The organism is Xanthomonas sp. NCPPB 3218, assembly GCF_056725185.1.
This window is the reverse complement of record NZ_CM161516.1, coordinates 457991-686560: the sequence shown is the minus strand read 5'-3', so window position 1 is coordinate 686560 and position 228570 is coordinate 457991. Positions and strand designations below refer to the sequence as shown.

Below are 228570 nucleotides of genomic sequence, written 5' to 3'. Positions count from 1 at the left end.
CGCGGCGGTGGGGCGCAGCGGCTGGACCTTTGTGCTGTCCGCCTCGGAAGGCTATGTGCTGGCGGGCCTGAACTGGCTGGCCGCGTGGGTGGCGCTGGCGGCGTTGCTGGGCGCGGTGGTGTGGTGGTGGCTGATGGGGCGGATCACCCGCAAGCTGACGCGCCCGATCGAGGAATTGACCGATACCGCCGAGCACTTTCGCCGTGGCGAATTCGCATACCCGCTGCAGCACATCGAACGCCGCGACGAGGTGGGCGTGATGGCGCGTGCGTTCGACAGCGCGCGCGATGCGATCCGCGACCACATCGCGCAGATCGGCGAGATGACCGCCGCGCGCGAGCGCATGCACAGCGAGCTGCAGATTGCGCGCGAGATCCAGCAGGCGATGCTGCCCTCCGGGCGCACCTTCGACCGCGCCAGTTCGCATCTGGAAACCTGCGCCTGGCTGGAGCCGGCCAAGGCGGTGGGCGGCGACTTCTACCACTTCGTCGAGACCGAGCCGGGGCTGCTGTGGTTTGTGGTGGGCGATGTGTCCGACAAGGGCGTGCCGGCCGCCCTGTTCATGGCGCGCGCGGTGAGCGTGCTGGAAATCGCCGCGCGCCGGCATACGCGCCCGGACAGCATCCTGATCGCCGCCTCCACGCGGCTGGCGGAAAACAACGACACCTGCATGTTCGCCACGGTGCTATGCGGGGTGATCAACGTGGTGAGCGGCGACTACTGGCTGGCCAGTGCCGGCCACGAGCCGCCGGTGCTGATCGACATCGACGGCAGCGCGCGGCCGTTGCCGCTGGACACCGGCGCGCCGCTGGGGATCGAGCCGCAGGTGGCCTACCCGGTGCTGCAAGGCCGCATGAGCGCGGGGCAGACGCTGCTGGGCTATACCGACGGGGTGACCGAGGCGATGGACGAGCAAGGGGCCAGCTATGGGCTGGAGCGCCTGCTCGGCGCCTTGCGGCCACGCCGCAGCGCGGCGGCGCAGTGCAAGGCGGTGATCGCCAACATCGCCCACTTCACCGGCCAGGCCGACCCGTACGACGACATCACCCTGCTGGCGATCCGGCTGCGCCAGGAGCATGCTGGGCGGGTCGCAGACGCTGGCCGGGACGCCCCCGGAAAGGCAACGACCTGATGAAGCTCGACCTGGCCATCGCGCCCTCGCTGGCCCAGCTGGCCGGCGCCAACGACGCGCTGGAACACTCGCTCACGCTGGAAGGCCTGCACGCCGAGCGCATCGGCCAGGTGCGGCTGATCGTGGAAGAGCTCGGCTGCAATGCGCTCACCCACGGCCAGTGCGCCGAGCAGCCACTGCGCCTGCAACTGCAGCTGGACCCGCAGGCGCTGGTGCTGGAGATGCACGACCCCGGCAGTGCGTTCGACCCCACCACCGCCGCGATGCCGGACCTGAGTGCCGAGCTCGACGAGCGCGCGATCGGCGGGCTGGGGCTGTTCCTGGTGCATCAGTTCGCCGATCACATCGACTACCGCCGCGATGGTGCATACAACGTGGTGCGCGTCACCCTGCTCCACCCGTACGCCCCCGTCCCCGAGGCACTGTCATGACCACGCTCGCCATTCAGATCGACCCGCCGCAGGACACCCGTCAACGCGTCATCCTGACCGGGCGCCTGGACACCCACACCTACCAGGATCTGGACGCGGCGCTGTCGCCGCTGCTGGGCACCCTGATCACCACGCTGGTGCTGGACCTGACCGCGCTGGAATACATCTCCAGCGCCGGCATCCGCTGCATCTTCAAGGCGCGCAAGGCACTGGCCACGCGCCAGGGCAAGGTGCTGGTGACCAACCCGCAACCGCAGATCCGCAAGGTCTTCGACATGGTCAAGGCAGTGCCGCTGAGCGATGTCTTCGCCTCCACCGAAGAGCTGGATGCCTACCTGGCGGCGATGCAGCGCAAGGTCATCGAACAGCATGCGCAAGGCGATACGCCGATCGTGCCGCATTTCGCCGAGGCCTGAGCGCGGCCGGCGCCGCATCGCGAACCGGCGCCGGCTGGATGTAGACGGCGCGCTCGGCAGAAGCACACGCTTGGTACATGCCGAGCCCGGCATCGGACGCGCGCCGTCCGGCGATGATTGCAGTGGTTGTGCCGATCGCTTTGCGGCGCCACCTCGCCTGCGCGCACATCGGTGGCGTGTCTGCGTACGGCGCGTGTGCAGCAGTGGTTAGGCTATGACGCCCCGATCCCCGCGTTGCGATGCCCAAGCTGATCATCTTCGATTTCGACGGCACCCTGGCCGACTCGTTCGGTTTCTTTCTGAGCACGCAGCGCGTACTGGCCCAGCGGCACGGCTTCCGCGCCGCGCAAGCGCATGAAGTGGACGCCGCACGCCGCCTGAGCACCCGCCAGCTGCTCAAGCAATCGGGCCTGAGCAGCTGGCGCATCCCGCTGGTGGCCGCCGACTTCATCCGCCTGATGCGTGCTGCCCCGCCGATGGCCTTGTTCGACGGCATCGCCGAGGTGCTGCAGGCCCTGCACGCCCGCGGCACCTGCCTGGCCCTGGTGTCGTCCAACTCGGTGGAGAATGTGCAGCGCGCGCTGGGCGAGGAGCTGAGCGCGAAGTTCGCAGTGATCGACGGCGGTGCGCATCTGCTGGGCAAACAGCGCGCCTTGCGGCGCGTGTTGCGCAGCACCGGGCATACCGCAGCGCAGGCGGTGTACGTGGGCGATCAGGTCGCCGACTGGGAGGCGGCGCAAGCGGTGGGTCTGCCCTTTGCCGCCGTGGCCTGGGGCTATGCGCATCCGGACGTGTTTGCCGGGTTGGCTGGGACACGGTTGATCGAACGCGTGGATGACTTGCTTGCGTTGGGCGGGGAGTAGGCGGCGGGGATTGGGATTCGCAAGAGCGAGAAGCTTTCCGGTGCTGCGTGCGCACGTACCCTCATCCGCCCTTCGGGCACCTTCTCCCGATGGAAGACGGGATGTGCGATCTCGGTGCGCGGGGTGATGCGCCCGGACAGCGCCGACTGCTAAACCCCACCCACCCTCGGCAAGGGCGCCGGCACGTTCAACATGCCGCCCGCTGCCACATACGCCGCCAAGGCCTGGCCCTGGCTCAGCAGATGCCCGTGCATCGTGCGCTCTGCGCCTTCGGCGTCGCCGCGACGCACGCACGCCATCAGCTCGCGGTGCTCGGCCAGCGACTGCGCCATGCGTCCGGGCGTCAACAGCTGCCGGCCGCGGTGCATCTTGAGGATGCGGTGCAGATCGTGGGTGACGCGGATCAACCACGGATTGCCGGCGTACTGCTGCACGGTCTCGTGGATCAGGTAATTGTTGCGGTAGTACTCGGCCAGGTCGCCAGCGGTGGCGGCAGCTTCCATTGCCGCGTGCAGCTCTTCCAGGCGTTGCACGCCGGCCACGTCGATGCGCTTGACCGCATCGTGCGCGCAGCGGCCTTCCAGCATCGCCATCACCGGGAACAACTGATTGAGGTCTTCCAGGGTCAGCCGCGTGACCCGGCTGCCGCGGCCGGCGTCCAGCTGCACCAGGCCTTCGGCGGCGAGCAGCTTGAGGCTCTCGCGCAGCGGGGTGCGGCTGATGCCGAGTTCCTCGGCCAGCGCCGGCTCGTCGATCCATTCGCCCGGCGGCAGCGCGTAGTCGTAGATTTTCTGGCGCAGGCGCTCGGCCACTTCCTCGTACAGCGGTACGCGCTTCTTGGCGTTGCGCGAATCAGGGGCGAGGGTCATGGCAGGCGGGTCGTCGATGCTGGCGTGGGGGCGCCCATTCTACCGGGGCGCCCCGACACCCTGCCGGACACGGGCCGGATCACAGCCAGCCCGGCACCACGAACAGCAGCCAGGCCACCAGCGGCCCCAGCAACACCACCAGCCCGCTGTAGACCAGGAAACGGCGGAACAGCGCGTCGCGTTCTTCCTTGGCGGCCGAGGCCACCACCAACGCACCGTTGGTGGAGAACGGGCTGACATCGACGATGGTGGACGATACCGCCAGCGCGCAGATCACCCCGGCCGCACCAAGCTGGCCCTGCATCAGGAACGGCACCGCCAGCGGAATGGTGGCGCCCAGCACCGCCGCCGACGAGGCGAATGCGGAAACGATGCCGCCGACGTAGCAGACCAGCAGCGCCCCCAGCAACGGCATGCCGATATGCGACACGCCGGTGCCGATGTAGTCCACCGCACCGGCCTTTTCCAGCACCGCCACATAGGTGACCACGCCGCTGATCAACAGCACCGTGGACCAGCTGATGCCGTCCACCGCGCCCTTCTGCGCGCTGGGCGAGATCAGCGCCAATGCCACCGCCACGGTGATCGAGACCAGGCCGACGTTGAGGTTGTAGACCAGCGCGGCGATGCCCAGGCCGAGCAGGCCGACCAGCGTGATCACCCGATCGCGCGTGATGGCGACCGCCTCCAGCGCCAGCGGATTGGTCGACAAGGTGCCGCCACCGGCGGCCACCAGCGAACCATGCCCTTCGATCGCGAACGGGCGCTTGGAAGCCTGGTCGTCGGCCACCGCCACATACTGCGCATCGGCCAGCGAGACCTCCTGCCGGCGCATCAGCTTGAGCCCGCCGAAGGCGCAGAAGCAGATGATCGCCATCATCAGATTAAAGCCAAGACTGGTGAGGAACACCGCCATCTCGGTGACGTCCAGCCCGGCCTTTTCCACCACCTTGTTGGTGATGCCGCCATACACGCTGATCGGCGAAAAGCCGCCGCCCTGCGCGCCATGGATCACCAGCAGGCCCATCATCAAGGGATTGATGCGGTACTGCTTGGCAAAGCGCAGCGCCACCGGGCCGATGATGGCTACCGCCGCCGGCCCGAGCGCACCGAAGGCGGTGAGCAGGCCGGTGATGACGAACATCACCCAGGGAATGGCGACGATGCGCCCGCGCACCGCGCGCACCGCCCAGTGCACCAGCAGATCGATGGTGCCGTTCTTCTGCGCGATGGCGAACAGATAGGTGATGCCGACCAGGGTCAGGAACAGGTCGCCCGGAAAGCCGGCCAGCACCTCCTTGCCGTCCAGCCCCACCCACACGCCACCGATGATGAAGGCCAGCGCGAAGGCCACCGCGCCCATGTTGATGGGCAATGCGGTGGCGACGATGAACATGATCACCAAGCCAAGAATCGTTGCAATTTGCGGGGTCATGCGCCCTCCCAGACACCTGATACGCGTACAGCACGGATGGCCACCCGCCACCCAAGGGTTACGCCGTGTGCACCACCTCGACCGTCATGCCGCGCGCTCGCATGCGGCGTTGACCCACTCGACCACCCCGTGGGTACTCTGAAATTCGTCGACCGATCGCGCTTCGCAGCCCGGCACGCGCTCGCGCGCCATGCGCGTCAATGCGCTACCGGGCCCCAGTTCGAGAAACACCCGCGCGCCGCGTTCGGCGGCCTGCACCAGCACCTCGGACCAGCGCACGGTCTGCGCGATCTGTGCGGCCAGCGTGTCCACCACCAGGGCCTGCGTGGTGACGGCACGCGCATCGATGCCGGCCAGCACACGCAGCCTGGGCGCCTGCACGGCCGCATTGTTCAATTCGACGGCGAAGGCGTCGGCGGCCGCCCGCAACCACGGCGTATGCGCCGGCACGCTCACCGGCAACGGCGTGACACGTGCGCCCTGCGCCTGCGCTGCATCGCCCAGTGCCTGCAGCGCCGCCTGCGGGCCACCGAGCACGGCGTGGTCGTCGCCATTGACGATGGCGATGGCCGCGCCATGCGTCCGGCACAGCGCCTCCAGCGTGCGCAGCGGCAGGCCGAGCACCGCCATCAAGCCGGCATGGTCCGGGCTGGCCGCATCCATCAGGCGCGCGCGGGTGGCAGCCAGCTGCAAACAGGTGGCGATCTCCATGCTGCCGGCAACCGCATGCGCGGCCAGCTCGCCGACGCTGTAGCCCAGCACCAACACCGGCGCGGGCAGCTGCGCACGCAGCACCTGCCAGTGCGCCAGCGTGCCGGCGCAGACCAGCGGCTGTGCAATGGCATTGGTGTAGCGGGAGTTGTCTGCGGCCAGCGTTTGCGCCGAGGCGCCAAGCAGCTCGCTCGCGGCAGCGATTACCTCGGCCGCGGCAGGCGCATCGGCAACCCGCGCGAACATCGCGGCGTGCTGCCCACCCTGGCCGGGACAGAGCACAGCCAGGCTCATTGGATGGCCTGCTTGCAAAAAATGCTGTGCCTTGTGCGAGCGTGACCCTCATTCGCGCTGCGGGCATTTTGTTCCGTGACCAAGACAAGCACGCCGTTCACTGAGGCAGTGCGAAGGGCCGCGCCGCCACACGCCTGCATGGACGTTGCCTTCGCAGGTGCCAGTGGTCGACACAGGCTCATGCCGTCTCCTGACAGTGCAGGAACCAGGCGCAGGCCAGCAGATCGGCGCTGCCGCCCGGGCTCAGGCGACGCGCGACGAATTGCCTGCCGATGGCGTGCAGGCACGCGCGCCACTGCGGATGCGCGATGCCGCCATCGGCCAGAAACGCATGCGCCTGCGCCTTTGCGTAAGCCAGCCCGTCTTGCCCGCCGCGATGCAGCAGGTTGAGATCGTCGACCTCGGCAACCAGGCGCATCAAGGTCTGCGCCAGTGCGGCCTCGCGCGTGGCGCCGCTGCGCAATGCACTCCGCAGTGACGGCAATGCGATCTCGCGCAGCAATGGATACCCGGCCGCGGCCTGTTCGCGCACGCCACTGATCCGGAACGCCGCACGCGCACGCTGGCCATTGCTGCGTGGATCCAGCGGCGCGGCCCGCAATGCATCGCGCCAGACCTGCACCGCGCTGCAGACTGCTTCGCCAGCAGGGGCATGCCCATGCACGGCACGCAAGCGCGCCGCCTGCGCAGTGAGCAAGCCCAGGCTGAAGATCGCACCGCGGTGGGTGTTGATGCCGCCGGTGGCGCGCAGCATCGCCGCTTCGGCCGCGATGCCGAGCTGGCGCAATTGCTCGAACGGCGCGTTGTCGATACCGGCCTGTGCAACCGCGACGAAGTAGCCGCGCAGGGCGAACAGGCTGCGCAGGAATGTCGACGCGTCCATATCGGCATGGCTGCCGCTGTCGAACGGCGTGACCAGGCCGGGCTTGGGCGCGCAGCCGAGTTCCGCATGCAGGGCGGCGACCGCCAGCCGCCCCAGCCGATGCGCCAGCGCGCTGGCGGTGCCGGCTTCAGGATGCGATGCGTGTTGTCGGGCTGCACTGCCTTGCAGCTCGCCATGCGTGCGTGCAGCGCGCGATGGCGCATGCACGCGGTTCGAACCAGCGCCTGCCGGGGCAAGGCGCAGTAGCGGCTGCGGCGGTACGTCGTGCGCCGCTGCCGGTGTCGGTGCGAGCGTCGATTCGCGATCGGCACGAATCAGGTGCGTCGATTGGCTGACCGCATCAACCAGGGATGGTGCGATGCCCGTTTGCTTGGCTCCTGTCACTGGCCGCTGCCGCTCCACCGCGTTGCAAGGCGTCACGGAACGCCTGGCATCGGCAGTGCGTTCGACCAGCGTGCTCATGCCGCGCTCCACACCGGAAACAGCGCGCTGCGCGGCAGCAAGCGGCAGCCGTTGGTGGACTTCACCAAGACCTGTTGCGCGCTGCCGGCGTACTCGCGCCAGTTCACCGCGGTGTCGTCGGGCAGCAGCAGTTCGCCGTCTGCGCGCAGCCCGTGGCGCTGTTCCCAGCGCTGCAGCACTGTCACCACTGCCTGCGCCCGCTCGGGTGTGGCAATGGACCACAACAGGTCCAGATCCGATTGCGCGTGCACATACGCAAGCCCGGTCAGGGCCTGCCACGCGAAGCTGCCGAAGACGCGCGGCTGCAGGGCGTTGGCATTGCACTCGATCAGCAAGGCCTGCAGTGCACGCTGCGTTGCGGCGGGTGCGGCTGCGATCACCGCGTCCAGCGCCAATGGCGCGGTGCTGCGCGCGACCTCGTCCAGGCCGGCGCTCAGTGCCAGGCGCTGCTTGCCTTCGTCTGGCGGCAAGGGCACGCCCAGCCGAAGGCTGCCGGGTGCCTCGCTGCCATCGCCACGCGCCACCACTGCCGGCAGACTTGCAGCAAACCACTGCTGCAGCCGTGGCTGCGCACCCGGCGTCAGCGCTTGCCAGCGCGCGCCGGGATGCAGCCACACCAGTGCGTGGCGGCCGGGCATGCTCAGGCCTCGCCCGCGGCCACGGCCGCAGCGACATCGCGCGCCAGGGTGCGCCCGCCACGCTGCGCGCCACGTGCCCGGCGTTGATCGCCATCGCTGGGCGCGGCCAGGGCATCGAGCAGCGCCTGCGCCAGATCGCCATCCCAGAGCGACTCCACCGCGCCCATGCGCACGTAGTTTTCCACGCCGGGCGCGAACACCGGCGAGCTCTTGCTCAGCGCCTGCAAGGTGTCCACGCTCTGCTTGGTGACGCGCGCCATCGCGCGCAGATCCATCACGCGGATCTGCGCATCCGGCAATGCGTGGATATGGTCGGCCATCAGACCGAACGACAGAAAGCCGCCGCTGACCGATTCGCCATACACCAGCGTGACCAGCCGCGCGCCGCGCTTGCGTGCCAGATCCAGCGTGCGTGCCAGATGCGCGAAATAGCCGTTGATGCCGAGTAGTTCGTCGCGGCGCGCTAGCCGTTGCCCGGCGGTATCGGCCAGCATCACGATCGGCCGCTGCGGATGCGCGCGCGTGCTCGCCAACACGGTCGCCGCCAGTGCCAGCGCGTGGTCCACGCCGACTTCCAGCTTGTTGGCGGTGCCGATCACGGTGACCTCGCCTGCGGCCGTGGTGGCACTGCCGGTGAGCACATCGTCGTTGCGGGCGATGGCGTGGCCGAGCGGAAACAGCTGGTCCAGCAGTTGGCTCAGTTCCATGGCGTGCTCCGGTCGGCGGTGGCGGCGAGGAAGGCGTCGGTGTCCAGCAGCGGCAGGCGCTGCGCCTCGACGATGCCCTGCCGCTGCCAGATTTCCAGGCCGTCGCGGCAATCGCCATAGGCGGCGATGCGCGCGGACAACTGCTGCTGTGCAAGTTCCAGCGCCTGCAATGCGGCCTCGCCTTCCGGCTCAGTCAGCGTGTCCAGCGCCTGCACGGCGGCCTCGGCGAATGCGGCGATGCGGTCGGCCAACAGCGTCTGCGCCTCGCCCAGCAGATAGCGGTGCTTGCCGCCGGTGATGCGCCACACCAGGGCGCGATCACGCGCGTCGAACTCCTCCACACCGCGCACGGTTTCGATCACGTCCGGGCCGGACAGCGACAGGCGGCCTTCTTCGGACATGATCACCGCGCTGCAGCAGCGCGCCACGATGCCCATGCCGCCGAAGGCGCCGTTACCGCTGCCGATCAAGGCCAGCACCGGCACGCCGGCGGCGCGCGTGTTCAAGGTGGCGCGCATGATTTCGGAGATGGCGATCAGGCCAGCGTTGGCTTCGTGTAGACGCACGCCGCCGGTGTCGAGCAGCAACAGCACCGCCGCCGGCTGCGTGGCAGCGGCGCGCTCGAGCAGGCCGGTGAGCTTGGCACCGTGCACCTCGCCGACGCCGCCGCCCATGAAGGCGCCTTGCTGCGCGGCGATCAGCACGTTACGCCCGCGTAACATACCTTCGCCGACGACGATGCCGTCATCGAAGGCGCCGGGCGTGTCCAGCTGGGCCAGGTGCGGGCTGATCAGGCGACGGCGCGGACCGACGAATTCGTGGAAGCTGCCGGCATCCAGCACGCCATCGATACGCTCGCGCGCATCGGCCTCGTAATAGCTGCGCTCGGCCATGGGAATGGTGGTGCTCATACGTATCTCCCAACGACATGCGTAGGAGCGCACCCGGGCGCGACTGCAGCGTTACCGGGAAAGCCCGTCGCGCCCTGGTGCGCTCCTACAAGATTGCTGCGCTCGGCACTATCGACAGTGGTGCTCCCCACGACGCGCGTAGGAGCGCACCCGGGCGCGACTGCGGCGTTACCAGGAAAGCCCGTCGCGCCCTGGTGCGCTCCTACGGGATTGCTGCGCTCGGCACTATCGACAGTGGTGCTCTCGACGACGCGCGTAGGAGCGCACCCGGGCGCGACTGCGGCGTTACCGGGAACGCCCGTCGCGCCCTGGTGCGCTCCTACGGGATTGCTGCGCTCGGCACTATCGACAGTGGTGCTCTCGACGACGCGCGTAGGAGCGCACCCGGGCGCGACTGCGGCGTTACCGGGAAAGCCCGGCGCGCCCTGGTGCGCTCCTACGGGGTGAGAGGGGTGGCTCATGCGGCGGCTCCCTGCAGGACGTCCAGCGCCTGCTCCAGGCGCAGGCTCACCACCGCCGGCGTGGCGCCGACATCGTTGATGCTGATGCGCACATCGCGCAGCGGATGGCGCGCGGCGAAATCGTCCAGCACCGCCTGCCAGATGGTGCCGAACCCGCGCGCGGCGGTGAGGATCTCGATCTCCATCGCGCCGTCCAGCGGCACGCGCTCGACCAGCACTTCCAGGTTGCCGGAGGCGACCACGCCGACCAGCGCATGGTCCAGCCCGGCGCGTGCGCCATGCTGACCATCGAAGCGATACCGCAGGGTTTCCATGCTGTGCCCCTACCAGTTGCGAAAACGTTTCGGCGGGTCGTACAACCCACCGGACCAGCGCACCAGGTCCTTGACCGTGCGCGCGGCGAGCAGGTCGCGCGTGGCATCGCGTGGACGAATCCCTAAGTCTTCCGGCCGCTTGATGACGCCGCGATCGCGCAGGTTTTCCACCGCGCGCTTGTCGCGGCCCAGGCCGACGGCGGTGTAACCGGACACGCCACGGATGGCCTGCTCGCGCTCTTCGGCGCTGCGGCACAGCAACAGGTTGGCGATGCCTTCTTCGGTCAGCACGTGGCTGACGTCGTCGCCGTAGATCATCACCGGCGGCAGCGGCATGTTGGCGCGCTCGGCCAGCTCCCAGGCATCGAGCCTGTCGACGAAGGCCGGCGCCATGTGCTCGCGGAAGGTTTCCACCATCTGCACCACCAGCTTGCGTCCGCGCGGCATCTCGCCGGGGCGCGCCGCCTCGCGCCCGGCCTTGAGCCAGGCGTCGCTGGCGTGCCGGCGGCCACGCGCGTCCGAGCCCATGTTGGGCGCGCCGCCGAAACCGGCGATGCGGTCGCGCGTGGCGGTGGAGCTGTTGCCCTGCAGATCGATCTGCAGGGTGGAGCCGATGAACATGTCGCAGGCATACAAGCCGGCGGTCTGCGACAACGCACGATTGGAGCGCATGCTGCCGTCGGCACCGGTAAAGAAGATGTCCGGGCGTGCGGCGATGTAGGCCTCCATGCCCAGTTCCGAACCGAACGAATGCACCGAGTGCACGAAGCCCGATTCGATCGCCGGGATCAGCGCCGGATGCGGATTGAGCGCCCAGTGCCGGCAGATCTTGCCCTTCAGCCCCAGCGATTCGGCATAGGTGGGCAGCAACAATTCGATCGCGGCGGTGTCGAAGCCGATGCCGTGGTTGAGCCGGTCCACGCCGTATTCGGCGTAGATGCCCTTGATCGCCATCATCGCCATCAGCACCTGGATCTCGGAGATCTGCGCCGGGTCGCGGGTGAACAGCGGTTCGATGTAGTTGGGCCTGGGCGCCTGGGTGACGAAGTCCACCCAGTCGGCCGGGATGTCCACGCGCGGCAGCGTGTCGACGATCTCGTTGACCTGCGCAATCACGATACCGCCCTTGAACGCGGTGGCCTCCACGATCACCGGGGTGTCTTCGGTATTCGGGCCGGTGTAGAGATTGCCGTGGCGGTCGGCGGCCTGCGCGGTGACCAGCGCGATGCGCGGGGTCAGGTCGATGAAATAGCGGCCGAACAATTCCAGGTAGGTGTGGATGGCGCCGATCTCGATGCGGCCCTCGCCGACCAGCCCGGCCAGGCGCGCGGCCTGCGGGCCGGAGAACGAGAAGTCCAGCCGCTTGGCGATGCCGCGCTCGAACACGTCCAGATGCGCGGGCAGCGACAACACCGATTGCACCATGTGCAGGTCGTGCACGCGCGCCGGGTCCACCTCGGTGAGGCAGCGCGCCAGGAAGTCGGCCTGCTTCTGGTTGTTGCCTTCCAGGCAGACGCGGTCGCCGGGTTCGATCACCGCCTCCAGCAGCGCCACCACGTCGTTGGGGGCCACCACGCGCCCCTGCGGCGCCAGGGCTGCGGCGCGCTGCAGGCGCTGGCGCCGGCTTTCGGCCTGGGTGTCCCACTGTCGACTCATGCGTCTGCCTCACCGGGCCAAGCCCGTAATGTCGAAGTAATTACATCGTAATTATGGAGGCCGGCTGTGTCCAGCCGCGTTGCAGCCTGGGCGGCAGGGATAGCCAGGCCGGTCAGCCGGGCGACAGGCAGGCGCTTGCGGACCAGTACACTTCGATATATCTTTTCGCCATACTTCGATATATCGAATGACGATGCGCTCCCACCACGACGACCTGCCGAGCGAGCTCGATCCATCCGCAGCGCCCAGTGCGACGCGTCGCGGTGGCGCCGGGCGCGCACGGCCTCTGGAACATGGCGACCTGCGCTTGCTGCTGCTGGCGCTGATCGAGCAACAGCCGCGCCATGGCTACGAATTGATGCGGCAGATCACTGCGCTGTTCAAAGGCCTGTACACGCCCAGTGCGGGCGCCATCTATCCGGCGCTGGCGCAGCTTGAAGCCGATGGCTGGGTGCAGGCCGCGCTGGACGAAGGACGCAAGCGCTATCAGGTCACCGCCTCCGGCCGTACGTATGCGGCGCAGCACCGCGATGCACTGGATGCGGCACTGGCCCGCACCCACCGCCGCGCGCGCGAGCTGATCAAGGCACAGACCCCGGCACCGATTCGCGAGGCCATCCACCGCATCAAGCACAGTCTGTTTGCGCGGCACGGGCAATGGACGGATGCAGAAACCACACGCATTGCCGCGCTACTCAACGCCGCCGCTGACGGCATGGAGCGCGACGACGGCTGAGTACGTCTATCGCCGTGATCCGAAGCCAACCGATACCGGTTTGAATGCGACTTGCGGCAGTGACGCGTCATCGCGGTGGTTGCGTTGCGCGGCGTCAGTGGCATGCATGCATTGCTGTCCCTGCGCTGTTCTGCGATTTGATCAGCGTGTCGCTGCACGACATCGACCTTGCTTGGTTGGCAGATGCACGCGGCTTCGCCCGCACCCATCCCCCCTGCGGGGCACCTTCTCCCGATGGGAGAAGACTGAGCAACACCCGCTGTTCTTTGCCAGCTCGCTGGCCAGATCGTCGCATCACCGTTTGCAGTCACTCCCCCGCCGCGCATCTGCGCGCCACATCCAGGAATCGCACTACATGGCCATCCACACCCACACCCAACTCCGCCGCGATCCGCGCCTGCGCTCCGTGCAGGTGGTGCGTTGCGAATCGCTGACGCCGCAGATGCGCCGCATCGTGTTTGGCGGCAGCGAGCTTGCCGGTTTTCAGAGCGAGGCACCGGACGATCACGTCAAGCTGTTCTTCCCCAATGCCGATGGCGCCTTCGTGCTGCCGACGATGACGCCGGAGGGCCCGCGCTATGCCGAAGGCGCGCTGCCCTCGCCCGGCCGCGATTACACCCCGCGCGCATTCGATCCGCAAAGCGGCGAGCTGAGCATCGACTTCGTGCTGCACGGCGACGGCGTGGCCTCCAGCTGGGCGGCGCAGGCACAGCCCGGCGACACGCTGAAGATCGGCGGCCCGCGCGGCTCGTTCCTGGTTGCCGACGACTACGACCACTACGTACTGATCGGCGATGAAACCGCGCTGCCCGCGATCGGCCGCTGGCTGGAAGCGATGCCCGCCGACATGCATGCAGAGGTCTTTATCGAAATTGCCGATGCGGCCGAGCGCCAGGAGCTGCTCAGCGCCGCCGAGGTGGAGGTGTATTGGCTGGAACGCAACGGCTTCGATGCCGCCAGCAGCACGTTGCTGGAAGACAGCCTGCGCGATTACGAGCCGCACGACGGCGACACGTTCTACTGGATCGGTACTGAATCCATGCGCGCGCGTGCGATGCGCAAGTTTCTGGAAGAGCACATGGGCGTGGACAAGGACTCGGTGCGCGCGAAGGGCTACTGGAAGGCGAATCCTGCTGCGGAGTGAGGCGTTGGCGTGCGCATCGTGGCGGGGCGGAGGGTGGAGCTGTCGCGGCCTGGGCCGCTCTTACAAAAGTCGGGCGGTTACGCTCAAGCAAAAGCCCGCCGATTGGCGGGCTTTCGCGTTCCGCACATCGGTGCGATCGCTCGCACCGATGCATCGACTGCGCTGCGCCTTACTTGGCAGCAGCAGCGTCACCGGCCTTGGCCTGCAGGGCTTCGGTGGTGATGCGGATTTTCACTTCGTCGCTGACGTTCGGGGCGTACTGGCCCACGCCGAAGTCGGTGCGCTTGATGGTGGTGGTGGCGTCGAAACCGGCGGCCGGCACCTTCTTCATCGGGTGCTCGCCGGCACCGTTGAGGGTGACGTCCAGCACGACCGGCTTGGTCTGATCCTTGATGGTCAGATCGCCGGTGACGGTCAGCTTGTTGGGGCCGGCCGCTTCGACCTTGGTGCTCTTGAAGGTGGCGGTCGGGAACTTGGCCGCGTCGAAGAAGTCACCGCTCTTCAGGTGCTCGTCGAACTTGGCGGTGAAGCTGTTCAGGCCCGACAGCGGCAGGGTGACCTGCACGGTGGACTTGGTCACGTCGGCCGCGTCGTACACCAGGGTGCCGTCGACATTGCCGAAATGCGCGCTCGGGTTGGAGAAGCCGAAGTGGCTCCACTGCGCGATCACGTCGGTGTGGCTCGGATCCAGCGTGTAGGTGCCGGAGGCCACTTCCACGGCCGGCGCGGTCGAGGCAGCCGGCGCAGCAGCCGGGGCCGGGGTGGTGGCAGCGGCATCGGCCGGTGCGGTGGCGGCCGGGGTTTCAGCGGCCGGCGCGGCGGCGTTGTCGGCCGGCTTGGAGCAGGCGGCGATGGCCAGGGTCAGGGCGAGCGGCAGCAACAGTTTGTGGGTGGTCTTCATTGAAACTCCTTGAGATGAGGGACCGCATTGGATCAACGCGGATGGAACAGACGCAGACGGACGAGGACTGCAGGAAAATCGAAACAGGCGCCCGGGGCGGATTGCACAAGGCGCGGTCGTCAGGTGGTGCGGGTGGCGCGCCCCGAAGCCGGAGTGTACGTGGCTCCTGCCTGCCGGAGCGCCGGCTGCGCCCGCCCGACGGTGCGCGCAGCCGCGGTGCCAGCCGCTGTTACTCGATGCGTGCGGCTTCGTCGAAGCTCAGCCGCGGTAGCCGCGGGAACAGCCCGGCCGGATCGCCATAGCCCAGATTGACCAGGAAGTTGGACTTGATCGGCGTGCCGGCAAAGAACGCCGCATCCACCTTGTCATTGTCGAAGCCGGACATCGGGCCGGCATCCAGACCCAGCGCACGCGCGGCCAGGATCAGGTAGGCGCCCTGCAGCGAGCTGTTACGGAACGCGCCGGATACGCGCATCTCGCGCGAGCCTTCGAACCAGCTCTTGGCATCGGCATGCGGGAACAGGTACGGCAGTTTTTCGTGAAATTGCTCATCGGAGCCGATGATTACCGTGACCGGCGCGGCCAGCGTCTTGATGGCATTGGCCTCGGACAGTGCCGGCTTGAGCTTCTGCTTGCCCTCCGGCGTGGTCACGAACACGAAACGCGCCGGCGACCCGTTGGCGGCGGTCGGGCCCCACTTCAGCAGATCGTAGAGCTCGCGCAGCTGCGCCTCGCTGACCGGCTTGTCGAGAAAGGCGTTTTGCGTGCGGGCGGTGCGAAACAGCTGATCCAGCGCGGCAGCGTCGAGCAAGTCGGACATGGAGACTCCGGGAAGCAAGGGAATGGGCGACAGTAGGGTGCAGCACCGGCGCCAGCGTGAAGACCCGCAGTGTAGAGTGACGCGATTGCGGCAACACACGCTCAATCTGAAACAAATCTATGTCGGATCTGAAACGATGGCGCTGACCTGGGCGGTCAGCGACGGCCGCGCCGGCAATGCACGCCAGGCCGAGGCCTTGGCGCAGGCGCTGCACTCCGCACCGGTCACGGCGCTGCATCTGCAGGCCCGCGCGCCATGGCGTTGGGCCGCACCGCGCCTGTTGCCGGGCGCGCAGGCGGCATTTGGATCCGGCTTCGCCCGGCAATTGCAGCAGCCGCCGGCGCTGGCGATCGGCTGCGGGCGCCAGGCCGCGCTGGCCACCCGGCTGCTGCGCACGCGCGGCAGCCAGGTGGTGCAACTGCTGGATCCGCGCCTGGACCCGCGCCACTGGGATCTGCTGGTCGTGCCCGAGCACGATGCGCTGCGTGGCGCCAACGTGCTCACCCTGCTCGGCAGCCTGCACCCGGTGGACGATGCCTGGCTGGCCGCCGGGCGCACCGCCTTCGCCGCGCTCGGCGTGCAGCCCGGCCCGCGCCTGGCGCTGTTGATCGGCGGCCCCACCACGCAGCTGCCCTGGACCACCGAAGCGCTTGCGGCACTGTGCACGCACCTGCGCGCGCAGGTGCTCGCCGCCGGCGGCAGCCTGCTGGTCACCACCTCACGACGCACGCCGCCCGAGGCGATCGCAACGCTGCGCAAGCTGCATGCAGGCCTGCCAGGCCTGCTGTGGTGCGACGAGCACGACGGGCCCAACCCATACGCCGGCCTGCTGGGCTGGGCCGATGCAATCGTGGCCAGTGCCGACTCGGTCAACCTGCTCTCCGAAGCCTGCGCCACGCGGGTCCCGGTGGCAGCGGCGTTTGCCGGACAGGCGCAGGGACGGGTGGCGACGTATGTGCGGGCACTGCAGGCGCGTGGCCGTCTGTGCGATGCCGGCGATGTTTTCGCAGCGCCGCCGCAGCTGCATCCATTGCGCGAAACCCAGCGCATCGCCGCACTGGTGCGTGCGCGCCTGCACGTATGATGGTGCCGCCGCCGATGCCACCGGGCAGACACAAGGACGCTGCACTCCCCATGCAACTTGCACATAAACGGCGCGGTTGGCCTGCAACGGCGCTGCTGCTCGTCTCCCTGACGTGCGCACTCCCCGCCTTCGCCGCGCCGGTGTGCACTCCGCACTATCCAACGCCCGCCACGCTGGCGGCGATGTTCGACATGGCCAGGTCCACCCAACAGGCGCTGGATGCAGTGGACGGTGCGCAGGTCGTGCTGCTGGCACGCGGCGGCCAGGATCTGAGCCGCTATGGTCTGAAACACAGCCATCTGGCTTTCGCGCTACGCGAGGACGACGGCACCTGGCGGGTGAAACACCTGCTCAATCACTGCAAGTCGGACAACTCCGCGCTGTATCACGAGGGCCTGAGCAACTTCATCGGCGAAACTGCCCTCACTGCCGATCTGCGCGTTGGCGTGCCGGCACCGGCGCTGCAGCAGCAACTGCGCACGTTGCTGCAGGATCCGGCCACGCTGGCACATGCGCTGCACGAGGCGCGCTACAGCATGATCGCCTACCCGTTCTCCACCGATTATCAGAATTCCAACCAGTGGGTGCTCGAAGTACTGGCGGCGGCATTGGCGGCGACCAACGCAGCAGAGGCGACAGCTGCACCGGTGAGCGATCGACGCAGCGCGCAAGCCTGGCTCAAACGCAATGGCTACCAACCTACGCGCCTGCATCTGGATCTGAGCAAGCGCATCGGCGCCCGTTTCTTCGTCGCCAATGCCGCAGTGACCGACCATCCCGCCGGCGAGCGCATCTCCGGCAATTATTCGGTGATCACGGTCGAGTCGGTGTTCGATTTCCTGCAGCAGCAACACATGCTGCAGCAGGACCAAGCCATTCCACACAGCGTTGCCACGCACGGAGCATCTCCATGAACATCCCTCTTCGATCTGCCGGCCTCGGGCTGCTGCTGGCCATCTCGTTTGGCCAGCCGATGCAGGCCCGTGCGGGCCTGACCACGATCACCCGTGGCGATGCCTCGGCGATGTCGGCGATCCTGGTGATCTCCGCGCCGTACTTTGTGTCGTTGGCGCTGGGCCATAGTGCAATCGCAGGCTCGGAAGCCTTGAGCGACGCATCGCACAAGGCCTCGGCCGGGCCATTGCCGCCAATGCGGGTGAAGTCGGTGGAAAAAAAGACTGACGGCGGCTGCCAGGTGCAGTTGCAGGATCCGGCAAACGCCGAGAACACCGCGCTGCTGCGCTGGCCGGCCCGCCAGGACGATCCGACTGCGGGCTTTCGCGTTGGCGAGACGGTGACCTTCCAGCCGAGCCCGGCTGGTGCAGGCTGGACGGTGCAATCGCCCCAAGGCCAGGCGCTGGCATTCGTGCCGACCGCAGAATCCGCCGCGCAGAACAGCAGCACCACCTGGTGATGCAGGGAAGCCGCTTGCCGACGCTGTCGGCCAGGATGGCGCGTCACTGACGCACCGTTGCGGATACGGCGCTATGTGCCGTGCGCGCAGAGGCATTTTCCACTGTCTGCCGAACTGCCTGCGCGATGGCTTGTTGATCACCGACGCGTACGGCCACGTGCCGTTGCAGAACCTTGGCGCGCCGATGCGTGGCACGCATATACGCACGCAGGTAATTGCCAGCGTGCTGATCGCGCCGTAATCGGTAACGCTATAGGCGCAAATTGACCTGGTGAGCGCCGGCATGCGCTCAAACGGCAGCACAGCGCAACGCCGGAGTGCTCACGCATCACGCGGTTGCGCGAGCACGAGCGATCCGCACCGCGTCACTCACCAATGCTGGCGGCCATGCATTGACCGGCACGGTGGTTGAACCAGCAGCACGCGGCCGTGTCGTGCATACGCATTGGCGCACTGGCCCACATACGCCAACGCGCGGATAATCCGCATTGCCCTGTCACTGCAGCACCGTCATGTCCAGCACCGCGCCGACGCCGTTCGCCCCACTCACCGCGCGCGCATTGGCGTGGGCGGTCCTGGCCATGGGCGCGGTGGTGCTGTTGTCCAACATCCTGGTGCAGTACCCGATCAACGATTGGCTGACCTGGGGTGCGTTCTCGTATCCGCTGGCGTTTCTGGTGAGCAACCTGATCAATCGCCGCTTCGGCCCGCGCGCGGCGCGCAAGGTCGCCTGGTGCGGCTTTGCGCTGGCGGTGGTGTTGTCGCTCTGGCTGGCCACCCCGCGCATCGCGGCGGCCTCGTGCACCGCCTTCATCGCTGCGCAGTTGCTGGATATCAGCGTGTTCGACCGGCTGCGCAGTGGCAATTGGTGGCGTGCACCGATCGTGGCCACCACCTGCAGCGCCACGCTGGATACGACGATCTTCTGGAGCATCGCCTTTGCCGGCGCTGGCCTGCCATGGATCAGCTGGGCGGCCGGCGACCTGGCGGTGAAGCTGGGCATGGGTGTGTTCCTGCTCGGCCCGTTCCGCGCACTGCTGTGGCGCAGTGCGCCGCGCCCGCAGGGCTGACCGGCTCGCCTGCGCACCGGCAATCAGGCCAACACCAGGCGCGGTGCAGGGACGCCATTCCAACGCACCCGCGTTTCTGCCAACCCGGTCTGCGTGCCGCACGCGTCTCACCTTGCAACGCCAGCTACCGGCCACTCAAGGCGGTAGCGTCGCCGCGTCCTTGCCGAGCGGAAACTCCAGCCCTTGCGCGTGCGCGGTAGTGAAGATGCTGTGCCGTGCCTGCTCGATGGCAGGCGTTGGCGGGATCAGCCGCGGCCGGCGATCCAGGGTGCAACTCAGGCCCGCTTCCACCAAGGTGGCATGCGCCTGGTGCAGCGGTGCGGCACGCTCGGCCGGCAGCCATTGCACCTGCACCAACGCATCGATCAAGGCGGGCGTGGCGCAGGCCAGCAGCAGCGCCGGATGCTGTGCGGCCTGGCCGAGCACGCCGGCCTGCAGCACGAATTCCAGATCGACCAGGCCGCCGGCGCCCTGCTTGAGATCCAGCCGCCCCGCATCGCTGCGATCCAGTTCGCTGCGCATGCGCGCGCGCATCTTGCGCACGTCCTCGTGCAGCACGGCGGTGTCGCGCACGCGTGTCAGCGTGTCGGCACGCACCTGCGCGAAGGCCGCGCACAGTGCCGCATCGCCGGCCACCGCACGTGCACGCACCAGCGCCTGATGCTCCCAGGTCCAGGCGCGCTCGCGCTGGTAGTCGCGGTAACTGGCCAGCGATGACACCAACGCGCCCTTGCCACCATCCGGGCGCAGCCGCACATCGATCTCGTAGAGACGACCGGCGCCCGTTTCGGCGGCCAGCAGTGTCATCACCTTCTGCGCCAGCCGCGCAAACCAGCGCCCGGCTTCCAGCGCTCGCTTGCCATCGGAGGCTTCCACTTCGCGTGGATGGTCGTAGAGAAACACCAGATCCAGGTCCGAGCCGAAGCCCAGCTCCAGGCCGCCCAGACTGCCGTAGCCGATGATGGCGAACGCACCGCCCGGCACCTGCCCGTGCGCGGCGATCAGTTCGCGGCGCGCCAGCTGCAGCACCGTCTGCACCACCGCTTCGGCCAGCCAGGCCAGTTGCTGGGTGCTGTCCACCGCCTGCTGGCGGCCATCGAGCGTGGCCAGTGCGATGCGGAAGCTCAAGGCGAGCCGACGCTCGTTGAGTTCGCGCAGCGCCGCTTCGGTGTCCTCGATCTGCAAGGTGTCCAGGCACGCGGCGTGCAACGCATCGCGGTCGGGCAACGGACCGCTGATGCGGGTGTCGAGCAGTTCGTCCAGCAACAGCGGATGCGCAGCCAGGCGCTCGGCCAGCAAGGCGCTGCGCGAGAGCACATCGACCAGGCGTGCGAGCGCGCTGGGTTGTTCGTCCAGCAAGGCCAGGTAACTGGTGCGGCGCAAGGTGGATTGCAGCAGGCCGAGCACGCGGCGCACGGCGGCATCCGGCTGGCTGGCGCGGGTGGCCGCATGCAGCAGCGCCGGCATGACGCGGTCCAGCCGCGCGCTTGCGGTATCGGAGAGCGCACGCACGCCTGAGGACTGCGCAAAATCGGCCAGCACCTGATGCGCGCCGGCTGGATCGTGCAGTCCGATGCCGGCCAGCGGCGCGGCATCGCCTTCCGGCAAGGCGCGCCAGTAGTCGGCAAGCGCATCGGGGGCGGTGGCGCGCACGCGCGGTGCCAGCAGCTCGGCGAATTCGGCGGCAACGCGCGCGCGTTGCGGAGTGAGTGCCTGCAGCAGTGCCGGCCAATCCGCATAACCCAGGCCCAGCGCGATGCGCTCGCGATCCAGCGGCGCCTGCGGCAAGGCATGGGTCTGTGCGTCGCGCAACATCTGCAGACGATTTTCAAGCCGGCGCAAGAAGCGATACGCCTCGGTCAATGCATGCCCGTTGTCCGCATCGATCTGGCCTGCCTCCACCAGCGCCTGCAGGGCAGGCAGCAGGCGACGCTCGCGCAGGCTCGGCTCGCGCCCACCGCGAATCAGCTGCAGCGATTGCGCCAGGAACTCGATCTCGCGGATGCCGCCCGGCCCGCGCTTGATGTCGTCCAGACGATCGTGGCGGGCGACTTCGGCAGTGATCGCCGCCTTCATCTCGCGCAGGCCGTCCAGTGCGGTGAAGTCCAGATAGCGCCGGTAGACGAAGGGGCGCAGCGTCTCGAGCCAGGCTTCGCCGGCATCGATATCGCCGGCCACCGCGCGCGCCTTGAGCCAGGCATAGCGCTCCCAATCGCGTCCTTCGCGCTGGAAGTACTGGTCCATGCCGGTGAACGACAAGGCCACGCGCCCGGCCGTGCCGAACGGGCGCAGACGCAGATCCACGCGATGGCTGAATCCATCGGCCGTGGTCTCGTCGAGCAGCTTGGCCAGCTGCTGGCCAAGCCGCGCAAAATATTCCTCCGCCGCCAACGGGCGGGCACCGTCGGACTGGCCGCCCTGCGGATACGCATAGACCAGATCCACATCCGAGGAAAAATTCAGCTCGCCACCACCGAGCTTGCCCAGCCCGAACACCACCAGCCGCTGCACGCTGCCGTCTTCGGCAATCACCTGGCCATGGCGGTCGCGGAACTGCTGCTCCAATGCCTGCAGCCCACATTGCAGGCAGGTTTCGGCCAGGCGGGTGGCACCGGCCAGGGTGGCATCGACACTGTCCAGTTCGAGCACATCGCGCCAGACCAGGCGCGTGGATTCGGCACTGCGGTAGCGCCGCAATTGCGCCGGCCAGGCCTGGGGCTGTGCGGGGTCGAGCACCGGTAGTGGCAACGGCGGTGGATCCGGCTGCGCCAGGTGCTGCAGCAATGCCGGCTGACGCGCCAAGGTATCGAGCGCAAACTCGCTGGCGAGCGCGACCTGTTCGAGCTGCCGAGCGAAGTCATCGCCCGGCCAGGGCTGGTCGGCCGGCACGGCATGACGGACACGCGTCACAGCCCGCTCGATCAGGGCGGTGAGCGCAGGAGACACGGATGAGGTAGGCAGCGACATGCGCCGATTCTGGCATCCCTGCGCGATGGCGGCACGTGTCTACGGTTGATCCAGCGGTGTCTAGAGGCAGCAATGCAACTACCGGGTTTACCACCGCGCTGCGTGTAGTCCCATCAACATGCGGTCATGTCGGCGGGCGTGATGTCCTCACTGGTTGCGGGCTCCTTGGCCGTATGGATGCAGCCATGGAACTCCACGGATGATTTATGACGTGTCCCGGAAGTGGTGAAGGTATCGCGTGTTGAAACAGCGTCAGAGTTCGAAAGCCGGCTGTTTGCGCTCAGGCCGGATGAGGCGGTCAAGCAGAGGCGAAGCATGTGATCTGAGGCTTCCTTGCAGGGCCCTTGCCCGCCCACCATCGCAGGACACGCCGCAAGTACGCCCATGTAGGCGCTTACGCGACGGTGGACGGGCAAGGACCAGTCAAGCTGGTCGGTGTGTGTGGCCTTCAAACAACAGCAAGCTACAGCACACGCCAACCAATCACCCCGCATGCGACGCAGCCCAGCAGCACTGCCAGCCACGCACTCCAGCGCGGCGCGTACGCCAGGCCCAACGCCACCCACAGGGCGGCCACGCTGGCAAACCCCAGCCACAACAAGGTGCCCACCGCTCCGCCCCAAGCGAGCACGCACAGCACCAGCGCGGCGATCAACAGACAGACAGCCATCGCACGCAGCAACCATCGCTGCATGACCGGCGCAGTGCGGCGGCCGGTGAGCTGCTCGTAATGGCGATGCATCGCCACGGCCAGGGCCATCAGTGCGGCATGGCAGAGCGCGGTGCCCAGCAGCGCGGTGATCAGCCCATCCATGGCGGATGTCCCAGCAACCAGCTCGCACCGCCCAGCACGACGATACCCACGCCCAGCCAGCCCCACATGCGCAATGCACTGCGCGCACGAAACATCCACAGCACGACGACGGCGTAGATGGCGAAACTCAGCAAGGTCGTGCTCAGCACCGAGACCGCAGGCGACACGCCGGCAAATCGCGACAGCAGCTGCGCCAGCACGCTGCAGCCGGTGGAGGTCAGCGCATAGCCGCCGATACTGGCAGCAAGCACGCGACCGGCAACCGACCAGCGGTAGCGCGTCACCGATGCGGTGCTTGAAGAACGCTTCACAACACATCCATCGCGACAGGGGCACCACGCCTGGCGCGTGTCGGCACCGGTCGCACTGCGCTGCGATGGGCCCGATATGCCGCGTAAGCAAATGCAATGCCGAAGACGAGCGAAACCAACTCGACCCCGGCGCGCTGCAGGTCGCCGGCAGCCAGGTACACGCCCAGATGCTGCCCGGTGGTGACCGCATTGAGCAGCGGCAAGCCGACACATAGCAGCGCCGTCATCGCCATTTGCTCCACCCATGCGCGCGCGGGCGGGCGCAGCAGCGCATGCAGCAGCGTGGCCGCCCAGACCCACAGGAATGCGTGGATCTCGATCTGGCTGCGCCCGGCCTGCGCGATCGGCACCAGGCGGTTGGCATAAAAATACGCAATGCTCGCCAAGGCGGTTCCCGCAAGCGCGGCGACATTGAGCGCTTCCACCACCCGATAGATGCCGGCGGTGGCCGCGCCGAACTCCTGCTCGCTACGCCGACGCCGCTTGATCGAAAACAGCAAGGTGCCGGTGGCCATCATCAAGGTGCCGGCCAGGCCGCAGATGAAATACAGCCATTTGCTGGTCCAGCCGCCGAACCCCGCCACGTGCAAGGTCTTGACGACCTCTTCCACATCCTGCGCGTGCAGGTCCGTGCGTGCGGCATCCGCGTGCCGCTCCAGCAGCGCGCCACTGTTCGCGTCGAATACCACGCTATTGGCTGGGTTGAGCAGGCGCCGCGAGCTGCCGGTCGCGGCCACGCGCGCGATCACGCGCAGCTTGCTGCCGGGTTGATCGGGCCGCTCGATCACCAGCGTTTGCGCGGGCGCAGAGTTAAGCGAGTCTGCACGCTGCACCAGCTCCGGCAGATAGGCAGGCACGTTGTTGACTGCTGCTTCGTCTGTGCTGGCCGCAGGCACTGCGGGCGACAGAGCATCGGCGTAACGCGTGTAGGCGTCCTCGTCGCTGCCATACAGTGCGTGCAATGGCGCGGGCATGTAGCTGGTGTAGAAATACGCCAGGCCGGTGTAGACGATCATCAGCAGGAAGGGCAGCGTCAGCACCGCCGTGGCGTTGTGCGCGTCCAGCCACGAGCGCTGTCCCTTGCCCGGGCGGAAGGTGAAGAAATCCAGAAAGATCCGCTTGTGCACGATCACCCCGGATACCAGCGCGATCAGCCCGCACAGCGACACCCAGCCCACCAGCCAATAGCCGGGAATGCCGCCATGCAAGGTGTAGTGGAAGCTCATGAAATGCCGGCCGCCTTCGGTCTGCCGGCCCCACGGAGACGGCAGCAGCTCGCCGCTCCCGGGGTCCAGCGCTGCCTGATCCTGGCCGTCTGGTGTCCGCCAGGACAGCGTGAGCGCCTCACCCAGCTGCGCGGGCAAGGTGATCCGCCACAGGCGTGCCTGTGGCGCAAGCTGATGCAACTGCGCCAGTGCACGCGGCACCAGCGCTGCTTCCGACAGGACCGTCTGCGTGCTCGCACTCGGCAAGGCCGGTGTGCCCTGCATCCAGCTGGTGATCGGATCGCGAAACACGCTGAGCGTGCCGGTCAGGAAGATCGCGCACAGCAACCAGCCACAGCTCAGGCCGCACCAGGTGTGCAGCCAGGCCATGCTTTGGCGAAAGCCTTCTTTCATCCGGCACGCGCCAGGCGCCACCGCAGCGCTGGTGCCCGCATCACAGCGCGCCGCGCAGGGTCACCATCACGTTGCGCGGCTCGCCGTAATAGCGCCCGTTAACGAAGCTCGACAAGGTGTTGTAGTAGTGCTTGTCGAACACGTTGTTGAGATTGACCGCCACCGACCATTGCCGGTTGACCTGGTACCGCGCCAATGCATTCCAGACCGCACGCCCCTGGATCGGCGCGGTGGCAGTGCCGATCTGCCGATACGCCGCGCTCTGCGCGCTGACACCGCCACCGACGATGACGTCCTGCAACACGCCCGGTAGACGGTAGGTGGTCCATACCCGCAGCAGGTGCTTGGGCGTGTAGCTGTTGAAGGTCTGGCCCTGGCTGCTGACATCCTGCAGGTAGGTGGTGCGGTTGAAGGTGTAACCGGCAAACACGTTCCAGTCGCGCAGCACCTCGCCGCTGACTTCGGCATCGAACCCGCGGCTGCGCACCTTGCCGCTGTCGATGTAGCAGAAATCGTTGTTGCGGCAGGTGGGGCTGGTGGTCAGGTCGGCCTGGGCACGGTTTTTCTGCTCGATCTGGAACAGCGCAAACGCGCTGTTGATGCGCCCGTCCAGCCACTCCCCCTTGATGCCAAGCTCGTAGTTGGCACCGGTCATCGGCTTGAGCATCTCGCCGGCTTCGGTCTGCGCGTTCTGCGGCTGGAAGATGTCCGCATAACTGGCGTAGGCCGACCAGGTCGGGCTCAAGGCGTACAACAGGCCGGCATACGGTGTGACCTGCCCGGTCTCGCGGGTGTGCTCGATCGATTGCGATGGCGACAGTCCGGTGGTGGTGGTGTTCCACAGGGTGTCGTGCCAGCTCACGCGGGTGCCGACGATGGCCCTCAACGGATCCGTCAGCTGCCAGCGCAGTGCGCCGTACAGGCCGAATTCGCGCGAGGTGCCATGCCGGGCCTCGCGTGCATTGGCGAAGATTTCCGCATCGCTGATCGCCCGCACATTGCGCTGCAGATTGAACACGTTGAAGGTCTGGAAGTTGTTCTTGCTGCCGTAGACCGTATCCACGGTGGTCTCGGCGAAGTTGCTGCCGATCACCAACTCGTGCCTACGCCCCAGTGCATTGAACTGCCCGATCACATTGGCGTCGAAGCCGAAGGCGTCCGCATCGGAAATGGTGCGCGCGGCCAGCAGCGCGCCGGTGCCGTTGGCCGGATTGATCGCGCGGCTGGAGCTGGCATATTTCAGATCGTGCAGCTCGCGTACCTGCACCGCACTGAGCTTGAACACCCAGTCGGCATTGAAGCGATGGTCCAGGTCCAGATACAGCCCGCGATTGGACGAGGACTGCCGGTTCCATGCGGCACCCAGATTGGTCTGGCGTGGCAGGCCGATATCGCGGCCATCGCTGAAACTGGGCAGACCGCCGAAGAACGGCCGGCCTTCCACCTGTTCGTAGCTCACGCCCAGGCTGAGCTGGGTCTGCGGCGAGAACGTGTAGTCGAGCGTGCCGTAATAGGTGGGCGTGCGGCGCGTGACCCCATCGACGAACGAGCGCTGGTCCTGGTAATCGATCACTCCGCGCGCGCGCAATGCGCCATCGGCGCTGAGGTTGGCGCTGCCATCGATCAGGGCGCCGTAGCGATCCCAGCTGCCGCCCTGCACCATCACGCTGACGCCCGGCACATCCAGCGGGCGCTTGCGCACCAGGTTCACCGCGCCACCGGGATTGCCCGCCCCCTGCAGCAGGCCGGCCGCACCGCGCAGCACTTCGGCGCGATCGTAGATGCCCATGTTGGCGCTGTAGTTGCTTGCGCGGCCGTACATGCCGCGATTGAGCGGCACGCCGTCGTACTGCACGGTGGTGATGTCGAAGCCGCGCGAATAGATGTACTTGCCGCCCTGCGGGCTCTGCACGATGGTGATGCCGGTGGTGCTGGCCAGCGCGTCGTAGACCGAGGTGATGTTCTGCTCGTCCATCAACTGACGGGTGACCACGCTGATCGACTGCGGGATGTCCTTGAGCGACTGCTCGCCGCGGCCGATGCTGACCGCGCGCGCGGTATAGCTGCCGGTGCCGCTGGTGGTCGCACTGCGGTTGGCCTGCGCGGTCACCTTGACGGTGGGCAGCAGCCACGCGTCCACCTCGCTATTGCTCGTACTCAGCTGCGGCGCGGCGCGCAACACGTAGCCGCCGGTCTGCAACGGCACGGCCTGCAAGCCGCTGCCCGCCAGCAGCGCAGCCAGGGCGGCCGGTGCGGTGTAGCTGCCATCCAGCCCGGCGGTGGTCTTGCCGTCGGTCTGCGCGGCGGTGAAGCTCAGCAACAGGTTGGCCGAACCGGCCAGTTCACGCAGCGCCGGCGCCAACGGGCCGGCGGGGATGCGGTAGGCCTGGCGTGCATCCTGCGTGGCAGGCGCGGTCTGGGCGATGGCATCGGGCATGCCCGCACACACGCCCAGGCTGCAGAGCGCAACCGCCACGGCCGTGCCCAGCGGCCGCTGCACGGCCTGCACCAGGGCGTTGCGCTGCAACGACGAAGAGGAAAGTTGACCGCGGCGGCGGGCAGTGATCGACATGCTGTTCCCACAAAGGTTTGGTGTCGCACTGACACCGTCATTGGGGAGGTGCCACAACTGCGGCGATCGGGCAGCCCGGATGCAAAGTTTTTTCGGCGACGGCCGGCTGGCGGCGCCTCAGGCCTGCCCGGCCGCCTGCACCGTCACCCAGTAACGGCTGCGCCGGCTCACCCGCACCGGCAGCACGCTGGGCAGCATTGCCAGGATGCGGTCGGTGTCGTCCAGCGGGAACACGCCGGAGACGCGCAGGCTGCCCACCTGCGGGTCGCAGCGCAGCAGCCCGGCGCGATAACGGTCGAGTTCGGCGATGAAGGCATCCAGGCGCCACTCGTCGGCGATCAGCTGCCCGCGTACCCAGGCCGCGGCCTGTGCATCGACCGGCGCGATGGCGCCGAGCGCCTCGGCGGTAAACCGACACTGCTCCCCTGCCTGCACGCGCCCGACGGCCTGCGCGGCCGCATGTGGCCGCACCTCCACCGCGCTTTCCAGCACGCTCAGCCGGGTGGCGTGTTCGTCCTGGCGCACGCAAAAGCGCGTGCCCAATGCATGGATATCGCCCTGCGCGGTGCGCACCAGCAACGGCCGCGCGTCGTGACCCGCTCCCAGCGCATGCGCGGTGGTCACCATGATCTCGCCGGCCAGCAACTGCAGCAGCCGCTGCTGCGCATCGAACCGCACATCGATGGCGCTGCGCGTGTTGAGGGTGATGCGGCTGCCGTCCTGCAACTGCACCTCGCGGCGCTGGCCGGTCGCGGTGGCGTAATCGGCGGTGGCGCGCTGCCAGCGTTCGGTGCGCGAGGCCAGCACGCCGGTGGCCCCGGCCACCCCGCCCCACAGCAGCAGGTTCAGCGCCTTACGCCGGCCAGGCGATGCCTGGCCGTTGCTGCCCGCATACGGCGACAGGCTGCGATAGGCCGCCTGCGGGGTCAGCGTCTTCAGCCGCCCGGTCACCGCCTCGATATGCGCCCACGCCCGCGCGTGGTCCGGATGCGCATCGCGCCACTGTTGCCAGCACTGCAGCTGCACCTCGCTCGCAGTGCCGGACATCAGCACCGTCAGCCACTGCGCGGCCTGGTCGGCGACCTCGGCGCTGATCGGTTGCCCGCCGGCCAGCGGCGCGCGCTGGCCGGCAGCGGTGCGCGCACGAGGTGAAGCGGCATCAGCCATCCGTGCAGCTCACGCCGACAGGGCGAACAGGCAATGCCGGTTGGCACGCGTGAGGTATTGCTTGACCGAGCTGCTGGACACGCCCAGCCGCTGCGCGATCTGCGCGTAGCTCAGCTCCTGCAGATGCGCCAGCAAAAAGGCTTCCTTCACCTTGGGCGGCAGGCCATCCAGCGCCTGGTCCACCTGCTGCACCGCTTCCAGCGCCAGCACTTGCAGCTCCGGCGACGGCGCCAATTCCTCTGGAAGCGCAGCCAGCAGTTCCAGGTAGCTGGTTTCCAGCAACTTGCGCCGCTGCCGGTGCGCCATCAGCCGGCGCGCGATGGTGGCCAGGAACGGGCGCGGCTCGCGGATCTCGTCGGCGGCGCCCGCGCTGATCACGCTGATGAAGGTGTCCTGCGCCAGGTCGGCAGCCACGAACGCATCGCCCAGCTTGCGCCGCAGCCAGCCCTGCAGCCAGCCATGGTGGTCGGTGTACAGGCGCTCCACCTGCTGATGAAGCGCGCCTTGCGTGACCGACACGATGACCTCCTGGACGGCTGGACCCAGGCGGCAAGGCGCCCGGCGATAAATGAGAATTGATCTCATTCTATCGGAAGCCGGCGACGTATGCAGGCGCGGCCGCTGGCCACCCCCATCACGCGGATCGAGAACATGTAGGCGGTTGATGCTCAAAGCGACCCGGCAGTCGCCTGGGCAAGCCTTCAACAACTAGGCGTTTCGCGCGCTGAGCGGAGGCCAAGTGGCTTGACTGGCCAAGCTTCAGGCAATAAAAAAGCCCGCTTGCAGCGAACTGCCAGCGGGCTTTGCTCCCTCCCCCACGTCGGGATGCAGGATCATAGTGCGCGCCCCGAACGCCACTTGCACGCTGCACTGCAAAACAACACCAGGCAGTACAGAACTGGCGCTTTTTCCTTCACACCGCACTGGCGCGCGGCGACCTCAGCGCAGCAGATCGGGCTGGGCCTGGTACCACTCCGGTGCACGCAGCAGATGCCATTCCGGGGTCTGGCCGCGCAACCCCACCGCTGCGCTCAACATGCCCCAGCGCGCGAGCAAACTGCCGCTGCGTTGGCTGCCCTGCAAACGCAGGCGCGCATCCACCTGGAAGCGTTGGTTGCGCGCCTGCAAGCGATCGACGATGACGGTGTCGCCCTGCCAATGCACGCGCCCGGTCACCTGCGCCTGGCCTGCATCCACCAGCCGCAGCATCCAGTTCGGAATCGAACGGTCGCGCGCGTACAGCGCCATCAGGAACTCCAGATCGCGCACCTGGATGCGCACGCGACCATCCATGCCGACCGGCTGGTGCCATTGCATGCGGGTGTCCTCCAGCACGATGCGCGCCCACCAGCCATCGCGGCGCTGACCATCCGGCCCGGTGAATCCGATATTGCGCAGCTGGATGGTGCTGGCGTCGAGGCGAAAATTTTCCGCACGCAGATCGCCGCGTTGCAAGCGCAGATCCGCATCCACATCGCCACGCAGTGCCAGGCCGGCAAACTGCAGCCGCGCCGCACGCGCACCGATGCGCAAGCCACCCTTGCCGATACGCCCACCGGGTTCGATCTGCAGATCGCCACTGAGCACACCGTTGCCGCCATCGAAGCGCAGTTGCTGCTGCGGCAGATAGCGGTTGTAGGCACGCAGATCCGGCACGCGCGCATTGGCGAACACCAGATGCGCGCGCGTGGCGTCGCGCAGCGTGGCCAGGTTGCGTGCATCGGCGCGCGTCTGCAGGTCCAGACGCAGATCGCGGCCCTGCACGAACGGGCGCGTGGGCGCATCGCTGTGCGCAATGGAGAACTGCTGCATCTGCAAGGCAAGTGCCGGCAGCAGCTGCCCGTTCGCATCGGCGCTCACCCGCAGGTCGGCACTGGCCTGCCCATCGATCGCATGCCCCATCACGCCGACATGCGCACGCACGTGCGGCACCTGCAGGCGACTGCCGGTACCGAGCTGGCCGCGATCGATGCGCAGATCCGCATCCACCAGCCCGTCGCCTTCCAGCGTCAGCCAGTCCACGTCCGGGAACAGCGCCGGAATCCAGCTCAGCGAGGACAGTTGCCAGTGCAGGCGCGCATGCCCGGAGGTGCGCGGCAGCAGGCTGCGCATCGATTGCAGCGGCAGCTGCCGGCCCTGCACGCGCAGATCCGCATCCAGGGTCAGCCCGGCATCGGCCGGCTCGGGCATGCTCACCTGCAGGCGCATGTCCTGATCCACCTGCAGTTGCGCTGCAAGCTCGCCCAGCAGGGCGGCCGGCGTGCGCATGCTGTCGTGCAGGGGTGCGCGCCATTGCAGCTGGCTGCCGGGCTGCAAGGCGCCACGTATCCAGCGCAACTGCCCATCCGCACGCCCCGTGCCGGCGCGTGTGGAGAGCGTGTGGCGCCCCTGGGCATTACGTACGACATCCAGTGCGGCGGTGTCGCCATGCACGCTCACCTGTGCATCGGCAAGCTGCAGCATGGCCAGCCCACGTGCCTGCTCCGGCGCATGCCGCGCGATGCTGGCTTCGATGCGCAGCTGGCCGTTGCGCAGCACTTCGCTGTCACCCCAGCGCATGCGTGCGTTGTCGAAGCGCGCCTGCGAGGGAAACACTTCCATCGGCCCGCCACGCAACTGCTTGAACAGACCGAGCTGCAGCTGACCATCGCCTTCGATCCGCAGCTGACGCAGCGTCACTGCCTGCACCTGATCGGCGACGATGCGGTCGAACTGCAGGGTCCAGGCCGGAGCGGTCGATGCGGGACCTGCGGGTGCGCCAGCGGTATTGGCGACCCCAGAGGATTTCGGCACCCGAATGGCTAAGTCAGTCGTCCGTGTGGGCGGCTGCGTGCTCGCCGCGAGGTCTGGGGTGCGTGTGGGTGGCTTGTCCTGCGCGGTCGTTGGCTGCGGCGTACCGGCTGCGTCAGCCGCTGGCGCGGCAGCTACCTGCGTGTTCGGCGCTGTCCCCGGCGCTGGCGTCGCCACGGTAACAGCTGTGGGTACAGCCGCCTGCATGCCGCCGCGCACACCGTGCGCATGCAGCTCCGGCACCAGCAACTGCCGATGCAGCAACGGCAACAGCCGCACCTGCCCGCTCATGCGCTGCGCGCTGACGTTCCAGCGGGTGCGTGTGGAGCGGCCTTGCAACTCCACCTTCCACAGCGTCAGCCGGCCCGGCCACCAGGTCACTGCCGGGCCCCAGTGCATGGTGAACCGGTCCGGCTTGCGATTGAGCGCGGCCGGCCCGAGTGGCGTGTTGAGCAACAGGTTGCCGAGCAGCAGATAGCTTGCGTACACCACCAGGAACGCCAGCAACGGCCAACGCACCAGGCGGGGCAAGGTCTGCCAGCGGGCGCGAACAGGCATCGTCATGACGGCAGGCTCCTGAAGACCGCGCACGCGGCGTGGCGCAGTGTGCCAAGGAAACCGTGAGCGCGGTGCGCAGCGGCGATTGCGGCTGGGCACCGGCAGGCTGCCCGGTGTGCAGTGGATGTCCTACACGCCCGGCAGTGTGCGCACGCCTCGTCGAAGACGGCAAAGCTGGCCGCATTACGCAAGCCTCAAACCACGAGCCGCTTACTTCGCCTTCGATACCCCCGGCAACAACCCCGGCTGCGCGTCGTACCACTCGCGCGCGCCGGCCAGATGCCACTGGCGCTGCTTGCCATCGAGTTCGATCCCGGCGCCCAGCACACCCCAGCGCAGATACAGATCGCCGCGCCGCTGCTCATCGTTCAAGGCCAGCCTTGCACGCAGCGACAGCCGCGCATTCTCCGCATGCAGGTCGTCGATCAGCAGCTGCTGCTTGCGCCAACGTACCCTGCCGGTGGCGTCGAGCTCGCCCGAATCCAGCAAGCCCAGTACCCAGCGCGGATAGTCGGCACGTTGCGCAAACACCGCCAGCAGCGGCGCGACATCGCGCATGCGGATCGCCGCGTCGGCATCCACCTGGAACGGTGCGCTGGCCTGGATGGTGCCGGCACCGACCTGCATCTGCCCCCACCAGTTGGCATCGCTGCTGTCGTCGCCCACACGCATATTGCGCAGGCGCACGCGCGTGCCGCTGAGGTCGAAGAACTTGTTCTTGAAATCGGCACGCTGCAGCTGCGCCTGCAATTCGGCATCGCCACGCATCTGCACGCCGGCCAGCGCCAGGTGCGCGCCCTGCCCGCGCAGGTTGGCGTGGCCGCTGCCCACATCGCCGGCGGTATTGAGCGCCACATCGCCGGTCAGGCTGCCGCTGCCGCCGAGCAGGCGCACGTTCTTGCCGGGCAGGTAACGGTTGTAGACGGTGAGATCGGGAACGCGCGCATCGCTGAAACGCAGCTGTGCCTTGAGCGTGTCGCGCAGGCGCGCCAGTTCGGCATCGCCATGCATGGCCAGTTGCAGATCGCGGCCGTCCAGCAGGACCTGCCTGGGCGCATCGCGCGGTGCGGCCTTGAAGGTGGGAATGCTCACCTCCAGGTGCGCCTGCGGCGTGGCGGCATCGTCGATGCGTCCATGCGCCTTGGCGATACCGGCCAGCCGCGTATCGAACACCTGCGCCACCGCTTCCACACGCGGAATCTCCAGGCTGCTGCCGCTGGCGAGCCGGCCCTGCGCCAGCCGCAGGTCGGCCTCGACCAGGCCGCCGCCTGCGAGCTGGAACCAGGGCTTGCGCACGAACAGCTCGGCGATCCAGTTCAGCGATTCGAACTGCCAGCGCCCACGCACCTGCCCGGACAGGCGCGGCAGTACCTGCGCAGGATCCTGGAAGGGAATGCTGCGTCCGGCGATGCGCAGATCGGCCTGCAGTTCGCTGCCCGTCTTCTCGTCGCGCGGCAGGCGTGCCTGCACACGGATGTCGCGCGCCACGTCCAGCTGCAGCGCCAGCATGCCGCGGTCGGTCGCGCCGACGCCAGCCATCAATGGCAGACGCCAGACAGCATGGCTGCCTTCCTGCAGGGTGCCGCGATCCAGCGTGATGTCGGCCTCCACCCGCGCCGCGGACGGCCCGCTGCGGATGTCCACGTGCGGCGCGCCGGTGTCGATCTTCAACGCCACGGTCGCCGCCTTCAGCTGCAGGCGCGCATGGGTAATGCCGAGCTTTCGCAGGCCAGGCGCCTGGTCGCGGTAATGGCGCGGAAACTGGAATTGCGCATCCAGCTGCGCGCCATTGAACACCTGCACCCCGTCATAGCTGACCACCGCATCGCGAAAGCCCGCTTCGGAAGGAAACAGCTCCGACGGGCCGCCCTTGAGCTGCTTGAGGAAGCCGACGCTGCCGTGGCCCTGCCCGGCGATTAGCAACTTGCCCAGGCGCGCACTGCGGATGCTGTTGCTGGTGATCGCATCGAAGCGCAGCGTCCAGCCCTGATCGCCGCGCGGCGGTGGCGGAATGGGCGTGTCGGAGGTTTCCACTTCCGCTTCCAGGCCGGTGGCATGCAGCCAGGGCAGGCGCACCTCGCGCCGCAACAGCGCAAGCAAGGCCACGCGCGCATTGGCGCGGTCGGCGTGAAACACGTACACGGTGCGGTTGGCCTGCCCACGCATGCGCACGTTCCAGGCCATCACCTGCCCCGGAAACACGGTCAGTGCCGGGCCGGTCTGCATGGTGAATTTATGCGGCTGCCGGTTGGTGACGGCATCGAACAGCGGCGTGTTGAGAAACAGGTTGCCGGCCAGCAGATACAGCGCATACAGCGCCACCAGCACGACCACTGCGATGCGCCCTGGCCGGGGCCAGCGCTGGAAGCGGTCGCGAAGAGAGGACATGGGCGCAGGCAGAAGTCGAGTCTGTCGCCACTATCGCGGTTGCGCTGGCGGCGAGGCGTGAACATGGCCGGTAGCGCGTCACCACCCGCGCTGTACGGCAGCCGGGATGCGTTGACGGTTGGCGCTGCAGTGCAGGAGTGTGACAGGGCGTACCGGCACGCGCTCGCCAGATAACCGCCGGCCCGCCGGCGGCAACGCCGACGCCAGGCTGCAGATGCGGCAACGAAAGCGGACGCAGCGTCGATGTATTGCCCCAACCGACCTGCCACGCAACAGCCCGCTTCGCACGCAGTTGCGGCCATCCGCACAGTTGCATTGCACCATGGTCGCAGCGCGGCCGACGCATGCAGCAGCGATAATGGCAGTCCCCTGTCCCGCTGTGCCGCCATGTCCGACGAACGCATCCTGTACGCGCCGCTGCGCGAGCGCCTGGTTTCTGCCGAGGCCGCTGCCGCATTGATCCAGCCGGGCGAGACCGTGGCGATGAGCGGCTTCACCGGCTCCGGTTACCCCAAGGCGGTGCCGATGGCGTTGGCACAGCGTATCGAAGCGGCGCATCTGCAGGGCCAGCCATTCCAGATCAAGCTGATGACCGGCGCATCCACCGCGCCGGAACTGGACGGCGCGCTGGCCAAGGCCGACGGCATCGCCATGCGCATGCCGTTCCAGTCCGACCCGGACGCGCGCCAACGCATCAACGCCGGCACGCTGGACTATATCGACATCCATCTCAGCCACGTCGCCCAGCACGTGTGGTTCGGCTTCTACGGCCAGATCGACACCGCCGTGGTGGAAGTCTCGGCGATCCGCGCCGACGGCAGCCTGGTGCCGTCCACCTCGATCGGCAACAACAAGACCTGGCTTGACCTGGCCAGCAAGGTGATCATCGAGGTCAACGATTGGCAGCCGGCCGGCCTGGATGGCATGCACGACGTGTACTACGGCACTGCGCTGCCGCCGCAGCGCAAGCCGATCCCGTTGGTGCATGGCGACGACCGCATCGGCGAGCCCAGCCTGCGCTGCGACCCGGACAAGATCGTGGCAGTGGTGCGCACGCATGGCCCGGACCGCAACAGCCCGTTTGCTGCCGCCGACGACAGCAGCGAACGCATCGCCGAGCACCTGATCGCGTTCCTGCGCCACGAAGTGGACAAGGGCCGGCTGCCGGCCAGCCTGCTGCCGCTGCAATCGGGCGTGGGCAATATTCCCAATGCGGTGCTGGCGGGGCTTGCACGCAGCGGCTTCCGCGACCTGGAAGCATTCACCGAAGTGATCCAGGACGGCATGCTCGCGCTGCTGCGCGATGGCGTGCTGCGCTACGCCTCGTGCACCGGTTTTGCGCTCAGCCCGGAAGGCAACGAGGAGTTCAAGCGCAATATCGATTTCTACCGGCAACGCATCATCATGCGCACGCAGGAGATTTCCAATCATCCGGAGCTGGTGCGCCGGCTCGGTTGCATCGGCATGAACGGCATGATCGAGGCCGACCTGTACGGCAACGTCAATTCCACCCACGTGATGGGCAGCCGCATCATGAACGGCATCGGCGGTTCCGGCGACTTTGCCCGCAACGGCTTCCTGTCGATCTTCCTGAGCCCCAGCATCGCCAAGGCCGGCAGCATCTCGTCGATCGTGCCGATGGTCAGCCATGTCGACCACACCGAACACGATGTCTCGGTGATCGTCACCGAACAGGGCCTGGCCGATCTGCGCGGCCTCACACCCAAGCAACGCGCACGCCAGTTGCTCGATCACTGCGTACACCCGCGCTACCGCGATGCGCTGGAAGATTATGTGGCGCGCGCCAATCGCGACAGCTATGGCAAGCACACCCCGCATCTGCTGACCGAGGCGCTGTCGTGGCATCAGCGCTGGTTGGAGACGGGGGATATGTTGGGGTGAGCGGGAATCGGGAATCGGGAATCTAGAGTTGTAGCGCAGCGTGACGGTGTTGCTAGAGAGATCGGAGCACGGTCGTCGTGCTGGTGTTTAACGCTTCGCGAACTTCATTGCTGGCATCGACATGCTGCGACATCGCGATGTCACGGATGTGGCGGATAACGTTCCTGCCCGCTCGCATTCGGCGGCAGGACGGCTCTCTCCCCCTCCTGCCACTGGGCGCGACGGGTCACCACTGGGTGGTGTCCAATCCGTCGGGCCGGCTCCCTGCGCCGGCCCGGCGTTCTCGTTCTGGAGCGGCCATCAGCACGCATGCGCTTGTGTTCATTGCCAGGCTGCTCGAGAGGGGCTTCTCCCTTCTCCCGGCGGGAGAAGGTGGCGCGTAGCGCAGGATGAGGGTCCGCGCGAAGCCTCGTGCTCTCACCCCACCGCCTCGCCGATCACGCAGCTTCGGCAACCCGCCTTGCGCGACGTGCGCGTACGGCCGTCGCCAGGCGCTCGAGCACCTGCACAGAGGCGTCCCACCCCAGGCAGCCGTCGGTGATGCTCTGGCCGTAGGTCAGTGCGCAGCCGGGCACCAGTTCCTGGCGTCCGCCGACCAGGTGGCTTTCCACCATGACGCCGACGATGCGGGTCTCGCCGCCTTCCAGTTGCGTGGCGATATCGTCGATGACCTTGGGCTGGTTCTCGGGATTCTTGCCGCTGTTGGCGTGGCTGGCGTCGATCATCAGGCGCGCCGGCAAGCCGGACGTGTTGAGCACCTGGCTGGCCGCTTCCACATTGGCCGCGTCGAAGTTGGGCTGCTTGCCGCCGCGCAGGATCACGTGGCAGTCCGGGTTGCCTGCGGTCGCGGCCACCGCGGTGTGGCCGTCCTTGGTCACGGCCAGGAAATGATGCGGGTGCGAGGCCGCACCCACCGCGTCCACCGCAATCTTGACGTCGCCGCCGGTGCCGTTCTTGAAGCCCACCGGGCACGACAGGCCCGAGGCCATTTCGCGATGCACCTGGCTTTCGGTGGTGCGTGCGCCGATCGCGCCCCAGGCCACCAGGTCGGCGATGTACTGCGGCGAGATGATGTCGAGGAATTCCACACCGGCCGGCAGGCCGAGGTTGTTGATGTCGCGCAGCAGACCGCGCGCCACCCGCAGGCCCTTGTTGATCTGGAAGCTGCCATCCAGATCCGGATCGTTGATCAGGCCCTTCCAGCCGATGGTGGTGCGCGGCTTTTCGAAGTACACCCGCATCACGATCTCCAGCGCGTCGCCGAATTGCTCGCGCAGCGGGCGCAGGCGGTGCGCGTAGTCCATCGCCGCGACCGGATCGTGGATCGAGCAGGGCCCGATCACCACCGCCAGGCGGTCGTCACGGCCATGCAGGATCTCGTGCAGCGCGGCACGCGAATTGGTCACGGTCTCGGAGGCTCGCTCGTCGCAGGGCAGCAGCGACAGCAGCTGCGAGGGCGGGGCAAGGGCTTCGATCTTGCGGATACGCAGGTCATCGGTCACAGGCGGCATAACAGTGTCTCGGTGGGCGGTGTTGCATCAGGGAGCCAGGCGCGGCGGCAACAAAAAAGCCGCCAGTGTGCGCTGGCGGCTTTTCGGGAATGCTGCTGAAGATTTCTTCAGGGTGAGCGCAATCCGTCCTCCGCCAGCGGCATCGGAAAACCGTAGTACCAAAAGTAAAACTGGCTGCGGGGTGCGTTCATTGAGTGCATTGATACCACGCACGTTTGGCCGTTGCCACTGTTTCATCGGCAACGGAACGTTGCAGCGGTGCTCCCGCGGGGTGCCTGCAAGCCGCATGTGTCGCGCCGACCACCGCGGCGCACGACAAGCTGGGCGAACCGATGCGCGGCATTACCACGCGCGCGTTGGCAGGCCGGGTTCGCGTACGGCTTGCCTGCGCAGATGGCATCGACGATGCATCGCACGCCACGACGCTGTGCCGTGACGTGCGATGCGGCCAGCACCTTCAATCAGAACGTAAACACATATTCCGCCGCCACTTCGCGGCCGATCGGGTTGAACAAGGTGGTGTTGTAGAAGCCGTAACCGTAGAAGCGCTCCTTGTTCTCGTAGCCCACTTCGTTGAACACGTTGTTGACGTAGAAGTTGACCTTGGCGTGGTCGGTGATCCTGTAGCCGGTGCTGAGGTTCCAGTAGATCGCCGGGCCGACGCGGCCGAAGTAGCGCTTGCTGCTCTCGCCCAGATGCACGTTGGCGGTGTCGGTGACCACGCATGCGTCCGAGGCACTGGGTTGGTAGCCGTCGTCGAAGCGCTCGCAGGTGCCCCAGTTGACCGCGCGCATGGAGCCGAGCCGGCGGAAGTACACCGTCCAGTCCCAGGCGCCGCCGTTGTCCCAATGCACGCTGCCCCGCACACGGCTGCGCACGCGTTCGTCGCGGCGGTTTTCATCGCTGTCGGTACGGTAGATCTGCTCGCGATAGGCCAGCAGGTTGTTGTAGTCCAGCGACAACTGGAAGTTGCCCCAACCCGCGGTGGCAAGCCGGTATTTCAGCGAGGCATCGATGCCGGAGGTTTCCATCTGCGCCAGGTTGATCGGGCCGCGCTCGATGCTGGCGATGGTGCCGTCGGCGTTGCGCAGCACGCGCGAGGTGATGGTGTCGCAATAGCCGGCGCCGCCGGGATTGTTCCAGGCGCCGCCGCTGATGGTGGTGCCGGTGCGGCAGCCGGCTTCGGCCGAGAGGATCTCGTCGCGGTCCAGATCCTTGATCATTTCCTCCAGCTCGATGCGGTAGTAATCCACGCTCAGCGACAGGCCCTGCACGATGTCCCACACCACCCCGCCGGTGAACGAGCGGCCGGTTTCCGAGCGCAGATCCGGCGTGCCGCGACGGTTCACGTCCACGGTGTAGTAGATGTTGCTGTTCTCGTCGTTGCAGCCGCCGGTGAGATACGCGCCGGTGGCGATGCAGCGGTATTGGTCGATCACGGTCTGGTTGGTGGAGCTGGGTTCGCCGAGCACGTAATGCATGTCCGGTGCGCGGAAGCTGGTGGCCAGCGTGCTGCGCACCAACAGGCTCTCGACCGGGCGCCATTCCAGACCCGCGCTCCAGGTGGTGTCGCTTTGGGTGCCGACATCGGTCGGAATCGCCGCCGAAGAGCGATAACTGCCGTAGCGATCGTAGCGGCCGGCGACATTGGCGCTCAGCGTCGACAGCAGCGGAATCTGCAATTCCAGCCCGGCCGAACTGCGCATGCGCTCGCCACCGCCACTGTCCACCACATCGACCGGATAGCACTCGTTGGCGCAGGGGTCGGGCGACAGCTGGTAGCCCTGCTTGGCGACTTCGGCCACGGTGGCGAAGCGGATCGGCCCGGCCCAGCCCTGCACCAGATCGCCGCTCAGGCTGAAGCTGGCCTGGTTCACCCACGAATACGCCGAGTTATGCGATTTGGCGACCAGCTCGTCGTACTCGCTCGAGGACAGCGGTGCATACAGGCGCGCCTGGTTGATCGCATAGATCGGCGCGCCGTCGGCGGCGGTGCCGGTGGGGCTGCCGAGGAAATAATCGGTGGCGCGGGCGGTGTCCACGGTGCGTACGTATTCGTCCACCGTGTAGCGTGAGCGGCCCACGCTCAGCTCCCAGTCGAAGCGGTCGGCCCACACGCCACGCAAGCCGGCGCTCAGGTCCCAGGACTGCTCCTTGTTGTAGTTGGCCAGCCGGTCCCAACCACCGGCCTCGCGCCGGGTGAGCTGCCGGATCGCATACAGCGAGCGGCCGGTGTCGGCGTCCTGGAACGGACCCAGATACACATACGGCGGGTCGTAGGTCCAGCGGCCGATGCTGCGGTTGGCCGACAGCGTGGCCCAGGCTTCGGTGTGCTCGCCGAACTTCCAGGTGCCGTAGAGATAGGCCGAGTAGTCCTCGCTGCCAGTGACCAGCCCCCAGTCGCCGTAATCGCGTGCCACGCCGCAGTAGTCGCCGGCGTTGGTGACCACCCCGGTGTTCTGGTTGTAGCTCAGCCGCTGCCCGTCGATGAACTCGCCGCCGAAGCGCGCGCAGGTGCCGGCGGGCGGTGCGAGGCGTTCGTTGGTGTTGGCATCGACCAGGCTCAGGCCGGTGAACGGGTTGAAGCCGTAGCGGCGGTTCTGCCCGGTCCAGTTGGAATAGGCCATGTCGTCGGAATCGTCCATCTCGGGGCGATCGCGCCCGCTCAGCGGATCGCGCCGGGTGGCCTGCAGCGCGTAGGTCAGGCTCCAGTTCTCGCCGGTGCGCCCGCCGGCCCAGGACACGTCGAAGCTGTCGCGGCCGCCTTCGGTGGCAGTGCCGCCGCGCAGCCGCACCTGGTCGCCCTGGTAATCGCGCTTGAGGATCACGTTGACCACGCCGGCCACCGCGTCCGAGCCGTAGATCGCCGAGGCGCCGCCGGTCAGGATGTCGATGCGCTCCACCGCCGCGGACGGGATGTTGCTGTAGTTGGAAAAGTTGCTCTCGCCGCCGTACGGCAGTGGGTAGTCGGCCACGCGGTGGCCGTTGACCAGCAGCAGGGTGCGGCCCGGGCCCAGGTCGCGCAGGTTGATCGGCGAGGCGTTGGGCGTATGCGAGCCCCATTGCGTATCGGCCTCCACCGAGCCCTGCTGGTTCATGCTGTTGAGCACGTCGTAGACGGTGGCGAAACCTTCCTGCTGGATCTGCTGCGCAGAGATGGTGACCACCGGCTGCGCGCCTTCGACCTGCGCGCGCTTGATGCGCGAGCCGGTGACGCTGACCGCGTCCAAGGTGGAGGTGGCGCGCGGTTGCTCCGGCTCGGCCTGCTGGGCAGCCGCCGACGGTGCGATGGCGCCGGTCAGGGCGAGGGACAAGGAAATCGACAAGGCAAGGCGATGACTGCGGCAGTTCATAAGATCCCCGGGAGAGGCCGGCATGGCCGGCGTGGCGTTCCACTGCAACGACGCCTGCGAGCGATGCACCGCATCGCCGCCCCCTGTCCGATGGCCCCCCGACCGTTCGGCGCAAGCGCCTGCCCAGCGACGCTAGGTTGGCGCTGACATCGATGTCAACACACTGTCATGCAAGTGTGATGGGGTTCGCGATCCACGCGATGGCACGCACGTCGACACGGTTGGGGCCGCGAACCGATTGCGCGAACCGTGGCATCTGCGCCGCGTAGGAGCGCACCCGGGCGCGACTGGGGCATTCCCGGTGAAGCCCATTCGCGCCCTGGGGCGCTCCTACGGGGTCATGGGGTTTGCGTAGCCATGCAAGCGCCGGGTTCGACATGGTCGAGGCCGCGAACCGATTGCGCAAGCCAATGGCATCGGCCCCGCGTAGGAGCGCACCCGGGCGCGACTGGGGGCATTCCCGGTGAAGCCCCTTCGCGCCCCGGGGCGCTCCTACGGGGTCATGGGGTCTGCGTGACCATGCGCACGCGCGGGTTCGACACGGTTGGGGCCGCGGCATCGGCGCTGCGTAGGAGCGCACCCGGGCGCGACTGGGCATTCCCGGTGAAGCCCTTTCGCGCCCTGGGGCGCTCCTACGGGTCATGATGGGGTCTGCGTGGCCACGCACGACCTCTTGCGGCATCCACGACCGCCCACAAAAAACCCCGCCTTTCGGCGGGGTCCTTTTTTGCTGCAACAGCCGAGTGGCGTGGATCAGAAATCCATGCCGCCCATGCCGCCCATGCCACCGCCGGCCGGCATCGCCGGCTCGTCCTTCTTCGGTGCATCGGCCACCATGGCTTCGGTGGTGATCATCAGGCCGGCGATCGAGGCTGCGTTCTGCAGCGCCGAGCGGGTGACCTTGGTCGGATCCAGGATGCCGAACTCGACCATGTCGCCGAACTCGCCGTTGGCCGCGTTGTAGCCGTAGTTGCCGGTGCCTTCCTTGACCTTGTTCAGGATCACGGACGGCTCTTCGCCGGCATTGGCCACGATTTCGCGCAGCGGGGCTTCCATCGCGCGCAGGGCGATCTGGATGCCGTGGGTCTGGTCTTCGTTGGCACCGGTCAGGTTACCGACGGCCACCAGCGCACGCACCAGGGCCACACCGCCGCCCGGGACCACGCCTTCTTCGACGGCTGCACGGGTAGCGTGCAGGGCGTCTTCGACGCGGGCCTTCTTTTCCTTCATTTCGATTTCGGTCGACGCGCCGACCTTGATCACTGCAACGCCACCGGCCAGCTTGGCCACGCGCTCCTGCAGCTTCTCGCGGTCGTAATCGGACGAGGTGTCTTCGATCTGGGTCTTGATCTGGCCAACGCGGGCTTCGATCGTGGCCGAGTCGCCGGCGCCGTCGATGATGGTGGTGTTCTCCTTGGAGACCTGCACCTTCTTGGCGCGGCCCAGGTCCTTGATCGTGGCCTTCTCCAGCGCCAGACCCACTTCCTCGGAGATCACGGTGCCGCCGGTCAGCACGGCCATGTCTTCCAGCATCGCCTTGCGACGGTCGCCGAAGCCCGGTGCCTTGACGGCCACGACCTTGACGATGCCACGGATGGTGTTGACCACCAGGGTGGCCAGCGCTTCGCCTTCGACTTCTTCAGCGACGATCAGCAACGGCTTGCCGGCCTTGGCCACGCCTTCCAGCACGGGCAGCAGGTCGCGCACGTTGGAGATCTTCTTGTCGTGCAGCAGGATGAACGGGTCGTCCAGGTCGGCCGACTGGCTCTGCTGGTTGTTGATGAAGTACGGGGAGAGGTAGCCGCGATCGAACTGCATGCCCTCGACCACGTCCAGCTCGTTTTCCAGGCCCGAGCCTTCTTCAACGGTGATCACGCCTTCCTTGCCGACCTTCTGCATCGCTTCGGCAATGATGTTGCCGATCGATTCGTCCGAGTTGGCCGAGATGGTGCCGACCTGGGCAATCGCCTTGTCGTCGGTGGTGGGCTTGGAGATGTTCTTCAGCTCGACGACGGCAGCCTTGACGGCCTGGTCGATACCGCGCTTGAGGTCCATCGGGTTCATGCCGGCGGCCACAGCCTTGGCGCCTTCGCGGATCAGGGCCTGGGCCAGCACGGTGGCGGTGGTGGTGCCGTCGCCTGCGTTGTCGTTGGTCTTGGAAGCGACTTCCTTGACCATCTGCGCGCCCATGTTCTCGAACTTGTCAGCCAGTTCGATTTCCTTGGCGACGGAGACGCCGTCCTTGGTGATGGTCGGCGCGCCGAAGCTCTTCTCGAGCACGACGTTGCGGCCCTTCGGGCCCAGGGTGGCCTTGACGGCATTGGCAAGCACGTTGACGCCACGAACCATACGGGTACGTGCGTCTTCACCGAAACGAATGTCTTTAGCAGCCATTTGTTGTAACTCCGGAATTTGAGATTGGGGATTGGGGATTGGCTAAAGCGGGGTTCGGGGGAGATGCGGGATCAGCTGCGCCAAGCGCAGTGGCCAATCCCGAATCCCCACTCCCGAATCCGCCGTCAACGGCTATCAGCCGATGACCGCCAGGATGTCGTCTTCGCGCAGCACCTTGTACTCGACGCCTTCGGACTTGTAGCTGCTGCCGGCGTACTGGCCGTAGATGACCTTGTCGCCGACCTTGACCACCGGCGCGCGCAGGCTGCCGTTGTCCAGGGGCTTGCCGGCGCCGATGGCGACGACTTCACCCTTGGTGGACTTTTCCTTGGCGGAGTCCGGGATCACGATGCCGCCGGCGGAAACTTCGTCGGCTTCGATCGGCTTGACTACAACGCGGTCGTGAAGCGGCTTGATGCTCATAGAGAAAGACCCTCTTAAGTGATTGATTGGTCTGGAAATTATCGGCGATGTTAGCACTCGTATGTGACGACTGCCAGCACAGCGCGCGGAAAAAACCCGACAGAGCGGGTGCGGGCCAGAGATTGTGCTGTGTGGCCAGCTTTCAAGGGCTGGGGGGCAAAAAATTTTCGCCGGGCAGTTCCGTCCCAGGGCCACGACGCGGCCGACACGACCTGGCAAGCAGTACGACCGCTGGCGACGGTCAGCCGGGTCGGGAACCGGGCTGCGCAACAGCCGGCTGCGCCTGAGGCCGGCTACCGAGCCACTGTCACGCCGGACAGTGCGCACCGAGCAGTCGCCGGAGCAGCCGCTCTAAAAATGGAACCAGGTTCCACCGATTGTCATGCGCACGTTTTACAGTCGGCCACGCATTCCCCGATCACAAGGAGCTGTCGATGAGGTTGCCGTCCCCTGCACGTGTTTTCCCCTTGCGCTGGTCCCCCAGCTGCACGCTTCCCCTGGCCTGTGCGCTCGCGCTGGCCATCCCCACCGCCCACGCGGCGGTGTTCATCAACGAACTGCATTACGACGACGCAGGCGCCTCCGGCGACAGCGGCGAAGGGGTGGAAGTGGTGGCCACCGCCGGCGAATCGCTGAGCGGCTACCGCATCTATCTGTACAACGGCAGCACACCGGGCGCGGCCACGGTCTACGCCAATACGGCGGTGCCGGCCGGCAGCCTGGTCAGCTGCGGCAGCCAGGTGCGCGTGGCCACGGTCGGCTACGCCAGCAACGGCGTGCAGAACGGGCCCAACGACGGCGTGGCGCTGGTCGACCCCAACGGCCAGCTGGTGCAGTTCCTCAGTTACGAAGGCGCCATCACCGCCAGCGGCGGCCCTGCCGCCGGCATCACCAGCCAGAACCTGCCGGTCAGCGAGAGCAACAGCAGCGCGGTCGGCAGTTCGCTGCAACTGACCGGCACCGGCAGCAGCGCGTCCAACTTCAGCTGGGCCGGCTCGTCGGCGCAGACCTTTGGCGCGTGCAACCGCGGCCAGAGCTTCAACGGCAGCGGCGGTGGCGGCGAGACCGGCGCGGCACCGACGATCACCAGCACCACCCCGACCCAGGGCGCGACCGGCTTTCCCGCCGCCGGCGACCTGAGCGTGGGCTTCAGCGAGGCGGTGACGCTGAGCAGCGGCGCCTTCGCACTGAGCTGCGCCAGCTCCGGCACGGTGGCGCTGAGCTACCCGACCAGCGGCACCCGCTTCAGCCTGTCCACCAACACCGCCCTGGTCGGTGGCGAGCGCTGCACCCTGGCGATCACCGCCAGCGCCATCCGCGATGCCAGCGGGCTGAGCCCGGCCGCCAACCAGTCGATCGCCTTCACCGTGGCCACCGCCAGCGGCGGCGGCACCGGTTACTACTCGCGGGTCAACACCGCCAATGCCAGCCAGTTGCGCTGTTCGCTGCACACCGTGATCAAGGGCCACACGGTCTATCCGTACAGCGGCTCGGGCACCAGCACCTGGACCATCCTGGAGATGGCCGACGAGGATCCCAACAACAGCGGCCGGATCCTGGACGCCTACCGCAACCGCAGCTACGCCAAGGGCAGCGACCGTGCCGGCACCGGGAGCGGGCTGACCTACAACCGCGAGCACACCTGGCCCAACTCGCTGGGCTTTGGTAGCGCCAGCGGCGACAAGGGGCTGCCGTATGCGCCCTATACCGATACCCACATGCTGTATCTCACCGATACCGCCTTCAACGCCGACCGCGGCAATAAGCCCTACGCGGCCTGCACCAGCAGCTGCGGCGAGCGGGTCACCGAGGTCAATGACGGCAGTGGCGGCGGCAGCGGGCGCTATCCGGGCAATTCCAACTGGGTGCGCACCCCGGATGGCAACGGCGGTACCTTCGAGGTGTGGGGCAAGCGCAAGGGCGACATGGCGCGTGCGGTGATGTACATGGCAATCCGCTACGAGGGCGGTACCGACGCGGCCACCGGGCAGTCCGAGCCGGACCTGGAGCTCACCGACGACCGTAGCAAGATCGTGCAGACCTCGGCCTCGCCGGCCTACATGGGCCTGTTGTCCACGCTGCTGGCCTGGCACCAGGCCGACCCGCCGGACGATGCCGAGCGGGCGCGCAACCAGGTGATCTTCAGCTTCCAGGGCAACCGCAACCCGTTCGTGGATCACCCCGAATGGGCGACCTCGAGCCTGTTCACCTCGGCCAAGCCGGCCAGCTGCCAGTTGGCCAATTGATCCGGCCCGGCCCGGCGCCCCAGGCGCCGGGCCGGGAGACGGCCTTGCAGCGGCAATCCACGTGCCCGACCGCGCAGCAGGCGCGCGAGCCGTCGGCCTGCGTCATTCAACATCAGCGGGCAGGCGCAGGACCGATATCGCCGGACAGCCGCCAGGCTCAGCGAACTTGACGCCCTGTTCCGGAAACTGCGGTCGATCCCCCGCAGACAGGGGATTACACTGCGCGGTCACATGAGCGCCTCTTCCCTCCATCTGTTGTTCAGCACCTGTCCGGATGCCGACAGCGCCGAGCGCATTGCGCGCGTGCTGCTGGACGAGCGCCTGGCCGCCTGCGTCACCCAGTTGCCCGGCGTGCAGTCGCTGTACCGCTGGAACGGGGCGATCGAGCGCAGCCAGGAAGTGCAGCTGTTGATCAAGACCTGGGAAGACCGCCTGCCGGACGCCATCGCGCGGCTGCAGGCGCTGCATCCATATGAACTGCCGGAGGCGATCGCGGTCCAAGCCAGCGCCGGGCTGCCGGCGTATCTCGATTGGGTCCGGGCCGAAACCCGCAAGGAATCCTGACGTCCATGAAGTCTCTGTCCCGCTGGATCGCCCGCTGCGCATTGCTGGCCGTACCCTTGCTCGCCGCGCCGCTGGCGCTGGTGGCGCCCCTGCCCGCGCAGGCCGCGGTCACCGAGGCCGACCTGCTGCCGGTGGATCAGGCCTTCACCCTGAGCGCCACCGCCGACAGCCGCGACAGCATCGCGCTGCACTGGAAGATCGCGCCGGGCTATTACCTGTATCGCCACCGCATCAGCGTCAAATCCGGGCAAGGCTTTGCCGCCGGCGAGCTGGCGCTGCCGGAAGGCGAGAGCAAGCACGACGAGTTCTTCGGCCAGGTGCAGACCTACCGCAAGCAGCTGCAGGCAAGACTGGCCGGCAAGGCCGATGCCGGGTTGCAGACCGCCGTGCTGCAGGTGCAATACCAGGGCTGCGCCGACGCCGGCGTGTGCTACCCGCCGCAACGCCGCGAGCTGCGCGTGCGCCTGCCCGATGCCTCGGCTCCCGCCGCGACGTCCGCCACCCCGCGCGAAAACCTGGGCGCGCTGGTGCCGCGCGCACCGGCAGGCCCGCGGATGTTCGGCAGCACCGGCCAGGCCGCCGGCGTGGACGCACTGCCGCTGCCGGCCGAGCAGGCCTTCACCTTCGAAGCCATCGTCGGCGACGGCAACAGCCTGCTGCTGCGCTTCACCCCCGCGCCCGGCTATTACATCTACCGCGACCGCACCTCGCTGGCGCTGGAAGGCGCCGGCGGCGTGCGTCCCGGGCTGCCGCGCTGGCCGCAGGGCAAGGCGCACCGCGATGAGCACTTCGGCGATGTGGTGGTGTATTTCGACCAGGCCGAAGTCACCTTGCCGCTGCTGCGCGAGCATGCCGAACCGGTCAAGGCGACCCTGGTGGCGACCTTCCAGGGCTGCCAGACCGATGGCATCTGCTACCCGCCGATGACCCGTCGGGTGGCGCTGGAGTTGCCCGCCGGCACGGTGTCGCCGCAGAACCAGGCGCAGGCGGCGCCGCTGATGATCTCGCCGCTGCCGGCCGGGCAGCTGCCTGCGGAACCGGCGCCAGCACCGACGCCCGCGGCGACTGCAGCGCCGGCCGCAGATGCCTCGGCCGACAATCCGCAGCGCACCCAGCCGCCGCACACCGACAAGGGCTTGCTGGCGATGCTGGTGCTGGCCCTGCTCGGCGGGCTGGTGCTGAACCTGATGCCCTGCGTGCTGCCGATCCTGTCGCTGAAGGTGCTGGGCCTGGCCCACAGCGGCGAGAGCCGCAGCCACGCGCGCAGCCATGCGATCTGGTATTCGCTGGGCGTGCTGGTGTCGTTTGCGGCGATCGGCGCGCTGGTGATCGGCCTGCGCGCGGCCGGGCAGGCGGCCGGCTGGGGCTTCCAGCTGCAGCAGCCGTGGTTCGTCGCGGCGCTGGCCTATCTGATGTTTGCGGTGGGCCTGAGCCTGTCGGGCGTGTTCACGCTGGGCAGCAATCTGGGCGGCATCGGCCAGTCGCTGGCAGCGCGCAATGGCCCACTGGGCGATTTCTTCACCGGCGTGCTGGCCTGCGTGGTGGCCAGCCCCTGCATCGCCCCGTTCATGGGCACCGCACTGGCGTATGCCTTCACCGCCCCGGCGCTGCTGGCGATGCTGGTGTTCCTGGCACTGGGCCTGGGCCTGGCGCTGCCGTTCCTGCTGATCGGCTTCATCCCCTCGCTGGCGCGGCGCCTGCCCACGCCCGGCGCGTGGATGGAAACGCTCAAGCAGGTGCTGGCGTTCCCGATGTATCTCACTGCGATCTGGCTGCTGTGGGTGCTGGGCAAGCAGCGCGGCGTGGACGCGCTGGCGCTGATGCTGGTTGGCGCCACCCTTCTGGCACTGGGCCTGTTCTGCTTCGAGCGCAGCCGCTGGAAGAGCCATCGCATCGGCATGGGCCTGGCCGCGGTGATGCTGGTGCTGGCGATCGTGCCGGTGGTCGGGGTCACCCGCCTGCGCCTGCCGGCCGCCACTGCCGCCGAAGGCGTGGTGGCGTTCTCGCCGCAGTTGCTGGACCGCCTGCGCGCCGACAACCGCGTGGTGTTCGTCAACATGACCGCCGACTGGTGCGTGACCTGCAAGGCCAACGAGAAGAACGTGCTGAGCAGCGCCGACTTCCGCGACGCACTGCGCCGCGTCGACGCGGTCTACATGAAAGGCGACTGGACCAATGTCGACCCCAGGATCAGCGCCTTCCTCGACCAGCACCAGGCCGTCGGCGTGCCGCTGTACGTGGTCTACGGCCCCGGCGCGCCGCCGGCGGTGCTGCCGACCGTGCTGACCAACGCGATCACCGAGGATGCGTTGCTGCGCGCGGCTAGGTGAGCCGGTCGGTCAGACCCGCGGGCCGGCACGCCGGCTCGAACGGCGGCCCGATGCATGGACGGCATGGGTCGATGATGAAGGGAGCGAGCGCCGATCGGCGCTGAAGTGGCTGGATGCCGGCGAACACCAGCCGGCGTTGCCGAGCACGCCACGCGACAGCACGACAGCACGACAGCACGACAGCACGACAGATAGCAGGGTCCGGGACGCGCGGCAGCGAACGCACCACTTCCGCGGATGGACGCGCTGCACTACGCCCCATGGTGATTCAGCAGATGGTCGGCATGCGATCGACCGACCGGCAAGGCTGGGCGCCTGCCGCGAAACCGCAGCCCCACAGGGCCTGGCGCACCAACGCAGCAGCGTGCCACCATGAAATTAAAACAATCGTTTAAAACAGACCTAACTTCGTCTATCTGGACAGCATCGGCGACATCGCGCAGACTTCCGGCCTTTCCGCTCTCCCGGATGTCATGGCCCACCTGCTGCTGTTGCATGGCCCCAACCTCAACCTGCTCGGTACCCGCGAGCCGGATGTCTACGGGCGCACCACGCTGGCGCAGATCGATGCGGCCCTGGTGGACCGTGCGCAGGCCGCCGGGCATGCGCTGGCCTGTTTGCAGTCCAATGCCGAGCACGTGCTGGTGGAGCGCATCCACGCCGCGCGCGAGGACGGCACCGCCTACATCCTGATCAACCCGGCCGCCTTCACCCATACCTCGGTGGCGTTGCGCGATGCGCTGCTGGGCGTGGGATTGCCGTTCGTGGAAATCCATCTGTCCAACCCGCATGCGCGCGAGCCGTTCCGTCACCACAGCTATCTCAGCGACAAGGCCGACGGCGTGATCTGCGGCTTTGGTGCCGACAGCTACCGGCTGGCGCTGGAAGCGGTGATCGCGCGGCTGGAACGCGACGCATGACATCCCGCTCACCCACGCCGGCGCCCGCGCCGACGGCCTGACCCCCTTCCGCCGGCAGCCGCCGGCAACCTCCACCGATTCACCTCATGAGGCCCGTATGGATCTCCGCAAAATCAAGAAACTGATCGACCTGCTCGAAGAATCCAATCTCGCCGAAATCGAGATCAAGGAAGGCGAAGAAAGCGTGCGCCTGGCACGCGTGCCCAAGGGCACCACCGTGATGAGCGCGCCGGTGCAGCAGTACGCACCTGCCCCGCCCGCGCAGGCCCCGGCCGCCCCCAGCATGCCGATGCAGTCGCCCACCGAGGCCTCCACCGGCGGCGCCAAGCAGGCTGCCGCCCTGCCGGAAGGCCACGTGCTGCGCGCGCCGATGGTCGGCACGTTCTACACCTCGCCCTCGCCGGACAAGCCGGCCTTCGTCACCGTCGGCCAGCAGGTCAAGGCCGGCGAAACGCTGGCGATCATCGAGGCGATGAAGATGTTCAACCCGATCGAAGCCGACGTCTCCGGCACCATCGTGGCCATCCTCGGCGAAACCGGCCAGCCAGTGGAATTCGATCAGCCGTTGTTTGTGATTGGCTGAGAGCCGGGAATCGGGAGTGGAGAATCGGGAATCGGCAAAGCGGCCTCATGAACGCCTGGAGGCCTGGCGCGATTCCATGGAGCTTGTGGAAATGATCTATCGGTTCACCGAGGTCTTTCCCGAGCAGGAACGCTACGGCCTGACGGCGCAACTGCGCCGTGCGGCCATCAGCATCCCGTCGAATATCGCCGAAGGTGCGGCGCGACGTTCAACTCCCGATTACGCGCGGTTTCTCTCGATTGCGCGCGGCTCGCTCTCCGAACTGGATACACAGGTCCAGATCGCCGTACGACTGGGCTATAGCAACACCGAAGACGAAGACATCGTCAGCCAGCAGGTCGACCAGGTCTTCGCCAAGCTCACCGCATTGATGAATGCCTTACGCAGACGTGGAGCCGCACCATGATGCCCGCTTCTCCCCATTCCCCATTCTCGACTCCCTATTCCCATGCTCGATAAAGTCGTCATCGCCAACCGAGGTGAAATCGCGCTGCGCATCCTGCGCGCGTGCCACACGCTCGGCATCCGCACGGTCGCGGTGCATTCCACGGTCGACCGCAACCTCAAGCACGTGGCCATGGCCGACGAGTCGGTGTGTATCGGCCCGGCTGCCTCCAGCGACAGCTACCTCAACATCCCGGCGTTGATCGCCGCGGCCGAGGTGACCGATGCGCAGGCCATCCATCCCGGCTACGGCTTCCTGTCGGAAAACGCCGATTTTGCCGAGCGCGTGGAAGAATCCGGCTTCATCTTCATCGGCCCCAAGGCCGACACCATCCGCCTGATGGGCGACAAGGTGGAGGCGATCCGCGCGATGAAGGCCGCCGGCGTGCCGTGCGTGCCCGGTTCGGGCGGCCCGCTGGGCGACGACATCGTCGCCAACACCAAGGTGGCGCGCGAGATCGGCTACCCGGTGATCATCAAGGCCGCCGGCGGCGGCGGCGGGCGCGGCATGCGCGTGGTGCATTCGGAGGCCGCGTTGAAGGCTGCCATCGAAACCACCAAATCCGAAGCCAAGGCCGCCTTCAGCAACGATCAGGTCTACATGGAGAAGTTCCTGGAAAATCCGCGCCACGTGGAAATCCAGGTGCTGGCCGACGGCCAGGGCGGTGCGATCCATCTGGGCGAACGCGATTGCTCGATGCAGCGCCGCCACCAGAAGGTGGTGGAAGAAGCGCCGGCCCCGGGTATCACCGAAGAACTGCGCAACGAGATCGGCAAGGTCTGCGTGGATGCCTGCATCCGCATCGGCTATCGCGGCGCGGGCACCTTCGAGTTCCTGTTCGAAGACGGGCGTTTCTACTTCATCGAAATGAACACGCGCATCCAGGTGGAGCACCCGGTCACCGAACGCATCACCGGCATCGACCTGGTCTGCGAGCAGTTGCGCATCGCCGCCGGCCGCAAGCTGACCATCAAGCAGAGCGACATCGTGCTGCGCGGGCATGCGATCGAGTGCCGCATCAATGCCGAGGACCCGGAAACCTTCATGCCCAATCCGGGCCTGATCACCGCGTTCCATCCGCCCGGCGGCCCGGGCGTGCGTGTGGATACGCACATCTACGCCGGCTACAAGGTGCCGCCGAACTACGATTCGATGATCGGCAAGCTGATCGTGCATGGCCCCGATCGCGAGACCGCGATTGCGCGCATGCGCGTGGCGCTGAGCGAGATGGTGGTGGACGGCATCAAGACCAACATCCCGCTGCAGCAGCGCATCATGCGCGACAAGGGCTTCCAGGCCGGTGGGCAGAACATCCACTATCTGGAAAAGCGCCTGGCCGAGCGCAAGAACAAGTCGATCGCGCTGGTCTGATCGCACCGGCCAGTGCACCGCGCAACAAGCCCGGGAAACCGGGCTTGTTGCGTTGTTGCCCGGTGCATTGCGCAGGCCAGCCGACCTGTGCGTAGGAGCGCACCCGGGCGCGACCGCGCTTTATCGGTGGAGCCTCGTCGCGCCCAGGTGCGCTCCTACGGGATCCTGGGTGCTAGCGGATCCGCGGCGCCGGCTGCTGGCTGCCCGGCACCGGCACGATGCCGCTGGAGGAGGCCGGGTCGACCACGGTCATGGTTTCGGTGGAGCCATCCGGCCACACCACCTGGAAGGTGGAGCCGGCCGGCAGTGTCGAAAACGGCATCGCGCTGCTGGCGCGGTACACCGCGGCCACCTGGCTGGCGCCATGCCGTCGCTGCTGTTCGTCGGCGGCGACCGTGGTCGACTTGACCGACAGCGGCTGGTAGCGGTGATCGGCGGTGTCGATCATCACGATGCCCACGGCCGCGGCCGAATACGCCACGAACAACGCGACCCAGAACCAGAACTTGGCGCCATGCGCCAGGCGACGGTAATTCATGACTGCGCTCCCGGCTCGGAGACCAAGCTATCGACCATCTCATCCACTCTGTCTGCTCCCTGCCGCGGCACCGCGGCATCGAATACGAACGACACGAAATCCTGTGCGCTGTTGCGCGAGCAGATGCCCGCATTGGCGCAATAACTGGTGACCAGGGTGCTGTCAGCGCTGCAATCCAGCCCCAGCCGGCATGCAGCCACCTGCCAGGCCAGCTCGGCGAACTGATCGCCGGCCACGTAGCCGTCGAGGCTGTCATCGCCACTGGCGCGCGCGCCCATCGCCGGCGCCAGCGCCAGGTAGGCCTCCGGGTCGCGCGAGGTCAGCACGCGTTGCACCAGCGCGCGCTTGTAGCTGGGCGAGCGCTGCAGCGGCTCGCCCAGCGCCAGCAACGCCGCCTCGGCAGCCAGGTTGCCTGCATGCGCGGCTGCCTGCCGCTGCTGCGCCACCAGCCGCGGGCCCAGGCCATCGCTGGGCGCAAAGCCGGCGCAGCGTTGCGCCACGCGCGTGCGCGCCGCGTGCATCGCCGCCACGCCGGGTGTGTGTTGCGCGGCGATCCAGGCGCTGTCGGCGGCGTAACCGGCCGGGCTGGACGCATACGGCGCGCAGTAATCGTAGACGCGGCTCAGGCGCCAGCCCGCCTGCGCATTGCCGGCCCGCACCTGCTGCTGCAATTGCTGCGCATAGCGGTACAGGTCTGGCTGCGCGTCCACCGCATCGCGGTAGGGCAGTTGCAGGGCAGTGCCGCGTTCGGCGGGCGCGTGCGCCCGCGCTGCCGGCGCGCCGGCACGGGCATTGCTGGCAACCGCCGGCAGCGCGGCGGTGGGCGAATCGCCCGGTTGCGCGCGCACATGCCACCAGGCCGCCGCCGCGAGCGCGACGGGAGCCAGCAACAGCCAGAGATGGCGGGCACGAGCAAGCGGCATGGACAGCGGCGACCCTGCTGCGGAAAGCCCCGCAGCGACGGCGCGGAGTCTAGCACCCGCGCCCGCGCACGCTGGCGCGCAAGCGGACGCTGCCGAAGCGAACGGCGGACGGTGCATTGCATGAGGACGGTGATCTGCGCGGGTGTGGCGTGCGTGGCGCGCAGCGGGCGTCTGGTTGCCGGCGCGCCCGCGTGCTGCGCCGGCAGCGGCCGGCGCCACCGCGCCGCATGTGCGGATTGCACCGATCAGGCGACGGCATCCGCCGTATCACGCACGCGGTGCGCCTGCCTATCCGGCGCCCGTCGCGCAGGAGTCCGCCTGCATGAATGGTCTACGATGCACGCTTTCGAATTGCCCGACCGCCACGATGCCGTTTCTTGAACTGACCCTGCCCTGCTCCGACGCCACCCAGCCCCGTTACCAGAATGCGCTGGACGACATCGGCGCGCTGGCGGTGACGCTGCTCGACGCCAATGCCGACACCAGCAACGAGCGCGCCATTCTCGAGCCCGGCGTCGGCGAAACGCCGCTGTGGAACACCATGGTGCTGAACGCCCTGTTCGACGGCGACAGCGATGCGCTGGTGCTGCTCGCCGCGCTGGAAGCGTTCGACCCCGGGCTGGACTGGAGCCAGGTGGCGTTCCGCACGGTTGACGACAGCGACTGGGAACGCGCCTGGATGGATCAGTTCAAGCCGATGCAGTTCGGCGCGCGCACCTTCATCGTGCCGTGGAATCACGCGCTGCCCGAGGCCGCGCAAGCGCCCGACGCCGCAGTGATCCGTCTGGATCCGGGCCTGGCGTTCGGCTCGGGCACGCACCAGACCACCGCGCTGTGCCTGCGCTGGCTGGACAGCCTGGCCGGCAGTGGCGAGCTGCAGGGCCGCAGCGTGCTGGATTTCGGCTGCGGCTCGGGCATTCTCGCCGTCGCCGCGCTGAAGCTGGGCGCGGCCAGCGCGGTGGGCGTGGACAACGACCCGCAGGCGCTGCTGGCCACTGCCGACAATGCCGAGCGCAACGCCTTGCAGGCGCAGCTGGCGGTGTACCTGCCGCAGGACGAACCGGTGCAGACCTATCCGGTGGTGGTCGCCAACATCCTGGCCTCGGCGCTGGATGCGCTGGCCGACACCTTGTCCGCACGCGTGGCACCGGGCGGGCGGATTGCGCTGTCGGGCATCCTGCATGGTCAGGAAGAGGAACTGCTGCAGCGCTACGCGCCCTGGTTCGAGCAACTGCGTTGCGAACGCGACGAAGACTGGATGCGCATCGACGGCGTGCGCCGCCACTGACGCCGCCTCGGGTCAGCGGTGTGGCCGGCCGGCGCGGATCTGCGCGGTGGTCACCGCATCGGCCACACTGATGGCGCGCAGGCGGGTCACCGCCTGCCAGCCGGCACGCCGCAGCGCCGCGTTGCGCCACGGCCCGGCCTGCCGGGCCAGCTGCACGCGCAGGCCCAGCTCGGCCAGCAGCAAGGCCGCCCAGGCCGGCAGCGACCACGTGCGCGGGCCCAGGCTGGCCAGGCCGCCGGCCAGCGCCAGCAAACCCACACTGAGCGCCAGCAGCCGCCAGTGCCGCTGGCGCAGCGCCCACCACCGCGGCGCCAGCCCGGCCGACCACTGCGTGCCGTCGGCCACCGCGGTCCACGCGTCCTGGCGCTGCCAGACCTGGTAACACGGCGCGCCCCGAAAGCGGGTGATCGCCGGATCCAGCGGCGAATGTGCCGGCCATGCCGCGGGTGGTGGCGCGGCGGGCGGCGTTGCCGGCGTGGTGGAACGGGCGGATTTGGGAGCGGCTGGCTCGACCATGGATGTCCTCCTTGAGTTCGCTGTGATCCCGTCATCATTGACGCCCGGACAGTATCGCAAACATATCGGCATATGAAAGGTATACGAACTATCCCTGATTGCTGCTAGGGCTATATCTCCCGGCCCGTTCCCCACTCACGGTGCCGTGTGAGCAAGTTGTACGAACGCGTCCGCGAAGCCCGCGCCCTGACCAAGCTGACCCAGGAAGGCCTGGCCGGCGAGCTGGGCGTAACCCGTAGCGCGGTGGCGCAGTGGGAGATGGCCGAAGGCACCGCGCCTTCGGTGGACAACCTGATCGGCCTGGCCAGGCGCAGCGGCATGGCGTTCGAATACCTGGCCACCGGCCGCGGTGAGCGCACCTTCGGCCCACCGGTGCCGACGATCGCCGAAGAACCCGCGCAGTACCGCCATCTGGACGAGCAGCAACGCGTGCTGCTGAACCGCTTCGACACGTTGGCGCCGCGTCAGCGCAGCGGCCTGCTCGATCTGTTGCTGGCCGAGGGCAAGACGCGGCGTCGGCGTTGAGTTGGGGATTCGGGATTCGGGATTCGGGATTCGGGATTCGGGATTCGGGATTCGGGATTCGGGGGCAGGCTGCTTGGGGCTTCGTTTGTAAGGCAAGCTCGGAGTGGTAGCTGGCTCAGTCGGATTTGGATGACGTGGTGCCGGTCGTTGCGTTTGCTTGTTGGCTGGAATGCGTCTTTGCTGGAATGCGGCCTTGGTCTGCGGCGGGGTGGTCACAGCGGCGCGACGGTTGGCCAGCCAACGGGATGCGTACCCCGCAGTCGATGGAAGCGGCATCTGCGCTTGCGGCTGCGTGCCGCACGCATGACGCGCCCGGGTTCGCCCATCGGCGTGCGCGTGGTTGAATAGGGTTCTTCCCGCTGCACGTCTGCCGATGTCCGAGACCCCGCCACCGCGCCGCCCACTGGCCACGTTCCTGCGTGCGACGCCGGCTGCCCCGTCGCTGATCCCGACCCCGGTGGTGCCTGCGGCCGACGCGCCGCTGCACGCGCCGCCGGTGCCGGCCAGCGCACTGGTGCCGGCACCATTGGCGGAGCCGGTGGCCGCCCCGACGGTGCCGATCGTTCCGCCGCCGTCTGCGCCACCGGCGACTGCGCCGCATAGCGATTCGGTGCCGCTGGACATCCTGCTGCCGACCGCCGATGCCGGCCAGACCGCGGCAGATGCCGCTGAGCCGGACCGGCTGGCGTGGACCACGGCGACCACGCGCCAGCTGCCCGGCGATCCTGCCGAAGACACAGCGGCCGGTCCCGGCGACATCCCCAGCGCGCTCGCCGGCACTGCCGCTGCACAGCCGACCACCACGCATCCGCGCAGCGTGGCGGCCGCCGGCGTGGCAGGCACAGACCGGCAGCGTGAGCACGGCACCGCGTCTGCTCCCGCCTCCGACCTGGCCGCCCCGCCAGCACCCGGCAGCGCTCCGGACACGGACGCCGAGCCCAGCGACAACGACGCGGACGCTGCCGACGCGGCGGCGCCCGCCCAGTTCCAGCCACTGCCAGCCCAGGCCGCGCCTGCATTCGCACGCCGCGGGCTAAGCCGGCCACGGCTGCGCGCCAGCGGCCGCCAGTGGGCGTTGCTGCTCGGGCTGGTCGGCCTGCTGGCCTTGCAGATCGTCATCGCCGACCGTGCGCAGCTGGCCGCCGATGCGCGCTGGCGTCCGCTGGTCAGCGCCGCCTGCACGGTGGCGCGCTGCACCCTGCCGGCCTGGCGCGAGCCGGCCGCGCTGACCTTGCTCAATCGCGAGGTGCGCCCGCTGCCCGGGGTGCCGGGCGTGCTGCAGATCCAGGCCAGCTTCCGCAACGAGGCACGCTGGGCGCAGGCCTGGCCGTGGCTGCAGCTGTCGCTGTCCGACGCCGACGGGCGGGTGATCGGCACGCGCGTGCTGGCGCCGCAGGAGTATCTGGGCCAGCCGCCGGCCGCGCAGGACACGCTCGCGCCGGGCCAGGCGGTGCAGGTGGCGTTTCGCGTGCGCGAACCGGCCGCGAGCACGGCCGCCTTCAGTTTCGACTTCCGCTGAGCGGACCCGACCTGCGCCAATGGCCACACGGGCGTGGCGAGCGGGGAGGTCACGCGCTAGACTCACTCCCCCTCGCCGGCCACGCGTCCCGGCTTCGTGACACTGGGAAACCTCCTTTGAACGCAGCCCCCTCTCGTCCTGACACCAGTCGTGGCGCCCCGAAGTCGCCGCTGCGCGAACACGTGGCCCAGTCCGTCCGCCGTTACCTGCGCGACCTGGACGGAAGCGACGCCGACGACGTGTACGAAATCGTGCTGCGCGAGATGGAGATCCCGTTGTTCGTGGAAGTGCTCAACCACTGCGAAGGCAACCAGAGCCGCGCGGCGGCGATGCTGGGCATTCACCGCGCCACGCTGCGCAAGAAGCTGAAAGAGTACGGGTTGACGTAGGACGGGAATCGGGAATCGGGATTGGGGATTCGTTAGAGCGTTGGGGTGTACTGCGGGCTGGTAATGCGCTGCGCCGGCACGCTTGGTGATGACGCGGCCGATGGCCGATCTCGTTGCGTGTTGTGGAATGCGCAGCGTGTTGATGTCGGGTCGGGCTGCCCAAAGTGTTCGCTCTTGATCCCACGCGTCGGCGCAATACTTCTGTCGCGCCCAGCGTGCCCTGCTTGCGCGCGCTCTTCATCTGATCGGGCCAACCGCCGAGGATCCGGCGGTTGGCTGCAGTGCTGGATCGGCGATGCCGATCGCCTGGGCGAGTTACCTGCTCAGTTCGGCAATTGCGTCACCGCTGCATGATCCGCTGCCGGGGCCGGGCCGCCGCCATGGTCCGGTACGATGGTGGCGAGCGTGTCGAACGGATCGTCGAACTTCTCCACCACGTTCTTGTCGTCATCGATCTGATAGGCGGTGTCGGCCTCGACGCCCTCTTCCCCGGTCTTGGCGATGATGTTGGTGTAGCGCTTGCCGTCCCAGCAGCGGAAGATCAGCACCGAGTCTTCGCCACCGGTCAGGGTGGAGCCCAGGCTGCCAATCAATCTGCTGTTGGCGCCCGCCGTCAGGATGCTGTTCTTGCCGGCGGTCAACTTGCTGCGGTCACCCGCCATCAGCGTGCAGTCATCGCCGGCGGTAAGCCTGCTGCGGTCCCCGGCGGTGAGGAAGCTGTTGCTGCCGGCCAGCAACTTGCTGCGATCGCCGGCGATCTGGGTGCTGTCGGCGCCGGCGATCAGCTTGCTGCGGTCACCCGCGGTCTGCACGCTGCCCATGCCGGCGATCAGCGTGCTGCGCGAACCGGCCGTCTGCGAACTCAGCTTGCCGGCAATCAGCATGCTGCGGTGACCGGCAATCTGGGTACTTTCGTGTCCTGCGATCAGCGAGCTGCCATAGCTGGCGATCTGGTTGCTGCCGTAGCCGGCGGTCAGATAGCTGCGCACGCCGCTGGTCAAGCTGCTGCCATAACCGGCAATCAGCGAACTGTCCTGCCCGGCGATTTCGGTGCTGCCGTAGCCTGCGGTCAACGAGCTGTTGTCCTGCGCGGTCAGGGTGCTGCCATAGCCGGCAGTCAGCGTGCTGTCGCCACCGGCGGTCTGGCTGCTGCCGTAACCGGCGATCAGGGTGCTGGAAAACCCGGCGATTTCGGTACTGCCATAGCCGGCGGTGAGCGAGCTGTTTTCCAGCGCGGTCAGCGTGCTGCCGTAACCGGCCGTCAGGGTGCTTTCGTAACCAGCCGTCTGCGTGCTGCCATAGCCGGAAATCAGGGTACTTTCGTAGCCGGCGGTGGAATTGCTGCCGTAACCGGCAGTCAGGATGCTGCCATGGCCGGCGGTTTGCGTACTGCCGTAACCGGTGGTGAGCCAGCTGATTTCCTGCGCGGTCTGGGTGCTGCCGTATCCGGCGGTCAGCGTGCTTTCGTAACCGGCCGTCTGCGTGCTGCCATAGCCGGCAATCAACGAGCTTTGGAAGCTGGCGGTGGAGGTACTGCCATAACCGGTGATCAGCCAGCTGCTGCTCTGCGCGGTCTGGGTGCTGCCGTAACCGGCAGTCAGGGTGCTGTCGTAACCGGCGGTCTGGGTACTGCCATACCCTGCGATCAGCGAGCTGTCCGGGCCGGCCATGGAGGAACTGCCGTAGCCGGCGATCAGCGAACTGCCTTCCTGCGCGGTCTGGGTACTGCCATAGCCGGTGGTGAGAATGCTCTTGTAGCCGGCCGTCTGCGTACTGCCGTAGCCGGCAATCAGCGTACTGTCATGCCCTGCCGTCGAGGTGCTGCCGTAACCGGTGGTGAGCGTGCTGCGTTCCTGCGCGGTTTGCGTGCTGCCGTAGCCGGCGGTGAGGATGCTCTTGAAGCCGGCCGTCTGGGTGCTGCCGTAGCCGGCGATCAGCGAGCTGTCCGAGCCTGCGGTGGAAGAACTGCCATAGCCGGCAGTGAGCATGCTGCCCTCTTGCGCGGTCTGGGTGCTGCCATAGCCGGTGGTCAGGATGCTCTTGAAGCCGGCCGTCTGCGTGCTGCCATAGCCGGCGATCAATGAACTGTCCGAACCGGCGGTGGAGGTGCTGCCGTAGCCGGCAGTGAGGTCACTGCCTTTCCGGGCAGTCTGCGTGCTGCCGTATCCCGCCGTCAGGGAACTGTCGCCACCGGAGGTTTGCGTACTGCCATAACCGGCAATCAGCGTGCTGTCGGCACCAGCTGTCGACGTGCTGCCGTAACCGGTGGTGAGGTCGCTGCCCTTGCGCGCGGTCTGCGTGCTGCCATAGCCGGCGGTGAGCGAGCTTTCCCCGCCCGAGGTCTGGGTGCTGCCGTAACCGGCAATCAAGGTGCTGTCGGCACCGGCCGTGGACGTACTGCCGTAGCCGGTGGTCAGGTCGCTGCCCTTGCGCGCCGTTTGCGTGCTGCCGTAGCCCGCAGTGAGCGAACTGTCACCGCCCGAGGTCTGCGTACTGCCATAGCCGGCGATCAGCGTGCTGTCGGCGCCGGCGGTGGAGGTACTGCCGTAGCCGGTGGTCAGGTCGCTGCCCTTGCGCGCCGTTTGCGTGCTGCCGTAGCCGGCGGTCAGCGAGCTGTCGCCGCCGGAGGTCTGCGTACTGCCGTAACCGGCAATCAAGGTGCTGTCGGCACCGGCCGTGGACGTACTGCCATAGCCTGTGGTGAGGTCGCTGCCCTTGCGGGCGGTTTGCGTGCTGCCGTAGCCCGCAGTGAGCGAACTGTCGCCGCCGGAGGTCTGCGTACTGCCATAGCCGGCGATCAGCGTGCTGTCGGCGCCGGCGGTGGAGGTGCTGCCATAGCCGGTGGTCAGGTCGCTGCCGCTGCGCGCGGTCTGCGTACTGCCGTAGCCTGCCGTCAGCGAGCTGTCGTTGCCCGAGGTCTGCGTGCTGCCATAACCGGCAATCAGGGAGCTGTCGGCACCTGCGGTGCCGGTGCTGCCGTAGCCGGCGGTGAGGTCACTGCCGTCTTGCGCGGTCTGCGTGCTGCCATAGCCGGCGGTCAGCGAGCTTTCTCCGCCCGAAGTCTGGGTGCTGCCATAGCCGGCAATCAACGAGCTGTCGGTGCCCGCGGTGCTGGTGCTGCCGTAGCCTGCGGTGAGGTCGCTGCCGTTCTGCGCGGTCTGGGTGCTGCCGTAACCGGCAGTCAACGAGCTGTCGCCGCCGGAGGTTTGCGTGCTGCCATAGCCGGCGATCAGCGAGCTGTCTGCACCCGCGGTTTCCGTGCTGCCGTAACCTGCAGTCAGATCGCTGCCATGGCGCGCGGTCTGGGTGCTGCCATAGCCGGCCGTCAGTGTGCTGCCGCCGCCTGCGGTCTGGGAACTGCCGTAGCCGGCGACGATGGTGCTGTCGGATCCGGCCACGCCGGTGCTGCCATAGCCGGCGATCAACTCGCTGCCGTTACCCGCGGTTTCGGTACTTCCATAGCCTGCGATCAGCTGGCTCTGATCGGCGCCGGTGAGCGTGCTGCCGTAGGTGGCGATTTCGCGTGTGCGCAGGATCGCAGCTGTAGCCTGTGCGATTTGTGGATCGATGCCGTGCGTCGCGACCGGCACTGGCGCGGTGGAATGCGCAGCGCTTTCGACGAGCGGTGCGGTGAATTGCGCCTGCGCTGCCTTGGGAATGAAATCCGCGGCAATGACCGGCGTTACCGGCGGCTCCGGCTGGGGCGGCGCGTGCTGCGCAATGCCCGCGGCAATGCACTGCATGGCACCGGCACGGCTGCCGGCGTAGACCACCTCGGCCCGGGGAAACTTGATCATGCCCTCCTCGCCCAGCCAGATGATGTCGGCGGTATCGACCATGCAGACCACCCAGTGCGCATCGGCATGCATGTTCAGATGCGCATTGGTTCCCTGTCCCCACAACAGGCCGGTCAGGCCGTTTTCCTGCTTGATGGTGGGTTGCCAATGCCGGCATTCGACACTGCCCGACTGCGGCCAGATCAGCCCGCAGTGATCGGACATGTTGTTGGTGCAGGTGCGTAATGCCAGGACTTTTTCGCGATTCATAAGGGTGATCTCATAGGAATGTTCCGAGCAGCTGCGCAAACCGGCATGCATGCCCTGGCCGACGAACGGGTGCGGAGCGTCCCGCCGTGAGGGCGAGACGGATCGGCCCATTGGCAAGGGCAGTACCGGCACTGCGACGGTTGGTCATCGACGAACGCCACAAGGCGCACGCGCGCTGCGGTGTCTTGCTTGAATCGCAGGGTCATGGACGGCCGTGACGGCAAGACGCAGCGGGGAGTGATGGCAAGGCTGGCTCCTGCGCGACAGCCGTTGCAGCAAGTAGCGACGGGACGCCTCGCCGAAAGCGTCGTTGCTGGTGAACCGGTTGAGTGAATCGATCAGCGAGCACAGATCGTCGGTCAGCCCGGCGCTGGCAACTGTCGCCGCAACAGAAGACAAGTGCGCATGACCGAAGAACAGGCATGCGTTGCACGCCCGAAGACCGGTCTTTTTGATCAATCTGCGACCGGCTCCGGATTGTGTTCGTCAGTGCACGACCGGAACCAAAAAGAGTTTTGCGCAATCATCGAATCCCGTCGCGGTGGCACACGTTCATGCCCGGCCACAGCGGATGCCGCGGCGGCCACCAGCAACGCCACCGCTGCCGCGAACGCCCGGTCGGCGCTGATGCCGCCGCGCGCCCGCCATCGGCCGCAGCAGCGCCTGGCAGCGCCTTTTCGGCGCATGGATCGACGCCATTGCGGGCGCTCGGGTCCATTCAAGCGCCGGCGCGGCCTACAATATGGGCTGCTCCGCTTTGATATCCCCCACCGATGGCCTCTGATCTCCTGCCCGTGCGCCGGGCCCTGCTCTCCGTTTCCGACAAGACCGGCCTGATCGATCTGGCCCGCGCGCTGGCAGCGCGCAACGTCGCGCTGCTGTCCACCGGCGGCACCGCCAAGGCGATCCGCGAGGCGGGCCTGCCGGTCACCGACGTCGCCGAGCTGACCGGTTTCCCGGAGATGATGGACGGCCGCGTCAAGACCCTGCACCCGCTGGTGCACGGCGGCCTGCTCGGCCGCGCCGGCATCGATGAAGCGGTGATGGCCGAACACGGCATCGTGCCGATCGACCTGCTGGTGCTGAACCTGTATCCGTTCGAATCGGTGACCGCCAAGGCCGACTGCACGCTGGCCGATGCGGTGGAAAACATCGATATCGGCGGCCCGGCGATGCTGCGCAGCGCGGCGAAGAACTTCGCCCGCGTGGCGGTGGCCACCGACCCGGCGCAGTACGCCGAGCTGCTGGCCGAACTCGACGCCAACGACGGCCAGCTGTCGGCGGCCAGGCGCTTTGCGCTGTCGGTGGCCGCGTTCAACCGCGTGGCGCAGTACGACGCGGCGATCAGCAACTATCTGTCGGCGGTGGCCGATAGCACCGAAAACGTGCCCACGCGCAGCCCGTTCCCGGCACAGATCAATTCCAACTTCGTCAAGGTGATGGACCTGCGCTACGGCGAGAACCCGCACCAGGCCGGCGCGTTCTACCGCGACCTGTACCCGGTGCCGGGCACGCTGGCCACCTTCCAGCAATTGCAGGGCAAGGAACTGAGCTACAACAACCTGGCCGATGCCGACGCGGCGTGGGAATGCGTGCGCCAGTTCGATGCACCGGCCTGCGTGATCGTCAAGCACGCCAACCCCTGCGGTGTGGCGGTGGGCGCAGGCTGCGGCGATGCCTACGAGCTGGCCTACGCCACCGACCCGACCAGCGCCTTCGGCGGCATCCTGGCCTTCAACAAGACCCTCGATGCGGCGACTGCGAAAGCGATTCTGGATCGCCAGTTCGTCGAGGTGCTGATCGCGCCGGACTATGAGCCGGGCGCACTCGACTACGCGACCAAGAAAGCCAACGTGCGCGTGCTCAAGATCCCGCACGGCAACGGCCTCAACAACTACGACACCAAGCGGATCGGCTCGGGCCTGCTGATGCAGTCGTCCGACAACCGCGGCATGTCGCTGGGCGAGTTGAGCGTGGTCACCCAGCGCGCGCCCAGCGAGGCCGAACTGGGCGACCTGCTGTTCGCCTGGCGCGTGGCCAAGTACGTCAAGTCCAACGCGATTGTCTACGCCAAGGACCACCGCACCATCGGCGTGGGCGCCGGGCAGATGAGCCGCGTGGTCAGCGCCAAGATCGCCGCGCTCAAGGCCGAGGAAGCCAAGCTCACGGTGGCCGGCTCGGTGATGGCGTCGGATGCGTTCTTCCCGTTCCGCGACGGCATCGATGCCGCCGCTGCCGCCGGCATCAAGGCGGTGATCCAGCCCGGCGGCTCGATGCGCGATGGCGAAGTGATCGCCGCTGCCGACGAACACGGCATCGCGATGGTATTCACCGGCGTACGGCATTTCAGGCACTGACGTGCCGGGATTCGGGAGTGGGGATTCGGGAGTGGCAACGTCGCTCTGGTCTCTCCTGTTTCCGGTCTCTGCCTTGCTTCAACCAATCCCCAATCACGACTCCCCAATCTCGGCACTCAAATGAAAATCCTCGTCATCGGCTCCGGCGGCCGTGAACATGCCCTGGCCTGGAAGATCGCGCAGTCTGCGCAGGTGAGCGAGGTGCTGGTGGCACCCGGCAATGCCGGCACCGCGACCGAAGCCAAATGCCGCAATGTCGCGATCAAGGTCGACGACCTGGATGGCCTGCTGGCGCTGGCGCAGCGCGAAGCCGTGGCGCTCACGGTGGTCGGCCCGGAAGTGCCGCTGGTGCTGGGCGTGGTCGACCGTTTCCACGCGCTGGGCCTGCGCATCTTCGGGCCCACCGCCAAGGCCGCGCAGCTGGAGGGCAGCAAGGCCTTCGCCAAGGATTTTCTGGCGCGCCATGGCATCCCCACCGCGTATTACGCGGTGCACACCGAGGTGGACGCCGCGCTGACCTATGTGCGTGAGAAAGGTGCACCGATCGTGGTCAAGGCCGACGGCCTGGCCGCCGGCAAGGGCGTGATCGTGGCGATGACGCTGAGCGAGGCCGAAGACGCGGTGCGCGACATGCTCTCGGGCAATGCGTTCGGCGATGCCGGCGCGCGCGTGGTGATCGAGGAATTCCTCGATGGCGAAGAAGCCAGCTTCATCTCGATGGTCGACGGCACCCACGCCTTGCCGATGGCCACCAGCCAGGACCACAAGCGTGTCGGCGATGGCGACACCGGCCCCAATACCGGCGGCATGGGCGCGTACTCGCCGGCTCCGGTGGTCACGCCCGAGGTGCACGCGCGGGTGATGCGCGAGGTGGTCGAGCCGACCGTGCAAGGCATGATCGCCGACGGCGTGCCGTTCACCGGCTTCCTGTACGCCGGGCTGATGATCGATGCGCATGGCGCGCCCAAGGTGATCGAGTTCAACGTGCGCTTCGGCGACCCGGAGACCCAGCCGGTGATGCTGCGCCTGCAGTCGGACCTGGTGGATCTGCTGGACGCCGCCATCGACGGCAAGCTCGACACCGCGCAGGCGCAGTGGGACCCGCGTCCGTCGCTGGGCGTGGTCATCGCCGCCAGGCCGTATCCCGAAGCCCCGATCACCGGCGAGGTCATCAGCGGCCTGGACGCGGTGCCGGCCACCGCCAAGGTCTTCCATGCCGGCACCGCATTGAATGCAAACGGTGAGGTGGTCAGTGCCGGTGGCCGCGTGCTGTGCGTGGCCGCGCTGGGCGATAGCGTGCTGGAAGCGCAGCGCAATGCCTATGCCGGTCTGCAGCCAATCCACTGGGCCAGCGCCTTCCGGCGCAGCGACATCGGCTGGCGTGCGATCGCCCGCGAGCAGGGTGCACAGGCCTGAGCGGCTTGCCCCAGGCACTTGCGACAACGCGGCTACTGACAAAGAACTAGCCGCCCTCCACCCCGATGGCGCGTGCCTGCGGCAATAATGGCCGGGCACCTTGCCTTGCAGAGACTGTGGCCACTTCTTCCTTCGAAACCCGCCTGAGCCGTCTGTGGGCCCATGAAAAGGCCAGCTATGGCCTGCGCGTGTTCATCGCGCTGGCGGTGGCGATGGGCGTGTGCTGGCACTGGCAGCAGCTCACCGCGGTGCCGGCGCTGTTCCTGGGCGCGATCGCCAGCGCCATCGCCGAGACCGACGACAACTGGCTGGGCCGCATCAAGTCGGTGCTGCTGTCGCTGCTGTGTTTCGCCGCCGCTGCCGCGTCGGTGGTGCTGCTGTTCCCGTATCCGCTGGCATTCGTGACCGGCATGGCGGTGGCGACCTTCTCGTTGACCCTGCTCGGCGCGCTGGGCGAGCGCTACGCCTCGATCGCGCAGGCCACCGTGGCCTTGTCGATCTACGCCATGATCGGCATGGACCAGCACGGCAGCCACGATCCGTCGATCGCCTGGCATGGCGCGATGTTGCTGCTGATCGGCGCCACCTGGTACGGCGTGCTGTCGATCCTGTGGACCCTGCTGTTCGCCAATCGCCCGGTGCGCGAGCGGCTGTCGCGGCTGTTCTTCGAGCTGGGCCGTTATCTCAAGCTCAAGGCCGACCTGTTCGAACCGGTGCGGCAGAGCGACCTGCACGCACGCCGGCTGGCGCTGGCCGAACAGAACGCCAAGGTGGTCGGCGCGCTCAATGCCGCCAAGACCGCGATCATGAGCCGCTTCGGCCGCTCGGGGCGGCCGGGCGTGCAATCGGGCCTGTATTTTCGGTTGTACTACATGGCGCAGGAATTCCACGAGCGCGCCAGCTCCTCGCACTATCCCTACGAAGCGCTGACCGACGCGTTCTTCCACAGCGACGTGCTGTACCGCTGCCAGCGCCTGCTCGCGCTGCAGGGCAAGGCCTGCGCCGCGTTGGGCGAGGCGATCCGCCTGCGCCATCCGTTCGATTACGGCGACAACAGCCGCCTGGCCACCGAAGACCTGCGGCAATCGCTGGACTACCTGCACGCGCGTGCCGACCCCGCACTGGCGCGTCTGCTCGGCGCGCTGGAATTGCTGGTGACCAACCTGCAAAGCATCGAGCGCAAGCTGTCGGAAGCGGCGCAATCCGACTCCACCAGCGACAACCTCGACACCCGCCTGCGCGACTCCTCGCCGCACACCCTGCGCGAAATGGCCGCGCGTCTGATGCAGCAACTCACGCCCGGCTCGGTGCTGTTCCGCCACGGCCTGCGCATGGCCATCGCGCTGGTGGTCGGCTACGCCATCATGCAGTCCATCCATGCCGACAACGGCTACTGGATCCTGCTCACCACCGCTTTCGTGTGCCGGCCCAATTACGGCGCCACCCGCCTGCGGCTGGTACAGCGCATCGCCGGCACCCTGATCGGCCTGGTCGCTACCTGGGCGCTGATGCAGCTGTTCCCCGGCACCGAAGTGCAGCTGCTGCTGGCGCTGGCCGCCGCGCTGATCTTCTTCATCACCCGCACCGATCGCTACATGCTGGCCACCGCCGGCATCACCGTGATGGCGCTGTTCTGCTTCAACCTACTTGGCGATGGTTTCGTGCTGATCTGGCCACGCCTGATCGACACGCTGATCGGTTGCGCAATCGCCGCGGCCGCCTCGTTCCTGATCCTGCCGGACTGGCAGGGCCGCCGCCTCAACCAGGTGATGGCCACGGTGCTGGCCAGCTGCGCGCGCTATCTGGCCCAGGTGCTGGAGCAATACGCCAGCGGCATGCGCGACGACCTGCCCTACCGCATCGCGCGCCGCGACATGCACAACGCCGATGCCGCGTTGTCGGTGGCGCTGTCCAACATGCTGCGCGAACCCGGCCGCTATCGGCGCAACCTGGATGCCGGTTTCCGCTTCCTGGCGCTGTCCAACACCTTGCTCGGCTATCTGTCTGCGCTCGGCGCGCACCGCGCCGCGCTCGATGGCGAACACGATCCCGCCATCGCGCAGGCCGGCGACTACCTGCAGCGCGCGCTGGGCGAAATCGCCACCGCCTTGCGCGAACGCCAGCCGCTGCCGGCGCACGACGAAAGCCAGGAAATCGCCACCGCCGAAGCGCTGGAGCAGCATGCCGTGCAACTGCCGCCCAAGCAGCGCCTGGTGCGCGACCAGCTGGCACTGACCCTGCGGCTGCTGCCCAAACTGCGTGCCGCTGCCGTGGCGGTCACCACCGCGCCGGCAGAAGGCACACCGCGCCTGGCGACCAGCAAGACCTAGCGCGTCGTCGGCGGTGCGCATGCACGCCGCGCAGCCACTGCCGCATCGATGTGGGCGGCGATGCCGACGCTTCGTGGTGCGCGCGCAGGCCACTTGATCCGGTTGCCGCGGCGCCGTTCCGGCAGCCGCCTCTACTTCCAGTGCTTGCGCGCCACGCTCAGTCCCACCCAGCCCAGTGCCGCCACCGCCAGCACCGCCCCACCGATCACCACACCGTTCCAGCCGGCCTGCGCATACGCCGCCGTGCCCAGCGTGGAACCCACCGCACCGCCGATGAAGTAGCAGGTGATGTAGGCCGAGGTGATGCGATTGCGCGCGTTCGGATTGCGCTGGTAGATCACGCTCTGGTTGGCGATGTGCACCCCTTGCACCGCGATATCCAGCAGCAGCACGCCGACGATCAGCAGCGCGATCGACTGCGGCGCAAACGCCAGCAATCCCCACGACAGCAGCAGCATCACCAGCCCGCCCCAGCTGACGCGGTCGCCATGGCCGTGATCGGACCAGTGACCGGAACGGTTGGCCGCCAGCGCGCCGGCCGCACCGATCAGGCCGAACAGCCCGATCACCGCCGTGCCATAGCCATACGCAGGCCCGGACAACAGGAACGCCAGCGTGGTCCAGAACATGCTGAAGCCGGCAAAGATCAGCCCGCCCAGCACCGCACGCGAGCGCAGCACCGCATCGTCGCGCAGCAGCGTCAGCACCGAACCCACCAGCTGCGGATACGACAGCTGCGCATTGCCCGGGTGCCGCGGCAGTCCGCGCCACAGCAGCCAGGCGGTGACCAGCAACAGGCCCGAGGCGATCCAGTACACCGTATGCCAGCCGCCAACGCCGGCCAGCACCCCGGCCGCGGTGCGCGCCAGCAGGATGCCCAGCAACAGGCCGCTCATCACCGTGCCGATCACCCGCCCGCGCTCGTGCGGGGCGGCCAGGGTCGCGGCAAACGGCACCAGGATCTGCGCCGCCACCGAGCTGGCACCGGTGACGATCGTGCCGGCCAGCAACATGCCGAAGCTATGCGAGGCGGCGCTCACCAGCAGCCCCAGCGCACTGAGCACGAACAGGCCGACGATCAGCCCGCGCCGCTCCAGCCGGTCGCCCAGCGGCACCAGCAACAGCAGCCCCGCCGCGTAGGCCAGCTGCGCGGCGGTCACCACCGCCCCGGCACTGCGCACCTGGATCCCGAACGCCTGCGCCAGCGTCTCCAGCAAGGGCTGGGCGTAGTAGTTGCTCGCCACCGCCAGCCCGGTGGCGGCGGCCATCAGCAGCACCAGTCGGCGCGGCAATGGCGGGTGGGCAATCGGTTCGGCGGTCATGGCAGGTGCCTGCTGTAGGAATGGGCGCAGTGTGGGCAGCGACACGGCATCTTTCCAATGTATTGTTTTCACCGTGTCCATCGCGTTTGGAGATCGCATGCTGACCCTGCGCCAACTGGAGTTCGCCGTGGCCGTGGCCGAGGAAGGCGGCTTTACCGCCGCCGCACGCCGGTGCAACACCGTGCAATCGGCGCTCAGCCACCAGGTCGCCAAGATCGAGGAATCCCTCGGTGCGCGCCTGTTCGAGCGCGGCACCCGCCAGGTGCGGCCCACCGCGGCCGGCGAGGTGTTTCTGCACAACGCCCGCGCCACCTTGCGCGCGGCCGAGCGCCTGCACGAGGAAATGGCCCAGGCCCTGGGCACGGTGCGCGGCCGGCTCACGCTGGGGCAGATCTCCTCGCTCACCACCGTGCAGCTGCCGACGCTGCTGCGCGCCTTTCGCAGCGCGCATGCGCGGGTGGACGTGCACCTGCGCACCGCCATGAGCGAGGCCCTGCTGCACGACCTGGGCGAAGGCCGGCTGGATGTGGCCCTGGTCGGCGTCGGCCCGCAGGTCGCGGTGCCGGAACAGCGGCTGCTGCTGCACGAGGAAGCCCTGGCCTTGATCGTGGCGCCCAGCCATCGCTTCGCCACGCGCAAGCGGGTGGCGCTGGCCGAGCTGGACGACGAACCGATGGCCGGGCTGATCGCCGGCGCCGGCGTGCGCGGCATCGTCGATGCGGCCTTCGCGCAGGCCGGCCTGCGGCAGCGCCAGCAATACGAGGTCACCCATGCCGATCTGATGCGCGAACTGGTCGCCGCCGACCTGGGCGTGGGCATCGTGCCGCAGACCATGGCCACGGCCATGCGCGGGGTGGTGACGGTTGCGCTGAAGGAGCGCTTCGGCTTTCTGACCTATGCGGTGTGGCGGCCCGATCCCACCCCGGCCGCACGGGCCTTCATGGCGTTGCTGCGCGCCCAGGCCGCGCGACGTGCGTCATCGGCACGCGCGCCGCGCTGAGCCCATCGGCATGCACCAGCGCGCCGTAGAAGCCTGCTAGGCTGCGCGCGTTCGCAAAGGAAACTGCATGTCCGGTCACAGTCAGTTCGCCCTGCTCAGGCAGCGCCGCTTCTTGCCGTTCTTCGCCGTGCAGGCGTTGGGCGCGTTCAACGACAACGTCTATCGGCAGGCCATCATCGGCCTGTTGTTCTACCTGGGCATCGATGCGGCGCAGCGCACGCTGTACACCAATCTGGCGCCGGCACTGTTCATCCTGCCGTACTTCCTGTTCTCCGCGCTGGCCGGGCAGATCGCCGAGAAGCTGGAGAAGCAGAAACTCATCGTGATCACCACCACGATGGAGATCGCGATCATGTCGCTGGCGGCGGTGGGGTTTATCACCGAGAACATGGTGATCCTGCTGGTCGCGCTGTTCTGCACTGGCCTGCAGTCCACGCTGTTCGGGCCGGTGAAATATTCCATCCTGCCCTCGGTGCTGAAACCGGAGGAACTCACCGGCGGCAACGGCCTGGTCGAGATGGGCACCTCGATCTCGATCCTGTGCGGCATGATCTTCGGCGGGCTGATCTTCCAGATCGCCGGCAGCCATGGGCCGGTCGCCGCGGCCACCGCGGTGATCGCGATTGCCGTCACCGGCAACCTGGTCGCGCGGCTGGTGCCCAAGGTCGACGCCGGCGCGCCCGAGCTGAAGATAAACTGGAACCCCATCCCCGAATCGCGCGCCATCATGCGCCTGACCCGGCGTACGCCGGCGGTGCGCAACGCCGTGCTCGGGGTGTCGTGGTTCTGGTTCGTCGGCACCGTGCTGACCGCGCAGTTGCCCACCTACGCGCAGGTCAATCTTGGCGGGCAGCAGGATCTGTACGTGTTCGCGCTGGCGCTGTTTTCGATCGGCACCGGTGTCGGCTCGCTGCTGTGCGAGCGGCTGTCCGGGCGCACCGTGGAAATCGGCCTGGTGCCGCTGGGCGCGTTCGGCATCAGCGCATTTTTGCTGGACCTGTACTTCGCGCGTCCCGGCGGCGCGCCCGTCAGCGATCTGTCGATCGGCCAGTTCGTGCAGCAGGCCGGCAGCGTGCGCCTGATCGTGGATCTGGTCGGCATCGGCCTGTTCACCGGCTTGTTCGTGGTGCCGTTGTTTGCGCTGATCCAGAGCCGCACGCCCAAGGCCGAACTCTCGCGCGTGATCGCCGGGCTCAATATCCAGAATTCGTTGTTCATCGTCACCGCTGCCATCATCGGCATTGCGCTGCAGCTACCGCAGCTGGTGCTGTTCGGCGTGCGCATCCCGTTGCCTGGCCTGAGCATTCCGCAGGTGTTCCTGGCCCTGGCGCTGGCCAATACGCTGGTGGCGCTGTGGATCTTCACCCTGGTGCCCGAGTTCCTGATGCGCTTTCTCAGCTGGGTGCTGGTGAGCGTGCTGTACCGGCTGCGCACGCGCGACATCGACCGCCACGTGCCCGACGAAGGCGCCGCGTTGCTGGTCTGCAACCACGTCAGCTACATGGACGCGCTGATCCTGTCGGCAGTGATTCCGCGCCCGGTGCGCTTTGTCATGTACTACAAGATCTTCCGCATCCCGGTGATGCGCTGGATCTTCCGCACCGCCAAGGCGATCCCGATCGCCGGCGCACGCGAAGACCCCGCGCTGATGCAGCAGGCTTTCGACCGTATCGATGCGGCGCTGGCCGACGGCGAGCTGGTGTGCATCTTCCCCGAAGGCGCATTGACCCGGGATGGCGAGATCGCACCGTTCAAGTCGGGCGTGGAAAAGATCCTGCAACGCCGCCAGGTGCCGGTGATTCCGATGGCGCTGCGTGGCATGTGGTCGAGCATGTGGAGCCGCCGCGACACCCGCCTGGGCCGCATGCGCGTGCCGCGCCGGATGCGCGCGCATATCGAAGTGGCCGCCGGCCCAGCGGTTCCCGGCGACGCGGCGACCGCCGCGCTGCTCGAACAGCAGGTCCGTGCACTGCGCCAGGATCAACCGTGACTGCGGCCAGCGCGGGCTTTGCGTCCGCCGCGTGCCGCGAGTAGCCTGTGCGCCATTGCACGCATTGCCGCCGCGCTCGCCTAGCGGGCGCGACAAGAAGGACCGGGGGAAGTCGTCGTACGCCACATCACCGTGTCAGACGCGTTCGCCGTGATCGGTGGACGCTGCCTGCGCGGCCCATCGCTGCCTTCCCCACGCGCTGCAACATCTCGCTGTTGTTTACCACCCAAGGAGCTTCACCATGAGTGCCATCCCACCGCCGATCCATCCCTCGCCCAGCGCCGCACCGGGCCCGATTCCCAATCACCTGATCTGGGCGATCGTCTCCACCGTACTCGGCTTCTGCCTGTGCTGCCCGGCCCTGATCACCGGCATCGTGGCGATCGTGTTCTCCAGCAAGGTCAACGGCCTGCTCAACCAGGGCGACATCGACGGCGCACGGCGTGCCTCCAACACCGCCAAGACCTGGTGCATCGTGACCAGCGTGCTGGCCGTCATCGGCCTGCTGATCAACATCGGCATGGTCGCCACCGGCGGCATGCAGGGCTACATGGACTACATGCAGCAGTTGCAGCACATGCAGTAATGGAACTACGTCCACGCCACTGGCTTGGACTCGGGGCGGCCACCAGCGTGGCCGCTTTCGGTGCGTCGTTGCTGTATCGCTTCGATCCGAACGCGAGCAACAGCCCGTTCCCGCCCTGCGTGTTCCGTGCCGTGACCGGCTGCTACTGCCCCGGTTGCGGCATGACCCGCGCGCTGTATGCGCTGGTGCACTTCGATCTCCCCGGCGCCTTCGCCATGAACCCGGCCGCCGTGCTCGGCCTGTTCACCCTGCCCGGCCTGATTGCCTGGAAAGCCGGCTGGCGCTCGCGCTGGTTCGCACCGGTGGTGGCAGTGATGTCCGAGCCGAAGTTCTGGTTATGGGCGTTGCCGACGTATTGGGTTGCCAGGAATTTGCCTTGGTACCCGTTTACCTTGCTGGCACCGGGTTAGCAGGTCGCGAACAGCCGCGCGATCGAAATCAGGCTGCGCGCCTACCGCACCCAGCCGGCAATCACAAGCAACGCCAGCACCACCATCCACAGCAGCAGCACGCGCCAGACCAGGCTCATCGCATCGCGCACCTCCGGCAGCCGGCGCCAGACCGGCACCAGCCCCGAATCGGTGTAGTCGTGCGCCTCCTCGCGCAGCTCGGCGCTGACGCTGGCACGCGCCACCGCACCGAGAAAATGCGGCTCCAGCGACCAGCGGTTGCCATGCGCCTGCCGCCAGGCACGGAACACCGTGTCGAAATTGCCCACCAGCGCCATCGACACGGTGATCAACTGCGCCACCGGCCATTCCAGCGCGGCCAGCAGCCAGCGCGCGCCGGCCAGGTTGCGCGGCGGCAGCAGCACCGAGAGCGGGCTTTCCACCGCCAGCGCCGTCAGCCGATACAGCACCGCGCCGAACGGCCCCAGCAGCAAAAACCACCACAGCACCGCGAACCAGCGCCGCAATCCATTGACCACCACCGCTTCCACCAGCGACGGCGCATCCTCGTGCACGCTGCCGCCGGCGGCCTGCAGCTGCGCGATCGCATCGCGGCGCGCGCCCGGCGCGTCGGCATCGATCACCGCTTCCACATCGCGGTCCAGATCGCGCGGCCCCCAGGTCCAGGCCAGCACCGCCACGCCGAACAGCAAGGCCCAGAACCCGCGCCAGACATCGTCCAGTAGCCATTGCAGCAGCACGACCACCAGCAAGGCCGGCAACAGCGCCAGCACCACGCCATAGCGCCCCTGCCACGCACCGCGCCCGGCGGCATGGCTGTCCAGCCGGCGCAGCCACTGGCCGAACCATTCGAAACGCCGCAGCCGCGCCACCTGGGCAGGCGCCAGGTGGCCCAGCGCAAGTGCGACGACGACAGCAACCAGGGTGGTGAACATGGGTGGGCCTCCTCAGCCGAGTCTAGCCGAGCCGATGCAGGCGCACCCGATCCGCCTGCGCTGCAGCGCCCGCCCCGGCTCAGCCATGCGCGCGATGCCAATGCTCGATCAGCGCCCGCGCGATGGAAATGCGCGGCGGCAGCCCGATCTGGCCTTCGCCGGCCAATGCCGCGGTGACCTCGGCATGGCTGACCCAGCGCGCGTCTTCCAGTTCACCGGTGACCTGCGGCACCTCGCTTGCCGCAGCGCGCGCGGTGAAGCCCAGCATCAACGCACCCGGGAACGGCCACGGTTGCGCGCCCAGGTAGCGGCAGTCCTGCACCTGCACGCGGGTTTCCTCGAACACCTCGCGCGCCACGGTCTGCTCCAGCGACTCGCCGGGTTCGACAAAGCCGGCAATCACCGAATAACGCCCCGGCGCCCAGCTTGCCTGCCGCCCCAGCAGCAAGCGCGCGCCATCGCTGACCGCCACGATGATCGCCGGGTCCACGCGTGGGTAATGCTCGGTCTGACATTGCGTGCAATGGGCGATGAAGCCGGCCCGGCGGAACGCGATCGCCCCGCCGCAGACGCCGCAGAAGCGCGTGCGCGACTGCCAGTGCAGCATCGCGCGCGCGTAAGCGAACGCGGTAGAAATGTCTGCCGGCCAGTCGGCGGCGGCCTGGCGCAGGTCGATGCGCTGCGGCGCTTCCACGCCGAGCACATCGGATGGCAGGCAGAACCAGCCGACGTCATCGCGCAGCCCAAGAAAGATCGCCCCGTCCGGCCCGTCGCCAAGCGCGGCACCGTCCATCAGCAGCGGCTGGCCATCCGCATCGGCCAGCGCAGTGCCCTTGGCATCGAGCAGCAGCACGCGGCCTTGCGGCCACAGACGCGCCAGCGCCGCGGGATCGTCACGCAGCAGATCGCCACGATCCAGCGGCGCATGGGTGAAGGCAAAACCGGAGGTTGAAAAAGAAGACTCTGACATCGGCGCAAGCCTGCCGATAATCGGCATCGCCCGCAAGCCGCGCACCATCGATGCAGGCCCGGCCGGCGGCGCGCGTTCAGACGTCGACACCACCTGGCGCCCGCCGGGCGGTCATGAGCGCGTCACATTGCGCGCCACATCGCAGAGCAGGCCACGCGCGATTGACATGTGTTGCAGCCAGCCGGGTCCGAATCCCGGCATCTTCAGCCGTGTCGCCGGTGACAGCGACAAGGCTCCATCGCAGGGTGAGGCATCCAGCGCAGATGCCGGACGCGACGACCATCCAGCGCTGTCAGCGACACGCCCTCCCGGCCTCAGCGCTGCTTGTCCAGCAACTGATGCCGCACGGCGACGATGCACGGTTCGTTGGTGGTCAGATGCACGAACGCCGAGTTGTCGTTGGGGTCGCCACTGCCGATGTCGACCAGCGCTGCCTGGGTGCTGCCGCGACGCCTGAAAGCGGCAATCGCGGTCACCGCATTCTTCAGCGGAATGGTGGCGTCGTTGGACGAACCGCATAGCAGCGTCGGCGTCTGCGGCGCCCAGTCCAGCAGGTCGTTGCGTGCCAGATCCTTGCGGAACGGATTGCCGGGGTTGCTGGCAAAGTCGCGATAGAACCCAGGCTGGAAATACGCCTTGAGCTGGTCGATCCCGGGCAGCGTATCGCCCAGGACCAGATCGGTCAGGCCCAGTCTGCCGGGGAACAGCGCCTCGACCCGGGCCGCCCACGGATCCTGAAACACCTGCCCGGCCGCCAGATAGATATTGCGATACGTGTGCTGCATCGCGACGATCGCGTAGCTGCCCAGGATGATGCCGAAGCTGCTTTCGCCGACCGCGTTGCTCCCGCTCCAGCTGTCCACGAAGGTCTGCTCCAGCGCGTAGGGCCCGGAGATCGCTGCGCTGGCAACCAGATGAAACTCGCTGGACAGATGCGCTTCGATCTCCCGCTGGGTTGCCAGTGCGGCATGGCCGCCTTGCGAATACCCCGACAGCATGACCTTGCCGGACAACGGTGTCTTCAAGCGCTGCAGCACGCTGCGTGCCGCGCGCAGCGCATCGATCGTCGCACTGGCCTCGGTCGCGCTATGCAGGTAGGGATGGAAGCCGTAGCTGGATTGACCGAGCCCCAGATAATCGCTGCTGACCACCACATAGCCCTGGCTGGCCAGCCGTGTGACCAGCGGGTCGTCGCCCTTGGCGTCACGGATGTCCTTTGCCTGTTCCTCGTTGCGGATCGTCGCTGTCGACCGCCCCCAGCCCAGCAACGGATACGGCCCGCTGCAACGCTCGCCGCCTGGAATCAGCACCACGCCCGACGCAGTGGCCGGCTCGCCATCGACACCGACGGTGGCATAGGTGAACTCGGCCACGCGCACGTTGCATCTGGGCTGTTCGGCCTTCGGCTCGGAGGTGAGCAACGCGGCAATCGCATCACGGGTGTAGCTGGTCAGGAAGTTGCTGCTGAGCAAGCTGCCGCGTGCGGGCGATGCCTGCGCGCTGGGTGCAAGCACTGCGCTGGCGATACCAAGCATGGCCAGCAGGCCCAGCGTCGATCGGGATCTGATCTGCAACATGGTGAGGCTTCTCTCGTGGATGACTGCAATGGGCAGGGGACTGGCGTGTCGAAGGATCGAGATCCGTTGCGCGATCAACGTCCGCGGGCTGGGCGGCGCGGTGACTGCGCCATGGGGTGGGATCGGCGCGGTGCGCGGTACGCTCGGTCAGCGCAGTGGCGACCGCCCGCGCGCGTCACGCAAGGCAAGACGCGATGCATGAATCCAAATCGGCATGTGCTGGCACCAGCGCTGGGCATGCGTGCAGTATCGCCATCGCCGCACGCGGCCCAGCTCGCGCGCACGAAGCTTGCGCGCGCATGGCGAACCCCGCGGCAGGCGAATGTTCACAGCGCGTTGGACATGTACATCGATAGCGCGTGGCGCTTCGCCAGTGCATCGGCGAGCATCTGCGCAGTGCATGGATCACATAGATCGGCGTTTGAAAATCCGCCCGGCTGCGGTGTCGTTGACCCGCAACACGCGTCGCATCAAGAGTCATACAGCGCGTGCAAGCGGCGCACAGCGTGAGGCCGTATCGACACACTCACGCGACTGCCGTTATCACTGCACCATGTCAGACCTGAAAACGTCGCAGGCAGCAGATTGCCCGCGACCCGACCGCAACATCACACACGAACAACCAAGCACCAGCAACCGCGTCGATTCAGACGCTGAAGCTGCTACCGCACCCACAGGTGGTCTTGGCGTTCGGATTGCGAATCACGAACTGCGCCCCGGTCAGGCTTTCGGTGTAGTCCACTTCGGCGCCCATCAGGTACTGCAGGCTCAGAGGGTCCACCAGCAGCGTCACCCCGTCGGTGGCCACGGCCAGGTCGTCCTCGGCGCGGTTCTCGTCGAACTCGAAGCCGTACTGGAAGCCGGAACAGCCGCCCCCCTGGATATACACACGCAACGCCAGCTCGGCGTTGCCTTCTTCCTGGATCAGCTCGCGCACCTTGCTGGCGGCGGCCACGGAAAAGTTCAGCGGCCGGTCGATGGACTGGTAGTCCGGGGCCGGGGCGGCGGTGGGAAGCGAAACGAGCGTGCTCATGGCGTCAGCATGGGGGCCAGGCGGCCCCACTTCAAGCGCTGCTTGCCAAATCCGGCGCCCGCTTCAGCTGCGGGCCACACCCTCAGGCGTCGGCAGTCTCGGCCTGCAAGGCCTTGACCGGCTCGACGCGGCCGGCCTCCGGCGCCGGCAACGCGGCGGTCGCGCCGGCGGTGGCGGCATGGATCAGGCGGCCGGTGAGCTGCGCACCGGCGCTCATCTCCACCACCTGGTAATGCACATTGCCCTGCACCCGCGCGTTGGCGGCCAGTTCGACCCGCTCGGCGGCATGCACGTCGCCGGTCAGCTGGCCATTGATGATCACTACCGGCGCGCGCACCTCGCCCTCGATGCTGCCCTGCTCGGCCACCGTCAAGGTGGCGCTGGCGCCGTCTTCGGCAATCACCTTGCCCAGGATGCGGCCTTCCACATACAGCCCGCCGCTGAACATCAGGTCGCCACGGATGACCACCTGCGGCCCGATCAAGGTGTCGACCACGGTCTGCGCACCACGGTTGGATTTGTTTCCGAACATCAGCTACTCCCCCGCGCCATTCCCGGCGACTTTCCAGTCGAATGTCTGATTGACCGGCGCCCCATCGCCGCTCAGGGAGATTTTGACACGTTGCGGAGTGAAATCCTTCGGCAGGATCACGCTGCCGTCCAATTGCTGGAAATAGCGGAACGAGTACGGCTGCCCGGCCGCATCCGGCTTCTGGTGCAGCTCGTTCCAGCTCACCGTGACCAGCTTGCCGGCGCGCACGCCTTCCACCGCAAAGCGCAGCTGGCCCTGGCTGATCGCGCCGCGGTTGAGGTTCTGGGTCAGCACCACGCTGTAGTTCCAGGTGCCGCCGGCCTCGGCGGTGAATTGCACCGAGTGCGCGTTCAGCCCCTTGCGCTGCGCGGTGGAGCCCACCAGGCGCTCGTAGAACGCCACATCCGCGCGCAGTGCGGCGATCTGCTCGTCGCGCTCGGCCAGCGAGGCCTGCACCTCGGTATTGGCGGCACGGCTGATCTTGTCGGACATCGCCAGGTTGACCTGGCGCTGCTGCAGCTGCGCGATCTGCCGACGCTGCTGGGCCTGGTTGCGCTGCGCCTGCTGCAGCGCCGCCTCGGCCTGGACCAGACGCGGGGCGGCAGTGCGGCTGGCCATCCACCACGTCACGCCCAGCGACGCCAGCCACACCAGTGCGATCACCAGCCATAACCAGCGGCCGCGGGAACGGCCACCGCCGGAGTCACGTTGGACGATCTGAACGCGTGCGGCTGGTCGCATGGGCATCGGGTCCGGACGGGCCGGCGCAGTCATGGGCGGCGTAGTGTGCCAGAGCGCCACTGACCGTCGTGCTGGCGCTGGACCGGCGGTTATCCGAAAGTTCTGCGATAGTTCTGCAATTGTTTGCAGGGATCGACGACGCCATGAGCGAAGCCCATCTGTTCGTGATCGGCATCCTGCTGGCCTGGCTGGCCGGCATCCGTGTCTATCTCACCGTGTTCGGTGTCGGCCTGGCCGGCCTGCTCGGCTGGATCGAGCTGCCGCCCGCCCTGCACCCGGCGCAATCGTGGTGGGTGCTGGGCACCTCCGGTGCACTGGCGGTGGCCGAATTCTTCGCCGACAAGATTCCCGGCGTGGATTCGGGCTGGGATCTGCTGCAGACCCTGGCACGCGTGCCGGCCGGCGCCTTCCTGGCCGCGGCTACGCTGTCGCCGGACGGTGATCTGAGCACCGGCGTGCTGGCCGCCGGCGCGGGCGTGGCGCTGACCAGCCATACCCTCAAGGCCGGAACCCGCGCCTTGCTCAACACCTCGCCGGAACCGGCCAGCAACTGGGTCGCCTCGCTGGCCGAAGACACCATCGCCACCACCGCCTTGGCGCTGGCACTGGCGCACCCGTGGCTGGCACTCAGTGTTGCCGTGGGCTCCAGCGTGCTGGCCACGCTGGTGGTGTGGTGGGTGTGGCGCCTGCTGTGGCGGGGCATGCGCCGGCTGGTCGCGCCGATGCGTTCCACCACCACGCCGGCTGCACGTCGCTCCCCGCTATCGTGAAGTTCATCGCATAATCATCGCGACTGCAGGGAGTATCGATGGCCGCCCGAGATCCGGTTCCTTTCACCCGTGACGACACCGCCACGCGCAATCGTCCATTGCGCGCCGAAACGCCGCCGGCCGACTATTGGCGCCGCTGGGCCGACGAGGCCGCGGCGGCGGCCACCGTTGCCGAGCCGGTGAGCGCGGCCATCATTCCGGCACCTGCGCTCGCTGCCGCACCTGCACCGATCGTGCCGATGGCGCCAGCGCAGTCCGCTGCACAAGGCAGCAGCGCGCACGCGACGGCCGCAGCGCCGACACCGACGACCGCCCTCCCCCCGCGCGAGGGCGATGACAACGCCGCCGCCGACGCGCCGTACCGCGTGCTGATCGTCGAGGACGACCGCTCGCAGGCGCTGTTTGCGCAGAGCGTGCTGCACGGCGCCGGCATGCATGCACAGGTGGAAATGACCGCCGCCAGCGTGCCGCAGGCGATCCAGGACTACCACCCGGATCTGATCCTGATGGACCTGCACATGCCCGAGCTGGACGGCATCCGCCTGACCACCCTGATCCGCCAGCAGCCGGGCCAGCAGTTGCTGCCGATCGTGTTCTTGACCGGCGACCCCGATCCGGAGCGTCAGTTCGAAGTGCTCGACAGCGGCGCCGACGATTTTCTGACCAAGCCGATCCGCCCACGCCACCTGATCGCCGCGGTGTCCAACCGCATCCGCCGCGCCCGCCAACAGGCGCTGCAGCAGGCCGGCGAATCTGTCAGCGTGCGCAGCAATCCGGAAACCGGCCTGCCGACGCGCGGCCATGTGATGGAACTGCTGGCCGATGCGCTGGCGCGCAAGCAGGCCGGCGGCCTGTTCTTCATCGAAATCGCCAGCGCGCTCGGCCTGCGCGAGCGCTACGGCTATGCCGCCTACGAGCGCCTGATGACCCAGGCCGGGCATCGCCTGGCCAGCGCCGCGCACCCGTATCCGCTGGCGCGCTTGAACGACAACAGCTTCCTGCTGCTGGGCGTGGACATGCCCGAATCCAGCCTGGAACAGCATGCGCTGGAGATCCGCCAGCGGCTGTCGGCGCATGCCTTCCCGGTACGCGAGGAAGAATCGGTGCACGTGCGCTGCGCCATCGGCGTGGCACCGCTGGGCCTGGGCTTCGACGACACCGGCAGCGCGCTGGAAGCGGTCGAGCGCACCGCGCTGCAGGCACGCCTGCGCAGCGACGGCGTACAGGCCTATCTGGCCCCCAGCCAGGCCGAACAGCAGGAGCAACTGCGCCTGGTCGAAGGCCAGCTCGAACTGGCCTATCAACCGATCGTGGCGGTGGCCGGCGGCGACACCGCGCAATACCAGGTGCTGCTGCGGCTGCGCCAGGCCGACGGCACGCTGCTGTCGGCCGGCCAGGTGATTCCCGCCGCCGAAGCGGCCGGACGCATCGCCGATCTCGACCAGCAGGTCATGGATCACGCGCTCGGCCTGCTGCATCTGTACCAGCACGCCCACCCGCCGCTGCGGTTGTTTGTGTCGCAGTCGCCGCGCACGCTGGCGCGCGATGCCTTTGCCGACTGGTTGCTCAAGGCGCTGCTTGAGCGCGGCGTGGCCGGGCAATCGTTGATCGTCGACCTGCGCCTGGACGATGCCCTGATCCACGCGGTCACCGTGCAGCAGTTCTGCGCCAAATTGATGCCGGCCGGCGTGCAGTTCTGTCTGAGCCAGTTCGAGCCCGGCGACGAGGCCAACGCGCTGCTGGACCAGTTGCCGCTGAGCTTCGTGCGCATGGCCAACCGCTTCGCCGATGCCCACGGCAACACGGCAGTCCGCGACGAACTGCGCAGCGTGATCAATATCGCCCATCAGCGCGGCCTGCTGATCATCGGCCAACGCATCGAAGATCCGCAGGCGGCTGCGGCGATGTGGATGAGCGGCGTGGACTTCATCCAGGGCAACCTGGTGCAGACGGTCGGCAAGGAACTGGACTTCGACTTCACGAACGCGGTGCTCTGAGTGACAGCGCGGGCAGGAGGCCTCCGCGCCTGGAGCAGCCTGGCCACGCTGACCGCGCTGGTCGCTGCGCTGGGTGCCGGCCTGCAGTGGTCGGCCATCGACGGGCCGTGGCGCGCAGTGACGGCACTCTCTTCAGCACTGGCGGTGGTATTCGGTCTGGGCGCTGCCGTTGCCGGCTACCGCAGCGCGCGCGCGCAGCACGCCTTGTCACAACGCCTGGAGGAAGCCGACCTCGCGCGTGAGCGCCTGCAGCAGGAACTGCAGCGTCACGGCGCGCTTGAACAGGAACTGTTGCGCGCCAAGCAGGCCGCCGAGGCCGCCACGCTGGCCAAGGGCGAATTCCTGGCCACCATGAGCCACGAGATCCGCACCCCGCTCAACGGCATCATTCCGATGCTGGAACTGATCTCCAGCGGCCAGCTCAGCCTGGACCAGCGCGACATGCTGCAGACCGCCACCGGCAGCTCGCTGCAACTGCTGCGCATCGTCGACGACATCCTCGACTACTCCAAACTCGAAGCCAACAAGCTCGAACTGGAGATCACCACCTTCAACCTGCGCGAGCTGCTCGACGGCGTCGTGCAGCTGCTGCAGCGCACCGCCGAAGGCAAGCAGCTGCGCGTGGGACTGGATATCGAACCGTCGGTGCGCCTGCTGGTGCGCGGCGACCCGATCCGCCTGCGCCAGGTGCTGGGAAACCTGATCGGCAATGCGATCAAGTTCACCGAGCGCGGCAGCGTCGACATCCAGCTGCGTCGCCTGGGCGAGACCCGCGCCCAGCATCTGCTGCGCTTCCAGGTGCGCGACACCGGCATCGGCATCGCCCCGGATCAGCAGGCACGCCTGTTCCGCTCCTTCGCCCAGGCCGACGCCTCCACCACGCGCCTGTACGGCGGCACCGGCCTGGGACTGGCGATCTGCAAGCGCATCATCGACCTGATGGGCGGCCGCATCGGCGTGGAGTCCGAGCCCGGGCGCGGCGCCACGTTCTGGTTCGAAATCCCGCTGCTCAAGGTCATCGGCGACCTGCAGCAGAACGCCGGCGCCGATGCCGCGCGAGTGATGGTGATCAGTTCCGACACCCGCCTGTTGCAGCGCCTCAAGCGCCTGCTGGACAGCTGGGGCGTATCGCACGTGCTGATGGAAACCACCCAGGAAGCGCTGGAGCGGGTGCGTCGCCACAGTGACAGCGAAGGCTTCCGCTGCGTCATCGCCGACCACGACACGCTGCGCTACAGCGCGCGCGCCGTGCATCGCGCACTCGCGCGCCCGGACGACCTCAGCGGCGCACGCCTGATCTGGCTGTACGGCGACGAGCCGGTGCCGTCCGAGCTGCAGGACAATGCCACCCTGGTGCCGCGCCAGAGCCCGGACGAGACCCTGCGCTCGCTGGTGCTGCCGCCCGAGCCGAGGCCGGCCCACGCGGCCACGCTGGCCGCGGCGATGATTCCCGAGCCGATGGCGCCGGCGCTGGCCAACGCGCGCGATGTACGCATCCTGCTGGTGGAAGACAACCCGGTGAACCTGCTGGTCGCGCAGAAGCTGCTGGCCGTGCTCGGCTTCGACGCGGATACCGCCACCGATGGCGAAGCCGCGCTGAGCAGCATGGAGTCCACCCGCTACGACATGGTCTTCATGGATTGCCAGATGCCGGTGCTGGATGGCTATGCCGCCACCCGCCGCTGGCGCGCGATGGAAACCGAAAGCGGCGGCCGCCCGATCCCGATCGTGGCGATGACCGCCAACGCCATGGCCGGCGATCGCGAACGCTGCCTGGCCGCCGGCATGGACGACTATCTGTCCAAACCGGTTGCCCGCGAGCAGCTCGACGCCTGCCTGCAGCGCTGGCTGCCGCGCCAACCGCTGCTGCCTGGCCCGGCCATCGGCAGCCAGGCAGCAGGCGATCACGAAAGCGTCAGCGCCACGCAGGCGCGCGCCCTGCCGATCCTGGACAACAGCGTGATCGATGAGCTGTACGAGGTGGCGGGCGCGGACACCATCACCATCCTGCAGCTGTTCCTGGAAGACGCACCGGGCATCATCGAGCGCCTGGAAACCGCAGCCACCAACCGCGACAGCATGCAGCTGCGCGATCTGGCGCATACGCTCAAATCCTCCAGCGCCAATGTCGGCGCCCAGGCGCTGGCCAATGCCGCGCGCCGGATCGAACTGGCCGCGCGCACCGGCACCATCGAACGCCCCTCGGTGATGGTGGCGCTGGTCATCGCCGAATACGCACGCGCCCGTCTGGCGCTGCTCGGCCAGGTCGCTCGCCTGCAGGCCAAGGCCCGCACAGCCGGCTGAACCGCGCAAGCCTGCAGCGGACGACAACAACCGCCAGGCAACACAGTCGAAGACATCCCGCGAAGAAAAATTCCGCCCTGCTCCGCCGCGGCGAAAAGGCAGGGCTTGCGCGCCACTGGCGTGCGTGCCCTGGAGCGCCTGCGTCGCAGACGCGGACCCGGGGGCGCGGAAAGAGGCGGGGGTTGAGGTGCGCGCAGCCAAATGCGGCCAGCCACAGCGACAGCACGACACCCATGCAGCGCCTGCATGCTCCCCAGCAGTGCAAGCGCCTACTGACTCACCCTATTGCGCTGGTCCCGACCCAACGCCGACCAGCACCGCGCTGAGCGCCCTCAGTCGTCCAGCTTGGTCAGCAGGTAATTCGGCTCGCCGATGCGCGCCACCAGATCCAGCTGCGTTTCCAGCCAGTCGATGTGCTCTTCTTCCGATTCCAGGATGTCCACCAGCAGCTGGCGGCTGACGTAGTCGTTGACGGTCTCCGCATAGGCGACGGCCTCGCGCAGCACAGCGACCGCCTCACGCTCCAGCGCCAGATCGCAGCGGAACATCTCGGTGGGGTTCTCGCCGATGCGCAGCTTGCCCAGCGCCTGGAAATTCGGAAGTCCTTCGAGAAACAGGATGCGGTCGGACAGCTTGTCCGCATGCTTCATCTCGTCGATGGATTCCTTGTACTCATGCTCGGCCAGTTCTTTCAGGCCCCAGTTCTTCAGCATCTTGGCGTGCAGAAAGTACTGGTTGATCGCAGTGAGTTCGTTGTAGAGCACCTTGTTGAGGTACTCGATGACCTTGGTATCGCCCTTCATGCGATGTCTCCGAGACAGTGAGCCGGCCGCACTGTAGCGCGTTGCCGCGGCGCATGAAGGAACGCGAATCGTGATCAGTTGCGCGACGCCTACCCGATCCCGGGTGGGCCGTCATCCGGCCTGTCGCAACAGCGGAGCTCCCATCGATCATTCGCCGAATGATCGTTGCAGATTGCCGATCGACCATGACTGCAGTCGATCCCGAACCGACCGCGTGACCGGCAGCGGGGAAGGCGACCTATCGATTGCGCGTTGGTGGCGCGAGGGGAAAACTGCAGTGGGAGCCAGCGACCCCGGCGACCTGCTTTCAGCAGCTGCTGTCGGCAACGTGCCGGAACACTCAGGCAGCGCTGGCAAGTCCCAGCATGGGCAGCGGCAGGGCGCGGCTCGCATGGGCCTGGCTCAGCACGTCGCCCGCCATTTCCAGGCACGACCCACAGTTCGAACCACAGCCGGTGCGCATGGTCAGCTCGGCCAGGCTGGCGCAGCCATTCTCGGCCGCTTCGCGGATCTGGTGGTCGGTGACCCCATTACAGATGCAGACGTACACGGTATCGGTCGGGTGCTGGCGATCCGGAGAGGACCGGCGCTGATTGCACCGCAAACGAGAATAGGTGTCAATTCCAAACGTTAATCATTATTAATCCGTACCGCACGAGGCCCGCCCCGCTTGCGTGGACGCTTGCGCGGACTGTCGTGCCCGGCCGCGCTGCTGCCCGGCAACCAGGCCTCCAGCGCGCGCTCGGGCATCACCCCGACCGCCGCAGAGCCCGCGATGGTCTGCGCCAGCGGAGCAAGATGACGCAGCGCGCGCGCATAGACCCCACGCTTGAACATCACCACATGCTCGACCGGATACCAGAAATCCACCCAGCGCCAGTGGTCGAACTCCGGCGTGTCGGTGTGGTCGAGCTTGAGATGGGATTCGTGGCCGGTGAACTGCAGCAGGAACCAGACCTGCTTCTGGCCGATGCAGACCTGACGCTCATTGCGCCGCACTGCCCGGCTCGGCAGGCGATAGCGCAGCCATCCGGGGGTGGCACCGAGCAATTCGACATGCTCGGGCAACAACCCGGTTTCTTCGCGCAACTCGCGGTACATGGCTTCTACGGGTGTCTCATCGGTATTCATGCCACCTTGCGGGAACTGCCAGCCGTCCCTGCGCACACGTCGTGCCCAGAACACCTGACCATCCTCTCGCATCAGCACGATGCCGACGTTTGGCCGGAAACCGTCCGGATCGATCACGATGCGGACTCCTGAAAATCTACTGTCACCGACTCTGCCACGGCGACGGCCGGCTCACAAGCTGAAAACGAAATGCTTGACAACACGCGGGCGCTTGGTAAGAATTACCGGCTCCCTAGGCTATGTAGCTCAGCCGGTTAGAGCACAGCACTCATAATGCTGGGGTCGGTGGTTCGAGTCCACCCATAGCCACCAAGGTTTTCAGGCCCACCTGGGCATGCAATACTCTTGGTTCAACACGTTTTATTGCCCCGTCGCCAAGCGGTAAGGCACCTGACTCTGACTCAGGCATTCGGTGGTTCGAATCCATCCGGGGCAGCCAAACACGAAAGGTCCGATCTGACGATCGGGCCTTTTTTGTTGCCCGATTACTGCTTGCCGGCATTCGTGCAGCAAGCATTCCCGCCCCAAGGCCGAACAGCGATCACCGAAGGCGACATGCACCCTGGTCGAAAATGGATCCCGGGTCAGACAGGCACCAATAGTCAGGCACAGAGCCCGGCCACCGCGGCATCACCCCATGCCGCCGTGCGCAGGCGCAGCGGCCGGTACACACGAGATGACCAGCCAGCGTTTGCGAAAGTCACCAGACCTGGGCAAGGAAAAATCTGCCTCGACATAGCAGGCCACCGACTGCAGGCGCCCACTGCGCAGGCCCCAAAAACGACAAAAGCCCGGCATGGCCGGGCTTTTGAAGCAGGCGCCCCGGCGAACCGGGACGCAACAAACGCAATGGATCAGCGCTTGGAGAACTGGGTCGCGCGACGAGCCTTGTGCAGACCAACCTTCTTACGCTCGACTTCGCGGGCGTCACGGGTCATGAAGCCGGCCTTGCGCAGCTCGGACTTCAGGGTTTCGTCGTACTCGACCAGTGCACGGGCGATGCCCAGGCGGATCGCACCGGCCTGGCCGGTGGTGCCGCCGCCGGAGGCGGTGACCAGGATGTCGAAGCTTTCGGTGTTCTTGGTGAGTTCCAGCGGCTGACGCACGATCATGCGTGCAGTCTCACGGCCAAAGAACTCGTCCAGCGGACGGTCGTTGACGGTGATGTTGCCGGTACCCTTGCGCAGGAACACGCGAGCGGTGGAGGACTTGCGGCGGCCAGTGCCGTAGTTTTGCGTGATAGCCATGATTAGATATCCAGAACTTGCGGCTGCTGGGCGGCGTGCGGATGCTCGGCACCCGAATAGACCTTGAGCTTGCGGTACATGGTGCGGCCCAGGGGGCCCTTCGGCAGCATGCCCTTGACGGCGATTTCGATCACGCGCTCCGGGTGGCGCTGCAGCGCCTGCTCCAGGCTCTCGGTCTTGAGGTTACCGATGTAGCCGGTGAAGCGGTGATACTTCTTGTCTTTCAGCTTGTTGCCCGTGACCACGATCTTTTCGGCATTGATCACCACGAGGTAATCGCCGGTATCGACGTGCGGGGTATAAACCGGCTTGTGCTTGCCGCGCAGGCGGCGGGCCAGTTCGGTGGACAGACGGCCGAGCGTCTTGCCGGCGGCGTCAACGAGATACCAGTCGCGCTGGACGGTCTCGGACTTGGCGGTGAACGTAGTCATGAGAAAACTCTTGAGTGGTCGGGCGGATTGCAGCGGCAATGACCGCTGGAACTTTGCCACGCGTTGTGAAGGCGAAACAGAAGAGGCGGGATTGTACGGGACGATACAAGGCCACGCAAGTCGCCGGCCGGCCGGAGCGTTGGCGGTTGGCAGCGGCTCGGTCCGGGGCCAGAATCGGCGCATGACCCAGATCTCCTCTTTCCGACTGCATGGCCCGCTCGACCGGCTGCTGGTCGAAGCCCAGCGCGCGCTGGACACGGTATTCGGCAATCCGCCTGCCGAGCGACCCAACCCGGCCGCCGACACGCCCGACGTCGCACTGGAACCGGACCAGCGTCGCCACGCCGCCGGCTTGATGCGGATCAACCACGTCGGCGAAGTCTGCGCGCAAGGCCTGTATTTCGGCCAGGCCGCGGTCGCCCGCGATGCCCACACCCAGCATCATCTGCTGGAGGCGGCGCAGGAAGAAACCGACCATCTGGCCTGGTGCGCCGACCGCCTGCACGAGCTGGACAGCCGCCCCAGCCTGTTCAACCCGCTCTGGTACGCCGGCAGCTACGCGCTCGGCGCCCTGGCCGGATTGCGCGGCGACGACTGGAGCCTGGGCTTCGTGGTCGAAACCGAGCGCCAGGTCGAGGCCCATCTGGATGAACACCTGGAAACCCTCCCCGAGGGCGACCAGCGCAGCCGCGCGATCCTGCGCGTGATGAAGATCGACGAGGCCCGCCACGCCGACCAGGCCGAACAGGCCGGCGCGCGCACTCTCCCACCCCCGATCCCCAGCGCCATGGCCCTGGCCTCCAAGCTGATGAAAGCGGTGGCGTACCGGCTGTAGCCGGGGGATTGGGGATTGGGGATTGGGGATTGGGGATTGGGGATTGGGGATTGGGGATTGGCGGCTGGCGGCTGGCGGCTGGCGGCTGGCGGCTGGCGGCGCCCAGCAAACCATGCCCCACATCTCGCAAAACCCCACTGAAGCAGAGCCCCCTTCTGTTAAGGGGGCGCGCCGAAGGCGGGGGGATAGGCTGCTACGAAGTGGGGCCCAAGGTTTGCTACGCAAACCTTGGGGGGTCAGGCCCACGCAGTGGGGCTGACCACGCAGGGCTGACCACGACTACCCCACCAGCTTCAGCCCGATCACCCCGGCCACGATCAGGCCGATGCAGGCCAGACGCGACCACGACGCGCTGTCGCCGAACAGCGCGATGCCGGCGATGGTCACGCCCAGCGCGCCGATCCCAGTCCAGATCGCGTAACCGGTGCCGACGGGAATGGTCTTCAGTGCCTGGGTCAGGAACCACAGGCTGATGCCCGCCAGACCGATCGTCAGCACGGTCGGCCACAGGCGGGTGAAGCCGTCGCTGTACTTCAGGCCCATGGCAAAACCGATTTCGAACAGGCCGGCCAGCAGCAGATAGATCCAGGGCATCGCATTACTCCTCACTTGAAAACGCACAAAAAAAAAGCGGCCCAGTGTTTGCACACTGGGCCGCCGTCGGCTGTGGAACGCGAGGTCATCGCGTGGCGGGCCGTCCCGCCTTGGTTCTTTCGCGCGCCTGCAGGCAGGTCGCGCAACAGCTCGCTCGCTGCGCTTACTCGCTCAGGTTGCGCCCGTGGAACAGTTCTTCGATCTCGCGCTTGAGCAGCGTTTCGATCTTCATGCGCTCCTTGAACGAGAGATTCTTGGCGCGCTCCTCGAACAGGTACTGGTCCAGGTCGAAGTCCTTCAGGTGCATCTTGGTATGGAAGATGTTTTCCTGATAGACGTTGACATCGAACATCTCGTAGCGCGACTTCACGTTCTTGGCGAGGAAGTGCTGGATCGAGTTGATCTTGTGATCGATGTAGTGCTTCTTGCCCTTCACATCGCGGGTGAAGCCACGGACGCGGTAATCCATGATCACGATGTCCGACTCCAGACTCTCGATCAGGTAGTTCAGCGCCTTCAACGGCGAGATCACGCCGCAGGTGGCGACGTCGATATCGGCGCGGAACGTGGCAATGCCTTCCTGCGGATGCGTCTCGGGGTATGTATGGACAGTGATATGACTTTTGTCCATATGAGCGACCACGGCATCGGAGATCAGCTCCTTGCCGGCCTGCTTCTTGTCGATGACGGGCTCTTCCGAGATCAGGATCGTGACCGATGCGCCCTGCGGATCGTAGTCCTGTCGTGCGATATTGAGGATGTTGGCGCCAATGATCTCGGCAACATCGGTCAGGATCTGCGTCAGACGATCGGCGTCGTACTGCTCATCGATATATTCGATGTAGCGCTGACGCTCCTCTTCGGTACGCGCGTAACAGACGTCGTAGATGTTGAAGCTCAACGCCTTGGTGAGGTTGTTGAACCCCTGTAGCCTCAGGCGAGGCAACGGCTTGACCACGTCGGTCTGTCCTTATGGAAGGCGGGAAAGGAAACAATTATGAGCCAAAGATCCCAGCAACGAAATGCCGACGTTAAGAATGGTTTACCTTGCATGACTCATGCCGTTAAGCTTCAGGAATTACACGCGGAACTACCATGAGCCCAGGAAACACGACGGTTGTGACTACGACGGTACGTAACGCTACCCCTTCTCTGGCGCTGGACGCGGGCACGATCGAGCGTTTCCTGGCGCACAGCCATCGCAGGCGCTATCCGACCCGGACCGATGTGTTCCGGCCGGGAGACCCGGCTGGCACCCTCTATTACGTGATCAGTGGCTCGGTGAGCATCATTGCCGAGGAAGATGACGATCGTGAGTTGGTGCTGGGCTACTTCGGTAGCGGCGAGTTCGTCGGCGAGATGGGGTTGTTCATCGAATCCGATACCCGCGAGGTGATCTTGCGCACCCGCACCCAGTGCGAGCTGGCCGAGATCAGCTACGAGCGGCTGCAGCAGCTGTTCCAGACCAGTCTGTCGCCGGATGCGCCCCGCATCCTGTACGCGATTGGCGTTCAGCTGTCCAAGCGGTTGCTCGACACCACAAGGAAAGCCAGCCGCCTGGCGTTCCTGGACGTGACCGACCGCATCGTGCGCACCCTGCACGACCTGTCCAAGGAGCCGGAAGCGATGAGTCACCCGCAGGGCACCCAGCTGCGCGTATCGCGGCAGGAACTGGCACGTCTGGTGGGTTGTTCGCGCGAGATGGCCGGGCGCGTGCTCAAGAAGCTGCAGGCCGACGGCCTGCTGCATGCACGCGGCAAGACCGTCGTGCTCTACGGCACCCGCTGACCGGTTGTGGTCGCGGCTGGTGCAGCACTGCACCGGCCGCAACTTGAACCGCATGCCGCACGGCATGCGGACTGATGCAGTCGGCGGGCGGCGCCGCCGCGTGCTATGCATTACTAGCTGCTTACCCTTCCCTGCTGCTCCGGCGGGCTTGGCGTGACCAGTAAATCTTGGTGAACAGCCACTGGATGCGCGCGAATCAATCCGTGCGTCTGTGCGGTAGCTGCCAAGTTCGAATACCTGCCGTGCCCGCCAGGCTGCGCGCCGCTACCGGCGCCAGGCGCTACAGCGCCTTGCCACCACGATCGCGACACCCCCAGTTGAGGATCGGCGTGCCGGCCGGCAGCACCTGCCGGAACAGCGCTTCGCGATTAGCCTTCGGATTGACCACCACCGGCGCGCGCGCGGCCTTCAACAGCGGCAGATCCGCGGTGCTGTCCGAATAGGCAATGGCGATGTCGGCATAGCCGCGCTCGCGCAGCATGCGCATCTTCTCTTCGTTGTGGCAGTGACGTCGCGCGGTGACCGCGCCCAGACGCGGGCCGACCAGGCTGCCGATCACCGGCACATCCTGATGGGCGACAAAGCCGAGAATGGCGCGCGCCAGTTCCGGCGGCGCGCCGGTGGCCACCACCACGCGGTCGCCGGCAGCGCGGTGGTCGGTGAACACCTTCAAGGCGTGCGGCAACAGGCGCTGCCGGATCTGCGCTTCATGCTTGAGCACGTACGCATCGATGAAGCGGTTGAACTCGCGCGTGCGGTGCAGGCCAAAGGTGGCGATCCACACATACCCGGACACGCCGCGGCGGCGGGTCGGCAGCATCGCCACCATCGGGCCGAGGATTGGCGAGGCCAACAGCGCCACCAGCAGACGCAAGGGGTTGCGCTTGATCAGCCAGGCGAACAGATGGCTGCCGGAGTCGCCGTCATACAGCGTGTGGTCGAAATCGAAGACCACCAGCGGTGCGTCGTCGCGCGGTACGGGATACGCCTCAGTCATGCGCAAAGAATAGCTGACGCAGCGACTCGCCGGGTTCGGCCGCGCGCATGAAGGTCTCGCCGACCAGAAACGCGTTCACGCCGTGGCTGCGCATCAACTGCACGTCGGCCGGAGTGACGATGCCGCTTTCGGTGACCAGGATGCGGTCGCGCGGCACGGCGGCGCGCATGTCCAGCGTGGTCTGCAGCGTCACCTCGAAGGTGCGCAGATTGCGGTTGTTGATGCCCACCAGCGGCACCGGCACCTGCACCGCGCGCTCCAGCTCGTCGATGTCGTGCACTTCCACCAGCACGTCCAGGCCCAGTTGCATGGCCAGGCCGGAGAGCTCGGCCAGTTGCCCATCGTCCAGTGCCGAGACGATCAGCAGGATGCAATCGGCGCCGAGCACGCGCGCCTCGTAGACCTGGTAGGGGTCGACGGTGAAGTCCTTGCGCAGTACCGGCAGCGTGCAGGCCTCGCGCGCCTGGCGCAGATAGGCATCGGCGCCCTGGAAGAAGTCCACATCGGTCAACACCGACAGGCAGCTGGCGCCGCCGAATTCATAGCTGACCGCAATGTCGGCCGGGTGGAAGTTGGGCCGGATCACGCCCTTGGACGGGCTGGCCTTCTTCACCTCGGCGATCACCGCCGGCTCGCCGGCGGCAATGCTGGCCTGCATGGCGGCGGCAAACCCGCGCGTGAGCGGCAGGTCGGCGCTGCGCGCGATCAGCTCGGCCAGCGGCACGCGCGCACTGCGCTCGGCGATTTCTTCGGCCTTGCGGGCAAGGATGGTGTTGAGGATATCGCTCATCGTATCGGGTCCTGGCGGTCGGGCATTATCGGTCAAGACGGCCGCAACCGGCCGCCACGCGCCAGCCCCCAGCATGCCAGCGGTCATGATCAGGATGCCGCCGCATGCCTGCCGGTGCAGTGGGAGGGGTCAGGCCTGCGAGGCAATCTGCCGGGTGAAGGCGACATAGGCGTCCAGTCTTGCACGTGCCGAGCCATCGGCCAGGACCGCACGCGCACGCACGACGCCCTCGGCGATGCTGTCGGACACGCCTGCCACGTACAGCGCCGCACCGGCGTTGAGCGCGACGATGTCCAGCGCCGGGCCGGGCACATTGTCCAGCACCTGCAGCAGCATCGTGCGCGACTGCGCGGCATCGGCCACCTTGAGGTTGCGGCTGGCCGACATCGCAATGCCGAAATCCTCCGGATGCACTTCGTATTCGCGCACCTGGCCATCGCGCAGCTCGCCGACCAGGGTGCCAGCCCCCAGCGAAAGCTCGTCCATGCCATCGCGGCCCCACACCACCAGCGCGCGCTCGGCACCGAGTTCCTGCAGCACGCGCGCCTGGATGCCGACCAAGTCCGGATGGAACACGCCCATCAGGATATTTGGCGAGCCGGCCGGATTGGTCAGCGGGCCGAGGATGTTGAAGATGGTGCGCACGCCCATTTCGCGGCGCACCGGCGCCACCACCTTCATGGCCGGATGATGCACCGGCGCATACATGAAGCCGATACCGGTCTGCGCCAGCGAGGCGGCGACCTGCTCGGGCTGCAGCTCGATCGCCGCGCCCAGCGCCTCCAGCGCGTCGGCACTGCCGGACTTGGACGAGACGCTGCGGTTGCCGTGCTTGGCGACCTTGGCACCACCGGCGGCGGCCACGAACATCGCGCAGGTGGAGATGTTGAAGGTATGCGAGCCATCGCCGCCGGTGCCGACGATGTCGACCATATGCCGGCGATCACTCACTTCCACGCGACGCGAGAACTCGCGCATCACCGTGGCTGCGCCGGCGATCTCGCCGATGGTTTCCTTCTTGACCCGCAACCCGGTGAGGATGGCCGCGACCATCATGTCCGAGACCTCGCCACGCATGATCTGGCGCATCAGCTCGACCATTTCGTCGTGGAAGATTTCGCGGTGTTCGATGGTGCGTTGCAGGGCTTCTTGCGGGGTGATGGGCATGGACGAGGACCGTGGCAAAACGTGGGAAAGATAGGCGGTAGCGAGCTTGATCGATCAATGCTGGCGCTGCAGTCGCGCATGGCGGCAATGCCATGCAGCGACGCGGCGCGCAGCGCTCACTGGCCCGGGCGCCGCATGCGGAAGCGTGCCTGCGCCTGCACTTCGAAATAGTCGGCGGCGCCGCCGGCGCGCAGAATCGTCTGCACAGCTGCGGGATCGTAGATGCCGTCCTGCAACGCCGCGTGCGCCAGATGCACGCCGACCACTTCGCCCAGGACCAGCCAGGTTTCGATGGCCTGCCCATCTGCGCTCTGCAGCGGCAATAGCTGGCTGAGCCGGCATTCGAAACTGACCGGACTGGCTGCCACGCGCGGGGCACCGATCAGCCGCGATGGCGCCATCTGCAGCTCGGCCAGCACGAACTCGTCGACCTCCGCCGGCACCATCGCCGCACTGGCGTTCATTGCCTCGGCCAACGGGCGCGTGGCCAGGTTCCAGCTGAACTCGCCGGTGGCTTCGATATTGCGCAGGCTGTCCTTGCGGCCGATGCTGGCGAAGCCGACGATCGGCGGCACGTAGTTGAACGCATTGAAGAAGCTGTAAGGGGCCAGATTGGCGATGCCCTCGGCGCTGCGCGAGCCGATCCAGCCGATCGGGCGCGGACCGACGATGGCATTGAACGGATCGTGCGGCAGCCCGTGGCCCTGGCCTGGTTCGTAGAAGTGGAAGCTGTCGCTGGTGGTGCTCATCGTGATCCGGATGCAGGTGTGAACGAAGCGAAGTGGGAAGCCGGCCGCATGCTGGCGCACAGGCAATTGCAGGCATTGCGCGCATCGATCGCTGGTGCATCGATGGCGCCGAAGACTGCATCGAGACCGACAAGGGTTGCGGCAGCCATTGCGACGTGTGTGCTGTGCATTTCGATCAACGCTGCAGGAAGTTTTTCAGCAAGGCATGACCGTGCTGGGTCAGGATCGACTCGGGGTGGAACTGCACGCCTTCGACCGGAAACTGGCGATGACGCAGGCCCATGATCTCCTCGATCGAGCCATCCGGATTCTCGGTCCAGGCGGTGACTTCCAGCGCGTCGGGCAAGGTGGTCTTGTCCACCACCAGCGAGTGGTAGCGGGTTGCCTCGTAACTGTCCGGCAGGCCGGCGAACACGCCCTTGCCCTGGTGGCGGATCGGCGAGGTCTTGCCATGCATGATGGTGTCGGCGCGGATCACATCGCCGCCGTAGACCTGCCCAATGCTTTGATGGCCCAGGCACACGCCCAGGATCGGCGTGGTCTGGCCCAGTTGCTCGATCAGCTGCAGCGAGATACCGGCCTCGTTCGGGGTGCACGGGCCGGGCGAGATCACGATGCGCTCGGGCCTGAGCGCGGCGATCTGATCCACGCTCATCGCGTCGTTGCGCACCACCGTGACCTCGGCGCCCAGCGCCTGCAGGTACTGCACGAGGTTGTAGGTGAAGCTGTCGTAGTTGTCGAGCATCAGCAGCATGGCAAAGGACTCATTGCGCGATCAGGAAGACCGCATAGATATTTTGGGTGAAGGTCAGGCTGCCGGCGTCAGGTGACTTTGCGATCGGCGAGGGCGCGGCATGACTGCCACGCACCTGACCAGCATCGAGCGAACCGGGACAGGCAACATTTCGGCGTTCGAGTTGCTTCATCTGTTTCGCTCCATCTGGTGCGCATGCTCATGGCACACCGGGATGAAGCGCGGCAACATCCGCGCAGAGCCGGTCGACCGACGCGGCTGTGGTCGCCCACGAGGTCACGAAGCGGATCACCTGACTGCCATCGGCGCGCACTTCCCAGCGCTCGAAGTCGTAGCCTTGCGCCAGCTGCGCGGCCTGCTGCGCGCTGACGGCGATGAACTGCTGGTTGGTCGGCGAATCGCTGGTGAACTGCGCGCCAGCGGCCAGCAGTCCCGCGCGCAGGCGCTGGGCCATCGCGTTGGCATGCGCGGCCAGCTCGAAGAACAGGCCATCTTCGAACAGAGTGGCGAACTGCGATCCCAGCAGCATGCCCTTGGCCAGCAGCGCGCCGCGTTGCTTGATCAGGTAGCGGAAGTCGGCCTGCAAGGCAGGAGTGACGATGACCAGCGCTTCGCCGAGCAAGGCACCGTTCTTGGTGCCGCCGATGTAGAACGCATCGGTCAACGCGGCGATCGTGGGCAGATCCAGATCGTTGCCATTGGCGGTCAGCGCGGCGCCCAGGCGTGCGCCATCCAGATACAGCAGCAGATCGTGCGCGCGGCAGAAACGCGACAGCGCCTCGAGCTCGGCACGGCTGTAGATGGTGCCGCTCTCGGTGCTGTTGGAAATGTAGACCAGGCGCGGTTGCACCATGTGCTCGTTGCCGTGCACATCCAGCAATGGCTGGATCAGCGCCGGGGTCAGCTTGTCGTGCAACGCGGGTACGGTCAGCACCTTGTGGCCGGTCGCTTCGATGGCGCCGGTTTCGTGCGTGGCGATGTGCCCCGCTTCCACCGCGATCACCGCCTGATGCGGGCGCAGGAACGCGGCGATCGCGGTCAGGTTGGTCTGGGTACCGCCGACCAGCAAATGCACGTCGGCCTGCGCCTGCGCGACTGCGCTGCGGATCAGCGCAACCGCACGCGCGGTATGCCGATCGGTGCCGTAGCCGGCGTTCTGCTCGGCGCTGGCCTGCGCCAAGGCCTGCAGCAGGCGCGGGTGCGCGCCCTCGCTGTAATCGTTGCGAAAGCTGATGCGCGCAGCGTTACCCTGCCCGTCCATCACAGCCCCTTGGCCGCCTGCGCGACCGCACGGAACAGCGCGCGCCCCTTGTTCATGGTCTCCTGCCATTCCAGGTCCGGGTCGGAGTCGTAGACCACGCCGCCACCGGCCTGCACGTACAGATACCCATCCTGGATCACCGCCGTGCGGATCGCGATGGCGGTGTCGGCATCGCCGTGCCAGCCGATGTAACCGACCGCGCCGGAATAGACGTTGCGCTTGACCGGCTCCAGCTCGCGAATGATCTCCAGCGCGCGGATCTTCGGCGCGCCGCTGACGGTGCCAGCCGGGAAGGTCGCACGCAGCACGTCGCTGTAATTCAGGCCGGCCTTGAGCGTGCCGGTGACCTCGCTGACGATGTGCATGACGTGGCTATAGCGTTCGATCACGAACTGCTCGCCCACCTTGACCGTGCCCGGTTCGGCCACGCGGCCGACATCGTTACGACCGAGATCGATCAGCATCACGTGCTCGGCGCGCTCTTTCGGGTCCGCCAGCAGTTCGACTTCCAGCGCCTTGTCCTGCTCGGGCGTGGCACCACGCGGGCGGGTGCCGGCGATCGGCCGCACGGTGACCACCCCATCGCGCAGGCGCGCCAGGATTTCCGGCGAGGAGCCCACCACCTGCGTGCCGCCGACATCGAGAAAATACATGTACGGCGAGGGATTGAGCGCGCGCAGCGCGCGATACACATCCACCGGACGCGCACGGAACGGCACGCGCAAGCGTTGCGACGGCACCACCTGGAAGATGTCGCCGGCGCGCACGTATTCCTGCGCCTTGCGGACCACCGCGTGATATTCCTCGCGGGTAAACGAGGAGTGGAAGTCCGACTCGTCGATCGCATCGGAAACCTGCGCCTGCGGATACCCGGCACCGCCCTGACGCAGCCGGTGCGCCAGTTCGTCCAGGCGCCGGTTGGCGCGCACATAGGACTGCGGCTGGCGCGGGTCGGCGTGCACGATCAGGTACAGCCGATCCTTGAGGTTGTCGAACACCGCCAGCTCTTCGGACAGCATGAGCAGGATGTCCGGCGTGCCGAGCTCATCGGGTTTGTCGCCGCTGCCCAGGCGCGGTTCGATGTACTGGATGCACTCGAAGCCGAACCAGCCGACCAGGCCGCCGGTGAAGCCGGGCAGGCCGTCGAGCTGCGGCACCGAATGCTCGGCGCGCAAGGCGTCCACTTCGGCCAGCGGGTCGGCGACCTCGCGGGTTTCCAGCACTTCGCCGTGCTCGCTGATTTCCAGCGTATGCCCGCGGAAGCTGTACACGCGCCGCGCCGGCAGGCCGATGATGGAATAGCGACCGAAGCGTTCGCCACCTTCGACCGATTCGAACAGATAGGTGTAGGGGCCGTCGGCGAGCTTCAGATAGACCGACAGCGGCGTGTCCAGGTCGGACAGCACTTCGCGGACGACGGGAATACGGGTGTGACCTTCAGCGGCCTGGCGCTGGAACTGCTCTGCAGTGATCAAGACGACTTTCCTTCCGGGACTCTGTGGCGGGGCGGACGACGGCAACGGGCCACCATCGCCACCAGCGGCGAGCGGAAGAGAAGGAGCGTGGAGTCGTCAAGCGGGACACGTCCCTACTGTAGCGCAACTGCCGCGCCAGGGCAGCAGGCGCGAGGCGAAAGCCAAGCAAATTGCGAAGCCGGGCAGACCGGCCTGGCGCCGCACAACCAGCCCCGCTCTACCGATTCCCCAATCCCGATTCCCGATTCCCCACCCTCAAGCGCTCCGCAACGGGCACTCCACAGGCAAATGCATCCGCAACCGCGCCGGCACGCATTCGATGCGGAAATGCAGCGAGGTCTCCGGCTCGCCATCCAGGTTCAAGGTCAGCGGCTGATGCGCGACGATCTCCAGCCACGGCAGCCGCGCGCGCACGGCCACACGTTCCAGCGCGGCCTGTTTGCCGCCGGTGACCAGGGTGCCGAGGGTGGCGGCCACTTCGCCGTTGAGCGCGGGCACGATGGTGACGTCGAGCAGGCCATCGTCGATCAGGGCCTCCGGGCACAGCGCCTGGCCGCCGCCGGCCTGTCGGCCGTTGCCCAAGCCAAGGGCGATGAACTCGCCCTCCCAGCTGAAATCCGGGCCGCTGAAGCGTGCGCTGATCGGGTCGATCCGCCCCAGCCGCGACATGCCGGTGATCAGATACGCCAGGCCACCGAGCATCTTCTTCAGGCCTTCGTCGGTTTCGACGGTGACCTGGGTGCCGAACCCGCCACTGGCGACGTTGGCGCACCAGTGCGGGCCGTGCTCGGCGTCGATGCGCAGCAGGTCGATCGGCTCGGCGGGGCGCTCGGCGATCAGCGTCAACGCAGCGAGCGGTTCGATCGGCAGGTTGGCGGCGGTGGCGAAGTCGTTGGCGGTGCCCAGCGGCACCAGGCCCAGCGATGGCAGCGTGGCGGCATCGGCGGTGTGATGCGCCAGCGCCGCGGCCACTTCGCTCAAGGTGCCGTCACCGCCGGCCGCGATCACGGTGTGGGCGCCGTCGGCAACCGCTTCGCCGACATAGCGCTCGGCATCGCCGTCTTCCCAGGTGACCCGCACCTCAAGCTGGATGCCACGCTTGCGCAGCGCTCCCACCGCCTCACGCAGGTCCAGATTGTCGGTGGACTTGCCGTTGAGGATCAGACGCCAGTGGGACGCGGCCATGCACGCTGCCAATGCTGTGGGGGTGGTGGACGCAGGCTAGCAGCGGCCCGCTGCGCGCATCGTGAATACGCAATGTCGCCCGGCTGTCATCGGCATGTCACCGAGAACCCGGAGAGTGGAAGGCCATAGCAGGGACGACGGGCGGAGGCAGGATCAGCCTCCAATTTTCTCGAAGGCCGCTCCCATGGGGGCGGCCTTCTTCTTGCCTGCCACGGCGGCGCGGCAGGCTGCGCTCAGGCGCCGGCGGCGAACGCGGCCAGGCGCTCGCCGTCGAGCCGGTAGACGGTCCAGCCGTCCATCGGGCGCGCACCGGCCGCCTGATAGAAGTCGATGGCCGGCTGGTTCCAGTCCAGCACCGACCATTCGAAACGTCCGCAGCCACGCTGCACGGCCAGCCGGGCCAGGTGCCGCAGCAGGGCCAGGCCGGCGCCCTGCCCGCGCGCCTGCGGACGCACGAACAGGTCTTCCAGATACAGGCCGTTGCGGCCGAGCCAGGTCGAGTAATTGAAGAAATACACCGCAAATCCCAGCGCCTGGCCGTCCTGCTCGCAGATCAGCGCATGCGCGGTGGCGCCCTCGCCGAACAGGCTGGCGCGCAGGTCCTGCGGGCTGGCCTTGACCGCATCGGGCTCGCGTTCGTACACCGCCAATGCAGTGATCAGCTCATGCAGCAGCGCCACATCGTCGGGCGTGGCGGCGCGGATCTGCAGCGCAGGCGCGCTCATCGCACCGCATCCACCGCCGCGCGCATCTGCGCGATCACCTGCGCATAGTCGGGCGCGTTGAAGATCGCCGAGCCGGCGACGAAGGTGTCGGCACCGGCGGCAGCGATCGCGCCGATGTTGTCGGCCTTGACCCCGCCATCGATCTCCAGCCGGATCGGCTTGCCCAGGGCGTCGATCCTGCTGCGGATGGCGCGCAGCTTGTCCAGCGCCGAGGGAATGAAGGCCTGCCCGCCGAAGCCGGGATTGACCGACATCACCAGCACCAGGTCCAGCTCGGGCAACACCCAGTCCAGAATGTCCACCGGGGTGGCCGGGTTGAGCACCAGGCCGGCCTGGCAGCCGTGCGACTTGATCAGTTGGATCGTGCGATGCACATGGCGGCTGGCTTCGGGATGGAAGCTGATGGTGGTGGCGCCGGCCTCGGCGAAGTCCGGCACGATGCGGTCCACCGGCTCGACCATCAGGTGCACGTCGATCGGCGCGGTGATGCCGTGCTTGCGCAGCGCCTGGCACACCATCGGGCCGATGGTGAGGTTGGGCACGTAATGGTTGTCCATCACGTCGAAGTGCACCCAGTCGGCGCCGGCCTTCAGGACGTTGTTCACTTCCTCGCCCAGACGGGCGAAATCGGCGGACAGGATGGACGGGGCAATCGCCGTCGGTTGCATGGGCAGCTCGTCAAGGAACGGAAAACACATTGTCGCAGGCGCGCAAAGCCAGTGCATCCGTAGCGGTCCAGCCTGCGTATGCAGCTGAACCGGCGCACCGCGCCCTTTCGCCAAGGACACCGCATGAAGACCACCCCGCTCGCCTCCGCTGCGCTCGTTTTGATGGCCCTCGCCCCGTCCGCCTGGGCCCAGACCGGCCCGGCCGACTGGTCAGGTTTCTCGATCGGCGCCAATGTCGGCGGTGCCGACGTCAGTGGCGTTTCCGGCGGCCGCTTCGGCTTTGACACCAACCTGGATGGCCGCGACGGCGACCAGGTCAGCACCCCGACCGGCGCCGATGCCTTCTCGCCCGGGTTCTGCGGCGGCGCGGCGGCCGGGCGCACCCCGGCCAGCGGCTGCAGCAAGGACAAGGGCGGCGCCGAATACGGTGCGCGGCTGGGTTACGACTGGCAGGCCGGCAACTGGGTCTACGGCGTCGTTGCCGAGTACACCCGCAACGACCTGCGCGACAGCGTCAGCGCCTTCAGCACCACCCCGGCGTTCTACACCTTCACCCGCCAGCTCAACCGCACCGCCGCACTGCGCGGCCGTATCGGTTATGCCTTTGGCGCGCAGGGCGACTTTCTGGCCTATTTCACCGCTGGCGCGGCACGCGGCGAGTTCGATCACAGCTTCTCCAGCAGCAACACCGCCAACAGCTTCACCAGCAGCGGCGGCGACAGCGCCGACGGCTACCAGGCCGGCCTGGGCCTGCAGCGCCGCCTGAGCGACAACGTCTCGGTCGGTGTGGAATACCTGTTCACCCGCCTGCAGGACGAAGACACCCGCGTGCGGGTCGGGCCGGGCACTGCGCCGGCGACCAACCCGTTCCTGCGCGTCAATCCGGCCGGCACCGACCTGCGCCGCAGCGATACCGACTTTTCGTCGAATGCGGTGCGCCTGACGGCGACCTATCGCTTCTGAGTGTTCGGCGCCTGAGTGACCGCGCCTGACCTGTCATGGGTCGGGCGTTTTCATTTTTGGCGCCCATGCCGACCCTGTGTGGGTGCCTGGCAGCGATATTGCAGCGTAGGCTGGATCAGCGTTTGCGCAGGCGCTGGATCCGATCGTAGGCCGCATTGATCTGGCTGGCCTTCTTCTCCGCCTGGCGGCGTGCTTCCGGCTCGGCGTTGGCCACCTTGTCCGGGTGGTAGCGCGACATCAGCCGACGGTAGGCCAGGTCGATCTCGGCGGTGGTGGCGTCCGGCTCCAGTCCCAGCGCTTCGTACGGGTTGTCGGCGCGGCGCTTGAACCAGCCGGCGTCCACCGCATGCCCGATCGCCAGGCCGATCATCAGCCCGAGTACCGGCGCGCCGCGGAACAGCAGGGCGCCGGCCAGTGCGCCGAGCAGTTTTCCGTACCAGGACATGGGCGATCGGGGGGCGGGATGGCGGGCTGGCGATCTTACCCGAACGCCCGCCCGGCCTGGCTGACGCGGCATGCACGCCGCCCACCGGGGCGGCTCCAATAAATCCAGCGGCGCGCGCCGAAGCGCCGTACACTACGCGGCCCGCTGCCCACCCGCGGGCCCGCCGGGTCCCGGGGACAGCGTCATTGCGACGTCCTTAGGAGTGCCTGTGTCGACCACGCTGTTGCAATCCGATCTGCCCGGCCTGCCGTTGCGTCACCGTGGCAAGGTCCGCGATGTCTTCGACATTCCCCGCGAGCGCCTGCCCGCCGATGCGCCCCCGGGCGATTATCTGTTGATGGTGGCGACCGACCGCCTGTCCGCGTTCGACGTGGTGCTGCCCGACCCGATCCCCGGCAAGGGCGAGATGCTGTGCCAGGTCTCCAACTTCTGGTTCCACAAGACCGAACACCTGATGCCAAACCATCTGGTCGACATCACCGTGGAGCAGGTCTTGCCCGAAGGCGTGGACCCGGCGCTGTATGCCAAGCGCGCCGTGGTCACGCGCAAGCTCAAGCCGGTGCCGGTGGAAGCGATCGCACGCGGCTACCTGATCGGCAGCGGCTGGAAGGATTACCAGCGTACCGGCAAGATCAGCGGCATCGAACTTCCCGACGGCCTGCGCCAGGCCGAGAAACTGCCCGAGCCGATCTTCACCCCGTCGACCAAGGCCGCGGTCGGCGACCATGACGAAAACATCGACTTCGATGCGATGGTCATGACCGTCGGCGCCGAGCTTGCCGAACGCGTCCGCGATGCCACCTTGCGCATCTACCGTTTCGCCGCCGACTTTGCCGCCGAGCGCGGCATTCTGCTGGCCGACACCAAGTTCGAATTCGGCACCGATGCCGATGGCCGCCTGTACATCATGGACGAGATGCTGAGCCCGGACTCGTCGCGTTACTGGCCGGCCGACCAGTACGAACTCGGCACCAGCCCGCCCAGCTACGACAAGCAGTTCGTGCGCGATTATCTGGAAACCCTGGACTGGGGCAAGACCGCACCCGGCCCCAGCCTGCCGGCAGAAGTGATCGAACGCACGCGCGCAAAATATGCCGAAGCATTGCAGCGGTTGGCGGGTATTTCGGTCGATTGATCTCCAAGGCCCCGCGTCCGGGGCTTTGAGGCTGTAGTAAAGCAACAATGGCGGGCAGCGCTCTTTATTGAGCGCTGAAGGACGCACCTGACGCGGTCTGTTGCCCAGAAAAGTCGCAATGGCGCTCTCATACTTTTCATTCCGCAGCCGCGTCGGACAGAAACCTCCGTATTACCGCGTCATTGCGATTCCTGCAGACAGCGTCGCCGGATGCAAGAACAACCCGGCATGCGCGACATATGGCGACAGGCCGATCCAACGCTCGAAGACCGCCACTGGCGAGAGCTGAAATGTTGCCGCGCCGGGCCAGTATGTCGGCGACTGCGCGCAGGGATGGGTGGGTGCGGATGCACCCGATGTATTTTCAAACGGGATATAGTCAGCCGCGCCATACCGGATAAATCCCCGGCCAAACCATGATCAAATCATCATGACTTTTGCGCAGGATCGATCGAGATAGCCCGGCGTTGCTGACCGCGATCAATGGCCGTGGACTCACCCGAGCACCGGGGCCACCGTCAGGCTGCTTGTTCTGCGAGGGTATTGGCCTGCCGCATGCCGGCCAGTTTGCGCAAGCCACGACTCCGCCAGCCTTCACACATTGGCAAGCAGCGCGCGTATACCATCCCGCCCGCGTTCCAGTTGCCCCGCTATGATCAGGAGGATCCCTTGGCCCGTTTCCGAACGTCTCTGCACGCTCTCGCACTGAGCCTGGCGCTGGTCGCCTGCAAGCCGCAAGCTGAGCCCGCCGGCGCTGCGACGCCTGCTGCGAATGCAGCACCCGCAGCCTCGGCACCTGCCACCGCTCCGGCAACGCCTGCGCAGGCGACAACCTGCCCCAGCGCCGACTTCTCTGCATTTCTGAAAAGCTTCAGTGCAGACATTGCGGCACAGGAAAAGGCGACCGCCGATCCGCTGACGATGATCCAACTCGACCCGGACGCGCAGCCCGAGCCCACCCCGGTCACCCGCACGGTTCCGCTGGCCAAGGTCGAATGGCCTGTCATTCCCAACCTGGAGGCAGCCCGCAACGGCGGCCGCGAGGTCACGATTTCCGAAGAGGCCGATGGCCGCCAGGTACTGGTCCGCACGCCGGACACCGGCGATCAGCAGGTCTACCACTTCGCCCAGCGCCCCTGCTGGATGCTGGTTAAGGTGGACGACCAGTCCCTTTAATCAGCGCGCTAGTGGCGACACTGGTAATGGCATATCCGCCAACGTTTCAGGAGATAACCTTGCGTCCTTTCCGACTGATCGGCCCTGCATTGGCAGTTGCACTCGCGGCCTGTAACGGACCTCAAGCTGGCGGTGCGACCGGGCAGTCGACCCCCGCTGCCGGTACCGCGGCGACGCAGCCGTCCGCACCTGCCGCACCAACCCCCGCAACACCGACACAAGGGACTGTACCTATGGGCACGATAGACTCCTTCATTCCGGCGGGATCGAAGGCTCTGGAGACCATCCGTGGCGATCTGACTGGCGCGGGCCGCTCCGATGCGTTGATGGTGATTTCACCACCCTCCAGCGGCGCCGAAAAACTTGGCGATGGACAACCGCGTACGGTGGTGTTGCTGACGCAGACCGCAGACGGTGCGCTGCAGAAGGCCTCAGAAAACAGCAAGATCGTGCCATGCGCCCGTTGCGGCGGTCTGGCAGGCGACCCCTACGCGTTTTCGCGCATCCAGACCGGGCAATTCACCATTTCCATTTCCGGCGGATCGCGCGAGCGCTGGGCAGACGACTTCACGTTCAAGTATTCGGCAGACAAGCAGACCTGGTTGCTGGACAAGGTGGTGCGTGACCTGTCCGATACCGAGACCGAGCAGCACAACACCCTGGAATTGACCGCCAAAGACTTCGGCACGGTGGCGTTTCAGGAGTTTGATCCATCCACATTGAAGAAAGCTGCGGCATTGGACGACGCCGCAGCCGAGAAGGCGAATTAAAGGGACGTAATGGTTTGCACGGACAAGGAAGGAGTCCGTTATTTCATGTTGCTGAGAAATGAGGAGTTACACCATGGCAACCGATCGTGAAACAGGGCTGCTCCAGTCAGCCTATGCTGCAGGCATCACCCAGCCGAAGGAACTGGCAAACTTCATGGCCCAGGTGGGTCATGAATCGATGGGCCTCAACCGCCTGGAAGAAGGGTTCCGCTATACGCACGGATCCTCACAGGTGAGTTCGAAGGTGCGCTCCGCACTGCGTGAGGGCCCCGAAGCCCTGGAGCAGGCACGTCTGGATGCCCTGCGCGGGCAACCGGAAAAACTGGCCGAATTGATGTATGGCGGACGCATGGGCAATAACGAGCCCGGCGACGGCTACCTGTACCGTGGCCGCGGTTATATGCAGCTCACCGGCAAGGACCAATATCGAGCGGCGGGCGAAGCGTTGAACCTGGATCTGGTGGCACACCCCGATCTGGCGGCACAACCTGAAAACGCATCCCGCATCGCCACTTGGTACTGGCAAAACAACGTGCCGCAGGCCGCTAGGCAGGACGCGCATGCAGCAGGTGTTGCGATCAACGGCGGCGATCCGCCAAATGGATTGGCCGACCGCGAGAACCGGTTTGCCCGCTGGCAGCGCGATATCACTCCAGAGCTGATGAACAACCTGGCCCATGGCCAGCTCGGACAGCCGGTGCAGCACACTGCACCAGCATCTGTGCAGCCACAGCATGGTGGATCCAGCTCGTTTCAGCAGACGATGGAACGGATGCTCCCACCGCAGAACGGGACGGCACCGCACATCACCGGCCATTACGGCGAGCATCGCAGTGCCCGTGATCACGGCGGTACCGACTTCAACTACCAGGGTGGCCAGACAGGCCGCAACATGCAGCACCCGACGGTGCATTCGCCGGTCGCCGGAACCGTCACCTTCGCGGGCGGCAACTACGGCACCGTCAAGATTCGCGATGCACAGGGCAACTCGCACGAGATCCTGCACCTGGACGCGCTCAAGGTGAAGGAAGGTCAGACGCTGTCCGCCGGCGATGCCATCGGCACGATGGGTGGACGCGGCCCGAACGGTAACAGCCAGTACGCGCAGCACGTGCATTACCAGCTGCGCGATGCCAACGGCAAGCTGACCAGTCCGGAGACATTCTGGAATCAGGGCCATCAGCAGGAGTCCGGCGCGCGCCACCCCCAGCCGGCGACAGCGGGTGGCAATGGCACGCTGCGGCATGGCGAGCAAGGCAGTGATGTCGGCAAGCTGCAGCAGGACCTCAACCGTCTCGGCGTGCGCGATGCGCAGGGCAACCGGCTTGCCGAGGATGGCCGCTTTGGCGACAACACGCGTGAGGCGGTGATTGCGTTCCAGAAGCAGCACGGGCTGCAGCCCGATGGCGTGGTGGGGCGCAACACGCAGGCCGCGTTGTCCGCACAACCGGCCCAGGCACAGGCAGCGCAGACGCCGGTTGCTGCGCCCAAGGGGCCGTCGCTCGACGATGCCTCGCATCCGGACCATGCCTTGCACAACGCGATCCGCAGCAAGCTGCCCAGCATGATCTCCAACGAGACCGCGGCCCACGTCACCCTGCAGGCCAAGCAGAACGGTATCGATTCGGCAGACAAACTGCAGAACGTCACCGTGCAGGATGGCAAGGCATTTGTCATGGGCACCACGCCGGGCTTCCGTGCGGCGGTGGATCTGAACCAGCCAGCTCCCCCGCTGGAACAGACCAATGCGCAATTGCTGGCTGGCCAGGCTTCGCAGCAGCGTGCGCAGGATGAGCAGCAGCGGGTTGCGATCGGCGGCCGCTGACGGCTCAACGCCGCAGCACGAAAAACCGGCCAGATGTCTGGCCGGTTTTTTTGTGTCTGTCTGCTTTCGACAGTAGCCCCGAGAGCGGCGCTGCGGCCGCGCCTGACTGCACACGCCGCGCGGATTGCCTGTCGTTGCCAGCGGATCGAGCGTCGCTGGAGGTTGGTGCACCCTCCAGATTGCGACAAGACGGCATGCCTGCCGCGCTGGCGATGTCGCACACGCAGTGACACTCCTGCTGCTCTGCGATGCCCTCCACACCGCAAAGTGGCGCGGCGCACAGAACGCAACACAGCTGTAATTTTTACTACTGTGCTGTCATGGACTGTGCAAGTTTATCTGCCGGCACCTGTTGCCAGTCGCGATCGGCCGTGATGCGTATCGCCGCCGATCTTTGCATTGCACGTTTTCGGGGAGAGAGTCGTCATGCAAGTTCATGTCCTGGGCGCGGCGATCTGCTGCGCGCTATCGTTGTCTGCTGTCGCCACTGCTGCGGATCTTTCCGCGGATGCCGCGGTATCGCGCGCGCAATCCTTGTTGGGCAATCACGCTGCGGCGCTGGCCAATCGTGCAACGGCCGATGCGTTTGTCGCGCGCGACAGCATTGTCGATGCCGACGGCAGCGAGCATGTGCGCTTCGATCGTACGTATCAGGGCCTGCCGGTGATCGGCGGCGATGTGGTGGTGCATTCGCGGCGCGGAGTGATGCGTCAGTTGAGCCAGAGCATGGACACCAGCGCGCGCCCGAGCATCGTGCCAGGCATCGATGCGGACACGGCAGTGCGTGCGGCCGGGACGCAGTTCGATCTGCCACCCGATGCCACGCCGCGCGCAAGTCTGGCCTTGTATGCGCGCCAGGGCGCACCGCGGCTGGTTTATGAAGTGATCTATAGCGGCATCAAGCCGGATCAGACGCCGACCGAAATGCATTACATCGTCGACGCAATCAATCAACGCATTCTCGAATCCTGGGACACCGTGCACACCGCCTGCGCAGGTGGCACCAGTGCGGCCGGCACCGGGCGTTCGCTGTATGCAGGCAACGTGGCACTGGCGACGACACGTTGCAGCAGCGGTTACGAGTTGACCGATCTGAGCCGCGGCAGCGGCGCCACCTACAACATGCGCAACAGCACCTCCGGCAACGGCACGCTGGTCACCGATGCCGACAACGCCTGGGGCAGTGGCGCCAACAGCGATACGGTGACCGCAGCGGTGGATGCGCATTACGGCGTGGCGTTGACCTGGGACTATTTCCGCACCACCCATGCGCGCAGCGGCATTGCCAACGACGGTGTCGGTGCGCGCAGCCGCGTGCATTACGGTAGCCGCTACAACAACGCGTTCTGGCAGGACAGCTGCTTCTGCATGACCTTCGGCGATGGCGACGGCAGCACGTTCACGCCACTGGTGTCGGTGGATGTGGCTGGCCACGAGATGACCCATGGCGTGACCAGCCGCACCGCGCGCCTGGTGTATTCGGGCGAGTCGGGCGGCCTGAACGAAGCCACGTCCGACATCATGGGCGCGATGGTGGAGTACTCCGCCAACAACAGCGCGCAGCCGGGCAATTACCTGATCGGCGAGAAGATCATCCCGGGCAACAGCAGCGGGACGCTGGCCTTGCGCTACATGTTCAAGCCCAGCCTGGATGGCGATTCGCCCGATTGCTACAGCAGCAGCCTGGGCTCGCTCAATGTGCACTATAGCTCGGGCGTGGCCAACCATTTCTACTATCTGCTGGCCGAAGGCGCGGTGGTGCCGAGCGGCTTTGGGTCGGGCACCAGCTGGAACGTGACGCCGGCCGGGCTGGTCTGCAACGGCAATACGGCATTGACGGCGATCGGCCGGGCGGCGGCCAGCCGCATCTGGTACCGCGCGTTGACGGTCTACATGACCTCCTCGACCAACTACGCGGCCGCACGCAGGGCCACGTTGAGCGCGGCCACCGATCTGTATGGCAGCAGCTCCACGCAGTACCGCGCGGTTGCCGCAGCGTGGAGCGCCGTGTCGGTCAACTGATGCACACCGGCCCCTGCCACGCGCACTGTGCGTGGCAGGGAGTACGGCTGCCACAGCGCCATCCGCGCGCGTATGCTTGGGTCATTCCTGGGAGGGAACATGACCGAACGCACCAAGACCGCGCGACCGATCGACCGCTATTTTGCCAGCTACGCCGACGACCACCGCAACACCACCAATCAGCAGATCCACGTGCTGGCGGTGCCGGCGATCCTGTGGTCGGTGGTGGCCCTGCTGTGGTGCATCCCGGTTGGCGGCACCTGGTTCAGCAGCGGCGTGTGGGCGGCGTTGTCGATGTTCGCGGCTTGGTCGTACTACAACCGCCTATCGCGTCCGCTCGGGCTGGGCATGCTGGGGATCTTCTTTTTCTTCGGCTGCCTGTGCCGGTTGCTCGAAGGCAGACTCGGGCTCACCGGGCTGTTCGCCACGGCGCTGACGGTGTTCGTGCTGGCCTGGGTCGCGCAGTTCGTCGGCCACCGGATCGAGGGCCGCAAGCCGAGCTTCCTGACCGACCTGACCTATCTGCTGATCGGGCCGATCTGGGTGTTGGCCAAGCTCTATCGTCAATTGGGTTGGCGGTATTGAGCGCGAGTGACAGCCAGAACATAGCCGGTCGCCGGCGGGGTCATGACCTGAAAGCAGCGGATTACGCCGAAGCGCTGCAGCGGCTAACGGTCGTGCCGCATCGCCTTGCGCAGCAGAGCTAGCGGACCGCGCGCCATGCAGGTCTTCGAAGCACATACGCCCAGACGAGCCTCACTCGCCGATGCCGAGTTCTTCGGGCAGGGGACGAAAGGCACGCGGCGCATAACCGAAGTCGCGACGCGCCGGTTCCAGGTCAAACACCAGGTCATCGCGCATGCGCTGCAATGCGGCCGCATTGATGCCACGCAGGCGCCCCAGCCGCTGCGCAGCGGTGAGGGCAAGGCCGAACAGTCCGGGCGGCACCTGATACAGCCGCGCCGGTCGTGGCAGTGCTGCCAGCACGCGCTCCACCATCTGCGTATAGGCCAGCACTTCGCCGCCGCCGACGGCATAGCTGCGCTGCTGCGTCGCCGGCTGGGTGACCACCGCCAGCGCGGCGCTGGCCAGATCGTCCACATGCACCGGCTGGCGCAGGCCGGTCGCGTTGGCCGGCAGCACGAAGGCGCCGGTGCGCTGCGCCATCCCGGCGATCTGGGTAAGCGTGCGGTCGCGCCCGGCACCGTAGACCAGGGTCGGGCGCAGTACCGTCGCCGCGGCGCCACGCGCCTGGGCTGCGGAAAATAGCGCCTGTTCGGCATTTGCCAGGCGCTGTGCGACATCGCGCTCGGCCGCGTCGATCGAGTGTTCCTTGACCTCCAGGCTGGTGGAACCGAACGCCACGATGCGCGGAGCACGCACCGGATTTTCGACATACCAACGCGCGAAATGGTCCAGCGGACCGCAGCTGAAGATCACCTCGAATGCCTCGCCCGCGGCAGCCGGCATGGCCAGATCGCCCTGCCGCCAGATCAGCCCGGCGCGCGCGGCACGTGGCTGGCGCGACCAGGCCGTCACCTGCCAACCGCGGCCGAGCAGCCGCGTCAGCAGGCGTTCGCCGATCTGACCGCTGCCGCCGAACACCAGGGCGCGCGGCGCAGAAACGGCAGTGGACGGAGCGGGATCGGCAGCAGTCACAGGGCTCGGATGCAGTCTGGGTGATCCCAGCATAGCGAGTGACAGGCAGCGGCGCGACGCCGATCCGGCCGCGATTTGCGCAGGCGCGCAGCCACGGCGTTGACGCTGGCGTCAGTCAACGATTTGTTAAGCTCTCTGGCCTGCTCGCGAATCTTGTGTTCCCTGCATGCCTTTCTCGCTGGAAATCCTGCTTGCGCTGCCATTTGTGATGGCGGCCGCCACTGCGCTGCTCTGGCGCACCTCCCGTTCGATCACTGCGTGGTTGGCTGCGGCCGCGCCGTTGGGCGGGCTGGTCATCCTGGCGACGCTCACACCGGCCGTGTTGCGCGGTGAGGTGATCGGCAGCCAGTACGCATGGTTGCCGCAGATCGGCCTGATGTTCTCGTTGCGGCTCGATGGCCTGGCGTGGATGTTCGCGTTACTGGTGCTGGGCATCGGTGCGCTGGTGGTGATGTATGCGCATTACTACCTGAGTGCACGCGACAGCGCATCGCGTTTCTTCGCCTATCTCATGCTGTTCATGGGCGCGATGCTCGGCATGGTGCTGTCGGGCAATCTGCTGTTGCTGATGGTGTTCTGGGAACTCACCAGCATCAGTTCGTTCCTGTTGATCGGCTTCTGGTCGCACCGCAAGGATGCGCGCGAAGGCGCGCGCATGGCCTTCGTGCTGACGGCCGGTGGCGGCCTGGCCCTGCTCGGCGGCATCCTGATGATCGGCCGCATCGTCGGCAGTTTCCAGCTGGATGCGGTGCTGGCGGCCGGCGATCTGATTCGCGCCAGTCCGTTGTATCCGTATGCACTGGGGTTGGTGCTGCTGGGCATCTTCACCAAGAGCGCGCAGTTCCCGTTCCACTTCTGGTTGCCGCACGCGATGGCGGCGCCGACGCCGGTGTCGGCGTACCTGCATTCGGCCACGATGGTGAAGGCCGGCGTGTTCCTGCTGGCGCGCCTGCATCCTGCCCTGGCCGGCACCGACCTGTTCTTCTACACGGTCACCAGCATCGGTGCGATCACGCTGTTGCTCGGCGCATGGCACGCGATCTTCCAGCACGATCTCAAGGGCGTGCTGGCGTACTCGACCATCTCGCATCTGGGCCTGATCACCATGCTGTTCGGCCTGTCCACGCCGATGGCGGTGGTGGCCGGCGTGTTCCACATCCTCAACCATGCGGTGTTCAAGGCCTCGTTGTTCATGGCCGCCGGCATCATCGACCACGAGACCGGCACGCGCGACATGCGCAAGCTGGGCAACCTGCGCCGCCTGATGCCGGTCACCAGCGTACTGGCGATCACCGCCTCGCTGGCGATGGCCGGCGTTCCGCTGCTCAACGGCTTTTTGTCCAAGGAAATGTTCTTTGCCGTGGCGCTGGAAACCGATGCGCCGCAGACGATGCGGGTATTGGCCAGCATCGCCGCGCTGCTGGCCGGCCTGCTCGGCGTGGCCTACAGCCTGCGCTTCGTGCATGACACCTTCTTCGGCCAGGGCCCGCGCGACCTGGACACCACCCCGCACGAGCCGCCGCGCTGGATGCGGATTCCGGTGGATGTGCTGGTGCTGATCTGCGTGGCCGTGGGCATCGTGCCGGCCTGGACCATCGCGCCGGTGCTGCGCGCCGGTGCCAGCGCCATCCTGGGCGCGCGCCTGCCCGACTACAGCCTGGCGCTGTGGCATGGCTGGAACTGGCCGCTGGCGATGAGCATCGCCGGCATGGTGGGCGGCACCCTGTTGTACATGGCGCTGCGCCGCACGCTGGACATGTACGCGATCCAGAACCGCTCGCCCGGCAAGGCGCTGTTCAACTGGAACCTGCGCGCGCTGTTCGCCGGCACCGTGCGTATGACCGATGCAGTCACCAACGGCAACCTGCAACGCATGCTGATGCTGCTGGTGCTGAGCGCTGTCGTGGTGGCGCTGGTGCCGTTTCTGCAGGGCGGCGCATTGCCGGCCTGGCCCGCGCCCACCCCGCTGCCGCTGCTGGGCTGGACGATCTGGCTGCTGATGATCGCCTGCGCCCTGGGCAGCCTGTTCCTGTACAAGCAGCGCCTGCTCGCAGTGCTGGTGCTGGGTGGCACCGGCCTGGCGGTCAGCATGACCTTCGTGTTCCTGTCGGCACCGGATCTTGCGTTGACCCAGTTGCTGGTGGAGATGGTCACGCTGGTGCTGATGCTGCTGGCGATGAATTACCTGCCCGAGCGCTCGCTGCCCGAGCCCGCGCGCCTGCGCAAGCTCCGCGATGCCGGCATCGCCGTCGTCGGTGGTGCCGGGCTTGCCGCATTGGCCTATACCTTGATGACCCAGCCCAGCCACACGGTTGCCGGCGAGCTGCTGCAGCGTGCGCTGCCGGAAGCCTACGGGCGCAACGTGGTCAACGTGATCCTGGTGGATTTCCGCGGCTTCGATACCTTCGGCGAGATCACCGTGTTCGCGATCGCCGGGCTGGTGGTACACGCGCTGCTGCGGCGCTCGCGGATGGCGCCGGAGCGCAGCATGCCCGGGCCGCCGATCAAGTTGCCGGTGCCGGCCGATCTGGCGCAGATCATGTTCCCGCTGACGCTGACGGTGTCCTTGTTCCTGTTCCTGCGCGGCCATAACGCGCCCGGTGGCGGCTTCATCGCCGGGCTGGTGCTGGCGGTGCCGTTGCTGATGCAGTACGTGATCCAGGGTGCCGCGTCGGTGGAATCGCGCTTCGGCTTCGACTACATCCGCCTGATCGGCATCGGCCTGCTGTGCGCGCTGGTCAGCGGTGCCGGTGCGCTGGTGTTCGGCATGCCGTTCCTGAGCAGCGGGCATCTGGAGATTCCGTTGCCGCTGCTGGGCGATCTGGAACTGGCCAGCGCGCTGGGCTTCGATGTCGGCGTGTATCTGGTGGTGTTCGGTGCGGCGATGCTGATGCTGTCGATGATGGGCACGATCAAACCCTCGCGCACGCGCAGCTCGCAGCGCGGCGAGATCGACCCCACCCAACGTTCGACACGCACCGCGGAGCAGCATTGATGGAACTGGCAGTGGCAAGCGCGATCGGCGTCCTCACCGCATTGGCGATCTACCTGTTGCTGCGCGCACGCAGCTTCGACGTGATCCTGGGGATGACCTTCCTGTCGTACGCGACCAACCTGCTGATCTTCGCCGGTGGGCGGCTGCGCAGCGGCCAGGCGCCGGTGCTGCGCGAGGGCGTGCCCGCCGACCTGATGCACTACACCGACCCGTTGCCGCAGGCGCTGGTGCTGACCGCGATCGTGATCGCCTTCGCGATGACCGCGGTGAGCCTGGTGCTGGCGATCCGCAGCCGCAGCGACAACGGCAGCGATCATGTGGATGCGCATGAAGACGCCACCACCGGCGTGGACACGCGCGAGGCGCGGCGATGAGCCATCTGCTGATCCTGCCGATCTTGATCCCGATGCTGGGCGCGTCGGCGTCGCTGTTCGTCGAACATCGGCGCTATGGGCCGCGCGTGCAGCGCACGGTGGCATGGGCGAGCATGGCCTTGCTGGCCGCGTCGGTCATCGCCTTGTTCGCGCGCGCCGCCGAAGGCCAGGTGCTGGTCTACCTGCTCGGCGACTGGCCGGCGCGCATCGGCATCGTGCTGATGGGCGACCGCCTGTCGGCGTGGATGCTGTTGACCACCCTGATCCTGGGCGCGGCCTGCCTGCTGCATGCCTGCGCCGGCTGGGACCGGCGCGCGCCGCATTTCCATGCGCTGTTCCAGTTCCAGTTGATGGGCTTGAACGGTGCGTTCCTGACCGGCGACATCTTCAACCTGTTCGTGTTCTTCGAAGTGATGCTGATCGCCTCCTACGGCCTGCTGCTCAGCGGCGGGCGCGGGCTGCAGATGCGTGTGGGCCTGCATTACGTGGTGTTCAACGTGTGCGCGTCGACCCTGTTCCTGATCGCGCTGGGCCTGCTGTTCGGCGTGTTCGGCACCTTGAACATGGCCGAGCTGTCGCAACGCATCGCCGCGTTGCCGGCGCAGGACCTGCCGCTGGCCAAGGCCAGCCTGGGCCTGTTGCTGCTGGTGTTCTGCAGCAAGGCCGCGTTGCTGCCGCTGTACCTGTGGTTGCCGGAGACCTATTCGCGCGCGCCGGCGGCGGTGGCGGCGTTGTTTGCGATCATGACCAAGGTCGGGCTGTACGCGACGCTGCGGGTGTCGGCGCTGTGGTTCGGCGCCGGTGCCGGCGCACTGCAGGGCTTCGGCCGCCACGCATTGCTGTGGCTGGGCATCGCCACGCTGCTGATGGCCGCGTTCGGGGTGATGGCCGCATCGCGGCTGCGGGTGATGGTGTCGTATCTGGTGGTGTTCTCGGCGGCGACGTTGTTCATCGCCTTCTCGCTGGACGATGCCGGCGCTTTGGGTGCGGGCCTGTACTACCTGCCGCATAGCAGCTTCGTCGCCGCGGCGTTGTTCATGGTGTCGGACCTGATCCGGCGTCGCCGCGGCAGCGCCAGCGACCGCAAGGAAGTGGTCGCGCCGCTGCCGCGACGCGGGATCCCCGGCGCGATGTTCATGGTCGCTGCGGTCGCGGTCGCCGGGCTGCCGCCGTTGTCCGGCTTCCTGGCCAAGGCCGCGTTGCTGCAGCACGTGCCCGAGGGCCTGGTCGGGCCGGTGTGGTTCGCCATCCTGGCCAGCAGCCTGCTGGTGGTGATCGGCCTGACGCGTGCCGGGGTGCGCCTGTTCTGGCGCGTGCCCGAAGCGGTGCAGGACGTTCCCGAGCTGCAGCCGCAACGGCGTGCACGCATGCGCCCGGTGGAGACCGCCGCCACGCTGCTGTTGCTGGGCGGGCTGGTGGCGATGACGGCCGGTGCTGGCCCGTTGATGCGCTACACCGACGCGGCCGGCGTACAACTGCGCGACCCCGGCGCCTACGTCGAGCAGGTCCGCGCCACCACGCCGCAACGGAGGCAGCCATGAGCACGCGCCTGCCGCTGCGCAGCCGGCTGCTGCCCTCGCCGTCGCTGAGCGTGACGGTCTTCATTTTCTGGCTGTTGCTCAGCGACAGCTTCGGGCCGCAGCAATGGGTGCTGGGCTTATTGCTCGGCTGGGTGGTGCCGATCTTTGCGGCGCGCCTGGACCGCGAGTTCGCCCGCATCGGCTCGCTGCGTTCGGTGCCGCGCATGTTGCTGGTGGCCGCCGGCGACATCGTGCGCTCCAACATCAAGGTGGCTGGCCAGGTGCTCGGCCCAGAGTCGCGCATCCACCCCGGTTTCATCTGGGTGCCGCTGGATATCGCCAACATCCACGGCATCGCCGCGCTGACCAGCATGATCACGCTCACTCCCGGCACGGTGTCGGCGGCGCTCTCGGACGACCGCAAGTATCTGCTGGTACACGTGCTGCACCTGGACGACCCGGACGCCTTGATCGCCGAGATCAAGACCCGCTACGAGAAGCCCCTGATGGAGATCTTTCCGTGACCGGCCACATGTTCATCGAATCGACCATCGTCATCTGCATGCACACGGTGGGCCTGGCCATGCTGATGGCGCTGTGGCGCCTGCTGCGCGGCCCGAGCGTGCCCGATCGCATCCTGGCGCTGGACACCCTGTCCATCACCGCCATCGCCGAGCTGATGCTGCTGGGCATGTACCTGGATTCGCCGATCTACTTCGAGGCCGCGCTGGTGATCGCGATGCTGGGCTTCGGCAGCACCGTGGTGCTGAGCAAGTTCGTGTTGCGTCGGGACATCGTCGAATGATTGCGCTGACCGAATATCTGCTCAGCGCGCTGCTGCTGGTCGGCACCTTCTTCATCCTGATCGGCGCGCTCGGCCTGGTGAAGCTGTCGGATTTTTTCAAGCGCCTGCATGCGCCGACCAAGGCCAGCACCCTGGGGGTGGGCTGCGTGCTGCTGGCATCGGTAGGCTATCACCTGTTCCTGGGTGTGGACCCGCAACCGCGCGAGTTGCTGATCACCGTGTTCCTGTTCATCACCGCACCGATCAGCGCCCATCTGATGGCCAAGGCCGCGCTGTCGCTGATGATGGAAAACCGCCCGGAAGTACCCAACCATGGCGAGATGAAGAAGGAAGGCCTGCCCACACCGCAGACGCAAGGCGATGTGGGCGAAAACGCGGAAACCGCCAAACAGCACGCCGAGCCGGACAAGGATCCGCGCTGAGCTGCGCAGCTGCTTCGAGATCCCTGCCCGGATGGTCTCGACACATTGTTCTACGCGCATGCTACCAGTCGACTATGCGCGCGCACGCTGCGCTGCCGGAAGCCGCTTGCGCCGCCGATGCGGCGCAGTGGCGGCGGTGACGGATCAGCCGCAGCCTTCCACATAATCCACTTGCGGCGGCTGCCCGACCCGCCAGCTGCTGACCTTGCCGTCGGCATCGGTCTCGAACACCAACGCGGACCGGGTGGCCGCATCGGCGATGCGCAGGGTGAACGCGCCGGGGACGTATTTGTGCGGCTGTTCGGTCAGACCTGCCGGATACAGCGCGCGCAGCTGCGCCAGCGTCATGCCGACCTTGCCGCCGCCCGGGGCGAGCTCCTTGGGTTCGTTGGTCTGATAACGCACAAGGCGATCGCCTTCGAACATGAAACCGAAGCGGCGTGCATCCTCGGCCCACTGCGGCCGTAGCAGATAGCAGCCGCCGTCTGTCGCCGGTTCGCCGCGCAGGTCGCCGCCCCAGGCAGCGCGCGCCTGCGCTGCATCCACGCCCAGGCGCAGATCGCCGTACCCATCCAGGCGCGCGAGCGCAGCCGGCTGCTGGCGCAGTTGCGGCGGAAACGTGCCGGCCGGCGCAGTGGCCGGCGGAACCTCCCCGGCTGGCTGGTCGTTGGCGGCTGCCACCGGCGCGGGTGCCGCGTCGGGCGCGGCCGTGGTGGCGTCCTCGGCACGGTTGCAGCCGGTCAGCAACAGCAATGCGCCCATCAAACCGAGCAATCTGGTGGTCATGCATGCATTCCTTACGGGTCCGCTACAGCGTACACAGCCCACATCGCGACGATGTGCAGAACGCGCTGGCGTTGCCTCGTGCCGATGTCATCGGCGCTTCATTGGCGGCGGGCAAGCTGGGTGCCTCGCAGGACCGCCGCCATGACCCCACGCAAGACCGAGCTCGCCCTCACCGCGCTGCAATCGCACCGCAGTCCACTCACCTTGCTGCAGCGACGCGCGCTGATCCTGGCCGACGGCCAGCGCGATCTGGCAACGCTCGCCGTGCTGCTGGGCGGCGACGGCGCCGCGCTGGTGCATGCGCTCTGCGCGATGGGCTATCTGGAGTTCGGCACGCAGGCAGGGAGTGCGACACGCACTGCCCAGGCGTCTGATTCCTCGCCGGCAGGCGTGCCCGGTACCCACGTGACGCAGCCAGCGGCACCACCGAGCGAAGAAGACCTGCAGCGCCAGCGCCGTCGCGCGGCCACCAACGCGCGGCTGTACCTGCTCGACATCCTGCAGCTGCAACGCGACCCGGCCGCCGCCGCGCTGCATCGGCAGCTGCAGGCCGCACGCGCCGAGGACGCCATCGGCGCCGCCATTGCCGACGCGCTGCGCGCGTTGCCGCAGATCACCTCGGCAAGCTACGCCGAGCGCGTACGTGCCCGGATTGGCGAGCTGTTGCCGGATGCGCTGCAGGCGGCTTGAGCGGACAACTGGAACCCTCGATCCGATACCTGCGACCCCTGGCTGCCGTAGTGCCTGATCAGCACATTCGCCCAATTGCCTGAGTTACTGCGCATCCTCTGAGCCGGGCGCCTGAAACGCCGCGCGCAATCCGGACCAGCACTGCTGGTAGTCGCCCTGCCGGTGCGCGGCCTGCAAGGCCTGCTGGGTGGGACGCAGCACCGCACGCGTTTCGAACATAAAGGCCATGGTGTCGGCGATCACATCCGGGCGCGTCAGGTCCGCATGCGAGGCCTTGTCGAAGGTCGCCGCATCCGGGCCATGCCCGCTCATGCAGTTGTGCAGCGAGGCACCACCCGGCGCGAAGCCGTCGGCCTTGGCGTCGTAGACGCCGTGCACCAGCCCCATGAACTCGCTGGCCACGTTGCGATGGAACCACGGCGGGCGGAAGGTGTGCTGCGCCACCAGCCAGCGCGGCGGGAAGATCGCAAAATCCATGTTCGCCGTGCCATGCGTGTCGCTGGGCGAGGTCAGCACGGTGAAGATGCTCGGATCCGGATGATCGAAGCTGATCGAGCCGATGGTGTTGAAGCGGCGCAGATCGTAGCGATACGGCGCGTAGTTGCCATGCCAGGCCACCACGTCCAGCGGCGAGTGGCCGATGTCCGCACGCCACAGATGGCCCTGGAATTTGGCCACCAGCTCGAACGCACCTTCGCGCTGTTCGTAGGCCGCATGCGGCGTTTCGAAGTCGCGCGCATTGGCCAGCCCGTTGGAGCCGATCGGCCCCAGGTCGGGCAGCCGCAGCAATGCGCCGAAGTTTTCGCAGACATAGCCGCGCGCCTCGCCATCGGGCAGCTCGACGCGGAAACGCACACCGCGCGGTATCACCCCGATCTGCTGCGGCTCCAGCTCCAGTACACCGAGCTCGCTATGGATACGCAGGCGGCCCAGTTGCGGCACCAGCAACAGCTCGCCATCGGCATCGTAGAAGAAGCGATCGTGCATCGATGCGTTGGCCGCATACAGATGCACGGCGACACCGGACATCGCCTCCGGCCCGCCGTTGCCGGCCATGGTGTACAGACCGTCGACGAAATCGGTTGGCGTGGACGGCAGCGGCAATGGGCTCCAGCGCAGTTGATCCGGCGGCACCGGGCCGCGCCCGAAATCGTTGTGGAGCTGCGACTGTTCGACCAGGGAGAAACTGCCATGCACGGCCGCCGGGCGGATGCGGTACAGCCAGCTACGCCGGTTCTCGCTGCGTGGCGCGGTGAACGCGGTGCCGGACAACTGTTCGGCATACAACCCGTGCGCCACACGCTGCGGCGAGTTCTGCCCCACCGGCAAGGTACCGGCCACCGCCTCGGTCGCAAACGCGTTGCCGAAACCGGTCATGTAGTGCTGGTTGTTATGCATGGCATGCGTCCGGATCTTGGCCCTCCCTTCCCGGATGCAGAAGGTTGGGATTGAGTTGAATCAGGCCGCTTTCCTACCGTAGAAGGGCTAAGGCCTGGCCGATCAAGCCCCTCTCCTCGCGGGGAGAGGGGCTTTAACAACGTGCGTCTTCGTTGCTTTGTGTTGTCGGAAAAACACCTTGCCTGAGCGCGCTTGGTTGCGACCACTTGCCGCCCGCTTCGTTGGATCCGTACCGGAACCACATCCGACGTGACGGGCAGCCAGGCTGACATCGCAACACTTTGCACCACTCAAGCCCGCACCGACCCAGTTAACCGCACCAACCACAAATCCCGAACAGCGAATCCCCAATCCCCGCCGTCAAAGCACCCCACGCTTCATCTGATCGCGCTCGATGCTCTCGAACAGCGCCTGGAAATTGCCTTCGCCGAAGCCCTCGTTGCCCTTGCGCTGGATGATCTCGAAGAAGATCGGGCCGATGCAGTTCTGGGTGAATATCTGCAGCAGCTTGCGCTGCTTGGTGTCCACGTCGGCGTCGATCAGGATCTTGTTGCGGCGCAGGCGTTCGACATCCTCGCCGTGATCGGGGATGCGCAGGTCCACCACGTCGAAATAGGTGTCGGGCGTGTCCAGGAATGTCACGCCGGCCTCGCGCATCTTTTCCACCGAGCTGTAGATGTCGTCGGTGAAGCAGGCGATGTGCTGGATGCCTTCGCCGTGGTAGGCGTCCAGATACTCGTTGATCTGGCTCTTGGGGTCGGAGGATTCGTTGAGCGGAATGCGCACGATGCCGTCCGGGGCGGTCATCGCCTTGGACACCAGGCCGGTCTTGGCGCCCTTGATGTCGAAGTAGCGGATCTCGCGGAAGTTGAACAGGCGCTCGTAATAGTCCGACCAGCGCTGCATGTTGCCGAAGTACAGGTTGTGGGTCAGGTGGTCGATGAAGGTCAGCCCGAAGCCGGCCGGGTGCTGGTCGGCGCCTTCGATCGGCTCGTAGTCGGCGTCGTAGATGCTGCCCGCATCGCCGTAGCGGTCGACCAGATACAGCATGCAGTCGCCAATGCCCTTGACCACCGGGGCCGGCACGGCGCGGGTGTCGGCCTTGTCCTGCACCGCTTCGCCGCCGTTGCCCAGCACGGTCTGCAGCACCGTCTCGGCCGGGGTACGGAAGCGGATCGCAAAGCCGCAGGCGCTCGGGCCGTGCGCGGCGGCGAAATCGGCGGCAAACGAATCGGGCTCTTCGTTGAGCAGGAAGTTGACCCCGCCCTGGCGATAGACGGTAATGGCACGGCTGCGGTGGCGCAGCACCGCGCTGAAGCCCATCTTGCGGAAATAGTCATGCAGCTGCGCCGCCTGCTCGGCGGGCGCGGCGAATTCGACGAATTCGAACCCGTCGATCCCCATCGGATTGTCGAAGGTGGTGACCTGCATGCCCAGGTTCGGGCGGGTTGCGGTACTGCTCGGTTGTGCGCTCATCGTCGTTTCTCCACGCTAGGCCGTCCGCAGGGCTATGCGGGGTGGCAGAAGACCCGCGAGAATGCGCAGGCCACCCAAGGTTTGTAGTTGCAAATGAAACCAAAATCAAGACACAGTGCAACATGAGCGATCTCGACGCCCCCACCCCGCCGCCACATCCTGTGCTGCTCAACCTCGAGCAGTTCCTGCCGTATCGCCTGAGCGTGCTGTCCAACCGCATCAGCAGCAACATCGCCAAGGTCTACGGCGATCGTTACGGCATGGCCATTCCCGAGTGGCGGGTGATCACCATCCTGGCGCTGTATCCGGGTTCCTCGGCCAGCGAGGTCTCCGACCGCACCGCGATGGATAAAGTTGCAGTCAGCCGCGCCGTGGCGCGCCTGCTGGAGCGCGGCTTCATCCGCCGCGAAACCCATGGCGACGACCGCCGCCGCTCGATGCTGGCACTGTCGCCGGCCGGCCGCCAGGTCTACGAGACCGTTGCCCCGCTGGTCAACGAGATGGAACAGCGGCTGATGTCGGTATTCAGTGCCGAGGAGCAGCAGGTCCTGGAAAAACTGATCGACCGGCTGGCCAAGGACGGGCTGCCGCGCATGGCCGGCAAGGACTGATAAAAAAACCCCCGCAATGCGGGGGTTTTTGCATGCCACGGCAACGACGGATCAGGCCTGCGGCGGCGCCCACTGCTTGAGGAAGTCAAACAGTTTCCGGCGGTCGAAGCGCTCGCCCTTGCGCAGGTCCGGGCCGGTCTGGGTGGTCAGCAGCTTGCCGTCGTTGTCCAGCACCAGCAGCGATGGATAGTCGTTGAGCTGGGCGAACTGCGACAGGAACGCGGCATTCTCGTTGGCCGCATCGCGATTGACCTTGACCACCACGAAGTGCGCGTCGCGGAAGCTGCGCAGCTCCGCATCGCCGCCCATCAGTTCGTCCAGCGCCTTGCACGGCTCGCAGGCCGCATTGCCGACATTGAGCACAATGCGCTTGCCGCCGCGCTTGGCCTCGACCTTGGCGGTCTCCAGATCGGCGGCCGGATCGCGCGAGGGGTCGTACTGCGCATTGAGCGCCGCCGCCGCGGCGATGTCCGCCGCGGTGGGCGTATTGCCCGAGGACACCGGCTGGCTGGGATCGGCGCTGGGCGGCTTCTGCATTGAGGTATCCAGCGGCCGTGGCGCCTCCTGTTGCTCGGTGGGCTGCCCGCAGGCGCTCAACAGACCTGCCAGCAGCAGGCCACAGACAGTGGGTTTGATCGGCATTGCTGTTCTCCTCACTTCACACCATGCATCAGTTTGTTGATCAACGGCGCGATCAGGAACAACACCGCGCCAGCGCCCAAGAGCGCCCAAAATCCGAAGGTATACCCGCTCAGGGCCGAAGACACGCTCATCCCTTCGCTTCCGCTGACATGCCCGGCAAAAATGCCCGACAGGTTGTTGCCGATGCCGGTGGACAGGAACCAGCCGCCCATCCCGAAACCGACCAGGCGCACTGGCGCCAGCTTGGTCACCATCGACAGGCCGATCGGCGACAGGCACAGCTCGCCCACCGACTGGATCACGTACACCATGAACAAGGTCCAGAACGGCACCTTGCCAGCATCGTTGACCAGGCTCGACAGTGCAAACATCAGCAGCAGGAACGCCAGGCCGTTGAACAGCAGGCCCAGGCCGAACTTGCGCGGAATCGATGGGTTGAAGCGGCCGGCCTTGACCCAGATCCAGGCGATGACCGGCGCCAGCGTGATAATGGCAATCGAGTTCACCGACTGGAACCAGGCGGTCGGGAAGGTCCAGTCGCCGAAACCGCGGTCGACGATGTTGTCGGCCAGGAAGGTGAACGAGCTGCCGGCCTGTTCGAAGAACATCCAGAACAGCACGTTGAAGGCGAAGATGATCAGCATCGCGATCACCTTGTCGCGCTGCACCTTGCCTTCGCGGATGCCTTCGACCAGCAGCATCACCGACAGGCCGACGAACAATACGGTCAGCACGATCTGCAGCACGTCCGCACCGACGGCGAGCAGGAAGTACACCACCGGGATGGCCAGCACGCAGCCGACCAGCACCATCAGCACGCGGCCGATTCCCTGCGCGTTCGGCGCCGGTGCACCGATGCCCTTGAGCTGCGCGCGGCCGATCCAGAACCACACCAGGCTGATCAGCATGCCCACGCCGGAGGCCATGAACACCATCTTGTAGGACGGCATGGCGTCGGTGCCGAACACCTTTTCGGCCAGCAGCTGGGTCAGCACCGGCGAGATCATCGCGCCGAGGTTGATGCCCATGTAGAAGATGGTGAAGCCGCTGTCGCGGCGCGGATCGGCCACCGAGTACAGCTTGCCGACCATGGTGGAGATGTTCGGTTTGAACAGCCCGTTGCCCACCACCACGGTGGCCAGGCCGATCTCGAACATGGTGTGGTCGGGAATGGCGATCAGGAACAGGCCGGTGGCCATCACGGCCGCACCGACCAGGATCGAGCGTTGGTAGCCGAGCACGCGGTCGGCCACGTAGCCGCCGAAGATCGCTGCCGCATACACCAGCGCCAGGTAGGCGCCATAGGTACGTCCGGCCGGCGCCTGGCCGGTGGCATCGCCATTGAAGAACTGCGCCACGATGTACAGCACCAGCGCCCAACGAATGCCGTAGAACGCGAAGCGTTCCCAGAATTCGGTCATGAACAGCATCCACAGCGGCCGGGGATGACCGAGCAGCGTGGGGAACTCGGGCGGTGCCGGCGGCGGCGGAGTGGCGGCGGAAGTCGGCGCGGTAGCGTCAACGCTCATGGAATGTCCCTTGCGTATTCAGTAATGGCTGGGTGCCCGGAGCGTACCCCGGGAGACGCGCGAGGATCACTTAGACGTCATGTACGCGTCAAATTCGCAGGACTCGCCGGCCTGATCGCGGCCGCTCTGCGGGGATGACGCCCGTAGCGACCCGCTCAGCCCTTTTCAGGCTCACCGCGGCCACCACCCGCCGGCTCACGACCTTCCACGCCCACCGAGGTACGCACGTCGAACAGCTCCGGGAAGAACGTCAGCGCCAGCGCCTGCTGCAGAAAGCCCACGCCGCTGGACCCGCCGGTGCCGCGCTTGAAGCCGATCACCCGCATCACCGTGCGCATATGGCGGAAGCGCCAGAGCTGGAACTGGGTTTCCACATCGACCAGGTCCTCGCACAGCGAGTACTCGCGCCAGTAGCGGTCGGTGTTTTCGTAGATGCGCTCGAACACCGGGCGCAGGCTGTCGTCGGCCACATGCGCGCAGGTCCAGTCGCGGGTCTGGTATTGCGGCGGAATCGCATGCCCGAAGCGCGCCAGGTAGCGCAGGAACTCTTCGTACAGGCTGGGCGCTTCCAGCACCTCGCGCAGCCGCGCCTGCCCCTGCGGGTCGTACGCGAACACCTGCAGCATCTGCGGGTTCTTGTTGCCGAGCAGGAACTCGATATAGCGGTATTGCAGCGACTGGAAGCCGGACGAGGGGCCCAGCACGTCGCGGAATCCCATGTACTCGCTCGGCGTCAGCGTTTCCAGCACCGACCACTGTTCGGTGAGCTGGCGCAGCACCTGCTTGCTGCGCGCCAGCACCTTGCGGCACTGCCAGACCTGGTCGTTCTGCAGGTGCACCATCGCCGCGCGCAGCTCGTGCGCCAGCAGCTTCAGCCACAGCTCGGAGGTCTGGTGCTGGATGATGAACAGCATCTCGTCGTGGTGCGCCGGTTCGGACAGGGGCTGCTGCGCCGACAGCAACTGGTCCAGCCGCAGATAGCCGCCGTAGGTCAGCCGCCCCTCCAGATCGGTGTGGATGCCGGGTTCCAGGTCACGCAGATTCTTGTCGACGGGCATGGCGGTGCAGGGGGATCGGGCCGGTCAGGGTAGCTCAGTGGCGGGGATTGGGGATTGGGGGGAATCGGGATTCGGGATTCGGGAATCGGGATTCGGGAGGCAGGAGTTGCAGCGCGCGGCCTTGATGCATGTCGCGGCAGCGTCCGGTTTGCCTGGGTGGCCTGCCTGCTTGGCAGCCTGACGATGCCGTGGCGTACGCGACCGTTACTTCACACCTGAAAAATGCTGCAGCGTTCGCCCGCGCGCGCAGCCGCTGCGCCGGTGTCACCGTATCGTCAACCAAGGTCTGCAAATTCATGCAGAATCGAACGGCGCTGCCGGCCAGGGACGTGGCCGGACCAGGGGAGCGCTTCACGTCTCATGGATCAGGGGACTCTCATCTCATGCATGTGTTGCAGCGTCGTGCAGCCTTACTTCTCTGTGCGCTGGCGGTTGCCGGCCACGCCAATGCCCAGGTCGTCATCAGCCAGGTCTACGGCGGTGGCGGCAACAGCGGTGCCACCTTCCGCAGCGACTTCGTCGAGCTGCACAACATCGGCAGCACCACGGTCAGCCTGGACGGCTGGTCGGTGCAATACGCCTCGGCTGCCGGCAGCAGCTGGCAGGTCACGCCGTTGGCAGGCAGCGTTCCGGCCGGCGGCTATTACCTGGTCAAGCAGGCCGATGGCAGCGGCGGCAGCGTCGCGCTGCCCACGCCCGATGCCACCGGCACCATCGCCATGGGCGGCGGCGCCGGCAAGGTGGCGCTGAGCAACAGCGCCGCCGCGTTGAGCGGCGCCTGCCCCACCGGCAATGCCGATCTGGTCGGCTATGGCAGCACCGCCAGCTGCGCCGAAGGCAATGCGCCCACGCTGGCGCCCAGCAATACGCTGGCAGTGCTGCGCGGCGGCGATGGCTGCACCGACACCGACAACAACGCGGCCGATTTCGCCACCGGCGCGCCGGCGCCGCGCAACGCCGCCAGCCCCGCACGGCTGTGCAGCGGCGGCGGCCAGCCGATCGCCACGCTGGCCGACGTCAGCCAGGCCGAAGGCAACAGCGGCAGCCGCAGTTTCGTGTTCACGCTGAGTCTGAGCCAGCCGGCCGGCGCAGGCGGGGTGAGCTTCACCGCCGCCACCGCCGATGGCACGGCCACGGCCGGCAGCGACTATGTCGCCCTGCCCGCCTCCAGCGTCCGCATCGCCGCCGGCGAGCGCAGCGCCAGCATCACCGTGGAGGTGCTGGGCGACACCACGCCCGAACCCGACGAGACCTTCGCGCTGCAGATCAGCGGCCTCACCGGCGCGTTGCCGGCCACGCTGAGCGCCACCGGCACCATCCTCAACGACGACTTCAGCCTGCTGCCGATCCACGCCATCCAGGGCAAGGGCGCACGCTCGCCGCTGGAAGGCCAGGTGGTCGCCACCTCGGGCATCGTCACTGCCCGTCGCAGCGCCGGCTTCTTCCTGCAGGCACCGGATGCCGAAACCGATGGCGATCCGGCCACTTCCGAAGGCGTCTACGTCTACACCGGCAGCGCACCGCCGGATGCCGCTGCCATCGGCAACCGGGTGCGCGTGCAGGGCACGGTGCTCGAGTACGTGCCCACCGCCGACCCGACCCAGCCGCCGCTGACCGAGATCGGCGGCAGCCTGACCGTGCTGCTGGATTCCACCGGCAACCCGTTGCCGATGCCGGTGGCGTTGAGCGCGAACTTCCCCAACCCGAACGGCGCCTTTGATCAGCTCGAAGCGCTGGAAGGCATGCGCGTCACCGCCGCCAGCCTCACCGTCAATGCGCCCACCGGCGGCAGCGTCAACGAGACCAACGCCAGCGCCACCAGCAATGGCGTGTTCCATGCGGTGGTCACCGGCCTGCCGCGCGCCTTTCGCGAGCCTGGCGTGCAGTTGCCCGACCCGCTGCCGGCCGGCTCGCCTGCCGGCGTGCCGCGCTGGAACACCAACCCGGAAGTGATCGCCGTTGGCAGTGCCGGCGTGGGCGCCGAACGGCTGGATCTGGCCTCCGGCTGCGTCGTGCTGGATGTCACCGGCCCGCTGGATTACAGCTTCCGCCGCTACACGCTGTATCCGGAACGCACCCCGCAGGTGAACTGCAACGGTGCCGACCAACCACGCCCGGCACCGGTACCGAAGGCCGATGACGTGGCCGTGGCCACCTACAACATGGAGCGCTTCTTCGACGACCAGAACGACCCGGCGATCGGCGAACCGGTGCTCACTCCGGCCGCGTTCCAGGCCCGCCTCAACAAGGCCTCGCTGGCGATCCGCAACTACCTGCACACGCCCGACATCCTGGGCACGGTGGAGGTGGAAAACATCAGCGTGCTGCAGACCCTGGCTGCGCGCATCAACGCCGATGCCATCGCCTCCGGCCAGCCCAACCCGCAGTACGTGGCCTACCTGCAGGAAGGCAATGACGTCGGCGGCATCGACGTCGGTTTCCTGGTCAAGACCGGTACGGTGTCGGCCGGCATGCCGCGCGTGGAAGTGGTGTCCATCGCTCAGGAAGGCAAGACCACCACCTGGACCGAACCGGGCGGTGGCGTAAGCCTGCTCAACGATCGCCCGCCGCTGGTGCTCAGCGCCAGGGTGCATCAGGCCGATGGCCGCGTGCTGCCGCTGACCGCCATCGTGGTGCATCAGCGCTCGCTCAACGGCGCCGAAACCGACGATGCCGCAGGCACCCGCATCCGCGCCAAACGCCAGGCCCAGGCCGAGTACCTGGCGCGCCTGCTGCAGACGCGCCAGCAGCTCGACCCGGCCGAACAGGTGCTGGTGATGGGCGACTTCAACGCCTTCGAGTTCAACGACGGCTATGTGGATGCGATGGGCACTGTCACCGGCAGGCCGGCGCCGGATGCGCAGACCGTGGTGAATGGCGATGGCGCGGACCTGGTCAACCCGGACTACACCGATTTGACCTGGTTCAACACGCCCGACCAGAGCTACTCGTACGCCTTCGACGGCAACGTGCAGTCGCTCGATCACATCCTGGCCAACGAGGCGCTGATGCGCGCACCCGGCATCGCCTCGCTGTCGGTGGGCCACGCACGCATCAATGCCGACTTCCCCGGCACTGCGCGCAACGATGCCAATACGCCCACGCGCCTGTCCGACCACGACCCCACCGTGGTGCTGCTGCGCATGGCGCCCGCGTTGCGTGCCGACCTGGGCGCAACGGTCACTGCGACACGCGCACAGGTCACCGAAGGCGAGCGCATCGACTTCAGTGTGGATGTGGACAACCGTGGGCCCGACAGCGCGGCGTTTGCCGCAGTGGCACTGGCCTTCGATGCCGCGGTCAGCCCACGGGTCACCGCGGCACAGGGCTGGAGCTGTCAGGCGCCGGAAACCGCGACCCAGACGGTGGTCACCTGCACCATCGCCTCGCTGGCAGCCGGCAATGCACAGCGCTTTGCCGTGCAGGTCGACGCTGGCGCGGAACTGGCAGGGCGCACGCTGACCCTGGCCACCTCGGTCGCCTCGCAAACGCCCGACCCGCAGCCGGACAACAACACCGACACCGCCGCAGTCAGTGTGCAGCCAGCGCTGCGCAGCGATCTGGCAGTGCGCCTGGAAGGCCCCGCCACGCTGCCCACCACCGCCTTCAACGCCACCTACCGGGTGTTGCTGGACAACCGCGGCAACGCAGCGGCCACCGGTGCCAGCGTGCGGATCGAAGGCAACACGGTGTCGGCCTTGTCGCTGCTGGTGCCGCCCAGCGGCTGGCGTTGCACCAAGCAACTGCAGTCATTGCGCAACGCAGTGTTTGTCTGCAGCACCGCCGCCGCAGTGCAGCCGGGCGCGCAGGCCGTGTTCCAGCTGACCGTCGCGGCAAAGCCGATCCCGGCCGAACGCGCGGTGCGGGTGCAGGCCAGCGCCAGCTCGACCTCGCCCGATGCCAACCCGGCCGACAACACGGCGCTGATCGTCACCCCGATCGGTGGAGGCACCGGCCGCCGCTGATCGCAGTGCAACACGTCGCAGTTCTGTACTGCGACAAAGGGCGCGGCCTGGTCCGCGCCCTTTTTTTTGTGCAAGCCAGCATCATTGTGTGCTGCGGTGCAGGACAGCTTTTTGCTGCGTGGTCCTTAACATTGCAACTCATATCATTTGAAACTTCTTGGTGAAGGTGTCGCCGCAATGAGCGTAGCCGCGCAGTTCGAGATCGAATATCTGCAATACATGGACGCGGACGGCCAGATCGTCCGCGACGACCTGTCGGCCGACGCCGCCAACCCGCAACAGTTGCTCGCGCTGTTCAAGCGCATGCTGTTCGTGCGCACCTTCGACAGCAAGTCGGTCGCGCTGCAGCGCACCGGCAAGCTGGGCACCTATGCGGCCTGCCTCGGCCACGAAGCCACCCACGTGGGCATCGGCGCATCGATGCGCAGCGGCGATGTGTTCGCGCCCAGCTATCGCGAGTACGGCACCATGTTCGAACGCGGCGTGCGTCCGCGCGACGTGCTGCTGTACTGGGGCGGCGATGAACGCGGCAGCGACTATCCGCGCGATGCCGACGCGGCGATCGACTTCCCGATCTGCGTGCCGATCTCCACCCAGTGCCTGCACGCGGCCGGTTCGGCGCTGTCGTTCAAGCTGCAGGGCAAGCCGCAGGTCGCTGTGGCCTGCTGCGGCGATGGCGGCAGCTCCAAGACCGACTTCTACGCCGCGCTCAATTCGGCCGGTGCCTACAAGCTGCCGCTGATCCTGTGCGTGATCAACAACGGCTGGGCGATCTCGGTGCCGCGCTCGGCGCAGACCGGCGCACAGACGCTGGCGCAGAAGGGCCTGGCCGGCGGCCTGCATTGCCTGCAGGTGGACGGCAACGACCTGATCGCGGTGCTCGAGGCGATGCGCCAGGCGCGTGCGCGTGCACTGGCCGGCGACGGCGGCACGGTGATCGAATTCCTGACCTACCGCCTGTCCGATCACACCACCGCCGACGATGCGCGGCGCTACCGCGGCGAAGAAGAGGTCAAGCAGGGCTGGGCGCGCGAGCCGCTGCTGCGCCTGCGCCGTTATCTCACCGCGCAGGGCCTGTGGGACGAGGCGCAGGAAACCGCCTGGAAGGCCGAATGCGGCGCGCGCGTGGACGAAGAGGTCAACGCCTACCTCAACACGCCGGTACAGCCGGTGGAAGCGATGTTCGATTACCTCTACGGCGACCCGCCGGCCGAGTTGCTGGCCCAGCGCGCGGAAGTGATGGCGCAGGAGGCCCGCCATGGATGAGCTCAACCAGTCACACCTGGCTGCGACACAGCAGCAGGCCAGCGCCCCTTACAACGCCGCAGCCACGCGCGGAGAGATCGCCATGAGTTCGCCCATCACCCTGATCGAAGCCATCACCCAGGCGCTGGCCTGGGAGCTGGAACACGACCCCGCGGTGCTGGTGCTGGGCGAGGATGTCGGCGTCAACGGCGGCGTGTTCCGCGCCACCGCCGGCCTGCAGCAGCGCTTCGGCAGCGAGCGGGTGCTGGACACACCGCTGGATGAAACCACCATCGCCGGCCTGAGCGTCGGCCTGGCCGCGCAGGGCATGAAGCCGGTGGCCGAAGCGCAGTTCGACGGCTTCGTGTATCCCATGGTCGATCACCTGATCTGCCACGCCGCACGCCTGCGCAACCGCACCCGCGGCCGCCTGCATTGCCCGATGGTGCTGCGCGTGCCGTGGGGCGGCGGCATCCGCGCGCCGGAACATCACAGCGAAGCCAACGAGGCCATCTTCACCAACGTGCCCGGCCTGCGTGTGGTGTTGCCGTCCTCGCCGCAGCGCGCCTATGGCCTGTTGCTGGCCGCGATCCGCGACCCGGATCCGGTGATCTACATGGAGCCCAAGCGCATCTACCGCCAGTACAAGGAAGTGGTCGCCAACGACGGCGAAGCGCTGCCGCTGGACGTGTGCTTCGTGCTGCGCGACGGCACCGACGTCACCCTGGTCACCTGGGGCGCGCAGGTCAAGGAAGCGCTGGAAGCGGCCGACAAACTCGCCGGCGAAGGCATCAGCGCCGAGGTCATCGACGTGGCTACGCTGCGCCCGCTGGACTTCGACACCATCGCCGAATCGGTGGCCAAGACCGGCCGCTGCGTGATCGTGCAGGAAGCCCCGCGCACCGCCGGCTTCGGTGCGGAGATCGCCGCGCAGCTGGCGGAAAAATCGATGTACGACCTGCTCGCACCGGTCGAACGCGTCACCGGCTACGACACGCATATCCCGCTGTTCCGGCTGGAAATGAAGTACCTGCCGAGCGTGGAGCGCATCGTCACCGCCGCCCGTCGCGCGGTGGCCGCCGGCTGACATGCGCGCCCGTCTGCTCTGCGATTACCGCGCCGCGTACGCCAATCCGATCCACTTCCGTGCAGGCCAGCAGGTGACCATCGGCGTGCGCGATGAGGAATGGCCGGCCTTCGCCTGGGTCAACACCGGCGACGGCCATGCCGGCTGGGCCCCGGTGGCCTGGCTGCGCCCGCTGGGCGACGGCCAGGCCGAAGCCCTGCGCGACTACGACGCACGCGAACTCGATGCCCACCAGGGCGAGGACGTGCTGCTGCATTACGAACATGGCGGTTGGTGGTGGTCCGAGCGTGCCGATGGCATGCAGGGCTGGCTGCCGGCCGCCGACCTCGAACTCCTCGACGACACCACGCCGCCGCTGCCTGCGGCGCAAGAGAACCTGCCATGAGCGAAGCCAAGAATTTCCACCTGCCCGACCTGGGCGAAGGCCTGCCCGACGCCACCATCGTCGAATGGTTCGTCAAGGAGGGCGACAGCGTGCGCCTGGACGATCCGCTGGTCTCGATGGAGACCGCCAAGGCGGTGGTCGAGGTGCCCTCGCCGTTTTCCGGCACCGTGACCAAGCTCGCCGGTGCCGCCGGCGACATCATCGTCACCGGTGCGATGCTGGCGCAGTTCGCGCTGGACGCCTCGCAGCCGCAGCGCGCCGATGGCCAGGACACCGGCCACTCGCACGGTCCCGCACCCACGCACACGCCCAGCACCGGCGACAGCGCGGCCGGCCCGACCGCACGCGTGGTCGCCTCCGACAACGGCGGCGAGATAGCCGACGCCGATTCCAGTGGCGGGAGCGAGCGTGACGACGCCGGTACCGTGGTCGGTGCGATGCAGAGCTCCAACGCGGTGCAGAGCGAACAGGCGATCGCCGTGGGCGGCGTGCGCGCGATGCCGGCCGTGCGCGCGCTGGCGCGCAAGCTGCGCGTGGACCTGGCCCAGATCCGTGCGAGCGGCCCGGATGGCACGGTGACGATGGCGGATGTGAAGCAGGCCGCCGCGGCCGGCAGCGCGCCGCTGTCTGTAGCGCGCGCCGGCGCCTCGGTCACCCCGAGCAACGGCAGCAATGCGCCGGCAGCCGCGCCGCACGCCGCCGCCGGCACGCAATCGGCAACCAGCGCAGCCGGCAACGCGCAACCGCGTGCAGCGCTGTCTGCCAGCGGCAAACCGATGCGCACCCAGTCGCCAGGCGTGGTCGCCAAAGACCAGCCGGAGCAGCTCAAGGGCGTGCGTCGCAACATGGCGCGCGTCATGGCCGATGCGCACAGCAAGGTGGTGCCGACCACGCTCAACGACGATGCCGACATCCACGCCTGGCAGCCCGGCAACGATGTCACCGTGCGGCTGGTACGCGGCATCGTGCGGGCGTGCCAGGCGGTGCCGGCGCTCAATGCCTGGTTCGACGGCGAGGCACTCAGCCGCACCCTGCACACGCAGGTGGATATCGGCATTGCAGTGGATACCGAAGAAGGCCTGTTCGTGCCCGCATTGCGCAATGCCGACATGCTGGACGCGCACGGCATTCGCGAAAGCGTCAACCGGCTGCGCCAGCAGGTGGAAAACCGCAGCATCGCCGCCTCCGAACTCAGCGGCTACACCATCTCGCTGTCCAACTTCGGCATGTTCGCCGGCCGCTACGCCACCCCGGTTGTGGTGCCACCATGCGTGGCCATCGTCGCCGCCGGCCGTGCGCGTTACCAGCTCACCCCGGTGATGGGCGGGGTGGAAACCCACAAGGTGATGCCGCTGTCGCTGACCTTCGACCACCGCGCCGCCACCGGCGGCGAAGCCGCGCGTTTCCTGCGCGCACTGCTGGACGATCTGGCGCTGGCCAACTGACGCACGGATAGCAGGTAGAGCGGCTGATCCTGGCTGCAGGGCCCTTGCCCGCCCACCATCGCAGGACACGCCGCAAGTACGTCCATGTAGGCTCTTACGCGGCATCCATGCCGCGTAAGGTCCCGCGACGGTGGGCAGGCAAGGACCAGTCAAGATGGTCGGTGTGCATGGTTACAAGCAGGGCGTGACGCGGCGTCTGGATTGCGGCGCATCCGATCAGTTACCAACGCCAGGACTTGGCTGCAGAGCCCTTACCCGCACACCATCGCGGGACACGCCGCGAGTACGTCCTTGTAGGCTCTTACGCGGCGTCCATGCCGCGCAAGGTCCGGCGAAGGTGGGCGGACAAGGACCAGTCGAGATGGTCGGTGTGCACGGTCAAGAGCGGTGCGGGATGTGCACCGCTGGAGCACGATGGGTGGGTTCAATGGCTCAGTGGTCGATGCATGTCGAGCAAGCAGCTTTCATTCGACCACCGACCAACTTTCTGGTGCGGTGCCCTCGCCGGTTGCGGGACCCTCGGCGGCATGGATGCCGCCGAGGAGCCTCCACGGATGGATTCACGGCGTGTCCCGCGAGCGGTGAGGGCACCGCGCACTCGATGCACCAGGCTTTGACTTAAGCATCTGATCGCCCCTAAGAATCCATGGGTCGAAGTCTTGGTTGCGGTGCCGCGATGGACTTGGACGATATGGAGAGATGCGCTGCCGAGCGGCGGCGCTGCGCTCTGGTTGCGGCGCCCTGCCCGCCCATCGATGCATTGCCCAGCGGCAACCCCGCATGACGTCCCACCGACCATTGCAGCGCAAATGCCTGGATAATCGGCCCATGTCATTTGCCCATCTCTCGCTGTCGCCACAGCTGCAGCCATTCTTCGACACTGCACTGGCACGCGCCGGTCACCACACACCCACGCCAATCCAGCAGCAGGCCATTGCGCCGATGCTGCAGGGGCGCGATCTGATCGCGATGGCGCAGACCGGCTCGGGCAAGACGCTGGCCTATGCGCTGCCGCTGCTGCAGCAACGTTGCCTGGCGCCCGACACCGCGCCGCGCGTGCTCGGTGCGCTGGTGCTGGTGCCCACGCGCGAACTCGCTGCGCAGGTGGAAGACACCTTGCGCCAACTGGCCGCGCATCTGCCGCGGCGGCTCAAGATCGTGGCGGCCACCGGCGGCAGTTCGATCAATCCGCAGCTGCTCGCCCTGCGCGGTGGTGCCGATATCGTGGTCGCCACGCCCGGGCGGCTGCTGGATCTGGTCGACCACAACGCGCTGCGCCTGAGCGAAGTCGCCACACTCGTGCTGGATGAAGCCGACCGTCTGCTGGAGCTGGGCTTCGGTGCCGAGCTTGATCGCATTCTGGCCTTGCTGCCGACGCAGCGCCAGAGCGTGCTGTTTTCGGCCACGTTTCCGCCCGGCATCGCCTCGCTGGCCAAGCGTCGCCTGCGCGACCCGCTACGCATCACCGTTGCCGCCACCCCGGAGGCTGCGCCTGCGATCGAACAACGCGCGATCGCCGTCGATGCCGGCCAGCGCACGCAACTGCTGCGCCACCTGCTGCAGGAGCATGGTTGGTCGCATGTGCTGGTGTTCGTCGCCAGCCGGCACACCGCCGAAAAAGTCGCTGAAAAACTCGGCAAGACCGGCATCAACGCGCAGCCGCTGCACGGCGAGTTGAGTCAGGGCCGGCGCGAACGCACCCTGTCTGCCTTCAAACAGCGCGAGCTGCAGGTGCTGGTGGCCACCGATCTGGCCGGGCGCGGTATCGATATCGATGCGCTGCCGGCCGTGATCAATTACGACCTGCCGCGTTCGACGGTGGATTACACCCACCGCATCGGCCGCACCGCACGCGCCGGCGCCAGCGGCCTTGCGATCAGCTTCGTCACGGCAGAGAGCCAGCCGCAATGGCGTTTAATCGAAAAACGCCAGGGCCTGCGCGTACCGACCAGCCTGGTCGCCGGGTTCGAGCCGAGCCCGGCGACCGCGGCGCCTGCAACACAGATGCCGAATCCCGGCACGCGCGCTGCGGACGACAACGGCGGCATCAAGGGCAGGCGACCGAACAAGAAGGACAAGCAACGCGCGGCAGCGGCGACGCAGGCAGGCAAGCCCGACTGAAGGCGCTGCGTGACACCTGGCGCGCTGTCGTCACGCCAAGGCGGACGCCATGCGAAGACTCAGTCCTGCTCGAAATCCAGCTCGCCGCCCGGGGCGCTGTCGCCATCGGCACGCGGAGTCCGCTTGCCGGGCTTGCGCAGGATTTCCACGAAGAACTGCCCGCCACCTTCGCTGGTGAGCGCATTGATCGAGCGGATCAGCTCGGCCGGCGGCAGCGGCGCAGCACTGGCCTCGTCCACCCCGAAGCGCATGTCGAAGTCCCAATAATCCGCTCCTTCCGGCAAGTCCTTGCGACGCTCGCGGCGGATGTACTTGCGGATATCGTGCTTGCTGGATTCCAGCAGACGATCGCGGTTCTTGCCTTCGAGGTTGAGCTGGTAGGTCTTGCGCATGGCGACATCGGTTGGGAGCTGGCCGCCTATTGTGAGGCCACACGGCCGTTCTGGGTGAATGGCCGGGGATTCGGTGGCCGGCGGCATGGGCGCAAGCGTTTGCCTGCCTCGGCGTGGAGAAGGCCACGCGCGCCCTGCGCCAGCATGGATACACGCCGCCGCTACGACGCGACGGGCGGCCCGTCGATGCAGGCTGGCACAGGCCGGCAGGCCGCCGCCTCATGCACGACGATGGCGTGTCGCACACCTCGGCCTGCCACCTGGCTGACGATGTCGATGTGAAAGGCGTGCCCAACGTGGCTGCAGCGGTGCTGCCGCAGATGATCAAGCAACAGTCCGGCCACGTCTTCAATACTTCCTCGATCGTCGGGCGCAAGGTGTTTGGCCAGGGATTTGCGGTGTCCTCGGCAAGCAAGTTTGCAGTGACCGCGTTCACCGAAGGCCTGCGGATGGAAGTCGGCAAGAAGCACAACATCCGCGTCACCAGCATTCAACCGGGCATCGTCGCAACCGAGCTTCCGGCACAGACCACCGGCGCGGAATATCAGGCCATGATGCCCGGTTATGCCGGCACGGTTCGCATGCTGGACCCGATGGATAGTGCCGACACCATCCTGTTCGCGGCGCAGGCACCGTCCAACGTCAACATCGCCGAAGTCTTCGTGCTTCCGACCGACCAAGTCTGAGTCTGCGCCTCACCAGGCAAACCGCAGGGCACGGACGCGCTGTCGTCTGTGCCCTGCGCAGCGCCACGGTTCCCGCACGCCGGCCTGCCGGCCGGCTGCCAGTTCCTCGCAGGCCGCGGCGGCGGCCCACGCGGGTGAACGACCGCGCGCCGCCGCCTTCGATAATGGCGGCCTGGCCGCCACGGCCGAGCGGCATCACACGTGCTGCGTCGCTGCCCGGGTGCTACCGGAATCGGGCCGGATCTTGAACCAGATCGAATACATCGCCGGCAGGAACACCAGCGTCAGGATCGTGCCGGCCAGGGTGCCGCCGATCAGCGTATAGGCCAGCGTGCCCCAGAACACCGAATGCGTGAGCGGGATGAACGCCAGGATCGCCGCAAGCGCGGTCAGGATCACAGGCCGCGCACGCTGCACGGTGGCTTCCACCAGCGCATGGAACGGGTCCAGCCCTTCGGCCTCGTTGTGATGGATCTGCCCGATCAGGATCAGCGTGTTGCGCATCAAAATGCCCGACAACGCGATCAGGCCCACCAGCGCATTGATGCCGAACGGTTGCTGGAACAGGATCAGGGTCGGCACCACGCCGATCAGGCCGAGCGGGCTGGTCAGAAACACCATCACCATCGCCGAGATCGAACGCACCTGCAGGATGATGATCAGCAAGGTGGCCGCCAGCATGATCGGGAACAGCGGCAGCATCGCGGTGGTTGCCTTGCCGGATTCCTCGATCGAACCGGCCTCCTTGATCTGGTAACCGCTGGGCAATGTGTCGATGATCGGCTGCAGCTGCCTGGTGATCGCCGCCGAGACATCCGGCGGCTGCAGTTGGTCGTCGACATCGCCGCCCACGGTGATCGTCGGCACCCGATCGCGGCGGCGCATGATCGGCTCTTCCATCCTTACATCCACCTTGCCCACCTGCGACAGCGGCACGCGCTGGCCGTTGGCACCGGCCAGGGTGAAGTCTGCGATGCGTGCCGGATCGAAGCGCGTATCGCCTGCCGAACGCGCCATCACCTGCACGCTGCGGATATCCTCGCGCACCAACGTGACCGGCACGCCGCTGAGCAGGAACTGCAGTTGCTGCGCCACCGCGGTCGAGGTCAGCCCCACCGCCTGCAGGCGGTCCTGGTCCAGGGTGAAATGCAACGTGGGCGTGCGCGTGCCCCAGTCGGTGTTGACGGTGCGCAGCATCGGGCTGTCCTGCATGACCTGCCTGACCTGCGCGGCAATGCCACGCACCACCTGCGGGTCCGCCCCGCTGACCCGGTAGGCCACCGGGAACTGCGAGTACGGGCCGAAGGTGAGTTGGGTCACGCGTACGCGCGCTTCGGAGGCCAAGCCTTCGGCAACCGCCTTGCGCATGCGCAGCTTCAATGCATCGCGCTCGTGCTGGTTGTCGGTACGCACCACGATCTTGGCGAACGACGGATCCGGTAACTCCGGACCCATCGCCAGGAAGAAACGCGGCGCGCCCTGGCCGATGTAAGCAGTGACGATTTTGGCTTCGCTCTGCCCGGCCAGCCAGGCTTCCAGCTTGGCCGTGGCCGCGCTGGTCTGGGTGATCGAGCTGCCGTACGGCAGTTGCACTTCGACCAGCACTTCAGGGCGATCGGAGATCGGGAAGAACTGCTTCTTGACGATGCCCATGCCCAGGATCGCAAGCACGAACAGGCCCACCACCGAGCCGGCCACCAACCACTTGCGCGCGATGACACGTGCCAGCGCATTGCGGAAGCGGTTGTAGCGCGGCGTGTCGTACAGCGCGTCGTGGCCGCCTTCGATCTTCTTCAGATCCGGCAGCATCTTGACGCCCAGGTAGGGCGTAAACACCACCGCCACCACCCACGAGACGATCAGCGCGATCCCCACGATCCAGAACATGTTGCTGGTGTATTCGCCGGCAGTGGAAGCGGCAAACCCATTCGGCATGAAGCCAACCGCGGTCACCAGCGTGCCGGACAGCATCGGCGCGGCGGTATGGCTCCACGCATAGGCCGATGCGGCGACGCGGCTGTAGCCTTCCTCCATCTTCACCACCATCATCTCGATCGCGATGATGGCGTCGTCCACCAGCAATCCCAGCGCCAGGATCAACGAGCCCAACGTGATGCGGTCGAAGTTCTTGCCGGTGGCCAGCATCACCACGAACACCGCCGCCAGCGTCAGCGGCACCGCGGCCGCCACCACGATACCCACGCGCCAGCCCATGCTGACGAAGCACACCAGCATCACCACCAGCAGTGCGACGAAGAACTTGGTCATGAACTCGCCCACCGACGCGTCGATGTTGACCGCCTGGTCGGTGACCTTGCTCAGGGTCATGCCCAGCGGCAGCTCGGCATTGATTGCGCCCACTTCGCTGTCCAGCGACTTGCCCAGATCCAGCCCGTTCCAGCCATCGCGCATGATGATGCCCAGCAGCAACGCCGGCTCGCCGCCACTGCGGATCATGAAGGTGGACGGATCTTCGTAGCCGCGTTTGACCGTGGCGATATCCGACAGTTTCAGGGTGCGGCCCTGCACCACCAGCGGGGTGTCGCGGATCTTCTGCAGGCTGTCGAGCGCGCCGTCCAGGCGAATGAACACCTGCGGCCCGCGCGTCTCCACCGAACCTGCCGCATTCAAGGCGTTCTGCGCATTGAGCGCCGCAAACACCTCCTGCGGACCGACGCCCAGCGTGGCCAGGCGCTCGTGCGAGAACTCGACAAAGATGCGCTCGGGCTGTTCTCCGATGATGTTGACCTTCTTGACGCCCGGCACGTGCAACAGGCGCTGGCGCAGGCTTTCCGCATCGCGCGCAAGCAAACGTTGCGGCTCGCCCTTGGCCTTGAGCGCGAACAGCGCGAAGGTGACGTCGGCATATTCGTCGTTGACCATCGGCCCGATCACACCGGCCGGCAGGTTGCCGACTTCGTCGCCCACCTTCTTGCGCGCCTGATAGAACTGCTCCTGCACCTGGCTGGGTGGTGTGCTGTCCAGCAAGGTCAAGGTCGTGAACGCCAGGCCGGGGCGCGTATAGGTTTCGCTGCGGTCGTACCAGCGCAGTTCCTGCAGGCGCTTTTCGAGTTTCTCGGCGACCTGGTCCTGCATTTCCTGCGGCGTGGCGCCCGGCCAGGCGGTCACGATGGTCATGACCTTGACGGTGAAGGCCGGGTCTTCGGCACGGCCAAGCTTGAGGAAGGCGACCAGGCCGGCCAGCGAAATCAGGACGATCAGGAACAGCGTGATTGAGCGCTCGCGCACCGCCAGCGCGGAAAGATTGAACCCACCTTCGCTCACGGCTGCGCTCCTGCCGCGGCTGCGGCCTTGGCGCCGGTCGTGGCGCCGGCGGCAGGCGCAATCGTGTTGACCACCCGCACCTGCTCGCCGTCGCGCAACAGGTGCGCACCCAGTGCCACGATGCGCTCACCGCGCGCCAGCTTGCCGGCAACCGTGGCATGGTCGTCGTCCAAACCCAGCACCGTCACCGGCCGCCAGCGCACCTTGGCCGGATTGCCGGCAATCACCCACACGCCCGGCCCCTTGCCGGCATCGAACAGCGCGGCCAGCGGCACCTGCAGCCCGGCCTGCGGGCCGGCGGCCGTGCCATCGGCGATGCGCAGGCTGACGGTGGTGCCCAGCGGCGCATCGCCCAGTGCGCCATCGAGCACGTAACGTGCCTCGAAGGTGCGGGTCAGCCGGTCGGCGCTTTCGGACAGCTGGCGCAAGGTCGCCGGCACGGTGACAGCGGCATTGCCGAACAAGGTGGCCTGCGCTACCGAGCCGACCTGCGGGCGCAGGGTTTCCGGCAACTGGATCACCGCCTCGCGGCGGCCGGCATGCGCCAGCCGCACCACCGGCTGCCCGGCCGCGACGACCTGGCCCGGTTCGACCAGCGTCTCCATCACCACACCATCGGCGTCGGCCAGCAGGTCGGTGTAGCGGTTGGCGTTGCGCGCCACTTCGGCCTGCGCCTGGGCGGCGCTCAGCTGCGCCCTGGCGGCGTCGGCGGCGGCCTTGATCTGGTCGTAGGCCGAGGCGGAGATGGCGCCGGTGCCGCGCAGATCGCGGTAGCGCGCTTCATCCTCACCCGCCTGCTGGGCGCGCGCCTGCGCGGCCGCCACCGCGTCCTGCTGCGCCCGCGCAGCGAGCTTGAGGTCGACCGGGTCGATCCGCAGCAGCGGCTGGCCACGTTTCACGCGCTGGCCGGCATCGACCAGACGCTCCTGCACCTTGCCGGCGACCCGGAACCCCAGGTCGCTCTGCACCCGGGCCGCGACCGTGCCGGAGAAGCTGCGCGCCGCGGCACCGGCGTCTTCGACGATGGCCACACGCACCAGCGGGGCCTCGGTACGCGGGTCGGAAGGGGGCGCCTTGCCGCAGGCGATCAATGCCAGCGGCAGCACACAGAAAGCGGCAGAGGTAACGAGGCGCCGAAGCATGGCAAATCCAGGAGCGAGCTGATGAAGGCTCGCATCCTGAGACTTGTGACTAAATCAGTCAATAGTCACAAACGAATTTAGGGCGACAGGCTACGCAACACCAGGCTAGACAACAGCACCGGCACCTCGTCGGCCTGCTCCAGGCTATGCTGCAGCAGCAGCGGGTTCATGTAGGGGCGCAGCACCATGTAAATCGCCTGCGTGGCCTCGTCCAATGGCGTCTTGCGCTCGAAATCGCCACTTTGCCGGCCTTGCTGCAGCACATCCTGCAGCAGTGTCTGGATGCGCACTTCATAGGCGCGGACCGATTGCCAGCGCTCGGTGGCCGCCGAGGTGGCGATCTCGTACAGCTTGCGGTCCTGGAAGAACAGCCGGAGGCTCGCCTCGATCATCACCTTGAAAAGCCTGCGTAATTTCTCCGGCGGCTGCTCCGCCTCGTCGACCGCGGCACGCACCTCGGTCTCGATCTCGCGCAGGCAGTTGCTGCAGATCATCTCGCCGATGGCCTGCTTGGATTCGAAGAACTTGTAGATATAGGCCTTGGAGAACCCGATCGCCTTGGCCAGGTCCGAGACGGCGGTCTTCTCGTAGCCGTAGCGGCTGAAATGCTCGGTGGCCGCAATCACGATCTGATCGCGCACGTCATGGTCGGCCGGGCCGCGGCCCGAAACCGGATAGCTGGATGTCTTGCTCATGCCGCCAGCTTAGCGCCCCGGCGCCCCACATACAAAAGTGACCATTTCGTATTATAGTCACAGCTCATTCCTGCCTGCCCGGTCTGCCATGTCCCCGTTCCGTCCTGTTGCCGTGCTTGTCGTTGCCAGCCTTGCCACGGGCTGCGCAGTCGGTCCGACCTACACCCGCCCCGCAGCGCCCCTGCCAGACCGTTACGCGGGCCAGGCGGCGGTCGAAGTGCGCCCGGCAGCGCGACCGGCCGAGCTTTCGACCTGGTGGACCGGCTTCGACGACGCGGACCTGAGCCGCTACGTCACCCAGGCGCTGGCGCAGAACCTGGACCTGGCCCAGGCCACCGCGCGCGTCACCCAGGCCCGCGCCGGCCTGACCGCCGCCACTGCCGCGCTGCTGCCTTCGGGCAACATCAGCGGCAACGCGACCCGCGCCTACCAGTCATTGGAAACGCCGCTCGGCCAGGTGCTCAACAGCACGCCCAACTTCGACCGCTACGCCAGCACCTACGAAGCCAACCTGGGCGCGAGCTGGGAGCTGGATCTGTTCGGCGGCCTGCGTCGCGGACGTCAGGCCGCACTGGCCGACTACCAGGCAAGCGAAGCCGGCGCCGCCGCCACCCGCCTGGTGGTGGCGGCGCAGACCGCCGATATCTACATCAGCATCCGCGGCCTGCAGGCACGGCTGGAGGTGGCGCAGCGCCAGGTCGCCACCCAGCAGGGCCTGCTGTCGATGGTGACGCTGCTGCACGGCAAGGGGCTCGCGCCGGAGTTGCAACTGCACCAGGCGCAAGGCGCGCTGGCACAGGCGCAGGCCTCGGTGCCCGGCATCGAAAGCGGCCTGGTCGCGGCGATGAACGCCCTGGACGTGATGCTGGGTGTGCCGCCTGGCACGCACCGCGCGGAACTGGCCGCCACCAAACCGATTCCGCTTGCGCCGCGGATCGCCGAGACGGGCACGCCCGGCGACCTGCTGCGGCGCCGCCCCGATCTGATCGCGGCCGAGCGCAGGCTGGCAGCGTCGAACGCGCGCATCGGCGTGGCGATGGCCGAGTACTACCCCAAATTCTCGCTTAGTGGACTGCTCGGCAGCGCCACCGCGATCTCCGGCGCCAACCTGTTCACCGGCGATGCCAGCCAGTCCGCCGGCGTGCTGGGCCTGCGCTGGCGGCTGTTCGACTTCGGCCGCATCAATGCGCAGATCGCCCAGGCCAAGGGCCAGGAAGCCGAGCAGCTGGCGGCGTATCGCCTGGCGGTCCTGCGCGCCACCGAGGACGTCGAAAATGCATTCACCGCACTGGTCAAACGCGAACAACAAGCCAGCGTGCTCGCGCAAGGCGTGGACGCACTGGGCAAGGCGCGCACCGCGTCCGCACTGGCCTACGAAAAGGGCGTGGTCAGCCTGATCGAAGTATTGAATGCCGACGAGCAACTGCTGCGCGCATCCGATGCGCAGGTGCAGGCACGCACGGATGCCGCGCGCAGTGCGGTGGCCACCTTCAGGGCGCTGGGTGGCGGCTGGCAATCCAGCACCGCCGACGCAGTTGCGCTGCAGCAGTCGTCACCGCGCTGACGCAAGCACTGACAGGATCGCGACCGGGCAATCACCCGCTGCGGCGATTGCATCGCGTCGGTGGGCGCTCATTGCCCACCGAGGTCTAGACCGACCCTATGCATCTGGCCAATGACAACTCCATGTGCCTTGCACGATGTTGATGCGGATGACAACTGCACATCGCCTTGCATGCCGCGAACGTACGCACCTGGCCAGACCGCATCGATGTTGATGCTGTCGCGTCATTGACGCGATGCCAGCCGCGGGTGAGCGACGCAACGAAACAGTCTGCACGCGCTGCGCTGTGGCATCTCGCAACGCAGCGGCGCTTCAATGCGCGTGGAAGCGGATGCCTTGGTCGATCGCGCACTGATACGCCAGCAACGGCCCGCGTTGCTGCAGGCTTGGCAGGTCGTACATGTAGGTGGTGAGCCGCACGCGATTGTCCGCGCCCACCTGATAGCGCTGGAACTGCTGGAATGGCTTGCCGTCGCTGCTGGCAGCAATGAACTGGGTATCGGAAAACGCCAACGTGCCATCGGCGGTCAACCGGTACGCACCGATGCGCACACCGCCGCGGCTCTGGCTGGATGCGGTGCCCGCCTCCGCCGTGCAGCGCGACAGATCCACCGACACCGCCACCGCGCGTCCCGCCTCCAGCGCAGCGATCAAGCTGGCCTGGCTACGTAACGATTCAGTGGCAAACGCGGGCACCGCCGCGATGCACAGCGCGGCGGCAACGAGTGAAAAACCTGGATATGACGGCATGCGGGTCTCCTCGAGAGTGAGTGGCGGTCAAGTGCATTGCAGGATGCGCGGGTGCTGGCGCGGTCACGACTGCTGCAGGCTGCAGTGCGCGCGGTGGCGCTGCTGCAGACCGCAGTCGTCACGGGGCTACGCGCTCAATCGGCGTGGAAACGGATGCCTTGATTGATCGTGCATTGATACGCCAGCACCGGCCCGCGTTGCTGCAGACCCGGCAGGTCGTACATGTAGGTGGTGAAACGCACGCTGCCATCCGGGCGCAGCTGATAGCGCATGAACTGCTGGATCGGCTTGCCGTCGTTGGCCACGGTGAAGTGCGAACCAGAGAACGCGGCAGTGCCGTCCTCGGTGATGCGGTACGCATCGATATGGCGGCCGCCACGGGTCTGGGTGACCGGCGTGCCTTGTTCGGGTGTGCAGCGGCCAAGATCGGTGGTCAGGCTGACGTCGTAACCGGATTCCAGGGCTGCGAGCACTTCCGCACGGGTATTGAGCGATTCGCTCGCCCAGGCGGGCAGCGTGCAGGCGCACAGCGTGGCGAGCAGGGCAGCGGGAGCAAGACGGGGCATGGCGAACTCCAGGACTAGGGAAAGAAGCGACCTGGACTGTAATCAGCCCAGGGCCGTCAACATGACCCAGTTCTGTCTGCAACGGCGCACTGCGCTACGCATCACGCGGCATGATTGCGCTGTTTGGCGAAGTCCGCGCGAGATTGCGCCGTGAGGGCTATGCCTGCGCGCGCAGAGGCTGTTTGTTGCGTGATCGGGCGCTTCTATCGCCAGAAAAAAAGCCGAAGGAATGTCGGCAGACGGCAGACGACAGACGGGCATTACGCAGGCATCTGATGCACGCATAAAAAAATGCTGCAACCGGCACGCGTCGACCGGAAGCAACTTTTTCAAAAAGGCATCACCCAACCCCGCGGGGCTGCGCACCTACCCTCATCCGGCGCTGGCGCGCCACCTTCTCCCGATGGGAGAAGGGTTCAAGATGCGGGGTGATGAGGCACTCTCTCGATGAGAGAAGGCTCAAACTCGCACTCGTCACAGCTTCAACTTGATACAACCATCAGGAAGCTGCAACGCAAATCCACCCAGCTACAAACGCGCATTGACCTCGCGCGGCACCTGTTCCGGCTCCGGCTGTAACGCCGGCATCGCGCCCAGCAACAGACGGTCTGCCAGGGCACGTGTGGCCACACGCAACTCCGGCACGGCGGTGATTTCCCAATAGCGCCCGCGTAGCAGCGGGCCCACGCAATACAGCCCTGGCACGATCTGCCCGGCACCATCGCGCACGCGCAGTTGCGCATCGGTGTCTACGCCCAGACCCAGCGGGTCGGCACGCAACAGGCCCGCCTCGCGCATGCCGGCGATCAACGGGTCGCTGGTGCGGTCGATGTCGGTGTCCAACCCGGTGGCGCGGATCACCGCATCGTAATGATCGGTCTGCGCGTCGGCCGATCCACGCGGGCGAATCACCGCTTCCACGCCATCGGGCACCCAACGCGCGCGCAGCAGGCGCGCTGCGACGATCTGCAGTTGCCCCGATTGCTGCAATTGCGCCAGCTGTTCCGCTGCGCCCGGCGCAACGCGGTGCCGCGCCACCTCCCAATACGGGCGCAGATGGCGCAGGAAACGCGCACGCTGCGGCAACTCCAGCCGCTGCCACAGCGGTTGCAGATGCGGGCGCAAGGCATCCACCACGCGTCGCCAGTCGTCGACCACCGCACTGAGCTGACGCACACCGCGCAGCAGGCCACGCAGGTCGGCATCCTTGAGTGCGCGCTGCAGATGCGGCGGCAATTCCAGCGCCGCACCCGGCTGGCGCAGATGCGCCTGCGGCGCAAGGCCGCGTCGCGAGATCGCCAGCAGGCGGCCACGATGCCCGCGCGTGTGCAGGGTCAATGCCACATCCACCATGGTCAGCCCGGTGCCGACGATCAGCACATCGTCGTCCGGCGACAGGCGCGCCAGGGCATCGCCCTGCCACGGCCAGCCGATATAGCGCGGATGCACGCTCAGGCGCGGGCCGATCCCGGCCAACGCCTGCGGCTGCAGTGCGCCCACCGCCAGCACCACCCGATCGCTGTGGAAGGCATCGCCATTGGCCAGGAACACGCGAAAGCCCGTGCGTGCACGCTCCACCGCCACCGCTTCCTGCGACAGCCGCACGATCGACGCCTGCGCGCCACTGACCGCGGTATCCAGCTCGCTGCGCAGATAATCGCCATAGGCAAGGCGCGGCAGGAATTCCAGTCGCCCGCTGTCGCCCAGATGCAGGGTATCGGCGAAGGCGCCTGGCGCCTGCGCATCGATGCCCAGGTCCTTGGCGCGCACGTTGAGCAGGTGCTCCGGCCGGGCGGCACCATAGGCGATGCCGCTGCCGAAGGTCTCGGTCACGCCGACCAGGGTGATACGCACCTGCGCATCGGCCGTCTGCGCCAGTGCACGGACCAGCGCGGTGCCGCAGAAGCCGGCACCGATGACGGTGATATGGGTTTCCATGTGCAACTCCCACTGAATGACCCGCACGTTGTGCCCGCAGCGCGGCGCAAACGTGTAAACAAATGGTTAGCGGCGAGAAACCGAAAACGCATGAGCTGATCATGCTTGGTGATGAGGCTTGCGTTGCAAGCGGCGTGCGCACGGCATTGCACAAAGATGACAGCGCGCGCGACCGCAGCCAGGTGCCGGTGCATGGCCCCCAACCTGGCTCGCAGCGCAGCGCTGCGCAACGCGATTTAGGGTGGCTGACAACACGTAGCGAACAATCGCTCGGGGCGTGTGGACGGCGCTCAAAACCTGAGTGTACGAGTGGCACATGGCAATTCCGAGCACCGGCCGCGCGCGCCTGGGGATGAGCGCAGTAGATCGCCAGCCCGCTACGCGCGGTGGCCGGCGCGTCGTTGGCAGAAGCGGTGGAAGTAGTGAAACGGACAGCAGACATTGCGATGCTGCGTTCAACACCGCAACGGTACCGAGCACCGCGTCATGACCGGGCTGCTCGATAATGTCGGTTTCCGATTGAGTGTCCGCCATGTCCATTTCCGCAGCACCCACGCAAATCTCGCCGCGCAATCAACGCGTGCTGATCGCAGGCGGCAGCCGTGGCATCGGCCTGGCGATTGCCGACGCGTTCGTGCGCAACGGCGCGCAGGTCTCGCTATGCGCACGTAATGCCGATGGCCTGGCACAGGCCGCCCTCGCGTTGGCGCCTCATGGAGCCCCGGTACACACCTTCGCCTGCGACCTGTCGGACGCTGCGCAAATCGAGGCTTATGTGCAGGCCGCAGCGCAGGCACTGAATGGTTTGGACGTGGTGATCAACAACGCCTCCGGTTATGGACACGGCAATGACGATGCGAGCTGGCAGGCCGGCCTGGACGTGGATCTGATGGCTGCAGTGCGCTGCAATCGCGCCGCGCTGCCGCACCTGCGCAACAGCGACGCGGCAGTGATCCTCAATATCAGCTCGATCAATGCGCAACGCCCCACGCCGCGTGCGATCGCCTATTCCACCGCCAAGGCGGCGCTCAATTACTACACCAGCACGCTGGCCGCCGAACTCGCCCGCGAGCGCATCCGCGTCAACGCGATCGCACCGGGCTCGATCGAATTTCCGGATGGGCTATGGGCGCGTCGTCGCAACGAAGAACCGGAACTGTATGCCCGCATCCGCGACAGCATTCCATTCGGCGGGTTCGGGCAGGTGCAACACATCGCCGATGCGGCGTTGTTTCTCGCATCGCCGCAAGCACGCTGGATCACCGGGCAAGTGCTGGCGGTGGATGGCGGGCAGTCGTTGGGGGTGTGAGCGGGGATTTGTGCTGGCGAAGATGCCGATCCGCTGCGCGTGACTCTGTAGGAGCGTGCCTGCGCGCGATGAAGCTTTATCGGTAATGCCTCGTCGCGCGCAGGCACGCTCCTACGACAGCGGGTACCCGTTCCTCTATCTGTAACGCCCTCGCGACGACGGGCGGGTGCTGATGGAGGGTGGGCAGTTCTTGGGGGGTGAGCGGTATTTTTATGCTGGCGGAGATGGCTATCGGCTGCACGCGAACCCGTAGGAGAGTGCCTGCGCGCGACGAAGCTCTATCGGTAACGCCCCGTCGCGCGCAGGCACGCTCCTACGAACAGCAGACAAGCAGTTCCTCCATCTGCGACACCCTCGCGACGACGGGCGGGTGCTGATGGATGGTGGGCAGTCGTTGGGGGTGTGAGCGGGGATTTGTGCTGGCGAAGATGCCGATCCGCTGCGCGTGAACCTGTAGGAGCGTGCCTGCGCGCGATGAAGCTCTATCGGTAACGCCCCGTCGCGCGCAGGCACGCTCCTACGAACAACAGACAAGCAGTTTCTCCCTCTGCAATGCCCTCGCGACGACGGGCAGGTGCTGATGAAGGGTGGGCAGTCGTTGGGAGTGTGAGCACGTTATTTGTGCTGGCGGAGATGGCGATCCGCTGCGCGTGAACCTGTAGGAGCGTGCCTGCGCGCGATGAAGCTACTGGTAATGCCCCGTCGCGCGCAGGCACGCTCCTACGATACGGCGGCGTCTCACCTCTATCCGGCTGCCTCGCGACGAGGCGATGAGGCGGCGTTAGCCAGCCAACTCCGCCGCCTCGACGCTGTGCTCGCCACGCGCCGGTGCCAGCGCGGCGCTCACCATGGCGGCGGCGATGCGTTCGGCCGGGTTGATGCGGAAGCGGCGTGGTAGCAGTGGGCCGAGCGCGCCCAGCACGAGGCTGCCGATGTGTTCGCCGGTGCGCCGCTGCTCGCGTTCGCCGCCGATCAGGCCCGGGCGCACGAAGGTGAGCGAGGGGAAGCCGACCGCGCGCAGGTCGCGTTCCAGTTCGCCCTTGACGCGGTTGTAGAAGATGCGCGAGTGCGCGTCGGCACCGGCCGCCGAATTCAGCACGAACACCGAGGTGCCCTGCGCGCAGGCGGCGCGTGCCAGCGCCATCGGGTAGTCGTGATCGATGCGGTAGAACGCCTCGCGCGAGCCGGCCTGTTTCATCGTGCTGCCCAGGGCGCAGATGGCCGCTTCCATGCGCGGCGCGGTCCAGTGGTCCAGGCGCTCGAAATCGATCACCTGGTTGCGCAGCTTGGGATGGATCTGCGACAGCGGCCGGCGCGTGATCGCCACCACGCCGGTACAGCGCGCGTCGGCCAGCAGCTGTTGCAAAACATGTCCGCCGACCAGACCGGTGGCCCCTGCCAGCAGCACGTCCATCAGACCGCCCCTGCCATCAGCGTGCGCCCTCGGAGACGATGCGTGCGCTGCTGGCGATGCGATCGCGCTCCACTGCCAGCAAGGTCAACGAGTGCGCCGGCGCCTTCCATTCGCTGCCGCCGGCCACCACGCGGCCGCCATGGCGTGCGGTGTCGACCAGCACGCGCCAATGTTCGTCGTGCATCGCCGGCAGCGTGAACGACACGCTGGTGGAGGCCGCATTGATCAGCATTAGCAAGGTCACGTTGGAGGCGATCTCGCGCAAGCCGGTGGTCGGCGAGCGGCCATCCAGGCGCAGCATCAGCGCGCGCGCTTCCGGGTCGTGCCAGCCGGCTTCGTCCATCTCGTGGCCGTCCGGTGCCAGCCAGGTGAGATCCTTCAGGCCCAGCGCTTCGTCGAACTTGCCATCGAAGAAGCGGGCGCGATGCAGCAGCGGGTAACGCTGGCGGATGCGGATCAACCGCCGCACGAACGCAGCCTGATCGGCGGCGGCGGCCTTGGTTGCGGCAGTCCAGTCGATCCAGGTCAGTTCGTTGTCCTGGCAATACGCGTTGTTGTTGCCGTTCTGGCTGTGGCCGAACTCGTCACCGGCCAGCAGCATCGGCGTGCCCTGCGACAGCAACAACGTGGCCAGCAGGTTGCGCATCTGTTGGCGGCGCAGCTGCTTGATGCCCGGGTCGTTGGTGTCGCCTTCGACGCCGTAATTGGCCGAGATATTGTGGTCGCTGCCGTCCCTGCCCTCTTCCCCGTTGGCGAAGTTGTGCTTGCCTTCGTAGCTGACCAGATCGCGCAGGGTGAAGCCGTCATGCGCGGTGACGAAGTTGACCGACGCAGTGGGGCGGCGGCCGCTATGGTTGAACAGGTCGGCCGAGCCGGTCAGGCGCGTGGCAAGTTCGGCCAGCTGACCACCGTCGCCACGCCAGAACGCGCGCACGTTGTCGCGGAACTTGTCGTTCCATTCCACCCAGCCCGGCGGAAAGTTGCCGACCTGGTAACCGCCCGGGCCGATATCCCACGGCTCGGCGATCAGCTTGGTCTGGCTCAGTACCGGATCCTGGCGCACCGCATCGAGAAAGCTGCCCGACGGATCGAAGCCATAGCGCTCGCGGCCGAGGATGCTGGCCAAGTCGAAGCGGAAGCCGTCGACATGCATTTCCTGCACCCAGTAGCGCAGCGAGTCCATCACCATGCGCAACGCGCCGACGTTGGTCAGGTCGAAGGTGTTACCGGTGCCGGTGTCGTTGATGTAGAAGCGGCGATCGTCGGCCAGGCGGTAGTAGCTGGCGTTGTCGATGCCCTTGAACGACAGCGTCGGCCCCAGCTCGTTGCCTTCGGCAGTGTGGTTGTAGACCACGTCCAGCAGCACTTCCAGCCCCGCATGATGCAGGCGCGCCACCATCTGCTTGAACTCGGCCACGGTGCGCGTGGACATGTAGCGCGCCTGCGGCGCGAAGAAGCCCAGCGTGTTGTAGCCCCAGTAATTGCGCAGGCCTTTTTCCAGCAGGTATTGGTCGTCGACGAAGGCGTGAACCGGGAGCAGCTCCACCGCGGTGACGCCGAGCGAGCTGATATGGTCGATCAGCTCGTCGGTCTTCAGGGCCGAGAAGGTGCCGCGATTTTCCGGCGGCACTGCCGGATGCAGCATGCTCAGCCCGCGCACGTGCGCTTCGTAGATCACCGTGCGGTTCCACGGCGTTTGCGGCGGGCGATCCTGGCCCCAGGTGAAGGCCGGGTCGATCACCGCGGATTTGGGCATGAACGCGGCACTGTCGCGACGGTCGAAACTCAGATCCTTGTCGCGGTGGCCGATGGTGTAGCCGAACAGATGCGGCGCCCATTTGAGCTCGCCGACGATCTGCTTGGCATACGGGTCCAGCAGCAGCTTGTTGTGGTTGAAGCGGTGCCCGGCCTCGGGCGCATAAGGTCCATGCACGCGGTAGCCGTACAGCTGGCCGGGGCGTGCGTCGGGCAGATAGCCGTGCCAGACCTCGTCGGTGTATTCGGGCAGCGCCAGGCGCTCCTGCTCGCGGCCACGCTCGTCGAACAGGCACAGTTCCACCCGGGTGGCGTTGCGCGAGTACAGCGCGAAGTTGACCCCAAGGCCATCCCAGGTGGCGCCGAGCGGATTGGGACGGCCTTCGCGAATGCGCGAGCGCTGAGTGAACTTGCGGGTGGCCATCGGTAACTCCTGAGAACGGTGAACTCAAAACGCTGAGCGAATGCGGGTGCCTGTGTGCCTGGGCACGCTCACCCTGGCACGGCACAGCCTGCAGGGTGAACCATGCAAGGTGACGGATGCACCGTTACTGGCGTGCAGTCACCGGCGGGCCAGCCTGTTCGGCGGCGCGCTCTTCGGCATCCACCAGCCGCTCGGCCATGGCCCAATGCCGATCTGCGTGGCCGTCCGGGCGGCCTTCGGCCTCCCAGATCTCCTGTGCCAACTGGCGAAGCCGCGCTTGCCGTTCCGTGTCGTTCATTGCTTACGTTCTCTTAGAGGGTCAACAACACTGCCACTGGCGCACGTGCAAACAGCGTGGATATCGCCACGCGGCCGCCTTGCGGCTGCAGCGTGCTGCCATCGAGCACATTACGATACGTGGCGTGCGGCAATGCCAACGACGCCTGACCCCAGTTGGCCGGCGGCACCAGCAGCGGCAGGTCGCCATCGCCCTGGTTGCCGGCACCCAGCCGCGTCACTGCCACCACCAGCGACTGGCCGCGGTACTGGCGGCGGAACGCCAGCACCTGCGCATCGCCGCTGACCGCCACGGTCAAGGGCTGATAATCGCCCTTCGCAAACAGCGACGGATGATCGGCACGCAGCTGCAACAGCAGTGCGGTGAGACGTGCCTTGACCGCGCCATCGCGCCAGCTGCGCAGCAGCGTGTTCCAGTCGCGCGCCTGCGCCAGCCACTGCTGGCGCTGCGCGTAGTCGACCGGGCGGCGGTTGTCCGGGTCCACCAGCGACAGATCCCAGCCTTCGGTGCCCTGGTACAGGTCGGGCACGCCCGGCACGGTCAGGCGCAGCGTGGTCTGCACCAGCGCATTGCGCGCGCCAGCCGCGGCGATGTGGTTGCTGGCGCGCAGCAGCGCCCGCCGCAGCGGCAACCCGGCGCGGCTGCACAGCACCTGCTCCACGGTGGCCTGCACGGCCTGTTCGTAGGCCGGAGAGCCATCGGTCCAGCTGGTGTGCAGCTTGGCTTCGCGCACCGCCTTGAGCAGCCACTGCGCAATGCGCTCGGCGTATTCGGCCAGCGGCTCGGTCTGGTCGGCGCCCAGGCCGATCGGCCAGGCGGCCACCAGGGTCTGCCAGAGCATCTGCTGGTCGCCACCGGCCAAGGCCGGGGAGTCCAGCGTCTCGGTCAAGGCATCGAACTGGCTGCTCTGCTCGATCCACCAGCGCGGTTGCTCGGAGAGCACCGCCAGCCGCATGCGCAGGTCTTCGCCGCGCTTGTGGTCGTGCGTGGCGGTGGCCAGCAACGCACGCGGGAAGTGCTTGGCGCGTTCGAGATTCTGCGCGTGGAACTCGGCCGCGTCGTTGGCGAAGTGGGTCGGATGGCTGCCGACCTCGTTGCGCGACAGCAGCACGCCATGTCGATAGAACGCGGTGTCTTCCACCGACTTGGCATTGAGCGGTGCGGACAACTGCTCCACGCGACGACGCAGGATGCGCCGCAAGGCAACCTGCGCGCGATCGGCGCCGGCATCGTCGAGCAGCCAGCGCTCGATCGCGTCGACGGCCGCAACGATCGACTCCGGCATGCCCTCGCGCGCACGCGCGGCGGTGGCGCGCAGGCGCTCGGCTTCGCTGCCGGTCACGCCCTTGGCACCGGCGTAGGTGCGGTAAACCGGAAACCAGCGCAGCAACACGCACAGGCCGCGCGCCAGCATCTGCGGGCTGAACTCGCGCGTGGGCGGGTCCAGTCGCGCCAGTGCCGACAACGCACCCACGGCGCGATTGAATTCGGTCTGCAGCGGGCCGCGCAGGATCTCGTCGCGTGCGCTGCGCTCTTCCTGTGCGAAATCGCCACTGCGCCCGCTCACCTTTTGCCAGGCACGCGCCAATGGCTTGAAGCCGGCCGGGTCATGCAGCACGCCGCCGACCTGGTCCATGAAGTCGTAGCCGGTGGTGCCATCGCAGGGCCAGTCGGCCGGCAAGGCTTCGCCGGGCGCCAGGATCTTTTCCAGATACAACCCCAGCGTGCCGGGCTTGAGGCCACGCGTGCGGCCGGCCGCATCCAGCCGGCTGCGCAGCTTGCGCACATAGCCGGTGGGGTCGGTGAGCCCGTCCACATGGTCGATGCGCAAGCCATCCAGGTGACCTTCGGCCACCAGCCGCAGCGGCAGCGCATGCACCGCGTCGAACACCGCCGGCAGCTCCACGCGCAATGCCACCAACGAGGTGATATCGAAGAAACGACGGTAGTTGAGCATGTCGTTGCCCACGCGCCACCAGTTCAGGCGGTACGGCTGGCGCTCGATCAGCTTGTGCAGACGGCCATCGCCACGCTTGGCGCCGTCGTTGTAGTCGCGCAGCCATTGCGCGCGGGCGGTCTTTTCCGGCACCTCCAGCGTCTGCGGACGGATCGGGTAACGCTGGTCGTAATGCGCCAGTGCCGCGCTGCCGTCGTCCTCCACCACCAGCGTGATCAGGCCTTCGGCCAGTGCGGTGGCATACGGGCGGTCCAGCACCGCCAGCCACAACTTGCCGTCGCGCCCGGGGGCGCGCCAGTCGATGTCGAACCAGTCGGCATGCTTGGCGCTGCGGCCATTGCGCAGCACATCCCACCACCATGCGTTGTCCGCATGCGTGGCCATGTGGTTGGGCACGATGTCGGCGATCAGGCCCATGCCATGCTCGCGCGCGGCCTGCGACAGGGCGATGAGCGCCTCTTCGCCGCCGAGTTCGGGATTGACCACGGTCGGGTCGATATTGTCGTAGCCGTGCGTCGAGCCCGGCACCGCAGTGCCGATCGGCGACAGGTACAGATGGCTGATGCCGAGGCCGGCGTAATACGGCACCTGCGCGAGCGCATCGTGCAGGGTGAAGCCGACATGCAGCTGCAGGCGGGCGGTGGCGCGAAGTTCGATCATGGATGCGGTTCCGAAACGGCCGCGACGCGACGCGCCTCGGCAAAGCCCTGCAGCGCCGTACTCAGGCGCGCATGCGGCAAGGGATCGGGCAGGCGTCGACGCCAGTTGGGATGGACCTCGACGGTGCCCGGCAGATTGGGTTGTTCTTCCAGCGCCAGCGCGTCTTCCACCGGCAGCAAGGCCAGGGGCGAGACGCTGGTGGCGGTGAAGCGCAGCGCGCCCAGCAGCGGGTCGTCCGCCGCGGTCAGGCCGGCGTGTTCGACCGCCGCATCCAGGCGTGCCAGATCCTTGCTGCGCGCGGTGGCGTCATCGCTGGCCTGCGCGGGCTGGATCAGCTCCAGCTTGCGTCGCCAGTCGATATCGCGGCCTTCGCGCCAGCCGGTCAGGGTGGGCAGATCGTGCGTGGTGGTGGTGGCCACCGCATCCGGCCGCCACAGCGCCGGCGAGACGAAGGCGCCATCGTCGTCGCGGGTGAACATCAGCACATCGATGCCCATGACCCCGCGCCGCGACAGTTCCTCGCGGATGCCCGGTGGCACCACGCCGAGGTCCTCGCCAATCACGATCGCCCGGTGCCGCCACGATTCCAGCGCGAGCAGGTTGAGCAGATCGTGCAGCGGATAGGCCAGATACGCGCCTTCGTTGGAGCTGGCACCTTCCGGCACCACCCACAGCCGCAACAACCCCAGAATATGGTCGATGCGGATGCCGCCGCGGTCGCGCAGCACTGCGCGCAGCAACGCGATATACGGTGCATAGCCGCTACGCCGCAATGCGGTGGGCGAATACGCACCGATGCCCCAGTGCTGGCCGTCGGCATTGAAGGCATCCGGCGGCGCGCCCAGCACCAGGCCGCGCAGCACGGTGTCGGCGGCCGCCGCGGCTTCGGCGCCATTGGGATCGAAGCCCACGGCCAGATCGGCGATCAAACCGATCTTCATGCCGCGCTCGTGCGCCTCGCGTTGCGCATCGGACCAGCTGCGTGCCGCCAGCCATTGCGTGAACACGTGCAACTGCGGATCGCCGTCGCCGAAATCCTGCGCGGCAAACCGTGCAAAGCCCTCCAGCGCCTCACCGCCCTCGCTGCGGAAGGCAGCCAGATCGGGATGATCGGCGGGCACGCGGGTGTAGAGATGGCGCAGCAGCTGCCACTTGGCCTGCGCCGAGGCCGGCCAGTCGATCAGGGCGCTGTGGTGCAGCGTATCGAAGCGCTCGCGCAGGCCGGGCACCTCGTTGATCGCCTCCAGTGCGAGCTCGCCCAAAATGCGCACCGGTGCGGCATGCAGGGGATCGAGAAAACGCCGGTCGCTGGGCGAATACGGGCTGTAGCCGCCGGTGACCGGGCGCGCGGCATGCACCGGGCTCAGGGCCAGGGCATCGGCGCCGGCCAGTGCGGCATGCCGCACCCATTCCACCGTGCCCGATGCGTCGCCGATGCCGGCGTCGTCGATGCTGCGTGCCGAATACACCTGCAGCGCCATGCCCCAGGCACGCGGTGCCGGCAGGCCACAGGCATCGGCCACGCTGAAGCAGCGTTGCGGGGCGACCGCAACCTGCTGGGTCAGGCTGCCGATCTGCAGCGTCCAGTAGCCGAAACGCTGCGGCGCACGCACCTGCCCCTGCGCATCGGCATGCGCCGGCTCGCTGGCGCCGCTGTCGTCCAGCCAGCGGCCGCTGGCATTGGCGGCGACCGACACCGGCAGCAGCCCGGCCACCTGCACGGTCAGCAGCGGCGCCGGCTCGGTGGCGTGCGCCTTGCAGCGACGCAGGCTGTCTGCGCGCTGCGCAGCGGTGCCGGCAGGCAGTTCCAGCGCGGTGAGCACCGCATGCAGCGATTGGTCGGACACCTGCCGCGGCTGGTCGCTGGCATCCACCCAGTCCACCATCACCCCGGCCGCGCCGGCCAGCGCATGTAGATCGCTCCTGCTCAGATCACGGGTACTCATGCGCGCGCCTCGTGCCAGGCGATGAAGCCATCGACCGGCAACTGCTGCGCGTCGGCGGCGACGTTTTCGACATGCGCCACGCGGCCGCGCAGCGGCGGCATCGGCACCGCCGAGGCACCGACGTTGAAGGCGATATGCCACAGCCCGTCGGGCAGTTCCCAGCTGGCGGTCACTGCGCCATCGGCCAGCACGCTGGCGCCCACCGCGCGCGCCTGTGCAAGCCCCGGTACCAGCCACTGGCGACGCACGCCCAGCAGCGCCTTGAACCAGGCTGTCCACTGCACGCCTTCGCCCTGCGCGGCGTCTTCGATCGGCGAACGCGAGGCGGCGAAGGTGTCGTGGCTGTTTGGATCGGGAATGGTGGCGCGCTGCGCTTCGTCGGCGAATGCGGCGAAGTGCGCAAACTCGCGACGGCGCCCTTCGCGCACTGCATCGTCCAGCGGCGGGCCGAAGTCGGTGAAGAACAGGAACGGCTGCGTGGCGCCCCACGGCTCGCCCATGAAGAACAACGGAATCATCGGCGTCAGCGTGGTCAGCGCCAGCGCAGCACGCAGGCGTTGCGGCGACACCAGCACGCTCAGCCGCTCGCCGCGCGCACGGTTGCCGATCTGGTCGTGGTTCTGCGCAAAGACCACGAACTTGTGCGGCGGCAGCGCCCCACTGGGCTCGCCACGCACATGCCCGCGCGGGTCCGGCTCGCCCTGGTAGGCGAAACCTTCGCCCAGCACGCGCGCCAGGTGTTCGGTGGGCTTGTCGGCGAATGCGGCGTAATAGCCTTCCTCTTCGCCGGTCAGCAGCACATGCAGGGCGTTGTGGAAATCGTCGTCCCACTGCGCGGTGTAGCCGCGTTGCAGCTGCGACGCCTGGTTGGCCTCGTTTTCCAGCACCAGATGCACATGGCGGCCGGACGGCAGGCTGGCCTGCACGGTCTGCCGCAAGGTATCCAGGAAGGCGTTCGGGGTGATCGCATGCACCGCATCCAGGCGCAGGCCGTCGAAGCCGTATTCGTGCAGCCACATCAGCGCATTGTCGAGAAAGTAACGCTGCACCTGCGGCTTGCGGAAATCGATCGCCGCGCCCCACGGGGTGGGCTTGTCCTCGTTGAAGAACGGGGCGGCATAGCTGTGCAGGTAATTGCCGTCCGGGCCGAAGTGGTTATAGACCACGTCCAGCAACACCATCAGGCCGTGTCCGTGCGCGGCGTCGATCAGCGCCTTCAATTGGTCCGGCGTGCCATAGGCTTCCACCGGCGCGTACGGCAGCACGCCGTCGTAGCCCCAGTTGTGCGCGCCCGGAAATGCGCTCAGCGGCATCAGCTCGATCGCGGTGATGCCCATCGCCGCCAGCTGCGGCAGTTGCGCCTGCACCCCGGCATAGCCGCCACAGGTGCCGACATGCAGTTCGTAGATCACCGCCTCGTCCCACGGCCGTCCCTGCCACTGGGTGTTCTGCCAGGCGTAGCCATCGCTGCGCTGCACGGCGCTGGGGCCGTGCACGCCCTCGGGCTGCCAGCGCGAGGCCGGATCCGGCACCGGTTCGCCGCCATCGACGCTGTAGCGATAGCGCGCATCCGCCGCGCATTCGATCACCGCGCTGAAGAAGCCATCCTGCGCGGCCTGCAACGCGACGCGCGCGCCGTCGTCGAAGACCACTTCCACGCTTTTGGCGTCCGGTGCCCAGAGCGCGAAGCGCACCTGTCCCTCACCCGCTGGCCATGCACCCCATGCCGGCGTGGTGTCGTTGCGCTCGTTCATTCTTATTTCTCCGCTTGCAGATAGATCGTGGCCAGCGGCGGTAGGGTCAGGCGCAGGCGTTGTGCGTGCCCGTGCATGCCCATCGGCTCGGTCGCCAGGCGACCGCTGTTGCCGAGGTTGCTGCCACCGTAATGGGCACTGTCGGTGTTGAGGATTTCGCGCCAGCCGCCGGCACGCGGCACGCCAACGCGATAGTCGTGGTGCGGTTGCGGGGTGAGGTTGCTCACCGCCAGCAACGGTGCGCCGCCATCGGGATCGTGGCGGATGAACGCCAGTACGCTGTTGCGCGCATCGTCGGCCACGCTCCAGTCGAAACCGTCGGCACGATGCGTGCCGCGGTACAAAGCCGGCACCCGTCGCAATGCGGCATTGAGATCGCCGACCAGTTGCTGCACGCCGCGATGCGGCGCGCCATCGAGCAGATGCCAGTCCAGCGATTGATCGTGATTCCAGTCGTTCCACTGGCCGAACTCGGCGCCCATGAACAGCAGCTTGTCGCCAGGATGCGCCCACATCAACGCCAGGTAGGCGCGCAGGTTGGCAAAGCGCCGCCAGTCGTCGCCGGGCATCTGCCCGAGCAGGCCGCCACTGCCGTGCACCACTTCGTCGTGCGAGAGCGGCAGCACGAAACGTTCGGAGAATGCGTACACCAGGCCGAAGGTGAGCTGGCTATGATGCTGCGCGCGCTCGGCCGGATCGCGCTGCATGTAGCTCAGCGTGTCGTGCATCCAGCCCATGTTCCATTTGTGGGTGAAGCCCAGTCCGCCCTCGCTGGTCGGCGCGGTCACGCCCGGCCAGGCAGTGGACTCTTCAGCGATGCTCAGCACACCGGGAAAGCGCGTGGCAATCTCGCTGTTGAGCTGGCGCAGGAAGGCGACCGCTTCCAGATTCTCGCGGCCGCCATGCGCGTTGGGCACCCACTCGCCTTCGGCACGGCCATAGTCGCGATACAGCATCGAGGCCACTGCATCCACGCGCAGGCCGTCGAGGTGGTAGTGATCGATCCACTCCAGCGCGCTGCCCAGCAGATAGGCGGTCACTTCGGGCCGGCCGTAGTTGTAGATCAGCGTGTTCCAGTCGCGATGCATGCCTTCGCGCGGGTCGGCATGCTCGTACACCGCGGCGCCGTCGAACTGCGCCAGGCCGTGTGCATCATCGGGAAAGTGCGCGCTGACCCAGTCCAGGATCACGCCGATGCCGGCGCGATGACAGGCATCGACGAACTGGGCAAAGCCATCCGGGCTGCCGTGGCGCGCGGTCGGTGCGTACAGCCCCAAAGGTTGATAGCCCCAGGAGCCGCCGAACGGATGTTCGGTGATCGGCAGCAACTCGATATGGGTGAAGCCGAGCTGCTGCACATAGGGGATCAGTTGTGCGGCCAGCCCTGGCCAGTCCAGCGGCTGGTTGTGCCCATCGCGCCGCCAGGACGCGGCATGCACCTCATAGATCGACAGTGGCGCCGGCGCGGCACTGGCATCGCGCGCGGCCATCCAGGCGGCGTCGGTCCAGGCAAACGCTGCCGCGCCCGGCACCACCGAGGCGGTGGCCGGCGGCAATTCGCTCTGGCGCGCCACCGGGTCGGCCTTGAGCAATACGCGGCCATCGGCAGCGGTGATGGCGTACTTGTAACGTGTGCCGGCTTCCACGCGCGGCAGGAACAGCTCCCAGAACCCGCCGATGCGCGGGCGCATCGGGTGCCGGCGCACATCCCAGCCATTGAAATCGCCTACCACCGCCACGCGTTGCGCATGCGGCGCCCACACCGCAAAGCGCACCCCGGGCACGTCGTCGCAGTGCAGGTGTTGGGCACCCAGGGCACGGCGCAACGCCTGGCCATCGCCGGCAGCGATCTGCAGCAGGGTTGATTCGTCCAGCGTGGCGGCAAAGGCGTAGGGGTCTTCGATCTCCTGTACCACATCCGGCCACACGATGCGCAGCCGATACGGGCCTTCGACCGCCAGCGTGCCCTCGAACACGCCATCGACCGGGCCGGCCTGCATGCGCGCCAGCAACTTGCCGCGTGGATCGATCAGGCCCATCGCCTCGGCACCGGGCGCCAGCACGCGCACCAGCCGGCGGCCGTCCGCCTGGGAATGCGGGCCCAATACCGCGAATGCATCGGCAGGCAGGCCATCGGCCAGCGCCTGCACGCTCTGCACCAGATCCGACATCCCATCCATGGTCACCGCCGTCGCTTCCGTCTCCTGCCCCTGCACGCCCAGCCGTTCGCTCATGACACCGTCGCAAGCGCGGGAGCGGTTGCGGCGGTGCGTTCGTACAGCGAGAGGTATTTCTTGCCCGCCACATCCCAACCACTGGGACGCAGCATCGCCGCGCGGCGCATCGCCGACAGCAGGCTGGGCAGGCGGAAGGTGCGGAATGCGCGCTCCAGGCAGCGGCGCAACGCTTCCACGCTGGCGTGCTGGAACAAAAAGCCGGTGACGCCGTCATCCACCGTGTCGATCAGGCCACCGGTGGCGTGCGCGATCGGCAGGCAGCCAAAACGCTGCGCATACATCTGGCTCAAGCCGCACGGCTCGAAGCGCGATGGCATCAGCAGGAAGTCGGCACCGGCGAACATGCGCCGCGCCAAGCCTTCCTCGAAACCGATGAAGGCACCGACCTGGCCCGGATAGCGCCGGGTCAGCTCGGCGACCTGTTGCTCGATCTCCGGCTCGCCACCGCCGATCACCGCGATCTGGCCGCCGGCCGCCACGATCTGCGGGGCGACCTCGCAGATCAGGTCCAGGCCCTTTTGATGCACCAGCCGCGACACCACCGCAAACAGCGGGCCGGTGCTCTCGCGCAGCCCGAAGGCCTTGCGCACCTGCGCGGCGTTGGCCTGACGGCCCTGCCACTGATTGACGCTGAAGTGCGTGTCCAGATATTCGTCGGTACGCGGGTCCCAGCTGGCGTCGATGCCGTTGACGATGCCGGTCAGCGCGCCCTTGGCGGCGCGGCCGGCCAGCAGGCGGTCCAGGCCACAGCCCTGCGCCGGGCCGGTGATCTGCTGGGCATAGCTGACACTGACCGTGTTGACGTGGTCGGCATGCACGATGCCGCCGCGCAGGAACGACATCTGCCCGTAGAACTCCAGCTCGGCCACACGCTCGGCCGGGATGCCCAGCGCGGCGGCCATCGAATACGGCACCAGGCCCTGGTAGGCCAGGTTATGGATGGTCAACAGGCACGGCGTGGTGCCGCCGGACCAGCGCACATAGGCGGCCGCCAGCGCGCACGGCCAGTCGTTGAGGTGCAGCAGGCGCGGCTTCCAGCCCAGTCCGGCATGGCCGGCGGCGATCTGCGCAGCGGCATGCGACAAGGTGGCAAAGCGGATCGCGTTGTCTTCGAATTCCGAGCCGCTGGTGCTCACATAGGGCGAGCCGTCACGTTCGAACAATTCCTTGGACAGCAGGATGTAGATCGGCAGCCCGTCCGATTGCACGATGCGGCCGATGTCGCAGGCCGGCAGTGCGGCATGCGCCAGCACCCGGCCGACGATCTCCACCTTGCCCGCCCGCGCCAGCACCGCCCGGTAGCCGGGGATCAGCACACGGACGTCGTAGCGATGGCGCAGCGCGCGTGGCAGCGCCGCGGCCACATCGCCCAGACCGCCCGCCTTGATGAAGTCCGCCATCTCCGACACCACGAACAAGGCGCCGCGGGTATCGGCCGGCGACACCGGCAGGCGCTCGTGATGGCGAATGAAGCGGCCACGCGCATCACGCGGTCGCCCGCTCTTCTTCAGAGTCGGGAGCATCGTGCTGCGCTCTAAGCGTGCGGTAGTAGCGTGAAGCGGCATCATGGCAACCATCTAAACGTCCGTCGTAAAGTGGGTGGAGACGGAAAAACAGCGAAGCGACAACCATCATCTGCCGATTCAGCCAGACGACCTGCTACGAATGAGGAGCGGGGCCAACGCGCGTACTCCACGTTGTCCTTGGGACGAATCTACACCCCGGGCAAATAAAATATGCGTGAATACGTGCTGACTTTTCTGCGACATCTACATTCCCTTGCGCATGGTTGCGTAGCTCTAAAGGCATAAGCGGCGCATTGCAGTGCGATGACATCCCTGCCGTGGTGCGCGGTTGTTGAAACGCACCGAAAGCGGGCAACGACGGCGGCGCCCGCCATCACCCGCATGACTTGTTCAGCCGCGCATGCAGGACCGCTGTCGTCTACTGCCTGGCATCGGGGCTGCCTGCCGGAACTGCGCAGACCTGCCCAGACCGCTTAAGCGCGACGCCCGCGCGCCGATAACCCGCAATGGCACCACGACTTTCCGAGACCCCGGCGCATGGCAGACCAGCCTGAACTCCCAAGCCGCCCACGTGGCGGGCTGCGCCGCCTGTTGCCCTGGGGCGGCGCGGACAGCGCGCGCCCGGCCGCCGCCCTGCCCAGCGTGATCGGCGGCGGGCACGGCCTGGCCGCGCATCAGCTGGTGCCGGCCAAGAACAAGTCCGGCGCGCACGACCCGGCGGCCGCCACCGCCCTGTTGATGCGCCTGTTCTCGCATGCCGCGCATCCGGAGGCCTTGCTGCTGGCCTTCGCCGAAGGCATCACCAGCCTGCATGGCGAACTCGGCGACATGGGCGTGCGCCTGAGCGCAGCCTATGCGGCCGGCGACTGGCCCGGCTACGGCCGCACCCTGCGGCAACTGATCGACAAGTACATCCGCACCATCGATACCGGCGACTCGCTGGCCGAAGGGCGCACCGAAGCCGAACAACTGCGCGACCTGCTGCGGCACGCGCTGGGCAATGCCCTGGCCACGCTGCTGCAACGCAGCCCGGAACTGGCCGAGGAAGCGCAGACCCTGGCATCGGCACTGCGCCACTGGCGCCCCGGCCATGAGCTGATTACGCTGGAACAGCGCCTGCGCGAACTCAGTCATCAGATCGGCCTGCGTGCCGAAGATGCCAGCGAGCAGCAGAACCTGCTGCTCGGCCTGTTCGACCTGCTGTTGGAGAACGTCGGCGAACTGCTCGACGATCGCAGCTGGCTGCAGGGCCAGATCTCGGTGGTGCGGCAGTTGATCTCCGGGCCGCTGGATGTCAGCTCGATCGAACAGGCACGCGGCACCTTGCGCGAGGTCATCTACAAGCAGGGCCTGCTCAAGCAAGGCATTGCCGACTCCAAGACCGCGATGCGCGAGATGATGGTGTCCTTCGTCGATCGGCTCGACGGCATGGCCACCAGCACCGGCGAGTACCACGATCGCGTTGCCGGCTATTCGCAGGCGATCGGCGACGCTCGCAGCATTCCCGACCTCAACCGGCTGTTGCAGGACGTGCTACAGGACACTGCCGGGGTGCAGGCGCAGGCACTGGCCGCACGCGACGAGCTGCTGGCCGCACGCCGCCAGGTCGAGGACGCCGAGCAGCGCATCGCCTCGCTCGAACAGGAACTCAAGGACGTGGCCGGGCTGGTGCGCGAAGACCAGCTGACCGGCGCGCTGAACCGCCGTGGCTTCGAGGAACTGTTCCAGCGTGAGGCCGCACGCACCCAGCGCGGCGGGCAACCCTTGTGCGTGGCGATGCTGGATCTGGACGACTTCCGCCGCCTCAACGAGACCCACGGCCACGCCGGTGGCGACGCCGCGCTGCGCCACACCGTGGACGTGGCCAAGTCGGTGCTGCGCACCACCGACGCCATCGCCCGCTTCGGCGGCGAGGAGTTCGTGCTGCTGTTGCCGGACTCCACCATCTTCGAAGCCAGCGCGGCAGTGATCCGCCTGCAGCGCGCACTGGCCCAGCGCTCGTTGCTGCACGAGGACGTGCGCGTGTTCGTCAGCTTCAGCGGCGGCGTGGCACTGCGCCATCTCGACGAGGCCCAGGACGATGTGATCCGCCGTGCCGACCGCGCCATGTACGACGCCAAGGCAGCCGGCAAGAATCGGGTGATCAGCGCCGACTAGCCGCGAACGCGGCCTGCCGCATCGACCGGTCGGACCGGATCACCGACGCACGACGCAGAGGCGCCGCCGGTCTTTCGGTTGCCGCCGGGCCCCACTACGACCAACCGCTTCCGTGCGGCGACCAGGGGCTCCCCTGGCCCGCCGCGGGACGGCGTCAGTGCGCCGCCGGCTTCCCGCGCAGCTTCTGGAACAGCATCACCGCGCCCAGCACGATCGCACCGGCAATCACGCCGACCAGCATGTTGCCCAGTGCATCGACCAACCAGCCCATGCCGCCGGCCGACTTGGCCAGGTCCTGAACCAGGTGATGCAGTGCCGGGATGTTGTGCACCAGGATGCCGCCGCCGACCAGGAACATCGCCAGCGTGCCGGCCACCGACAGGAACTTCATCAGCCACGGCGCAGCCACCAGGATGCCGCGGCCCAGCGCCGCCAACGCCGCGCCCTTCTTGCTCAGGTACAGGCCCAGGTCGTCCAGCTTGACGATGGCCGCGACCAGACCGTACACGCCGATGGTCATCGCCAGCGCGATCGCCACCAGCACCGCGACCTGCTGGCCGAACGACACCCCGGCCACCACGCCCAGCGACAGCACGATGATCTCCGCCGACAGGATGAAGTCGGTGCGGATCGCGCCCTTGACCTTGTCCTTTTCCAGCGCCACCACGTCCACGTTCTGGTCGGCCAGCGCGCGGGTGCGCTCGGCATGCCGCTGCGCTTCCTCGTCCTGGTTGTGCAGGAACTTGTGCGCCAGCTTCTCCACGCCCTCGAAGCACAGGTAGGCACCGCCGATCATCATCAGCGGCATTACCAGCGGCACGTTGTAGCCGCGCCCGCGCAGCCAGGCCTCCAGGGCGCTGATCGCCAGTGCCGCCGGCACCAGGATCACCTTGTTCATCAGCGAGCCCTTGGCCACCGCCCACACCACCGGCAACTCGCGGTCGGCGGTGACGCCGGTGACCTGCTGCGCATTGAGCGCCAGGTCGTCGCCCAGGACGCCGGCGGTCTTCTTGGCCGCGACCTTGGTCAGGATGGAAACGTCGTCCAGCAGCGTGGCGATGTCGTCGAGCAGGGTGAACAGGCTGGCACCGGCCATGCGGGGGTCCTTCGTGAGTGGCGGTGGATTCTCGCCGATCCTGCGCCCGTATGGGGTGATGGCAGGCGGTTGCACGCCGTTGCCGACCGTTGGTGCGCGATCCCGACGCCCGCCGACCGCATGATTCGGCCATGCCCGTCGGCCTCGCCGCACACGATCGCGCCGTAGCCGCTTGTCTGGATTCACCGCCCGACGACCCGCCGCTGGCCACACTCGCGCTCTTGCACGACCGCCGGAGATGGCCTTGAGTCCGAACGACCCGTACCGCACACCGGCCCAGGCCGCGATCCCCGCCGACACCGGCGTGGTGGGCGGCATGAGCCGTCGCACGCAGATCCTGCGCCTGTTGCTGCGGTATCGCGGGTCGGGCGTGTTTGCCGGCATGAACCTGGATCCGGCTGCGATCAACGAGTACGAAGTGCCCGCCGAAGGCACGCCCGACCAGTTCGTCTCCGACCTGGAAGCGCTCGGTCCCACCTTCGTCAAGCTCGGCCAGATGCTGTCCACGCGGCCGGACATCGTGCCGCCGGAGTTCGCCACGGCGCTGGAGCGCATGCAGGAGAACACCAGTTCGGTGCCGGTGGAGCGCATCCGCCAGATCATCGAAGAAGAACTCGGCGTGTCGGTCAACAAGGCGTTCTCGTTTTTCGATCCGGTGCCGCTGGGCTGCGCCTCGCTGGCGCAGGTGCACCGCGCCGCCCTGCGCGACGGCACCCCGGTGGCAGTCAAGGTGCAAAAGCCCGAAGTCGCCGCCCAGGTACGTTCGGATCTGGACGTGCTCAAGAGTTTTGCCACCGCCGCCGACCGCCTGACCGGCATCGGCCGGCGCGTACGCTTTGCAGACTGGCTGGGCGAATTCGGCAAGACCCTGCGCGCCGAGCTCAATTACGAGGACGAGGCCGAGACGCTGGTGCGCTTCGGCAAACATCTCAAGCCGTTTCCGCTGTTGTGGATTCCGCAACCGGTGTGGGACCTGAGCAGCCGCAAGGTGCTGACCATGCAGCTGGCCGAAGGCGTGCGCGTGGACAAGATCTCCGGCCTGCGCCGCACCGAGCAGCCGATGGACAAGCTGGCCGCAGAACTGGTCAAGGGCTACCTGGACCAGATGTTCGTGCATGGCGAGATCCACGCCGACCCGCATCCGGGCAACCTGCGCGTGCTGCAGGACGGGCGCCTGGCGATCTTCGACCTGGGCATGGTCGCGCACGTGCCGCCGCGCCTGCGCGAGCGCTTGCTCAAGCTGCTGTTCGCCGCCGTCGACGGCCGTGGCGAAGAGGTCGCCGAAGAGACCATCGCGCTGAGCACGCGCCTGGAGGATTACGACGAAGACCGCTACCAGCGCGAAACCGGGCAGATGATCGCCCGCTACGCCGCGCACGACACCACCTCCGAGGGCCGTGTGGTACTGGACCTGGTGCGCATCGCCACCGCCAACGGCCTGCGCACGCCGCCGGAGCTGAGCCTGCTCGGCAAGACCTTGTTGAACCTGGAAGGCGTGTGCCGCACGCTGTCGCCGCACCTGGACACGCGCCGCATCGTCGAGCGCCACCTGCAGCATGTGATGCGCGCGCGCCTGAAAAAATCCCTGTCGGCGGCCAATCTGGCCAGCGAGGCGATGGAACTGCAGCATCTGGTGCGCGAAGGACCGCGCCGCATGTCCGAGATCCTGTCGCTGGCGGCGGAAAACCGCCTGCAGATGCGCGTCACCGGGCTGGAAGAATCGCATCTGATGGAAAGCCTGCAGAAGATCGCCAACCGCGTGGCGGCCGGCATCGTGACTGCGGCGCTGATCATGGCCTCGGCGCAGATGATGCGTATCGAAACCGGCTTGAAGCTGTGGGGCTATCCGGCGATCGCAATGGTGCTGTTCCTGCTCGGCGTCGTGCTGGGCCTGGGCATCGTGCTCAGCGCGCTGCTGTTCGACCGCCGCGTGCGTGCACGCGAAGAACGCGGGCATCGATAGCGCCACACCCCCGCGTAGGAGCATACCCGGGCGCGACATGGCGTTACCCGGTGTCGCCTGCCAAGACCGCCGCGTCCACGCGAAGAACGCGGGCATCGATAGCGCCACACACATGCGTAGGAGCGCACCCGAGCGCGACGCGGCTTAACCGGCGTCGCATGCAAAGACCGCCGCGTCCAGCGATCAAAGTGGATCGGGCGATGTGGCGTTATCGAGACGTCGCCGATGTGCGAGAGCCGCGCCAGATGCGGAGTGTAGAAACCGTGGCTCCCTTGGCGAGCGCCACCGCGACCAGCTGATCGTCACCGCGCACGCTGTGCCGCGCTACGGCAAGCACGCAACTCCAACAAACATTTCAGTCAGCTTCAGCGCGGCATAGTCCGTCATCCGGGTGTCACATTGGGTGTGGCGCACAGGACATGGCGAGCAAGGCGTCCGGTACGCGCTCGCATCATTCCCCCACGGACGCTGCCGCATGCATTGGATGTTGTTGTTTTCGCTGTTGCTCCTGCTTTGGCTCTTGGTCGCCTCGCCACGTCTGGCGTGGCTGAAGGCCGGATTGTTGTCATTGCTGCTGCTGTTGCTCAGTGCCTGGGGCCTGGTGGATCGGCTCAGCGGCGACGGCATCAATGCTGCCACGCTGTATCACCTGCGCGCGGACATGGACGGTGCCGGCGTCAGCGATTTCTCCGGCTATATCGCCGTGTTTATCGGCATGGTGCTGCTGTCGCTCAGCCCGCTGGTGTTGCTCAGGGTGCGGCGTTTCCGTCGCCCGCGTGGAGGCAATGCGGTATTCGGCGGCTTCGTGGTGATGTTGCTGGTGAGCATCGCGGTCAGCCCCTTGTACCGCGACGGCAAGCGCCTGTACTACCAGCTGCGCCCGGTGGATTACGCCACCGTGGTACCGGAATACCTGGTGCCGCAGCAGCCCTTGCAGAAGCGCAAGAACATCGTGTGGATCTACGGCGAGAGCCTGGAACGCACCTACTTCGACGAAGACGTGTTTCCCGGCCTGATGCCAAACCTGCGCGCGCTAGCCAGCGAGGCGGTGGACGTGCGCAACCTCACCTCCACCGAAGGCAGCGGCTGGACCATCGCCGGCATGGTCGCCTCGATGTGCGGCGTGCCGCTGACCACCGCGCCCGGCGATGAAAACAGCATGGGCCGCATGGGCCTGTTCCTGCCCGAAGCGCGCTGCCTGGGCGACTATCTCAAGGATCAGGGCTACCGCAATCACTATGTCGGTGGCGCCGATGCCAGCTTTGCCGGCAAGGGCAGTTTCCTGTCCAGCCATGGCTTCGATGTGGTGCACGACGTCAGCTACTTCCGCGACAAAGGCGTGGCGCCGAACCACTTTTCCGCCTGGGGCGTGCACGACGATGTGCTGCTGGACGATGCCTGGGACAGCTTCCAGACGCTGTCGCGCGCCGGCCAGCCGTTCATGCTCACCACACTGACCATGGACACCCACCACCCTGCCGGCCATCTGCCGCTGGCGTGCAAGGGCCAGCACTACGACAGCGCGTTGGGCGACATCGGGCTGCTGCATGCGCTCAAGTGCAGCGACCGGCTGATCGGCGAGCTGGTCGCGCGCATTCGCAATAGCCGCTACGGCAAGAACACCATCATCGTGATCGCCTCCGATCACCTGGCGATGCCCAACGATCTCAGCGACGTCCTGGCCAAGCAGAAGCGCGAAAATCTGCTGCTGTTCCTGGGCAAGGACATCGCCCCGCAGCAAGTGGTCACACGCGCCGGCAGCACGCTGGATTCGGGCGCGACGCTGTTGCAGTTGCTGGAGCCGGGCATGCGCACGCTGGGCTTCGGCCGCTCGCTGCTGGCCAGCGATGCGCCCCCCAGCGCCAGCGTTGCGGCCAGCCGCGACAGCGGCAAGGACTACCCGCGCTATCTCGCTTACGCACGCACGCTGTGGACCGGGCGCAGCACCCGCATGCTGCGTATCAACGGCAATGGCGATGTGGTGGTGGGCGTGCAGCAGGTGCGCCCGCCGGTGCTGCTGGAATACGACGACGACACCAACCTCAAAACCGTCTATCTGGAAAACACCTCGCGCCAGTTCGACCGCACCCACACCGAGGGCACGCTGGCCTATGTGGATCGCTGCACGGCGTTCGAGGACGGCTCGGCCGATGGCGATTGGTGCGCTTTGGTGGTCGACCGCCACCAGAGCATGAAGCTATACCGCGACCCGGACCTGACCCGCGGCATCGCCGTGGATGCGCCGCTGGAGGCCAGCCAGCAAGGCCCGCGCCCACGCGTACGCCAGCCGATCATGCTCACCCAGGCCGCGCGCAAGACCGAAGCCGGTCGTTACATGCTGGAGCTGTACGCCAAGCGCCGGCCGACGCGTGCATTCTGGGTGGAGGCAGTCTCGTCGGAGCGCAAGGTGGTGCTGGCCCAGCAATGGGTGGTGCCCGATGCGGCCGGTCGCATCCGCATGCCGGTAGGCCTGGAACATGCGGTGGACGATCTGGAAATCCGCGCCTGGCTGGACTACACCGAAGACGTCAGCGTGGACGACCTGGCCCTGGTGAAGCAGACCCAGGTCGCGGATCGCTCCTGAGTCTGGCTGTCGCCCTGTATGAAGCAACGGCGAAGGCAAAGCTCAAGAGCAACGTCGAAGCGTGCAATTTGCGGCCTGACTGCGGGGTCCTTGCCCGCCCACCATCGCAGGACACGCCGCAAGTACGTCCTTGTAGGCTCTTACGCGGCATCCATGCCGCGTAAGGTCCCGCGACGGTGAGCAGGCAAGGACCTGTCGGGATGGTCGGTGTGCATGGCGCAGGCAGAGTAGGACCCGCGTTGTTCGATCAGTGTGCGTGCGACCAGGGCCCCTTCCCACGCGCTGCATCCACGCGTCGACTCAATCTTCCGATGCAGGCGTGCCATCGGCCGAATCGCGCGCCACCGCCGCACCTGCCCGGCTGAAGCGAATTTCCTGCGGCGATTGCAGCGCAATCCCCGCCGTTTCCATCCGCTGCAACAACGCGAAGAACAGCTCGCTGCGTACCCCGTACGAATCGCGCGGGCTGCGCACATAGGCGAACGAATTGAAGTTGACATGCCCGCCGGCCAGTGAATCGATGAACACCGAGGGAGCCGGATCGGCCAGCACCTTGGTGTGCTCGGCAAACAGCTCCAGCAGCATGTTGCGCACCTTTGCCACGTCGGTTTCCAACGGCACCGAGAACTGCAGTTGCACCCGCCCCATCGGGTTGGACAGGGTCATGTTGCGCACGCTCTTGGTGATCAATTCCGAGTTGGGCACGATCAGGGTGGAGCGGTCGCCGACCTGGATCTCGGTCGCACGCACGCTGATCTTGCGTACGTCGCCCTCCTGGTCGCCGATACGCACCCAATCGCCGATCTTCACCGGCCGCTCGGCCAGCAGGATCAGGCCCGACACGAAGTTCTGCGTGATCGCCTGCAGACCGAAACCGATACCCACTGACAGCGCGCTCAACACCAGCGCAAGCCGCTTCAGATCCAGGCCCAATGCAGTCAGGCCCCACACCACCACGATCAGCCAGCCCAGATAGCGCGCCACCGTACTGATGGAATTGCGCGCACCGTCATCGAGCTCGGTCTTGGGCAGATAGGTGTTGAGCAACCACTGCTGCACCACGTGCACCAGCCCCATGCCGAGCAGGAACACGCACAGCGCCCTGAACACATCGCCCGGGGTGATCACCAGCTCCTTGCCGATGGTGATGCCGTGGGCGATGTTCTCCGCCCAGTCGGTCACCACGCTGATGTTGGCGCCATACGGCGTCAGCAGCACCGCGATGCCCAGCAGCACCAGCAGCACGCGAGTCGCCGCCGATATCAGCAGCCCGAGCTGCACCAGGCGTCCGCTGCCGATGCTGAGCGCATGCGACAAGGCCCGGCTGAAGCGGCCGTCGGGCTTGAACAGCCAGGTCATCAGATCGTCGGCAAAGACCACCAGCAGGCCGAGCAGGCTGCATACCAGGGTGATCCAGATGATCTGCCGCTCCACGAACAACGCCAGATTGAGATAGCCGAACAAGGCCGCGATCAGCGCAAAGATCACCGCCAGATGGCCCAGCAGGCGGATCAGCACGATGAAGCCGCCACCACGCGAGACCACCGGCGGCGGCGCATCGCTGTCCGGATCGGCCACACCGGCATTTGCCGCATGCGCACGCAAGGACAGGCTCAGCCCGGCCAACGCCGACAGGATCAACCCTGCATACAGCAACGCGGCCAGCGCATCGGTGGCGGTGGTCAGTGCGGGGCTGCTGCCGGCCACCTCGTTGATCTTCATCGCCATGCCGCTGAACCAGATCACCGCCGCGGTGGCCAGGCAATGCACGCGCAGGCGGTCGACAGTGGCATCGTCCAGCGGGAACAGGCGCCAGCTGGGCTGGTGCTTCATCAACAGGCTGGCACTGAGCGAACCGACGAAGGCAGCCACTACGCTGATGGCGACGAATCCGGTCAGCAACTGGTCCAGATCGTCGGGCAGCTCGCCGAGCGCACGGATGCCCTCGACCAGCACGAATGCCGCAATCCCCAGAGTCAGCGTGCCGACCAGCAGAAACCACAGTGCCAGGCCCGAGCGTCGCAGGCGTCCGCCGGGCGCACGCGAGGCCGCATAACGACGCCCCAGGTGACGCAGGAAGATGCGCAGCGGAAGCGCCAGCAGCAACGCGATGACGACAGCGGTCATCAGCCCGCCCACGCCGTTGCCTGCGATGCCGGCCTGCACCATCTGCACCGTCTTGTCGGACAAGGCCTGAAGGCGGGCACGATCGTCGGGCCACTGCTGCGCGATCTGTTTCCACAAGGTCGGCGACAACGGCGAGGCCACCCGCGTGGAGAGCTTCACGCTGAAGCGTTGCACCCGCTCGCGTTCGAGCCGGTCGGCCAGTTCCTTGGCATTGGAGACCAGCAGCGTGGCCCTGATGAACTCGGCATTGAGCTGATCGCGCTCCTTGGTCAGCGCCTTGCGCTGTTTTGCCAGGTCGGCCGGTTCGTTCGGCGCGGCGACACCGAGCCCCTCCAGTCGCCCGTTGAGCTCCTTGAGCGGTTGCTCCAGCGTGCGCACCAGATCCTGTGCCTGCCGCTGCGCGCCGGCGACATCGTCGGTGAGCTTGCCGAGCTGCTCGGTATCGGCCTTCTCCATGCCCGCGTCGGCCTGGGTCAGCACCTTCTGCATGTTGTCGAGCTGAGTCTGTGCGGTCTCTAGCAGCGTGTCGTCGTCCTGCGCCACGGCGGCGCCCACGCACACCATCCACAACGCGACCAGCAGCAGCACACGCTGCAACACGCCGCGACGGGCACCCAGGGCAACTCGGAATTCGGACACAGGCAGAGATCGGACAGGCGCAACCAGCGCGGTGCCGGCATCTTAATCCACTGCTTCCAGCCAGGCGGATCGACGCTGCCGTGCGGGTTCAGCCTGGCAGAGCTCGCCAGCAGCGGCTGTTACTGCGCGATCGCAGGTTCTTTCGCGATGCGGTGACAGCGCTGCCCGCCGCAGTAGATGCACCGTCCGGTCATCCCAACCTGAGCATGAACGCGGTGCAGCTTGTCACCTCGCGGCAACGGTGCGCTGTCGCAGAATCGAGTCACCGCTACGGCAGACGCAGCGGATGACCGCGAAGGAGATACTCTATGCAGATTCAGATCCAGACCGACAAGCACGTGCCGCATGACCCTTCAGTCGTGCAGCATGTCGAGAAGACCTGCTCCGCCCAGCTGGCGCATTTCGCCAACGACATCACCCGCGTCGAAGTGCATTTGCGCGATGAAAACGGCCAGCGCGGCGGCGCAGCGGATCGAACCTGCAGCATCGAGGCGCACGTCGCCGGCCTGCCGCCGATCGCGGCCACCAATAGCGCCGAAACCACCGCCTCGGCCGTCACCGGCGCCGCACGCAAGCTGCGCACCGCTATCGAACACGCACGTGGCAAGCAGCACGCCAAGGCCACCACACCGCCGCCGGAAGCACTCTGATCCGCGCCTGGACAGGGTGGCGCCAGGCGCCCCCTGCCAGCCGGTGCATCGTTGGCACCGCAGCGCAATGACGCATTGATACATCAGCCGGCACCAACCCCTGATCCAGAAACGCCATCGACCCGCTGCAGTGTCACTGCGGCGGGCCGATGGGTTTTGATCTGGTGCGCCCGGAGGGATTCGAACCCCCGACCAATGGCTTCGGAAGCCACTACTCTATCCGGCTGAGCTACGAGCGCCTGGCCGGGCATTATGCCAGAACCGCCGCCGCGCGCGTGACACCGGCGACAGGGAGTGCCGAACGGCCGGACACCGCTGCATTGCCGATGGAGCCCAGTCCGGAGCCAGCGCCGGCGCGGAGGTACCTGGCGCGAGTTCGCGCAGCCGCCCGGAAGATTGGACGATGCCTAGCTAGCTCATCACCCAGCGCATGACCGCAGCCGAGCCGCGCTGCTACCCTTTGCAGCATGAGCAAGCATGGTGTTGAACAGCTGCCGACAGCGCCCGCGCTGACCTGGCCGCAGCGACTGGGGCAGTATTGGACGTTGGTCCGCGGCGATCGTCCGATCGGCAGCCTGCTGTTGCTGTGGCCGACCTGGTGGGCGTTGTGGCTGGCCGCCGGTGGCCTGCCGCCGCTGTGGACACTGTTCGTGTTCACCGCCGGGGTCTGGCTGACCCGCTCGGCCGGCTGCGTGATCAACGACTATGCCGACCGCTGGCTGGACCCGCACGTGGAGCGCACCAAGTCGCGCCCGCTGGCCACCGGGGCGGTGTCCGGGCGCGAGGCGCTGTGGGTGTTCGTGGTGCTGATGCTGGTGGCATTCGCGCTGGTGCTCACGCTCAACTGGCTGACCGTGGCCCTGAGCGTGCCGGGCGTGTTCCTGGCCGCCAGCTATCCCTATCTCAAGCGCCACACCCACCTGCCCCAGGTCTATCTGGGCATGGCCTTCGGCTGGGGCATCCCGATGGCCTTCGCCGCAGTGCAGGGCAGCGTGCCATTGCTGGGCTGGCTGCTGTACGCGGCCAACATCCTCTGGGCCACGGCCTACGACACCTGGTATGCGATGGTCGACCGCGAGGACGACATCCGCATGGGCAGCAAGTCCACCGCCATCCTGTTCGGCAGGTTCGACCTGATCGCGCAGTGCCTGCTGTATGCATCGATGTTTGCGGCACTGGCGCTGGTCGGCCTGCGCGCCAGTCTCGGCATCGCGTACTGGGCCGGACTGGGCGTGGCCGCACTGCTGGTGGCCTACGAGTTCCGCCTCGCCCGCCACCGCGAACGCGGCCCGTGCTTCCGCGCCTTCCTGCACAACAACTGGGTAGGCCTGGCGATCTTCGTCGGCATCGCCGCGGCGCTGGCAATGCGCTGACACGCACACAGGTCAATCGCCTCACCCCCAACCCCTCTCCCCGGGGGAGAGGGGTTGGGGGTGGGGGTGAGGGTACGGACGAAGCCCCCATGCTGCAGCTCGCAACCCGCAGCCCACCAAGCCTCACGGCACCCGCGCGCATACCCACGCATCCACCCGCTGCACACCGGCCCGCTGCAAGGCCTGCGCCGCCGCATGCAGCGTCGCACCGGTGGTCATCACGTCATCCACCAGGGCCACATGCGCGGGCAAGGCGCCACGCGCGACAAAGGCCTGGCGCAGATTGCGCTGACGCTCGGCTGCATCCAGCTCCGATTGCGGCGCGGTCGCGCGGACCCGGTGCAGCAATGGCAGGCAGGGCAGCCGCAGCGCGCGGCCGAGCGGTCTGGCCAGCTCCAGCGCCTGATCGTAACCACGCTGGCGCAAGCGCTGCCGGTGCAGACTCACCGGCACCAGCGCCTGCGGACGCGGCAGGCCTACGCAACGCCAGACCATCAACTCGCTGAGCAAGCGCCCGGCAGCCAGATCCTGGTGGAACTTGAAACGCCGCAGCAAGCCATCCACCGGCCAGCGATAGGTGAAACACGCATGCACGCGCTGCAGCGGTGGCGGGTGCTGCAGGCATTGCCCGCACAGCAGCGCGCCATCGCAGGCGTATAGCTGCGTTGCGCAACACAGGCAGGCGTGCCCGTGATCCGGCAACGCGGCGCGACACGACGGGCACAGATCACAATCGGCGCTGCCGGGTTCCGCGCACACCAGGCACCGGCTCGGCAGCAGCAACCGCAACACTCGGCGCGGCCACCTGTAAACCGAGTTGACCTCTTCGAAGTTGACAGCCTCTTCCATGCTCACCAGACTGCCTGGCTTCCAAGCCGCTGACTGTCAGGAAACCCCGATGTCTGTTGTCGTACGCCATGACTGGGATCGCAAAGAGCTGCAGGCGCTGTTCGATCTGCCGTTTCCGGAGCTGCTGCACCGCGCCGCCAGCGTGCATCGCGCCCATTTCGATCCGGCGCAGGTGCAGGTGTCCACGCTGCTGTCGGTCAAGACCGGCGGCTGCCCGGAAGACTGCGCGTACTGCCCGCAGGCGCAGCGCTACGACACCGGCGTGACCGCGCAGAAGCTGATGGAGACCGAAGAGGTCGTCGCCAAGGCACGCCAGGCCAAGGCCGCCGGCGCCTCGCGCTTCTGCATGGGCGCGGCCTGGCGCTCGCCCAAGGAGCGCGACATCCCCAAGGTCGCGGCGATGATCCGCGAGGTCAAGGCGATGGGCCTGGAAACCTGCGCCACGCTCGGCATGCTCGACGCCGGCCAGGCACGCGCGCTCAAGGACGCCGGGCTGGACTACTACAACCACAATCTGGACACCGCGCCGGATTACTACGACTCGATCATCCATACCCGCCAGTATCAGGACCGCCTGAACACGCTGGAGCACGTGCGCGATGTCGGCCTGAAGACCTGCTGCGGCGGTATCGTCGGCATGGGCGAAACCCGCGAGCACCGCATCGGCCTGCTGCTGGCGCTGGCCACGCTGCCGGCGCATCCGGATTCGGTCCCGATCAACCAGCTGGTCCAGGTCGCCGGCACCCCGCTGCACGGCACCCAGCAACTGGACCCGTTCGAGTTCGTGCGCATGATCGCGGTCGCCCGCATCACGATGCCGCGTTCGATGGTGCGCCTGTCCGCCGGCCGCGAGGCGATGAGCGACGAACTGCAGGCGCTGTGCTTCCTGGCCGGTGCCAACTCGATCTTCTACGGCGAAAAACTGCTGACCACCGGCAACCCGGACACCGAACGCGACCAGGCTCTGTTCCAGCGCCTGGGCCTGCGCCCGATGCAGATCACCGTCGACGCCGCCGACCACGACCACCCCGGCACCGTGCATGCGGAGATCACCCGCAGCACGGCCTGCGAGCACGCCGCCTAACCGCGAATCGAACGTCCGGCACCGGTCGTCGGTGCCGGCTGGGCGCGCCGGGCGCGGCAGGCTACGCTAACGCCCCCTTCTGCCGTTGAACGCCCCCATGGCCCGCCCCGATCTGCACGAACGGATTTCGTCGCTGCGCACCTTGCGTGTGGCCCAGGAACGGGTGCGGGTGCGGCGGCTGGTGGGCCGTCGCGATGGCGTGCGGCTGGAAGTCGATGGCCGCTGGCTGACCGGTTTCTGCTCCAACGACTATCTGGGCCTGTCGCAGCAGTTCGAAGTGGTCGCCGCGTTGCAGGACGCCGCCGCGCGCGATGGTGCCGGCGCCACCGCCTCGCACCTGATCTGCGGCCACCACACCGCGCACGAAACGCTGGAGCGCGAGATCGCCGAGTGGCTCGGCTATCCGTCGGCGCTGCTGTTCGGCAGCGGCTTCATCGCCAACCTGGCGGTGCAGCAGGCCTTGCTCAGCGAGGACGACGATGTCTGCGTGCAGGACCGGCTCAACCACGCCAGCCTGCTCGATGCCACACGCCTGGCCGGCTGCCGGTTGCGCCGTTATCCGCACCTGGATGTGGAAGGCGCGATGCGTCAGCTCAAGGGCTCGCCCGAGGGCGCGGCGATGCTGGCCAGCGATGGCGTCTTCAGCATGGATGGCGATGTCGCGCCGCTGCGTGCGTTGAGCCTGGTGGCGCGCATGCAGCAGGCGCTGTTCTACGTCGACGACGCACATGGCGTGGGCGTGCTCGGCCCGCAGGGGCGCGGTTGCGTTGCCGATGCCGGACTGGGCGTGGCCGAAGTGCCGCTGCAGCTGGTGACCCTGGGCAAGGCGCTCGGCGGCTATGGCGCGGTGGTGGTCGGCGATGCAGCGCTGGTGCGCCATCTGGCCGAAACCGCGCGCCCCTACATCTACACCACCGCGTTGCCACCGGCGCAGGTCGCTGCGACGTTGGCAGCCGTGCGGCTGGCGCGTCGCGACGATTGGCGGCGCGCCAAGCTGGTCGAGTCGATTGGCAGTTTCCGCGATGGGGCACGCCGGCATGGCTTCGAGCTGATGGCCTCGGATACGCCGATCCAGCCCCTGCTGTGCGGCGAAGAAGCCACGGTGATGGCGATGTCCGCCGCGCTGGAACAGGCCGGCTTCCTGGTCGGCGCGATCCGCCCGCCCACCGTGCCCGAAGGCAAGGCGCGTCTGCGTGTGACCCTGTCCGCGCTGCATACGCCGCAGCAGGTGCAGGCCTTGATCGAGGCCATCGTGCAGGCGCGCGATGTGGTCAGCCGGCAACCGCTGCGTGCGTCTGCCTGAGGGCGACGATTAAGACGGTTGTGCAATAGCCGCGCGACGGCGGCCGGTGCTCGACGTGGCAGTGTCCGCGTCGCTGATGTTGCCGGATCGCTGCTGTCGGTGCGGTCCTGCGTGTCCGCAACCGGCTTGGCGTGCCGCGCAGATCGGCTCCACGCGCAGCGCAGGCTGATGCAAGACACCTTGCGCCCCATGCGCCGGTCAGCGCCATCAGCGACAATCCCCGCATGCATATCGATGTCATCGGCCACGGGCCTGCGCTGGTTCTTCTGCACGGTTGGGCGTTGCACGGCGGCGTGTTCGCGCCATTGGTGGAACGCCTGGCCGCGCAGCATCAACTGCATCTGGTGGATCTGCCCGGGCACGGTTTCAGCCGTGGCGACAGCACGCCGCTGGCGCTGCCGGACGTGGTCGCCGGCATCGCCGCCGCCACGCCGCCGGCGGTGTGGGTCGGCTGGTCGTTGGGCGGGCTGTTCGCGCTGCATGCCGCGGCCACCCAGCCCAAGGTACGCGGGCTGGCGATGATCGCGGCCACGCCGCGTTTCGTGCGTGGCAACGATTGGTCCGACGCCGTCGAGCGCGAGGTGTTCGTGCAATTCGGCCAGGACCTGGCGCGCGACTACCGCGGCACGCTGGAGCGATTTCTGGCGCTGGATACGCTGGGCTCGGCGCATGCCCGCAGCGAGTTGCGCAGCCTGCGCGAGACGCTGGTGGCGCGTGGCGAACCGGCCGCCGAAGCACTGCAGCAAGGCCTGCAGCTGCTGGAACGCAGCGACCTGCGCCGCGCGCTGCCGCAACTCGCGCGCCCCAGCCTGTGGATCGCGGGCCAGCGCGACCGGCTGGTGCCGGCGGCCGGCATGCAGGCCGCCGCCGCGCTGACGCCGCACGCGCAGGCCCTGACCATTGCCGGTGGCGGGCACGCACCGTTTCTTGGCCATGCCGATCAGGTCGCCGAGGCGCTGCAACGCTTCGTTGCGTCCGTGCCGTGAGCGGATCGCCGATCATGCGGCATCGCTGATCGAGGACACACGCATGGATCTGGGAATCGCCGGGCGCTGGGCACTGGTCTGCGCCGCCAGCAAGGGCCTGGGCTTGGGTTGCGCACGCGCACTGGCCAGCGAAGGCGTCAACGTGGTGATCGTCGCGCGCGGCCGCGCTGCCCTGGAGCAGTCCGCCGAGGCATTGCGCGCACTGCCGGGCGCCGGCGAAGTGCGTAGCGTGGTGGCCGATATCGCCACCCCGCAAGGACGCAGCGATGCGCTCGCCGCCTGCCCGCAGCTGGATATCCTCATCAACAATGCCGGTGGCCCGCCGCCCGGCGATTTTCGCCAGTGGGAACGCGACGACTGGCTGCGCGCACTGGACGCCAACATGCTGGCGCCGATCGAACTGATCCGCGCCAGCGTCGATGCGATGCGCGCGCGGCGCTTCGGCCGCATCGTCAACATCACCTCCAGTGCGGTGAAGGCGCCGATCGACATCCTGGGCCTGTCCAATGGCGCGCGCGCCGGCCTCACCGGCTTCGTCGCCGGGCTGGCGCGCAGCACGGTGGTCGACAACGTCACCATCAACAATCTGCTGCCCGGCCAGTTCGCCACCGACCGCCTGCGCGGCAACTTCGCGGCGATCGCGCAACAGCAAGGCAGCAGCGCCGAAGACGTCGCCGAGCGCAAACGTGCGGGCATTCCGGCCGCACGCTTCGGCGAGCCGGACGAATTCGGCGCGGCCTGCGCGTTCCTGTGCAGCGCGCAGGCCGGCTACATCACCGGGCAAAACCTGCTGATCGACGGCGGTAGCTATCCCGGCACGTTCTAGAGCGCCTCGGCCACGCGGCGAGTCGTGGCGACCGCCGCGGGCATCCGGTGGGTGTTTGGTCAGGCCCCGTTGAACCCCGTGCCGCTCGCAGCGCAGCCACCGGCAGACCGAACGTCTGCAGCCTCGCCAGGCCGATACCAGGCCACCCATCGATTCCCTCCGCCCCGGCCACAGGCGACAATAGCGCCGCTCATGAACAGTACTTTCGACCCCCGCCACGTCCGGCGCGCCTTTGAGCGTGCCGCCAGCAGCTATGCCGCCGCCGCCGCGCTACAGCGCGAAGCCGAAGCGCGCCTGCTCGAATCGCTCGACTACCTGGGCGACCAGGTGCCCAAGGTGGTGCTGGATGTCGGCGCCGGCCCCGGCCATGCCAGCGGCGCGATCAAGAAGCGCTGGCCCAAGGCGCAGGTGATCGCGCTGGACCAGGCCATGCCGATGCTGCGCCAGGCGCGCAAGGCGGCGGGCTGGTGGAAGCCGTTCGCGCAGGTCTGCGCCGATGCACGCGCCTTGCCGGTGGCCGACGGCAGCGTGGACGTGATCTTCAGCAACCTGTGCCTGCAGTGGGTGGAAGACCTGCCCGCGGTATTCGCCGGTTTCCGCCGCGCGCTGCGGCCGGGCGGCTTGTTGCTGTGCTCCACCTTCGGCCCGGAGACGCTGATCGAGTTGCGCGAGGCTTTCGCCCAGGCCGACCCGGCCCCGCATGTCAGCCGCTTTCCGCCGATCGCCCAGTTCGGCGATGCCTTGCTGATGTCCGGCTTCCGCGACCCGGTGCTGGACCGCGACCTGTTCACGCTGACCTACAGCGACCTGCCCGCGCTGATGCGCGAGCTACGCGCGATGGGCGCCACCAACGCACTCAGCAATCGCCGCGCCACTCTGACCGGACGCGGCCGCTTTGCCGCCGCCAGCGCCGCCTATGAGCCCTTGCGGCGGCCGGACGGCACCCTGCCCAGCTCCTGGGAAGTGATCTATGCCCACGCCTGGGCACCGGCGCCGGGCGCGCCCATCCGCGAGCAGGGACACGATGTCGCCAGCGTCCCGGTGGCCTCGATCCCGATCCGCCGCCGCATCGACTAGCGGTGGTGCAGATCGCCGGCAGCAACGCAGCCGTTGCCGGCGAGACACACAGTTTTGCGACGGCACCAATGCGGACCTGTCAGGCTCGGTCGCGACACCCGGTAGAATTCAGCAGTCAACGGCCGCATGTTCCTGTTGCGGCTTGCCTTTTCGACGCCTGAACCGGCGTGGCTAGCAAAACGCAGCACGCAGCCGTCAGGTGGCTGCAGACGGTGCGCAGAAATCTGCATGTACGCGTGGTACATGCCGGTTCCGGGTACCGGCAGCGCCCCCGCCCGGCTGCTGCACTGACGTTTTGATAGCCGCTCTTAGGTTTGCGGCCCCCGTCCCCCAATCGGCCTTCCCAATGTTGAAGTGGCTCATCATCGCGCTGTTCATCGCATCGGCGCTGTACATCCATTACCGCGGTCGCGTGCGGCACCGGCTCAGCCGGCAGCTGCTGGACCATTCCACCTTCATGGCGCCGATCAACACGCTGATGTATCTGTGTTCGCGCGTGCCGACCACGCCGTTCATCGATCCCGGCAAGGAATTTCCGGAGCTGGCGCCGCTGCGCGCCAACTGGCCGCTGATCCGCGATGAAGCGGTGGCGCTGCAGCAGATGCAGAAGATCCGCGCCGCCGACGGCTACACCGACATCGGCTTCAACTCGTTCTTCCGCCGTGGCTGGAAGCGCTTCTATCTGAAGTGGTACGGCACCGCCCACCCGTCGGCGTCCGAACTGTGCCCGCAGACCACCGCGTTGCTGAAGTCCATCCCCACAGTCAAGGCCGCGATGTTCGCCGAGTTGCCGCCGGGCAGCGAACTGCGCCCGCACCGCGACCCGTTCGCCGGGTCCATGCGCCTGCACCTGGGGCTGGCCACGCCCAACGACGACCGCTGCTTCATCGATGTCGACGGGCAGCGCCATAGCTGGCGCGACGGCGAGTGGACGATGTTCGACGAGACCTACATCCACTACGCGCGCAACGACACCGACCAGGACCGCATCATCCTGTTCTGCGACATCGAGCGCCCGATGCGCTGGCGCTGGGCCGCGGCGGTGAACCGCTTCGTCGGCCGCAGCCTGCTCTCGGCCGGTGCCTCGCCCAATCAGGAAGGTGACAAGACCGGCGGCATCAACCGCGTGTTCCGCTATTTCTATGCCGCGCGCCTGAAGGCCAAGGCGTTGAAGGAACGCAACAACCCGCTGTACCAGACGCTCAAGTGGGGCATCTTCATCCTGGTGGTGGTCGGGATCGTGTTGCTGTAACCCCCACCCACGTAGGAGCGCACCTGGGCGCGACCAGGCATCGCCGGTAACGCCCCATCGTGCGCAAGCGCGCTCCTACATAGGCACAGCTCCGGCCGCAACACCGCACCAATCACGTAGGAGCGCACCCGGGCGCGACCGGCATCGCCGGTAACGCCCTATCGCGCGCAAGCGCGCTCCTACATAGGCACAGCTCCGGCCGCAACACCGCACCAATCACGTAGGAGCGCACCCGGGCGCGACCGGCATTGCCGGTAACGCCTTATCGCGCCCGGGTGCGCTCCTACCGTGCCGGTCGATGCGCTCAGCGCGACACCTGCGCGATCCATTCCTGCAGGTTGTAGTAGTTGGTGACGCGGGTGATCTTGCCGTCGCGCACATCGAAAAACGCACCGCCCGGCAGCACATAGGTCTGCCCGTTGGCTTCCGGCAGGCCTTCGTCGGTGGTGTGGTAGACCCCGTGCACCACGTACTCGGCACCGACCCGGGTGCCATCCTCGTTGGCGGTGATCACGATGTCGCGCAGCTGCTCGCGGTAGCTGTCGTTCATGCGCTGCAGGAAGGCGGCAAATTCCGCCCGGCCGATCTCGCGCGGCCCCTGGTTGAGGTCGTGCGCGACGTCCTCGGCCAGGAACGCCAGCATGGCGTCCCAATCGCCGCGGTTGAATGCCGCGTAATAGGCCTGGACCAGGCCGGTGGCGTGTTGCCGATTGCGCTCGCTCATGCTCGAACCTGCCGCTGGGAAAGCCGCATCATAGAGCGCGTTTTGCGCTTCAACACGCCTGCCCTGCGGCATACCCGGCGTCAGGCGCCCTGCACCACCAGATCGCGATGGAAGTAATAGACCTCCTGCAGCAGGAAGCGCCAGCTGGTGTGGAAGCTGCGAAAGCGCGTGCTGGGCGTGGAAGAGGCCAGCGCGTCCACCCCCAGCTCATCGCTCAGCCGCAGCGCGCGCGCCATGTGCAACGGGTCGCTGACGATGATCGCCCGGTGCATGCCGTGCCGGTCCATCAGCGCGCGTGCCTGCTGCAGATTCTGCCGGGTGGTGCGCGAGACCGTCTCGATCACGATCGCCTCCGGTGGTACGCCGTGGCGTAGCGCGTAGCGCCGCGCCACCTGCGACTCGGCAAAGCGCGCGCCATTGCCAAAGCCGCCGGTGAACAGCAGCCGCGGCGCGTAGCCCTGCGCGTACAGGTCCAGCGCATGCCGGATGCGCTCTTCGAACACTGGCGAAGGGCGCGCGTCGTAGGCAGCCGCGCCCAGCACGATGATCACGTCGGCCGGCGCGGCCTGGTCGCGATCGCCGACCCAGACGATCCAGCCGGCCACGCCCACCAGCCAGATCAGCGTCAGCATGCACAGGCGCCAGCACCAGCCCCACAGACCGATCCCACGCGACCGCCTGCTCACGCCGCGGCCCACGGCAGCGCATCCAGATCGACATTGCCGCCGGACAGGATCAGCCCGACCCGCCGCCCGGCAAAGCGCGCCGGGTCGGCCAGCACCGCTGCCAGCGCAATCGCCGAGGACGGCTCCACCACCTGTTTGAGCACCTGCCAGATCAGCCGCATCGCCTGCACCACCGCCGCATCGTCCACGGTGATCACCTGCGCGCCGGCGGCCTGCAACACTGCGAAATTTGGCGCCCCCAGGGTGCCGCGCAGGCCGTCGCAGAGCGTGTCGGGCACGAAGTCGACCAGGCGCTCGCCGGCCGCCAGCGAGCGCGCGGTATCGGCCGCCCCGCTCGGCTCGGCCAGCACCAGCGCACAGCCCGGCGCCGATTGCAGCGCCAGCGCAGTGCCGGCGGCCAGCCCACCGCCGCCGACCGGTGCCACCAGCACATCCAGCCCGCCGCTCTGCAGCAGCAGCTCCAGCGCGGCGGTGCCCTGCCCGGCGATCACCGCCGGGTCGGTATACGGATGCACCAGCGTCGCGCCGCTGCCGGCCTGGACGTCGGCACACATCTGCTCGCGCGCCGCGATGGTGGGCGCGCAACGCCACAGCGTGGCGCCATGACGGGAGATATTGGCCAACTTGGCGGCCACCGCGCCTTCGGGCACCACCACGTGGCAGCCGATCCCGCGCGTGCGCGCGGCGAGCGCGAGTGCGGCGCCGTGATTGCCGGACGAATGGGTGACCACCCCGCGCGCGGCCAGCTCCTCCGGCAACGACCACACCGCGTTGCAGGCGCCACGGAACTTGAAGGCGCCGCTGCGCTGCAGGTGTTCGGCCTTGAAGAACAGCTGCGCACCGCAGAGGGCGTCCAGGCTGTGCGAGGTCAGCAGCGGTGTCGGCGCGCACTGCGGCGCGATGCGCGCAGCAGCTTGCAGGACGTCGGAATGGGCAAGCGGGACCGTCTCGATCATGCCTGCAAGATTAACGTATCGTCCCCGCCTTCACGGCTGCACGCGCGGCACCCGCGCATGCTGGATCAATGCAGAAGCACCACATTGCGGCACAGTTAAGGACCGATTCAATGCATCGGTTCGAAAGTGACACCATGGTTGCAGGAGGGCACCATCCATGAAATTCCGTCTGATCTTCGCCGCCGGGCTATTGGCCCTGGGCGGCTGCGCAACCTACGACTACACCGGTGCGGGGTCGGGCGGCTATTACCGCGGCGCGCCCGCGGTGCAGTACCGCTACCCGCCGGGCTACTCGCCATATTTCTACGGCAACCCCTACGGTTACCCTTACGGCGCCGGTTCGATCGGGCTGTACGACTACCCGGCGTATCCGGTCTACCGCGGTGGCTATTACTACCGCCAAAACGATCGCCGCCCGCAGTACCGGCCGCCACGTCCGCACGGCTCGTTCAACAATGGGCCCCGTCCCAACGGCCCGCGCCCGCAACAGCCCAATCGCCCACCGGCGACTGGCGCTCCGCCGTCGCGGCCGCCTCGCATCGGTGCGCCGCCGCGGGTGATCCGCGAGATTCAACGGCAGACCGCGCCGCGCAACACACGTGAGCAGATTCCCTGAGTTGCTGACTGCGACGTGGCCCACAAATGGCGATGTTGGGGGCTTGCGTTCAGCCGGCACTTGGTCGCAAGCTAGGCGCTCTGTGTGACCCGCCACGTCATGTTTTGACCCGGCCGGGCGCACTGACCGACTTATGTCGATGTCCGACAGGGAAATCTGGATCCCCCCTGTTCCGGCCCTGTCGGATATCGGCGCCTCCAACGCATAAAGCCCCGGCATGCCGGGGCTTTATGTTTTTGTCGTGCGGTCCGCTCTGGCGCGCCTGGGCACCCCGTTCGAGCAGCCAGGGCTGCGGCGGGCGGTGGAGCGCGAAAAAAATAAGGGTCGGCAGTCCCCCGACTACCGACCCTTACGCTACCCCATCGCACGCGTGGCTGGCCCCTGTTCCAATTCCAGCCTTGCGCCCATGTCGCAATGCCACGACGGGTGCACTAGGGATATCCGCACGGAACATGCCAACTTGAGAGCCAGTGTTCGATAATGTGACCTACATCACATTTTTATCCGTCGAGTGACCTTACTCGCCCTTCAGCCGATACTTTCGCGGCCGCCAACCTCCTTCTGCTCCTGGTCCACGCCCATGTCCGACTCCTTCTATCGCTACGACGTCATCGTGATCGGCGGCGGCCATGCCGGCACCGAGGCGGCGCTGGCCTCCGCGCGCGCCGGTGCGCGCACCTTGCTGCTGACCCACAACATCGAGACGGTGGGCGCGATGAGCTGCAACCCGGCCATCGGCGGGATCGGCAAGGGCCATCTGGTCAAGGAAATCGACGCGCTGGGCGGGGCGATGGCACGCGCGGCGGATCAGGCCGGCATCCAGTGGCGCACGCTCAATGCCTCCAAGGGGCCGGCGGTGCGCGCCACCCGCTGCCAGGCCGACCGCAACCTCTACCGCAACGCCATCCGCCGTATCGTCGAGGCGCAGCCAAACCTGACCGTGTTCCAGGCGGCGGTGGACGATCTGATCATCCACAACGGCGCCGCCGAAGCCGACAGCGTGCGCGGCGTGATCACCCAGACCGGGCTGCGCTTCGAAGCGCCCTCGGTGGTGCTGACCGCCGGCACCTTCCTGGCCGGCAAGATCCACGTCGGCGAGACCCAGTACGCGGCCGGACGCATGGGCGACCCGCCGGCCACCACGCTGGCCGCGCGTCTGCGCGAGCGGCCGTTCGCGATCGACCGGCTCAAGACCGGCACCCCGCCGCGCATCGACGGGCGTACGCTCGACTACAGCGTCATGCAGGAACAGCCGGGCGACGACCCGCTGCCGGTGATGTCGTTCATGGGCCAACTCGGCGATCACCCGCGCCAGGTCAGCTGCTGGATCACCCAGACCACCGAGCAGACCCACGACATCATCCGCAGTGCGCTGCATCGCTCGCCGCTGTATTCCGGGCAGATCGAGGGCATCGGCCCGCGTTACTGCCCGTCGATCGAAGACAAGGTGGTGCGCTTTGCCGAGAAGACCAGCCACCAGATCTTCGTCGAGCCCGAAGGCCTGGAAGTGGCCGAGATCTACCCCAACGGCATCTCCACCTCGCTGCCGTTCGACGTGCAGCTGGCATTGGTGCGCTCGATCCACGGGTTTGCGCAGGCGCATATCACCCGCCCCGGCTATGCGATCGAATACGACTTCTTCGACCCGCGCGGGCTCAAGGCCTCGCTGGAAACCAAGGCGGTGGGCGGGCTGTTCTTCGCCGGGCAGATCAATGGCACCACCGGGTACGAGGAGGCCGCCGCACAGGGTCTGCTGGCCGGGCTCAATGCCGCGCGCCATGTGCAGGGATTGCCGGCGTGGTCGCCGCGCCGCGACGAGGCCTACCTGGGCGTGCTGGTGGACGATCTGATCACCCACGGCACCACCGAGCCGTATCGCATGTTCACCAGCCGCGCCGAATACCGCCTGCAACTGCGCGAGGACAACGCCGATGCGCGCCTGACCGGCGTCGGCCGCGCGATGGGCCTGGTCGACGATGCGCGCTGGGCGCGCTTCTCCGCCAAGCAGGAGGCGGTGCAGCGCGAAAGCGCGCGCCTGTCGGTGCTGTGGGCGACCCCGGGCAATGCGCTGGGCCGCGAAGTGGCCCAGACCCTGGGCGTGGCGGTGAGCCGCGAAACCAACGTGCTGGACCTGATCAAGCGTCCCGAACTCAATTACGCCGCGCTGATGCGCGTGCCGACGCTGGGGCCGGGCGTGGATGATGCGCAGGTGGCCGAGCAGGTGGAGATCAGCGTCAAATACGCCGGTTACCTGGACCGCCAGCGCGACGACATCGCACGCCAGCAGCGCCACGAAACCACGCCGATTCCGGATGGATTCGATTATGCCGGCGTGCGCGGGCTGTCGATCGAGGTGCAGCAGAAACTCGAGCGCGTGCGCCCGCAAAGCATCGGCCAGGCGCAACGCATTGCCGGCATGACGCCGGCGGCGATCTCGTTGCTGCTGGTGCATCTGGAACGGGCGCGCCGCAGCCAGGTGGCGTAAGCACTCGCCGGTGCGTGGGCAGCTGCATGGCGGCTGCCTGTTCGGACGCATGCGTTTACACGCGGCACACGCGTGAATGTTTGTCAGCGGATGTCATGGCGCGACGGCATGTCGCCGCAAGCGAAGCAACACGCCGGTATCGCAGCGGCGGTGCCGAAAAGCGCGATGGAGGTCGCGAACGAGTTGGTATGCTCCGGCACCACCGACGACTTCCTGACGATGAACAGACTGCGCGCGCTGCTGACGGCCAGCTACCGGATCGCCTGCCCCGCCCTGCTGCTGATGCTGGGCGGCACCTCGCAAGCGGCCGCGCAGACCGAGGAAGACGGGCGTTACTGGCTGAGCGTGTATGCCCAGGGCAAGCTGCCGGTCGAAAACCTGTACTGGAGCATGGACGTGCATCCACGCTGGCGCGAAGAGGGCGAACAGTTCGACCAGTTGATCCTGCGCCCTGCGGTGTTTTACCGGTTCACTCCCAAGGCCAGTGTCTGGATGGGCTACGACACCATCATCAGCCACCCGGCCGGGCAGTCCTCCAACCGCGAAAATCGCTGGTGGGGGCAGTTTCAATATCAGTTCGATCCGATTGCCAATATCACCATCACCAGTCGCACCCGCCTGGAGCAGCGTCACCGCGAAGGTTTCAGCGACGAAGGGTATCGGGTGCGCCAGATGATCAGGGCGGTCCGGCCCAGTGCATTGTCTGCGCAACTGTCGTGGGTGGCCTTCAACGAACTGTTCGTCAATCTCGACCACACCGAGTGGGGCGCCCGACGCGGTCTGGACCAGAACCGCGTCTTCGTTGGCATCAACTGGAAGTTCAACGACGTTGCCAATGTCGACGTCGGCTATCTGAATCAGTTCGTCAACACCAGCACCGTGGACCGCGAAAACCACGTGCTGATGACCACGTTCCGCTTCAACTTCTGAGCCTGCTGGCGGCCCGCAAGACTTGCGTACCTGCAAGCCTGCATCGTCGTCTTTCCCTCGCGCGTTGATCCACATGCGGGCATGGCTGCCGCGCTGCGGCAGCGCGCGCATGGCACGCCTGCCGCAGGCCCTTATGCGGCCCTGCGCTCGACGGCGGGCAGCAAGCGCTGGCGCAGCAACAGCGCTGCCATCTCCAGCGTTTCGCCGGCGGCGCGCAGGACGCCGCCCATATTGATGAAGCCGTGGATCATGCCGGGAAAGCTGTGCAGGGTGACTTCCACACCGGCGGCGCGCAGGCGTTCGGCATAGCTGCGGCCTTCGTCGTAGAGCATGTCGCGCTCGCCCACGATGACCAGTGCGGGCGCAACGCCGGCCACCTCCGGCACCAGCATCGGCGAGACGCGCCAGTCCTGCGCAATGGCGGGGTCGGGCAACAGATGGCGATTGAAGAAGCGCACCGCCTCTGTGGTCAGCGGCGGCAGGCCGGCGTTATGCGATCGCGACGGGTATTGGCCGTTGTCCTCGCGCGCATCGGTGAGCGGATACACCAGCACCTGGCAGCGCAACGCGATCCCGGCATCGCGCGCAGCCAGCGCCGCGACTGCGGCCATGGCCCCGCCGATGCTGTCGCCGGCCACGGCCAGGCGCTGCACATCGGCGCCGACCGCATCGGGCTGGGCAACCAGCCAGTGCAGGGTCGCAATCACGTCCTCCACGCCGGCCGGCGCGGGATGTTCCGGCGCCAGGCGATAGTCGACCGCCAGCAGCTGGCAGCCGGCGCGCGCCGCCAGTTGCCGGCAGACGTCGTCGTGGGAGTCGAGGTCGCCCACCACGCCGCCGCCGCCGTGCACGAACAGGCAGGTCGGGGCCGGACCGGCAGACAGCCCGGACGGGCGATACAGACGCAGGCGCACCGGGCCGGCGGCGGTGCCGGCCTGCAGGTCGCGCACCTCGGCCATCTCCACACGCGAAAAGCCAAGCTCCGTGCCGAGTGCACGCATCATTGCGCGCGCGCCCTCGATCGGCAGGGTTTCCATCGGTGGTTGAGCGGCGTGTTGAAGCTGGGCGAACAGGCGCACGACATCGGGATCAAACGACATGGCGGACTCTCCAGGAGACGATGGCTGAGCCTGCCAGATACTTATGATCAATCACCATTCAACGCCATCAATTATTTCAATGGCGGTGCCGTAGATGCGCGGCAGTACCGCAAAAACCCCGTGCTGTCGATGCATGCGCCTGTCATGGCGACACCTGGCGAATAGTCGCGGCATCAGCATCCGTTGGTTTTTTGCTGCACTGCATCGTGGCTGCGCGCCTGCATCGGCGCGCACCTGCATGACAGTCATGAGCGATGCATGCCGGCATGCGCGCCAACTGTGTCGCTGCTGTGACGCCGCATCGCGCGCGAACGCAACAGCGGCCTAGTCGTCGTCCTCGGCAGCGGCCTCGCGGCCCTGCTGACGGATGAGGTTTTCCTGGCGTGCGTCCTCGATCGAGGCACGGATGGCACGCACGTCGGCGCGGCGGGTGTCGAACTTGAAGCGGCCGGTCAGCACGCTGTCCGGGCGCAGCTCGCCCTTTTCGAACAGCGCCCACATCTCTTCGCCGTAATGGGTGTCCAGCAACTCCGGGGCGAAGCGGCCGAGGCAATCGCGCAGGTTGTGCACATCGCGCAGCAGCATGTCGCGTGCGGCGTTGTTGCCGGCAGCACTGACCACCTGCGGGAAATCGATCAACACCGGGCCCTCGGGCGAGACCAGCACGTTGTATTCGGACAGGTCGCCGTGCACCAGGCCCAGCGACAGCATCTTGACCACATCGCCGATCAGGCTGGCGTGGAAGCTGCGCGCCTGCTCCGGCTCCAGGTCCACTTCGCCCAGCCGCGGTGCGCTGTGGCCGGCCTCGTCGGTGACCAGGTCCATCAGCAGCACGCCGTGGAAGTAGCCGCGCGGCTTAGGCACGTGCACGCTGGCGTCCATCAGTTGATAGAGCACCTCGGCTTCGGTGTTCTTCCATGCGGTCTCGGCTTCGCGCCGGCCGAACTTGGTGGCCTTGCCCATCGCGCGCGCCTGGCGGCTGCCACGCACCTTGCGGCCTTCCTGATACTGCACGCGCGCCTGGAAACTGCGTTGCGCCATGTCCTTGTAGACCTTGGCGCACAGGATGTCGGCGCCCGTACTGACCACATAGACGGATGCTTCCTTGCCGCTCTTCAGTGGTCGCAACACTTCGTCGATGATGCCGTCGTCGATCAGCGGTTGCAGGCCCTTGGGGGTTTTCATGGACTAAGGAGACCGATCCGAAACAAACCAGCAACGATTATGCGGCAACCAGGGTGAAGCGCTTACATGTCCAGGCGCAAGCTGCGACCGGGGGCATGTATCGGCGTGAGCGCTTACCATGCACGGACCCGTCCAAGCTGCGATCCGATGCCCGAGCCCGCCTCCAGCCGCCGCAAACCCACCACCACCGTGGCCACCGCCGGGAGCGAACGCGGCCTGCCGCATGAGTTGATGCAGCAGATCGCCGCCGCCCAGGGCGACCCGGACTTCATGACCTCGCTGGGCCGCGGGCTGGTGGTGCTGAGCGTGTTCGCCCAGCACGCGCGCGAGGTGACGATGTCGCAGATCAGCCTGGAAACCGGCATCTCGCGTGCGGCGGTGCGGCGGGTGCTGCATACCCTGGCCAGGCTGGGCTATGTCGGCGAGCAAGGCCGCGGCTACGTGCTGCTGCCGCGCGTGCTGGGGATCGGCGGTGCGTATGCAGCGTCTTCGTCGATGACCGCAGCGGCGCAGCCGGTGCTGGACGGGCTGCGCGACCAGTTGCACGAATCCTGCTCGCTGGGCGTGCTGGACGGCGACGACCTGCTGTACGTGGCGCGTGCCGAGACGGTGCGCATCATGTCGATCGGGCTGCGCCCGGGCACACGCCTGCCGGCCTACTGCACCTCGATGGGCCGCGTCCTGCTGGCCGCCCTGCCCGGCGACACTCTGCAGGCGTACCTGGAGCGCACCACGCTGCGCCCGCGCACCGACCGCACCGTGACCCAGGCTTCTGCGCTGCTGGAAGTGCTGGCACGCACGCGCCGCGAAGGCATGTGCCTGACCGACCAGGAACTGGAAATCGGCCTGCGCTCGATCGCGGTGCCGGTGCGCAACCTGCGCGGCGAGGTGATCGCCGCGCTCAACATCGGCGCCCAGGCCGGACGCGTGAGCCTGCAGACGATGCAGACGCTGCTGGAGCCGTTGAAACAGGCGGCGCAGCGGCTGGGTGCGTTGTTGAGTTAGTCGCCGGCGGGCGCGCTCAGCGCGGCCGGCGCAGGAAGCTCACCACCGCATCCACCCAGGCGGCATGGGTGTCCTCGACATGCGCCACGTGATCGGCGTGCGGCAGCGTGACCCAGCTGCGGTCTTCGCTGCGCAGGCGTGCGTACAGGTGCGCGTTGTCCGCCTGGGTCGCGATGGGATCGTCGACGCCACGCAGCAGCAAGACCGGCAGCGTGGTCACCTGCTCCGGCTGGAAGGCGAACTGCTCCATCGCGCGCCAGTCGGTACGCACCGGGTCGGCCGATACCGCCTGCGCCACATAGGCCGCACGCACGCTAGGCGGTGCGGCGTTGGTGGTGATGAAATCCTCGCCGGCCGCCGCGGCCGTGGTGCGCGCACGCAATGGCTGTGCCGGCGCCGGGGTGGTGTCGGGCGCTGCGTCGACATCGTCCGGGAAGCCATACAGCACCAGCGCCGACACTGCCTGCGGATGTTGCTGGGCGATCAGCAGCGCCACCCGCGCACCATTGGAATAACCGAGCAGCGCCGGCGGCGGCAGCTGCGGGTGCTGGTGGGCAACCCAGCTCAGCACCGCATCGACATCGGCCACGGCGCGCGCGGGCGTGTTCCAGCCGCTGCGATCGCGCGCACTGCCGCCATAGCCGCGCAGATCGACCGCGTAGGCGGCGTAACCGGCCTGCGCCAATGCCGCCAGCACCGAGCGCGCATCGCGCGGCTCGTCGGCAACCTGCAGATCGAAATTGGGCAACGCACTCCAGGTGCGCCCATGCACCAGCAGGATCGTGCCGCGCGGCTGCGCCGGGACGCGCGACCACACCGCCAGCGTCTGGCCATCGTCGGCGCGCACCTGCGCCAGCTCGGTTCCGGGCCCGGGATGCGGTCGTGCGTGCAGCCCGGATACGGTGAGCAGCAGCAAAAGCAAACAAACGGTACGCGGCAGCATCGGCAACCTCATGGGAAATGTCCTGTGCGAACGGAAGCGGTGGTCCGTTGCGGCACGTCCATCATCCCGTCGTCGATGGGCGATGTCATCAGGCGATGTGTATACGGGATGGCCAGGGTGCAACGCAGTGCGCGCGCTTGCACGCCACCCTGCCCGGCGTGCCATCAGTGCAGGCCAGGGACACAGCTAACCGAACCGGTCGCATTTGCGCCGCATGCCGCGCAAATGCAGCGTGCCTGCTGCACTCACGCGTCGCAGTGGCCGTCAGCCTTCGCGCGCCGGCTGTTCTTCGCCGGACTGCTCCTCGAGGATGGGCTTGGCCAGCGCGAAGGCATGGTTGGCGGCAGGCACGCCGCAATAGACCGCGGCCTGCAGCAGGACTTCCTTGATCTGCTCGGGCGTGACGCCGTTGTTGCGCGCGGCGCGCACGTGCAGCTTGAACTCCTCGTCGTGGCCCAACGCCACCATCATCGCCAGGGTCAGCAGCGAGCGGGTGTGCGCGGGCAGGCCATCGCGGGTCCAGATGGTGCCCCAGGCGTAGCGGGTGATCAGCGTCTGGAACTCGTCGGTGAACTCGGTGCGTGCGGCCAGCGAGCGCTCGACATGCGCATCGCCCAGGACGCGTCGGCGCTCGCGCAAGCCTGCCTGGTAACGCTCGTCTTCGTGCATCGGAAATCTCTCCTGCGTGGGAATGGGGAATTGGGAATTGGGAATCGGAGTGCTGGCGGCGATCGCAGGGCAAGCGCTGGGATATCAGGGGCATTGGTTGCGATTGATGTCGCCGGCGACAGGCAGCTGGCCGTGGTCAGCTGGGCGCAGATGCAACGCATGAGCGGGGATGCCGGGCGTCGTGCGTGCCGGATCGGGGTACCGGCTCCACGCATCCGGCAGCTGCCTGGCCGGGTGGAGGGTCACACGTGGTCGGCCTGCAGAAAGCCCAGGACGCTGTGGTTGAACGCGGCCGGCGACTCCAGGTTGCAGATGTGCCGGCCGGGCACCTGTGCGTAGTGGCCGTGCGGGGCGGCGTAGGCGATCTCGCGCAGATCGGCCGGCGGACAAACCGGGTCGTCGTCGCCGGCCAGTGCGAGCAGTGGCAGCCCCAGCGTGTCCAGCGCGCCGCGGAAGTCGGCGTCGGCCACCGCCTGGCAGCAGGCGATATAGCCCTGCGGCGATGTCGACACGAAGGCGGCCACGATCATGTCCAGGCGCTGCGCATGGCTGATGGCAAACGGCGGGGTGAACCAGCGCTGCAAGGTGGCATCGACCAGCCCCGGCAGGCCTTCGCTGCGCACCTGCTCGATGCGCGCGTTCCAGCTCTCGCTGCTGCCGATCTTCTGCGCGGTGGCGCACACCACCAGCCGGCGCAGGCGCTGCGGCGCATGCAGGCCCAGCCATTGCCCGGTGAGTCCACCGATCGACAGGCCGCAGAAGTCGCTCTGCGCGATCTGCAACGCATCCCACAGCGCCAGCACGTCCTGGCCAAGGTCGGCAACGCGATACGGGCCGGGCGGCGTGTCCGAATCGCCATGGCCGCGGCGGTCGTAGCGCAGGATGCGGTAATGCGGCGCAAACGCGGCGATCTGCACGTCCCACATATGCAGGTCGGTGCCCAGCGAATTGCAGAAGGTCAGCCAGGGGCGGCCTTCGGTGCCGTCGAGGCGGTAATGCAGGCGATGCGTGGGCAACTGGAGATAAGCCATCGGAGCACCGTCAGCGGGATGAAGAAGCAGCCAGCACGCGATCGATCCAGACCGAGGACATGCCGCGCCAGCTGTCCACATCGAACACCGCCTGCAGTTGCGCCTGCGTGAGTACCGCGCTCACCTGCGCGTCGTCGCCGAGCACCTCGCGCAGATGGCGCTGCTGCGCCTGGGCGCGTGCCACCGCCTGTTCGACCAGCGCATGCGCCTGCGGCTTGCCGAGCCGTGGTGCCAACGCAAACACCGCTGCCTCGGCGTACAACGCGCCGCCATGGCTATGCAGGTGCGCGCGCATGGCCTCGCGGTCCAGTTGCAGGTCGGCCAGGCAGCCTTGCATCTGCGCCAGGCTGCCGGCGGTCAGGCACACGATCTGCGGCAAGGTCTCCCATTCGGCATGCCATTGCCCGGCGGCGCGCTCATGCGGCTGCGCCATCGCGCTGAACAAGGTCGCCACCAGGCCGGGCACGCGGGTGGCAGCAGCAACCGCGGCGACGCTGGAGACCGGATTGCGCTTGTGCGGCATCGCCGAGGAGCCGCCCTTGCCGGCCGCGGCCGGCTCGAACACTTCGCCGACTTCCGACTGCATCAGCAACACGACGTCGCCGCCGATTTTGCCCAACGTGCCGGCCAGCAGGCCGAACGCACAGCCGACCTCGACGAGGCGATCGCGTGCGGTATGCCACGGCATCGCGGGCAACGGCAGCGCCAGCGTGGTTGCCAGCGCCTGGACGACATCCAGACCGCGCTCCTGCAACGACGCCAACGTGCCGGCCGCGCCCCCGAACTGCAGCACCAGGCCATCGTGCTGCAAGGACTGCAGGCGGCTATGCGCGCGCTGCAACGCATCCAGCCAGGCGGCGACCTTGAGCCCGAACGTGACCGGCACCGCCTGCTGCAACAAGGTGCGACCAGGCAGGCCGGTATTGCGTTCGCGCGCGGCCAGCGCAGCCAGCTCGGCGCACAGGCCCTGCAGGCGCGGCAGCAGCAGGTCGAGCGCGGCGCGCAGCTGCAGTACCGTGCCGGTGTCGATGACGTCCTGGCTGGTGGCGCCCCAGTGCACCCAGCGCGCGGCCTGCGCATCGTGGGCGGCCACGCGCGCGGTCAGCGCCTTGACCAATGGAATGGCGGGGTTGCCGGCAAGTGCGGTGGCCTGCGCCAGCGCGGCCAGATCGTAATGCTGCACGTCGCATGCGGCCGCAATGGCTTGCGCGGCCTCGGCGGGAATCACGCCGCATTGCGCCTGCGCGCGAGCGAGCGCGGATTCGAAGTGCAGCATTGCCTGCACCCGCGCCGCGTCGTCGAACAGCGCGTCGCAGGCAGGCTCGCCAAACAGGGATCCCAACAGGGAAGACGTCGCAGTCATGCATGGCCTCGGGTGGCGTGCCGGCAGCATGGCACCGATGCGCAAGAGTGCCAACTGGCGTGCGCGGTGCCGGGTGGTGTGCACGCGTGGTGGTCAGTGCGGGTCACGCGTGCCGCACGTTTGGACAAGGCGCGTGTCGCGGCGGGATCACGGCATTGCACGCAGCTGCCGCGCGATCGCGATGGATCACCGAGGGCATCACGCGCTGGCACCTGCCTGCCCGGCGCGCGGCGACAGCTGCACCGCACCTGCACGCAGGTGCAGGCGTGCTGCTCGCACGGAGACAACCCTGCATGGCACCCCGCGCACCGACCGCGCGATCAATAGTTGAAGAATACCGTTTCCGCATCGCCCTGCATGTGGATGTCCCACAGGTAATCGCTGCCACCGCGCGAGTGCGCCAGCAGCGTGCTGCGGCGCTCGGCCGGCACTAGGGCCAGGATGGGGTCGCTGCCCAGCTGCGGATCGTCGGCGAAGTACAGCCGCGTCGACACGCCGCGCAACAGCCCGCGCATGAAGACCAGCACGCTCAGATGCGCTGCCTGCAGCTTGCCGTCCGGCCCGGCGACCTGGCCCGGCTTGACGGTGCTGAAGGAAAAACGCCCCTGCGCGTCGGTCGGCACGCGGCCCCAGCCATCGAAGCCGGGATCGTGCGCCTGGCAGCGCGTATCGGCGGCATGCGCATAGATGCCGGCCGCATCGGCCTGCCACAGCTCCAGCACTGCGTCGGCAACCGGGGCGCCGGCGCCATCGAACACGCAACCACTGACCTGCACGTGTGTACCCACGGCCTGCGCAGGCGCGAGTTGCGCGCGATACAGCGGCTCCAGCCCGAGCCGGTAGTACGGGCCAACGGTTTGCGACGGGGTGGTGTGCAGGCTCATCGATTCACTCCCAGACCGTTTGCTTGCGACCGCGCAACACGATATCGAAGCGGTAGGCCAGCGCGTATTCGCTCACCGCGTTTTCCCAGTCGAAGCTGGACACCATGCGTTCGCGCGCCTGCGCATCGTCCACGCAGTTGTAGATCGGGTCGTGCGCCAGCAAGGGGTCGCCGGGGAAGTACATCTGGGTGATCAGCCGCTGCCCGATGCCATCGCCATGCAGCGAAAAATGGATATGCGCTGGCCGCCAGGCGTTGTAGTGATTGCGCCACGGATACGCGCCCGGCTTGATGGTCTTGAAGGCGTAGCGGCCGTGGTCGTCGGTGAGCACCTGGCCGGTGCCGCGGAAGTTGGGATCCAGCGGTGCGTCGTGCCGGTCGCCGGCATGTTGATAGCGGCCGGCGGCATTGCATTGCCACACCTCGACCACGCTATTGCGCACCGGCTTGCCGTTCTCGTCGAGCACGCGACCGGACACGATGATGCGCTCGCCCAATGGCTCGCCCGCAAAGCCGGCGGTGAGGTCGGCGGCATGCTCGCCCAGGGTGAGCCGATTCAATTGCGGGCCGGTGACTTCCGACAGCGTGGCCGGGATATCGATCGGCGCACGCGTGGGGCCGCGCAATGCGGTGGATGCGTAGGGCAGATGCAGGTAGGCCGGCTGCGTGCCGATTCGCGGCCGGCGATAGCCGAGCAGCGGATCGATCGACGTGTCAGAGCTGGGGTCGCGCATGCGGGATCTCCATCGGTTGCGCTACGGCAGGATCAAAACATGGGTGTGCGGTCTTGGCGGCGGCGGTTGCAATCGGCGCACTACACGCGCTCGATCGCCAGCGCCACGCCCTGCCCGACCCCGATGCACATGCTGGCCAGCCCAAACCGCCCATTGCCCGCCTCCAGTTGCCGCAACAAGGTCAATGCCAGTCGCGCACCGCTCATGCCCAGGGGATGGCCCAGCGCGATGGCGCCGCCATTGGCGTTGACGTGCGCGGCATCGTCGGCCAGGCCGAACGCGCGCGTGCAGGCCAGCACTTGCGCGGCGAAGGCTTCATTGAACTCGATCGCATCGAACTGCTCGATGCGCAGGCCCAGGCGCGCCAGCAGGCGCTGCGTGGCCGGTACCGGGCCGATGCCCATATAGGCCGGCTCCACGCCCGCCGAGGCGAAGCCGAGCACGCGTGCCCGCGGGGTCAGCCCATGCGCGTGCACGGCCTGCGCAGACGCCAACAACAGGGCGGCAGCGCCATCGTTGAGACCGGCCGCATTGCCGGCCGTCACCGTGCCGGGCTGGCGGAACACCGGCTTGAGCTTGGCCAGCATCTCGGCGGTGGTGTTCGGGCGTGGATGCTCGTCGCGATCGACCGCGGTCGCCTCGCCCCCTTTGCGTGCGGCCACCGGCACCGGGGTGATCTCTGCATCGAAGAAACCGGCCGCCTGTGCGGCGGCGGCGCGCTGCTGGCTGCGCAGCGCAAACGCGTCCTGGTCTTCGCGCGGGATGGCATGGCGCTGTGCCACGTTCTCCGCGGTCTCACCCATCAGCTCCACGCCATAGGCGCCCTGCAGGCGCGGATTGATGAACCGCCAGCCCATGGTGGTGTCTTCCAGCTGTTGCGTGCGCGCGAACGCGCTCTCGGCCTTGCCCACGACCCAGGGCGCGCGGGTCATCGATTCGACCCCGCCGGCGATCGCCAGCCCCAGCTCGCCAGCACGGATGCCGCGCGCCACCGTGCCGACCGCATCCAGCCCGGAACCGCACAGGCGATTGAGCGTGCTGCCCGGCACCGAACTGGGCAGCCCCGCCAGCAACAGACTCATGCGCGCGACATTGCGATTGTCCTCGCCGGCCTGATTTGCGCAGCCCAGGTACACGTCGTCGATCAGCGCCGGCTCCAGTTGCGGATTGCGTGCCATCAACGCGGCGATCGGTATCGCGCCCAGGTCGTCGGCGCGCACGCCGGCCAGGGCGCCGCCGTAGCGGCCGATCGGCGTGCGGATGCCATCGATCAGATAGACCTCGCTCATGCCTCGGCTCCGGCTGCCTGCTTGCCATGCGCTGCGTCGGTGCGTGCCTGCAGCGCGCGCAGCGCCTGCAGTTCCGCAGCACTGGGTGGGGTGGTCTGCGCCAGATCGGCGGCGAAGCGGATCGGCCAGCCGGTGGCCGCGCTCACCTGCTCGCGGGTGCTGCCGGGATGCAGCGCGGTGACGGTGAGTTCGCGGGTCACGGGATCGGGCTCCATCACGCACAGGTCGGTGACCACCACGGTGGGGCCGGCGCCGGGCAGGCCGGCGCGCTGCCGCGCATCGCCACCGTCCAGATGCCCGACCGTGGTGATGAAGTCCAGCGCGGGCACGAAGCTGCGTCTGGATTGGCGAATGATGATGAACACCTGTTTGGCGCTGGCCGCGATCTCCGGCGCGCCGCCCGCGCCGGGCAGCCGTGTCTTGGGCGCGTCGTATGGGCCGATCACCGTGGTGTTGAGGTTGGCATGGCGATCGATCTGCGCCGCGCCAAGGAAGCCCACATCCACGCGCCCGCCCTGCAGCCAGTAGCGGAAGATTTCTGGGGTGGAGACCACGGTGTCGGCGGTTTCGGCCAGCTCGCCGTCGCCGATCGACAACGGCAGCACGTCCGGGCGCGCGCCGATCGGGCCGGATTCGTAGATCAGGGTGACATCCGGCGCATGCGTCAGCCGCGCCAGGTTGGCGGCGGTGGATGGCAGACCGATGCCGACAAAGCACACCGCGCCATCGGGCAGGCGCCGCGCCGCCGCCACGGTCATCATCTCGTTGGTGCTGTAGTCGCTCATGCGGCCACCTGCAGCAGCGATTGCGCGTACACGCGCTGGAACGCGGCAAAGTCCTCGGTGTCGAGAATGTGCGTCTGGATCCAGGCCTGGGAGCGGGCGCGGTCGCGCGCAATCGCATCCCAGGCCAGGTAGAAGCGGTTGTCGCGGGCGTAATAACCGTGCGCGTACGACGGTGCCGCACCGCCGGGCACGTGGCAGACCGCATCGACCACCCAGCGCGGCAGGATGCAGGCGTTGGGCGGTGCATCCAGCGTGTCGACAATCTCTTCCACCGTCACGATCACCTTGCGCGCCGCCAGCGCGGCTTCCTTCTGCACGCCCAGGATGCCCCACAGCAGCACGTTGCCGCGGCGGTCGGCCTGCTGCGCATGGATGACGGTGACATCGGGCTTGACCGCCGGCGTGGTGGCCAGCGTCTCGCCGGTGTACGGGCATTGCAGGAACTTGATGCTGTCGTTGACGCGCGGCAGGTCCGAGCCGACATAACCGCGCAGCACCGCGAACGGCAGGCCCGAGGCACCGGCCACATACGCGTTGGCCATGTCGGCATGGCTGTGTTCGCGGATCTGCAGCGGCTGCGGCCACGCATGTTCGACCGCATCACGCAGCCGGTGCAGCGAGCCGACGCCGGGATTGCCGCCCCAGGAAAACCGCAATGCCGATGCACAACCGGCGCCGATCAGCTGGTCGTAGATCAGGTCCGGGGTCATGCGCACCAGGTGCAGGTCGCGCTTGCGCTGGCGGATCACCTCGTGGCCGGCCGCATGCGGAATCAGATGGGTGAAGCCTTCCATCGCCACGCAGTCGCCATCGGCGATCAGCTGGGACACCGCTTCTGAAAGGGGGACGATCTGGGCCATTGCTTCGGTCCTGCGCAGCGAGCGTGTGGTCACGTTAGGCGCGGCTGCACAGCCCGGTCAATGCGATTATCGGTGCATCAATTCGATAATCGCACAATTTCGGCGGGCGACCGACGCTCCAACATTGTCTCCGGTGTATACATAACTTCGCTTGCAAGCAGACGCCAGCGCCGGCATGCGCGTCAACTGGTCGCCAGCCGGCGTACCGCTGCCGATCCGCACCCCAGGTTGTATACAAAACCCCAGGAGCCACGGTCATGTCCCAGTCCAAGCAGCTGTTTCCCCTCAACGCGTGGTACGCCGTCGCCTGGGACCACGAGATCAAGCATGCGCTGACCCCGCGCAAGGTCTGCAACCTGGATGTGGTGGTCTATCGCACCACTGCCGGGGCGGTGATCGCGCTCGAGGATGCGTGCTGGCATCGCCTGGTACCGCTGTCGATGGGCAAGCTGCGCGGCGACGATGTGGTGTGCGGTTACCACGGGCTGGTCTACAACAGCCAGGGCCGCTGCGTGCACATGCCCTCGCAGGAGACCATCAATCCCTCCGCGTGCGTGCGCAGTTTTCCGGTGGCCGAGAAGCATCGCTATGTGTGGATCTGGCCCGGCGACCCGGCGCAGGCCGACACCCGCCTGATTCCCGACCTGCACTGGGCGCACGATCCGGCCTGGGCCGGCGATGGCCGCACCATCTATGCCAAGTGCGACTACCGGCTGGTGCTGGACAACCTGATGGACCTGACCCACGAGACCTTCGTGCACGGCTCCAGCATCGGCCAGGACGAGATCGCCGAAGCGCCGTTCGAGGTGATGCATGGCGACCGCTCGGTGGTGGTGTCGCGCTGGATGCGCAACATCGACGCGCCGCCATTCTGGGCCAGCCAGATCGCGCGCCATCTGGATTACCGCGGCAAGGTCGACCGCTGGCAGATCATCCGCTTCGAAGCGCCCGGCACCATCGCCATCGACGTCGGCGTAGCCATCGCCGGCACCGGTGCGCCGGAGGGCGACCGCAGCCAGGGTGTCAACGGCTATGTGCTCAATACCATCACGCCGGAAACCGACACCACCTGCCACTACTTCTGGGCGTTCATGCGCAACTACGCGCTGCACGACCAATCGCTGACCACGCTGACCCGTGCAGGCGTCACCGGCGTGTTCGGCGAGGACGAGGCGGTGCTGGAAGCGCAGCAACGCGCCATCGACGCGCATCCGGATCACACCTTCTACAACCTCAACGTCGATGCCGGCGGGATGTGGGCGCGCCGCGTGATCGATCGGCTGATCGCCCAGGAGCAGCGCGCGCAGGAACTGTCGCTGCGCATGGTGGGCTGAGCACCGCACCGGAGGTTTCCATGTCACCCGCCACCCCGTTTCGCAGCAGTGCCGCGCAGACCACGCGCGCACTGCTGTCGCTACGCGAACTGATCCTCGACGGCACCCTGCCGGCCGGAACGCGCCTGTCCGAGCTGGCGGTGGTGCAGCGGCTGGGCATGTCGCGTACTCCCGTGCGCGCCGCGTTGCAGCGGCTGTGCGAAGAAGGCCTGGCCAGCGCACTGCCCGGCGGCGGCTATGCGGTGCAGGCCTTCAGCGAACGCGACGTGCACGATGCGATCGAACTGCGCGGCACGCTCGAAGGCCTGGCCGCGCGCATGGCGGCCGAGCGCGGTGCATCGGCCGCGGCGCTGGCCCAGGCACGTCAGCTGCTGGACACGCTCGACCGCATCGTCGGCTCGCCGTTGCACGCCATCGACTTCAGCGCGTACGTGCAGGCCAATGCGCAATTCCATGCGTTGCTGGTGGCCATGGCCGGCAGCGATGTGCTGGGCCGCGAGCTCACCCGCGTGCTGCAGCTGCCGTTCGCCTCGCCCAACAGCCTGGTCATGGCGCAGACCACCAGCGCCGAGGCGCGGCTGATCCTGACCCTGGCGCAGGACCAGCACCGCGAAGTCCTGGCCGCCATCGAAGACCGCCAGGGCGCGCGCGCCGAAGCGCTGATGCGCGAACACGCACGGCTGGCCCATCGCAATCTGCGCCACGTGCTGCAGACCCCGGCGGCGATCACCCAGGTGCGCGGCGGCGCATTGATCGGCCGCGCCCATCCCGCCACTGCCGGCAGCAGCCGGCCCACCCCTCTGCCTGGAGTTCCCCATGCGTAAAGACACCCAGTGGCACAGCGCCCACGTGGTCAGCATTGCCGACGCCTGCGAGGGCGTGCGCGAAATCGTGCTCGATCCGGGCACCGCGGCGCGCGGCTTCGAAGTCGGCAGCCATCTGGATTTTCGCGTGCAGCTGCATGGCCGCGCCGACGTACGCTCGTACTCGCTGGTGGGCGAGCCACGTGCCGATGGCCACTACCAGATCGCAGTACGGCAGATGCCCGACAGCCGCGGCGGCTCGCGGCACATGTGGACGCTGCAGCCCGGCGATGTGGTGGAGATCTCCCCGCCCAGCAACAACTTTGCGCTGGACGAGGGCGGCGAGGAGATCCTGCTGATCGCCGGCGGGATCGGCATCACCCCGATCATCGGCATGGCGCAGCGGCTGGCGCGCCGCCATCGCGCGTTCCGCCTGCTGTATGCCGGGCGCACGCGCCGTGCGATGGCCTATGTCGACGAACTGGAAGCGCTGCTGGGCGAGCGCCTGCAGCTGCAATGCGACGACGGCGCCGGCCCGGCGGATCTTGCTGCCGAGCTGGCGCGGCTGTCGCCCAATGCCGAGGTGTACGTGTGCGGCCCGCTCGGCATGCTCGAGGCGGTGCGCCAGCACTGGCACGCCGCCGGGCGTCCGCGCGCGCGGCTGCACTTCGAAACCTTCGGCAACAGCGGGCGGGTGCCGGCGCAGGCGTTCGTGGTCAAGCTGCCCGGGCTCGGCCTGGAAGTGCCAGTGGCCGAGAACGAATCGATGCTGGATGCGCTGGCCGATGCCGGAGTCGAGCTGATCGCCGAATGCCGGCGCGGCGAATGCGGGCTGTGCGCGGTCGAGGTGCTGGACAGCGCGGCCGATATCGATCACCGCGATGTGTTCTTCAGCGACGAACAGCGCCGCGAGAACCGCAAGCTGTGCGCCTGCGTGTCGCGCGCGGTGGGCGGCAGCATCAGCATCGATACCGGCTACCGCGGCGAGCTGGGCTGAGCGCAGCCATCCACACGCCGGCGCTCGCGCAGCGCGTGTTTGCATCCTCACGCGCATGCGCGATCATCTGCGCATGGAGTCGACTCACTACAGGACGGTCCCGGCGCCGGCACTCAACCCGCGCCAGGAACAATTGGTGGCATTGGTGCGGCAGCAGGGCTTTGCCGAGGTGGAAGGGCTGGCGACGCGCTTCGAGGTGACGCCGCAGACCATCCGTCGCGATCTGACCCTGCTGTGCGATGCCGGCGTGCTGCGCCGCTATCACGGTGGCGTCAGCATGCCCTCGAGCGTGGAAAACCTGGCCTACACCGCGCGCAAGGCGCTGCAGGCGCGCGAGAAACAGCACATCGCCGCGCAGGTCGCCCGCTTCATTCCCGACGATGCCTCGTTGTTCATCAACCTGGGCACCACCAACGAAGAGGTCGCGCGCGCCTTGCTGCAGCACCGCGGCCTGCGCGTGATCACCAACAACCTCAACGTGGCGGTGATGCTCAGCGCCAACCCCAGCTTCGAGGTGATCGTGGCCGGTGGCGTGGTGCGCGGGCGCGACCAGGGCGTGACTGGCGAGGCGACGGTGGAGCTGGTCCGGCAGTTCAAGGTCGACTTCGGGGTGATCGGCATTTCCGGCATCGATCTGGACGGCACCCTGCTGGATTTCGACTACCAGGAAGTGCGCGTGGCCCAGGCCATCATCGAGCACTCGCGGCAGGTGCTGCTGGCCGCCGACCACAGCAAGTTCGGCCGCAACGCCATGGTGCGACTGGGCGCGATCGCCCAGGTGCACGACTGGTTCACCGACCGGCCGCCGCCGCAGGAACTGGCCGCCGTGCTGGCCGAGGCCGGCACCCGTGTGCATTTGGCCTCGCCTGGCGACGCCGGCTGAGCCAATTGTTCGTTTTTGTGCGTTTGCGGCGCGGCGTGCCGACTCCGCGACCTTGATGATCCGCTTTGGCTATCAGGATTCCGACTTTGATAGGCCGTTTTACTCTTTAATTGCCTAGTTCTCAAGCCTTGAAGTTCTTCACGTCCCGAAAAGGTTTGATGTTCGAATATGTTCGAACATGACAACTTGGGTTCGCTACTGGCGCGCCCGGACGGAGACACCGATGGGCGAGACATACGATCTTCTGGTGATAGGCGGCGGCATCAACGGGGTCGGCATCGCCCGCGATGCGGCCGGGCGTGGCCTGTCGGTGTGCCTGTGCGAGCAGGACGATCTGGCCGCGCATACCAGCAGCGCCAGCACCAAGCTCATTCACGGTGGCCTGCGCTATCTGGAGCAGTACGAGTTCGCGCTGGTCGGCAAGGCGCTGGCCGAGCGCGAGGTGTTGCTGCGGCTGGCTCCGCACATCATCTGGCCGCTGCGCTTCCTGCTGCCGCATCAACCGCATCTGCGCCCGGCCTGGATGATCCGAGCCGGCCTGTTCCTGTACGACCATCTCGGCGGCAGCAAGCGCAGCCTGCCGCGCTCGCGTCGGCTGTCGCTGCGCACGCACCCGGTTGGCCAGCCGCTGCAGGAATCGCTGCGCACCGGCTTCGTGTACTCCGATGCCTGGGTGCAGGATGCGCGGCTGGTGGTGCTCAATGCGATGGACGCCGCCAGGCGTGGCGCACAGATCCGCACCCGCACACGCTGCGTCGGTGCCTGGCGCGATGCAGGCTTCTGGTACGCCGAGCTGGAAGACCGCGACGGCCGCCGCCGCACCGTGCAGGCGCGTGCGCTGGCCAACGCGGCCGGGCCGTGGGCGGTGTCGTTCCTGGACAAGGTCGCCGCAGTGCCTCACAAGCACGCACTGCGCCTGGTCAAGGGCAGCCACATCGTGGTGCCCAAGTTGTTCGACCACGACCACGCCTACATCTTCCAGCAACCGGATCGGCGCATCGTGTTCGCCATCCCCTACGAGCACGACTTCACCCTGATCGGCACCACCGACGTGGATTACCAGGCCGACCCCGCCGCGCCCAGCATCGATGCGGCCGAAGTGCAGTACCTGTGCGATGCGGTGAACCTGTATTTCCAGCAGCAGATCGCCCCCAACGATGTGGTGTGGAGCTATAGCGGCGTGCGTCCGCTGCTGGACGACGCCGAGGACAACGCTGCCGAAGTCACCCGCGACTACCAGCTGGAAGTGCTTACCGACGGCGCACCGTTGCTCAACGTGTTCGGCGGCAAGCTCACCACCTATCGCAAGCTGGCCGAAGAAGCGGTCGACCGCCTCACCCAGGCGCTGGGTGTCCGCAAGCCGGCATGGACCGCGCGCGGCGATGCATTGCCCGGCGGCGAACAACGCGATATCGCCAGCCTGCTCGAGCGCGTGCGCAACGCATACCCATGGCTGCCGGCGCCGACCGCGCAGCGGCTGGTGCGCAACTACGGCACCTGTGCGGAGCAGCTGCTGGGCCAGGCGCAGGACATCGCCGCCTTGGGCACACACTTCGGTGCAGATCTGTACCAGGCCGAGGTGGATTACCTGCGTGCCCACGAATGGGCCGTGACCGCCGACGACATCCTGTGGCGCCGCAGCAAACTCGGCCTGCGCATCGACGCGGCCGGGCGCGCACGCCTGGAGGCGTACCTGCAGACACACTCGGTCCGGCAGGCGGACGGCATGCCGGCCTGATCGAACCACGTTGCCGGCGAGGACGGGTCGCGCGGCAACGTATCCTGGCGCATTCGCCAGCATCATCCTGAGTCACGTGGAGGGCACCCTGATGAGCATCACCGAAGACCCCTGCGCGCCAATGCGCGCATCGCACCACCCTGCCTGCGTCATCGCCATCGGCACGAGGACGCGCGCATGAGCCGCCAACTCGTGGGTGAGTTGATCTCCGAAGCGGTGGCGATGTTCATCATCATCGCGCTCGGCGATTCGGTCGCGGCGATGTACGTCCTCTACGACCCCAGCCCGTACCAGAACGCCTATTGGGGCGTGTGCATCGCCTGGGGCCTGGCGGTGACGCTGGCGATCTATGTCACCGGCTCGGTGTCCGGCACACATGCCAACCCGGCGGTGACGCTGGCGCTGGCGCTGTTCCGCGGTTTCTCCTGGAAGAAGGTGCTGCCGTACTGGGGCGCGCAGGTGATCGGCGCATTCCTGGGCGCGGCCATCGTCTACCAGTTGTACGGCCCGGTCATCGACCACTACAACCAGGTGCAGCAACTCACCCGCGAAGCCGGTGGCGCCGCCGGGGTGTTCTTCACCGCACCCGGCCTTGCGGTCACGCCGATGCACGCGCTGGTCGACCAGATCATCATCACCGCGTTCCTGATCTTTGGCATCTTCGCCATCACCGAACAATTCAACGAAGCCGCGCCGACCGCCAACTCCGGCGCGCTGATGATCGGCCTGCTGGTGGCGACGCTGGGCGCGTCGATGGGCTATCTGGAAGCCTGGGCGATGAATCCGGCGCGCGATTTCGGCCCGCGTCTGTTCGCCTACCTTGCCGGCTGGGGCGAGGCCGCGTTGCCGGCCAAGGACAACTACTGGTGGATTCCCATTGTCGGCCCATTGATCGGCGGCCCGATCGGCGCGCTCGCCTACCAGTGGCTGATCCTGCCGTTCCTGCCGGCACGCGTGCGCCATCTGCAGGGCGGCAAACCGCTCGATCCGCGCTGATCGCCCTGCTGCACGACTGACAGCACAGCGCCGCCGCCGGGCAGGCTGGGTTTTATCGGCCTTTCGCGCAGCGGCGTGCACTGCCCCCTTTCTCGCCGTGCGCCAGCGCCGGCATTGTTCGAGGATTCTCCGATGGAAAAGCAATACGTCCTTGCGATCGATCAAGGCACCACCAGTTCACGGGCGATGTTGTTCGATCGCAACGGCAAGGTGGCCGGCGTGGCGCAGCGCGAGTTCGGCCAGATCTTTCCGCAGCCGGGCTGGGTGGAACACAACCCGCGCGAGATCATGACCAGCGTCTACACCACGATCACCGAGCTGCTCAACAACGCGCAGATCGATGCGCGCTCGATCGCCGGTATCGGCATCACCAACCAGCGTGAGACCGCGGTGGTGTGGGACAAGGCCACCGGCCAGCCGATCTACAACGCCATCGTCTGGCAATCGCGGCAGACCAAGGACATCTGCACGCAGCTCAAGGAGGCCGGGCACGAGCAGATGGTGCGCGACAAGACCGGCCTGCTGATCGATGCGTATTTTTCCGGCACCAAGGTCAAATGGATCCTCGACCATGTCGACGGCGCCCGCGAACGCGCGCGTAACGGCGAGCTGGCCTTCGGCACCATCGACAGCTGGCTGATCTGGAATCTCACCGGCGGCAAGGTGCATGTCACCGACTACACCAATGCCTCGCGCACGCTGATGTACAACATCCATACGCTGGAGTGGGACGCCGAGCTGCTGGCCATGCTCGACGTGCCGAAGGAGATGCTGCCGGAGGTGCGCTCGTCCAGCGAAATCTACGGCATGACCCAGACCCAGTATTTCTACGGCGAGCAGGTGCCGATCGCCGGGATCGCCGGCGACCAGCAGGCGGCGCTGTTCGGGCAGGCCTGCTTCGAGCCGGGCATGGCCAAGAACACCTATGGCACCGGCTGCTTTGCGCTGATGAATACCGGCGACAAGGCGGTTGCGTCCAAGGCCGGTCTGTTGACCACGATCGCCTGGGGCATCGACGGCAAGGTCGAATACGCGTTGGAAGGTTCGATCTTCGTCGCCGGCTCGGTGGTGCAGTGGCTGCGCGACGGCCTGCGCATGCTCGGCAAGGCCAGCGACTCGCAGGCCTACGCAGAACGTGCCGGCGACAACGACGGGGTCTATCTGGTGCCGGCCTTCGTTGGCCTGGGCGCACCGTATTGGCGCAGCGATATCCGCGGCGCGGTGTTCGGGCTGACCCGCGGCACCACCAAGGAACATTTCGTGCGTGCGGCGGTGGAATCGATGGCCTACCAGACCCGCGACGTGTTGACTGCGATGCAGGCCGATTCGGGCATCGAGCTGAAGGAACTGCGCGCTGACGGTGGCGCCATCGCCAACGACTTCATGGCGCAGTTCCAGAGCGACATGCTCAACGTGCCGGTGCTGCGCCCGGAAGTGGCCGAAACCACCGCGCTTGGCGCGGCCTATCTGGCCGGTCTGGCGACCGGGTTCTGGAGCAGCCGCGAAGAGATCGCCAAGCAGTGGGCGGTGGATCGCCGCTTCGAGCCGACCATGGCCGACGACAAGCGCGAACAACTCTATGCCGGCTGGCAGCAGGCGGTGGAAGCGACGATGGGCTTCCGCATCAGCTGACCGCTGCGCTCAAAAAACAACGCCCACTATCAGGCGGGCGTTGTCGTTTCCGTCAACCACTTGCATGGGTTGCTGACGACCTGCATGGATCACGTATTGCAGGGCTGCACGCTGCAGCCCTGCAATACAGCAGCGATTACTGGCCGCCGCTATTGGCGCGGCCGGCAATGGTGTCCGGATCCCAATGCTCCTTGATCAGGCCTTTTTCGATGCGGAACATGTCGAACCAGGTGGTCGTGTAGGTGGTGCCCGGTTTGTTCGGATTGGGCAAGGTGCGCACCGACACCAGCGTGACCAGATCGCCGTCGGCAGTGATGGCCACCAGCGGCAGCTGCACGCGCGGCTGCACCGGCGTCGGCTTCACGAAGGCGGTCAGGAAGGCAATGAACGCATCGCGGCCATTGGCCACATTCGGGTTGTGCTGGATGTAGTTCTTGTCCATGTACATCGGCGCATACTGCACCTGGCCGGCTTCGAACACGATGCGCCAGAAATCGTAGACCAGCCGCTTGTTGGCGGTTTCATACCAGGTGGAGCCAAGCAGCATCTTCTGGTGGTTGGGATTTTCAGTCACTGCGGTCTGCGCGAACGCAGCCACCGGTGCCACCAGCATGACCAGCAGCAAGGCGCGGGAGAACAGCTTATTCATGGAAGACTCCTTATGTGGAGACGGGCACTGCATTGGCAGGGATACCAGCACGCTGCACCGTTGATTGGGGGACGACGCGCCTTGGCATACAGGGTTTTCCACGCGTCGCCGCCAGCCTAACGGCCGCGTCCGCTCGCCCGCTAGCTGCCCTGGAGTGCACCAGGGCACCTGCGGTATTGGTGGTAATCAGAAGATAACCAGCGCAGTCGGTTTTCTCTCGCGCACGCACGAGGCATCTCGACGGCGGCCACCGCTACGCTCAATCCGGCAGCTCCACCAAGGGCAACCCCGCATAGTTTTCGGCCAGGGTGGCCCGCCCGGCCTCGCTGTCCAGCAGATAATCCAGTTCTGCGGCATGAATGCGTGCGGAGAACGCGTCCTGGTCGTCGAAGGTATGCAGCAAGGTGGTCATCCACCATGAAAACCGTTCGGCCTTCCATACCCGCTGCAGCGCTAGCGCCGAATACTGTTGCAGCACCGTGGTATCGCCACGCGCGTTCCAGCGCTCGAACAATTGCGCCAGCAAGCCGACATCGGCCAGCGCCAGATTCAAGCCCTTGGCGCCGGTGGGCGGCACGATATGCGCGGCATCGCCGGCCAGGAACAGACGCCCGTACTGCATGGGTTCGACGACGAAGCTACGCAACGGCGCAATGCTCTTCTCGATCGACGGCCCGGTGACCAGTTGCGCAGACAAGGCGTCTGGCAGACGCGCACGCAACTCATCCCAGAACGCCTGATCGCTCCATGCCTCCACCCGCGCATCGGCCGGCACCTGCACGTAATAGCGCGAGCGCGTCGGCGAGCGCATCGAACATAAGGCAAAGCCGCGTGGGTGCTGCGCGTAGATCAACTCGTCGTTGACCGGTGGGGTGTCGGCAAGCACGCCAAGCCACCCGAACGGGTACACCCGCTCGAACAGGCGCAGTCGCTCCGGCGGGATGCTGGCGCGGCTGATGCCATGGAAGCCGTCGCAGCCGACGATATAGTCGCAGTCGATACGCAGGCGCTGGCCATCGTGGGTGAATTCCACCGCAGGCGCGTCGCTGTCCACTCCGCACAGTGTCACGTCCTGCGCGCTGTAATACGTTGGCGCAGCGCTGCGCGCACGGGCCTGCATCAGGTCGGCAGTGACCTCGGTCTGGCCGTAGACGGTCACGCTGCGTCCGCAGCCGCGCAGCAGATCGATACGCTCCCGCCGGCCATCCAGCGACAGTTCGAAGCCGTGATGCGGCAAGCCTTCGCGTTGCACGCGTGCGCCAACGCCTGCCTGCTGCAGCAGCGCCACACTGCCCTGTTCCAGCACGCCGGCACGGATACGCCCCAGCACATGCTCCGGGGTCTGCCGCTCGATCACCACGGTATCGATACCGGCCCGCAGCAACAGCTCGCCCAGCAACAGGCCGGAGGGGCCGGCGCCGATGATCGCGATCTGGGTTCGCATGCAATGCTCCTGCCTCAGCCGACGGATGCCGGCCAGTGTGGGTAGCCAAGCACATGCTTTGAAGGGATGATTGCGTGCAGTGCTTGGACTTTTCGACGATGCCCACACGCGCGCAAACCACTGCCGCAGCTACCGCGGTTCCCGCCTTCGGCCTGTATGGCGAACAGCATGCCGACACACCCGAGCTGTTGCACTGGGAGTCGATTGCCGCACGCAGCCGGCTGCATGACTGGCGCATCGCCCCGCACCGGCACGAAGACCTGGCGCAACTGCTGTACGTGCAACGCGGTCCGGCGACGCTGCAGCTGGATGGCCGCAGCCAGCGCGTGCGTGGCGCAAGCGTGATCTGGCTGCCACCGCTATGCGTGCATGGCTTCAAATTCGATCCACAGGTACGCGGCCACATCATCACCGTGTGCATGCCCTTGGTACGCAATGCCTTGAGTGCCGCGCCAGTATTGCAGGGCGCACTGACGGTCCCGCAGGTCCTGCACGCACGCCGCGCACGCGGATTGCTCGACGTGCTGTTCGCCAGTATTGCCGGCGATCACGCGTACCGACGCATCGGCCACGAGGCCGCATTGCACGCCGCCGCAGCGCAGCTGTTGATCTGGACCGCCCGCACGGCGCTGGAGCACGCACAGGATGCGGCTGCGGTGAGCCCGTACGCCGACCCGGCATTGCGCCATCTGCGTGGCTATCAGGCCCTGATTGACCAGCACTATCGCGCGCACTGGCCGATCTCCCGCTATGCCGAGCAGCTGGGTCTGACTCCGGGCCATCTCAACGCGTTGTGCCAGCGACTGGCCGGCGCCTCGGCACTGCAGTTACTGCAGCGCCGGATCATGCTCGAAGCACGCCGCAGCCTGCGCTACAGCAGTCTGAGCGTGCAGCAGATCGCCGCCAGCCTTGGATTTTTCGACGCTGCATACTTCAGCCGCTACTTCGCACGCCATGCCGGCTGCTCGCCGACACAATTCCGCGCTGGCGAGTAGGAGCGGCTGGTCTGGAGCTTGGCTGCCGAGCCCTTGCGATAGCTCAATCGTAGAGCGGTTGATCTGCAGCTTCGTTGCACGGCCCTTGCCCGCCCACCCTCGCAGGACACGCCGCAAGTACATCCCTGTACGCGGCATCCATGCCGCGTAAGGTCCCGCGACGGCGGGCGGGCAAGGCCCAGTTGAGATGGTCGGTGGGCAAGGTTAACAGCGGTGCGCTTGGACAACGCAGATAGATCAGCCCCAAAGCGGCTGATCCACGGCTAGCCTGCAGCCCCGCCCCCCGGTCGGTTGCGCCGCGCCGGTCAGAACGGGTACTGCGGCACTTCGTTCTTGATCGTCAGCCATTGCCAGTGGGTGTACTGCTCCCAATCGGCCGGTCCGCCGACACTGGTGCCGTTGCCCGACGCGCCGGTCCCGCCGAAGGGATTGATGACTTCATCGGCCACGGTCTGATCGTTGATGTGCAACAGGCCGGTGTGCAGCTTGTCGCCCAGGCGCATCGCGCGCGACACCGACGCCGACAGGATGCCCGCAGCCAGACCGTACTCGCCATGGTTGGCAAGTTCTGCGGCTTCGTCGTCGGTATCGAACACGGTGATATTGATCACCGGGCCAAAGACTTCTTCGTCGAATGCACGCATGCCCGGACGCACGTTGGACAGCACCGTCGGCGCATAGAACAGGCCTTGGTTGCTGGCGCCGGCCTCCACCACCGCACCGGCGGCGACGCTGTCGTCCACGATATCGATCACCCGCTGCAGCTGGCGCTGGTCGATGATCGGGCCCAGTGCCACAGTGCCGCTGACCGGATCGCCAACCGGCAGATGCCTGGCTTTTTCGGCCAGCCGCTGCGTGAATGCATCGGCGATCCCGCGCTGGACCAGCACGCGGCCGGTGGCCATGCAGATCTGTCCCTGATGCATGTAGGCGCCGAATGCCACTGCAGAGGCGGCCTTGTCCAGATCGGCGTCGTCGAGCACGATCACTGCATTGTTGCCGCCCAACTCCAGCGACACCTTCTTCAAATGCCGGCCAGCGATCTCGCCGATGCGCCGCCCGGCCGCGGTGGAGCCGGTGAAGGCAATCATCGGGATATCCGGCGATTCGACCAGCGCCTGCCCGATGGCGGCATCGCCATGCAGTACATGCAGCAGTCCCTTCGGCAGGCCCGCTTCTTCCAGCACCTGCGCGATGACCACGCCACCGGTATACGGCGTGCGCGGGTCGGGCTTGAGCACCACTGCATTGCCCATCGCCAGTGCCGGGGCGACCGAGCGCAGCGACAGGATCAGCGGAAAATTGAACGGGGAAATCACTGCGATCACGCCCAGCGGCAGATGCCGCGCCAGGCTGAGTTGACCGGCGCCCGTCGGCAGCACCTGGCCGACCGCCTGCAGCGGCAGCGCCGCAGACTGCTGGTAGATCACCACCGACTCGTTCACTTCGCGCTGGGCCTTGGGCAGGATGCCGCCGGTTTCGCGCGCGATCAGCAGCGCCGCTTCGGCACTGCGCGCTTCCATCAGCTGCGCGGCACGGTGAAACACCGCAGCGCGCTCGCGCGGAGCAGTGGCTGCCCAGGCACGCTGCGCTTTCTTGGCCAGCGCCACGGCAGCGGCGACATCGGCCAGGTCGGCCTTGCCGACTTCGTGCAGCAGCGTGCCGGTGGCCGGTTCGATGATCTGCACGGTGCCGCCGTTGCCTGGCACCCAGTCGCCATTGAAGATGCAGCCATGCCACGCCGGAGCGGCGCTTGCGGCAATGGCGGTATTGGGGAGAGCGTTCATGGTCTAGCCTCCTGCTGAGGGGGGTGGTGTTACAGAGTGGTGGACGCCAGCCCGCCATCGACCGGCAGGGTGATGCCGTTGATCCAGCGCGCCGCATCGGAGGCGAGAAACACGATGGCCTCCGCCACCTCGTCGGCATACGCCGGCCGCGTCATGCGCTTGGCATCTTCCTTGACGCGCTCCTCGCCGAGCATGGTGACGAAATCGCCAAGAATCGGCGTAAACACCGGCCCCGGCGAGACGTTGTTGACGCGCACGCCGTGCTCGGCGAACCAGGGCCGCGACTGCAGCAGCGTCCAGACGATCAGCGCTTCCTTGAAGTACTGGTAGCAGGTGTCGTGCGCCACCGGATGCGCCTGCAGCCATGCGTCGCCAGATGTAAAGCTGTCGGTGGCGGCCAGTTGTTTGTGCAGTTCCAGGCGCTGCGGCCACTCGGCGCCCAGGATGGAGGCCACATTGATGATGGAACCGCCGGGCGTCATGCGCGGCAGCAGCGCCTGGCTCAAATGGCGCAGGCCCAGATAGTTGACGCGCGCCACCACCTCCAGCGGCGCGGTACCAGGGACGCCAGCCACATTGGCCAGCGCATCGATACGCGCCGGCAAGGCCTGCACCAGCGCATCGATGGATGCCGGATCACCGAGATCGGCCTGGTGGAACCCGTGCAGCGACATCTGCACCGGCGTGCGATCGACGCCGATCACCGTGGCGCCATGGAAACGGGCCAGACGGGCGACTTCGGCACCGATGCCCGATGCCACGCCGGTGACCACGATGGTCTTGTTCTGCAAATTCATTGCCACTCTCCGAAGAGGCCGGCCGTGCCGGCGCTAGAACACATGGACGTACTGCAGGTTGACGTTATTGCCGGAGGCGGCGTTCTTGACCTCCACCGGCAGATACACATTGGCAAACAGCATGTTGTTGGCATCCATCCGCCACACGCCACCGGGCCCCGCATAGAACACGCTCTGGCGGGTGTCGGCCACGCGCTGCCCATTGGTGCGGTTGTCGCGGAACTGGGTGAGGTAATAGGCGTTCACGCCAAGCCGGATATCGGGTACCACTTCCCAGGAGGTGGCGAAGTTGATCCAGCCCGCGTCGCCGGCCTGGCCGTTGCGGAACTCGAAGCCCGGTGGCAGGTTCGGCCGGCGCTCGCTGCGGAAGTTGTAGATGTAGTTGATGCGTGCGCTGACTTCCCAGTTGGGGGTCGGGAACACGGTGAACGCATATTGCGGCACCAGCGACCAGTAGCCGGCGCCCTGATTGAGATCGCGATCGCGGTCGAACTTGCCGATCGGCGCGATCGCATCGATTTCGAAGCGCTGCGAAAACACCGGCCTGCCATTGCGGATCACCGGCAGCATCTGCAGATACGGGCCGAAGGTCAGGTCGCCCACACCGGCGCCGTTGTCGCGCAAGCTGGCAATGCTGTTGCGCCCGAACGAGGCATCCAGATTGATCAGCGGCAGCAGCGTGTTGATGCCCACTGCGCCGCCGAAGAGCGTGTACGGGGTGACATAGGCGACCTGGGTCAGCAGCAGGGTGGAATCGATGCGTGGGCGGTCGAACACCGGCACGTCGTCGCCGCGGGAATCCTTGATCGCGTCCAGTGAGCTCTGGCGCAGATAGGTGATCACCGCCCAGCCGGGCGTGGTGCGGGTGAAGCCGTCCAGATAGCTGGTGCCGCCGGTATTGATGCCGTTGGTCAGCGTCGTACTCTGCGGCAGGCTCTGTGCGCCGGCCGTGCCGGCAGCAAGCAGCGACAGCATGCCAAGCGCTGCGCGGCGCAGCGCCGACGCGCGGGAAGACAACCCAGACAGGACCGATCGATAGCTCACTGCGAACATCTCCAGCATTGGGAGGGACAGCGGGAACTGCGGCGGGACAACGGTCAGGCAGGCGCGATCGACACGCCGGCAACGGCGCGTGTGCAGGTCAACAGGAAAGCTGGCCGTGCGCCTGCACGGCAGCGGCGGATTACAGGGTGTCCAGGCGGTCCAGCCGGTCGAGTGCGCGCAGCAACGGCGCCTCGCTGCTGCCCAGCACCACGCTGAGCTGCTGTTCCATGCGCAGCACTTCGGCCTCGGCAGCGCTCAGCAGGGTCACGCCGGCGCTGGTCAGCGACAGATGCTGCATGCGTCGGTCCTGGCGTCCCCGCACCTGCCGCAGCAGGCGGCGCTTGACCAGGCGTGCCACCACGATCGCCAGGTTGGGCGCCGACACGTGCAGCACGTCGCCGATCTGGCGCTGGTTGATGCCCGGGTTGCCGTCCACCAGCATCAGCAACGAGAAGTCGACCGGCTTGAGGTCGAACGCAGCCACGCAGTCCTGAAACATCCGCCGCACCAGCAACTCGGTGCGGGTGATGCGGTAGCCCAGCAGCCGCAGCAGGCGTGCCTGATCCACCGTGGTGACGGCATCCGGCAGCGGTACGGCAGTGGCAGTGACGGACATGACGGTTCTCGCAGCGAAGACGACAGGCGGACCGGTGCGCGCAACGCTCACCGCCCGCAACGCCGATCCGCGGCGTGAGCTGCATTGTAGACGCGCACAGGCATGCCGATGTGGGCGTGGCCGCCGAGCGCGTGGCACCGCCGTGCAGGCAGGTCGCCACAGGCTCATGCCAGTCCAGCGCCAGCACATGGCGGCCGCATGCGGCGGCACGCAGGTGTGGGAAGCGACGGTCATCCAGACACGGCTGCGACATGGGATCCGGGGTCGGCAAGTGATTGCGTTCCGGAATAGTTATTGATCATAACTACATTGCCAAGCTGCAGCGCAGCATGGTCGCGCTCGCCAGGCTGACCCGGCGGGCCGAGAGGCCTGGCGGGCATGGTGGCAACCGCCTGTGACAGGCACGCCAGGCACAGGTGCGCGCGGCATGCCGGGCCTGGCAGCGGTGGTGGCAATCACGACGGCAAGGCTGCGGCCGTCGCCGGACGACGCCCACGGACCCAGCCCACTCGCCCGGCGCATCTCCGCGCCAGGTAGGCCGCGTGCACACGCGCGGCCTGTGGCCAGCGGATTACGGGTTACGGCAACCAGAGCTTCTCGAGATCGCGGAAGCCCCAGTCCGAGGGGCTTTCCATCTGCGCGATGCGGTCCTGGCAGTCCGGGCGCGACAGGTCGATGTCCTGCACCAGCACATGGCTGCGCAGCTTGGCCGAATAGAACACGCGCACCTTGGGCTTGAGCAGCGCATCGGGGGTCTGCTCGATGACCACCGCCAGTTTCTGCGACTCCAGCCGCACCAACGAGCCGACCGGATAAATCCCCAGCCGGCGCACGAAGGCCTGGAACACCACCGGGTCGAAGTGCCCCTGCCACGACGCCATGCGCTTGAGCGATTCGGCCGGATCCCAGCCGCGTTTGTAGGGGCGGTCCGAGCTGATGGCGTCGTACACATCGCACACCGCGCCCATCCGCGACATCAGCGCGATGTTCTCGCCCGCCAAGCGGTTCGGGTAGCCGCTACCGTCCATTTTCTCGTGGTGGTGCAACGCGATCTCCAGCACCACCGCGTTCTGCACCCCGCCGGCCACCAGCAGGCGATGACCGTCCAGCGGGTGCTGGCGCATGATCGCCATCTCTTCGTCGGTGAGCTTGCCGGGCTTGTTGAGGATGTCCAGCGGCGTCACCGCCTTGCCCATGTCGTGCAGCAGGCCGCCCATGGCCGCCTCGACGACCTGCCCTTCGGGCAGACCGAGCTGGCGCGCCAGCCCGCTCATCAGGCCGGCCACCGCCATCGAATGCAGATAGGTGTAGTCGTCCGCGGTCTTGAGCCTTGCCACGCTGATCAAGGCCTGCGGATGCCGCAGGACCGAATCGTTGATGGCTTCCACCAGCGGCATCGCCGCCTCGGTGTCGACGGTGCGGCCAAGCCGCACATCGCGGAACATCGCCTCGACCGTGTCGCGGCCGTCTTCGAAGATCTTGCGTGCGCGCACCACTTCGGACTCGATGCCGACCTGCGCGGTGACGCTATTGGTCCGCGCGGTGCGCGTGGTGGTGGCCGGCTCGGGGGGGTCCGGTGCCGGCGGCGGCGCTTGCTCAGGCTCAGGCTGCGGATCGGGCGCGTCCGGCACCGCCGTGTCCAGGTCCAGGCCACGCGCGGTATCGATCACCAGTTGCTCGATCCGGCTGCCATGGATCTTCTCCACGTCGTCCGAATCGACCAGGAACGAGGTCTTCCAGAACGGGTGGTGCACCCACGCGCCCAGCAGCTTGTAGACATACATGCCGGGGCGGAGTTGGTCTGAATCGATGGTTCTGAGCATGCCGGCGCTGATCTGCAAATGGTCCGCGGAAGAGCCCGCCACGACGATGGAGGGTCTGTCGGGTTATCGGCAGTGCGCAGGATTTCTTTGGTCCGGTAGAACTCGCTCGCGCCGTGCGGCGACCGCTGGCTGAGCAGTTCAGTGCGCCGGCAGGCGCATGCCCAGCACGGCGATGGCCGCGAGCAGCAGCGGCACGCTGCAGGCCAGGTACAGGGCCGCCGGCGACCAGCCCGCATCCACCAGCACGCCCACGCACAGCGGTGAGGCGATCGCACCGAAGCGGCCCACCCCGATCGCCCAGCCCATGCCGGTGGAACGCACCGCCGCCGTGAAGACCACCGGCGCCACCGCATACAGCCCGGCGATGGCGGCAAACAGCACCGCGCCGCTCAGCACCGCAATGACGAACGCCCAACCCAGCACCGTGCTGTACCAGCCAAAGGACAGCAGCGCCAGCGCCGACAGCCCCAGCACACCGGCGGTCAGCCACGACAGCCGCGCACGCGCGGCCAACGCGCTGAAGATCGCACCGCCGGCGATCCCGCCCAGATTCAACAACACGCCACCGGTCACGCCCTGCTCTGCCGACAAGCCGGCCACGACCAGCAGCTTCGGAGTCCAGCTGAGCACGAAATAGAACGCAAACATCAGCAGAAAGAACGCCAGCGCGATCAACAGCGACTGCCGCCGCAATGCCGGCACGAACAGGGCCGCATAGCCCCGCGCCCGATCGGAGCCATGCGGCGGCGGTGACGGCAGTACCGCCTGCGGCGGCATGCCCATGCGCGCAAGCACCGCGTTGAAGCGTACGCCAGCACCGGGCGGGCGACGCGCGATCAGAAATTCCAACGACTCGGGCAAAAACGCCAGCACCAAGGGCACACACAGCAGCGACCCCAGCGCGCCGAGCACGAACACCGCGTGCCAGGACCAGTGCTGCAACAGCACTGCTGCGATCGCGCCGCCCAGCGTCGCGCCGATCGGATAACCGGTGGCCTGCAGCGCCAGTGCCGTGCTGCGCCACTGGGCGGTGGAATATTCGGCAGCGATGACCGCAACGCAGGCCAGCATGCCGCCGATGCCGATCCCGGTAAATGCCCGCAACGCACCGAGTTGCCACACCCCGGTGGCCAGCGCCGAGGCGCCCATGCCCACGGTCAAGATCGCCAGGCATGCCAGGATCGTCGCGCGCCGCCCGATGCGGTCGGCCAACGGCGCCAGCAGCAACGACCCCACCGCCATGCCGACCAGGCCGGCACTGAACAAGGCCCCGAGCAGCTTGCCCGACAACTGCCACTGCGCCGACACCTGCGGGGCGGTGAAGGCCATCGCCATCACATCGAAGCCATCGAGCATGGTCAGCAACACGCACACCGCCACCGCCCTCCACTGAAACGGCGTCATGCGCTGCAGTACGAAGGGTGAAGGTGTCGCGGCGCTCTGGGTCATCGGGTGATCCTGGTTAGGGAGTGCAGCTGCATTGGCAACCTCACGCGTGGCCATGCGCTCACGCAGCGCCGCCACGACGAAGACGCAAGCACGCTGGACGCTGCGACGGCCTTCGACAGCGCAGCAGTACTGCAACGCGGCAACGACAGTCGGGGTGTTGCAACGTCACCGGCACGCTAGGCCGATCGCAGAGGGCGTTCAAGACAGCGGCCTGCACGGGTGTGCGCTTATCGAACAAGCCGGCAGCGCGCTTCGCTTGCCTCTCCACGCATTCGTTGAGCTGTCTGCGCAGCGGCATCTGCGGTGTGCGCCTTGCCTGCACGGAAACGATCGACCTCGCATGTAGTGCTGCAGCGCGTGACTCGAGTGCGATCAGACCGGGCAACCCTCACGCTCGCCCGATCAGGATTGCAAAGCGCAACGCCGCACTCGTGATACAGGCATGGATGCAACGTTGCTGGCAGCGAGGTTGAACGACGCGACATATGCATGACTGCGCACAGCCACACACACCTCGATCCGTTCGGAGCGGCAGCGAACGTGCAGGCGCGGCCTCACACGCCCTGGCGCCAGCTGTTCCAACACGCTGCGCCGCTGTATCAGGCACGTCCGCAACCAGATCGATCCACTGCCGCACCAGCGCTTTCCGCATGCAGACGCTCGCCCGCTATCATGCAGGCCGTGCCCGCACCGGGCGGCACACCGACATGCCGGAGATCATCGTGACCCCGATTCGCTCGTTCCTGGAACACACCCCGCAACTGGGCGCACGCGTCTATGTCGATCCTGCCTGCACCATCATCGGCAAGGTGAGCCTGGGCGATGACGTGTCGGTGTGGCCGGGCACGGTGATTCGCGGCGACGTCAATCATGTGCAGATCGGCGCACGCACCAACGTGCAGGACGGTACCATCATCCACGTCAGCCACCATAGCCCGTTCAACAAGGCCGGCTACCCGACAGTGATCGGCGCCGACGTCACGGTCGGCCACGGCACCATCCTGCATGCCTGCACCATCGAAGACCTGTGCCTGATCGGCATGGGTGCCTGCGTGCTCGACGGCGCCACCGTCAAGCGCTACGGCTTTGTCGGCGCCGGGGCGGTCGTCGGCCCCGGCAAGATCGTCGGCGAAGGCGAGTTGTGGCTGGGCAATCCCGCACGGCTGGCCCGCACGCTCAGCGACAAGGAAATCGAGAGCCTGCATTACTCCGCACAGCATTATGTGCGGCTCAAGGACCAGTACCTGGGCACCGTCGGCACCGGCTGAGCCGTTGTCCGCCCTACGCAGGCATGGCAAGATCGGCGCCCTGCGGCGTGGGGACGCTGCCCTCGAATGGATTCGACCCGATGCATACGCGTTTTGCCCTGGGCAGCCTGCTGGCCGCCTGCCTGCTGATCGCAAGCCCGTCGCTGCTGGCCATGCCAGCCGACGCCGTCGACGAAGCGCAGGTGCTGTCTGCCCTGCAGTACCGCGACGGCCACATCGACATGCCGCAAGCCAAGGCGCACTTCGATCTGGATCCGGCGTTCCGCTACCTGGACAAGGCCGACACGCGCCGCGTGCTCGAGCAGCTGTGGGGCAACCCGCCCGACGATAGCGTGCTGGGCATGATCGTGCCGCGCACACCCGCGCTGGATGCGCCTGGTGGCTGGGCAGTGGTGGTGACCTATGCCGACGACGGTTATGTGTCCGACCAGGATGCCGCCAAGATCGATTACAGCGAGCTGCTGGCCGACATGCAGAAGGGCACCGCCGAAGACAACGCCGCGCGCCGTGAGCAGGGCTACGGCACCGTCGACTTGCTCGGCTGGGCGGTGCCGCCGCGGTACGACGCCGGCAGCAAGAAGCTCTACTGGGCCAAGGAACTGCGCTTCGATGGCGCCCAGCAGCACACGCTCAACTACGATATCCGCGTGCTGGGCCGCAGCGGCTACCTCAGCCTCAATGCCGTCGCCGGCATGGACCAGCTCGAACAGGTCCGCCAGGGCATGCAGCAATTGCTGCCGATGACCGAATTCGACCAGGGCGCGCGCTATGCCGACCACAACCCGTCCACCGACAAGATCGCCAGCTATGGGCTTGCCGGCCTGATCGGCGGTGGCCTGGCGGCCAAGGCCGGGCTGTTCGCCAAGCTGGGCCTGTTGCTGGCCAAGGGCTGGAAGCTGGTGCTGTTGGGCGTGTTTGCCGTGGGGACGGGCATCAAGCGGGTCTTCTCCCGCAAGGCGCAGGGCACCGGCAGCTGAGGCGTGCCGCGGCTCACGGCCGCGTGGCGTGCTCCAGTGCCGTCAACGTGGCCAGCGCCTGCGCGCGCGATGCGCCGCACATGTCCTCGGACGGACTCAGGCTGGCGCACACCGCAGGCCGCGTCGGCAACCCGAACAGGCGACAACGGCCCTGGCCGTCGAGCTGCACGCAGGGCACGCCCGCCGGCTTGCCTTGCGGCATGCCCGGGATGGCCGAACTGATCGACGGCGCGATGCAGCAGGCCGCGCAGCCGGCGCGGCACGGGATGTTCTTGCGCATGCCGCCAGTGTAAACCGCCGCCACCTGCCGCCAGCGGCGGCGTGGCTAGCGCGGCGGGATGTAGCTGGACAGGCGCACATCGAAGAAGGCCTGCACGGCAGCGAGATTGCTCTTGGCCTGGATGTCCGCGCCCACGTCGCGGCTCATGCCGAGCACGTCATCATCCGGCCAACCGGGGCCGAAGCACCATTGCGTGCTGGGGATATTGTTCGCCTGCAGATGGGCCAGCATGCGCGTGGTGGCGACCTCCGCGCTGCGGTTGCCGGCCGGGTAGCCGTGCTCGCCGAGATAACCGCGCTTGCCGGCATCCCGCAGGGCGTCGATGAAGGGCGTCACCATCATGATGCCGGTATCGGGCTGGATCACTTCGTTGCGCCCGCCCGGTCCGATCCAGTTGCCGCCGCCAGCCCCCTTGCTGTCCAGATAGTTGTGCGCTTCGTAGACGATGCGGTTGTAGGGATCGGGGATGTCGAACAGGCCCATCGAATCCTTCTGCCAGAGCCGGGCACTGGCATAGCCGTTGCCGCACACGAACACGAAGTGGTCGCGGTCGCGATCGATGATGGTCTTGCAGCACGCAGTGGCGGTGTTCTGCCAGTGCGCCGCCATCGACAGCACGCTGCCGTCGGCGGCGCGCTCGTCGCCCTGATAGGGCTCGTTCATCACGCCCCAGCCGAACACCGCCGGGTGCTGCCGGAACCGGTTGACGATGCGTGCCCACAGGTCGGGCAGGCCGGACGCGTTGTAGAGCGTGCACCCCGGCGTGCCGATCACGCGGTATTCGTACAGCTTGAGCAGCCCGTCGCGGCGATCGAAATAGCCCTGGTAGCCGAAATTGCGCAGCGGATAGGTGTCGGCCCAGACCGCGGCGGCCGCCGGGTCGTCGATACGGTTGCCGCGCGCATCCACAAGCGTGCCGCTGGCGTCGCGCCGATAGCCCGACTTGACGGCCACCCGCTGCGGCAGGCGCATATAGTCATGCAGCTCCACGATGGCGCGCTTGCCGCGGGCGGCGATGTGGTCCAGCGCATCCTGGACCTGGCTGCAGTAGGTCTCGTTCAAGGCCAGGCCCTGCCCCCGCGTGAAGCGCGCGGCGGTGGTCGGCAGCCGGAACAGCGGGCAGGCGCCGGCGGCGGCCACGTGCTGTGCGGTAATGGCGCGATAGTGCGTGCCGATCTCCGCATTCTCCACATAGCTGTTGGAGGCCAGGCCCGACAGGTTCAGGCCCGCAAACGGCAGGGTGGCGCTCTGCGCAGCCGCGCGGCCGCCCCACCCGAGGCCGGCCAGTGCCACCGCGCCGGCTGCGCCCTGCAGCACGCGACGGCGGGTGATCCCGGCGGTTGCTGCCGGCGTCTGGTCGATGGGATGCGGGGCTGCCGCCGCCGTGCGGCGTGGGTGTGGATGGTCGGACATGGGCGCCTCCTGCGGTGCCGTTGGTGGAGATCCTTGGCGGTGGTGCTCCCCTCTGCCGCACCGGTCTGACGGCGATGGTGCCGGTGTGGCAACGGCGCAATCTGCGCTCGGGTTCGCACTCCGGGCACTGCATGCCGGCACGCATACGTTTACATCGCATTACATGCCACGCCGACCAGCGGGAGGCGCATGTTCGCGCGCCGTGCCCGCGAACGCTCCGCCGCTGCTTTTGCGATGCGCACCCTGCCGGTGCCCTCCCCACCGCCACGGCGTGCCCTGGCCCGCGTGCTACCGTGCCGGATCACCGGAGCGCGCCGCGACCGTTGCAGCAGCAACAGTCACGACGCGGTCTAATTGCCAGCCACCGCTCGCCAATCAGCCGTCGAATTCGCCATGCCCGAGTACCGCTCCAAGACCTCCACCCACGGCCGCAACATGGCCGGCGCCCGCGCACTGTGGCGCGCCACCGGCATGAAGGATGGGGACTTCCACAAGCCCATCATCGCCATCGCCAACTCGTTCACCCAGTTCGTGCCCGGGCACGTGCATCTGAAGGATCTCGGCCAGCTGGTCGCGCGCGAGATCGAACGCGTCGGCGGCGTGGCCAAGGAGTTCGACACCATCGCCGTGGACGACGGCATCGCCATGGGTCACGACGGCATGCTGTATTCGCTGCCCAGCCGCGAGATCATCGCCGACTCGGTCGAATACATGGTCAACGCGCATTGCGCCGACGCGCTGGTGTGCATTTCCAATTGCGACAAGATTACCCCCGGCATGTTGATGGCCGCATTGCGGCTCAACATCCCCACCGTGTTCGTCTCCGGCGGGCCGATGGAAGCCGGCAAGACCAAGCTGGCCGAACACAAGCTCGACCTGATCGACGCGATGGTGATCGCCGCCGACGACAGCGCCTCCGACGAAAAGGTGGCCGAGTTCGAACGCAGCGCCTGCCCCACCTGCGGCTCGTGCTCGGGCATGTTCACCGCCAACTCGATGAACTGCCTGACCGAAGCGCTGGGCCTGTCGCTGCCGGGCAACGGCACCGTGGTGGCCACGCATGCCGACCGCGAGCAATTGTTTTTGCGCGCCGGACGCGTGGCGGTGGAGCTGTGCCACCGCTGGTATGGCGGCGAAGACCCCACCGCCCTGCCACGCGGCATCGCCACGTTCGAAGCGTTCGAGAATGCGATGACGCTGGATATCGCCATGGGCGGCTCGACCAACACCATCCTGCATCTGCTCGCCGCCGCGCAGGAAGGCGACGTGCCATTCGGCATGCGCGATATCGACCGCCTGTCCAAGCGCGTGCCGCAGCTGTGCAAGGTCGCCCCGAACACGCCGAAGTACCACATCGAAGACGTGCACCGCGCCGGCGGCATCATGGCCATCCTCGGCGAGCTGGCGCGTGGCGGCCTGCTGCATACCAACGCGGCCACGGTGCACGCACGCACGCTGGCCGACGCCATCGCGCAGTGGGATGTCACCCAGACCGACGCAGAGACCGTGCACACGTTCTACAAGGCCGGCCCGGCCGGCATCCCCACGCAGATTGCCTTCAGCCAGGCCACGCGCTGGGACAGCCTGGACACCGATCGCAGCGAAGGCTGCATCCGCGATGTCGCGCATGCGTTCTCGCAGGAGGGCGGCCTGGCCGTGCTGTACGGCAATATCGCCCGCGACGGCTGCGTGGTGAAGACCGCAGGCGTGGACGAATCCATCCACGTCTTCGAGGGCAATGTGCGCGTCTTTGAGAGCCAGGATTCGGCAGTGAAGGGCATCCTGGCCGACGAAGTGAAAGCCGGCGACATCGTGGTGATCCGCTACGAAGGCCCCAAGGGTGGCCCCGGCATGCAGGAAATGCTCTACCCCACCAGCTATCTCAAATCCAAGGGCCTGGGCAAGCAATGCGCCCTGCTCACCGACGGCCGCTTCTCCGGCGGCACCTCGGGCCTGTCGATCGGCCACGCCTCACCGGAAGCGGCGGCGGGCGGCGCGATCGGGCTGGTACGCGACGGCGACAAGATCCTGATCGATATCCCCAACCGCTCGATCAATCTGCTGATCTCGGACGAGGAACTTGCTCTTCGTCGCGCAGAGCAGGATGCCAAGGGCTGGAAGCCGGTGGAAGTGCGCCCACGCAAGGTCACTACGGCGTTGAAGGCCTACGCGTTGCTGGCGACCAGCGCGGATAAGGGTGCGGTGCGCGACAAGGCGCTGCTGGACGGCTGAAGCATTGCCATGAAGACCGCGGATTTTTAGCGGTCTTCATCGACTCCGGGCATCGGACTGTGGGAGGCACTTCATTCCCGACGCTTGGCTGCAAATACCACAGCGGGTTGGTTTTTCTTGCCCGCAGCGTCAACCACCGCCGAGGCCCAGCCCATCCAGCAGGCTGTGCACCGCCGACGCCCCGCTCCCAGCACATGCGTGTAGATCTGCGTGGTCGCCACATCCTGGTGGCCCAACAGCTCCTGCATGGTGCGCGCGAGCTCCTCGGCCGAGAGCACCACCGGAATACACCGCGCCCGCTTGGCGCGCTGCAGTCTCTCCATCCAGGGCAACTCCGCGCCCAAAACCTCGCGATACAGGAACAGCAGCGCCGCCAGCGCCTGATGTTGCGTGCCGGCCGACACCTGGCCCTGCGTCGCCAGTTCGGTGAGAAACGCCTCGATCTCTGCCTGCCCCATCTGCACTGGATGCCGTTTGCCGTTTTCCAGAATGAAGCGTCGGATCCAGCCCACAGACGCCTGCTCGGTACGCAGGCTGTAGTAGCGAAGCTGCAGCCGACCACGCACCTGATTCAACAGCTCAGGGGTCAGAGGCGTCATTACACCTGCATCGTCACGGGTGTAATTCATACGCCTGCGCAAACGTCGGATAACGCAACCAGCATTGATACAAAGACTGCCGGTTACCATCTGGCAAGTCATTGTTACGGAATAGGAATTGCCCCTTCCCAGACCTCCGGCCTTAGTCGATACTTGGCGCAACATCGCTCTCAGGCGGTCCAATCGTGGTTAGGCACCGCATGCAGCTAATTGGCTTTTCAATTGCCGAAGACTTTATCGCGCTTGAACGCGGGCTTGACCGTTTTGACCTACACAACAACTTTGACTTTCAGGGCATGTCATACGCCCCAGCGCAACAGACGTTAGAGCTACATTGGCACCGTGGCACCGGCGATTGGGTAAAGCCATCAGACCCGCCTGAGCTCTCACTCAGCTTTGCGGGGGTGTACTTGTTCAAAGCTCAGGAGCGAGATCCGACAGTTCCATTCACCGAGGATAACTGCTTGGACTCCCTTGGATTCATGTGGGACGACCTATTAGCTGAGATGCGTGCATTCGCCTCAAGTAGACCGTCTAAGGGCTGCAACCACCTTACGGCCAACTTCATGAGTGGCTTTAGCATCAAAGTGGGCGCCGTATCCGCGACTCTGCGTGTCTCGGGCGGTGCCTAACAATTTATTCATGCCGAACCCGCTTCGCGGGTCGGCTTAATTCAGGTGTTAGGCCTCACAAGGGACTCTCTTGCAAGCTCTTAAGTTCTTCGCTCTATCGTGTTTGGCGGTGATCGTGTTTGATGCGGTCGCATCTCTCGTGTCTCTGGTGCTTGGCTTTCCTTACACTTACGCAGCGTTCGGATCCGCTATTCTCTACATCGCATTTGGATTCTTCGCTAATAGCAAGTTTGGTTTTTGGGCTGCAGTATTGCTCGGCTTAGCTATGGGCATCACTGATGCAACGCTTGGCTGGGCCGTCTCTTGGGCCATTGGTCCAGGCCGCCTTGCCGGAGGCACTCTCACCCTGTCGGTTTGGTTCTACACTACAACGTTCGCCGTAATATTGGGCGCAATTTACGGGCTTATTGGCGGCGGCATTGGTGTGCTCACGGGGCGGCGGCGTGCGACCTGACAATTCTTTCGAGCCGACGCTAATCGGTGGCGCGGCTTAATTCAGGCATTGGGATGAAAATCAAAATCAGGGGGAACTGATGGCAAAGCGGGAAGACCTACAAGACTGGGTTGTTGCGGCGCTGAAAGCTCATGGTGGCTCGGCCAGCATCGTGCAGGTTGCAGAATACATCTGGACACACCATGAGAAGGCGCTCCGTGCATCTGGCGAGCTCTTTTTTACGTGGCAGTACGATATGCGTTGGGCATGCACCCGCTTAAGGGAGCGCAAAATTGTCCAAGCAGCTGAGGTTTCAAAGCGCGGGGAGTGGCGCCTTGCAGCCTAACAATTCATTCAAGCCGACGCCGCTTCGCGGCGCGGCTTAACTCAGGCGTTAGGCGGCACAGGGGAGAATTATGGGTCGGTCATACAACACTTCGCTTGTACTCATTCGGTTCTTCGGATTAATCGGCGTGGTCATGGGCATAATGTGGCTGGTCAATCTGGTTGCAACCTTCGCGCTTCGTGCCTTTGGAGCACCCGATTGGCTAATCAATCCCTTATGGTACGTGGCGTCCCAAGGCCTGCTATCTGGTCCGATTTGGGCTGCGGCCGGCATCGTTGTGCTCAAATACTCAGTCGATCTCGCTCGTTTCGTGGCACGCGGCAATACTGACAGTGAATAGACGGGATAGGCACTCGCGAGTGCCGCCTAACAATTCGTTCAAGCCGAGCCCAAATCGTGGCAGCGCCTTCGTGCCTACGCTACGCTAGCACGCAGTCACCGCCCCGCGTTGGGCCGGCTTAACTCAGGCGTTAGGCCTCATGAGCGACACTTTCGACCGCTCAATGTTGCTGCTCTCACTCCAGCGTGCACTTCTCGGCGAGGTGCACATTGAGCTGCGCCAAGCCTCAATCGAGGCTGATCCAACCTCAAAGACCGTTCGGCTCCGCTTCGAATACGACGGGTCTCCTCCGAGACCTACACGGGAAAGTTGCTCTTGCTCCGCCGCCGAGGTCATCGCTGACTTTCCAGCGCAGTGGCAACTGGACGAGCAGCACCTTACTGTTCCCGTGCCTACAGCTCTAGAGCCATTGGCCCATGTTGCATATCGTCGGGCCGAGCCTCAGCATGAGGCCTAACAATTCATTCAAGCCGAACCCGCTTCGCGGCTCGGCTTAACTCAGGCGTTAGGCCTCTGGGAAAAACTCAATGCTCACCTACGCAGATGGATCACCAATTCAAGTAGGAGACTCGGTGCTGCTGGAGCATGGCCAGACTCGTGGCACCGTTGAGCTTGTCGTTCTGACGCAAACCGAGATGGAGACCATCGGCGCTGAGGAGCCTGGCGTCATGCTTTTGTCAGCCCCATTTGGCCGCGTCTACCTGCCAAAATGGTTCCTGCAGCGCGAGCCTTTGCAGTATGTTCCTCACGGGCCGTCGGCCTAACAACTCATTCAATCCGAACCCGCTTCGCGGGTCGGCTTAATTCAGGCG

193 protein-coding genes, 3 tRNA genes, 2 other RNA genes and 5 pseudogenes (2 of these 203 only partly in view) are annotated in these 228570 nt (G+C 67.1%); 91 read left to right on the top strand and 112 right to left on the bottom strand.

The features are described from left to right. The 4 genes from AC1PLS_RS03005 to AC1PLS_RS02990 all read left to right on the top strand — a co-directional run. Positions 1 to 1132: the 3' portion of a SpoIIE family protein phosphatase gene (locus tag AC1PLS_RS03005; protein WP_209236020.1), read on the top strand. Its footprint begins 818 nt before the window's first position; the window shows 1132 of its 1950 coding nt (coding positions 819-1950); its start codon lies off the left edge, out of view; it ends in the stop codon at positions 1130 to 1132. After that, positions 1132 to 1563 carry an ATP-binding protein gene (locus AC1PLS_RS03000; RefSeq protein WP_005923812.1) on the top strand — a complete coding sequence of 144 codons (432 nt, stop codon included), beginning with the start codon at positions 1132 to 1134 and terminating at the stop codon, positions 1561 to 1563. The genes AC1PLS_RS03005 and AC1PLS_RS03000 overlap by 1 nt, the downstream gene beginning before the upstream one ends. After that, positions 1560 to 1979 carry an STAS domain-containing protein gene (locus AC1PLS_RS02995; RefSeq protein ID WP_005923815.1) on the top strand — a complete coding sequence of 140 codons (420 nt, stop codon included), beginning with the start codon at positions 1560 to 1562 and terminating at the stop codon, positions 1977 to 1979. Before AC1PLS_RS03000 ends, AC1PLS_RS02995 begins: the two co-directional genes overlap by 4 nt. Positions 1980 to 2218: 239 nt before the next feature. Then, a complete protein-coding gene (locus AC1PLS_RS02990) occupies positions 2219 to 2842 on the top strand; it encodes an HAD hydrolase-like protein (protein ID WP_481104186.1) in 624 nt (207 codons plus the stop codon). Between the two features lie 149 nt (positions 2843 to 2991). Here the strand turns inward: AC1PLS_RS02990 and AC1PLS_RS02985 are convergent, their stop codons facing one another. The 9 genes from AC1PLS_RS02985 to mdcA form a co-directional block, all read right to left on the bottom strand. Further along, positions 2992 to 3711 carry a GntR family transcriptional regulator gene (locus tag AC1PLS_RS02985; protein WP_065032179.1) on the bottom strand — a complete coding sequence of 240 codons (720 nt, stop codon included), beginning with the start codon at positions 3709 to 3711 and terminating at the stop codon, positions 2992 to 2994. A 79-nt stretch (positions 3712 to 3790) separates the two neighbouring features. Then, positions 3791 to 5146, bottom strand: coding sequence for an SLC13 family permease (locus tag AC1PLS_RS02980; protein ID WP_024937865.1), 1356 nt, complete (start codon positions 5144 to 5146; stop codon positions 3791 to 3793). 84 nt (positions 5147 to 5230) lie between these two features. After that, positions 5231 to 6151 (bottom strand): malonate decarboxylase subunit epsilon, encoded by a 921-nt coding sequence (mdcH, locus tag AC1PLS_RS02975; protein WP_481104185.1) that lies wholly within the window; start codon positions 6149 to 6151, stop codon positions 5231 to 5233. Positions 6152 to 6329: 178 nt separating this feature from the next. Next, positions 6330 to 7142 (bottom strand): triphosphoribosyl-dephospho-CoA synthase MdcB, encoded by an 813-nt coding sequence (gene mdcB, locus AC1PLS_RS02970; RefSeq protein ID WP_184432965.1) that lies wholly within the window; start codon positions 7140 to 7142, stop codon positions 6330 to 6332. A gap of 350 nt (positions 7143 to 7492) precedes the next feature. Beyond that, complete coding sequence (gene mdcG, locus AC1PLS_RS02965; RefSeq protein ID WP_184432271.1) at positions 7493 to 8134, bottom strand: malonate decarboxylase holo-[acyl-carrier-protein] synthase; 642 nt, start codon at positions 8132 to 8134, stop codon at positions 7493 to 7495. Positions 8135 to 8136: 2 nt separating this feature from the next. Continuing rightward, the gene (mdcE, locus tag AC1PLS_RS02960) at positions 8137 to 8841 is read right to left on the bottom strand and encodes a biotin-independent malonate decarboxylase subunit gamma (protein ID WP_102254926.1); all 705 of its coding nucleotides are present in this window, start codon (positions 8839 to 8841) and stop codon (positions 8137 to 8139) included. Continuing rightward, positions 8832 to 9734: a biotin-independent malonate decarboxylase subunit beta gene (locus AC1PLS_RS02955; RefSeq protein ID WP_184432962.1), complete on the bottom strand. Its 903-nt coding sequence runs from the start codon at positions 9732 to 9734 to the stop codon at positions 8832 to 8834. Before AC1PLS_RS02955 ends, mdcE begins: the two co-directional genes overlap by 10 nt. A gap of 475 nt (positions 9735 to 10209) precedes the next feature. After that, entirely contained in the window at positions 10210 to 10527 is a 318-nt protein-coding gene (mdcC, locus tag AC1PLS_RS02950) for a malonate decarboxylase acyl carrier protein (protein ID WP_016902872.1), read from the bottom strand. A gap of 9 nt (positions 10528 to 10536) precedes the next feature. Further along, positions 10537 to 12183: a malonate decarboxylase subunit alpha gene (gene mdcA, locus AC1PLS_RS02945; RefSeq protein ID WP_478203486.1), complete on the bottom strand. Its 1647-nt coding sequence runs from the start codon at positions 12181 to 12183 to the stop codon at positions 10537 to 10539. Positions 12184 to 12376: 193 nt separating this feature from the next. Between mdcA and AC1PLS_RS02940 the strand changes: the two genes are divergently transcribed. Both AC1PLS_RS02940 and AC1PLS_RS02935 read left to right on the top strand, forming a co-directional pair. Then, positions 12377 to 12919, top strand: coding sequence for a PadR family transcriptional regulator (locus AC1PLS_RS02940; protein ID WP_481104471.1), 543 nt, complete (start codon positions 12377 to 12379; stop codon positions 12917 to 12919). Positions 12920 to 13274: 355 nt separating this feature from the next. Beyond that, complete coding sequence (locus AC1PLS_RS02935) at positions 13275 to 14063, top strand: siderophore-interacting protein (RefSeq protein ID WP_104593766.1); 789 nt, start codon at positions 13275 to 13277, stop codon at positions 14061 to 14063. A gap of 169 nt (positions 14064 to 14232) precedes the next feature. On the opposite strand, the gene AC1PLS_RS02930 is transcribed toward AC1PLS_RS02935, so the two are convergent. Together AC1PLS_RS02930 and AC1PLS_RS02925 are read right to left on the bottom strand one after the other, a co-directional pair. After that, positions 14233 to 14964, bottom strand: a complete 732-nt coding sequence (locus tag AC1PLS_RS02930; protein ID WP_080716308.1) for a YceI family protein — start codon at positions 14962 to 14964, stop codon at positions 14233 to 14235. Positions 14965 to 15193: 229 nt separating this feature from the next. Then, positions 15194 to 15784 (bottom strand): malonic semialdehyde reductase, encoded by a 591-nt coding sequence (locus tag AC1PLS_RS02925; RefSeq protein WP_481104184.1) that lies wholly within the window; start codon positions 15782 to 15784, stop codon positions 15194 to 15196. Between the two features lie 136 nt (positions 15785 to 15920). Between AC1PLS_RS02925 and AC1PLS_RS02920 the strand changes: the two genes are divergently transcribed. The 4 genes from AC1PLS_RS02920 (at position 15921) to AC1PLS_RS02905 (ending at position 19352) form a co-directional block, all read left to right on the top strand. After that, positions 15921 to 16868: a mitochondrial fission ELM1 family protein gene (locus tag AC1PLS_RS02920; protein ID WP_184432273.1), complete on the top strand. Its 948-nt coding sequence runs from the start codon at positions 15921 to 15923 to the stop codon at positions 16866 to 16868. Positions 16869 to 16918: 50 nt separating this feature from the next. After that, a complete protein-coding gene (locus AC1PLS_RS02915; RefSeq protein ID WP_166771628.1) occupies positions 16919 to 17782 on the top strand; it encodes a DUF2145 domain-containing protein in 864 nt (287 codons plus the stop codon). Further along, on the top strand, positions 17779 to 18282 hold the full coding sequence (locus AC1PLS_RS02910) for a hypothetical protein (RefSeq protein WP_126965236.1): 504 nt from the start codon (positions 17779 to 17781) through the stop codon (positions 18280 to 18282). Before AC1PLS_RS02915 ends, AC1PLS_RS02910 begins: the two co-directional genes overlap by 4 nt. Before the next feature lie 512 nt (positions 18283 to 18794). Continuing rightward, positions 18795 to 19352: a VUT family protein gene (locus AC1PLS_RS02905; RefSeq protein WP_024937878.1), complete on the top strand. Its 558-nt coding sequence runs from the start codon at positions 18795 to 18797 to the stop codon at positions 19350 to 19352. 135 nt (positions 19353 to 19487) lie between these two features. Here AC1PLS_RS02905 and glnE read toward each other — a convergent pair whose 3' ends face one another. The 10 genes and pseudogenes from glnE to AC1PLS_RS02855 all read right to left on the bottom strand — a co-directional run bounded on the left by glnE (position 19488) and on the right by AC1PLS_RS02855 (position 34538). Further along, positions 19488 to 22319 (bottom strand): bifunctional [glutamate--ammonia ligase]-adenylyl-L-tyrosine phosphorylase/[glutamate--ammonia-ligase] adenylyltransferase, encoded by a 2832-nt coding sequence (gene glnE, locus AC1PLS_RS02900; RefSeq protein ID WP_481104183.1) that lies wholly within the window; start codon positions 22317 to 22319, stop codon positions 19488 to 19490. Positions 22320 to 22782: 463 nt separating this feature from the next. Next, the gene (locus AC1PLS_RS02895) at positions 22783 to 23133 is read right to left on the bottom strand and encodes a DUF3325 domain-containing protein (protein WP_166771626.1); all 351 of its coding nucleotides are present in this window, start codon (positions 23131 to 23133) and stop codon (positions 22783 to 22785) included. Then, positions 23121 to 23444: a hypothetical protein gene (locus AC1PLS_RS02890; protein WP_166771625.1), complete on the bottom strand. Its 324-nt coding sequence runs from the start codon at positions 23442 to 23444 to the stop codon at positions 23121 to 23123. Before AC1PLS_RS02890 ends, AC1PLS_RS02895 begins: the two co-directional genes overlap by 13 nt. Then, positions 23441 to 25039, bottom strand: coding sequence for a PepSY-associated TM helix domain-containing protein (locus tag AC1PLS_RS02885; protein WP_260300061.1), 1599 nt, complete (start codon positions 25037 to 25039; stop codon positions 23441 to 23443). The genes AC1PLS_RS02890 and AC1PLS_RS02885 overlap by 4 nt, the downstream gene beginning before the upstream one ends. 64 nt (positions 25040 to 25103) lie before the next feature. Continuing rightward, positions 25104 to 27635, bottom strand: coding sequence for a TonB-dependent siderophore receptor (locus AC1PLS_RS02880; protein ID WP_184432283.1), 2532 nt, complete (start codon positions 27633 to 27635; stop codon positions 25104 to 25106). Between the two features lie 117 nt (positions 27636 to 27752). After that, positions 27753 to 28802: a FecR domain-containing protein gene (locus tag AC1PLS_RS02875; protein WP_481104182.1), complete on the bottom strand. Its 1050-nt coding sequence runs from the start codon at positions 28800 to 28802 to the stop codon at positions 27753 to 27755. A 9-nt stretch (positions 28803 to 28811) separates the two neighbouring features. Beyond that, positions 28812 to 29321, bottom strand: coding sequence for a sigma-70 family RNA polymerase sigma factor (locus AC1PLS_RS02870; RefSeq protein ID WP_065032200.1), 510 nt, complete (start codon positions 29319 to 29321; stop codon positions 28812 to 28814). 420 nt (positions 29322 to 29741) lie between these two features. Further along, positions 29742 to 31532: pseudogene (locus AC1PLS_RS02865) on the bottom strand (hypothetical protein); the annotation flags it as partial. Between the two features lie 218 nt (positions 31533 to 31750). Beyond that, positions 31751 to 32156, bottom strand: a pseudogene (locus tag AC1PLS_RS02860) (hypothetical protein); the annotation flags it as partial. Between the two features lie 204 nt (positions 32157 to 32360). Beyond that, entirely contained in the window at positions 32361 to 34538 is a 2178-nt protein-coding gene (locus tag AC1PLS_RS02855) for a translocation/assembly module TamB domain-containing protein (RefSeq protein WP_184432289.1), read from the bottom strand. A gap of 387 nt (positions 34539 to 34925) precedes the next feature. Between AC1PLS_RS02855 and AC1PLS_RS02850 the strand changes: the two genes are divergently transcribed. Beyond that, on the top strand, positions 34926 to 36440 hold the full coding sequence (locus tag AC1PLS_RS02850) for an acetyl-CoA hydrolase/transferase family protein (RefSeq protein ID WP_104543436.1): 1515 nt from the start codon (positions 34926 to 34928) through the stop codon (positions 36438 to 36440). Positions 36441 to 36877: 437 nt separating this feature from the next. Here AC1PLS_RS02850 and AC1PLS_RS02845 read toward each other — a convergent pair whose 3' ends face one another. The 5 genes from AC1PLS_RS02845 to AC1PLS_RS02825 form a co-directional block, all read right to left on the bottom strand. Next, positions 36878 to 37951, bottom strand: a complete 1074-nt coding sequence (locus AC1PLS_RS02845) for a 3-deoxy-7-phosphoheptulonate synthase (RefSeq protein ID WP_046345560.1) — start codon at positions 37949 to 37951, stop codon at positions 36878 to 36880. Positions 37952 to 37978: 27 nt separating this feature from the next. Then, positions 37979 to 38188 (bottom strand): hypothetical protein, encoded by a 210-nt coding sequence (locus tag AC1PLS_RS02840; protein ID WP_126750501.1) that lies wholly within the window; start codon positions 38186 to 38188, stop codon positions 37979 to 37981. Positions 38189 to 38412: 224 nt separating this feature from the next. Continuing rightward, on the bottom strand, positions 38413 to 41304 hold the full coding sequence (locus AC1PLS_RS02835) for a TonB-dependent receptor plug domain-containing protein (RefSeq protein WP_260214104.1): 2892 nt from the start codon (positions 41302 to 41304) through the stop codon (positions 38413 to 38415). A gap of 753 nt (positions 41305 to 42057) precedes the next feature. After that, the gene (groL, locus tag AC1PLS_RS02830; protein ID WP_039523170.1) at positions 42058 to 43698 is read right to left on the bottom strand and encodes a chaperonin GroEL; all 1641 of its coding nucleotides are present in this window, start codon (positions 43696 to 43698) and stop codon (positions 42058 to 42060) included. Between the two features lie 135 nt (positions 43699 to 43833). Further along, a complete protein-coding gene (locus AC1PLS_RS02825; RefSeq protein ID WP_003483210.1) occupies positions 43834 to 44121 on the bottom strand; it encodes a co-chaperone GroES in 288 nt (95 codons plus the stop codon). 434 nt (positions 44122 to 44555) lie between these two features. Between AC1PLS_RS02825 and AC1PLS_RS02820 the strand changes: the two genes are divergently transcribed. The 7 genes from AC1PLS_RS02820 (at position 44556) to accC (ending at position 52580) form a co-directional block, all read left to right on the top strand. Then, complete coding sequence (locus AC1PLS_RS02820; RefSeq protein ID WP_184432291.1) at positions 44556 to 46367, top strand: endonuclease; 1812 nt, start codon at positions 44556 to 44558, stop codon at positions 46365 to 46367. A gap of 231 nt (positions 46368 to 46598) precedes the next feature. Then, on the top strand, positions 46599 to 46931 hold the full coding sequence (gene cutA, locus AC1PLS_RS02815) for a divalent-cation tolerance protein CutA (protein ID WP_024940554.1): 333 nt from the start codon (positions 46599 to 46601) through the stop codon (positions 46929 to 46931). A 5-nt stretch (positions 46932 to 46936) separates the two neighbouring features. Beyond that, complete coding sequence (locus AC1PLS_RS02810) at positions 46937 to 49261, top strand: protein-disulfide reductase DsbD family protein (protein WP_481104181.1); 2325 nt, start codon at positions 46937 to 46939, stop codon at positions 49259 to 49261. A 473-nt stretch (positions 49262 to 49734) separates the two neighbouring features. Continuing rightward, a complete protein-coding gene (gene aroQ / locus AC1PLS_RS02805; RefSeq protein WP_039811529.1) occupies positions 49735 to 50181 on the top strand; it encodes a type II 3-dehydroquinate dehydratase in 447 nt (148 codons plus the stop codon). A 97-nt stretch (positions 50182 to 50278) separates the two neighbouring features. After that, a complete protein-coding gene (gene accB, locus AC1PLS_RS02800) occupies positions 50279 to 50764 on the top strand; it encodes an acetyl-CoA carboxylase biotin carboxyl carrier protein (RefSeq protein WP_016903367.1) in 486 nt (161 codons plus the stop codon). A 76-nt stretch (positions 50765 to 50840) separates the two neighbouring features. After that, on the top strand, positions 50841 to 51170 hold the full coding sequence (locus AC1PLS_RS02795) for a four helix bundle protein (RefSeq protein ID WP_221190814.1): 330 nt from the start codon (positions 50841 to 50843) through the stop codon (positions 51168 to 51170). Between the two features lie 42 nt (positions 51171 to 51212). Then, the gene (gene accC / locus AC1PLS_RS02790) at positions 51213 to 52580 is read left to right on the top strand and encodes an acetyl-CoA carboxylase biotin carboxylase subunit (RefSeq protein WP_016903366.1); all 1368 of its coding nucleotides are present in this window, start codon (positions 51213 to 51215) and stop codon (positions 52578 to 52580) included. 172 nt (positions 52581 to 52752) lie between these two features. Here the strand turns inward: accC and AC1PLS_RS02785 are convergent, their stop codons facing one another. Then, complete coding sequence (locus tag AC1PLS_RS02785; RefSeq protein ID WP_016903365.1) at positions 52753 to 53118, bottom strand: hypothetical protein; 366 nt, start codon at positions 53116 to 53118, stop codon at positions 52753 to 52755. Then, positions 53115 to 54041 (bottom strand): hypothetical protein, encoded by a 927-nt coding sequence (locus tag AC1PLS_RS02780; protein ID WP_054591308.1) that lies wholly within the window; start codon positions 54039 to 54041, stop codon positions 53115 to 53117. The genes AC1PLS_RS02785 and AC1PLS_RS02780 overlap by 4 nt, the downstream gene beginning before the upstream one ends. A gap of 367 nt (positions 54042 to 54408) precedes the next feature. On the opposite strand from AC1PLS_RS02780, the gene prmA reads away from it, so the two are divergent. Next, positions 54409 to 55329, top strand: a complete 921-nt coding sequence (prmA, locus tag AC1PLS_RS02775; protein ID WP_039509979.1) for a 50S ribosomal protein L11 methyltransferase — start codon at positions 54409 to 54411, stop codon at positions 55327 to 55329. Between the two features lie 12 nt (positions 55330 to 55341). Here prmA and AC1PLS_RS02770 read toward each other — a convergent pair whose 3' ends face one another. Next, positions 55342 to 55845, bottom strand: a complete 504-nt coding sequence (locus AC1PLS_RS02770; protein ID WP_039523155.1) for a hypothetical protein — start codon at positions 55843 to 55845, stop codon at positions 55342 to 55344. A gap of 147 nt (positions 55846 to 55992) precedes the next feature. Between AC1PLS_RS02770 and AC1PLS_RS02765 the strand changes: the two genes are divergently transcribed. The 3 genes from AC1PLS_RS02765 (at position 55993) to fis (ending at position 58278) form a co-directional block, all read left to right on the top strand. After that, positions 55993 to 56370, top strand: coding sequence for a helix-turn-helix transcriptional regulator (locus AC1PLS_RS02765; RefSeq protein WP_039523154.1), 378 nt, complete (start codon positions 55993 to 55995; stop codon positions 56368 to 56370). Between the two features lie 373 nt (positions 56371 to 56743). After that, on the top strand, positions 56744 to 57889 hold the full coding sequence (locus AC1PLS_RS02760) for a DUF3426 domain-containing protein (RefSeq protein WP_184432296.1): 1146 nt from the start codon (positions 56744 to 56746) through the stop codon (positions 57887 to 57889). A gap of 116 nt (positions 57890 to 58005) precedes the next feature. Next, positions 58006 to 58278, top strand: a complete 273-nt coding sequence (fis, locus tag AC1PLS_RS02755; protein WP_002804983.1) for a DNA-binding transcriptional regulator Fis — start codon at positions 58006 to 58008, stop codon at positions 58276 to 58278. A 323-nt stretch (positions 58279 to 58601) separates the two neighbouring features. On the opposite strand, the gene AC1PLS_RS02750 is transcribed toward fis, so the two are convergent. Together AC1PLS_RS02750 and AC1PLS_RS02745 are read right to left on the bottom strand one after the other, a co-directional pair. Beyond that, positions 58602 to 62324 (bottom strand): Ice nucleation protein, encoded by a 3723-nt coding sequence (locus AC1PLS_RS02750; RefSeq protein WP_184432297.1) that lies wholly within the window; start codon positions 62322 to 62324, stop codon positions 58602 to 58604. A gap of 144 nt (positions 62325 to 62468) precedes the next feature. Beyond that, positions 62469 to 62783, bottom strand: coding sequence for a hypothetical protein (locus AC1PLS_RS02745; protein WP_184432299.1), 315 nt, complete (start codon positions 62781 to 62783; stop codon positions 62469 to 62471). A 314-nt stretch (positions 62784 to 63097) separates the two neighbouring features. On the opposite strand from AC1PLS_RS02745, the gene purH reads away from it, so the two are divergent. From purH to yccS, 3 genes are all read left to right on the top strand, one after another. Then, positions 63098 to 64681: a bifunctional phosphoribosylaminoimidazolecarboxamide formyltransferase/IMP cyclohydrolase gene (purH, locus tag AC1PLS_RS02740; protein ID WP_102580342.1), complete on the top strand. Its 1584-nt coding sequence runs from the start codon at positions 63098 to 63100 to the stop codon at positions 64679 to 64681. Positions 64682 to 64801: 120 nt separating this feature from the next. Continuing rightward, positions 64802 to 66097 carry a phosphoribosylamine--glycine ligase gene (purD, locus tag AC1PLS_RS02735; RefSeq protein WP_481104180.1) on the top strand — a complete coding sequence of 432 codons (1296 nt, stop codon included), beginning with the start codon at positions 64802 to 64804 and terminating at the stop codon, positions 66095 to 66097. 116 nt (positions 66098 to 66213) lie between these two features. Then, positions 66214 to 68427: a YccS family putative transporter gene (gene yccS, locus AC1PLS_RS02730; RefSeq protein ID WP_126965255.1), complete on the top strand. Its 2214-nt coding sequence runs from the start codon at positions 66214 to 66216 to the stop codon at positions 68425 to 68427. 131 nt (positions 68428 to 68558) lie between these two features. Here the strand turns inward: yccS and AC1PLS_RS02725 are convergent, their stop codons facing one another. Then, entirely contained in the window at positions 68559 to 69749 is a 1191-nt protein-coding gene (locus tag AC1PLS_RS02725; protein ID WP_481104179.1) for an MFS transporter, read from the bottom strand. Positions 69750 to 69846: 97 nt separating this feature from the next. Here AC1PLS_RS02725 and AC1PLS_RS02720 point away from each other — a divergent pair, with 97 nt between their 5' ends. The 4 genes from AC1PLS_RS02720 to AC1PLS_RS02705 all read left to right on the top strand — a co-directional run bounded on the left by AC1PLS_RS02720 (position 69847) and on the right by AC1PLS_RS02705 (position 73735). Continuing rightward, on the top strand, positions 69847 to 70749 hold the full coding sequence (locus AC1PLS_RS02720) for a LysR family transcriptional regulator (protein ID WP_102250942.1): 903 nt from the start codon (positions 69847 to 69849) through the stop codon (positions 70747 to 70749). 67 nt (positions 70750 to 70816) lie between these two features. Then, on the top strand, positions 70817 to 72739 hold the full coding sequence (locus tag AC1PLS_RS02715) for an MFS transporter (RefSeq protein ID WP_481104178.1): 1923 nt from the start codon (positions 70817 to 70819) through the stop codon (positions 72737 to 72739). Between the two features lie 241 nt (positions 72740 to 72980). Then, the gene (locus AC1PLS_RS02710) at positions 72981 to 73325 is read left to right on the top strand and encodes a CD225/dispanin family protein (RefSeq protein ID WP_016902410.1); all 345 of its coding nucleotides are present in this window, start codon (positions 72981 to 72983) and stop codon (positions 73323 to 73325) included. Beyond that, entirely contained in the window at positions 73325 to 73735 is a 411-nt protein-coding gene (locus AC1PLS_RS02705; RefSeq protein WP_481104177.1) for a DUF2752 domain-containing protein, read from the top strand. Before AC1PLS_RS02710 ends, AC1PLS_RS02705 begins: the two co-directional genes overlap by 1 nt. Before the next feature lie 41 nt (positions 73736 to 73776). On the opposite strand, the gene AC1PLS_RS02700 is transcribed toward AC1PLS_RS02705, so the two are convergent. The 6 genes from AC1PLS_RS02700 to AC1PLS_RS02675 all read right to left on the bottom strand — a co-directional run bounded on the left by AC1PLS_RS02700 (position 73777) and on the right by AC1PLS_RS02675 (position 79523). Further along, the gene (locus tag AC1PLS_RS02700; protein ID WP_184551359.1) at positions 73777 to 74670 is read right to left on the bottom strand and encodes a hypothetical protein; all 894 of its coding nucleotides are present in this window, start codon (positions 74668 to 74670) and stop codon (positions 73777 to 73779) included. A gap of 79 nt (positions 74671 to 74749) precedes the next feature. Beyond that, positions 74750 to 75640, bottom strand: a complete 891-nt coding sequence (gene nudC, locus AC1PLS_RS02695; RefSeq protein ID WP_039531650.1) for an NAD(+) diphosphatase — start codon at positions 75638 to 75640, stop codon at positions 74750 to 74752. A gap of 314 nt (positions 75641 to 75954) precedes the next feature. Then, the gene (locus AC1PLS_RS02690; RefSeq protein WP_481104176.1) at positions 75955 to 77217 is read right to left on the bottom strand and encodes a lipase family protein; all 1263 of its coding nucleotides are present in this window, start codon (positions 77215 to 77217) and stop codon (positions 75955 to 75957) included. A gap of 646 nt (positions 77218 to 77863) precedes the next feature. Then, positions 77864 to 78250, bottom strand: a complete 387-nt coding sequence (gene erpA, locus AC1PLS_RS02685; RefSeq protein ID WP_024938186.1) for an iron-sulfur cluster insertion protein ErpA — start codon at positions 78248 to 78250, stop codon at positions 77864 to 77866. Between the two features lie 82 nt (positions 78251 to 78332). After that, positions 78333 to 78782, bottom strand: a complete 450-nt coding sequence (locus AC1PLS_RS02680; RefSeq protein WP_039513525.1) for a bactofilin family protein — start codon at positions 78780 to 78782, stop codon at positions 78333 to 78335. A 3-nt stretch (positions 78783 to 78785) separates the two neighbouring features. Then, positions 78786 to 79523 carry a DUF6776 family protein gene (locus AC1PLS_RS02675; protein WP_102254950.1) on the bottom strand — a complete coding sequence of 246 codons (738 nt, stop codon included), beginning with the start codon at positions 79521 to 79523 and terminating at the stop codon, positions 78786 to 78788. A gap of 143 nt (positions 79524 to 79666) precedes the next feature. Between AC1PLS_RS02675 and AC1PLS_RS02670 the strand changes: the two genes are divergently transcribed. The 3 genes from AC1PLS_RS02670 to AC1PLS_RS02660 are packed head-to-tail and all read left to right on the top strand — an operon-like array spanning position 79667 to position 84594. Further along, positions 79667 to 80293 (top strand): DUF4126 domain-containing protein, encoded by a 627-nt coding sequence (locus AC1PLS_RS02670; protein ID WP_039811635.1) that lies wholly within the window; start codon positions 79667 to 79669, stop codon positions 80291 to 80293. 38 nt (positions 80294 to 80331) lie between these two features. Continuing rightward, positions 80332 to 82290 (top strand): EAL domain-containing protein, encoded by a 1959-nt coding sequence (locus AC1PLS_RS02665; protein ID WP_184432311.1) that lies wholly within the window; start codon positions 80332 to 80334, stop codon positions 82288 to 82290. 39 nt (positions 82291 to 82329) lie between these two features. Continuing rightward, positions 82330 to 84594, top strand: a complete 2265-nt coding sequence (locus tag AC1PLS_RS02660; protein ID WP_184432971.1) for an ATP-binding protein — start codon at positions 82330 to 82332, stop codon at positions 84592 to 84594. 332 nt (positions 84595 to 84926) lie between these two features. On the opposite strand, the gene bfr is transcribed toward AC1PLS_RS02660, so the two are convergent. The 3 genes from bfr to AC1PLS_RS02645 all read right to left on the bottom strand — a co-directional run bounded on the left by bfr (position 84927) and on the right by AC1PLS_RS02645 (position 86645). Next, the gene (bfr, locus tag AC1PLS_RS02655) at positions 84927 to 85397 is read right to left on the bottom strand and encodes a bacterioferritin (RefSeq protein ID WP_005990707.1); all 471 of its coding nucleotides are present in this window, start codon (positions 85395 to 85397) and stop codon (positions 84927 to 84929) included. Positions 85398 to 85737: 340 nt separating this feature from the next. Next, positions 85738 to 85947 carry a (2Fe-2S)-binding protein gene (locus tag AC1PLS_RS02650; protein ID WP_024938191.1) on the bottom strand — a complete coding sequence of 70 codons (210 nt, stop codon included), beginning with the start codon at positions 85945 to 85947 and terminating at the stop codon, positions 85738 to 85740. A gap of 80 nt (positions 85948 to 86027) precedes the next feature. Beyond that, on the bottom strand, positions 86028 to 86645 hold the full coding sequence (locus AC1PLS_RS02645) for an RNA pyrophosphohydrolase (protein WP_024938192.1): 618 nt from the start codon (positions 86643 to 86645) through the stop codon (positions 86028 to 86030). A gap of 118 nt (positions 86646 to 86763) precedes the next feature. Between AC1PLS_RS02645 and AC1PLS_RS02640 the strand changes: the two genes are divergently transcribed. Both AC1PLS_RS02640 and AC1PLS_RS02635 read left to right on the top strand, forming a co-directional pair. Beyond that, positions 86764 to 86840 (top strand) — tRNA-Met (locus tag AC1PLS_RS02640). Between the two features lie 52 nt (positions 86841 to 86892). Then, a tRNA-Gln gene (locus AC1PLS_RS02635) sits at positions 86893 to 86967 on the top strand. Between the two features lie 415 nt (positions 86968 to 87382). Here the strand turns inward: AC1PLS_RS02635 and rpsI are convergent. Both rpsI and rplM read right to left on the bottom strand, forming a co-directional pair. Next, positions 87383 to 87775, bottom strand: a complete 393-nt coding sequence (gene rpsI / locus AC1PLS_RS02630) for a 30S ribosomal protein S9 (RefSeq protein ID WP_016902423.1) — start codon at positions 87773 to 87775, stop codon at positions 87383 to 87385. 2 nt (positions 87776 to 87777) lie between these two features. Continuing rightward, positions 87778 to 88206 (bottom strand): 50S ribosomal protein L13, encoded by a 429-nt coding sequence (gene rplM / locus AC1PLS_RS02625; RefSeq protein WP_003483082.1) that lies wholly within the window; start codon positions 88204 to 88206, stop codon positions 87778 to 87780. 181 nt (positions 88207 to 88387) lie between these two features. On the opposite strand from rplM, the gene coq7 reads away from it, so the two are divergent. Next, positions 88388 to 89041: a 2-polyprenyl-3-methyl-6-methoxy-1,4-benzoquinone monooxygenase gene (gene coq7, locus AC1PLS_RS02620; RefSeq protein ID WP_054592429.1), complete on the top strand. Its 654-nt coding sequence runs from the start codon at positions 88388 to 88390 to the stop codon at positions 89039 to 89041. Between the two features lie 279 nt (positions 89042 to 89320). On the opposite strand, the gene AC1PLS_RS02615 is transcribed toward coq7, so the two are convergent. Beyond that, positions 89321 to 89635 (bottom strand): DMT family transporter, encoded by a 315-nt coding sequence (locus AC1PLS_RS02615; protein ID WP_003483069.1) that lies wholly within the window; start codon positions 89633 to 89635, stop codon positions 89321 to 89323. A 163-nt stretch (positions 89636 to 89798) separates the two neighbouring features. Further along, positions 89799 to 90593, bottom strand: coding sequence for an adenosylmethionine decarboxylase (speD, locus tag AC1PLS_RS02610; protein ID WP_005990692.1), 795 nt, complete (start codon positions 90591 to 90593; stop codon positions 89799 to 89801). Positions 90594 to 90730: 137 nt separating this feature from the next. Between speD and crp the strand changes: the two genes are divergently transcribed. Then, on the top strand, positions 90731 to 91423 hold the full coding sequence (crp, locus tag AC1PLS_RS02605) for a cAMP-activated global transcriptional regulator CRP (protein ID WP_024938194.1): 693 nt from the start codon (positions 90731 to 90733) through the stop codon (positions 91421 to 91423). A 280-nt stretch (positions 91424 to 91703) separates the two neighbouring features. Here the strand turns inward: crp and AC1PLS_RS02600 are convergent, their stop codons facing one another. From AC1PLS_RS02600 to rpe, 11 genes are all read right to left on the bottom strand, one after another. Next, positions 91704 to 92420: a haloacid dehalogenase-like hydrolase gene (locus AC1PLS_RS02600; protein WP_016902427.1), complete on the bottom strand. Its 717-nt coding sequence runs from the start codon at positions 92418 to 92420 to the stop codon at positions 91704 to 91706. Beyond that, a complete protein-coding gene (gene trpC, locus AC1PLS_RS02595; protein ID WP_439654999.1) occupies positions 92413 to 93285 on the bottom strand; it encodes an indole-3-glycerol phosphate synthase TrpC in 873 nt (290 codons plus the stop codon). Before trpC ends, AC1PLS_RS02600 begins: the two co-directional genes overlap by 8 nt. Before the next feature lie 54 nt (positions 93286 to 93339). Continuing rightward, a complete protein-coding gene (gene trpD / locus AC1PLS_RS02590) occupies positions 93340 to 94377 on the bottom strand; it encodes an anthranilate phosphoribosyltransferase (RefSeq protein ID WP_046345540.1) in 1038 nt (345 codons plus the stop codon). Between the two features lie 116 nt (positions 94378 to 94493). Further along, entirely contained in the window at positions 94494 to 95126 is a 633-nt protein-coding gene (locus tag AC1PLS_RS02585) for a flavin reductase family protein (RefSeq protein WP_184381090.1), read from the bottom strand. Between the two features lie 175 nt (positions 95127 to 95301). Further along, positions 95302 to 95880, bottom strand: a complete 579-nt coding sequence (locus AC1PLS_RS02580; RefSeq protein WP_024938197.1) for an anthranilate synthase component II — start codon at positions 95878 to 95880, stop codon at positions 95302 to 95304. A 10-nt stretch (positions 95881 to 95890) separates the two neighbouring features. Continuing rightward, positions 95891 to 96052, bottom strand: coding sequence for a hypothetical protein (locus AC1PLS_RS02575; protein ID WP_184432316.1), 162 nt, complete (start codon positions 96050 to 96052; stop codon positions 95891 to 95893). A 27-nt stretch (positions 96053 to 96079) separates the two neighbouring features. Further along, on the bottom strand, positions 96080 to 97141 hold the full coding sequence (locus tag AC1PLS_RS02570) for a threonine aldolase family protein (protein ID WP_184432318.1): 1062 nt from the start codon (positions 97139 to 97141) through the stop codon (positions 96080 to 96082). Continuing rightward, entirely contained in the window at positions 97141 to 98616 is a 1476-nt protein-coding gene (gene trpE / locus AC1PLS_RS02565) for an anthranilate synthase component I (protein WP_184432320.1), read from the bottom strand. Before trpE ends, AC1PLS_RS02570 begins: the two co-directional genes overlap by 1 nt. Before the next feature lie 255 nt (positions 98617 to 98871). Further along, positions 98872 to 99801 (bottom strand): lipid kinase YegS, encoded by a 930-nt coding sequence (gene yegS / locus AC1PLS_RS02560; protein ID WP_054592401.1) that lies wholly within the window; start codon positions 99799 to 99801, stop codon positions 98872 to 98874. Positions 99802 to 100034: 233 nt separating this feature from the next. Continuing rightward, positions 100035 to 100526: a GNAT family N-acetyltransferase gene (locus AC1PLS_RS02555; RefSeq protein ID WP_054592402.1), complete on the bottom strand. Its 492-nt coding sequence runs from the start codon at positions 100524 to 100526 to the stop codon at positions 100035 to 100037. Then, a complete protein-coding gene (rpe, locus tag AC1PLS_RS02550) occupies positions 100523 to 101194 on the bottom strand; it encodes a ribulose-phosphate 3-epimerase (protein ID WP_016901363.1) in 672 nt (223 codons plus the stop codon). The genes AC1PLS_RS02555 and rpe overlap by 4 nt, the downstream gene beginning before the upstream one ends. Before the next feature lie 123 nt (positions 101195 to 101317). Here rpe and AC1PLS_RS02545 point away from each other — a divergent pair, with 123 nt between their 5' ends. Beyond that, positions 101318 to 102157, top strand: coding sequence for an outer membrane protein (locus tag AC1PLS_RS02545; protein ID WP_184432322.1), 840 nt, complete (start codon positions 101318 to 101320; stop codon positions 102155 to 102157). A 115-nt stretch (positions 102158 to 102272) separates the two neighbouring features. Here AC1PLS_RS02545 and AC1PLS_RS02540 read toward each other — a convergent pair whose 3' ends face one another. Beyond that, positions 102273 to 102602 (bottom strand): J domain-containing protein, encoded by a 330-nt coding sequence (locus AC1PLS_RS02540; protein ID WP_016901358.1) that lies wholly within the window; start codon positions 102600 to 102602, stop codon positions 102273 to 102275. 208 nt (positions 102603 to 102810) lie between these two features. Between AC1PLS_RS02540 and AC1PLS_RS02535 the strand changes: the two genes are divergently transcribed. The 7 genes and pseudogenes from AC1PLS_RS02535 to AC1PLS_RS02505 all read left to right on the top strand — a co-directional run bounded on the left by AC1PLS_RS02535 (position 102811) and on the right by AC1PLS_RS02505 (position 110115). Continuing rightward, positions 102811 to 103737, top strand: a complete 927-nt coding sequence (locus tag AC1PLS_RS02535) for a phosphoribosylaminoimidazolesuccinocarboxamide synthase (RefSeq protein WP_184432324.1) — start codon at positions 102811 to 102813, stop codon at positions 103735 to 103737. Positions 103738 to 103885: 148 nt separating this feature from the next. Next, positions 103886 to 104116: pseudogene (locus AC1PLS_RS02530) on the top strand (hypothetical protein); the annotation flags it as partial. A gap of 290 nt (positions 104117 to 104406) precedes the next feature. Then, positions 104407 to 104913 (top strand): hypothetical protein, encoded by a 507-nt coding sequence (locus AC1PLS_RS02525; RefSeq protein ID WP_184432978.1) that lies wholly within the window; start codon positions 104407 to 104409, stop codon positions 104911 to 104913. Positions 104914 to 105146: 233 nt separating this feature from the next. Further along, the gene (locus AC1PLS_RS02520; protein ID WP_184432975.1) at positions 105147 to 105683 is read left to right on the top strand and encodes a hypothetical protein; all 537 of its coding nucleotides are present in this window, start codon (positions 105147 to 105149) and stop codon (positions 105681 to 105683) included. 73 nt (positions 105684 to 105756) lie between these two features. Next, positions 105757 to 107508 carry a peptidoglycan-binding protein gene (locus AC1PLS_RS02515; protein WP_481104175.1) on the top strand — a complete coding sequence of 584 codons (1752 nt, stop codon included), beginning with the start codon at positions 105757 to 105759 and terminating at the stop codon, positions 107506 to 107508. Positions 107509 to 107934: 426 nt separating this feature from the next. Continuing rightward, a complete protein-coding gene (locus AC1PLS_RS02510) occupies positions 107935 to 109530 on the top strand; it encodes a M4 family metallopeptidase (RefSeq protein WP_184432326.1) in 1596 nt (531 codons plus the stop codon). Positions 109531 to 109629: 99 nt separating this feature from the next. Continuing rightward, positions 109630 to 110115 (top strand): Mpo1 family 2-hydroxy fatty acid dioxygenase, encoded by a 486-nt coding sequence (locus AC1PLS_RS02505; protein WP_024938209.1) that lies wholly within the window; start codon positions 109630 to 109632, stop codon positions 110113 to 110115. A 171-nt stretch (positions 110116 to 110286) separates the two neighbouring features. On the opposite strand, the gene AC1PLS_RS02500 is transcribed toward AC1PLS_RS02505, so the two are convergent. Further along, entirely contained in the window at positions 110287 to 111189 is a 903-nt protein-coding gene (locus AC1PLS_RS02500) for an NAD-dependent epimerase/dehydratase family protein (protein WP_180970371.1), read from the bottom strand. 166 nt (positions 111190 to 111355) lie between these two features. Here AC1PLS_RS02500 and AC1PLS_RS02495 point away from each other — a divergent pair, with 166 nt between their 5' ends. Genes AC1PLS_RS02495 through AC1PLS_RS02470 form a run of 6 tightly spaced genes read left to right on the top strand, consistent with a single transcriptional unit; the run spans position 111356 to position 117305 of the window. Then, positions 111356 to 114184, top strand: a complete 2829-nt coding sequence (locus AC1PLS_RS02495) for a monovalent cation/H+ antiporter subunit A (RefSeq protein WP_102250963.1) — start codon at positions 111356 to 111358, stop codon at positions 114182 to 114184. Continuing rightward, entirely contained in the window at positions 114184 to 114558 is a 375-nt protein-coding gene (locus AC1PLS_RS02490) for a Na+/H+ antiporter subunit C (RefSeq protein ID WP_016901335.1), read from the top strand. The genes AC1PLS_RS02495 and AC1PLS_RS02490 overlap by 1 nt, the downstream gene beginning before the upstream one ends. Continuing rightward, positions 114555 to 116099 carry a monovalent cation/H+ antiporter subunit D gene (locus AC1PLS_RS02485; RefSeq protein ID WP_184432328.1) on the top strand — a complete coding sequence of 515 codons (1545 nt, stop codon included), beginning with the start codon at positions 114555 to 114557 and terminating at the stop codon, positions 116097 to 116099. Before AC1PLS_RS02490 ends, AC1PLS_RS02485 begins: the two co-directional genes overlap by 4 nt. Next, entirely contained in the window at positions 116096 to 116602 is a 507-nt protein-coding gene (locus AC1PLS_RS02480) for a Na+/H+ antiporter subunit E (protein ID WP_047127937.1), read from the top strand. Before AC1PLS_RS02485 ends, AC1PLS_RS02480 begins: the two co-directional genes overlap by 4 nt. Then, positions 116599 to 116883, top strand: a complete 285-nt coding sequence (locus AC1PLS_RS02475) for a K+/H+ antiporter subunit F (RefSeq protein WP_046345450.1) — start codon at positions 116599 to 116601, stop codon at positions 116881 to 116883. Before AC1PLS_RS02480 ends, AC1PLS_RS02475 begins: the two co-directional genes overlap by 4 nt. Continuing rightward, positions 116880 to 117305 carry a Na+/H+ antiporter subunit G gene (locus tag AC1PLS_RS02470; protein ID WP_047127936.1) on the top strand — a complete coding sequence of 142 codons (426 nt, stop codon included), beginning with the start codon at positions 116880 to 116882 and terminating at the stop codon, positions 117303 to 117305. Before AC1PLS_RS02475 ends, AC1PLS_RS02470 begins: the two co-directional genes overlap by 4 nt. A 144-nt stretch (positions 117306 to 117449) precedes the next feature. Here the strand turns inward: AC1PLS_RS02470 and AC1PLS_RS02465 are convergent, their stop codons facing one another. Then, positions 117450 to 118067 (bottom strand): lectin, encoded by a 618-nt coding sequence (locus AC1PLS_RS02465; RefSeq protein WP_184432981.1) that lies wholly within the window; start codon positions 118065 to 118067, stop codon positions 117450 to 117452. A gap of 165 nt (positions 118068 to 118232) precedes the next feature. Here AC1PLS_RS02465 and AC1PLS_RS02460 point away from each other — a divergent pair, with 165 nt between their 5' ends. Continuing rightward, a complete protein-coding gene (locus AC1PLS_RS02460; protein ID WP_184432330.1) occupies positions 118233 to 118781 on the top strand; it encodes a hypothetical protein in 549 nt (182 codons plus the stop codon). 84 nt (positions 118782 to 118865) lie between these two features. Here the strand turns inward: AC1PLS_RS02460 and hmgA are convergent, their stop codons facing one another. Further along, positions 118866 to 120179, bottom strand: a complete 1314-nt coding sequence (gene hmgA / locus AC1PLS_RS02455) for a homogentisate 1,2-dioxygenase (RefSeq protein WP_102583223.1) — start codon at positions 120177 to 120179, stop codon at positions 118866 to 118868. A gap of 360 nt (positions 120180 to 120539) precedes the next feature. Next, positions 120540 to 121655, bottom strand: coding sequence for a 4-hydroxyphenylpyruvate dioxygenase (gene hppD / locus AC1PLS_RS02450; RefSeq protein WP_024938217.1), 1116 nt, complete (start codon positions 121653 to 121655; stop codon positions 120540 to 120542). Between the two features lie 122 nt (positions 121656 to 121777). On the opposite strand from hppD, the gene AC1PLS_RS02445 reads away from it, so the two are divergent. After that, positions 121778 to 122266, top strand: coding sequence for a MarR family winged helix-turn-helix transcriptional regulator (locus tag AC1PLS_RS02445; RefSeq protein WP_016905082.1), 489 nt, complete (start codon positions 121778 to 121780; stop codon positions 122264 to 122266). Positions 122267 to 122317: 51 nt separating this feature from the next. On the opposite strand, the gene AC1PLS_RS02440 is transcribed toward AC1PLS_RS02445, so the two are convergent. The 3 genes from AC1PLS_RS02440 to AC1PLS_RS02430 form a co-directional block, all read right to left on the bottom strand. Next, positions 122318 to 122908, bottom strand: coding sequence for a thioredoxin family protein (locus AC1PLS_RS02440; protein ID WP_054592411.1), 591 nt, complete (start codon positions 122906 to 122908; stop codon positions 122318 to 122320). Positions 122909 to 122919: 11 nt separating this feature from the next. Beyond that, positions 122920 to 124437, bottom strand: coding sequence for a peptide MFS transporter (locus AC1PLS_RS02435; RefSeq protein ID WP_184457412.1), 1518 nt, complete (start codon positions 124435 to 124437; stop codon positions 122920 to 122922). Between the two features lie 155 nt (positions 124438 to 124592). After that, entirely contained in the window at positions 124593 to 125495 is a 903-nt protein-coding gene (locus tag AC1PLS_RS02430; protein ID WP_481104174.1) for a tryptophan 2,3-dioxygenase, read from the bottom strand. A gap of 383 nt (positions 125496 to 125878) precedes the next feature. Here AC1PLS_RS02430 and AC1PLS_RS02425 point away from each other — a divergent pair, with 383 nt between their 5' ends. The 6 genes from AC1PLS_RS02425 to AC1PLS_RS02400 all read left to right on the top strand — a co-directional run bounded on the left by AC1PLS_RS02425 (position 125879) and on the right by AC1PLS_RS02400 (position 135743). After that, complete coding sequence (locus AC1PLS_RS02425; RefSeq protein WP_481104173.1) at positions 125879 to 129460, top strand: lamin tail domain-containing protein; 3582 nt, start codon at positions 125879 to 125881, stop codon at positions 129458 to 129460. Between the two features lie 177 nt (positions 129461 to 129637). After that, a complete protein-coding gene (gene pdhA / locus AC1PLS_RS02420; RefSeq protein ID WP_481104172.1) occupies positions 129638 to 130726 on the top strand; it encodes a pyruvate dehydrogenase (acetyl-transferring) E1 component subunit alpha in 1089 nt (362 codons plus the stop codon). Then, entirely contained in the window at positions 130719 to 131792 is a 1074-nt protein-coding gene (locus AC1PLS_RS02415) for an alpha-ketoacid dehydrogenase subunit beta (protein WP_039515775.1), read from the top strand. Before pdhA ends, AC1PLS_RS02415 begins: the two co-directional genes overlap by 8 nt. A gap of 1 nt (position 131793) precedes the next feature. Next, complete coding sequence (locus tag AC1PLS_RS02410; protein ID WP_184432334.1) at positions 131794 to 132177, top strand: SH3 domain-containing protein; 384 nt, start codon at positions 131794 to 131796, stop codon at positions 132175 to 132177. Then, a complete protein-coding gene (locus AC1PLS_RS02405; protein ID WP_481104171.1) occupies positions 132174 to 133622 on the top strand; it encodes a dihydrolipoamide acetyltransferase family protein in 1449 nt (482 codons plus the stop codon). The genes AC1PLS_RS02410 and AC1PLS_RS02405 overlap by 4 nt, the downstream gene beginning before the upstream one ends. Before the next feature lie 828 nt (positions 133623 to 134450). Beyond that, complete coding sequence (locus tag AC1PLS_RS02400) at positions 134451 to 135743, top strand: DEAD/DEAH box helicase (protein WP_481104170.1); 1293 nt, start codon at positions 134451 to 134453, stop codon at positions 135741 to 135743. Positions 135744 to 135802: 59 nt separating this feature from the next. Here the strand turns inward: AC1PLS_RS02400 and AC1PLS_RS02395 are convergent, their stop codons facing one another. Further along, complete coding sequence (locus AC1PLS_RS02395; RefSeq protein WP_104593792.1) at positions 135803 to 136135, bottom strand: DUF6172 family protein; 333 nt, start codon at positions 136133 to 136135, stop codon at positions 135803 to 135805. A gap of 221 nt (positions 136136 to 136356) precedes the next feature. On the opposite strand from AC1PLS_RS02395, the gene AC1PLS_RS02390 reads away from it, so the two are divergent. Further along, the gene (locus AC1PLS_RS02390) at positions 136357 to 136821 is read left to right on the top strand and encodes an SDR family oxidoreductase (protein WP_238601135.1); all 465 of its coding nucleotides are present in this window, start codon (positions 136357 to 136359) and stop codon (positions 136819 to 136821) included. A 195-nt stretch (positions 136822 to 137016) separates the two neighbouring features. Here AC1PLS_RS02390 and AC1PLS_RS02385 read toward each other — a convergent pair whose 3' ends face one another. From AC1PLS_RS02385 to AC1PLS_RS02375, 3 genes are all read right to left on the bottom strand, one after another. Continuing rightward, entirely contained in the window at positions 137017 to 140106 is a 3090-nt protein-coding gene (locus AC1PLS_RS02385; RefSeq protein WP_481104169.1) for an efflux RND transporter permease subunit, read from the bottom strand. Beyond that, complete coding sequence (locus AC1PLS_RS02380; protein WP_104576152.1) at positions 140103 to 141248, bottom strand: efflux RND transporter periplasmic adaptor subunit; 1146 nt, start codon at positions 141246 to 141248, stop codon at positions 140103 to 140105. Before AC1PLS_RS02380 ends, AC1PLS_RS02385 begins: the two co-directional genes overlap by 4 nt. A gap of 77 nt (positions 141249 to 141325) precedes the next feature. Further along, positions 141326 to 141943, bottom strand: a complete 618-nt coding sequence (locus tag AC1PLS_RS02375; protein ID WP_039517156.1) for a TetR/AcrR family transcriptional regulator — start codon at positions 141941 to 141943, stop codon at positions 141326 to 141328. An 88-nt stretch (positions 141944 to 142031) separates the two neighbouring features. Here AC1PLS_RS02375 and AC1PLS_RS02370 point away from each other — a divergent pair, with 88 nt between their 5' ends. Beyond that, positions 142032 to 143507, top strand: coding sequence for an efflux transporter outer membrane subunit (locus tag AC1PLS_RS02370; RefSeq protein ID WP_184432342.1), 1476 nt, complete (start codon positions 142032 to 142034; stop codon positions 143505 to 143507). Positions 143508 to 143819: 312 nt separating this feature from the next. Here AC1PLS_RS02370 and AC1PLS_RS02365 read toward each other — a convergent pair whose 3' ends face one another. The 4 genes from AC1PLS_RS02365 to AC1PLS_RS02350 all read right to left on the bottom strand — a co-directional run bounded on the left by AC1PLS_RS02365 (position 143820) and on the right by AC1PLS_RS02350 (position 147079). Then, complete coding sequence (locus AC1PLS_RS02365) at positions 143820 to 144257, bottom strand: VirK family protein (protein WP_184432344.1); 438 nt, start codon at positions 144255 to 144257, stop codon at positions 143820 to 143822. A 134-nt stretch (positions 144258 to 144391) separates the two neighbouring features. Beyond that, positions 144392 to 144823 carry a VirK family protein gene (locus AC1PLS_RS02360; protein WP_167708303.1) on the bottom strand — a complete coding sequence of 144 codons (432 nt, stop codon included), beginning with the start codon at positions 144821 to 144823 and terminating at the stop codon, positions 144392 to 144394. 528 nt (positions 144824 to 145351) lie between these two features. Next, positions 145352 to 146761 (bottom strand): FAD/NAD(P)-binding protein, encoded by a 1410-nt coding sequence (locus AC1PLS_RS02355; protein ID WP_184381053.1) that lies wholly within the window; start codon positions 146759 to 146761, stop codon positions 145352 to 145354. A 243-nt stretch (positions 146762 to 147004) separates the two neighbouring features. After that, positions 147005 to 147079: non-coding RNA, sX9 sRNA (locus AC1PLS_RS02350), on the bottom strand. Positions 147080 to 147293: 214 nt separating this feature from the next. Here AC1PLS_RS02350 and AC1PLS_RS02345 point away from each other — a divergent pair. After that, positions 147294 to 148070 carry an SDR family NAD(P)-dependent oxidoreductase gene (locus AC1PLS_RS02345; protein WP_184432346.1) on the top strand — a complete coding sequence of 259 codons (777 nt, stop codon included), beginning with the start codon at positions 147294 to 147296 and terminating at the stop codon, positions 148068 to 148070. A 781-nt stretch (positions 148071 to 148851) separates the two neighbouring features. On the opposite strand, the gene AC1PLS_RS02340 is transcribed toward AC1PLS_RS02345, so the two are convergent. From AC1PLS_RS02340 to glgA, 8 genes are all read right to left on the bottom strand, one after another. After that, complete coding sequence (locus tag AC1PLS_RS02340; protein WP_054592631.1) at positions 148852 to 149484, bottom strand: NAD(P)H-binding protein; 633 nt, start codon at positions 149482 to 149484, stop codon at positions 148852 to 148854. A gap of 16 nt (positions 149485 to 149500) precedes the next feature. Further along, positions 149501 to 151663, bottom strand: coding sequence for a glycogen debranching protein GlgX (glgX, locus tag AC1PLS_RS02335; protein WP_184432348.1), 2163 nt, complete (start codon positions 151661 to 151663; stop codon positions 149501 to 149503). Between the two features lie 124 nt (positions 151664 to 151787). After that, positions 151788 to 151961 carry a DUF2934 domain-containing protein gene (locus AC1PLS_RS02330; RefSeq protein WP_005993048.1) on the bottom strand — a complete coding sequence of 58 codons (174 nt, stop codon included), beginning with the start codon at positions 151959 to 151961 and terminating at the stop codon, positions 151788 to 151790. Between the two features lie 13 nt (positions 151962 to 151974). Next, positions 151975 to 154578 carry a malto-oligosyltrehalose synthase gene (gene treY, locus AC1PLS_RS02325; protein ID WP_184432350.1) on the bottom strand — a complete coding sequence of 868 codons (2604 nt, stop codon included), beginning with the start codon at positions 154576 to 154578 and terminating at the stop codon, positions 151975 to 151977. Continuing rightward, the gene (malQ, locus tag AC1PLS_RS02320) at positions 154575 to 156524 is read right to left on the bottom strand and encodes a 4-alpha-glucanotransferase (protein WP_065033036.1); all 1950 of its coding nucleotides are present in this window, start codon (positions 156522 to 156524) and stop codon (positions 154575 to 154577) included. Before malQ ends, treY begins: the two co-directional genes overlap by 4 nt. Beyond that, complete coding sequence (gene treZ, locus AC1PLS_RS02315; RefSeq protein ID WP_184432351.1) at positions 156521 to 158278, bottom strand: malto-oligosyltrehalose trehalohydrolase; 1758 nt, start codon at positions 158276 to 158278, stop codon at positions 156521 to 156523. The genes malQ and treZ overlap by 4 nt, the downstream gene beginning before the upstream one ends. Positions 158279 to 158280: 2 nt before the next feature. Next, positions 158281 to 160512, bottom strand: coding sequence for a 1,4-alpha-glucan branching enzyme (locus AC1PLS_RS02310; protein ID WP_184432353.1), 2232 nt, complete (start codon positions 160510 to 160512; stop codon positions 158281 to 158283). Continuing rightward, the gene (gene glgA / locus AC1PLS_RS02305; RefSeq protein ID WP_047127915.1) at positions 160509 to 162092 is read right to left on the bottom strand and encodes a glycogen synthase GlgA; all 1584 of its coding nucleotides are present in this window, start codon (positions 162090 to 162092) and stop codon (positions 160509 to 160511) included. The genes AC1PLS_RS02310 and glgA overlap by 4 nt, the downstream gene beginning before the upstream one ends. A gap of 486 nt (positions 162093 to 162578) precedes the next feature. Between glgA and AC1PLS_RS02300 the strand changes: the two genes are divergently transcribed. After that, the gene (locus AC1PLS_RS02300; RefSeq protein WP_024938243.1) at positions 162579 to 164198 is read left to right on the top strand and encodes a GGDEF domain-containing protein; all 1620 of its coding nucleotides are present in this window, start codon (positions 162579 to 162581) and stop codon (positions 164196 to 164198) included. A 154-nt stretch (positions 164199 to 164352) separates the two neighbouring features. Here the strand turns inward: AC1PLS_RS02300 and AC1PLS_RS02295 are convergent, their stop codons facing one another. Continuing rightward, complete coding sequence (locus AC1PLS_RS02295; protein ID WP_053046019.1) at positions 164353 to 165294, bottom strand: DUF808 domain-containing protein; 942 nt, start codon at positions 165292 to 165294, stop codon at positions 164353 to 164355. A gap of 238 nt (positions 165295 to 165532) precedes the next feature. Here AC1PLS_RS02295 and AC1PLS_RS02290 point away from each other — a divergent pair, with 238 nt between their 5' ends. Both AC1PLS_RS02290 and AC1PLS_RS02285 read left to right on the top strand, forming a co-directional pair. Further along, on the top strand, positions 165533 to 167257 hold the full coding sequence (locus tag AC1PLS_RS02290; RefSeq protein WP_024938244.1) for an ABC1 kinase family protein: 1725 nt from the start codon (positions 165533 to 165535) through the stop codon (positions 167255 to 167257). Between the two features lie 475 nt (positions 167258 to 167732). Next, a complete protein-coding gene (locus AC1PLS_RS02285; protein WP_184432355.1) occupies positions 167733 to 169841 on the top strand; it encodes a phosphoglycerol transferase I in 2109 nt (702 codons plus the stop codon). Positions 169842 to 170141: 300 nt separating this feature from the next. On the opposite strand, the gene AC1PLS_RS02280 is transcribed toward AC1PLS_RS02285, so the two are convergent. Then, positions 170142 to 172565, bottom strand: a complete 2424-nt coding sequence (locus tag AC1PLS_RS02280; protein ID WP_260300110.1) for a DUF3772 domain-containing protein — start codon at positions 172563 to 172565, stop codon at positions 170142 to 170144. Between the two features lie 350 nt (positions 172566 to 172915). On the opposite strand from AC1PLS_RS02280, the gene AC1PLS_RS02275 reads away from it, so the two are divergent. Beyond that, the gene (locus AC1PLS_RS02275; RefSeq protein ID WP_024938247.1) at positions 172916 to 173257 is read left to right on the top strand and encodes an HPF/RaiA family ribosome-associated protein; all 342 of its coding nucleotides are present in this window, start codon (positions 172916 to 172918) and stop codon (positions 173255 to 173257) included. 162 nt (positions 173258 to 173419) lie between these two features. Here AC1PLS_RS02275 and AC1PLS_RS02270 read toward each other — a convergent pair. After that, positions 173420 to 173496, bottom strand: a tRNA-Arg gene (locus AC1PLS_RS02270). Positions 173497 to 173724: 228 nt separating this feature from the next. Between AC1PLS_RS02270 and ubiA the strand changes: the two genes are divergently transcribed. Beyond that, positions 173725 to 174630, top strand: a complete 906-nt coding sequence (ubiA, locus tag AC1PLS_RS02265; RefSeq protein ID WP_184432357.1) for a 4-hydroxybenzoate octaprenyltransferase — start codon at positions 173725 to 173727, stop codon at positions 174628 to 174630. Between the two features lie 123 nt (positions 174631 to 174753). Here ubiA and AC1PLS_RS02260 read toward each other — a convergent pair whose 3' ends face one another. After that, positions 174754 to 175479: a ComF family protein gene (locus AC1PLS_RS02260; protein ID WP_184432359.1), complete on the bottom strand. Its 726-nt coding sequence runs from the start codon at positions 175477 to 175479 to the stop codon at positions 174754 to 174756. Between the two features lie 49 nt (positions 175480 to 175528). Here AC1PLS_RS02260 and bioB point away from each other — a divergent pair, with 49 nt between their 5' ends. From bioB to bioC, 5 genes are all read left to right on the top strand, one after another. After that, on the top strand, positions 175529 to 176563 hold the full coding sequence (gene bioB, locus AC1PLS_RS02255) for a biotin synthase BioB (protein WP_104569212.1): 1035 nt from the start codon (positions 175529 to 175531) through the stop codon (positions 176561 to 176563). 97 nt (positions 176564 to 176660) lie between these two features. Further along, positions 176661 to 177866, top strand: a complete 1206-nt coding sequence (bioF, locus tag AC1PLS_RS02250) for an 8-amino-7-oxononanoate synthase (RefSeq protein ID WP_016903255.1) — start codon at positions 176661 to 176663, stop codon at positions 177864 to 177866. 224 nt (positions 177867 to 178090) lie between these two features. Then, positions 178091 to 178852, top strand: coding sequence for a pimeloyl-ACP methyl ester esterase BioH (gene bioH / locus AC1PLS_RS02245; RefSeq protein ID WP_046345419.1), 762 nt, complete (start codon positions 178091 to 178093; stop codon positions 178850 to 178852). A 43-nt stretch (positions 178853 to 178895) separates the two neighbouring features. Next, on the top strand, positions 178896 to 179678 hold the full coding sequence (locus AC1PLS_RS02240) for an SDR family oxidoreductase (protein WP_184432361.1): 783 nt from the start codon (positions 178896 to 178898) through the stop codon (positions 179676 to 179678). Between the two features lie 192 nt (positions 179679 to 179870). Further along, the gene (gene bioC / locus AC1PLS_RS02235) at positions 179871 to 180755 is read left to right on the top strand and encodes a malonyl-ACP O-methyltransferase BioC (RefSeq protein WP_184432363.1); all 885 of its coding nucleotides are present in this window, start codon (positions 179871 to 179873) and stop codon (positions 180753 to 180755) included. Between the two features lie 169 nt (positions 180756 to 180924). On the opposite strand, the gene AC1PLS_RS02230 is transcribed toward bioC, so the two are convergent. Further along, a non-coding RNA gene (locus tag AC1PLS_RS02230) (sX9 sRNA) lies at positions 180925 to 181000 on the bottom strand. A gap of 101 nt (positions 181001 to 181101) precedes the next feature. Between AC1PLS_RS02230 and lpxO the strand changes: the two genes are divergently transcribed. Further along, positions 181102 to 182007 (top strand): lipid A hydroxylase LpxO, encoded by a 906-nt coding sequence (gene lpxO / locus AC1PLS_RS02225; RefSeq protein WP_016903250.1) that lies wholly within the window; start codon positions 181102 to 181104, stop codon positions 182005 to 182007. 304 nt (positions 182008 to 182311) lie between these two features. Here lpxO and AC1PLS_RS02220 read toward each other — a convergent pair whose 3' ends face one another. The 3 genes from AC1PLS_RS02220 to AC1PLS_RS02210 all read right to left on the bottom strand — a co-directional run bounded on the left by AC1PLS_RS02220 (position 182312) and on the right by AC1PLS_RS02210 (position 184373). Then, the gene (locus AC1PLS_RS02220; protein WP_065047020.1) at positions 182312 to 182731 is read right to left on the bottom strand and encodes a nuclear transport factor 2 family protein; all 420 of its coding nucleotides are present in this window, start codon (positions 182729 to 182731) and stop codon (positions 182312 to 182314) included. 80 nt (positions 182732 to 182811) lie between these two features. Beyond that, positions 182812 to 183429, bottom strand: a complete 618-nt coding sequence (locus AC1PLS_RS02215; protein WP_026064498.1) for a YdcF family protein — start codon at positions 183427 to 183429, stop codon at positions 182812 to 182814. Then, the gene (locus AC1PLS_RS02210; RefSeq protein ID WP_184381033.1) at positions 183414 to 184373 is read right to left on the bottom strand and encodes a pyridoxal-phosphate dependent enzyme; all 960 of its coding nucleotides are present in this window, start codon (positions 184371 to 184373) and stop codon (positions 183414 to 183416) included. Before AC1PLS_RS02210 ends, AC1PLS_RS02215 begins: the two co-directional genes overlap by 16 nt. Before the next feature lie 157 nt (positions 184374 to 184530). On the opposite strand from AC1PLS_RS02210, the gene AC1PLS_RS02205 reads away from it, so the two are divergent. From AC1PLS_RS02205 to AC1PLS_RS02195, 3 genes are all read left to right on the top strand, one after another. Next, entirely contained in the window at positions 184531 to 184989 is a 459-nt protein-coding gene (locus AC1PLS_RS02205) for a hypothetical protein (RefSeq protein WP_024938779.1), read from the top strand. Between the two features lie 580 nt (positions 184990 to 185569). Then, a complete protein-coding gene (gene mnmG / locus AC1PLS_RS02200; RefSeq protein ID WP_184381031.1) occupies positions 185570 to 187474 on the top strand; it encodes a tRNA uridine-5-carboxymethylaminomethyl(34) synthesis enzyme MnmG in 1905 nt (634 codons plus the stop codon). Between the two features lie 219 nt (positions 187475 to 187693). Further along, positions 187694 to 188404 (top strand): DUF2490 domain-containing protein, encoded by a 711-nt coding sequence (locus AC1PLS_RS02195; RefSeq protein WP_102580317.1) that lies wholly within the window; start codon positions 187694 to 187696, stop codon positions 188402 to 188404. Between the two features lie 131 nt (positions 188405 to 188535). Here AC1PLS_RS02195 and AC1PLS_RS02190 read toward each other — a convergent pair whose 3' ends face one another. The 3 genes from AC1PLS_RS02190 to AC1PLS_RS02180 all read right to left on the bottom strand — a co-directional run bounded on the left by AC1PLS_RS02190 (position 188536) and on the right by AC1PLS_RS02180 (position 190689). After that, positions 188536 to 189504 (bottom strand): alpha/beta hydrolase, encoded by a 969-nt coding sequence (locus tag AC1PLS_RS02190; RefSeq protein WP_481104168.1) that lies wholly within the window; start codon positions 189502 to 189504, stop codon positions 188536 to 188538. A gap of 51 nt (positions 189505 to 189555) precedes the next feature. Further along, positions 189556 to 189753: a hypothetical protein gene (locus AC1PLS_RS02185; protein ID WP_481104167.1), complete on the bottom strand. Its 198-nt coding sequence runs from the start codon at positions 189751 to 189753 to the stop codon at positions 189556 to 189558. A 75-nt stretch (positions 189754 to 189828) separates the two neighbouring features. Further along, the gene (locus AC1PLS_RS02180) at positions 189829 to 190689 is read right to left on the bottom strand and encodes a PA4780 family RIO1-like protein kinase (protein WP_039517307.1); all 861 of its coding nucleotides are present in this window, start codon (positions 190687 to 190689) and stop codon (positions 189829 to 189831) included. A gap of 147 nt (positions 190690 to 190836) precedes the next feature. On the opposite strand from AC1PLS_RS02180, the gene AC1PLS_RS02175 reads away from it, so the two are divergent. Beyond that, positions 190837 to 191694, top strand: coding sequence for an IclR family transcriptional regulator domain-containing protein (locus tag AC1PLS_RS02175; RefSeq protein ID WP_024938784.1), 858 nt, complete (start codon positions 190837 to 190839; stop codon positions 191692 to 191694). Between the two features lie 16 nt (positions 191695 to 191710). Here AC1PLS_RS02175 and AC1PLS_RS02170 read toward each other — a convergent pair whose 3' ends face one another. The 9 genes from AC1PLS_RS02170 to AC1PLS_RS02130 form a co-directional block, all read right to left on the bottom strand. After that, positions 191711 to 192637 carry an alpha/beta hydrolase gene (locus tag AC1PLS_RS02170; protein ID WP_228911284.1) on the bottom strand — a complete coding sequence of 309 codons (927 nt, stop codon included), beginning with the start codon at positions 192635 to 192637 and terminating at the stop codon, positions 191711 to 191713. 264 nt (positions 192638 to 192901) lie between these two features. Beyond that, positions 192902 to 193306 carry a 4-carboxymuconolactone decarboxylase gene (pcaC, locus tag AC1PLS_RS02165; protein WP_104543901.1) on the bottom strand — a complete coding sequence of 135 codons (405 nt, stop codon included), beginning with the start codon at positions 193304 to 193306 and terminating at the stop codon, positions 192902 to 192904. A 242-nt stretch (positions 193307 to 193548) separates the two neighbouring features. Next, positions 193549 to 194337, bottom strand: a complete 789-nt coding sequence (gene pcaD, locus AC1PLS_RS02160) for a 3-oxoadipate enol-lactonase (RefSeq protein ID WP_481104166.1) — start codon at positions 194335 to 194337, stop codon at positions 193549 to 193551. A gap of 10 nt (positions 194338 to 194347) precedes the next feature. Then, positions 194348 to 195700: a 3-carboxy-cis,cis-muconate cycloisomerase gene (locus AC1PLS_RS02155; protein ID WP_481104165.1), complete on the bottom strand. Its 1353-nt coding sequence runs from the start codon at positions 195698 to 195700 to the stop codon at positions 194348 to 194350. Between the two features lie 320 nt (positions 195701 to 196020). Beyond that, positions 196021 to 196584 carry a protocatechuate 3,4-dioxygenase subunit alpha gene (pcaG, locus tag AC1PLS_RS02150; RefSeq protein ID WP_481104164.1) on the bottom strand — a complete coding sequence of 188 codons (564 nt, stop codon included), beginning with the start codon at positions 196582 to 196584 and terminating at the stop codon, positions 196021 to 196023. 4 nt (positions 196585 to 196588) lie between these two features. After that, positions 196589 to 197317 (bottom strand): protocatechuate 3,4-dioxygenase subunit beta, encoded by a 729-nt coding sequence (gene pcaH, locus AC1PLS_RS02145; RefSeq protein ID WP_024938790.1) that lies wholly within the window; start codon positions 197315 to 197317, stop codon positions 196589 to 196591. Between the two features lie 80 nt (positions 197318 to 197397). Further along, positions 197398 to 198606: a 3-oxoadipyl-CoA thiolase gene (pcaF, locus tag AC1PLS_RS02140; protein ID WP_184432382.1), complete on the bottom strand. Its 1209-nt coding sequence runs from the start codon at positions 198604 to 198606 to the stop codon at positions 197398 to 197400. Next, positions 198603 to 199391, bottom strand: coding sequence for a CoA-transferase subunit beta (locus AC1PLS_RS02135; RefSeq protein ID WP_102253242.1), 789 nt, complete (start codon positions 199389 to 199391; stop codon positions 198603 to 198605). Before AC1PLS_RS02135 ends, pcaF begins: the two co-directional genes overlap by 4 nt. Continuing rightward, entirely contained in the window at positions 199388 to 200251 is an 864-nt protein-coding gene (locus AC1PLS_RS02130) for a CoA transferase subunit A (protein ID WP_184432384.1), read from the bottom strand. Before AC1PLS_RS02130 ends, AC1PLS_RS02135 begins: the two co-directional genes overlap by 4 nt. Positions 200252 to 200508: 257 nt before the next feature. Between AC1PLS_RS02130 and AC1PLS_RS02125 the strand changes: the two genes are divergently transcribed. The 7 genes from AC1PLS_RS02125 (at position 200509) to glpK (ending at position 208634) form a co-directional block, all read left to right on the top strand. Further along, the gene (locus AC1PLS_RS02125; protein WP_016904721.1) at positions 200509 to 201585 is read left to right on the top strand and encodes an aromatic ring-hydroxylating dioxygenase subunit alpha; all 1077 of its coding nucleotides are present in this window, start codon (positions 200509 to 200511) and stop codon (positions 201583 to 201585) included. 20 nt (positions 201586 to 201605) lie between these two features. Next, the gene (locus AC1PLS_RS02120) at positions 201606 to 202409 is read left to right on the top strand and encodes a GntR family transcriptional regulator (protein WP_016904720.1); all 804 of its coding nucleotides are present in this window, start codon (positions 201606 to 201608) and stop codon (positions 202407 to 202409) included. Continuing rightward, entirely contained in the window at positions 202402 to 203385 is a 984-nt protein-coding gene (locus AC1PLS_RS02115) for a PDR/VanB family oxidoreductase (RefSeq protein ID WP_024938795.1), read from the top strand. Before AC1PLS_RS02120 ends, AC1PLS_RS02115 begins: the two co-directional genes overlap by 8 nt. 55 nt (positions 203386 to 203440) lie before the next feature. Then, positions 203441 to 204268: a DeoR/GlpR family DNA-binding transcription regulator gene (locus AC1PLS_RS02110; protein WP_184432386.1), complete on the top strand. Its 828-nt coding sequence runs from the start codon at positions 203441 to 203443 to the stop codon at positions 204266 to 204268. Between the two features lie 223 nt (positions 204269 to 204491). Further along, on the top strand, positions 204492 to 206006 hold the full coding sequence (gene glpD, locus AC1PLS_RS02105; RefSeq protein WP_104577375.1) for a glycerol-3-phosphate dehydrogenase: 1515 nt from the start codon (positions 204492 to 204494) through the stop codon (positions 206004 to 206006). Positions 206007 to 206183: 177 nt separating this feature from the next. Further along, positions 206184 to 207002, top strand: coding sequence for an MIP/aquaporin family protein (locus AC1PLS_RS02100; protein ID WP_016904933.1), 819 nt, complete (start codon positions 206184 to 206186; stop codon positions 207000 to 207002). Between the two features lie 132 nt (positions 207003 to 207134). Next, complete coding sequence (gene glpK / locus AC1PLS_RS02095) at positions 207135 to 208634, top strand: glycerol kinase GlpK (protein ID WP_039517354.1); 1500 nt, start codon at positions 207135 to 207137, stop codon at positions 208632 to 208634. 136 nt (positions 208635 to 208770) lie between these two features. Here the strand turns inward: glpK and AC1PLS_RS02090 are convergent, their stop codons facing one another. Together AC1PLS_RS02090 and pobA are read right to left on the bottom strand one after the other, a co-directional pair. Beyond that, the gene (locus AC1PLS_RS02090) at positions 208771 to 209283 is read right to left on the bottom strand and encodes a nuclear transport factor 2 family protein (protein WP_016903479.1); all 513 of its coding nucleotides are present in this window, start codon (positions 209281 to 209283) and stop codon (positions 208771 to 208773) included. 259 nt (positions 209284 to 209542) lie between these two features. Next, positions 209543 to 210727, bottom strand: coding sequence for a 4-hydroxybenzoate 3-monooxygenase (pobA, locus tag AC1PLS_RS02085; protein WP_481104163.1), 1185 nt, complete (start codon positions 210725 to 210727; stop codon positions 209543 to 209545). A gap of 98 nt (positions 210728 to 210825) precedes the next feature. Here pobA and AC1PLS_RS02080 point away from each other — a divergent pair, with 98 nt between their 5' ends. After that, positions 210826 to 211722, top strand: coding sequence for a helix-turn-helix domain-containing protein (locus AC1PLS_RS02080; protein WP_481104162.1), 897 nt, complete (start codon positions 210826 to 210828; stop codon positions 211720 to 211722). 305 nt (positions 211723 to 212027) lie between these two features. Here the strand turns inward: AC1PLS_RS02080 and AC1PLS_RS02075 are convergent, their stop codons facing one another. The 6 genes from AC1PLS_RS02075 to AC1PLS_RS02050 form a co-directional block, all read right to left on the bottom strand. Next, complete coding sequence (locus AC1PLS_RS02075) at positions 212028 to 213509, bottom strand: benzaldehyde dehydrogenase (protein WP_104553186.1); 1482 nt, start codon at positions 213507 to 213509, stop codon at positions 212028 to 212030. A 29-nt stretch (positions 213510 to 213538) separates the two neighbouring features. Continuing rightward, entirely contained in the window at positions 213539 to 214306 is a 768-nt protein-coding gene (locus tag AC1PLS_RS02070; protein ID WP_024938803.1) for a coniferyl-alcohol dehydrogenase, read from the bottom strand. Between the two features lie 33 nt (positions 214307 to 214339). Further along, positions 214340 to 215368, bottom strand: coding sequence for a SphA family protein (locus tag AC1PLS_RS02065; protein WP_439654992.1), 1029 nt, complete (start codon positions 215366 to 215368; stop codon positions 214340 to 214342). Positions 215369 to 215489: 121 nt separating this feature from the next. After that, a complete protein-coding gene (locus tag AC1PLS_RS02060; protein ID WP_126965400.1) occupies positions 215490 to 215966 on the bottom strand; it encodes a MarR family winged helix-turn-helix transcriptional regulator in 477 nt (158 codons plus the stop codon). 578 nt (positions 215967 to 216544) lie between these two features. Beyond that, on the bottom strand, positions 216545 to 217789 hold the full coding sequence (locus AC1PLS_RS02055) for an HD-GYP domain-containing protein (RefSeq protein WP_435014255.1): 1245 nt from the start codon (positions 217787 to 217789) through the stop codon (positions 216545 to 216547). 138 nt (positions 217790 to 217927) lie between these two features. Beyond that, positions 217928 to 219238 carry an MFS transporter gene (locus tag AC1PLS_RS02050; RefSeq protein WP_481104161.1) on the bottom strand — a complete coding sequence of 437 codons (1311 nt, stop codon included), beginning with the start codon at positions 219236 to 219238 and terminating at the stop codon, positions 217928 to 217930. Between the two features lie 722 nt (positions 219239 to 219960). Here AC1PLS_RS02050 and AC1PLS_RS02045 point away from each other — a divergent pair. Together AC1PLS_RS02045 and AC1PLS_RS02040 are read left to right on the top strand one after the other, a co-directional pair. Continuing rightward, complete coding sequence (locus tag AC1PLS_RS02045) at positions 219961 to 220506, top strand: gamma carbonic anhydrase family protein (protein WP_024938808.1); 546 nt, start codon at positions 219961 to 219963, stop codon at positions 220504 to 220506. An 80-nt stretch (positions 220507 to 220586) separates the two neighbouring features. After that, on the top strand, positions 220587 to 221483 hold the full coding sequence (locus tag AC1PLS_RS02040) for a DUF2167 domain-containing protein (protein WP_481104160.1): 897 nt from the start codon (positions 220587 to 220589) through the stop codon (positions 221481 to 221483). A 13-nt stretch (positions 221484 to 221496) separates the two neighbouring features. Here the strand turns inward: AC1PLS_RS02040 and AC1PLS_RS02035 are convergent, their stop codons facing one another. Together AC1PLS_RS02035 and AC1PLS_RS02030 are read right to left on the bottom strand one after the other, a co-directional pair. Then, entirely contained in the window at positions 221497 to 221763 is a 267-nt protein-coding gene (locus tag AC1PLS_RS02035) for a YkgJ family cysteine cluster protein (protein WP_481104159.1), read from the bottom strand. Positions 221764 to 221808: 45 nt separating this feature from the next. Then, positions 221809 to 223176: a glycoside hydrolase family 5 protein gene (locus AC1PLS_RS02030; RefSeq protein ID WP_184380998.1), complete on the bottom strand. Its 1368-nt coding sequence runs from the start codon at positions 223174 to 223176 to the stop codon at positions 221809 to 221811. A gap of 393 nt (positions 223177 to 223569) precedes the next feature. On the opposite strand from AC1PLS_RS02030, the gene ilvD reads away from it, so the two are divergent. Beyond that, positions 223570 to 225408 (top strand): dihydroxy-acid dehydratase, encoded by a 1839-nt coding sequence (gene ilvD / locus AC1PLS_RS02025; RefSeq protein ID WP_046345393.1) that lies wholly within the window; start codon positions 223570 to 223572, stop codon positions 225406 to 225408. 71 nt (positions 225409 to 225479) lie between these two features. On the opposite strand, the pseudogene AC1PLS_RS02020 reads toward ilvD, so the two are convergent. Next, a pseudogene (locus AC1PLS_RS02020) lies at positions 225480 to 225662 on the bottom strand (hypothetical protein); the annotation flags it as partial. Beyond that, a pseudogene (locus AC1PLS_RS02015) lies at positions 225639 to 226007 on the bottom strand (phage integrase N-terminal SAM-like domain-containing protein); the annotation flags it as partial. The pseudogenes AC1PLS_RS02020 and AC1PLS_RS02015, both read right to left, overlap by 24 nt. A gap of 702 nt (positions 226008 to 226709) precedes the next feature. Here AC1PLS_RS02015 and AC1PLS_RS02010 point away from each other — a divergent pair. From AC1PLS_RS02010 to AC1PLS_RS01995, 4 genes are all read left to right on the top strand, one after another. Then, entirely contained in the window at positions 226710 to 227093 is a 384-nt protein-coding gene (locus AC1PLS_RS02010) for a hypothetical protein (RefSeq protein WP_024938814.1), read from the top strand. Between the two features lie 804 nt (positions 227094 to 227897). Beyond that, on the top strand, positions 227898 to 228215 hold the full coding sequence (locus tag AC1PLS_RS02005) for a MafI2 family immunity protein (protein ID WP_481104158.1): 318 nt from the start codon (positions 227898 to 227900) through the stop codon (positions 228213 to 228215). 70 nt (positions 228216 to 228285) lie between these two features. Next, complete coding sequence (locus AC1PLS_RS02000) at positions 228286 to 228522, top strand: hypothetical protein (RefSeq protein WP_184432416.1); 237 nt, start codon at positions 228286 to 228288, stop codon at positions 228520 to 228522. Next, positions 228468 to 228570 carry the 5' portion of a toxin-antitoxin system YwqK family antitoxin gene (locus AC1PLS_RS01995; RefSeq protein WP_481104157.1) on the top strand. Its footprint extends 314 nt past the window's final position, so 103 of the gene's 417 nt are visible here — the first part of the coding sequence; the start codon lies at positions 228468 to 228470; the stop codon falls past the right edge of the window. The genes AC1PLS_RS02000 and AC1PLS_RS01995 overlap by 55 nt, the downstream gene beginning before the upstream one ends.

What these genes read in the sequence shown, in the direction of transcription:
- rpe (WP_016901363.1), bottom strand. Translation starts at nt 101,194, where the DNA reads ATGCAACCGACGGCGATTGCCCCGTCCATCCTGTCCGCCGATTTCGCC.
- AC1PLS_RS02435 (WP_184457412.1), bottom strand. Translation starts at nt 124,437, where the DNA reads ATGAGCGTTGACGCTACCGCGCCGACTTCCGCCGCCACTCCGCCGCCG.
- AC1PLS_RS02675 (WP_102254950.1), bottom strand. Translation starts at nt 79,523, where the DNA reads ATGCGACCAGCCGCACGCGTTCAGATCGTCCAACGTGACTCCGGCGGT.
- bioF (WP_016903255.1), top strand. Translation starts at nt 176,661, where the DNA reads ATGGCCCGCCCCGATCTGCACGAACGGATTTCGTCGCTGCGCACCTTG.
- AC1PLS_RS02275 (WP_024938247.1), top strand. Translation starts at nt 172,916, where the DNA reads ATGCAGATTCAGATCCAGACCGACAAGCACGTGCCGCATGACCCTTCA.
- AC1PLS_RS02840 (WP_126750501.1), bottom strand. Translation starts at nt 38,188, where the DNA reads ATGAAACAGTGGCAACGGCCAAACGTGCGTGGTATCAATGCACTCAAT.
- AC1PLS_RS02710 (WP_016902410.1), top strand. Translation starts at nt 72,981, where the DNA reads ATGAGTGCCATCCCACCGCCGATCCATCCCTCGCCCAGCGCCGCACCG.
- AC1PLS_RS02585 (WP_184381090.1), bottom strand. Translation starts at nt 95,126, where the DNA reads ATGAGCACCACCAGCGACAGCTTCCACTTCTACGAACCAGGCCAGGGC.
- AC1PLS_RS02110 (WP_184432386.1), top strand. Translation starts at nt 203,441, where the DNA reads ATGCGCGATCATCTGCGCATGGAGTCGACTCACTACAGGACGGTCCCG.
- pcaF (WP_184432382.1), bottom strand. Translation starts at nt 198,606, where the DNA reads ATGAGCGAGGTCTATCTGATCGATGGCATCCGCACGCCGATCGGCCGC.
- AC1PLS_RS02030 (WP_184380998.1), bottom strand. Translation starts at nt 223,176, where the DNA reads ATGTCCGACCATCCACACCCACGCCGCACGGCGGCGGCAGCCCCGCAT.
- pcaD (WP_481104166.1), bottom strand. Translation starts at nt 194,337, where the DNA reads ATGGCTTATCTCCAGTTGCCCACGCATCGCCTGCATTACCGCCTCGAC.
- AC1PLS_RS02400 (WP_481104170.1), top strand. Translation starts at nt 134,451, where the DNA reads ATGTCATTTGCCCATCTCTCGCTGTCGCCACAGCTGCAGCCATTCTTC.
- groL (WP_039523170.1), bottom strand. Translation starts at nt 43,698, where the DNA reads ATGGCTGCTAAAGACATTCGTTTCGGTGAAGACGCACGTACCCGTATG.
- pcaC (WP_104543901.1), bottom strand. Translation starts at nt 193,306, where the DNA reads ATGCACGAAGACGAGCGTTACCAGGCAGGCTTGCGCGAGCGCCGACGC.
- AC1PLS_RS02190 (WP_481104168.1), bottom strand. Translation starts at nt 189,504, where the DNA reads ATGTCGTTTGATCCCGATGTCGTGCGCCTGTTCGCCCAGCTTCAACAC.
- AC1PLS_RS02705 (WP_481104177.1), top strand. Translation starts at nt 73,325, where the DNA reads ATGGAACTACGTCCACGCCACTGGCTTGGACTCGGGGCGGCCACCAGC.
- AC1PLS_RS02670 (WP_039811635.1), top strand. Translation starts at nt 79,667, where the DNA reads ATGAGCGAAGCCCATCTGTTCGTGATCGGCATCCTGCTGGCCTGGCTG.
- glpK (WP_039517354.1), top strand. Translation starts at nt 207,135, where the DNA reads ATGGAAAAGCAATACGTCCTTGCGATCGATCAAGGCACCACCAGTTCA.
- erpA (WP_024938186.1), bottom strand. Translation starts at nt 78,250, where the DNA reads ATGAGCACGCTCGTTTCGCTTCCCACCGCCGCCCCGGCCCCGGACTAC.
- AC1PLS_RS02065 (WP_439654992.1), bottom strand. Translation starts at nt 215,368, where the DNA reads ATGCTGGAGATGTTCGCAGTGAGCTATCGATCGGTCCTGTCTGGGTTG.
- mdcE (WP_102254926.1), bottom strand. Translation starts at nt 8,841, where the DNA reads ATGGAACTGAGCCAACTGCTGGACCAGCTGTTTCCGCTCGGCCACGCC.
- purH (WP_102580342.1), top strand. Translation starts at nt 63,098, where the DNA reads ATGGCCTCTGATCTCCTGCCCGTGCGCCGGGCCCTGCTCTCCGTTTCC.
- AC1PLS_RS02240 (WP_184432361.1), top strand. Translation starts at nt 178,896, where the DNA reads ATGGATCTGGGAATCGCCGGGCGCTGGGCACTGGTCTGCGCCGCCAGC.
- AC1PLS_RS02405 (WP_481104171.1), top strand. Translation starts at nt 132,174, where the DNA reads ATGAGCGAAGCCAAGAATTTCCACCTGCCCGACCTGGGCGAAGGCCTG.
- pdhA (WP_481104172.1), top strand. Translation starts at nt 129,638, where the DNA reads ATGAGCGTAGCCGCGCAGTTCGAGATCGAATATCTGCAATACATGGAC.
- AC1PLS_RS02750 (WP_184432297.1), bottom strand. Translation starts at nt 62,324, where the DNA reads ATGAATCGCGAAAAAGTCCTGGCATTACGCACCTGCACCAACAACATG.
- AC1PLS_RS02445 (WP_016905082.1), top strand. Translation starts at nt 121,778, where the DNA reads ATGAGCGATCTCGACGCCCCCACCCCGCCGCCACATCCTGTGCTGCTC.
- AC1PLS_RS02795 (WP_221190814.1), top strand. Translation starts at nt 50,841, where the DNA reads ATGGAGCTTGTGGAAATGATCTATCGGTTCACCGAGGTCTTTCCCGAG.
- AC1PLS_RS02780 (WP_054591308.1), bottom strand. Translation starts at nt 54,041, where the DNA reads ATGCCGCTTGCTCGTGCCCGCCATCTCTGGCTGTTGCTGGCTCCCGTC.
- AC1PLS_RS02925 (WP_481104184.1), bottom strand. Translation starts at nt 15,784, where the DNA reads ATGTCCGACTTGCTCGACGCTGCCGCGCTGGATCAGCTGTTTCGCACC.
- AC1PLS_RS02980 (WP_024937865.1), bottom strand. Translation starts at nt 5,146, where the DNA reads ATGACCCCGCAAATTGCAACGATTCTTGGCTTGGTGATCATGTTCATC.
- AC1PLS_RS02930 (WP_080716308.1), bottom strand. Translation starts at nt 14,964, where the DNA reads ATGAAGACCACCCACAAACTGTTGCTGCCGCTCGCCCTGACCCTGGCC.
- AC1PLS_RS02365 (WP_184432344.1), bottom strand. Translation starts at nt 144,257, where the DNA reads ATGCCGTCATATCCAGGTTTTTCACTCGTTGCCGCCGCGCTGTGCATC.
- AC1PLS_RS02665 (WP_184432311.1), top strand. Translation starts at nt 80,332, where the DNA reads ATGGCCGCCCGAGATCCGGTTCCTTTCACCCGTGACGACACCGCCACG.
- malQ (WP_065033036.1), bottom strand. Translation starts at nt 156,524, where the DNA reads ATGAGTACCCGTGATCTGAGCAGGAGCGATCTACATGCGCTGGCCGGC.
- coq7 (WP_054592429.1), top strand. Translation starts at nt 88,388, where the DNA reads ATGACCCAGATCTCCTCTTTCCGACTGCATGGCCCGCTCGACCGGCTG.
- AC1PLS_RS02990 (WP_481104186.1), top strand. Translation starts at nt 2,219, where the DNA reads ATGCCCAAGCTGATCATCTTCGATTTCGACGGCACCCTGGCCGACTCG.
- AC1PLS_RS02855 (WP_184432289.1), bottom strand. Translation starts at nt 34,538, where the DNA reads ATGTCCTCTCTTCGCGACCGCTTCCAGCGCTGGCCCCGGCCAGGGCGC.
- mdcH (WP_481104185.1), bottom strand. Translation starts at nt 6,151, where the DNA reads ATGAGCCTGGCTGTGCTCTGTCCCGGCCAGGGTGGGCAGCACGCCGCG.
- AC1PLS_RS02390 (WP_238601135.1), top strand. Translation starts at nt 136,357, where the DNA reads ATGCACGACGATGGCGTGTCGCACACCTCGGCCTGCCACCTGGCTGAC.
- AC1PLS_RS02835 (WP_260214104.1), bottom strand. Translation starts at nt 41,304, where the DNA reads ATGAACTGCCGCAGTCATCGCCTTGCCTTGTCGATTTCCTTGTCCCTC.
- AC1PLS_RS02340 (WP_054592631.1), bottom strand. Translation starts at nt 149,484, where the DNA reads ATGGACGTGCTGCTGGCAGGGGCCACCGGTCTGGTCGGCGGACATGTT.
- AC1PLS_RS02425 (WP_481104173.1), top strand. Translation starts at nt 125,879, where the DNA reads ATGCATGTGTTGCAGCGTCGTGCAGCCTTACTTCTCTGTGCGCTGGCG.
- AC1PLS_RS02995 (WP_005923815.1), top strand. Translation starts at nt 1,560, where the DNA reads ATGACCACGCTCGCCATTCAGATCGACCCGCCGCAGGACACCCGTCAA.
- accB (WP_016903367.1), top strand. Translation starts at nt 50,279, where the DNA reads ATGGATCTCCGCAAAATCAAGAAACTGATCGACCTGCTCGAAGAATCC.
- ubiA (WP_184432357.1), top strand. Translation starts at nt 173,725, where the DNA reads ATGAGCAAGCATGGTGTTGAACAGCTGCCGACAGCGCCCGCGCTGACC.
- AC1PLS_RS02260 (WP_184432359.1), bottom strand. Translation starts at nt 175,479, where the DNA reads ATGGAAGAGGCTGTCAACTTCGAAGAGGTCAACTCGGTTTACAGGTGG.
- AC1PLS_RS02070 (WP_024938803.1), bottom strand. Translation starts at nt 214,306, where the DNA reads ATGAATTTGCAGAACAAGACCATCGTGGTCACCGGCGTGGCATCGGGC.
- AC1PLS_RS02170 (WP_228911284.1), bottom strand. Translation starts at nt 192,637, where the DNA reads ATGCTGCCGCGTACCGTTTGTTTGCTTTTGCTGCTGCTCACCGTATCC.
- lpxO (WP_016903250.1), top strand. Translation starts at nt 181,102, where the DNA reads ATGTTGAAGTGGCTCATCATCGCGCTGTTCATCGCATCGGCGCTGTAC.
- AC1PLS_RS02515 (WP_481104175.1), top strand. Translation starts at nt 105,757, where the DNA reads ATGGCAACCGATCGTGAAACAGGGCTGCTCCAGTCAGCCTATGCTGCA.
- prmA (WP_039509979.1), top strand. Translation starts at nt 54,409, where the DNA reads ATGCCGTTTCTTGAACTGACCCTGCCCTGCTCCGACGCCACCCAGCCC.
- crp (WP_024938194.1), top strand. Translation starts at nt 90,731, where the DNA reads ATGAGCCCAGGAAACACGACGGTTGTGACTACGACGGTACGTAACGCT.
- AC1PLS_RS02330 (WP_005993048.1), bottom strand. Translation starts at nt 151,961, where the DNA reads ATGAACGACACGGAACGGCAAGCGCGGCTTCGCCAGTTGGCACAGGAG.
- AC1PLS_RS02985 (WP_065032179.1), bottom strand. Translation starts at nt 3,711, where the DNA reads ATGACCCTCGCCCCTGATTCGCGCAACGCCAAGAAGCGCGTACCGCTG.
- ilvD (WP_046345393.1), top strand. Translation starts at nt 223,570, where the DNA reads ATGCCCGAGTACCGCTCCAAGACCTCCACCCACGGCCGCAACATGGCC.
- AC1PLS_RS02715 (WP_481104178.1), top strand. Translation starts at nt 70,817, where the DNA reads ATGTCCGGTCACAGTCAGTTCGCCCTGCTCAGGCAGCGCCGCTTCTTG.
- AC1PLS_RS02785 (WP_016903365.1), bottom strand. Translation starts at nt 53,118, where the DNA reads ATGAATTACCGTCGCCTGGCGCATGGCGCCAAGTTCTGGTTCTGGGTC.
- AC1PLS_RS02915 (WP_166771628.1), top strand. Translation starts at nt 16,919, where the DNA reads ATGCAACTTGCACATAAACGGCGCGGTTGGCCTGCAACGGCGCTGCTG.
- AC1PLS_RS02040 (WP_481104160.1), top strand. Translation starts at nt 220,587, where the DNA reads ATGCATACGCGTTTTGCCCTGGGCAGCCTGCTGGCCGCCTGCCTGCTG.
- AC1PLS_RS02680 (WP_039513525.1), bottom strand. Translation starts at nt 78,782, where the DNA reads ATGTTCGGAAACAAATCCAACCGTGGTGCGCAGACCGTGGTCGACACC.
- AC1PLS_RS02555 (WP_054592402.1), bottom strand. Translation starts at nt 100,526, where the DNA reads ATGAGCGCGCCTGCGCTGCAGATCCGCGCCGCCACGCCCGACGATGTG.
- AC1PLS_RS02490 (WP_016901335.1), top strand. Translation starts at nt 114,184, where the DNA reads ATGGAACTGGCAGTGGCAAGCGCGATCGGCGTCCTCACCGCATTGGCG.
- glpD (WP_104577375.1), top strand. Translation starts at nt 204,492, where the DNA reads ATGGGCGAGACATACGATCTTCTGGTGATAGGCGGCGGCATCAACGGG.
- AC1PLS_RS02810 (WP_481104181.1), top strand. Translation starts at nt 46,937, where the DNA reads ATGAAGTCTCTGTCCCGCTGGATCGCCCGCTGCGCATTGCTGGCCGTA.
- AC1PLS_RS02295 (WP_053046019.1), bottom strand. Translation starts at nt 165,294, where the DNA reads ATGGCCGGTGCCAGCCTGTTCACCCTGCTCGACGACATCGCCACGCTG.
- trpD (WP_046345540.1), bottom strand. Translation starts at nt 94,377, where the DNA reads ATGCCCATCACCCCGCAAGAAGCCCTGCAACGCACCATCGAACACCGC.
- AC1PLS_RS02355 (WP_184381053.1), bottom strand. Translation starts at nt 146,761, where the DNA reads ATGGAAACCCATATCACCGTCATCGGTGCCGGCTTCTGCGGCACCGCG.
- AC1PLS_RS02820 (WP_184432291.1), top strand. Translation starts at nt 44,556, where the DNA reads ATGAGGTTGCCGTCCCCTGCACGTGTTTTCCCCTTGCGCTGGTCCCCC.
- rpsI (WP_016902423.1), bottom strand. Translation starts at nt 87,775, where the DNA reads ATGGCTATCACGCAAAACTACGGCACTGGCCGCCGCAAGTCCTCCACC.
- mdcC (WP_016902872.1), bottom strand. Translation starts at nt 10,527, where the DNA reads ATGGAAACCCTGCGGTATCGCTTCGATGGTCAGCATGGCGCACGCGCC.
- bfr (WP_005990707.1), bottom strand. Translation starts at nt 85,397, where the DNA reads ATGAAGGGCGATACCAAGGTCATCGAGTACCTCAACAAGGTGCTCTAC.
- AC1PLS_RS02115 (WP_024938795.1), top strand. Translation starts at nt 202,402, where the DNA reads ATGCGTAAAGACACCCAGTGGCACAGCGCCCACGTGGTCAGCATTGCC.
- AC1PLS_RS02825 (WP_003483210.1), bottom strand. Translation starts at nt 44,121, where the DNA reads ATGAGCATCAAGCCGCTTCACGACCGCGTTGTAGTCAAGCCGATCGAA.
- AC1PLS_RS02220 (WP_065047020.1), bottom strand. Translation starts at nt 182,731, where the DNA reads ATGAGCGAGCGCAATCGGCAACACGCCACCGGCCTGGTCCAGGCCTAT.
- AC1PLS_RS02895 (WP_166771626.1), bottom strand. Translation starts at nt 23,133, where the DNA reads ATGGATGGGCTGATCACCGCGCTGCTGGGCACCGCGCTCTGCCATGCC.
- pcaH (WP_024938790.1), bottom strand. Translation starts at nt 197,317, where the DNA reads ATGCGCGACCCCAGCTCTGACACGTCGATCGATCCGCTGCTCGGCTAT.
- AC1PLS_RS02310 (WP_184432353.1), bottom strand. Translation starts at nt 160,512, where the DNA reads ATGAGCGAACGGCTGGGCGTGCAGGGGCAGGAGACGGAAGCGACGGCG.
- AC1PLS_RS02570 (WP_184432318.1), bottom strand. Translation starts at nt 97,141, where the DNA reads ATGGACGGGCAGGGTAACGCTGCGCGCATCAGCTTTCGCAACGATTAC.
- AC1PLS_RS02290 (WP_024938244.1), top strand. Translation starts at nt 165,533, where the DNA reads ATGGCCTTGAGTCCGAACGACCCGTACCGCACACCGGCCCAGGCCGCG.
- AC1PLS_RS02540 (WP_016901358.1), bottom strand. Translation starts at nt 102,602, where the DNA reads ATGTCCTGGTACGGAAAACTGCTCGGCGCACTGGCCGGCGCCCTGCTG.
- AC1PLS_RS02130 (WP_184432384.1), bottom strand. Translation starts at nt 200,251, where the DNA reads ATGGCCCAGATCGTCCCCCTTTCAGAAGCGGTGTCCCAGCTGATCGCC.
- rplM (WP_003483082.1), bottom strand. Translation starts at nt 88,206, where the DNA reads ATGACTACGTTCACCGCCAAGTCCGAGACCGTCCAGCGCGACTGGTAT.
- AC1PLS_RS02575 (WP_184432316.1), bottom strand. Translation starts at nt 96,052, where the DNA reads ATGAAGCAACTCGAACGCCGAAATGTTGCCTGTCCCGGTTCGCTCGAT.
- glnE (WP_481104183.1), bottom strand. Translation starts at nt 22,319, where the DNA reads ATGTCGCTGCCTACCTCATCCGTGTCTCCTGCGCTCACCGCCCTGATC.
- AC1PLS_RS02720 (WP_102250942.1), top strand. Translation starts at nt 69,847, where the DNA reads ATGCTGACCCTGCGCCAACTGGAGTTCGCCGTGGCCGTGGCCGAGGAA.
- AC1PLS_RS02430 (WP_481104174.1), bottom strand. Translation starts at nt 125,495, where the DNA reads ATGCCCGTCGACAAGAATCTGCGTGACCTGGAACCCGGCATCCACACC.
- AC1PLS_RS02285 (WP_184432355.1), top strand. Translation starts at nt 167,733, where the DNA reads ATGCATTGGATGTTGTTGTTTTCGCTGTTGCTCCTGCTTTGGCTCTTG.
- bioH (WP_046345419.1), top strand. Translation starts at nt 178,091, where the DNA reads ATGCATATCGATGTCATCGGCCACGGGCCTGCGCTGGTTCTTCTGCAC.
- mdcG (WP_184432271.1), bottom strand. Translation starts at nt 8,134, where the DNA reads ATGCCCGGCCGCCACGCACTGGTGTGGCTGCATCCCGGCGCGCGCTGG.
- pcaG (WP_481104164.1), bottom strand. Translation starts at nt 196,584, where the DNA reads ATGAGCCTGCACACCACCCCGTCGCAAACCGTTGGCCCGTACTACCGG.
- AC1PLS_RS02175 (WP_024938784.1), top strand. Translation starts at nt 190,837, where the DNA reads ATGCCCGAGCCCGCCTCCAGCCGCCGCAAACCCACCACCACCGTGGCC.
- AC1PLS_RS02505 (WP_024938209.1), top strand. Translation starts at nt 109,630, where the DNA reads ATGACCGAACGCACCAAGACCGCGCGACCGATCGACCGCTATTTTGCC.
- AC1PLS_RS02125 (WP_016904721.1), top strand. Translation starts at nt 200,509, where the DNA reads ATGTCCCAGTCCAAGCAGCTGTTTCCCCTCAACGCGTGGTACGCCGTC.
- yegS (WP_054592401.1), bottom strand. Translation starts at nt 99,801, where the DNA reads ATGGCCGCGTCCCACTGGCGTCTGATCCTCAACGGCAAGTCCACCGAC.
- mdcA (WP_478203486.1), bottom strand. Translation starts at nt 12,183, where the DNA reads ATGAGTCGACAGTGGGACACCCAGGCCGAAAGCCGGCGCCAGCGCCTG.
- mnmG (WP_184381031.1), top strand. Translation starts at nt 185,570, where the DNA reads ATGTCCGACTCCTTCTATCGCTACGACGTCATCGTGATCGGCGGCGGC.
- AC1PLS_RS02690 (WP_481104176.1), bottom strand. Translation starts at nt 77,217, where the DNA reads ATGTTGCAGATCAGATCCCGATCGACGCTGGGCCTGCTGGCCATGCTT.
- AC1PLS_RS02700 (WP_184551359.1), bottom strand. Translation starts at nt 74,670, where the DNA reads ATGTTCACCACCCTGGTTGCTGTCGTCGTCGCACTTGCGCTGGGCCAC.
- pobA (WP_481104163.1), bottom strand. Translation starts at nt 210,727, where the DNA reads ATGCGAACCCAGATCGCGATCATCGGCGCCGGCCCCTCCGGCCTGTTG.
- AC1PLS_RS02875 (WP_481104182.1), bottom strand. Translation starts at nt 28,802, where the DNA reads ATGGCTGATGCCGCTTCACCTCGTGCGCGCACCGCTGCCGGCCAGCGC.
- AC1PLS_RS02615 (WP_003483069.1), bottom strand. Translation starts at nt 89,635, where the DNA reads ATGCCCTGGATCTATCTGCTGCTGGCCGGCCTGTTCGAAATCGGTTTT.
- AC1PLS_RS02940 (WP_481104471.1), top strand. Translation starts at nt 12,377, where the DNA reads ATGCGCTCCCACCACGACGACCTGCCGAGCGAGCTCGATCCATCCGCA.
- AC1PLS_RS02380 (WP_104576152.1), bottom strand. Translation starts at nt 141,248, where the DNA reads ATGCTTCGGCGCCTCGTTACCTCTGCCGCTTTCTGTGTGCTGCCGCTG.
- AC1PLS_RS02210 (WP_184381033.1), bottom strand. Translation starts at nt 184,373, where the DNA reads ATGATCGAGACGGTCCCGCTTGCCCATTCCGACGTCCTGCAAGCTGCT.
- AC1PLS_RS02050 (WP_481104161.1), bottom strand. Translation starts at nt 219,238, where the DNA reads ATGACCCAGAGCGCCGCGACACCTTCACCCTTCGTACTGCAGCGCATG.
- AC1PLS_RS03000 (WP_005923812.1), top strand. Translation starts at nt 1,132, where the DNA reads ATGAAGCTCGACCTGGCCATCGCGCCCTCGCTGGCCCAGCTGGCCGGC.
- trpC (WP_439654999.1), bottom strand. Translation starts at nt 93,285, where the DNA reads ATGCTGGGGGCTGGCGCGTGGCGGCCGGTTGCGGCCGTCTTGACCGAT.
- cutA (WP_024940554.1), top strand. Translation starts at nt 46,599, where the DNA reads ATGAGCGCCTCTTCCCTCCATCTGTTGTTCAGCACCTGTCCGGATGCC.
- AC1PLS_RS02090 (WP_016903479.1), bottom strand. Translation starts at nt 209,283, where the DNA reads ATGAATAAGCTGTTCTCCCGCGCCTTGCTGCTGGTCATGCTGGTGGCA.
- AC1PLS_RS02955 (WP_184432962.1), bottom strand. Translation starts at nt 9,734, where the DNA reads ATGGCCGAGCGCAGCTATTACGAGGCCGATGCGCGCGAGCGTATCGAT.
- AC1PLS_RS02920 (WP_184432273.1), top strand. Translation starts at nt 15,921, where the DNA reads ATGGCGCTGACCTGGGCGGTCAGCGACGGCCGCGCCGGCAATGCACGC.
- AC1PLS_RS02100 (WP_016904933.1), top strand. Translation starts at nt 206,184, where the DNA reads ATGAGCCGCCAACTCGTGGGTGAGTTGATCTCCGAAGCGGTGGCGATG.
- AC1PLS_RS02885 (WP_260300061.1), bottom strand. Translation starts at nt 25,039, where the DNA reads ATGGCCTGGCTGCACACCTGGTGCGGCCTGAGCTGTGGCTGGTTGCTG.
- aroQ (WP_039811529.1), top strand. Translation starts at nt 49,735, where the DNA reads ATGGCCCACCTGCTGCTGTTGCATGGCCCCAACCTCAACCTGCTCGGT.
- AC1PLS_RS02410 (WP_184432334.1), top strand. Translation starts at nt 131,794, where the DNA reads ATGCGCGCCCGTCTGCTCTGCGATTACCGCGCCGCGTACGCCAATCCG.
- AC1PLS_RS02155 (WP_481104165.1), bottom strand. Translation starts at nt 195,700, where the DNA reads ATGACTGCGACGTCTTCCCTGTTGGGATCCCTGTTTGGCGAGCCTGCC.
- AC1PLS_RS02880 (WP_184432283.1), bottom strand. Translation starts at nt 27,635, where the DNA reads ATGTCGATCACTGCCCGCCGCCGCGGTCAACTTTCCTCTTCGTCGTTG.
- AC1PLS_RS02300 (WP_024938243.1), top strand. Translation starts at nt 162,579, where the DNA reads ATGGCAGACCAGCCTGAACTCCCAAGCCGCCCACGTGGCGGGCTGCGC.
- AC1PLS_RS02060 (WP_126965400.1), bottom strand. Translation starts at nt 215,966, where the DNA reads ATGTCCGTCACTGCCACTGCCGTACCGCTGCCGGATGCCGTCACCACG.
- hppD (WP_024938217.1), bottom strand. Translation starts at nt 121,655, where the DNA reads ATGAGCGCACAACCGAGCAGTACCGCAACCCGCCCGAACCTGGGCATG.
- AC1PLS_RS02055 (WP_435014255.1), bottom strand. Translation starts at nt 217,789, where the DNA reads ATGCTCAGAACCATCGATTCAGACCAACTCCGCCCCGGCATGTATGTC.
- AC1PLS_RS02205 (WP_024938779.1), top strand. Translation starts at nt 184,531, where the DNA reads ATGAAATTCCGTCTGATCTTCGCCGCCGGGCTATTGGCCCTGGGCGGC.
- AC1PLS_RS02760 (WP_184432296.1), top strand. Translation starts at nt 56,744, where the DNA reads ATGTCCGAGACCCCGCCACCGCGCCGCCCACTGGCCACGTTCCTGCGT.
- purD (WP_481104180.1), top strand. Translation starts at nt 64,802, where the DNA reads ATGAAAATCCTCGTCATCGGCTCCGGCGGCCGTGAACATGCCCTGGCC.
- AC1PLS_RS02465 (WP_184432981.1), bottom strand. Translation starts at nt 118,067, where the DNA reads ATGGGCGCATTGCTGTTGCTGACCGGCTGCAACCGTGCCGAGGACGCC.
- AC1PLS_RS02080 (WP_481104162.1), top strand. Translation starts at nt 210,826, where the DNA reads ATGCCCACACGCGCGCAAACCACTGCCGCAGCTACCGCGGTTCCCGCC.
- treY (WP_184432350.1), bottom strand. Translation starts at nt 154,578, where the DNA reads ATGATCGAACTTCGCGCCACCGCCCGCCTGCAGCTGCATGTCGGCTTC.
- AC1PLS_RS02905 (WP_024937878.1), top strand. Translation starts at nt 18,795, where the DNA reads ATGTCCAGCACCGCGCCGACGCCGTTCGCCCCACTCACCGCGCGCGCA.
- AC1PLS_RS02440 (WP_054592411.1), bottom strand. Translation starts at nt 122,908, where the DNA reads ATGCCGATCAAACCCACTGTCTGTGGCCTGCTGCTGGCAGGTCTGTTG.
- AC1PLS_RS02035 (WP_481104159.1), bottom strand. Translation starts at nt 221,763, where the DNA reads ATGCGCAAGAACATCCCGTGCCGCGCCGGCTGCGCGGCCTGCTGCATC.
- AC1PLS_RS02185 (WP_481104167.1), bottom strand. Translation starts at nt 189,753, where the DNA reads ATGACTGTCATGCAGGTGCGCGCCGATGCAGGCGCGCAGCCACGATGC.
- AC1PLS_RS02725 (WP_481104179.1), bottom strand. Translation starts at nt 69,749, where the DNA reads ATGACCGCCGAACCGATTGCCCACCCGCCATTGCCGCGCCGACTGGTG.
- AC1PLS_RS02480 (WP_047127937.1), top strand. Translation starts at nt 116,096, where the DNA reads ATGAGCACGCGCCTGCCGCTGCGCAGCCGGCTGCTGCCCTCGCCGTCG.
- AC1PLS_RS02370 (WP_184432342.1), top strand. Translation starts at nt 142,032, where the DNA reads ATGTCCCCGTTCCGTCCTGTTGCCGTGCTTGTCGTTGCCAGCCTTGCC.
- glgX (WP_184432348.1), bottom strand. Translation starts at nt 151,663, where the DNA reads ATGGCCACCCGCAAGTTCACTCAGCGCTCGCGCATTCGCGAAGGCCGT.
- AC1PLS_RS02520 (WP_184432975.1), top strand. Translation starts at nt 105,147, where the DNA reads ATGGGCACGATAGACTCCTTCATTCCGGCGGGATCGAAGGCTCTGGAG.
- AC1PLS_RS02360 (WP_167708303.1), bottom strand. Translation starts at nt 144,823, where the DNA reads ATGCCCCGTCTTGCTCCCGCTGCCCTGCTCGCCACGCTGTGCGCCTGC.
- AC1PLS_RS02180 (WP_039517307.1), bottom strand. Translation starts at nt 190,689, where the DNA reads ATGAAAACCCCCAAGGGCCTGCAACCGCTGATCGACGACGGCATCATC.
- AC1PLS_RS02460 (WP_184432330.1), top strand. Translation starts at nt 118,233, where the DNA reads ATGACCCCACGCAAGACCGAGCTCGCCCTCACCGCGCTGCAATCGCAC.
- AC1PLS_RS02120 (WP_016904720.1), top strand. Translation starts at nt 201,606, where the DNA reads ATGTCACCCGCCACCCCGTTTCGCAGCAGTGCCGCGCAGACCACGCGC.
- AC1PLS_RS02075 (WP_104553186.1), bottom strand. Translation starts at nt 213,509, where the DNA reads ATGAACGCTCTCCCCAATACCGCCATTGCCGCAAGCGCCGCTCCGGCG.
- hmgA (WP_102583223.1), bottom strand. Translation starts at nt 120,179, where the DNA reads ATGCATAACAACCAGCACTACATGACCGGTTTCGGCAACGCGTTTGCG.
- AC1PLS_RS02375 (WP_039517156.1), bottom strand. Translation starts at nt 141,943, where the DNA reads ATGAGCAAGACATCCAGCTATCCGGTTTCGGGCCGCGGCCCGGCCGAC.
- AC1PLS_RS02415 (WP_039515775.1), top strand. Translation starts at nt 130,719, where the DNA reads ATGGATGAGCTCAACCAGTCACACCTGGCTGCGACACAGCAGCAGGCC.
- AC1PLS_RS02845 (WP_046345560.1), bottom strand. Translation starts at nt 37,951, where the DNA reads ATGCCGCCTGTGACCGATGACCTGCGTATCCGCAAGATCGAAGCCCTT.
- AC1PLS_RS02910 (WP_126965236.1), top strand. Translation starts at nt 17,779, where the DNA reads ATGAACATCCCTCTTCGATCTGCCGGCCTCGGGCTGCTGCTGGCCATC.
- bioC (WP_184432363.1), top strand. Translation starts at nt 179,871, where the DNA reads ATGAACAGTACTTTCGACCCCCGCCACGTCCGGCGCGCCTTTGAGCGT.
- AC1PLS_RS02000 (WP_184432416.1), top strand. Translation starts at nt 228,286, where the DNA reads ATGCTCACCTACGCAGATGGATCACCAATTCAAGTAGGAGACTCGGTG.
- AC1PLS_RS02495 (WP_102250963.1), top strand. Translation starts at nt 111,356, where the DNA reads ATGCCTTTCTCGCTGGAAATCCTGCTTGCGCTGCCATTTGTGATGGCG.
- AC1PLS_RS02850 (WP_104543436.1), top strand. Translation starts at nt 34,926, where the DNA reads ATGTCCGACGAACGCATCCTGTACGCGCCGCTGCGCGAGCGCCTGGTT.
- bioB (WP_104569212.1), top strand. Translation starts at nt 175,529, where the DNA reads ATGTCTGTTGTCGTACGCCATGACTGGGATCGCAAAGAGCTGCAGGCG.
- AC1PLS_RS02470 (WP_047127936.1), top strand. Translation starts at nt 116,880, where the DNA reads ATGATTGCGCTGACCGAATATCTGCTCAGCGCGCTGCTGCTGGTCGGC.
- AC1PLS_RS02545 (WP_184432322.1), top strand. Translation starts at nt 101,318, where the DNA reads ATGAAGACCACCCCGCTCGCCTCCGCTGCGCTCGTTTTGATGGCCCTC.
- AC1PLS_RS02135 (WP_102253242.1), bottom strand. Translation starts at nt 199,391, where the DNA reads ATGAGCGACTACAGCACCAACGAGATGATGACCGTGGCGGCGGCGCGG.
- nudC (WP_039531650.1), bottom strand. Translation starts at nt 75,640, where the DNA reads ATGTCAGAGTCTTCTTTTTCAACCTCCGGTTTTGCCTTCACCCATGCG.
- AC1PLS_RS02345 (WP_184432346.1), top strand. Translation starts at nt 147,294, where the DNA reads ATGTCCATTTCCGCAGCACCCACGCAAATCTCGCCGCGCAATCAACGC.
- AC1PLS_RS02195 (WP_102580317.1), top strand. Translation starts at nt 187,694, where the DNA reads ATGAACAGACTGCGCGCGCTGCTGACGGCCAGCTACCGGATCGCCTGC.
- AC1PLS_RS02600 (WP_016902427.1), bottom strand. Translation starts at nt 92,420, where the DNA reads ATGACTGAGGCGTATCCCGTACCGCGCGACGACGCACCGCTGGTGGTC.
- AC1PLS_RS02510 (WP_184432326.1), top strand. Translation starts at nt 107,935, where the DNA reads ATGCAAGTTCATGTCCTGGGCGCGGCGATCTGCTGCGCGCTATCGTTG.
- accC (WP_016903366.1), top strand. Translation starts at nt 51,213, where the DNA reads ATGCTCGATAAAGTCGTCATCGCCAACCGAGGTGAAATCGCGCTGCGC.
- AC1PLS_RS02395 (WP_104593792.1), bottom strand. Translation starts at nt 136,135, where the DNA reads ATGCGCAAGACCTACCAGCTCAACCTCGAAGGCAAGAACCGCGATCGT.
- AC1PLS_RS02770 (WP_039523155.1), bottom strand. Translation starts at nt 55,845, where the DNA reads ATGGTCGAGCCAGCCGCTCCCAAATCCGCCCGTTCCACCACGCCGGCA.
- glgA (WP_047127915.1), bottom strand. Translation starts at nt 162,092, where the DNA reads ATGGTTGCCATGATGCCGCTTCACGCTACTACCGCACGCTTAGAGCGC.
- AC1PLS_RS02485 (WP_184432328.1), top strand. Translation starts at nt 114,555, where the DNA reads ATGAGCCATCTGCTGATCCTGCCGATCTTGATCCCGATGCTGGGCGCG.
- AC1PLS_RS02580 (WP_024938197.1), bottom strand. Translation starts at nt 95,880, where the DNA reads ATGCTGCTGATGCTCGACAACTACGACAGCTTCACCTACAACCTCGTG.
- treZ (WP_184432351.1), bottom strand. Translation starts at nt 158,278, where the DNA reads ATGAACGAGCGCAACGACACCACGCCGGCATGGGGTGCATGGCCAGCG.
- AC1PLS_RS02005 (WP_481104158.1), top strand. Translation starts at nt 227,898, where the DNA reads ATGAGCGACACTTTCGACCGCTCAATGTTGCTGCTCTCACTCCAGCGT.
- AC1PLS_RS02935 (WP_104593766.1), top strand. Translation starts at nt 13,275, where the DNA reads ATGGCCATCCACACCCACACCCAACTCCGCCGCGATCCGCGCCTGCGC.